General features: G+C 41.9%; 197 protein-coding genes, 1 tRNA gene, 4 pseudogenes and 1 riboswitch (1 of these 203 cut by a window edge). Of the genes and pseudogenes, 105 read left to right on the top strand and 97 right to left on the bottom strand.

Annotation, left to right across the window (positions count from 1 at the left end):
* From E0F88_RS25160 to eno, 5 genes are all read right to left on the bottom strand, one after another.
* Positions 1–76, bottom strand: partial view of a hypothetical protein gene (locus E0F88_RS25160; protein WP_131961042.1) — the 5' end (the start) only. The gene continues 539 nt to the left of window position 1, outside the view; the window shows 76 of its 615 coding nt (coding positions 1–76); its start codon is at positions 74–76; its stop codon lies off the left edge, out of view.
* 98 nt (positions 77–174) lie between these two features.
* On the bottom strand, positions 175–1,707 hold the full coding sequence (gpmI, locus tag E0F88_RS25155; protein WP_131961041.1) for a 2,3-bisphosphoglycerate-independent phosphoglycerate mutase: 1,533 nt from the start codon (positions 1,705–1,707) through the stop codon (positions 175–177).
* A gap of 54 nt (positions 1,708–1,761) precedes the next feature.
* Complete coding sequence (locus tag E0F88_RS25150; RefSeq protein ID WP_131961040.1) at positions 1,762–2,271, bottom strand: low molecular weight protein-tyrosine-phosphatase; 510 nt, start codon at positions 2,269–2,271, stop codon at positions 1,762–1,764.
* Positions 2,272–2,313: 42 nt separating this feature from the next.
* A complete protein-coding gene (locus E0F88_RS25145; protein WP_229213909.1) occupies positions 2,314–2,643 on the bottom strand; it encodes an FtsB family cell division protein in 330 nt (109 codons plus the stop codon).
* Between the two features lie 52 nt (positions 2,644–2,695).
* Positions 2,696–3,967, bottom strand: coding sequence for a phosphopyruvate hydratase (gene eno, locus E0F88_RS25140; protein WP_131961039.1), 1,272 nt, complete (start codon positions 3,965–3,967; stop codon positions 2,696–2,698).
* 126 nt (positions 3,968–4,093) lie between these two features.
* Here eno and E0F88_RS25135 point away from each other — a divergent pair, with 126 nt between their 5' ends.
* The gene (locus E0F88_RS25135; RefSeq protein ID WP_131961038.1) at positions 4,094–4,801 is read left to right on the top strand and encodes a thioredoxin domain-containing protein; all 708 of its coding nucleotides are present in this window, start codon (positions 4,094–4,096) and stop codon (positions 4,799–4,801) included.
* 41 nt (positions 4,802–4,842) lie between these two features.
* On the opposite strand, the gene carA is transcribed toward E0F88_RS25135, so the two are convergent.
* The 34 genes from carA to rpsL all read right to left on the bottom strand — a co-directional run bounded on the left by carA (position 4,843) and on the right by rpsL (position 25,469).
* On the bottom strand, positions 4,843–5,946 hold the full coding sequence (gene carA, locus E0F88_RS25130; protein WP_131961037.1) for a glutamine-hydrolyzing carbamoyl-phosphate synthase small subunit: 1,104 nt from the start codon (positions 5,944–5,946) through the stop codon (positions 4,843–4,845).
* Between the two features lie 185 nt (positions 5,947–6,131).
* The gene (rplQ, locus tag E0F88_RS25125) at positions 6,132–6,695 is read right to left on the bottom strand and encodes a 50S ribosomal protein L17 (protein ID WP_131961036.1); all 564 of its coding nucleotides are present in this window, start codon (positions 6,693–6,695) and stop codon (positions 6,132–6,134) included.
* A gap of 71 nt (positions 6,696–6,766) precedes the next feature.
* Entirely contained in the window at positions 6,767–7,756 is a 990-nt protein-coding gene (locus E0F88_RS25120; protein WP_131961035.1) for a DNA-directed RNA polymerase subunit alpha, read from the bottom strand.
* Positions 7,757–7,887: 131 nt separating this feature from the next.
* Positions 7,888–8,493, bottom strand: a complete 606-nt coding sequence (rpsD, locus tag E0F88_RS25115) for a 30S ribosomal protein S4 (protein WP_131961034.1) — start codon at positions 8,491–8,493, stop codon at positions 7,888–7,890.
* An 85-nt stretch (positions 8,494–8,578) separates the two neighbouring features.
* Positions 8,579–8,974, bottom strand: coding sequence for a 30S ribosomal protein S11 (rpsK, locus tag E0F88_RS25110; RefSeq protein ID WP_131961033.1), 396 nt, complete (start codon positions 8,972–8,974; stop codon positions 8,579–8,581).
* A gap of 43 nt (positions 8,975–9,017) precedes the next feature.
* Entirely contained in the window at positions 9,018–9,395 is a 378-nt protein-coding gene (gene rpsM, locus E0F88_RS25105) for a 30S ribosomal protein S13 (protein WP_115830844.1), read from the bottom strand.
* Between the two features lie 5 nt (positions 9,396–9,400).
* Complete coding sequence (gene ykgO / locus E0F88_RS25100; RefSeq protein ID WP_015813811.1) at positions 9,401–9,517, bottom strand: type B 50S ribosomal protein L36; 117 nt, start codon at positions 9,515–9,517, stop codon at positions 9,401–9,403.
* 44 nt (positions 9,518–9,561) lie between these two features.
* Entirely contained in the window at positions 9,562–9,780 is a 219-nt protein-coding gene (infA, locus tag E0F88_RS25095; RefSeq protein ID WP_015813810.1) for a translation initiation factor IF-1, read from the bottom strand.
* Positions 9,781–9,795: 15 nt separating this feature from the next.
* A complete protein-coding gene (gene map, locus E0F88_RS25090) occupies positions 9,796–10,590 on the bottom strand; it encodes a type I methionyl aminopeptidase (RefSeq protein WP_131961032.1) in 795 nt (264 codons plus the stop codon).
* Positions 10,591–10,599: 9 nt separating this feature from the next.
* The gene (gene secY / locus E0F88_RS25085) at positions 10,600–11,913 is read right to left on the bottom strand and encodes a preprotein translocase subunit SecY (RefSeq protein WP_131961031.1); all 1,314 of its coding nucleotides are present in this window, start codon (positions 11,911–11,913) and stop codon (positions 10,600–10,602) included.
* A 60-nt stretch (positions 11,914–11,973) separates the two neighbouring features.
* On the bottom strand, positions 11,974–12,420 hold the full coding sequence (gene rplO, locus E0F88_RS25080) for a 50S ribosomal protein L15 (protein ID WP_131961030.1): 447 nt from the start codon (positions 12,418–12,420) through the stop codon (positions 11,974–11,976).
* Between the two features lie 13 nt (positions 12,421–12,433).
* Positions 12,434–12,613 carry a 50S ribosomal protein L30 gene (rpmD, locus tag E0F88_RS25075; RefSeq protein ID WP_131961029.1) on the bottom strand — a complete coding sequence of 60 codons (180 nt, stop codon included), beginning with the start codon at positions 12,611–12,613 and terminating at the stop codon, positions 12,434–12,436.
* Between the two features lie 36 nt (positions 12,614–12,649).
* The gene (gene rpsE / locus E0F88_RS25070; RefSeq protein ID WP_131961028.1) at positions 12,650–13,165 is read right to left on the bottom strand and encodes a 30S ribosomal protein S5; all 516 of its coding nucleotides are present in this window, start codon (positions 13,163–13,165) and stop codon (positions 12,650–12,652) included.
* Between the two features lie 14 nt (positions 13,166–13,179).
* Positions 13,180–13,533: a 50S ribosomal protein L18 gene (rplR, locus tag E0F88_RS25065; protein WP_131961027.1), complete on the bottom strand. Its 354-nt coding sequence runs from the start codon at positions 13,531–13,533 to the stop codon at positions 13,180–13,182.
* Between the two features lie 47 nt (positions 13,534–13,580).
* Positions 13,581–14,138, bottom strand: a complete 558-nt coding sequence (gene rplF / locus E0F88_RS25060; protein ID WP_131961026.1) for a 50S ribosomal protein L6 — start codon at positions 14,136–14,138, stop codon at positions 13,581–13,583.
* A gap of 21 nt (positions 14,139–14,159) precedes the next feature.
* Positions 14,160–14,558 (bottom strand): 30S ribosomal protein S8, encoded by a 399-nt coding sequence (rpsH, locus tag E0F88_RS25055; protein ID WP_131961025.1) that lies wholly within the window; start codon positions 14,556–14,558, stop codon positions 14,160–14,162.
* Positions 14,559–14,635: 77 nt separating this feature from the next.
* Positions 14,636–14,905, bottom strand: coding sequence for a 30S ribosomal protein S14 (rpsN, locus tag E0F88_RS25050; RefSeq protein ID WP_131961024.1), 270 nt, complete (start codon positions 14,903–14,905; stop codon positions 14,636–14,638).
* Between the two features lie 27 nt (positions 14,906–14,932).
* The gene (gene rplE, locus E0F88_RS25045) at positions 14,933–15,493 is read right to left on the bottom strand and encodes a 50S ribosomal protein L5 (RefSeq protein ID WP_131961023.1); all 561 of its coding nucleotides are present in this window, start codon (positions 15,491–15,493) and stop codon (positions 14,933–14,935) included.
* 74 nt (positions 15,494–15,567) lie between these two features.
* Positions 15,568–15,909: a 50S ribosomal protein L24 gene (gene rplX / locus E0F88_RS25040; RefSeq protein ID WP_131961022.1), complete on the bottom strand. Its 342-nt coding sequence runs from the start codon at positions 15,907–15,909 to the stop codon at positions 15,568–15,570.
* A gap of 48 nt (positions 15,910–15,957) precedes the next feature.
* On the bottom strand, positions 15,958–16,326 hold the full coding sequence (gene rplN, locus E0F88_RS25035; protein ID WP_026631237.1) for a 50S ribosomal protein L14: 369 nt from the start codon (positions 16,324–16,326) through the stop codon (positions 15,958–15,960).
* 3 nt (positions 16,327–16,329) lie between these two features.
* Positions 16,330–16,593: a 30S ribosomal protein S17 gene (gene rpsQ, locus E0F88_RS25030; protein ID WP_131961021.1), complete on the bottom strand. Its 264-nt coding sequence runs from the start codon at positions 16,591–16,593 to the stop codon at positions 16,330–16,332.
* Between the two features lie 14 nt (positions 16,594–16,607).
* Positions 16,608–16,802: a 50S ribosomal protein L29 gene (rpmC, locus tag E0F88_RS25025; RefSeq protein WP_131961020.1), complete on the bottom strand. Its 195-nt coding sequence runs from the start codon at positions 16,800–16,802 to the stop codon at positions 16,608–16,610.
* 44 nt (positions 16,803–16,846) lie between these two features.
* On the bottom strand, positions 16,847–17,272 hold the full coding sequence (gene rplP, locus E0F88_RS25020; protein WP_131961019.1) for a 50S ribosomal protein L16: 426 nt from the start codon (positions 17,270–17,272) through the stop codon (positions 16,847–16,849).
* A gap of 46 nt (positions 17,273–17,318) precedes the next feature.
* Positions 17,319–18,155 (bottom strand): 30S ribosomal protein S3, encoded by an 837-nt coding sequence (gene rpsC / locus E0F88_RS25015; RefSeq protein ID WP_131961018.1) that lies wholly within the window; start codon positions 18,153–18,155, stop codon positions 17,319–17,321.
* Positions 18,156–18,174: 19 nt separating this feature from the next.
* Positions 18,175–18,564 (bottom strand): 50S ribosomal protein L22, encoded by a 390-nt coding sequence (gene rplV, locus E0F88_RS25010; protein ID WP_131961017.1) that lies wholly within the window; start codon positions 18,562–18,564, stop codon positions 18,175–18,177.
* Positions 18,565–18,615: 51 nt separating this feature from the next.
* A complete protein-coding gene (gene rpsS, locus E0F88_RS25005) occupies positions 18,616–18,894 on the bottom strand; it encodes a 30S ribosomal protein S19 (protein ID WP_115830811.1) in 279 nt (92 codons plus the stop codon).
* A gap of 9 nt (positions 18,895–18,903) precedes the next feature.
* Positions 18,904–19,728, bottom strand: coding sequence for a 50S ribosomal protein L2 (gene rplB / locus E0F88_RS25000; protein ID WP_131961016.1), 825 nt, complete (start codon positions 19,726–19,728; stop codon positions 18,904–18,906).
* A gap of 40 nt (positions 19,729–19,768) precedes the next feature.
* On the bottom strand, positions 19,769–20,056 hold the full coding sequence (rplW, locus tag E0F88_RS24995; protein ID WP_025764313.1) for a 50S ribosomal protein L23: 288 nt from the start codon (positions 20,054–20,056) through the stop codon (positions 19,769–19,771).
* Between the two features lie 2 nt (positions 20,057–20,058).
* Complete coding sequence (rplD, locus tag E0F88_RS24990) at positions 20,059–20,688, bottom strand: 50S ribosomal protein L4 (RefSeq protein ID WP_131961015.1); 630 nt, start codon at positions 20,686–20,688, stop codon at positions 20,059–20,061.
* A 5-nt stretch (positions 20,689–20,693) separates the two neighbouring features.
* On the bottom strand, positions 20,694–21,314 hold the full coding sequence (gene rplC / locus E0F88_RS24985) for a 50S ribosomal protein L3 (RefSeq protein ID WP_131961014.1): 621 nt from the start codon (positions 21,312–21,314) through the stop codon (positions 20,694–20,696).
* Positions 21,315–21,600: 286 nt separating this feature from the next.
* On the bottom strand, positions 21,601–21,906 hold the full coding sequence (gene rpsJ / locus E0F88_RS24980) for a 30S ribosomal protein S10 (protein WP_015813787.1): 306 nt from the start codon (positions 21,904–21,906) through the stop codon (positions 21,601–21,603).
* 143 nt (positions 21,907–22,049) lie between these two features.
* Positions 22,050–24,170 carry an elongation factor G gene (fusA, locus tag E0F88_RS24975; protein WP_131961013.1) on the bottom strand — a complete coding sequence of 707 codons (2,121 nt, stop codon included), beginning with the start codon at positions 24,168–24,170 and terminating at the stop codon, positions 22,050–22,052.
* 300 nt (positions 24,171–24,470) lie between these two features.
* The gene (rpsG, locus tag E0F88_RS24970; protein WP_131961012.1) at positions 24,471–24,938 is read right to left on the bottom strand and encodes a 30S ribosomal protein S7; all 468 of its coding nucleotides are present in this window, start codon (positions 24,936–24,938) and stop codon (positions 24,471–24,473) included.
* Positions 24,939–25,055: 117 nt separating this feature from the next.
* Positions 25,056–25,469, bottom strand: coding sequence for a 30S ribosomal protein S12 (gene rpsL / locus E0F88_RS24965; protein WP_026631225.1), 414 nt, complete (start codon positions 25,467–25,469; stop codon positions 25,056–25,058).
* Positions 25,470–25,741: 272 nt separating this feature from the next.
* Between rpsL and E0F88_RS24960 the strand changes: the two genes are divergently transcribed.
* The 8 genes from E0F88_RS24960 to E0F88_RS24925 all read left to right on the top strand — a co-directional run bounded on the left by E0F88_RS24960 (position 25,742) and on the right by E0F88_RS24925 (position 35,452).
* Complete coding sequence (locus tag E0F88_RS24960) at positions 25,742–27,022, top strand: glycosyltransferase family protein (RefSeq protein ID WP_131961011.1); 1,281 nt, start codon at positions 25,742–25,744, stop codon at positions 27,020–27,022.
* 261 nt (positions 27,023–27,283) lie between these two features.
* Positions 27,284–29,308, top strand: coding sequence for a CHU_0125 family OmpA-like outer membrane integrity protein (locus E0F88_RS24955; RefSeq protein ID WP_445447119.1), 2,025 nt, complete (start codon positions 27,284–27,286; stop codon positions 29,306–29,308).
* A 166-nt stretch (positions 29,309–29,474) separates the two neighbouring features.
* Positions 29,475–30,674 carry a deoxyribodipyrimidine photo-lyase gene (locus E0F88_RS24950; protein WP_131961010.1) on the top strand — a complete coding sequence of 400 codons (1,200 nt, stop codon included), beginning with the start codon at positions 29,475–29,477 and terminating at the stop codon, positions 30,672–30,674.
* A gap of 145 nt (positions 30,675–30,819) precedes the next feature.
* Positions 30,820–31,401, top strand: coding sequence for a LemA family protein (locus E0F88_RS24945; protein WP_131961009.1), 582 nt, complete (start codon positions 30,820–30,822; stop codon positions 31,399–31,401).
* Positions 31,402–31,503: 102 nt separating this feature from the next.
* Complete coding sequence (locus E0F88_RS24940) at positions 31,504–31,947, top strand: TPM domain-containing protein (protein WP_131961008.1); 444 nt, start codon at positions 31,504–31,506, stop codon at positions 31,945–31,947.
* Between the two features lie 5 nt (positions 31,948–31,952).
* Positions 31,953–32,723: a TPM domain-containing protein gene (locus tag E0F88_RS24935; protein ID WP_131961007.1), complete on the top strand. Its 771-nt coding sequence runs from the start codon at positions 31,953–31,955 to the stop codon at positions 32,721–32,723.
* A gap of 138 nt (positions 32,724–32,861) precedes the next feature.
* Positions 32,862–33,773 (top strand): DUF8428 domain-containing protein, encoded by a 912-nt coding sequence (locus E0F88_RS24930; protein ID WP_131961006.1) that lies wholly within the window; start codon positions 32,862–32,864, stop codon positions 33,771–33,773.
* Between the two features lie 188 nt (positions 33,774–33,961).
* Positions 33,962–35,452, top strand: a complete 1,491-nt coding sequence (locus tag E0F88_RS24925; protein ID WP_131961005.1) for a peptide MFS transporter — start codon at positions 33,962–33,964, stop codon at positions 35,450–35,452.
* 100 nt (positions 35,453–35,552) lie between these two features.
* Here E0F88_RS24925 and E0F88_RS24920 read toward each other — a convergent pair whose 3' ends face one another.
* Positions 35,553–37,193 carry a M28 family metallopeptidase gene (locus tag E0F88_RS24920; protein WP_131961004.1) on the bottom strand — a complete coding sequence of 547 codons (1,641 nt, stop codon included), beginning with the start codon at positions 37,191–37,193 and terminating at the stop codon, positions 35,553–35,555.
* 166 nt (positions 37,194–37,359) lie between these two features.
* Here E0F88_RS24920 and E0F88_RS24915 point away from each other — a divergent pair, with 166 nt between their 5' ends.
* Positions 37,360–39,402, top strand: coding sequence for a M13 family metallopeptidase (locus E0F88_RS24915; RefSeq protein ID WP_131961003.1), 2,043 nt, complete (start codon positions 37,360–37,362; stop codon positions 39,400–39,402).
* A 202-nt stretch (positions 39,403–39,604) separates the two neighbouring features.
* Here the strand turns inward: E0F88_RS24915 and E0F88_RS24910 are convergent, their stop codons facing one another.
* The 4 genes from E0F88_RS24910 to E0F88_RS24895 form a co-directional block, all read right to left on the bottom strand.
* Entirely contained in the window at positions 39,605–40,768 is a 1,164-nt protein-coding gene (locus tag E0F88_RS24910) for an AraC family transcriptional regulator (protein WP_131961002.1), read from the bottom strand.
* A 122-nt stretch (positions 40,769–40,890) separates the two neighbouring features.
* Positions 40,891–42,123 (bottom strand): MFS transporter, encoded by a 1,233-nt coding sequence (locus E0F88_RS24905; protein ID WP_131961001.1) that lies wholly within the window; start codon positions 42,121–42,123, stop codon positions 40,891–40,893.
* A 101-nt stretch (positions 42,124–42,224) separates the two neighbouring features.
* Positions 42,225–43,055, bottom strand: coding sequence for an ROK family protein (locus E0F88_RS24900; protein ID WP_131961000.1), 831 nt, complete (start codon positions 43,053–43,055; stop codon positions 42,225–42,227).
* A gap of 89 nt (positions 43,056–43,144) precedes the next feature.
* Complete coding sequence (locus E0F88_RS24895) at positions 43,145–45,742, bottom strand: family 20 glycosylhydrolase (RefSeq protein ID WP_131960999.1); 2,598 nt, start codon at positions 45,740–45,742, stop codon at positions 43,145–43,147.
* A 351-nt stretch (positions 45,743–46,093) separates the two neighbouring features.
* On the opposite strand from E0F88_RS24895, the gene E0F88_RS24890 reads away from it, so the two are divergent.
* Positions 46,094–47,200 (top strand): acyltransferase family protein, encoded by a 1,107-nt coding sequence (locus E0F88_RS24890; RefSeq protein WP_131960998.1) that lies wholly within the window; start codon positions 46,094–46,096, stop codon positions 47,198–47,200.
* Positions 47,201–47,205: 5 nt separating this feature from the next.
* Here E0F88_RS24890 and E0F88_RS24885 read toward each other — a convergent pair whose 3' ends face one another.
* Positions 47,206–48,189 (bottom strand): nucleoside hydrolase, encoded by a 984-nt coding sequence (locus E0F88_RS24885; RefSeq protein ID WP_220466377.1) that lies wholly within the window; start codon positions 48,187–48,189, stop codon positions 47,206–47,208.
* 434 nt (positions 48,190–48,623) lie between these two features.
* Here E0F88_RS24885 and E0F88_RS24880 point away from each other — a divergent pair, with 434 nt between their 5' ends.
* Entirely contained in the window at positions 48,624–49,397 is a 774-nt protein-coding gene (locus E0F88_RS24880) for a shikimate dehydrogenase family protein (protein ID WP_131960997.1), read from the top strand.
* Here E0F88_RS24880 and ribD read toward each other — a convergent pair.
* The gene (gene ribD, locus E0F88_RS24875) at positions 49,394–50,461 is read right to left on the bottom strand and encodes a bifunctional diaminohydroxyphosphoribosylaminopyrimidine deaminase/5-amino-6-(5-phosphoribosylamino)uracil reductase RibD (RefSeq protein WP_131960996.1); all 1,068 of its coding nucleotides are present in this window, start codon (positions 50,459–50,461) and stop codon (positions 49,394–49,396) included. The two genes, E0F88_RS24880 and ribD, sit on opposite strands and share 4 nt — an antisense overlap.
* A gap of 92 nt (positions 50,462–50,553) precedes the next feature.
* On the opposite strand from ribD, the gene prmC reads away from it, so the two are divergent.
* Both prmC and E0F88_RS24865 read left to right on the top strand, forming a co-directional pair.
* On the top strand, positions 50,554–51,417 hold the full coding sequence (gene prmC, locus E0F88_RS24870; protein WP_131960995.1) for a peptide chain release factor N(5)-glutamine methyltransferase: 864 nt from the start codon (positions 50,554–50,556) through the stop codon (positions 51,415–51,417).
* A gap of 52 nt (positions 51,418–51,469) precedes the next feature.
* A complete protein-coding gene (locus tag E0F88_RS24865; protein ID WP_131960994.1) occupies positions 51,470–52,423 on the top strand; it encodes an AAA family ATPase in 954 nt (317 codons plus the stop codon).
* Position 52,424: 1 nt separating this feature from the next.
* Here the strand turns inward: E0F88_RS24865 and yidD are convergent, their stop codons facing one another.
* Positions 52,425–52,634, bottom strand: a complete 210-nt coding sequence (yidD, locus tag E0F88_RS24860) for a membrane protein insertion efficiency factor YidD (RefSeq protein WP_220466376.1) — start codon at positions 52,632–52,634, stop codon at positions 52,425–52,427.
* A 159-nt stretch (positions 52,635–52,793) separates the two neighbouring features.
* Between yidD and lgt the strand changes: the two genes are divergently transcribed.
* The 3 genes from lgt (at position 52,794) to E0F88_RS24845 (ending at position 54,988) form a co-directional block, all read left to right on the top strand.
* Complete coding sequence (lgt, locus tag E0F88_RS24855) at positions 52,794–53,624, top strand: prolipoprotein diacylglyceryl transferase (RefSeq protein WP_131960992.1); 831 nt, start codon at positions 52,794–52,796, stop codon at positions 53,622–53,624.
* Between the two features lie 95 nt (positions 53,625–53,719).
* Complete coding sequence (locus E0F88_RS24850) at positions 53,720–54,319, top strand: hypothetical protein (protein ID WP_131960991.1); 600 nt, start codon at positions 53,720–53,722, stop codon at positions 54,317–54,319.
* 231 nt (positions 54,320–54,550) lie between these two features.
* Positions 54,551–54,988, top strand: a complete 438-nt coding sequence (locus E0F88_RS24845) for a hypothetical protein (protein WP_131960990.1) — start codon at positions 54,551–54,553, stop codon at positions 54,986–54,988.
* 95 nt (positions 54,989–55,083) lie between these two features.
* Here the strand turns inward: E0F88_RS24845 and E0F88_RS24840 are convergent, their stop codons facing one another.
* Positions 55,084–55,623, bottom strand: a complete 540-nt coding sequence (locus tag E0F88_RS24840; protein ID WP_131960989.1) for an RNA polymerase sigma factor — start codon at positions 55,621–55,623, stop codon at positions 55,084–55,086.
* Between the two features lie 580 nt (positions 55,624–56,203).
* Between E0F88_RS24840 and E0F88_RS24835 the strand changes: the two genes are divergently transcribed.
* From E0F88_RS24835 to E0F88_RS24820, 4 genes are all read left to right on the top strand, one after another.
* The gene (locus E0F88_RS24835; RefSeq protein ID WP_131960988.1) at positions 56,204–58,129 is read left to right on the top strand and encodes a PfkB family carbohydrate kinase; all 1,926 of its coding nucleotides are present in this window, start codon (positions 56,204–56,206) and stop codon (positions 58,127–58,129) included.
* Positions 58,130–58,216: 87 nt separating this feature from the next.
* Positions 58,217–59,383, top strand: coding sequence for a sialidase family protein (locus E0F88_RS24830; protein WP_131960987.1), 1,167 nt, complete (start codon positions 58,217–58,219; stop codon positions 59,381–59,383).
* A 49-nt stretch (positions 59,384–59,432) separates the two neighbouring features.
* Entirely contained in the window at positions 59,433–61,664 is a 2,232-nt protein-coding gene (locus E0F88_RS24825) for a hypothetical protein (RefSeq protein WP_131960986.1), read from the top strand.
* 49 nt (positions 61,665–61,713) lie between these two features.
* Positions 61,714–63,042 carry a DUF3748 domain-containing protein gene (locus tag E0F88_RS24820; protein ID WP_131960985.1) on the top strand — a complete coding sequence of 443 codons (1,329 nt, stop codon included), beginning with the start codon at positions 61,714–61,716 and terminating at the stop codon, positions 63,040–63,042.
* A gap of 2 nt (positions 63,043–63,044) precedes the next feature.
* Here the strand turns inward: E0F88_RS24820 and E0F88_RS24815 are convergent, their stop codons facing one another.
* Positions 63,045–63,611 (bottom strand): Uma2 family endonuclease, encoded by a 567-nt coding sequence (locus tag E0F88_RS24815; RefSeq protein WP_131960984.1) that lies wholly within the window; start codon positions 63,609–63,611, stop codon positions 63,045–63,047.
* A gap of 113 nt (positions 63,612–63,724) precedes the next feature.
* Positions 63,725–64,741 (bottom strand): LacI family DNA-binding transcriptional regulator, encoded by a 1,017-nt coding sequence (locus E0F88_RS24810; RefSeq protein WP_131960983.1) that lies wholly within the window; start codon positions 64,739–64,741, stop codon positions 63,725–63,727.
* Between the two features lie 203 nt (positions 64,742–64,944).
* Here E0F88_RS24810 and uxuA point away from each other — a divergent pair, with 203 nt between their 5' ends.
* From uxuA to E0F88_RS24785, 5 genes are all read left to right on the top strand, one after another.
* Positions 64,945–66,138 carry a mannonate dehydratase gene (uxuA, locus tag E0F88_RS24805; RefSeq protein ID WP_131960982.1) on the top strand — a complete coding sequence of 398 codons (1,194 nt, stop codon included), beginning with the start codon at positions 64,945–64,947 and terminating at the stop codon, positions 66,136–66,138.
* 50 nt (positions 66,139–66,188) lie between these two features.
* Positions 66,189–66,983, top strand: a complete 795-nt coding sequence (locus E0F88_RS24800) for an SDR family NAD(P)-dependent oxidoreductase (protein WP_131960981.1) — start codon at positions 66,189–66,191, stop codon at positions 66,981–66,983.
* A 50-nt stretch (positions 66,984–67,033) separates the two neighbouring features.
* Entirely contained in the window at positions 67,034–67,873 is an 840-nt protein-coding gene (locus E0F88_RS24795; protein WP_131960980.1) for a ThuA domain-containing protein, read from the top strand.
* A gap of 96 nt (positions 67,874–67,969) precedes the next feature.
* A complete protein-coding gene (locus tag E0F88_RS24790; protein ID WP_131960979.1) occupies positions 67,970–69,406 on the top strand; it encodes a Gfo/Idh/MocA family protein in 1,437 nt (478 codons plus the stop codon).
* A 201-nt stretch (positions 69,407–69,607) separates the two neighbouring features.
* Entirely contained in the window at positions 69,608–71,284 is a 1,677-nt protein-coding gene (locus E0F88_RS24785) for an N-acyl-D-amino-acid deacylase family protein (protein ID WP_131960978.1), read from the top strand.
* Positions 71,285–71,344: 60 nt separating this feature from the next.
* Here the strand turns inward: E0F88_RS24785 and E0F88_RS24780 are convergent, their stop codons facing one another.
* Positions 71,345–72,205 (bottom strand): AraC family transcriptional regulator, encoded by an 861-nt coding sequence (locus E0F88_RS24780; RefSeq protein WP_131960977.1) that lies wholly within the window; start codon positions 72,203–72,205, stop codon positions 71,345–71,347.
* A gap of 344 nt (positions 72,206–72,549) precedes the next feature.
* On the opposite strand from E0F88_RS24780, the gene E0F88_RS24775 reads away from it, so the two are divergent.
* A complete protein-coding gene (locus E0F88_RS24775; RefSeq protein WP_131960976.1) occupies positions 72,550–72,987 on the top strand; it encodes an META domain-containing protein in 438 nt (145 codons plus the stop codon).
* A gap of 284 nt (positions 72,988–73,271) precedes the next feature.
* Positions 73,272–74,090: a sugar phosphate isomerase/epimerase family protein gene (locus E0F88_RS24770; RefSeq protein WP_229213908.1), complete on the top strand. Its 819-nt coding sequence runs from the start codon at positions 73,272–73,274 to the stop codon at positions 74,088–74,090.
* A 97-nt stretch (positions 74,091–74,187) separates the two neighbouring features.
* On the opposite strand, the gene E0F88_RS24765 is transcribed toward E0F88_RS24770, so the two are convergent.
* The 4 genes from E0F88_RS24765 to E0F88_RS24750 form a co-directional block, all read right to left on the bottom strand.
* Positions 74,188–75,615, bottom strand: a complete 1,428-nt coding sequence (locus tag E0F88_RS24765; protein ID WP_131960974.1) for a glycoside hydrolase family 125 protein — start codon at positions 75,613–75,615, stop codon at positions 74,188–74,190.
* A 179-nt stretch (positions 75,616–75,794) separates the two neighbouring features.
* Entirely contained in the window at positions 75,795–80,120 is a 4,326-nt protein-coding gene (locus E0F88_RS24760; RefSeq protein ID WP_131960973.1) for a M4 family metallopeptidase, read from the bottom strand.
* Positions 80,121–80,420: 300 nt separating this feature from the next.
* Positions 80,421–84,644: a M4 family metallopeptidase gene (locus E0F88_RS24755; protein WP_131960972.1), complete on the bottom strand. Its 4,224-nt coding sequence runs from the start codon at positions 84,642–84,644 to the stop codon at positions 80,421–80,423.
* Positions 84,645–84,852: 208 nt separating this feature from the next.
* Positions 84,853–85,434 carry a GNAT family N-acetyltransferase gene (locus E0F88_RS24750; RefSeq protein ID WP_131960971.1) on the bottom strand — a complete coding sequence of 194 codons (582 nt, stop codon included), beginning with the start codon at positions 85,432–85,434 and terminating at the stop codon, positions 84,853–84,855.
* A gap of 83 nt (positions 85,435–85,517) precedes the next feature.
* On the opposite strand from E0F88_RS24750, the gene E0F88_RS24745 reads away from it, so the two are divergent.
* From E0F88_RS24745 to E0F88_RS24710, 8 genes and pseudogenes are all read left to right on the top strand, one after another.
* A complete protein-coding gene (locus E0F88_RS24745) occupies positions 85,518–86,738 on the top strand; it encodes a PA2928 family protein (protein WP_131960970.1) in 1,221 nt (406 codons plus the stop codon).
* Between the two features lie 256 nt (positions 86,739–86,994).
* Positions 86,995–88,119 carry a Gfo/Idh/MocA family protein gene (locus E0F88_RS24740; protein WP_131960969.1) on the top strand — a complete coding sequence of 375 codons (1,125 nt, stop codon included), beginning with the start codon at positions 86,995–86,997 and terminating at the stop codon, positions 88,117–88,119.
* Positions 88,120–88,401: 282 nt separating this feature from the next.
* Positions 88,402–88,879, top strand: a pseudogene (gene tnpA, locus E0F88_RS24735) (IS200/IS605 family transposase).
* 38 nt (positions 88,880–88,917) lie between these two features.
* Positions 88,918–92,661: a PVC-type heme-binding CxxCH protein gene (locus tag E0F88_RS24730; protein ID WP_131960968.1), complete on the top strand. Its 3,744-nt coding sequence runs from the start codon at positions 88,918–88,920 to the stop codon at positions 92,659–92,661.
* 278 nt (positions 92,662–92,939) lie between these two features.
* Complete coding sequence (locus E0F88_RS24725; protein ID WP_131960967.1) at positions 92,940–96,134, top strand: SusC/RagA family TonB-linked outer membrane protein; 3,195 nt, start codon at positions 92,940–92,942, stop codon at positions 96,132–96,134.
* Between the two features lie 10 nt (positions 96,135–96,144).
* Entirely contained in the window at positions 96,145–97,995 is a 1,851-nt protein-coding gene (locus tag E0F88_RS24720) for a RagB/SusD family nutrient uptake outer membrane protein (RefSeq protein WP_131960966.1), read from the top strand.
* Positions 97,996–98,004: 9 nt separating this feature from the next.
* A complete protein-coding gene (locus E0F88_RS24715; RefSeq protein WP_131960965.1) occupies positions 98,005–98,694 on the top strand; it encodes a DUF3823 domain-containing protein in 690 nt (229 codons plus the stop codon).
* A 3-nt stretch (positions 98,695–98,697) separates the two neighbouring features.
* A complete protein-coding gene (locus tag E0F88_RS24710) occupies positions 98,698–99,681 on the top strand; it encodes an arabinan endo-1,5-alpha-L-arabinosidase (protein ID WP_131960964.1) in 984 nt (327 codons plus the stop codon).
* An 8-nt stretch (positions 99,682–99,689) separates the two neighbouring features.
* On the opposite strand, the gene E0F88_RS24705 is transcribed toward E0F88_RS24710, so the two are convergent.
* Positions 99,690–99,935, bottom strand: coding sequence for a hypothetical protein (locus E0F88_RS24705; protein WP_131960963.1), 246 nt, complete (start codon positions 99,933–99,935; stop codon positions 99,690–99,692).
* Positions 99,936–100,129: 194 nt separating this feature from the next.
* On the opposite strand from E0F88_RS24705, the gene E0F88_RS24700 reads away from it, so the two are divergent.
* Entirely contained in the window at positions 100,130–101,008 is an 879-nt protein-coding gene (locus tag E0F88_RS24700) for an AraC family transcriptional regulator (protein ID WP_131960962.1), read from the top strand.
* Here E0F88_RS24700 and E0F88_RS24695 read toward each other — a convergent pair.
* Together E0F88_RS24695 and E0F88_RS24690 are read right to left on the bottom strand one after the other, a co-directional pair.
* Complete coding sequence (locus E0F88_RS24695) at positions 101,001–101,618, bottom strand: hypothetical protein (RefSeq protein ID WP_131960961.1); 618 nt, start codon at positions 101,616–101,618, stop codon at positions 101,001–101,003. The genes E0F88_RS24700 and E0F88_RS24695 overlap by 8 nt on opposite strands.
* 36 nt (positions 101,619–101,654) lie before the next feature.
* Positions 101,655–101,882, bottom strand: coding sequence for a hypothetical protein (locus tag E0F88_RS24690; protein ID WP_131960960.1), 228 nt, complete (start codon positions 101,880–101,882; stop codon positions 101,655–101,657).
* Positions 101,883–102,072: 190 nt separating this feature from the next.
* Between E0F88_RS24690 and E0F88_RS24685 the strand changes: the two genes are divergently transcribed.
* From E0F88_RS24685 to E0F88_RS24640, 11 genes and pseudogenes are all read left to right on the top strand, one after another.
* Entirely contained in the window at positions 102,073–105,855 is a 3,783-nt protein-coding gene (locus E0F88_RS24685; RefSeq protein ID WP_131960959.1) for a hydantoinase B/oxoprolinase family protein, read from the top strand.
* 77 nt (positions 105,856–105,932) lie between these two features.
* Positions 105,933–106,304: a GxxExxY protein gene (locus E0F88_RS24680; RefSeq protein WP_131960958.1), complete on the top strand. Its 372-nt coding sequence runs from the start codon at positions 105,933–105,935 to the stop codon at positions 106,302–106,304.
* A gap of 91 nt (positions 106,305–106,395) precedes the next feature.
* Positions 106,396–107,553 carry an NRAMP family divalent metal transporter gene (locus tag E0F88_RS24675; RefSeq protein WP_229213907.1) on the top strand — a complete coding sequence of 386 codons (1,158 nt, stop codon included), beginning with the start codon at positions 106,396–106,398 and terminating at the stop codon, positions 107,551–107,553.
* A 17-nt stretch (positions 107,554–107,570) separates the two neighbouring features.
* A complete protein-coding gene (locus E0F88_RS24670) occupies positions 107,571–109,139 on the top strand; it encodes a glycoside hydrolase (protein ID WP_131960957.1) in 1,569 nt (522 codons plus the stop codon).
* Between the two features lie 750 nt (positions 109,140–109,889).
* On the top strand, positions 109,890–113,393 hold the full coding sequence (locus E0F88_RS24665) for a PVC-type heme-binding CxxCH protein (protein WP_131960956.1): 3,504 nt from the start codon (positions 109,890–109,892) through the stop codon (positions 113,391–113,393).
* Between the two features lie 140 nt (positions 113,394–113,533).
* Entirely contained in the window at positions 113,534–116,518 is a 2,985-nt protein-coding gene (locus tag E0F88_RS24660) for a SusC/RagA family TonB-linked outer membrane protein (protein WP_131960955.1), read from the top strand.
* Between the two features lie 22 nt (positions 116,519–116,540).
* Positions 116,541–118,124 carry a RagB/SusD family nutrient uptake outer membrane protein gene (locus E0F88_RS24655; RefSeq protein ID WP_131960954.1) on the top strand — a complete coding sequence of 528 codons (1,584 nt, stop codon included), beginning with the start codon at positions 116,541–116,543 and terminating at the stop codon, positions 118,122–118,124.
* Between the two features lie 124 nt (positions 118,125–118,248).
* Positions 118,249–119,631, top strand: a complete 1,383-nt coding sequence (locus tag E0F88_RS24650; RefSeq protein WP_131960953.1) for an aminopeptidase P family protein — start codon at positions 118,249–118,251, stop codon at positions 119,629–119,631.
* A gap of 85 nt (positions 119,632–119,716) precedes the next feature.
* Positions 119,717–120,177: pseudogene (locus E0F88_RS34845) on the top strand (DUF6934 family protein).
* Positions 120,174–120,320, top strand: coding sequence for a hypothetical protein (locus E0F88_RS33790; protein ID WP_165940145.1), 147 nt, complete (start codon positions 120,174–120,176; stop codon positions 120,318–120,320). Before E0F88_RS34845 ends, E0F88_RS33790 begins: the two are co-directional and overlap by 4 nt.
* 123 nt (positions 120,321–120,443) lie before the next feature.
* On the top strand, positions 120,444–120,644 hold the full coding sequence (locus tag E0F88_RS24640; RefSeq protein WP_131960952.1) for a DUF4177 domain-containing protein: 201 nt from the start codon (positions 120,444–120,446) through the stop codon (positions 120,642–120,644).
* 119 nt (positions 120,645–120,763) lie between these two features.
* Here the strand turns inward: E0F88_RS24640 and E0F88_RS24635 are convergent, their stop codons facing one another.
* On the bottom strand, positions 120,764–122,317 hold the full coding sequence (locus tag E0F88_RS24635) for a M20/M25/M40 family metallo-hydrolase (RefSeq protein ID WP_131960951.1): 1,554 nt from the start codon (positions 122,315–122,317) through the stop codon (positions 120,764–120,766).
* A 146-nt stretch (positions 122,318–122,463) separates the two neighbouring features.
* A complete protein-coding gene (locus tag E0F88_RS24630; RefSeq protein WP_131960950.1) occupies positions 122,464–124,632 on the bottom strand; it encodes a glycosyltransferase family protein in 2,169 nt (722 codons plus the stop codon).
* A 191-nt stretch (positions 124,633–124,823) separates the two neighbouring features.
* On the opposite strand from E0F88_RS24630, the gene E0F88_RS24625 reads away from it, so the two are divergent.
* A complete protein-coding gene (locus tag E0F88_RS24625; RefSeq protein ID WP_131960949.1) occupies positions 124,824–125,126 on the top strand; it encodes a hypothetical protein in 303 nt (100 codons plus the stop codon).
* Positions 125,127–125,185: 59 nt separating this feature from the next.
* Complete coding sequence (locus E0F88_RS24620; protein WP_131960948.1) at positions 125,186–125,422, top strand: hypothetical protein; 237 nt, start codon at positions 125,186–125,188, stop codon at positions 125,420–125,422.
* A gap of 36 nt (positions 125,423–125,458) precedes the next feature.
* Here the strand turns inward: E0F88_RS24620 and E0F88_RS24615 are convergent, their stop codons facing one another.
* The 8 genes and pseudogenes from E0F88_RS24615 to E0F88_RS24580 all read right to left on the bottom strand — a co-directional run bounded on the left by E0F88_RS24615 (position 125,459) and on the right by E0F88_RS24580 (position 132,470).
* Positions 125,459–126,856: an SGNH/GDSL hydrolase family protein gene (locus E0F88_RS24615; RefSeq protein ID WP_131960947.1), complete on the bottom strand. Its 1,398-nt coding sequence runs from the start codon at positions 126,854–126,856 to the stop codon at positions 125,459–125,461.
* 408 nt (positions 126,857–127,264) lie between these two features.
* Complete coding sequence (locus tag E0F88_RS24610; protein ID WP_131960946.1) at positions 127,265–127,666, bottom strand: PIN-like domain-containing protein; 402 nt, start codon at positions 127,664–127,666, stop codon at positions 127,265–127,267.
* Between the two features lie 22 nt (positions 127,667–127,688).
* A complete protein-coding gene (locus E0F88_RS24605) occupies positions 127,689–128,363 on the bottom strand; it encodes a DUF433 domain-containing protein (RefSeq protein WP_131960945.1) in 675 nt (224 codons plus the stop codon).
* A gap of 441 nt (positions 128,364–128,804) precedes the next feature.
* Positions 128,805–130,044: pseudogene (gene hsdR, locus E0F88_RS34840) on the bottom strand (EcoAI/FtnUII family type I restriction enzme subunit R); the annotation flags it as partial.
* A gap of 132 nt (positions 130,045–130,176) precedes the next feature.
* Positions 130,177–130,250 (bottom strand) — tRNA-Asn (locus E0F88_RS24595).
* A 165-nt stretch (positions 130,251–130,415) separates the two neighbouring features.
* Complete coding sequence (locus tag E0F88_RS24590) at positions 130,416–130,697, bottom strand: hypothetical protein (RefSeq protein ID WP_131960944.1); 282 nt, start codon at positions 130,695–130,697, stop codon at positions 130,416–130,418.
* A 31-nt stretch (positions 130,698–130,728) separates the two neighbouring features.
* Positions 130,729–131,349, bottom strand: a complete 621-nt coding sequence (gene rsmG, locus E0F88_RS24585; RefSeq protein WP_220466374.1) for a 16S rRNA (guanine(527)-N(7))-methyltransferase RsmG — start codon at positions 131,347–131,349, stop codon at positions 130,729–130,731.
* Positions 131,340–132,470 carry a glycosyltransferase gene (locus E0F88_RS24580; protein ID WP_229213904.1) on the bottom strand — a complete coding sequence of 377 codons (1,131 nt, stop codon included), beginning with the start codon at positions 132,468–132,470 and terminating at the stop codon, positions 131,340–131,342. Before E0F88_RS24580 ends, rsmG begins: the two co-directional genes overlap by 10 nt.
* A 112-nt stretch (positions 132,471–132,582) precedes the next feature.
* Here E0F88_RS24580 and tgt point away from each other — a divergent pair, with 112 nt between their 5' ends.
* The 13 genes from tgt to E0F88_RS24515 all read left to right on the top strand — a co-directional run bounded on the left by tgt (position 132,583) and on the right by E0F88_RS24515 (position 149,980).
* A complete protein-coding gene (gene tgt / locus E0F88_RS24575) occupies positions 132,583–133,716 on the top strand; it encodes a tRNA guanosine(34) transglycosylase Tgt (protein WP_131960941.1) in 1,134 nt (377 codons plus the stop codon).
* 222 nt (positions 133,717–133,938) lie between these two features.
* A complete protein-coding gene (locus E0F88_RS24570; protein ID WP_131960940.1) occupies positions 133,939–135,393 on the top strand; it encodes an OmpA family protein in 1,455 nt (484 codons plus the stop codon).
* Positions 135,394–135,522: 129 nt separating this feature from the next.
* Positions 135,523–136,626: a UDP-galactopyranose mutase gene (gene glf / locus E0F88_RS24565; RefSeq protein ID WP_131960939.1), complete on the top strand. Its 1,104-nt coding sequence runs from the start codon at positions 135,523–135,525 to the stop codon at positions 136,624–136,626.
* A 140-nt stretch (positions 136,627–136,766) separates the two neighbouring features.
* Positions 136,767–139,064, top strand: coding sequence for a GumC family protein (locus E0F88_RS24560; protein WP_131960938.1), 2,298 nt, complete (start codon positions 136,767–136,769; stop codon positions 139,062–139,064).
* A gap of 37 nt (positions 139,065–139,101) precedes the next feature.
* Positions 139,102–140,103 carry an N-acetylneuraminate synthase family protein gene (locus E0F88_RS24555; protein WP_131960937.1) on the top strand — a complete coding sequence of 334 codons (1,002 nt, stop codon included), beginning with the start codon at positions 139,102–139,104 and terminating at the stop codon, positions 140,101–140,103.
* Entirely contained in the window at positions 140,100–141,272 is a 1,173-nt protein-coding gene (gene neuC / locus E0F88_RS24550) for a UDP-N-acetylglucosamine 2-epimerase (protein ID WP_131960936.1), read from the top strand. Before E0F88_RS24555 ends, neuC begins: the two co-directional genes overlap by 4 nt.
* Positions 141,248–141,949 carry an acylneuraminate cytidylyltransferase family protein gene (locus E0F88_RS24545; protein WP_131960935.1) on the top strand — a complete coding sequence of 234 codons (702 nt, stop codon included), beginning with the start codon at positions 141,248–141,250 and terminating at the stop codon, positions 141,947–141,949. The genes neuC and E0F88_RS24545 overlap by 25 nt, the downstream gene beginning before the upstream one ends.
* Positions 141,942–143,300, top strand: coding sequence for a CDP-glycerol glycerophosphotransferase family protein (locus E0F88_RS24540; RefSeq protein WP_131960934.1), 1,359 nt, complete (start codon positions 141,942–141,944; stop codon positions 143,298–143,300). The genes E0F88_RS24545 and E0F88_RS24540 overlap by 8 nt, the downstream gene beginning before the upstream one ends.
* Positions 143,288–144,694, top strand: coding sequence for an O-antigen ligase family protein (locus E0F88_RS24535; protein WP_131960933.1), 1,407 nt, complete (start codon positions 143,288–143,290; stop codon positions 144,692–144,694). Before E0F88_RS24540 ends, E0F88_RS24535 begins: the two co-directional genes overlap by 13 nt.
* Before the next feature lie 129 nt (positions 144,695–144,823).
* Entirely contained in the window at positions 144,824–145,804 is a 981-nt protein-coding gene (locus tag E0F88_RS24530; protein WP_131960932.1) for a glycosyltransferase, read from the top strand.
* 610 nt (positions 145,805–146,414) lie between these two features.
* Positions 146,415–148,415: a DNA primase gene (gene dnaG / locus E0F88_RS24525; protein WP_131960931.1), complete on the top strand. Its 2,001-nt coding sequence runs from the start codon at positions 146,415–146,417 to the stop codon at positions 148,413–148,415.
* On the top strand, positions 148,402–149,391 hold the full coding sequence (locus E0F88_RS24520; RefSeq protein ID WP_229213914.1) for a LysR substrate-binding domain-containing protein: 990 nt from the start codon (positions 148,402–148,404) through the stop codon (positions 149,389–149,391). Before dnaG ends, E0F88_RS24520 begins: the two co-directional genes overlap by 14 nt.
* Before the next feature lie 49 nt (positions 149,392–149,440).
* A complete protein-coding gene (locus E0F88_RS24515) occupies positions 149,441–149,980 on the top strand; it encodes a DUF4136 domain-containing protein (RefSeq protein WP_131960930.1) in 540 nt (179 codons plus the stop codon).
* A gap of 61 nt (positions 149,981–150,041) precedes the next feature.
* On the opposite strand, the gene E0F88_RS24510 is transcribed toward E0F88_RS24515, so the two are convergent.
* Positions 150,042–150,344, bottom strand: a complete 303-nt coding sequence (locus E0F88_RS24510) for a YtxH domain-containing protein (RefSeq protein WP_131960929.1) — start codon at positions 150,342–150,344, stop codon at positions 150,042–150,044.
* A gap of 61 nt (positions 150,345–150,405) precedes the next feature.
* Here E0F88_RS24510 and E0F88_RS24505 point away from each other — a divergent pair, with 61 nt between their 5' ends.
* A complete protein-coding gene (locus E0F88_RS24505) occupies positions 150,406–151,554 on the top strand; it encodes a WD40/YVTN/BNR-like repeat-containing protein (protein ID WP_229213903.1) in 1,149 nt (382 codons plus the stop codon).
* Between the two features lie 26 nt (positions 151,555–151,580).
* Here the strand turns inward: E0F88_RS24505 and E0F88_RS24500 are convergent, their stop codons facing one another.
* Positions 151,581–152,588, bottom strand: a complete 1,008-nt coding sequence (locus E0F88_RS24500; protein ID WP_131960928.1) for a YpdA family putative bacillithiol disulfide reductase — start codon at positions 152,586–152,588, stop codon at positions 151,581–151,583.
* A 231-nt stretch (positions 152,589–152,819) separates the two neighbouring features.
* Here E0F88_RS24500 and E0F88_RS24495 point away from each other — a divergent pair, with 231 nt between their 5' ends.
* From E0F88_RS24495 to E0F88_RS24440, 12 genes are all read left to right on the top strand, one after another.
* Positions 152,820–153,824, top strand: a complete 1,005-nt coding sequence (locus tag E0F88_RS24495) for an aminodeoxychorismate synthase component I (RefSeq protein ID WP_131960927.1) — start codon at positions 152,820–152,822, stop codon at positions 153,822–153,824.
* Positions 153,802–154,404: an aminotransferase class IV gene (locus E0F88_RS24490; RefSeq protein WP_131960926.1), complete on the top strand. Its 603-nt coding sequence runs from the start codon at positions 153,802–153,804 to the stop codon at positions 154,402–154,404. The genes E0F88_RS24495 and E0F88_RS24490 overlap by 23 nt, the downstream gene beginning before the upstream one ends.
* Positions 154,405–154,460: 56 nt before the next feature.
* The gene (locus E0F88_RS24485; protein WP_131960925.1) at positions 154,461–154,697 is read left to right on the top strand and encodes a hypothetical protein; all 237 of its coding nucleotides are present in this window, start codon (positions 154,461–154,463) and stop codon (positions 154,695–154,697) included.
* Entirely contained in the window at positions 154,694–154,987 is a 294-nt protein-coding gene (locus E0F88_RS34835; RefSeq protein WP_131960924.1) for a type II toxin-antitoxin system RelE/ParE family toxin, read from the top strand. Before E0F88_RS24485 ends, E0F88_RS34835 begins: the two co-directional genes overlap by 4 nt.
* 116 nt (positions 154,988–155,103) lie before the next feature.
* Positions 155,104–157,599, top strand: a complete 2,496-nt coding sequence (priA, locus tag E0F88_RS24475) for a replication restart helicase PriA (RefSeq protein ID WP_131960923.1) — start codon at positions 155,104–155,106, stop codon at positions 157,597–157,599.
* A 30-nt stretch (positions 157,600–157,629) separates the two neighbouring features.
* Positions 157,630–159,069, top strand: a complete 1,440-nt coding sequence (gene pyk, locus E0F88_RS24470) for a pyruvate kinase (RefSeq protein WP_131960922.1) — start codon at positions 157,630–157,632, stop codon at positions 159,067–159,069.
* 182 nt (positions 159,070–159,251) lie between these two features.
* On the top strand, positions 159,252–159,875 hold the full coding sequence (locus tag E0F88_RS24465; protein WP_131960921.1) for a Uma2 family endonuclease: 624 nt from the start codon (positions 159,252–159,254) through the stop codon (positions 159,873–159,875).
* 151 nt (positions 159,876–160,026) lie between these two features.
* On the top strand, positions 160,027–160,401 hold the full coding sequence (locus tag E0F88_RS24460) for a BlaI/MecI/CopY family transcriptional regulator (protein ID WP_131960920.1): 375 nt from the start codon (positions 160,027–160,029) through the stop codon (positions 160,399–160,401).
* Between the two features lie 14 nt (positions 160,402–160,415).
* Positions 160,416–162,323: a M56 family metallopeptidase gene (locus E0F88_RS24455; protein ID WP_131960919.1), complete on the top strand. Its 1,908-nt coding sequence runs from the start codon at positions 160,416–160,418 to the stop codon at positions 162,321–162,323.
* 117 nt (positions 162,324–162,440) lie between these two features.
* The gene (locus E0F88_RS24450) at positions 162,441–162,824 is read left to right on the top strand and encodes a carboxypeptidase-like regulatory domain-containing protein (protein WP_131960918.1); all 384 of its coding nucleotides are present in this window, start codon (positions 162,441–162,443) and stop codon (positions 162,822–162,824) included.
* A gap of 137 nt (positions 162,825–162,961) precedes the next feature.
* Positions 162,962–164,884: a M56 family metallopeptidase gene (locus E0F88_RS24445; protein WP_131960917.1), complete on the top strand. Its 1,923-nt coding sequence runs from the start codon at positions 162,962–162,964 to the stop codon at positions 164,882–164,884.
* A gap of 112 nt (positions 164,885–164,996) precedes the next feature.
* Complete coding sequence (locus tag E0F88_RS24440) at positions 164,997–166,037, top strand: Gfo/Idh/MocA family protein (RefSeq protein ID WP_131960916.1); 1,041 nt, start codon at positions 164,997–164,999, stop codon at positions 166,035–166,037.
* Positions 166,038–166,176: 139 nt separating this feature from the next.
* On the opposite strand, the gene E0F88_RS24435 is transcribed toward E0F88_RS24440, so the two are convergent.
* From E0F88_RS24435 to E0F88_RS24425, 3 genes are all read right to left on the bottom strand, one after another.
* Positions 166,177–166,569, bottom strand: a complete 393-nt coding sequence (locus E0F88_RS24435; RefSeq protein WP_131960915.1) for an ExbD/TolR family protein — start codon at positions 166,567–166,569, stop codon at positions 166,177–166,179.
* Positions 166,570–166,652: 83 nt separating this feature from the next.
* Positions 166,653–167,333 carry a MotA/TolQ/ExbB proton channel family protein gene (locus tag E0F88_RS24430; protein ID WP_131960914.1) on the bottom strand — a complete coding sequence of 227 codons (681 nt, stop codon included), beginning with the start codon at positions 167,331–167,333 and terminating at the stop codon, positions 166,653–166,655.
* A 118-nt stretch (positions 167,334–167,451) separates the two neighbouring features.
* The gene (locus E0F88_RS24425) at positions 167,452–168,060 is read right to left on the bottom strand and encodes a Uma2 family endonuclease (RefSeq protein ID WP_229213902.1); all 609 of its coding nucleotides are present in this window, start codon (positions 168,058–168,060) and stop codon (positions 167,452–167,454) included.
* A 65-nt stretch (positions 168,061–168,125) separates the two neighbouring features.
* Between E0F88_RS24425 and E0F88_RS24420 the strand changes: the two genes are divergently transcribed.
* The 11 genes from E0F88_RS24420 (at position 168,126) to E0F88_RS24370 (ending at position 176,634) form a co-directional block, all read left to right on the top strand.
* Positions 168,126–168,638: a hypothetical protein gene (locus tag E0F88_RS24420; RefSeq protein WP_229213901.1), complete on the top strand. Its 513-nt coding sequence runs from the start codon at positions 168,126–168,128 to the stop codon at positions 168,636–168,638.
* 126 nt (positions 168,639–168,764) lie between these two features.
* The gene (locus E0F88_RS24415; protein WP_131960913.1) at positions 168,765–169,571 is read left to right on the top strand and encodes an MbnP family protein; all 807 of its coding nucleotides are present in this window, start codon (positions 168,765–168,767) and stop codon (positions 169,569–169,571) included.
* 25 nt (positions 169,572–169,596) lie between these two features.
* A complete protein-coding gene (locus E0F88_RS24410; RefSeq protein ID WP_229213900.1) occupies positions 169,597–170,721 on the top strand; it encodes a cytochrome-c peroxidase in 1,125 nt (374 codons plus the stop codon).
* Between the two features lie 10 nt (positions 170,722–170,731).
* Positions 170,732–171,640 (top strand): transporter family protein, encoded by a 909-nt coding sequence (locus E0F88_RS24405; RefSeq protein ID WP_131960912.1) that lies wholly within the window; start codon positions 170,732–170,734, stop codon positions 171,638–171,640.
* Between the two features lie 142 nt (positions 171,641–171,782).
* The gene (locus E0F88_RS24400; protein ID WP_131960911.1) at positions 171,783–172,271 is read left to right on the top strand and encodes a viral A-type inclusion protein; all 489 of its coding nucleotides are present in this window, start codon (positions 171,783–171,785) and stop codon (positions 172,269–172,271) included.
* Between the two features lie 3 nt (positions 172,272–172,274).
* Positions 172,275–172,901, top strand: a complete 627-nt coding sequence (locus E0F88_RS24395) for an SCO family protein (RefSeq protein ID WP_131960910.1) — start codon at positions 172,275–172,277, stop codon at positions 172,899–172,901.
* A gap of 125 nt (positions 172,902–173,026) precedes the next feature.
* The gene (locus tag E0F88_RS24390) at positions 173,027–173,353 is read left to right on the top strand and encodes a DUF6787 family protein (protein WP_131960909.1); all 327 of its coding nucleotides are present in this window, start codon (positions 173,027–173,029) and stop codon (positions 173,351–173,353) included.
* Between the two features lie 171 nt (positions 173,354–173,524).
* The gene (locus tag E0F88_RS24385) at positions 173,525–174,352 is read left to right on the top strand and encodes a mechanosensitive ion channel family protein (RefSeq protein ID WP_131960908.1); all 828 of its coding nucleotides are present in this window, start codon (positions 173,525–173,527) and stop codon (positions 174,350–174,352) included.
* 126 nt (positions 174,353–174,478) lie between these two features.
* Positions 174,479–175,801, top strand: a complete 1,323-nt coding sequence (gene ffh, locus E0F88_RS24380) for a signal recognition particle protein (RefSeq protein WP_131960907.1) — start codon at positions 174,479–174,481, stop codon at positions 175,799–175,801.
* A 45-nt stretch (positions 175,802–175,846) separates the two neighbouring features.
* Complete coding sequence (locus E0F88_RS24375) at positions 175,847–176,329, top strand: hypothetical protein (protein WP_131960906.1); 483 nt, start codon at positions 175,847–175,849, stop codon at positions 176,327–176,329.
* A 44-nt stretch (positions 176,330–176,373) separates the two neighbouring features.
* Positions 176,374–176,634 (top strand): CBU_0592 family membrane protein, encoded by a 261-nt coding sequence (locus tag E0F88_RS24370; RefSeq protein WP_131960905.1) that lies wholly within the window; start codon positions 176,374–176,376, stop codon positions 176,632–176,634.
* On the opposite strand, the gene E0F88_RS24365 is transcribed toward E0F88_RS24370, so the two are convergent.
* Positions 176,617–177,285: a TetR family transcriptional regulator gene (locus E0F88_RS24365; RefSeq protein ID WP_229213899.1), complete on the bottom strand. Its 669-nt coding sequence runs from the start codon at positions 177,283–177,285 to the stop codon at positions 176,617–176,619. The two genes, E0F88_RS24370 and E0F88_RS24365, sit on opposite strands and share 18 nt — an antisense overlap.
* Before the next feature lie 160 nt (positions 177,286–177,445).
* Between E0F88_RS24365 and E0F88_RS24360 the strand changes: the two genes are divergently transcribed.
* From E0F88_RS24360 to E0F88_RS24345, 4 genes are read left to right on the top strand one after another with little or no spacing between them, the layout of a single operon-like run.
* The gene (locus tag E0F88_RS24360; protein WP_229213898.1) at positions 177,446–180,691 is read left to right on the top strand and encodes a SusC/RagA family TonB-linked outer membrane protein; all 3,246 of its coding nucleotides are present in this window, start codon (positions 177,446–177,448) and stop codon (positions 180,689–180,691) included.
* Positions 180,692–180,716: 25 nt separating this feature from the next.
* Positions 180,717–182,504: a RagB/SusD family nutrient uptake outer membrane protein gene (locus tag E0F88_RS24355; protein ID WP_131960904.1), complete on the top strand. Its 1,788-nt coding sequence runs from the start codon at positions 180,717–180,719 to the stop codon at positions 182,502–182,504.
* Between the two features lie 22 nt (positions 182,505–182,526).
* On the top strand, positions 182,527–183,423 hold the full coding sequence (locus E0F88_RS24350) for a metallophosphoesterase family protein (protein ID WP_131960903.1): 897 nt from the start codon (positions 182,527–182,529) through the stop codon (positions 183,421–183,423).
* Between the two features lie 54 nt (positions 183,424–183,477).
* Complete coding sequence (locus E0F88_RS24345) at positions 183,478–184,722, top strand: alkaline phosphatase family protein (RefSeq protein WP_131960902.1); 1,245 nt, start codon at positions 183,478–183,480, stop codon at positions 184,720–184,722.
* Positions 184,723–184,785: 63 nt separating this feature from the next.
* On the opposite strand, the gene E0F88_RS24340 is transcribed toward E0F88_RS24345, so the two are convergent.
* Positions 184,786–185,442 (bottom strand): hypothetical protein, encoded by a 657-nt coding sequence (locus tag E0F88_RS24340; protein ID WP_131960901.1) that lies wholly within the window; start codon positions 185,440–185,442, stop codon positions 184,786–184,788.
* Positions 185,443–185,709: 267 nt separating this feature from the next.
* Between E0F88_RS24340 and E0F88_RS24335 the strand changes: the two genes are divergently transcribed.
* Positions 185,710–187,062, top strand: coding sequence for an NADH-quinone oxidoreductase subunit N (locus E0F88_RS24335; RefSeq protein WP_229213897.1), 1,353 nt, complete (start codon positions 185,710–185,712; stop codon positions 187,060–187,062).
* 97 nt (positions 187,063–187,159) lie between these two features.
* Here E0F88_RS24335 and E0F88_RS24330 read toward each other — a convergent pair whose 3' ends face one another.
* A complete protein-coding gene (locus tag E0F88_RS24330) occupies positions 187,160–188,023 on the bottom strand; it encodes a TraB/GumN family protein (RefSeq protein ID WP_131960899.1) in 864 nt (287 codons plus the stop codon).
* 74 nt (positions 188,024–188,097) lie between these two features.
* Complete coding sequence (locus tag E0F88_RS24325; protein ID WP_131960898.1) at positions 188,098–189,690, bottom strand: M28 family peptidase; 1,593 nt, start codon at positions 189,688–189,690, stop codon at positions 188,098–188,100.
* Positions 189,691–189,846: 156 nt separating this feature from the next.
* On the opposite strand from E0F88_RS24325, the pseudogene E0F88_RS34830 reads away from it, so the two are divergent.
* The 3 genes and pseudogenes from E0F88_RS34830 (at position 189,847) to typA (ending at position 192,408) form a co-directional block, all read left to right on the top strand.
* Positions 189,847–190,109 (top strand): annotated as a pseudogene (locus E0F88_RS34830) (DUF4160 domain-containing protein).
* Positions 190,110–190,111: 2 nt separating this feature from the next.
* Positions 190,112–190,381 carry a DUF2442 domain-containing protein gene (locus E0F88_RS24315; protein WP_131960897.1) on the top strand — a complete coding sequence of 90 codons (270 nt, stop codon included), beginning with the start codon at positions 190,112–190,114 and terminating at the stop codon, positions 190,379–190,381.
* A 212-nt stretch (positions 190,382–190,593) separates the two neighbouring features.
* Positions 190,594–192,408: a translational GTPase TypA gene (gene typA / locus E0F88_RS24310; RefSeq protein ID WP_131960896.1), complete on the top strand. Its 1,815-nt coding sequence runs from the start codon at positions 190,594–190,596 to the stop codon at positions 192,406–192,408.
* A 277-nt stretch (positions 192,409–192,685) separates the two neighbouring features.
* Here the strand turns inward: typA and E0F88_RS24305 are convergent, their stop codons facing one another.
* The gene (locus E0F88_RS24305) at positions 192,686–195,130 is read right to left on the bottom strand and encodes an outer membrane beta-barrel family protein (protein ID WP_131960895.1); all 2,445 of its coding nucleotides are present in this window, start codon (positions 195,128–195,130) and stop codon (positions 192,686–192,688) included.
* A 242-nt stretch (positions 195,131–195,372) separates the two neighbouring features.
* On the opposite strand from E0F88_RS24305, the gene E0F88_RS24300 reads away from it, so the two are divergent.
* The 7 genes from E0F88_RS24300 (at position 195,373) to E0F88_RS24270 (ending at position 202,871) form a co-directional block, all read left to right on the top strand.
* Positions 195,373–196,410, top strand: coding sequence for a sensor histidine kinase (locus E0F88_RS24300; RefSeq protein ID WP_131960894.1), 1,038 nt, complete (start codon positions 195,373–195,375; stop codon positions 196,408–196,410).
* 131 nt (positions 196,411–196,541) lie between these two features.
* On the top strand, positions 196,542–197,252 hold the full coding sequence (locus E0F88_RS24295) for a LytR/AlgR family response regulator transcription factor (RefSeq protein WP_131960893.1): 711 nt from the start codon (positions 196,542–196,544) through the stop codon (positions 197,250–197,252).
* 267 nt (positions 197,253–197,519) lie between these two features.
* Positions 197,520–198,794, top strand: a complete 1,275-nt coding sequence (locus E0F88_RS24290; RefSeq protein ID WP_131960892.1) for a Glu/Leu/Phe/Val family dehydrogenase — start codon at positions 197,520–197,522, stop codon at positions 198,792–198,794.
* A 258-nt stretch (positions 198,795–199,052) separates the two neighbouring features.
* On the top strand, positions 199,053–200,144 hold the full coding sequence (locus tag E0F88_RS24285) for a sensor histidine kinase (RefSeq protein ID WP_131960891.1): 1,092 nt from the start codon (positions 199,053–199,055) through the stop codon (positions 200,142–200,144).
* 99 nt (positions 200,145–200,243) lie between these two features.
* Positions 200,244–200,543 carry a Dabb family protein gene (locus E0F88_RS24280; RefSeq protein WP_131960890.1) on the top strand — a complete coding sequence of 100 codons (300 nt, stop codon included), beginning with the start codon at positions 200,244–200,246 and terminating at the stop codon, positions 200,541–200,543.
* Between the two features lie 430 nt (positions 200,544–200,973).
* Positions 200,974–201,282 (top strand): hypothetical protein, encoded by a 309-nt coding sequence (locus E0F88_RS24275; RefSeq protein ID WP_131960889.1) that lies wholly within the window; start codon positions 200,974–200,976, stop codon positions 201,280–201,282.
* A 197-nt stretch (positions 201,283–201,479) separates the two neighbouring features.
* On the top strand, positions 201,480–202,871 hold the full coding sequence (locus tag E0F88_RS24270; RefSeq protein ID WP_131960888.1) for a high affinity choline transporter 1: 1,392 nt from the start codon (positions 201,480–201,482) through the stop codon (positions 202,869–202,871).
* Positions 202,872–202,920: 49 nt separating this feature from the next.
* Here E0F88_RS24270 and E0F88_RS24265 read toward each other — a convergent pair whose 3' ends face one another.
* From E0F88_RS24265 to E0F88_RS24245, 5 genes are all read right to left on the bottom strand, one after another.
* Complete coding sequence (locus E0F88_RS24265; protein ID WP_131960887.1) at positions 202,921–204,807, bottom strand: monovalent cation:proton antiporter-2 (CPA2) family protein; 1,887 nt, start codon at positions 204,805–204,807, stop codon at positions 202,921–202,923.
* A 77-nt stretch (positions 204,808–204,884) separates the two neighbouring features.
* The gene (locus E0F88_RS24260) at positions 204,885–205,490 is read right to left on the bottom strand and encodes an NAD(P)H-dependent oxidoreductase (RefSeq protein ID WP_131960886.1); all 606 of its coding nucleotides are present in this window, start codon (positions 205,488–205,490) and stop codon (positions 204,885–204,887) included.
* A 120-nt stretch (positions 205,491–205,610) separates the two neighbouring features.
* Positions 205,611–206,663 carry a Gfo/Idh/MocA family oxidoreductase gene (locus E0F88_RS24255; protein WP_220466372.1) on the bottom strand — a complete coding sequence of 351 codons (1,053 nt, stop codon included), beginning with the start codon at positions 206,661–206,663 and terminating at the stop codon, positions 205,611–205,613.
* A gap of 67 nt (positions 206,664–206,730) precedes the next feature.
* Positions 206,731–207,525, bottom strand: coding sequence for an SDR family NAD(P)-dependent oxidoreductase (locus E0F88_RS24250; RefSeq protein WP_131960885.1), 795 nt, complete (start codon positions 207,523–207,525; stop codon positions 206,731–206,733).
* A 191-nt stretch (positions 207,526–207,716) separates the two neighbouring features.
* Entirely contained in the window at positions 207,717–208,139 is a 423-nt protein-coding gene (locus E0F88_RS24245; RefSeq protein WP_131960884.1) for a response regulator, read from the bottom strand.
* A 118-nt stretch (positions 208,140–208,257) separates the two neighbouring features.
* On the opposite strand from E0F88_RS24245, the gene E0F88_RS24240 reads away from it, so the two are divergent.
* Entirely contained in the window at positions 208,258–211,599 is a 3,342-nt protein-coding gene (locus E0F88_RS24240) for a chemotaxis protein CheB (protein WP_165940144.1), read from the top strand.
* A 41-nt stretch (positions 211,600–211,640) separates the two neighbouring features.
* Here the strand turns inward: E0F88_RS24240 and E0F88_RS24235 are convergent, their stop codons facing one another.
* The 14 genes from E0F88_RS24235 to rocD all read right to left on the bottom strand — a co-directional run bounded on the left by E0F88_RS24235 (position 211,641) and on the right by rocD (position 227,328).
* Entirely contained in the window at positions 211,641–212,528 is an 888-nt protein-coding gene (locus E0F88_RS24235) for a response regulator (protein ID WP_131960882.1), read from the bottom strand.
* A 267-nt stretch (positions 212,529–212,795) separates the two neighbouring features.
* A complete protein-coding gene (locus tag E0F88_RS24230; protein WP_131960881.1) occupies positions 212,796–212,993 on the bottom strand; it encodes a hypothetical protein in 198 nt (65 codons plus the stop codon).
* A 100-nt stretch (positions 212,994–213,093) separates the two neighbouring features.
* Positions 213,094–213,654 (bottom strand): helix-turn-helix domain-containing protein, encoded by a 561-nt coding sequence (locus E0F88_RS24225; protein ID WP_131960880.1) that lies wholly within the window; start codon positions 213,652–213,654, stop codon positions 213,094–213,096.
* An 85-nt stretch (positions 213,655–213,739) separates the two neighbouring features.
* Positions 213,740–214,195 carry a response regulator gene (locus tag E0F88_RS24220; protein ID WP_131960879.1) on the bottom strand — a complete coding sequence of 152 codons (456 nt, stop codon included), beginning with the start codon at positions 214,193–214,195 and terminating at the stop codon, positions 213,740–213,742.
* 339 nt (positions 214,196–214,534) lie between these two features.
* Entirely contained in the window at positions 214,535–215,887 is a 1,353-nt protein-coding gene (locus tag E0F88_RS24215; protein ID WP_220466371.1) for a DUF418 domain-containing protein, read from the bottom strand.
* A 113-nt stretch (positions 215,888–216,000) separates the two neighbouring features.
* Positions 216,001–216,732, bottom strand: coding sequence for a class I SAM-dependent methyltransferase (locus E0F88_RS24210; protein ID WP_229213896.1), 732 nt, complete (start codon positions 216,730–216,732; stop codon positions 216,001–216,003).
* A 26-nt stretch (positions 216,733–216,758) separates the two neighbouring features.
* Positions 216,759–217,679 (bottom strand): glycosyltransferase family 2 protein, encoded by a 921-nt coding sequence (locus tag E0F88_RS24205; protein WP_131960877.1) that lies wholly within the window; start codon positions 217,677–217,679, stop codon positions 216,759–216,761.
* Positions 217,680–217,706: 27 nt separating this feature from the next.
* A complete protein-coding gene (locus E0F88_RS24200) occupies positions 217,707–218,798 on the bottom strand; it encodes a DegT/DnrJ/EryC1/StrS family aminotransferase (RefSeq protein ID WP_131960876.1) in 1,092 nt (363 codons plus the stop codon).
* Positions 218,795–219,181, bottom strand: a complete 387-nt coding sequence (locus tag E0F88_RS24195) for a sugar 3,4-ketoisomerase (protein WP_131960875.1) — start codon at positions 219,179–219,181, stop codon at positions 218,795–218,797. The genes E0F88_RS24200 and E0F88_RS24195 overlap by 4 nt, the downstream gene beginning before the upstream one ends.
* Before the next feature lie 275 nt (positions 219,182–219,456).
* Positions 219,457–222,555 carry an SbcC/MukB-like Walker B domain-containing protein gene (locus tag E0F88_RS24190; protein ID WP_131960874.1) on the bottom strand — a complete coding sequence of 1,033 codons (3,099 nt, stop codon included), beginning with the start codon at positions 222,553–222,555 and terminating at the stop codon, positions 219,457–219,459.
* Positions 222,556–222,647: 92 nt separating this feature from the next.
* Complete coding sequence (locus E0F88_RS24185; protein WP_131960873.1) at positions 222,648–224,207, bottom strand: GH3 auxin-responsive promoter family protein; 1,560 nt, start codon at positions 224,205–224,207, stop codon at positions 222,648–222,650.
* 115 nt (positions 224,208–224,322) lie between these two features.
* Entirely contained in the window at positions 224,323–224,577 is a 255-nt protein-coding gene (locus E0F88_RS24180) for a GlsB/YeaQ/YmgE family stress response membrane protein (protein WP_131960872.1), read from the bottom strand.
* 95 nt (positions 224,578–224,672) lie between these two features.
* Positions 224,673–226,070 (bottom strand): S41 family peptidase, encoded by a 1,398-nt coding sequence (locus tag E0F88_RS24175; protein ID WP_131960871.1) that lies wholly within the window; start codon positions 226,068–226,070, stop codon positions 224,673–224,675.
* A gap of 4 nt (positions 226,071–226,074) precedes the next feature.
* A complete protein-coding gene (rocD, locus tag E0F88_RS24170; protein ID WP_229213895.1) occupies positions 226,075–227,328 on the bottom strand; it encodes an ornithine--oxo-acid transaminase in 1,254 nt (417 codons plus the stop codon).
* A 158-nt stretch (positions 227,329–227,486) separates the two neighbouring features.
* Positions 227,487–227,582, top strand: a riboswitch (TPP riboswitch).
* Positions 227,583–227,698: 116 nt separating this feature from the next.
* On the opposite strand from rocD, the gene E0F88_RS24165 reads away from it, so the two are divergent.
* A complete protein-coding gene (locus tag E0F88_RS24165) occupies positions 227,699–230,152 on the top strand; it encodes a TonB-dependent receptor (protein ID WP_131960870.1) in 2,454 nt (817 codons plus the stop codon).
* 273 nt (positions 230,153–230,425) lie between these two features.
* Positions 230,426–230,686, top strand: a 261-nt coding sequence (locus E0F88_RS24160) for a hypothetical protein (protein WP_131960869.1), incomplete at its 3' end; no start/stop codon positions are given.

Below are 230,686 nucleotides of genomic sequence, written 5' to 3'. Positions count from 1 at the left end.
AAGGCAGACAAAGAATGATAAATGAAATGGATCTAAACCAGCTCTTTTGCAAATCTTTTTTATTTCTTTGATACATTGGAAGTAAACTCTGGTTAGCGGTACACTGCCGCAATAAAAAACAGAGAGCCTGTGAAGACTCTCTGACAAAATTAACACCATTATAGGATGTATGGTTTACAATATGCTATTTCCTGTCATTTCCTCAGGTTTTGGAATACCCATCAGAGCAAGGATAGTCGGCGCCATATCCGCTAATTTACCATCATGAATTGGATTGGTATATTCATTGTCTACCAGAATACACGGAACCAGATTCAGCGAGTGAGCCGTATTAGGCGAGCCGTCATCATTTGACATATAATCCGAATTACCATGATCGGCAATGATAATGGAGGAATAACCATGCTCAAGACCAGTTGTTACAACGGCCTGAACACATTGATCTACCGTTTCACATGCCTTTACTGCTGCTTCGAAAACACCGGTATGACCCACCATGTCGGCATTGGCAAAGTTGAGACAAACAAAATCTACCTCTTCTTTAATCAGTTCAGGAACAATCGCATCACGGATACCGAAAGCGGACATTTCAGGCTGAAGGTCATAAGTTGCAACTTTTGGTGACGGGCAAAGCAAACGGCTTTCTCCTTCAAACGGCGTTTCCCGTCCTCCCGAAAAGAAGAAAGTGACGTGTGGGTATTTTTCGGTTTCAGCAATACGAATCTGTTTTTTTCCTGCTGCTTCCAAAACTTCACCCAATGTATTGTTGAGGTTATCTTTATCAAAAATAACATCTACACCTTTGAATGAATCGTCATAATTGGTCATCGTGATATAGCGAAGATTGAGCTTATGCATGTTCTGCTCATGAAAATCCTGCTGCGTCAGCACCTCAGTTATTTCACGCCCGCGGTCTGTACGGAAATTGAAACATAAAACCACATCGCCATCCTGAATAACCGCTAAGGGCTCTCCGTTTTCATTCACCGCCACGATTGGCATAATGAATTCATCCGTTACACCTTCTTCATAAGAATCTTCAACTGCTTTAAGAACATCATTTGTCGGCACGTGTTTCCCTTCACCATGCACCATTGCGTCATAAGCCAGCTTTACCCGCTCCCAACGTTTGTCACGGTCCATTGCATAATAACGGCCTGTAACACTGGCAAGTTTGCCCGTTGTTTGTGCCATCGTCGCCGTTAGTTCTGTAAGAAAACCTAAACCACTTTTAGGGTCACAATCGCGTCCGTCTGTAAAAGCATGAACAAAAACGTTATCCAGACCTCTATCTGATGCTATTTTACATAAACCCTTCAAATGATCGATGTGTGAATGCACTCCGCCATCTGAAACCAGGCCTATGAAATGTACCTTTTTATTGTTTATTTTGGCATAATCAAGTGCGTCAGTTAACACTTTTTCCTGTCCCAAAGTACCTTCTGAAACTGCAAGATTTATTTTTACCAAATCCTGATAAACGACTCTTCCTGCTCCCAGGTTGGTATGTCCCACCTCAGAGTTACCCATCTGCCCATCGGGAAGACCTACGGCAAGTCCGCTTGCTTCAAGTTTGCTGTGCGGATATTTTTGTAAAATACTGTCGTAAAACGGAGTGTTTGCTGCTATCACAGCAGAACGGTTTTCTTCGCCGATTTTAGCGATTCCCCAGCCGTCCATGATGATAAGAATTACTTTCTTGTTCAATGTATCTAAAGTTTAGTATCTCAGTTCTGATATATTAACAAACAAATTTGCGACTTAATCTCTGATTTTAACAACCAGATCATGCTTTTCGATCAAAAAATTCAGGAAAGAAGTGCCACATCTTTTTACAATTGCGTATACACCATCAAAATCTGATATTTCTCCATAATAGGGATCCGGGACAATAACCTCATTCTCCCGATCAGGATCGAACATACGGTACAGCATAAGCTGCTGATCCGCTGCATACACTCCATTAGCCCGAAAACTTTCCTTCCTGATATTTTCGAAATTAGCAGTGTCCATTGCAAGAATGTAATCGTAGTTTATGAAATCTTCGTAAGCCAGCTGACGGGCGCAGTGTGTAAGCGTGATGCCATTTCCCAAGGCGACTTTTCTCATTCGTTTATCGGGAAGGCTGCCCACATGATAAGCCGCAGTTCCGGCCGAATCACATTGGATACTTTCTTCCAATCCTTTTTGGGCTACGAGTTCTTTAAAAACACCTTCGGCTATGGGTGAACGGCAGATATTGCCCAAGCAGACAAATAATACCTGAATCAAGGTTTGATTAATTAACTGAGGATTTATCAGCAAAGAGAATAGTTATTCTTTATCGCTTTCAACCGTTTTGTTTTCGTCTACAATTACATAGACATCTTCATTAGGGCGACGCATCAGATATTTCTCCCTTGCCCATTTCTCAAGCATTTGCGGATTTCCCTGCACTTCGTCGCGTTCTTTTTTAACCAGACGTATTTTTTCCTTCAAAACACTTTTTTCCTTTTCCAGTGCCGTCATCTTCATGCGGTTTGAAAGAACAACCCGAAGGTTATTGTTGTCGAGAACAAGCACCCAGAGAAACCATGCCAGTGTGGTTGCCGTAAAAAAGTTACGGAAAGGTTTAATTGCCCAATGATTTTTCAGGTCTGACATAATGAAAGCAAAAAAACCGGAACATTAAGCCCCGGTTTTAGTTATTTATTTCTTAGAATTTCAATCCCGGGAAGTAAGCGCTTTCTCCCAATTCTTCTTCAATACGAAGAAGCTGGTTGTATTTCGCCATACGGTCAGAGCGTGAAGCAGAACCCGTTTTGATTTGTCCTGTATTCAAAGCAACTGCAAGATCAGCAATAGTAGAATCCTCAGTTTCACCTGAACGGTGAGACATGATCGTTTTGTAGCTGTTTCTTTTAGCAAGATTAACTGTGTCGATCGTCTCTGTCAAAGTACCGATTTGGTTTACTTTAACCAAAACTGCATTTGCAATCTGCGATTCGATTCCCTGCTGCAAACGGGTTACGTTTGTTACGAACAAGTCATCACCTACAAGTTGGCATTTTTTACCAATGGACTCAGTAAGTGTTTTCCAACCAGCCCAGTCATCTTCGTCCATACCATCTTCAATAGAGATAATCGGGTATTTAGCAACCCACTGAGTCCAGTAATCAGCCATTTCAGGAGAAGTCAGTTTACGGCCATCTGATTTTTTGAAGTGGTAGAAACCATCCTCGTAGAACTCAGAAACAGCAGCATCCATAGCAATGAAGATATCCTCACCTGGTTTGTAACCTGCTTTTTCGATCGCCTGAATAACGATTTCGATCGCTTCTTCATTTGATTTAATATTTGGAGCAAAACCACCTTCGTCACCAACGTTGGTAGAATAACCCTTGCTTTTCAATACAGTTTTCAAAGTATGGAACACTTCCACACCCATTCTCAAAGATTCAGAAAAAGTATCTGCCTTTGCAGGAAGGATCATAAACTCCTGAAAATCGATTGAGTTGTCAGCATGACTTCCTCCGTTCAGGATATTCATCATCGGAACTGGTAGCGTATTTGCATTTGTACCACCCACATAACGGTACAATGGAAGGTTCGCTTCCTGAGCAGCAGCTTTGGCAGCAGCAAGAGAAACACCTAAAATAGCATTTGCACCCAGTTTACTTTTATTAGGAGTACCATCTAATTCCAGCATAATTTTGTCAATCAGATTTTGTTCAAATACTGAACAACCGATCAACTCAGGAAAAATGATATCATTTACATTTTCAACGGCTTTCAAAACCCCTTTTCCAACATATACACTTTTATCGTCATCACGGAGTTCAACGGCTTCATGCTTTCCGGTGGATGCTCCTGAAGGAACCGCAGCACGTCCTAAATAACCATTTTCGGTACGAATATCTACTTCTACTGTTGGGTTTCCCCTTGAATCCAAAATTTGTCTTGCATGTACTGACTGAATCGTACTCATTTGCAGCTTGGGTTTTGATTAGTAATGTATTGTATTAACACTACAAAATAACACAAAAAAATTGTCATCCATAAGCGACAATTCATTTTAACGTAAATTTACAATTACAACCAGTCAATTAAATTCATGAAAAAGAACATCCTGCTATTTGTATTCATACTTTTTAACGGTTTAGCCACAAAAGCGCAAACGAAGTTAAATCCGGATGACTTTGAAAAAAAACTTGCTGCGACAAAACAGGGCCAGCTTATCGACGTCCGTACTCCGGGAGAATACAAGGATGGCCATTTGAAAAATGCCCAAAATATCGATTACAAGAATCAGGCTTTCAAGGATAAGATAAAGACTTTGGATAAAAATAAACCTGTTTTCGTGTACTGTCTTGGCGGTGTGAGAAGTGCCGCCGCAGCCAACATCCTGCATGAGAACGGATTCAGCGAGATTTACGACATGACCGGAGGTTATCTAAAATGGACCTCAGCCGGGAAGATTACGGATGCACCCACGACTAAAACGGCTACGGGCATGGACATGGCTGGATTTAAGAAGTTAATCGGTGCAGATGAAATTGTTTTAATCGACTTTTATGCACCCTGGTGCGCTCCATGTGTGGAAATGCTCCCTACGGTCCATAAATTATCAGAAGAATATAAAGGAAAGGTGACGATCCGTACAATTGAATATGATCAGAATAAAGCGCTGGCGAAGGAACTTGGAATCGATGAAATACCCGCTTTTCTCCTTTACAAAAACGGGAAGCTGGTTAAACGAACAAACGGATTAATTAAAGAACCCGGATTCAGAAAGATGCTGGACAGCAGCCTTGGTAAATAAGCAAAGAAAAACCCTCCGGATTCGAAGGGTTTTTCTTTATGTTAGTTTTCGGAAAGTAATCCGGTGAACTGGTCAAATAAATAGCGCGAATCGTGCGGTCCCGGAGACGCTTCCGGGTGATACTGCACCGAGAAAGCAGGATAATCTTTCCGACGGATTCCTTCTATAGTTTTGTCATTCAAATTAATGTGAGTCACTTCAACATCCGGGTGGCTCTCGATTTCATCCTGTTTTACGGCAAATCCATGGTTTTGTGAAGTCACTTCGCAAAATCCTGAAATCAGGTTTTTTACAGGGTGATTAAGTCCTCTGTGACCGTGGTGCATTTTATAAGTACTGATACCACTTGAAAGTGCAAGAAGCTGGTGTCCCAGACAGATACCAAACAATGGTTTGCCGGTTAATACCATCTGGTTTACGTTATCCACTGCATAAGTCATTGCAGCAGGATCACCTGGCCCGTTTGAAATAAAGAATCCGTCCGGCTTCCACTCCATCACTTCATCGAAAGAGGTTTTAGCAGGAAAGACCTTGCAATAACATCCGCGCGATGTAAGGTTATTAAGAATACTTTTCTTGATACCATAATCCATTACCGCAACCTTCCATTGGCTTGTTGTTTCATCGCCTACGAAATAGGCTTCTGTTGTAGTTACCTCTGAAGACAATTCCAGCCCGTCCATGGAAGGTATCTTACGAAGCTCTGCCATAAGTTCTGTTTCGTCCAGGATCTGCGATGAAATAATGGCATTCATTACCCCTTTCTGGCGTACATGACGTACAAGATGGCGCGTATCAACATTACTTACACCTACGATGTTAGCTCTTTCAAAATACTCCTGCAAAGAAAAGTCAGCTGTATATCTTGAAAAGATATTTGAAAACGTATTACAAACCATTCCCTTGATCTTGACAGAAGCAGACTCTTCTTCATCTTTAAGCTGAACCCCGTAATTACCAATGTGGGAAGTGGTATTTACAATGATCTGTCCATAATACGAAGGATCCGTATAAATCTCCTGATAACCCGTCATTCCGGTGTTGAAACAAATCTCACCTCCGGTCGTACCGTCTATCCCCAAAGCCAATCCTCTGTATGCTGTTCCGTCTTCCAGCAGTAATAGAGCCTCTTTTTTTTGATTCATATATGGTTAAAATCAATTTTTAACTTGTATAACTGTCTCCTGAACCTTCCGAAATTCTAACACTCATTATTGTTCAGAAATTCATATCTGCGTAAAGCGGTGCAAAATTAGTAAATATTGTTCAAAAAAAGGGGTTAAACGAAAACGTTTAACCCCTTTAATATTATGTCCTTTAACAAACCATCTTATTCCTCAGTTTTTTCACCTTCTGGTGATTCTGCTGATTCTGTTTTTGGTGTTTCAGGCTGCTCGTCTTCGGCAACAAGTGTGAAGTCAGCCTTAGGCTTTTCTTCAGAAGCTGCAACAGGTGCTGCGCTGCCTTCTTTCTTACCACCGCGACGGCTACGACGAGTTTTCGCCGGTTTGTCAGCATTAGCAAGAAGCAATGCATCATTGAAATCAACAAGTTCGATCAATGCTACTTCAGCAGCATCACCAAGTCTTGTTCCTAATTTAATGATACGAGTGTATCCTCCCGGACGATCAGCGATCTTATCAGAAACAGTTCCGAAAAGTTCTTTTGTAGATTCCTTGTCGTTAAGATAAGAAAATACAATACGTCTGTTGTGGGTAGAATCGTCTTTCGCACGAGTTAAAAGAGGCTCAACATATTTTCTGAGTTCTTTTGCCTTGGCCAAAGTTGTTTCAATTCTCTTGTGAATAATCAAAGAAGAAGCCATGTTTGAAAGCATTGCCTTGCGGTGAGATGCTGTTCTTCCTAAGTGATTATCTTTTTTTCCGTGTCTCATTACTTTTTTGTTTAGTTGCTTCGAGCTGCGTCAAACGCGCTACAGAATACATACTTATTATGGAATTTATTTTATTCTTCGTCCAAACGATATTTGGCAACATCCATTCCAAATACGAGTTGTTTGTCAGCTACCAGCTGCTCCAACTCGGTCAGAGACTTCTTACCGAAGTTACGGAATTTCATCATGTCCGAAATTTCAAGTCTTACCAAATCACCCAGTGATTTTACGTCTGCCGATTTAAGACAGTTGTAAGCACGTACTGAAAGATCCAGTTCAGAAAGAGACGTTTTGAGTAATTTTCTCATGCGCAACATTTCTTCATCAACCTGATTATCTTCTTCAGCTTTCTGTTTTTCAAACGTCATCGTTTGATCCGAGAATAGCATGAAATGCTGAATCAAAATATTCGCTGCACCTTTCAATGCATCTTCCGGGTGAATTGACCCGTCAGTTTGAATATCGATCAACAGACGTTCGTAATCCGTACGCTGCTCTACCCTTGTATTTTCAACGCTGTATTTAACGTTTTTAATCGGTGTGTAGATCGAGTCCACCGCGATGTATCCAAAAGGCAATTCGTTTGCTCTTGGCTCATCAGCAGGAACGTATCCTCTGCCTTTATCCAAAAGGAGTTCCATTTCGAATTCTTTCTGGTCGTCTATATGACAAATAACCTGATCCGGATTAAGAACTTCGAAAGCGCTAGTAAACTTGCCAATGTCACCTGCAGTAATTACAGATACATTTTTAAGGTTTACCACGATTCTGCTTTCGCTCAAATCCGTAACTTTTTTAAAACGAACCATTTTCAGGTTCAGGATGATTTCCGTAACATCCTCAACGACACCTTCGATAGATGAGAATTCGTGAAGTACACCTGGTAGCTTCACACTCGTAATGGCGTAACCTTCCAAAGAGGAAAGAAGTATTCTACGTAACGCATTACCAATTGTTACGCCGTACCCTTTCTCTAAAGGCTTAAACTCAAACAACCCGTGGAAGTCGTCTGCTTTTTCCATGACGACCTTATCAGGCATTTGGAAAGCTAATATTGACATAGTCCTTTCTCCTTTTATAGTAGTAAATGATAGTTGATCACGCTACCGTTACCTTTGCGATCGCAAAAATGCCGTTTCCGGCTAAAAGCACGCCCAGTAAACCGGACGTGCCCTGTAATAGTGAAGTATTGTTATTTAGAATACAATTCAACGATAAGTTGCTCGTTGATGTTTTCCGGAATTGATTCGCGGTCTGGGAAAGTTACAAACTTACCTGTCAGCTGCTGACCATCCCATTCAAGCCAGCTAAAACCTTTTGAGCTGTGACCAGCAAGGCTATCTGTAATTGCTTCAAGAGATTTTGATTTCTCACGAACAGTCACAACCTGACCGGGACGTAGAGAATATGATGGAATGTTTACGATCTCACCATCTACCAAAATATGTTTGTGAGAAACCAACTGGCGTGCAGCACGCCTTGTTGGAGCTACGCCCAAACGGTAAACTGTGTTATCAAGACGAGCTTCGCAATATTTAAGAAGGTTCTCTCCGGTGATACCATCTTTAACAGACGCTTTTTCGAATAAATTACGAAATTGTCTTTCTAGAATACCGTAGATGAATTTCACTTTTTGCTTTTCCATCAATTGTAAAGCATACTCCGATTTTTTAGAGCGGCGACCCTTTCCGTGAACTCCCGGAGGGTAATTTTTCTTAGCAAGCGCTTTGCTCGGGCCCAGGATGGGTTCTCCGTAACGTCTTGCAATCTTTGATTTGGGACCTGTGTAACGTGCCATTAAAACTTATTTATTTTCGAAAAATTTGATAAACCATTCTGTAACCCCAGTGTCCAAATTACGAATGGGCAATAATTGCTTGGTACTAAACTCTCCGGCGCTTTGGAGGGCGGCATCCGTTGTGCGGAAGCGGAGTGATGTCACGGATTGTGGTTACCTCGATTCCCGCATTCTGAATCGTACGGATCGCAGACTCACGTCCTGATCCTGGTCCTTTAACAAAAACCTCTGCCTTACGCATTCCCAGGTCAAATGCAACTTGCGCTGCACCTTGAGCCGCAGTTTGTGCTGCGTAAGGAGTGTTCTTTTTAGAACCACGGAAACCCATTTTACCGGCGGATCCCCAGGAAATAACCTGGCCGTTGTTATTTGTAATAGAGATGATGATGTTGTTGAAAGAAGCCTTGATGTGTACCTGACCCACCGACTCTACTACAACTACTCTCTTTTTAGCTTTATCTTTTCTTTTATTTTGTGCCATTGCTTCTGGACTAAGTTATGGGCTTCAACCCACTTCCCATTAATTATTTAGTAGCCTTTTTCTTGTTCGCGATAGTTTTGCGTTTACCCTTACGAGTACGAGAGTTATTCTTCGTTCTTTGTCCACGCAATGGCAACCCTTTACGATGACGAAGACCACGATAACAAGCAATGTCCATAAGACGTTTGATGCTCAATTGAACTTCAGACTTAAGTGCGCCTTCTACTTTATATTCTCCTGCGATAACCGCACGAACTGCACCAGACTCCTCATCGTTCCAGTCAATCACCTTTTTATTGATGTCAACTCCTGCTTTGTCCAGAATTTTTTTCGCTGAACTGCGTCCAATTCCGAAGATGTAAGTTAGTGAGATTTCGCCTCTTTTACGGTCGGGGATATCAACTCCTGAAATACGTGCCATAATGATTAACCTTGTCTTTGTTTATACCGTGGGTTCTTCTTGTTAATTACGTATACCTTCCCCTTGCGGCGTATAACTTTGCAGTCTTCACTGCGTTTCTTAACTGATGCTTTGACTTTCATCTCGAATGTTACTTATTTGTTAATATTCAGGTGGTCTTCTCCTACTATTTGTACCGGTAAGTAATTCTTGCCTTTGATAAGTCGTAAGGAGACATTTCCAACTTAACACGGTCGCCCGGTAATATTTTAATATAGTGCATTCTCATTTTTCCCGAAATGTGGGCAATAACTTCATGTTTATTTTCCAATACCACACGAAACATTGCGTTTGAGAGTGCCTCTAAGATTACTCCGTCTTGTTCGATTGATGCTTGTTTTGCCATTCTTAGCGTTTATTACTATGCCTCTACCATAAGGCTGGTGTTGGCCGTCACTTTTTCAATATAATCAAACGTCGTCAGAATTTCGGCTTTGCCTTTCCGAACCACAATGGTATGCTCAAAATGAGCTGAAAATTTGCGGTCACTTGTTCTGATCGTCCAACCGTCACGCTCCTGCATTACACTTTTGGTTCCCAGGTTAATCATCGGTTCAATGGCCAAAACCATGCCTTCCTTCAACTTGATCCCCTTGCCCTTTTTACCATAATTAGGTACTTCCGGACTTTCGTGAAGACTTCTTCCGACACCATGTCCTACAAGTTCCCGTACGACTGTGTAACCTTTTCCTTCAACATAACTTTGGATCGCACTTCCAACATCTCCCATTCTCAGCCCGTCTACTGCCTGATTTATACCTAAGTACAAAGATCTTTTCGTAGCCGTTAGCAGATCCATCACTTCTTTCGATACTTCACCGATTGGATAAGTGTAGGCACTGTCGCTGTGAAAGCCGTTCAGTTTAACACCACAATCAATTGAAACAATATCGCCGTCTTTTAAGATGTAGTTACTTGGAAAACCATGAACTACCACTTCATTAACAGAGATACAAAGCGACGCCGGAAAATTATTGAAGCCCTTAAATGAAGGAATTCCTCCGTTATCTCTGATATACTCCTCAGCTATCACGTCCAGCTTTTTTGTAGCTACTCCTGGTTTAACCCATTGAGCAACCTCTGCATGTGCTTTTCCCAAAACCTGGGCACTTATCTTAATGAGGTCGATTTCCTCTTCGGTTTTCAGATAAATCATTCTCTATTATCAGATAGCAACACTCTCTGTCCTACCTTTTACACGACCAGATTTCATCAACCCTTCGTATCTGCGCATTAATAAGTAACTTTCCACCTGCTGCAATGTATCCAAAACAACACCGACCATAATCAGAAGCGAAGTACCTCCGAAGAAGTGAGCAAAGTCTGTTGACACACCAAACATACTTGCAAAGGCAGGAAGGATAGCAACAAGTGCTAACATAAGCGACCCTGGAAATGTAATTCTATCCAAAATAGAACTGATATATTCGGAAGTTTGCTGACCTGGCTTAACACCTGGGATAAAACCACCGCCTCTTTTCATATCATCAGAAATTTGCTGTGGATTCACAGATATCGCCGTATAGAAAAAGGTGAAAACTATAATTAAAAACGCAAACAGTAAGTTGTACTGCCAGGTTGTATAATTAGCAAATATCGTTGCAACATTGCTGGCAAAATCACTCTTTTCTGCGAAGTATGAAGCACCGAGTGATGGTATAAACATCAAAGCCTGTGCAAAGATAATTGGCATAACACCAGCAGCGTTTAGCTTTAAAGGAAGATACTGGCGCTGACCGCCCATAACCCTGTTCCCTACAACCTGCTTGGCATACTGAATTGGGATTCTGCGAACTGCCTGAGTAAGCATTACCGCACCCATGATGACGAAGTAAAGAGCAACAATCTCAATTGTGAACAACAAGATTCCGCCGCTACCTCTTGATACAAATTCCTTGTAAATAGCTCCCGGAAAACGTGATACAATACCGATCATGATCAGCATGGATATCCCGTTACCAATTCCTTTGTCTGTAATTCTTTCTCCAAGCCACATGCAAAACATGGTGCCAGCTGTAAGAACAAATACAGAAGAAATAGAGAACAAACTACGTGAAACAAGTAATGCTTCATCAGGCACTGTTGTGTTCAGATAAGCAGTACCCTGCACAAGTGTAACAACAATTGTCAATACCCTTGTGATCTGGTTCAATTTCTTACGCCCTGATTCTCCCTCCTTTTGCATCTTCTGGAAATATGGCAGCGCCATAGTCAACAGCTGAATTGCAATGGATGCCGAGATATACGGCATGATACCTAATGCAAAAATGGAGGCTTTGCTAAAAGCCCCACCCAGGAAAGTATCCAACAGGCCTAAAAGACCCTGAGTCGAAACATTCATTTGATCAGGCTCAACACCTGGCAAAGCTATATAAGACCCTAAACGGAATATCGTTATAAACAAAAGAGTGTTGAGAATACGTGTTCTCAACTCCTCTATTGAAAATATGTGTTTTATCGTCTCAAAAAATCGTTTCATGTTATGGGCTTACATTAGCTACCCGATAAAAACAATAAATGTTCTACCGAAAAACAAGTGTTATAACTTAACTGCTTTTCCTCCCGCCTTTTCGATCGACTCAATAGCCGATGAAGAGAACCCATTCGCCTGAACTTCAACAGCCGACGTAATTGCACCACGGTTAAGAATTTTAACAAGATCCTTTTTTGCACAAAGACCGTTTTCACGAATCATATCCAATGTAATAACAGTTGCATTGGTTTTTTCTGCAAGATTCTGGATCGCATCAAGATTCAACGCTTTATATTCAACCCGGTTAATGTTATTAAATCCGAATTTAGGTAAACGTCTCTGAAGGGGCATCTGTCCACCTTCAAAACCAACCTTGCGGCTGTATCCTGAACGTGATTGAGCACCTTTATGTCCACGTGCAGAAGTTCCTCCTTTACCGGATCCCTGACCACGTCCAACTCGCTTTCCAACTTTAACGGAGCCAGCAGCCGGTTTTAATGAACTAAGATTCATACTATCGTATATATTAAATTTCTTCAACTTTAACCAAATGGCTTACTTTACGGATCATTCCCGCAATAGCTTCGCTGTTTTCCTTTTCAACAGTCCTGTTCAATTTACCCAGACCTAACGCTTTAATCGTCAGCTTCTGCTTCTCCGGACGGTCGATTGTACTTTTAACTTGTGTAATACGTACTTTTGACATGATTACTATCAGATAGAGGATGCTCTCTTAAGGAGATTATCCGTTAAATACTTTGTCCAATTTAACCCCACGCTGGAAGGCAATCTGATGAGGAGCTCTCATTTTCAAAAGCGCATCAATTGTAGCCTTGATAACATTGTGTGGATTAGAAGAACCTTTTGATTTCGCTAATACATCCTTGATACCTGCACTTTCCAAAACGGCACGCATCGGACCACCTGCAAGTACACCTGTACCAGGCGCTGCCGGCTTGATCAGAACAAATCCACCGCTGAATTTACCTTCCATTTCGTGAGGAACAGTATGTTTCAGCATAGGAATCTGGATCAGGTTCTTTTTCGCGTCATCAATTCCCTTTGCGATTGCATCAGTAACTTCGTTCGCTTTACCAAGGCCGTGGCCTACGGTACCGTTTCCGTCACCTACTACAACAATAGCTGAAAAGCTGAAACGGCGACCGCCTTTTACTACTTTTGCTACCCGATTGATCGCTACTACGCGTTCTTTCAGATCCGATTCGTTAACCTTTGAAGGTCTTGTATTTGTAGACATAGTCTTTGTTATTCTTAGAATTTCAGGCCACCCTCACGAGCTCCTTCGGCCAATGCTTTAACTTTACCGTGATACAAATATCCGTTACGGTCAAATACAACCGCCTGTATACCTGCTTCCTGTGCCTTTTCGGCTATTTTTTTACCAACCTGAGTAGCTACTTCGATATTTGAATTCTCTTTTCTGCCTCCCAGATCTACGGATGATGCACTCGCAAGAGTCACACCACTTATATCATCTATTATTTGCGCGTAAATACTGGTGTTTGAACGAAAAACCGATAATCTCGGACGTTCAGAACTGCCTTTCACTTTCTTACGAATGTGGTATTTAAGGCGTTGTCTCCTATCTACTTTTCCGATAGCCATTTTTAATCTTATCTAACTTGTTTATAACATTATCCTGTGGCTACGCACTACTTCTTAGAGGCAGACTTACCAGCTTTACGACGTACTATTTCTCCAACAAAACGTATACCTTTACCTTTGTATGGCTCAACTTTACGCAACGACTTGATTTTCGCAGCAACAGAACCTATCAACTCTTTGTCAATACCTTCCAAAATTACTTTCGGATTCTGGCCTTTTTCAGAAGTAGTTGTAAGCTTAATTTCCTCAGGAATAGCCATAAAGATATTATGGGAGTATCCTAGCTGCAATTCAAGCACATTGTTAGTTGCAGTTGCTTTGTAACCAACACCTATGATTTCCAATTCCTTCTTATATCCGGCATCTACACCGATGATCATGTTATTGATCAATGAACGATACAAACCATGTAATGCTTTGTGACGTTTCTGTTCGGTAGGGCGCTTTACTTTTACCTCGTTTCCTTCAACCTCGACAATCATGTCAGTGTCTACAGACTGAGTAAGTGTTCCCTTCGGACCTTTCACCGATACAACATTGTCATCTGCAACTGATACAGAGACACCTGCCGGTAAAACAATAATTTTATTTCCTATACGTGACATTTCCTGAATAACTTTAAAATATTAATACACGAAACATAACACTTCTCCACCTACGTTCAGCGTCTTAGCTTCTTTGTCAGTCATCACTCCTTTAGAAGTTGAGATGATTACAGTTCCTAATCCACCCAAAACACGCGGAAGTGTTGATGAACCTGAATATTTACGTAGTCCAGGCTTACTAACTCTCTCCAATTTCACAATTGCAGATTGCTTAGTCACAGCATTGTATTTCAAGGCTATCTTGATTATACCCTGAGGCCCGATTTCGTCAAATTTATAACTCTGGATATACCCTTTATCAAAAAGTACCTTGGTTATTTCTTTTTTTATGTTGGACGCAGGTATCTCTACAACTCTGTGCTTCGCTTTAATGGCGTTTCTGAGTCTGGTTAGATAATCTGCTATTGGATCCGTTAACATTTTTATGCCTGGTTTTGTACACCCCTTTTAAACGGGAGTGCAAAGTTAAGTAATTGAAATCAGAATTGAAAGTATTCTTACCAACTTGATTTTGTAACACCCGGAATTTTGCCTTCTGAAGCCATATCCCGGAACAGAACTCTTGAAATTCCGAATTTACGCATATACCCGCGGGGTCTTCCTGTGATTTTGCAACGATTGTGCAGACGTACAGGTGAAGAGTTACGTGGTAATTTATCAAGACCAACCCAATCCTCAGCAGCTTTCAATGTTTTACGCTTTTCAGCATAACGAGCTACCAGTGCTTGTCTTTTTCTTTCCCGTGCTTTTACTGATTCTTTTGCCATTGTCGGTAAATATCTTACTCTTAAGAATTATCCTTGTTTGTTCGCATTAGTGAAAGGCATTCCGAGTGCTTTCAGCAATTCATAACTTTCTTCGTCAGAATTGGTTGAAGTAACAAACGTAATATCCATACCTGTGATCTTGCTTACCTTTTCGATAGAGATTTCAGGGAAGATAATCTGCTCCTTAACACCGAATGTGTAGTTACCACGTCCGTCGAAACCTTTGTCGCTGATACCTTTGAAATCACGTACACGAGGCATTGCGATTGCAGTCAGACGATCCAGGAACTCATACATACGATCGCCGCGTAAAGTAACTTTCGCTCCGATCGGCATGTTTTCGCGTAACTTAAAGTTCGAAACAGCTTTTTTGGAAATCGTAGCGATTGCCTTTTGTCCTGTTATCGTAGTAAGTTCTTCAACACCTACATCAACCAGTTTTTTGTCAGCAACTGCTGCACCAATACCTTTGTTGATTACAATTTTAGTCAGACGCGGAACCTGCATCACTGACTTATACTGAAACTTGTCTTTCAGCTGCGAAACTATTTCGCTTACGTACTTTTCTTTTAATCTTGGCTGTGCCATCGTTTTAGATAGTTATTGTGGATTGCCGACCCACTCGCTTATTTATTATCTGTCAGCTTTCCTGAAAGGGAGTCTTATAAAAACTCTCCTGTCTTTTTAGAGAAACGCTGTAATTTTCCTTTGTCGTCTGCTTTACGGCCTGTGCGGGTTGGCTCCCCGGTTTTAGGATCTACCACTTTCAAATTGCTGATGTGGATAGTTCCTTCAAGCTTCTCAATGCTTCCCTGTGGATTTTGTGCATTTGGTTTCACATGTTTGGTGATCAGATTGACACCTTCCACAGTAGCTCTTGATTTTTCAATAAGCACTTTTTTGATAACACCTGTTTCACCTTTCGCGTTTCCGGAAATAACCTTAACGGTATCGCCTTTACGGATGTGTAATTTTGCAGGTGCTTTTTTATTTTTACTTTCCATTTGAGATATTCTCTTATCGGTTTAAAGAAATACTTTAATTCTGATTTCTTACAACACTTCAGGTGCCAGTGATACGATCTTCATAAACTGCTTTTCGCGCAATTCCCTTGCTACAGGGCCGAAGATACGTGTACCGCGTGGTTCATCATTGTTGTTCAATAAAACCGCTGCATTATCTTCAAAACGGATGTATGTACCATCCTTGCGTCGTACTTCCTTTTTAGTCCGTACAACAACGGCTTTGGATACCGTTCCTTTTTTCATATTGCTCGAAGAAAGAGCAGATTTTACTGTTACGACGATCTTATCGCCTACTGAGGCATAGCGTTTGCCAGTTCCGCCAAGTACACGAATTACGAGTACTTCCTTCGCTCCACTGTTGTCTGCTACCGACAGTCTTGATTCTTGCTGTACCATTTGTTACTTAGCTTTTTCAAGGATTTCTACTAATCTCCAACGCTTATTCTTACTAAGCGGACGGGTTTCCATAACTTTGATCGTATCACCGATACCAACCTGGTTACTTTCGTCATGCACCATCAATTTGGTAGTTTTGGTCATAAACTTACCGTACATCGGGTGCTTAACTTTACGTTCAACAGTGATTACACAAGACTTGTCCATCTTGTTGCTCACTACTTTACCTACTCTTTCTTTCCGTAAGTTTCTTTCTGTTGCCTCCATAATTTCTAACTGATTTACTGTTGGTTTCCTTTAACCGACAGCTCGGTTAAGAGTCTAGCTACTTCTTTACGTGAGGCGCGAATACGCAAAGGGTTCTCGATAGGAGAAATTGCGTGAGCAAATTTCAACCGTAGTAAGCGCTCTCTCTCCTGGGCGATCTGCTCTTTGAGCTGATCCTGCGACAGATCTTTTATTTCTTTACTAGTCATTGCTTTTGATAATTAGCGGTTCTTAGATACGTTCGGGGTTGGTCCTATTCCTGATAATCCCGACGTACCACGAACTTTGTTTTGATTGGCAACTTTTGAGCAGCCAAACGCAATGCTTCATTAGCAGTTTCGAGTGCAACACCGGTTGCTTCGAAAATGATCGTTCCTGGCTTAACAGGAGCTACCCAGTACTCAGGAGCACCCTTACCTTTACCCATACGAACCTCTGCAGGTTTTTTGGTAATAGGTTTGTCAGGGAAAACACGAATCCAAACCTGGCCTTCACGTTTCATAGCCCGCGTCACTGAAATACGCGCTGCTTCAATTTGACGTGCTGTTAGCCAGCCTGGTTCAAGCGACTTAATTGCAAAGGATCCGAAAGCGATTTCATGACCACGAGTGGCCAGACCTTTTTCTGCTCCCTTGTTTTTTTGTTGCTTGCGAAATTTTGTTCTTTTCGGCTGTAACATGATTCTAATCTATTTGAACCGATTTAAAAAACCGGAAAATGTCGGATTACTTCTTCTTATTTTTATTTCTCTTACGACGATCAGCTTCGCTTCCGCCGCCTGCACCGTCAGCACGTGGAGCTCCACCGCCTTCATTTCCGCCACGAGGGCCTCTTCTGTCTCTTCCGCCACGATCATTACCGCCACGGTCGTTTCCGCCTGTGCTTCTTTCAGCTCTGTCGGAAGCAGCAGTTGCCGCACTTGGAGTCAGATCACGTTTACCGTACAATTCTCCTTTAAAAATCCACACTTTAATACCTATTTTACCGTAGATAGTTTGTGCTTCAGAGATTGCATAGTCAATATCAGCTCTCAAAGTATGCAAAGGGATACGTCCTTCTTTGTATTCTTCTGTACGTGCCATTTCAGCTCCGCCCAAACGACCTGCCAAACGAATTTTGATTCCCTGTGTTCCCACACGCATTGCCGAAGCGATAGACTGCTTCATTGCACGACGGTAAGAGATACGAGCCTGCAATTGCTGTGCGATTGCTTCGCCTACCAGTTTAGCATCGATTTCAGGACGTTTGATTTCGTAGATGTTAATCTGAACATCTTTACCTGTAATCTTTTTAAGCTCTTCTTTGATTTTATCAACCTCGCTACCACCTTTACCGATTACGATACCCGGACGAGCCGTGTGTATAGTAAGTGTGATGCGTTTCAGAGTGCGCTCAATAACTACTTTGGAAATCGATCCCTTAGGGATACGTGCCTTAATATAGTTACGAATTTTTTCGTCTTCAACAAGTTTGTCAGAAAAGTCCTTTCCCCCGTACCAACTTGACTCCCATCCTCTAACAATTCCCAGTCTCAGACCTATAGGATTAACCTTTTGTCCCATTCGATATAGATCGTTTTACTTATGATTCGGTGATTACTGCTTGTTTATCTGCGCTTGCGATAGAAACCGCTGCGTCGTCAATCACAATTGTGATGTGGTTCGAACGCTTGCGAATTCTGTGTGCTCTTCCTTGCGGTGCAGGGCGCAAACGCTTCAACATACGTCCACCGTCGATAAATACGGTTTTAACAATAAGATCAGCGTCTTCCAGCTTTGTATCTTCATTCAGTTGTTGCCAGTTGGCCACCGCAGAAAGTAAAACTTTATGCAAAACTGGTGAAGCAGCCTGTGGTTGAAACTTTAAAAGCGCCAACGCTTTGCTGACCTTTTGTCCGCGAATCATGTCGGCTACTAATCTCATCTTGCGAGGAGAAGTAGGCACATTCCTTAATATAGCTCTTGCTTCCATGTTCTTTCAGATATAGGCTCGTCTGTTACCAGACCAGCTATCGTCGACTAATTATTTTCTACCTTTATCTTTTTTTGCAGTGTGACCACGGAAGTTACGCGTTGGCGAAAATTCTCCCAGTTTGTGACCTACCATGTTCTCAGTTACATAAACCGGAATAAACTTGTTTCCGTTATGAACCGCAAATGTATGCCCGATAAAATCAGGCGAAATCATTGAGCGACGAGACCAGGTTTTGATAACAGACTTACGAGCTGCGCTGTTCATCACCGTAACTTTGTTCTCCAGACGAAAGTCTATGTATGGTCCTTTTTTTAATGAGCGTGCCATGTTATTCTATTATTTTTTACGACGGCTGATAATCAATTTCTCAGAATGCTTGTTGCGGTCACGAGTCTTAAGTCCTTTTGAGAACTGTCCGTTACGTGAACGAGGCTGTCCACCTGATGAGCGGCCTTCACCACCACCCATTGGGTGATCGACTGGGTTCATTGCCACACCACGAACGCGGGGACGACGACCTAACCAACGTTTACGGCCTGCTTTACCGTAGCTCACATTCATGTGACTTGAATTGGAAACTGTTCCAACCGTTGCGATACAAGTTGAAAGTATCATACGCATTTCGCCTGATGGCATTTTTAAAACTGCATACTTACCTTCACGTGCTACTAACTGGGCGTAAGCACCTGCACTTCGTGCGAACTGTCCGCCTTTACCAGGAGTAAGCTCAACATTATGAACGATTGTACCGATTGGCATAGAACCCAAAGGAAGAGCATTCCCTACTTCCGGTGCTACTGAATTACCTGAGACGATAACCTGTCCTACTTTCAGGCCGTTCGGTGCGATTACGTATCTTTTTTCGTCATCTGCATATTGTACCAGAGCGATACGTGCAGAGCGGTTTGGATCGTACTCAATTGTAAGAACTGTGGCTGGTGCGTCGAAACGATTTCTTTTGAAATCTATTACGCGGTATTTCCGCTTGTGACCACCACCTATATGTCGCATGGTACGGCGTCCAGAGCTATTACGACCGCCTGTTCTTTTGACGGTTTCTAAGAGACTCTTTTCCGGTTTCGCTGTTGTTATCTCCTCAAAAGTAGGAGCTGAGCGAAAACGTTGACCAGCACTTGTTGGTTTTAATTTTTTAACTGCCATTGCTATTAACTCGTCAAAGATTTAAGTCGATCAACTATTCTTATGCTTCACCGTAAATATCGATGATCTCGCCTTCTGCTACTGTTACAATAGCCTTCTTGATAGTTGACGTTTTTCCACTTACAAATTTACCTCCCGATGTGCGGGACTTGCTTTTTCCAATGCTGCGCATTGTGTGAACGCTTTCTACGGTAACCCCAAACAGTTTTTCAATAGCCTTTTTGATCTCAACTTTGTTTGAAGTAAGGGATACTTCAAAGGCATATTTTCCTTGACCACCCTGAGCCGTTACCTTTTCGGTTATAATCGGACGTTTCAGTACACTCATGATTATTTGTTCAATTGGGTTTCCAAAATAGACAGAGCAGATTCACTTATTAAAAGACGGTCTGCATACATCAGGTCATAGGTATTGACCGCATCCACCGTTGTAACTTTCGCTTTTGGAATGTTACGGCTTGACAGATATAAATTGCTGTCAATCGTTGGAAGAATTAATAATGTTTTTGTATTCACTAATGCAAGTGAGTTCAAAACATTCAGATACGATTTTGTTTTTGGTGCATCAAATGAAAATGCTTCAAGAACTGAAATTGAATCTGCTTTCGCTTTGGCAGATAAAGCCGACTTACGAGCCAATGCTTTAACTTTCTTGTTGATTTTAAAACCGTAGTCACGCGGTCTTGGACCAAAAATACGTCCACCACCTACGAATACAGGAGATTTGATACTACCTGCACGGGCACCACCTGTACCCTTTTGTTTTTTAATCTTACGTGTAGAATGATTAATTTCTGCACGTTCTTTTGACTTATGCGTTCCTTGGCGCTGATTGGCCAGGTAAAGCTTTACGTCGAGATAGATCGCATGCGTATTCGGTTCGATGCCAAAAATTTCTTCTGACATGCTTACCTTTTTGCCGGTATCTTCTCCTTTTATATTTAATACGGACAGTTCCATCGGTGCTATTTCTCTAGGATTAGAAATGAATTCTTTGAACCAGGTACCGAGCCACTTACTACTATAAGATTTTGCTCAGGGATCACTTTCAGAATACGCAAATTCTGAATCTTTACACGATTGTTACCCATGCGTCCACCCATACGAATGCCTTTAAATACGCGTGATGGGAATGAACAGGCACCAATCGAACCCGGGTGACGTGCACGGTTATGCTGACCGTGAGTTTGACCACCAACCCCTGCGAAACCATGGCGTTTTACAACACCCTGAAAACCGCGTCCTTTGGCGTTGCCAACTACATCAATGAATTCACCTTCTTCAAATACATCCTGTACTGATAGTGAAGTTCCAAGTTCGTGTTCCACTTCAAATTCCTTAAACTCAACCACTTTTTGTTTGGGAGTTGTGTTGGCTTTTTTGAAGTGACCAATCATTGGCTGCGAAGAGTTTTTTTCTTTCTTCTCGCCAAAACCTAATTGGATGGCTTTATAACCATCCTTTTCTTCGGACCTAACTTGTGTAACAACACAAGGACCAGCTTGGATAACCGTACACGCCAGAGCCTGCCCGTCAGCGTTGTACAAACTAGTCATTCCGATTTTTTTACCTATTAAACCAGACATGTAAATTAATTTAAATTAGCAGGTAAAACCCCTTATTCTTTAAAACGGACTGCAAAGGTAGAAAATCAAATTTTAGAATCCTAGCAGTTTTCACATATTTCTCGCTGATAATCAGCAAAAAAAGGTCAGATGTATGGAACATCTGACCTCATTTTTTAAAGATTGACATTTCAGTGTTTAAAACACCTCAGCTAGTCCGATCTTTTAGAGCTCAGATGTGGTTTCCGTGAACGGACCTTCATCCAACTTATGTCTTTTGGCCTGGCTTAAAACAGGCCCCTAATCACTATACTTTGATCTCTACGTCAACGCCGCTCGGTAATTCAAGCTTCATAAGTGCATCAACAGTTTTTGCACTTGTAGAGAAAATATCTACCAAACGTTTGTAAGTACAAAGCTGGAATTGTTCACGTGATTTTTTGTTAACGTGGGGAGAACGCAAAACAGTGAATTTCTCAGTTTTTGTTGGCAAAGGAATTGGACCGCTAACAACAGCACCAGTCGCTTTCACCGCTTTTACAATCTTTTCAGCTGACTTATCAACCAGATTGTGGTCGAAAGACCGAAGTTTGATACGAATTTTTTGATTCATGATTTTTTATTAGTTCCGGTTCTGAGAGTACTTGAACGAAACAGCGTTTCGACAATCCGCCTGCGAAAGAACCATTTACTTCGCCGGCTTAATATTATATAAACAAAAAGGTGTACGTCACATAAATGACGCACACCAGCTTTTTATGCTTTAACTAAACCTTTTGCTTTTTCAATCACCTGCTCAGCGATGTTGTTAGGAACAATCTCGTAGTAAGCAAATGTCAAAGAAGCAGTAGCACGTCCTGATGACATGGTACGAAGATCTGTAACGTATCCGAAAAGTTCAGAAAGAGGAACATCACATTTGATAACCTGTGCACCATTACGTGAATCCATACCTCTCATGATACCACGACGACGGTTAAGGTCACCAGTGATAGGTCCTGTGTACTCATCCGGAGTAAGAACTTCTACGTGCATAACCGGTTCCATCAACTTAGAACCTGCATGACGTGCAGCTTCTTTAAAACCGATTTTAGCAGCCAATTCAAAAGATAGCGCATCGGAATCGACATCGTGGAAGGATCCGTGGAACAAACGTACTCTCATGGAATCCAAAGGATATCCTGCAAGCGCACCATTTGACATAGAAGCTTCAAAACCTTTCTGGATCGGAGCGATAAATTCGCGGGGAATAGTACCACCTACAATCTGGTTAACAAACTGTAAACCTGTTTTTGGTTCTTTGCCTTCTTCGTTATCATCTCTCGGTCCGATTTCGAATACGATATCGGCAAATTTACCGCGACCACCTGTTTGTTTCTTGTAAACTTCACGGTGTTCGAAGTTCTTGGTAAGAATCTCTTTGTAAGCTACCTGAGGCGCTCCCTGGTTTACTTCCACTTTGAACTCACGACGCATACGGTCGATGATAATTTCAAGGTGAAGTTCACCCATTCCTTTGATGATCGTCTGACCTGTTTCTTCGTTACTTTCAACCTGTAACGTAGGATCTTCTTCGATCAGCTTGGTAATTGCTTTAGAAAAGTTATCGCTGTCAGCAGCTTTCTTAGGCTCGATTGCGTAGCCAATTACCGGCTCAGGGAATACCATTGACTCAAGAATAATTGGATTCTTTTCGTCAGATAGTGTATCTCCTGTTTTGATATCTTTAAAACCCACAACCGCTCCGATGTCACCTGCCTCAAGACGATCAATCTGATTTTGCTTGTTGGCGTGCATTTGGAAAATACGGGAGATACGTTCCTTGTTTCCTGAACGGTTGTTCAAAATGTAAGAACCGGAATCAAGGTATCCTGAGTAAGAGCGGATAAAGCAAAGACGTCCTACATACGGGTCAGTTGCAATTTTAAACGCTAATGCACAGAAAGGATCTGCATCCGTTGGCTGACGTGAAATTTCAAGACCAGTACGCGGATCAGTTCCGATAATGCTTTCACGATCCTGTGGTGACGGCAAAATAGCCATCACGTAATCAAGCATCGTTTGAACACCTTTATTTTTGAATGAAGAACCGCAAACCATAGGAACGATTTTCATGCTGATCGTTGCTGCACGCAACGCTGCAAGAATTTCATCCTCTGAAATTGAAGTTGGATCTTCAAAATATTTTTCCATCAAAGTGTCGTCGAACTCAGCAACAGCTTCAAGAAGTTTTTCTCTCCACTCAGTTGCTTCTTCAAGCATATCTTCAGGAATCGGAACTTCTTTGAAAGTCATCCCTTTATCTTCTTCATTCCATTCGATACCACGGAAATTGATAAGGTCAACTACACCTCTGAAAGTATCCTCAGAACCGATAGGCAACTGAAGAGGTACAGCGTAGCTTCCAAGCATTTCTTTAACCTGGGTACAAACTTTAAGAAAGTCAGCACCTGAACGGTCCATTTTATTTACGAAACCGATACGGGCAACGTTGTAATTGTTGGCCAGACGCCAGTTTGTTTCAGACTGAGGCTCAACACCATCAACTGCGCTAAAAAGGAATACAAGACCATCCAATACACGAAGAGAACGGTTTACTTCAACTGTGAAGTCAACGTGTCCCGGTGTATCAATGATGTTGATATGGTATTTTTCACCACGGTAGTTCCAATCAACGGTTGTTGCTGCTGAAGTAATAGTGATACCACGCTCCTGCTCCTGCTCCATCCAGTCCATTGTAGCAGCACCATCATGTACTTCTCCAATTTTATGGCTAACCCCTGCGTAATAAAGAATACGCTCAGTCGTAGTCGTTTTACCTGCATCAATGTGAGCAGCAATTCCAATGTTTCTTGTTAATCTTAGATCACGTGCCATGACAAATGGTGATGTGTTATATTATTCGATGTGCAATGCTAAACTGAAGTATTTCAGAACTTTAAATCAGCCGTATAGTACGCCTACTTCAAAAATTCAGAGTGCAAAAGTATAAATTGTTGATTATAAAAACAATGATACTTAAATAATTATTTTAGAATCCGTCCCATTGTATAAACGTATTTTAAAATAATTTATAAAAAGCTGTTTACCGCAAAGCAAAACACAGTTTTCAAATCAAAGAAGAGGCCAGACATACCGCCTGGCCTCTTCCTTAAATATATTTCCAAAAGATACTTACTAGAACCTGAAGTGTGAGAATGCTTTGTTCGCATCCGCCATACGGTGGGTATCATCTTTCTTTTTAACGGCAGCACCTTCACCTTTTGCAGCAGCGATTATTTCGCCAGCAAGACGGTCAACCATTGTTTTTTCTCCACGCTTACGTGAATAGTTAATCAACCATTTCATACCCAGCGACTGCTTGCGCTCAGGACGAACTTCTGTAGGAACCTGGAAAGTTGCACCACCAACACGACGGCTTTTTACTTCAACAGATGGCGTAACGTTGTTCAATGCTTTTTTCCATGTTTCAAGACCACTTTCGCTGGTTTTTTTCTCTACCAACTCAAGAGCGTCATAAAAAATAGTAAAAGCAATGCTTTTCTTGCCTTCGTACATCAGGTTATTAACAAATTTTGTAACCTGCACATCTCTGAACTTTGGATCAGGCAGGATGTATCTTTTCTTTGGTTTGGACTTTCTCATTTTAGTACTTAATGTTTAACGAGGTTTCGTTTTGCAACTTATTCACCCGGAATCATCTCCCGGATTACTTCCCTTTTATCAGAATATTTCTTTAATAAAAGCAGAGAGAGTTACTTTTTATTTTTTCTTACCTTTTGTTGGTGCTGCTGCAACCTGTCCTGGCTTAGGACGTTTAGCACCATATTTCGAACGACGTTGTTTACGGCCATTCACACCTGCTGTATCCAGTGCTCCACGGATGATGTGGTAACGAACACCTGGTAAATCTTTCACACGACCACCACGGATCAATACGATCGAGTGCTCTTGCAAGTTGTGTCCTTCCCCGGGAATGTAAGCATTTACCTCCTTGTTGTTGGAAAGGCGAACACGGGCTACTTTACGAAGCGCTGAGTTCGGTTTTTTCGGCGTTGTGGTGTACACACGTGTACACACACCCCTACGCTGAGGGCAGGAATCCAAAGCCGGCGACTTTGATTTCCATGTAATGGTCTCTCTACCCTTACGGACTAATTGTGAAATAGTTGGCATTTAACAAATTGATTTTGATCTGGTTAATGCACCAGTCTATTGTTTTGAAAACAGTTTTCCCGAAAAATCGGACTGCAAAAGTAAAACATTCATCTTGATTTACAAAAGGTTGATCATTTTTTTACTTGGTAATTATGGATAACCCCGGCAATGTGTACAAAATCAGATTATAGCCTTAAAATAAATTCTGTTATTTCAATTACAAAATCAGTCCTTTTTTGCCGTACTTTAACAAAAAGCACTTCTATTAAAGTATTGATATTTGAAACGTTATGAACAATTCTACCCCTTTACTCCAGTCCAATCAGCGAGTGGTTAAAATTCTTTTGATTATTGCCGGACTTTTATATCTGGTCTCCGATGTCTTTTATTTATTAAACCGGTATGAAATTCATCAGGGTGATCTGAGCCTGTATTACAACATAGCGACGCAGATGCTTAGCGGAAAAATTCCCTATAAGGATTTTAGAATTGAATATCCTGCACTTGCGATTCTCCCGATTATAATACCAGGAATCGTTAACCATTTATTTCACGGGGGATTCGAGAGCTATTGTGCGTTTTTTGTAGTACAAAATATCATTTTTGCCATTACTACCGGATTTATCATCTTTTTTACAAAAATCGGCAGTCAGAAAACCATATATACGCTTTCCACCTATGTAATTATTTGCCTGTTTTCACTACCGGTTTATTTGTACAGATATGACGCTTTTCCGGCAATGCTGACAAGTATTGTTGTTTACAGTATCTTTCAAAAACCACTTGTTTCCGGAATTGCTCTGTCGGCAGCTGTAGCTGCAAAGCTTTATCCCATTGTTATGGGACCGGCCATAGCAATTTACTTTATCCTGAACAGAAACCTGAAAAGAGGACTGATTTTCTTATCCGGTGCCTTGCTTTTCCTTGCTGTTGCGGGCTGCACCATCCTGCCCTTTACCGGAACGGAAGCTTTTGATTTTCTCAGGTATCATCAAATTCGGGGCATTCAGATCGAAAGTGTTCCCGGCGGTCTGCTTTTACTTGCTAATAAGGTGGGCTTGATACCGGTTCGTATCATACAAAACTTTGGCTCTCTGAATATAGATGCGCCAACGGCGAAAAAGGTTGCAGAAATGCTGAAGCTGGTTGTCCCTGTTGTTTTTACTTTTTTATTCGTTTTCCAATGTTGGGTGTTTTATAAAGAAAATCAAATCAAAGGTTACATTGAGCAGATCAGCGTAATCAGAGCGCTTTCGATGTGGATTTTCATTTTTTTGATCTTCAATAAAGTACTTTCTCCTCAATACTTAATTTGGCTTTTCCCATTCATACCATTTTTAAATCCGGGAATCAGGATCAAATTTACTGTAGCCCTCATTTTGACTATAACCATCTTTCCGGGCTGGTATTTTTATCTGGTTACTATTCACCCTACGTTCGTAGCTTTGCTCAATACCCGTAACCTTCTCCTGATTTGGATTCTTGCAGACCTCGCAAATTTGATGGTTCGCAGTGTTTTTGACAAAACAGCCAGGCAGGATGCCGATGGTAACGAATTGGCCATTGCTTAGTTAACAATTCATCCTGCTTTCCACCAAGACTCCTGCCTCAAATTCATATTCTTTAGGAGAAACAGCGTAATTAAAACTGAAAAAATCTATACATTCGACAGAATACCCGGTGTTATAACGGACACTGGCTTTCTGTGGCAACATTTTTATAAAAATCTTGCCACTTCATATAGGGAATTTTATTTCCAAACGTTGTTTATTAGTATTGTCTTTCAAAAACCCAAAGTGCGAGTCGAATCGTTTGATTTTATACTTTAAATTATGAAAATTTTGCGGTATTATTTTACCCTGTTTGTTAGTCTTCTTGTTATAAATTTGATGTTATCCGGCTGTAATTCAGCTATGCAGGCGTATAAAGACGGGTTGAAGAAGTTTGATAACGGAGAGTATGACCTCGCTATTAAAGGTTTCCAGAAAGCCGAAGCCGAAAACTACGAACCCACACAAACCAGCTTTCTGATTGCAGAGTCTTACAGGCTGTCCAATCGTTTTAAAGAATCAATTCCTTACTACAAAAAAGCCTTGGACGCCGGGATCACAAATCCTGAGGCGCGATTCCAGTATGCTTATGCACTGAAAACCACCGGGCAATACCAGGAAGCTTCAAACGAATTTGCGGCTTTTGCAAAAGCCGAAGGAAGTTCGAAAAATCTACAGGACCGCGCTTTAAGGGAAATTGAAATCCTGAAAATTGCTGACCGCCTCCGCACACAGAAAATGGAAGTTCAGATTAAACAAATCCCCCTTAATACGGTGGGATCTGAGTTCTCACCAACAATCTCCGGCAACGAGCTTGTTTTCTCTTCTTCCAGAAAAGAAATCGTCTATAAAAACAATGGCCAGCCTATGCTTGGGCTTTACAAAGTAGCCATAGCCCAGGACGCAGGCGAAACGCAGGGTAACCCGGTTTTATTTAGTCAGGATATTTTTGCACCTGATGCCAACGAAGGATCTCCGGCATTTTCACCAGATGGCAAAACACTGGTTTTTGCCCGTGGAAATACAGGAAAAAAGAAAGGAACTGCGGATGTGGATCTGTTTCTGAGCCGGAATGTTAATGGCAAGTGGACTCCGCCTGCAATGCTTCCCATCAACGATTCACTTGCGTGGGATGGTTCTCCGGCATTTTCCCGCGATGGCAAAACATTATACTTTGCTTCAAACCGTGCAGGCGGTTCGGGAGGAATAGATTTGTACCGCACCAATATGGATGCATCCGGCCGTTTCAGCAAACCGGTTAATATGGGTAAGGACATCAATACAGCCGGAGATGACATGTTTCCATATGTAGCCGAAGGTGGTAAACTATATTTTGCATCCGACGGACATCCCGGGCTCGGCAAACTTGATTTGTTTTCCGCAACCCGTTCACAAGGTGTGATTACGATTGAGAACATGGGACTTCCTTTTAACAGTCCGCAGGATGACTTTGGTTTTACCTTTTATAAAGACCTTAATAAAGGCTTTTTTTCCTCGAACAGAGAGGGGGGAAAAGGAGATGATGACATTTATTATTTCTATGGACCGGAAAAAGAGGATACAACTACAATTGCCAAAAACGACGATCCCAACGATCCTTTAAATCCAAAGAATCCAAACTATGTAAATGGCAAATTAAAAACAGTGCGTTATTTCCTTGCGGGCAATATTCTGGAAAATACGCCCGAAGCTGTGCCTGTTGATTCTGCGATTGTGCATATCCTGCCTGATACTTCCGATGTTCAGATCAGTCAGTTTCCTACTTTGAAAGATGGAAAATTTGGAAAACAGCCGGTTGAAGAGGGCAAATCCTATGTGTTACTCGTAGAGCGCAAAGGTTACATCAGCAAACGGGAATCTTTCTCAATGGATGGACGCAGCATTCCACCGATCTTTTTGAATAAAGCCATAACTGATACCACGTTCCAGGTTACAGTCAAACTGGACAAGCTCGAACTGAACAAAACCTTTGTACTGGACAACATTTATTATGACTTGGACAAATATAACATTCGTTCAGATGCAGCGATTGAACTGGACAAACTGGTTCAAATCCTGAAAGATAACCCGACGATGAATATTGAATTAAGTTCCCATACTGATGCGCGTGCGACAGATGCCTACAACATGACCCTTTCGCAAAACCGGGCCGAGTCTGCGGTAACGTATCTGGCTTCAAAAGGTATTGATCCCGACAGAATGACTGCGAGAGGATACGGTGAACGTGAACTTATCATTCCAAATGCAAAAACAGAAGCTGAACATCAAAGAAACCGGAGAACGGAATTCACGATTTTGAGCTATTAACAGCATCTTTCTTCTTGAAAAAGCCTGAATTTGAGTTTTTCAAATTCAGGCTTTTTGTTTACTAAGGGTACATCTTTCCTAAGAACTAAAAGCTGAAAATTACAGCAAGACACATTTTATCTGTAACATTGCACCCAATTAACACTTCTTACCTTAAATATTACTGATGGCTCAACGAATCGTTTATTGGTTTAGAAATGACCTTAGACTGAATGATAACGAAGCATTATATACTGCTGCAACCGCCGGCCAGGAGGTTATTCCTGTTTACGTTTTTGACCCGCGTCAATTCGAAAATACAAGACTCGGCTTTCGCAGAACAGGGGCGTTACGGGCCCAGTTTCAGATTGAATGCGTAATTGATCTCCGGAACCGGTTACGCGAGAAAGGTGGTGATTTACTTGTTCGCATAGGAGAACCTGAAAAAATTATTGCCGAACTGGCCGAGACATACCAGGCTGAATATGTATTTACCAGCAAAGAAATAGCGCCCGAAGAGACACGAATTGAATCATCTTTGAGCAAAAGGCTAAAAATCAGCAATATCGATATCAGGCTATTCTGGATGGATACGCTAAGCCAGGTTACAGACCTTCCTTTTTCTGTTTCAAAGCTACCACTGGGTTTTGCACAGTTTCAAAATCAGGTAAAAGGTCATTTAAAAATAAAAGAACCTTTGCCTGCGCCTGAGAGAGTAACTCTCCCGCAGGATTTTGAGGCAGGAATTATTCCTTCTCTGCCTAAGCTTGGAATCGATCCCCAGGAAATGAGTAATTCCAACATTAAAGACGGAGCACTTCCCCGTGGCGGCGAAACAATGGCTTTAGCCAAAATGGATGAATACATTAAGAATAGTCCGCAAACCGAGATAGATCCTGATTCAGTGGATCTGCTAACAGATTCCCAGTTGAGCAACTGGCTTTCTCTTGGCTGCATCTCAGCCCGTTATATCTATAAAACTGTTTCTGAACGAATAACTCCCAGCGCATTAACTGAAACGTTATTGAACAATCTGCTGGCGAGAGATTACTTTCACTGGACTTTACTTCGTTTTGGGCCTAGAATGTTCAAACCCAGCGGAATCAAACATAACTTCAACCAGCCATGGCTGAATGACAGCGTTTTGTTTGAGAAATGGAGCAAGGGTGAAACCGAAAATGAATCAGTAAATGCTATCATGCAGAAGCTGCTTTCAAGCGGAGATTTGTCTTCGGGAGAGCGGAAAGCTGCGGCAGCCCATCTTGTTCATGATCTGACCGTGAACTGGACCTGGGGAGCTATGTACTTCGAAAGCTTTCTGATTGATTACGATGTTTCTGTCAATTGGGGGAAATGGAATAACCTGGCAGGTGTCGGTGCTGACTGATTTAAATGTATAAGTTTCCTTTTCCTGCTATCCACGCAGGCTGCATGACGTAAGGTTACAAAACCGGCCATGTAGTTTTTCTTAAAGATTTTGCTAGCTTTGATCAACTTTGAAGCCAGTTCATTAACTCTAAACTATTAATACAATGTCAAAAGGACTAATTGCAGTAATCGCTATTTTTCTTATTCTTGGATTCGTTGGGTGTGGTAAATATAATGGCCTTGTAGATAAAGACGAAACAGTAAAGGTAAAATGGGCGAATGTTGAAAGTCAGTATCAGCGCCGTGCGGACCTTATTCCTAATCTTGTAAGTACTGTAAAAGGCGCAGCAGATTTTGAAAAAAGTACTTTGACAGCCGTAATCGAAGCTCGTGCAAAAGCGACACAAACTACGATCAGCGCCGACCAGTTAACACCTGAAAACATTGCTAAATTCCAGGGTGCTCAGGATCAGCTTAGCGGTTCACTTTCGCGTCTGCTTGTTTCGGTTGAACAATATCCGCAGCTGAAAGCAAACCAGAACTTCCTGGAATTACAGGCTCAGCTGGAAGGAACGGAAAACAGGATCACCGTAGCGCGTAATGACTTCAATACCGTTGTGAAAGACTACAACCAGGAAGTGCGTACTTTCCCAACCAACCTGTTTGCAGGCGTATTCGGATTTGCACAAAAAGGCTACTTCACCGCAGCCGCAGGTTCAGAAAAAGCACCATCGGTAAAATTCTAAATTGAATCCGCAGGATGATGGCGGGCACCCGATATCATCCTGCCGGCCAAAACTTATCAATATCCATCCTGGCGGTTGACCCGCTGATAACGTTTTAAATTCATGGCAGCCGATTCACTTTTTTTCGGGGCAGAGGAGCAGCAGCGTATTATAGCTGCTATTCAGGAAGCCGAAAAACAAACTTCCGGTGAAATTAAAGTGCATATCGAAAAGAAATGTACTTCTGAAAATGTGATGGACCGGGCTAAGGAGGTTTTCGGGCTCTTAGATATGCATCTTACCCAGGATCACAACGGAGTACTTTTTTATCTTGCTTACGAGGACCGGAAATTTGCTGTTTTGGGGGATCAGGGGATTTTTGAAAAAGTAACCGAAGACTTCTGGAATAGCACCAAGGATCTGCTTCGCAGTAATTTTGCCAACAACCGCTTTGCAGATGGATTATGCCTGGGTATTCAGGAAGCAGGCATACAGTTAAAGAAACATTTCCCATACAGTTCAGACGATGTCAACGAACTTCCGGACGACATCTCGTTCGGATCATAATGATTATGAAAAAATACCTTGTTTTTTCTTTTTTACTGTTGTTCACTTTTTGTCGCGTTTTGGCACAGGATGTTCCTGCAAAACCAAACCCGCCGCGACTGGTAAACGATTTTGCCAATCAGCTGAACCCAACCGAAACGGCGGAGCTGGAAAGAAAACTTGTTGCCTACAATGACTCAACTTCTTCGGATATAGTAATTGTGGTGGTACCCACGACAGGAGATTATGCGATTGCTGATTATGCACTCAAGATCGGAAGAGAATGGAAACTCGGGCAAGTGGGGAAAAACAACGGAATTGTGATCCTTTGGGCATCTACTGACCGAAAGATTTTTATCAGTGTTGGAGATGGAATGGAGGGTGTCATTCCGGATGCGATAGCTAAACGCATCATCTCTACCGTAATAACTCCGGAGTTTAAAAACGGCATGTATTATCGAGGACTTGACAGGGGAATTGATGCCATTTTCAAATATGCTACAGGTGAATACAAAGCAGAACCAAAAGAAGATAATGATGGCTCTGGCTCACCCGTACTTGTATTCGTAGTCATCTTCGTTATCATTCTGATCATTATTTACAGAAACAGAAACAATGGCGGACGCGGTGGAGGTGGTTTCCGGAACTTCGGTGGACCGGTATTCTTTCCCTACACTACATTTTCGGGCGGCGGTGGGTCGTCAGGAAACTGGGGTGGCGGAGGAGGAGGAGGTGGCTTCGGCGGATTTGGCGGCGGCGGCGGTTTCAGCGGCGGCGGTGCAGGAGGAGATTACTGATTTATTAAGTATTAAGAAAACCCGTTCAGAGACAATCTTCTGAGCGGGTTTTCTTTTGCTGTCAACGTAACGTATAGTATTGGCATGCTTTTTTATTATTTATGGAAATAATAACATTATAACCTAAATTAATGAAGTATGGAAAACAGGAATAATAATACCGGCATGCTGATTGGTCTGATACTGATGACCGTGCTGGCTGCCGTTTTTGGATATTTATATTACCAGGAACGTGGAATTACAAATAAGCAGGAGATGGATCTTGAAGCAAGGGTTACAGAACTTGCAGCTTCTGAAATTAAGCTGGATTCGATTTCAAAACAGTTGGATGCCCGGATTCTTGAAGTTCAGGGACTAGGCGGAGACATTGAAGAACTGCAAAAAATGAAGGCGTCTTTAGAACAAGACCGTATAGCGCTTCGTAAAGGCAATGCGTCGATGGGTAAAAAAGTGAAAGAATATGAAGCCTTCTTGACTAAAAAAGACGAAGAAATTGCTCTGCTGAGAGAAGAAAATCAGCAGCTCATAAGCCAGAATGAAACATTGGTACAAACAAACACAGAACTTGAAACCACTAAAAAAGCGGTTAGTGACTCACTAACCGGCGTTATTTCGAAAAATGCTGAGCTTGAATCCAAAGTGACGATGGCAGCTGCATTGCGTGCAAGAAACGTGAAGGTATATGCGATTTCTTCCAAAGGTAAAGTTCGTGAGGGAGAAGAAGTAAAAGCGAAAAGGGTTGATAAAGTGCGGGTTGACTTTATCCTGGAAAAAAATCCATTGACTTTGACGGACAACAAAACGGTTTACATGCGAATTATTGATCCGGCTGGTGCAACGATCGCTGATAATGCAACAGGATCAGGTGAGTTTGATTATAACGGTGGCAAACAAGGTTATACAATAAGTCAGGACGTTGTTTATGGAAACAATAACCAGGACGTTAGTATCCTTTATGACAGAGCCACTCCTTTTAGCAAAGGCAAATATACAGTTCAACTGTACGCCGAAGGTTTTGCGATAGGGGAAGGATCATTTTCGGTAAAATAAGAGTATACAAAGAATTATATTTTAGGGAGTTAAGCGCTTATCTGCGTTTAACTCCCTTTCTTTTATACGACTTTTTAAAATAATTGTTCAAACAAATAAGTATTTAATATTTAACCATAATTCCTATCTTGCGCCTTATAATAAGCTGACAAGGCCCACAATTACCAAATAAAACACTTCTCTTGTTTATGTCTAAACAGATATCAGAAAAACACCCGCGAGGGTTATACGTACTATTTTTTGCAGAAATGTGGGAGCGGTTTAGCTATTACGGGATGCGGGCGATCCTTCTGCTTTTCCTTTTAGATAATGTACGGGGCGGGATGGGCCTGGATGCTGCCGAGGCCACTGCCGTTTATGGACTTTACACTGCCTCTGTGTACTTGCTTACACTTCCTGGTGGCTGGCTTGCCGATAATATCTTTGGTCAGAAAAAGGCGATTTGGTATGGGGGTATTATCATTATGCTCGGTCACATCATTCTGGCTATACCGGGCGGAACAGGGATTTTCTTCCTGGGCCTTGTTGTAGTAGCCATGGGAACCGGTTTACTGAAACCCAATATCAGTTCAATCGTTGGGGAATTATACCCCGAAGGTGGGGCAAGACGCGACGCAGCGTTCTCTATCTTTTACATGGGGATAAACCTGGGTTCTGTATTGGGAATAACAATTGTCGGATATCTTGGTCAGAAAATCAACTGGCACATGGGCTTTGGAGCAGCTGCCGTGGGTATGTTTTTAGGACTTATCGTATTTCGCTATGGAAGTCAGAAATACCTGCAGGGCTTTGGTGACGTACCTCCTGTGAAAGTAGTAACAGCAGAGTCTGCTGCAAAATCGGGCTCTGAACGTAAGCTTGGATATGGATTGGTAGCACTGCTTGTTATATTTTTAGCGGTACTTCAGTTACAGGGAATTATTGACATGAGTACAGCGCAGGGACTTGCCCAGGGTGCCGGTGTGATCATTGTGAGCGTATCTTTATTCTATTTCCTTTTTATTCTGATTGCCGGCGGACTTACTGCCGTTGAAAAACGTCGGGTATTGGTACTGATTGTATTCTTCTTAGCCGCGGCCATATTCTGGTCAGGATTTGAACAAGCCGGCTCTTCACTGCAAATCTTTGCCGAACGATATACACAGAGAACATTTGGTGGTTGGGAAATGCCATCCAGCTGGTTCCAGAATTTCAACGGAACATTCATTCTGTTGTTCGCACCGATAATGGCAAGTCTTTGGATATTCTTATCCAAGAGAGGGCTTAACCCGTCAACTCCGGTAAAATTTGCTTTGGCTTTGCTTCTGGTAGGAGCAGGATTTTTCATTATGGAAATGGCCTCGAAGGTAGCCGTTACAGGCCAGCTGGCTTCACCATTCTTCCTGACGTTTACCTACATGGTTCATACCATTGGAGAGCTTTGTCTTAGCCCTGTTGGGTTGAGTTCATACACGAAACTTGCACCAAAAAGGTATGTCAGCCAGCTTATGGGGATTTGGTTTGTTGCAGCTTCCCTTGGAAACCTTATTGCCGGACTTTTTGCAGGCGGTTTCGACGAAGAAAACTTACAGCAGATGCCTGCTCTTTTCAATCAGGTAACTTTGTTCTCGATCGGGTTCGGATTGTTGTTACTGATTTTCTGGAAACCGGTTAAAAACTGGATGGGAGGAATTAGTTAATCAAATGGCATTTCTGCTTAAATCTGACAACCTATATAAACAGAAAGAGCTCCTTTAACCGGGAGCTCTTTCTGTTTATTTTATGATATTTAGTGAATGCTTACTTCCCCATCGATTTATCCCGGATTGCTTTAAATTCCGATCCTGCTTTCCATCCTGGGAAAGTGGTTTCATTACTTAGACGATAGCCAACATCAAACAGCAGCCGTATATCTTCCACAATACCCGAAAGATCCCAGTCGGATGAATATTCGTCAGTTGGTGCATGATACCTTTTGTCGTTATACTCCTTCTTTTGCGCTTCTCCCCACTCCTCTCCATGTTCAACCGACACGGAGCCATTTTCAATATACATGGAAGGAATACCCACTTTCGCAAAATTAAAATGGTCGGAGCGGAAGTACCAACCACCGGACGGATCCGGCTCGCCACGGGTTGTACGTCCCTGCTCAGCCGCCGCCTGTTCTGCATATTCATCGAGTTCCGATTGTCCTTTACCAACAATAATAATATCTTTCATCCGGCCAAACGGCTGAAGAACGTCCATATTAATATCAGCAACTGTTTTGTTCACAGGATATACAGGATGTGATGCATAATAATCTGAACCCAGCAATCCCTGCTCTTCCGCAGTAACGGACAGGAAAACAACTGAACGCGATGGTTTTGTTTTGGTTTGTGTAAAAGCATGTGCGAGTTCAAGTAAAGCGGCAGTTCCTGAAGCATTATCCGCTGCACCATTGTAAATAGAATCTCCGTCAATCGGCTCTCCTTTTCCAAAATGATCCCAATGCGCTGAATATATGATATACTCGTCTTTTTTTCCGGTTCCGGGAAGCAACGCCAGCACATTGTTTGATTCCGATTTTTTGATCGTGTTGTTAAGCGTGATAGAAGAGTTTACGTGAAGCGGAACAGGCCTGAACCCTTTTTTACCTGCTGCAGCTAACAACGTATCAGACACACCAGCCAGCGTAAAGAGCTTTTTAGCCGACTCCATTGTGATCCATCCCTCCATCACTGCGCGGGACATGTTATCATCTTCCGCTTGCAGGTATAATTTCGATTTAGACCAGCCACTTCTTACAACCGCCCAGCCATAACTGGCCGGTTTGGTATCATGGATAATAATTACACCGGTCGCTCCCTGTCTGGCGGCCTCTTCGAACTTGTAAGTCCAGCGGCCATAGTAGGTCATTGTTTTTCCTTTAAATAACGTGCTATCCGAAAAGCCGGGATCGTTTACCAGCACAACCACCGTTTTGCCTTTTACATCAAGTCCGTCATAGTCATTCCAGCCATATTCAGGAGCGACAATACCGTAACCTGCAAAGATCATCTCAGAATTTTGAACTGATACCTGCTCACGTACCCGACGGGTTGCCGCAACAAAATCATCCAGATAATTTAATGAAATACTGCCCTTTGCATTTTTAAATATAAGCTGCCCCGCCGGCTTAGACATAATGTCGACCATCGGTACTTTTTGAAAATAGCTGTCGCCATTACCTGGCAAAAGACCCATTTTCTCAAATTCTGTTTTCAGATAATTGATTGTTTTTTCTTCTCCCGTTGAAAAAGGCTTTCGCCCTTCCAGCGAATCGGAAGCGAGGACTGCAATATGTTTGGTAAACTCCTCACCTGTAATGAGGCTGTCATCCTGCTTTTTGGACTGATCCGAACATCCGGCAAACAACAGCGTGCCGCAAAGAACCAGCATCAATGGAAATTTGAATTTCATAATTAAATGGTGTTTTGTACTAAAATCGTTATCACGGTATCTGGTGAAATTAGCAATTTACATCCTATTACTTTGCATGTAAGTAAGTACTTTTGCCAAAAGCCTCTTTAAAATTTCGATTGCATATTTAACGGGCTCTTACCAAACTTCAAAAAACAAATAATCTATGAAATTAGCCAGTTTAAGTTATTCCCTTCTGGCCCTGTCATTGGTGACGGCGGGCTGTAAAAAGGAAAAGGAAGAATCAGTAGCGGAAAAAGTACCTGGTTACGATATCAGTTCGCTCGATTCTACTTTTAAAGCATGTGACGATTTTGACAGTTATGCAAATGGAGGCTGGAAAAAGAAGAACCCCATTCCAGGAACGGAAAGTCGCTGGGGCGCATTCGGAATTTTGGATAAAGAAAATAAGGAGGTCCGTCTGAAAGGAATTATCGAAGAAATTACCAATAAGAAAGACCGTAAAAAAGGAAGCGAGGAACAGCAGATTGCAGATTATTATCAGTCATACCTGGATTCGGCTACGATCGAAAAACGAGGTTTGGAACCTTTGAAGCCATATCTGGACAAAATTGAATCGGTTCAGTCATTAAAAGATCTTGCGTCTGTAACAGGTGAACTGCAAAAGCTGGGTGTTTCCGCCGTCCTTGGATTTGGAGTTGAGGGTGATTTGCGTAACAGCAAAATGAATGTGCTTTATCAGGGACAGGATGGCCTTAGTCTGGGAGAGAAAAGCTACTATGAAAGAACAGATTCAAGCACGTTAAACGTTCGGAAAGAATTTGTAAAACATGTTGATAAAATGTTCGGCTTTGCCAGCTTTAAAGATCCGAATCCGGGAAAAACGATTCTGGATTTTGAAACAAAACTGGCTAAAATTCAATTAACCAATGTAGAACTTCGCGATCCGGTGAAGACTTACAACAAAATGTCCACAAAGGAATTTCAGAACCTGATTCCCGATTTCGATCTAAAAACTTTTGCAGATAAGCAGGATATTAAGACGGATACACTCATTGTACAGAATATCCCCTACCTGAAAAACCTGAACACGCTGCTTAAAGCGACACCGCTGGCTACCCTGAAACTATATACCCGCTGGCAGTTGCTTTCTCAGTTTGCCGGGTTTCTGCCAAAAAACTTTGATCAGGAAAATTTCAATTTTTTCAGCAAAGTAATCAGAGGAACCAAACAGCAAAGAGCACGTACCGAGAGAGCAATCCGGTCGACGGATGGTTTACTTGGAATGCCATTGGGAAAGTTATTTTCTGCCAAATATTTTCCTGAGGAAGATAAAAAGAAAGTATCTGAAATGATCGAAAACGTGCGTACGGTATACGGCGAAAGAATCGACAAACTGACCTGGATGAGTGATTCAACCAAAGCTCGTGCTCACAAAAAGCTAAAAGCATTTACTTACAAAATCGGCTATCCTGATAAATGGAAAGATTATTCGTCCATTGATATAAAAAGCGATAAGCTTTTTGAAAATGTGGTGGCGGCATCTTTATACCAACACAAAGAAAGTGTAGAAAAAATAGGCAAGCCGGTTGACAAAGATGAATGGGGCATGACGCCGCAAACGGTAAATGCTTATTACAACCCATTGAATAACGAGGTGGCTTTTCCGGCAGGCATTTTACAGCCTCCTTTTTATAACCGTGATGCAGATGATGCCATCAACTATGGAGGAATTATTGCCGTAATAGGTCATGAATTCACGCATGGATTTGATGATCAGGGCTCGCAGTTTGATGAAGAAGGAAATCTGAAAAACTGGTGGACCGCTTCTGACCGTTCTAATTTTGATAAACTGACGAAGAAGTACATTGACTATTTCAGCGGAATTGAAGCTTTGCCTGGTTTTAAAATAAACGGTGCATTGACAATTGGGGAAAATGTAGCCGATTTGGGCGGACTTACCCTGGCCTATTATGCTTTGGAAAAATCATTAAAAGGCAAACCAGAACCAGCTTTAATCGACGGATTTAACTGGAAACAACGCTTTTTTCTTGGCTGGGCACAGGTTTGGCACATGAACACAACGGATGCTGCTTTGCAAAACCAAATTCAAACAGATCCTCATGCACCTGCAAAGGACCGTATCAACGGCCCGCTTCCGCATTTGAAAGAATTCCAAAATGCATGGAACTGTGGCGCCGGAAGTAAAATGGCATTGCCGGAAGTTGCGAGAGTGGTTATTTGGTAGGAATTGAGAAGTTTAGGAGTTATGTAGTTAGAGTAGTTAAGAAGTTAGCATTGTCCGGCTTCTTAACTACTTTAACTTCTCTAACTTCTCCTTAACAATGAGCTTCTCTATTTTTAGTAATTATTGTAGTTAAAGAAGTTAGCGATACCTGACCCCATAACTACTTTAACTTCTTAATTCCTTTAACTTCTCTGGCTCTTAACTACTTCCCCGCCCTGCTTCTGCTTCGGTACACACTTGGGCTGCATCCCTTCACCTGCCGGAATTGCCGGGCGATATTTTTACTGTCGATCAGCCCCATGTCCAGGGCTATTTCAAAAACAGACATGTCGGTATCAAGTAACTTCTGGGTGAATTTTTCGATACGTAGATTGAAGATGTATTTATAAACCGGATATCCGGTAATTTCCAGGAACCGCTTTTCCAGTGCCCTTCTAGACAGGGGAACCTGTTTCACCACCTCATCCACATGCAGGTTTTTATCAATATTCTGGTGGATAAACTTCAAAGATGATGCAATGTGGTCGTCGTTGGTCGCATAAATGTCCGTTGAATGACGCGTAATAACCTGAACCGGTTTCACCACAATGTCATGGTAATCTGTAATGCCATGTTTAATGAGATGATCCAGCAATTTTGCCGTATCATAACCTCCTTTTTCGACATCCAGTGCAATGCTGGAAAGCGGCGGATCGGATAAATCGCATATCATTTCATCATTATCCACACCTAAAACAGCCACTTCCTCAGGAATTCTGATCCCCAGATACCGGCAGGCTTCTGTGATGTGCTGTCCTTGGTTGTCATCACAAGCCATCAGTCCGATTGGTTTTGGCAGCGATTTCAGCCAGCGGCTAAGCGAGCTTGGTTTGTAATACCACAACTCGGTTGATCTTGCTTTTTTGTGTTCAAAATAATGGACCTTGTGTCCGGTACTATTTATCCTTTTCTCAAAACCTTCTGATCTTTCCCTGGACCAGACAATGTCACTAAACCCGTAAAAAGCAAAATTTGTAAAACCTTTTTTCAGGAAGTAATCAGCGCCGAGCTGGCCTGTTTCGTGGTAAGCACCGGTAATATTGGGAATTTCGGCAAATCGCTCTTTAAAATCCTGTGCGATGACCGGAATACCTGCCTGCACAAATTTTTCAATTTCCTTATCATTGTAAAGCTGGCCAATAATGCCATCCGCTCCCCATTCAAGCGCCCATTTTAAAATTCCGTCTATCCCTACCGTTTCCCGGTGAAAGATTGGCATCCTGCAAAATATCCAGGGTCCCTTCTCTTTTGAGTACGTATTGATGCCCTTCATAAGGCTTTTGCTATACTCTTCGGCAAAATCGAGAAGAAGGATAATCTTGTACATGAATTATTAAAATATTTAGAATCGGGATTAAAAGGAGCGATTAAACCGCATAAAATTATAACAATTCGTGAAAATTGCGGTCCGGCGCGCGGTGCATTCGTGGCAAAAATCCAGCTTCAATTCTACTTCCAAATTCTGTCATTGTTAACCAAAGGCCGTGCCCAGATACCGATACTGAATATATAACCCAGCGTAACGAGTAAAAATAACATTGCCAATTTTAACCCTATTAATTCTCCAATACCTCCGATAATAAGTGGAACCACCGCTCCTCCGCAAATGCCGGCGCAAAGTATTCCTGAAAATGTACCGTGGTGGTTGGGCACAGAGTTAAGGGCGAGGGAAAAGATAACGGAATACATCACCGAAGCAAAAAAACCGGTTGCCGGAAAAGCATACAGAGCTATTTCTTTGGAACCAAAAAGCGCTGCAAGTAAGGCGACGACCGCTCCAGCGGTAAAAAACATGAGTACATAACGGCTATCGAATATCTTCAAAAGTAATAAACCAAGTAGACATCCCACTGTCAGCAACCCCCAGAAATAGGAAATAACAGAGGCGCCGGTTGTACCCGGATCTACTCCATGATAGGTCTGTAAAAATTGTGAAATCCAGTTAGCAATTCCTTGTTCCGTTCCCACATAAGCGAAGATTCCCAAAAAGAACAGCCAAACAAATTTGTTGCCTGACAGTTCTGTAAATGAACTGCCGACATCAATACGTTCATCTTCTTTTAATTCTACTTTTGGAAATTTAACGAGGGCAATAACAATTACCATGACCAGGGCGATCACCGCAAACACCCAGTAAAGCGAAACCCATTTCAGGTTTTGTGGTACCAGTTTATTTAAAATATCTAATAAAAATCCTGACTTATCTGAGTGTACGTTTAAAACCAGATAGCTATAAAGCAGCGGACTTAAAAAAGAAGCAGCGCCAAAAAACAGCTGCGCCATTACCGAATTAAATGCAAATTTCTCTTCCCCGCCTGCTACTCTTAACAATGGATTGATCACCACCTGTAACATGGCCATCCCAACCCCGATCAGAAACAGTGAAAACAACGCAATGGAAAAACCCGGAATAATGGCAAACACAAATGCACCGACAAAAGCAACTAAAAAAGCCCATAGCAATACTTTTTTCTCGCCATATTTTTCAACCATCAGTCCAGAAGGAATGGACATAACTCCATAAGCTACAAAAAAAGCAAAGGGCATAAATCCGGCCAGCCCGATACTCAGATCAAAACTTTTAACAATATCGGGAATAATCGGCCCAAGGATATTGGTCAAAAATGAGATAACAAAAAAAATGAGAAAGATCAGAATTACGATAAAAGTATTGCGCTGCATAAAGGGCCGGGATGTAAGGGTTATTTTTGAAAGCCGGGAGGATGATCAATATACTTTGGATTATTAAGCAAGGCAAGACTGAATGTGGCTTTTATCTTTACTTACTTCCCAAGTAATGCAGCGGCACCTAATAATGCAATATTTTCATTCTCCGAGAGAAGCAGTGTCAGGTGTTTTATAGAATTAGGATAGGCAAAGTCTTTCAGACTGTCCAGCATGCTGGCTTTAAAAAAACGGCTGGCTTTTGTAATAGACCCTCCGAATACGATCGCTTCGGGATCATAAGTGTACATAACCGTTTTAACAACAGCGCCCAGATGTTTCCCAAATTCCTTCCAGACTTCAATTGCATGTGGGTCTCCTCTGAGAGCTGCTTCATGTGCTTCAAAAGCATCCGTTCCGAGAGATTCTTCAAAAAACCTGTTGCACACATAATTTTCAAGAATCGAATCCCGATATGGCAGCATCCCAATTTCACCTGCACCGCAATTGTTTCCGCTGTATAAGTTATTGTCAATAATGATCCCCGATCCCAAACCTGTTCCGATAGCCATCCCTACCACAGAATTATATTTTTTGGCAAGCCCGTAACGGTGTTCACCCAGGATGAAACAGTTTACATCGTTATTGATAGAAACCGGCAGATTGAATTCCTTTTGCACTATATCGCGCAAAGCCACTTCTTCCCACGAAGGTATATTCATCACGTTGTAAACTATTCCCTTATCCACATTAACTACCGAGGGCACGCCGATACCAATTCCCTTAACCGGATATTTGGTCAGCGGACGGATCAGGTCCATGAGCTGGGACAATGTTGAAGACAGCGAATCCTTGTTTTCAAGCAATACCTTATGCTGACGTGTAATCGCTCCACCCAGTTCTATCCCGGCACGTAAGTTGGTACCACCTATGTCAACACCTATGTTCATCAATTAAAAATGGTTGAGTAATTTGTTATTTCTCCCGCCTTCCCACAAAATTTTGCAGGAAGGCAGAGATCAAGAGAAGGTTTACTAATTTATTTTGCAGTTACAATACTTGTCCGGCTTCCGCTGCCGGCGCTGTCAAATGCTTTCAGTTTTACTATTCCGGAAACTTTTACAGGATTTTCAAATAACGCCGATTTTGTTGTCGGTTCCGAACCATCAGTGGTGTAACGGATGGCAAGACCCGGGAGGTCGGTGTTTGCTTTCAGCAACCCATTTTCCACAACAGCACCCGGCATGGGTAATCTGTAATTATAGCCACCGTTCATATATTTCAACCTTGGCAAATTTCTCTGGGCAATGGTATTCGCAAATATGTTCCAGCCTTCTGCAATCATCTTATTTCTTGAAACCTGATCGGCCACGTTTTCCCAGGGACGTTCCGGTGACCAGGCGCTTTCTGCAAAACCCATCAGTTTTGGCAAAATTGAATATTCCATCATGTCACGTCCTTTGATGGTTTCGCACCACAACTGCGCTTCAATACCCAAAATATTCTTTCGTGCTTCCGGTTTTAAAATCTGTTTCCCGACAAATTCTTCTTTCATTGGCTTGCCCATTGCCGTTTCTTCCGTTGTACGGAACATATTAAATGGCGCAAAAGCCCAGTTGTCGCGTGTGTCTACAAAACCTGCCCAATACAATCCCGGCTCTTTAGGATCATTGTTGTAGGACATATCAAAGTAAAAGTTTGTCACATTACAGAGCACAACCTCATAACCGGCATTGGCCAGGCGGTTTCCAAGATCAACATCGAAAACATTGTTCCAGATGTAAGGAACTACCGGATGTCCTACAAACTCAGGATTGACATTATATGCACCTGCCGGTGTTTTGGTCAATGCTACTTCTTCCCAGCCATGTACTTTCAGGTTACGCTTTTCAAGTCTTGGTAATAGTTTCCGGAAAAAATAAGCCTGAAGGTTTTTAGCACCCCCTATTGACGGGTCTTCTTTTAATAACTTTGTTGCCATCGGCGATTTGGTCCAGGCACCTTCGGCAACCTCATCACCACCGGTGTGAAACGTATCCATGGTCAGGCCAGCCTGTTTGTACATTTTCGCCATTTCATCCACGACCTTTTCAAAAAAATGATAGGTTGATTCCCTGGCAACACTCACAACGTTGTTTTTATAAGCCTGTGCCGACAGATATTCCGACTTATCCTCCGGATCGATCAACCGATATTCATTCGCTTCTTTTTCTTTTCCTTCCTTCATCAGTCGCTCATAACGCGCTTCCATGGATTTGATCGCCGCCAGTGCATGACCCGGGAAGTTGAGTTCAGGAATTACTTTAATATGTCTTTCATCCGCATATTTCAGGATTTCGATAAAATCTGCTTTGGTATAAAATCCGCTTCCATATTTATCCTTAGCATTTGCAAAAGGACCGGAACCATAAGCCGGATGCAAAGTGGAAGTATTCATGCCCGAAGTATGATGCCGCTGTGCACCAACCTGCGTAAGCTCGGGCAAGCCATCAATTTCTACCCGCCATCCTTCATCTTCCGTAGTATAAAAAAGAAAATGATTGACCTTATAAGACGCAAGCAAATCCAAAACGCGTTTAAGCGATTCCTTTGTCTGGAAGTTTCGGCTTACGTCCAGATGCAAACTTCTGAAATGAAAACGAGGAGCATCCTGGACCTGTACATAACCCAACGTGACAGAGTTGTCAGGTCGTTGGTAATTTTCTGTTGGAATGAGTTGTAAAAGACTTTGGATACCATAAAAAACACCGGCCGCATCTCCGCCTGTGATGGTAACTCCCTTTGCATCAACACCCAAAGTATAGGCTTCCTTACTTTTACCGCTCACGTTAACCGCACCTTTTTTCAGGATAAAAATCGGCTCAGCAGAACCCGGAGCAGGAATTCCTTTCTGCATTGGGAACTCCTGACCTGTCAGTGTTTTAAGTTTGGATATCAAATAACCTGTTTCCTTTTCAAGCCCTTCTTCGTAAAAGATCTGGTTCCTGTTTGATAAGGTAATTGCTCCTTCGTAGGAAGTCATTTTAACCGGCGTTGGAATAATTTTCAACAGCTGCTCCGCGCCAAGTTTTGTAAAAGCGAGATTGGTTTGGTACCGCGTTTCGGCAGTAGGAACCTGGTAAAGATCATTTTTACCTCTCAGTATCTGTTCTTTTGTGGTGAAAGGCTCGATAGTATAATCCGCAACCTCAACAATATCTTTTTCCTTTCCATCTTCATCATAAAAAACAAAATATAGGCCAAGCGGCGCATCTGTTTCTTTAATAATTCCTTCTGTTCCTGTATAATTTATAACAATAGAATCTCCCGGATTTAATTTAAAATCCTTTGAAGCCACCATCTTGTACCAGTCGCCGTTAATATGTTCGACAACCGCTGGCTGAGGTGTTTTATTGGAATGAATCGGGCGGGGCGACATGTTGAAAAACATGGCCCAGTTACTTCCGTTCAAAGTAAAGTCACTTCCGTTTTTTAGGGTAAATTTTGCTTCAAAACTATTTGCAGGTTGAATAAAATTGCTGACCAGTTTCCAGGAAACACCAATTTTTTGAGCTCCCTCCTTCGAAATTTTCCCTGATTTGCCGCAGCCGGCCAGCATGAGCAAGGAGGTAATAATAAACAGAACCGATTTCTTCATAATGAATTTTTGATGGATTTTAAATACCAGGCAATTTATCGATTTTGCCCGTTGCCAGTCCCTAAAACTTTACATCAGACTAAAACGATTGCCAAAATCCTGCTGTGGTTTGTATTCTTGATTTAAAATACATTCCTGCGAGCTTTGTCTTTAATACTGGTAACCGGGAAAAACATACTATTTTTCGACGCAAATTGATTCGAAAAATAGGTAAAATCCGGATTTTTAATTAGCTAAATGTGTAGTGAAAAGTATAGATGTAGCTGATTATAAAACTAAAATCAGCTACATCTGACCATTCAAAATAGCCTGTAAATTAAAAATTAAGGTATTTAATCAAAACAGAGAAAAATGAATACCTCCTCAGAAGCACCTTCCCGCCTGATTTCGCTGGACACCATGCGTGGCTTTACCATTGCAGCGATGATTATGGTAAATTTTCCGGGCAGCGAGGAATACGTATTTCCAACACTCCGGCACACGAAATGGAACGGGCTGACTTTTACGGATCTCATTGCACCTACTTTTTTGTTTATCGTCGGCGTGTCCATCGCTTTTGCGTACACCAAAAGATTACAGGAAAACAGCCCGAAAACAGACCTTTATAAAAAGATCGTTATCCGTTCTCTGAAAATCCTTTCAGTCGGAATGTTCCTGAACATGATACCATATTTCGATTTTTCAGATTTGCGCTACACCGGCACACTGCACAGGATCGCAATTGTCTTTTTGTGCTGCGCCGTGCTATTTTTAAACACAACCTGGAAACAACAAGCTGTTGCAGGAGCAGTCATACTTGTTTTATATTGGCTTGCGATGACGCTGATACCAACACCCGGAGTTGGTGCAGTTGTTCTTGAACCAGGCATTAATCTGGCAGCCTGGATTGATCAGCAGTATCTTCCCGGAAAGATGTGGCAGGGCAACTGGGACCCGGAAGGAATATTAAGCACATTTCCTTCCATTGTTTCAGGAATAACCGGAATGCTTGCGGGACGGCTATTATTAAGCAAAATCACCCCAAATGAAAAGGTAAATTATCTAATGGCGACCGGACTGTCCGTGACTGCCCTGGGCTATTTCTGGGGATTGATTTTTCCGGTGAACGAAAATTTATGGACCAGTTCTTTTGTACTGGTAACCTCCGGCTTTGCCTCCATGTTTCTCGGCGCGCTTTACTTTATCGTGGATATTCTTAGTAAAAAAGGCTGGACAAAAATGGGAATTGTTTTTGGAGCAAATGCGATCACAGCCTATGTACTGGCAGATGTTCTGGCGCTGGTTTTTTATATCAGTTCGTTCGGTGACAAAACATTAAATCAGCATTTTGTAGACGGACTGATCAATACTGGATTTGAACCCAGGCTGGCGAGCTGGCTTTACGCTTTACTTTTCGTTGCGATAAACTTTATACCTGCCTGGGTTCTTTACAAAAAAAGAATATTTATAAAGCTTTGAAGCACCTATCTTTTTCCCTCCCACATCATCAAACCTTCGATTAAAGCAGTTACCTGGCTAAAGGGCATGGCTTCTGTTAGATAAGCATGTGGTCCCATCGGATCGTCTGCCCATTTATTGTTGCCGCCTTCGATAATGATCCTACCTCTTTTAAGACTAAAATAAGGCATAACACCGCGAACTGCTACCAGTACTGCGGTTTGATCCCAGCTCATTCTTCCCTGTGCATCATCTTTACTTTTTGGCATAGCCCAGGCATAAACATCCTTAACCGGACTGTCCAGTTTTTCATTAACAATTACTTTCAGCCCTGTTTTTATTTCTTTCCCAATTTCGAAACCACTAAAAATGATTGGTGTGGGCCATTTTGAAAAAACTTTTTCAGAAGCCACAGAATCGACCAGTACATTGTATTCCCGCCCCTGAGGAAATGCGCCGGCCATTGAAACCAGTTGTTTAACTTTACGTTTTACCAGATCCGTTCCGGAAAGTAAAGAAATCTTATCTGGTTTCGAATCCAGAAGGTTGCTCAGATTAGTCAAAAATCCTACCGTTACAATGGTTACACTCTGATCCGGCTGGGTTGATAAAACACGCCGGTAGGTTTCTATGGCATCAGGTGCATCTGATGTTTTTGCAATTTTATGAGGATATTTTTCAACCAGCATTTCCGGCCATTTCTGGCTGGCACCATTGCTGGCACCCACTCCTTTTGGAGCTCCGGTAGGCAGTTCCGGTCTTCCAAACCAAGTGTTTATAATTTCAATTGTCGGGACAACCAGTTCATTTTTATTTGATGAAATTACAGCAAGCGGCCTGACTTCCCCGCGATCGGCCAGCGCATGCATAACCGCCATCGCACCCACGTCATCATAGTCGGGACCAATATCTGTGTCTAAAATAATCGCCGCCGGCTGACGATTGCTGGTTTGGGCATGTAAAAGGGAGAGGGTAAAAAGATAAAAAAGGATTGTTAATCTATGAATCATAATCTTTTAAAATACTATTGGTAACTGAACAGCAAATTAATGTTTTTCATCTCAACTTTTTGGCACAGGTTATACTTCCTGATACGGTTTAACGATCCAATCTGCTGCATATCACCAAAAAAACGGAGTAAATTATTCCTTTAATACGTTAAATACCTGTTTTTGCAGGCCTGTATTCACTTCAACAAATACAACCGGCCTAATCTGTGAATGATAAATTCCATGCGGGATCACACACTTCCATATCCAAGTGTCGTTGCATTCATACCTGTGACATTAAAACAGGTCCGATCTCCTGCTAAAACTTGTAATTCCATAACACCTGCAGTAACTTCGCCGCTCTGATTATGAGAAAAAATTACAGATTTTTTCTGCATTAAGGAAATTAATTACATAAATACAAAGATCTTCCTACGACTAAGGTCGTCACTGCTATGGACTTATACGGCTTAATTGGTTTCCCGCTCACACATTCATTTTCAAAACGTTACTTCACAGATAAATTTAACCGTGAAGGAATTAAGGAAAGCAGTTATGATCTTTATGAGATGCAAACACTGGAAGGATTACCGGATTTATTAAAAAATACAGGAGGTCTGCGCGGCTTAAACGTAACCATACCCTTCAAAAAAGAGGTGATCGCTTTACTGGATGATCTGGACGATTCTTCGGCAGAAAGGATCGGCGCAGTGAATACAATTAAGATTTTTGCCGATGGCAGTACCAAAGGATTCAATACTGATTACTACGGTTTTCGCCAGTCACTAACCGAATGGCTCGACCGCAGAGGAGAATCATGCAGCAATTTTAAAGCGCTCGTTTTGGGTAACGGTGGTGCAGCAAAGGCGGTGCAGGTAGCTTTGCAGGATCTTCATGTAGAATACAAGCTAGTTTCCCGGAAAGAAGGTGATGATACTTTGCTTTATGAAGATCTTACGGAAGAAGTGATGAATGCGTATCGCTTAATAATTAATACTACCCCGTTAGGCACTTTCCCGAATGTTGAAGGCTGTCCGTCGATTCCTTTTCAATTTGTGACCAAACAGCATTACCTGTACGATCTGGTTTATAATCCTGCCGAAACCACGTTTTTGAAAAACGGTGCTGAAAAGGGTGCTGTTTTGCAAAACGGGCTGAAAATGCTTGAATTACAGGCAGAAAAAGCATGGGATATCTGGACAAGCGAGGAAGATATGTGGAGCATTTAAATGTTTTTATAATAAGTCCAAAGATCGTCCTGAATCTTTTCAGAACCGGTTAATATTCCTCCGGGAGCAGGTGCCTTGATACCTTCTCCCAATATTTTTGTACTCTGGCATCTGCGGATTTCATCCCATAATCCGGTTTTGATAAATGAAGTAAGAACCGCCGGTCCGCCTTCCACAAACACCGATTGTATTTTCCGCTGATTTAACTTATAAAGTAACTGCTGGATTTCGTCAGCAGCCGGATTTACCTGAGTGTAAGCAACTGAAGAAGTATCGGCGTAACGTTCGGGCTCAGCAGGTAAGTCGGATTGCTGTTTATAATTCACAATGACTGTTGGCTGCCGGTTATCAAATACATGAAGCGTTTCAGGTAAAATCAGATTTCTATCCAGGATAACCCGGACGGGATCTTTTCCCACCCACTTACGTACATTCAGTTTTGGATTATCCACAAGCGCCGTGTTAAAACCGACCAGAATAGCATCTTCCTCACTTCGCCATTTATGAACACGCATATTGGAAAATTCACTGCTGATAGCCACCGGCGAACCATTCTCATGCCCTAAAAATCCATCCGATGTCTCTGCCCATTTTAAAATAATATAAGGTCTGTTTTGTTTAAAACCTGTAAAAAACCTTTTGTTCAACTCATATCCCTGGCTGCTGAGCACATCAAGATCCACCTTAATCCCCGCATCCTGCATTTTCCTGATTCCGTTGCCGGACACAAGCGGATTGGGGTCACCGTTACAAACCACAACGCGTTTCACATTTTTCCGGATCAGCAAATCGGCGCAGGGAGGGGTTTTACCCGTATGCGAACAGGGCTCCAAGGTAACATAAACCGTAGATTCCGGGAGTAATGCACCATTTCCACGTTTTTCGGCATCTTCAACAGCGCGTACTTCCGCATGCGGACCGCCGTAATACCGGTGCCAGCCTTCGCCTATAATTTTATCCTGATGTACGATCACACAACCCACCATCGGGTTAGGACTGACGCTCCCGCGGCCATATTCTGCAAGCTTCAAAGCCCGCTGCATCCACTGAATATCTGAGTTCATACGGTAAAAATACAAACCTCCTTTAAAACTCAAGTTTCGGGTCTTCTTATAATTTGCTAACTTTCCGACATTAGAATAAAAACTCAGACAAAATGACTTCGGCACGTCAGCTATATCAGAATATTGTAAGTGGCATAAAAGTATATCCGGATAAAGAAGCGCAGGCAATTACGTTCATGTTATTGGAGCATTACATGCGGTTGAGAAATATCGATGTTTTGGTCGACAGGCCCATTCCGGAAACATCAGCGCAACCCGACTGGCTTTCCATTATCTCCCGATTGAACAACAACGAACCCGTTCAGCATATTATCGGATCGACAGAATTCTGCGGCCTGGAATTCCGGGTTTCGTCTTCCGTACTCATACCACGTCCGGAAACAGAAGAATTGGTACAAATGGTTACCCGCGACTATGCGGAACCTGATAAAAATATTTCTATTCTTGACATCGGAACAGGCAGCGGCTGTATTGCCATCGTACTGGCACGTTTTCTTCCGCATGTTACCGTGCATGCCTGGGACGTGTCCGACGAAGCGCTGGAAGTTGCCCGTGAAAATGCCCGTCAGCTTATTGCAGATGTTCAATTTGCAAAACAAGATATGCTTAACGTAACATTCCCGCTTCCGGGAGACATCATTCAGTTTGACTGCCTGGTAAGCAATCCCCCTTATGTTACCTATTCCGAAGCAGAACACATGCGTCCCAACGTACTTCGCTTTGAACCGCACGAAGCTTTGTTTGTAGAAGACAGTGATCCGTTACTGTTTTATAAAGCAATTGCTGATTTTGGGAAACACCATTTAAAACCCGCAGGAAAGTGTTACGTCGAAATTAACGAGCATTTTGGCGCGGAAACAAAAAAAGTATTTGAAGAAAGAGAATATAAAAACGTAGAAATTCTGCGTGATATTCATGGAAAAGACCGTTTTGTAAGAGCCATTTGGGTTAAATAAATTCCCGGCCTTTCGAAACTCGTCTTTTTAAATTCTGCCTAAACAGAACAAAATGTATTTAGAAAAAATAAAAGATGTTCTTAATGAACTGGGTAAAGTCGTTGTCGGTCAGGACAAACTGCTTAACCGGCTGCTGATCGGGCTTTTTACAGGCGGCCATATTCTGCTGGAAGGCGTTCCCGGCCTGGCAAAAACACTGACAATCAATTCGATGGCCAAGGTTTTGCATCTTGACTTCAAACGTATCCAGTTCACACCCGATCTGCTTCCGGCAGATTTGATTGGCACGATGATCTACAAACCGAAGATCGGTGACTATGAAGTCAAGAAAGGGCCTATTTTTTCCAATATCATTCTTGCCGATGAAGTAAACCGCTCTCCTGCAAAAGTACAGTCGGCCTTGTTGGAGGCTATGCAGGAAAGACAGGTTACCATTGGAGACGAAACCTACCTGCTCGATCGGCCTTTCATTGTACTCGCAACACAAAATCCGGTTGAACAGGAAGGAACATATCCGCTTCCTGAGGCTCAGATCGACCGTTTTATGATGAAAGTTTACGTCGATTACCTCGACAGACAGCAAGAGCTGGAAGTAATGAGAAGGATGTCTGACATCAACTACGATTATAAAATTAAACCGATCCTGAACAAGGAAGATATTTTTGCAATCCGTGATAATGTCAATAAGGTAAATATTTCCGATACGCTGGAACGCTACATTATTGAATTGGTTTTTGCAACAAGACGCCCGCTGGAATATGGTTTACGGGACGAAGCGCGTTACATTCAGTTTGGCGTTTCACCACGTGCGACCATTTATCTGAACCGTGCTGCAAAGGCGCTGGCTTATCTGGAAGGAAGAGATTACGTGTTGCCCGAAGACATCAAAGAACTGGCTCCGGACATCATGAATCACCGTATTCTGCTCAATTATGAAGCGGAAGCGGACAATGTTCGTACGATTTCAATTATTGATTCGATTTTGAGAAAGGTTGCAATTGGCTAAATCAGGGAACGGGATCGTGGCCATGGCCTCCCCATGGATGGCATCTGGAAAATCGTTTCAGTCCCATCCAGCCACCTTTGAATGCTCCGTGTTTCTGCACCGCCTCGATCATATATTGCGAACAGGTAGGTGTATACCGGCAGGAATTTGGCAGGTAAGGCGAAAGCACTCCCTGATAAATGCGAACCAGTCCTATGAGTAAAAATTTCATGTTTTCCCTTGTATCAGCAATAACCATTGCCTTAGTGACTTAAAAGTTCTCCTAAATTCAGTAATAAAACTGACCAGCTGAACCTAAGAGCAAATTTTACTTCATCTTTGTAAAATAATAAACTACCAGAGCCCTTTTGCCAATTAACATCATAAACACATGATTTCCTATATTTTGTGGGATGCTAATCCCGAAATTTTTACCATACCTGAAATCGCCGGCTACGGGCCGTTCCCGGTTCGCTGGTACGGCTTGCTTTTTGCAGCTGGTTTTTTGATCGGTCAGCAGGTGATGATCCATGTTTTCAAAAAAGAGAAGAAACCGCTTGAAGATATCGATGCGCTTACTTTGTACATGGTTATTTCAACCGTACTGGGTGCAAGAATTGGGCATTTTCTCTTTTATCAACCTGAAATTCTCTTCAAAAATCCGTTGGAAGTAATTTTGCCTCCTTACGCCGGCCTGGCAAGTCACGGTGCGATCATCGGAATTATAACCGGTTTGTTACTCTATGCTCGTTCCCGTAAAACTACCGGACAAACGTTCCTTTGGGTTTCCGACCGGATTGTGATCGTTGTAGCATTGGCTGGTTCTTTTATTCGTTTTGGAAATTTAATGAACTCCGAAATTGTAGGCCGGCCAACCGATGTACCATGGGGTTTCATTTTTATGCAAAACACGGAATTTAAACAAATTCCACGTCACCCTGCACAGCTCTACGAATCCATCTCCTGTCTTGTCCTTTTCTTTGTGTTGCTTGCTCTATGGAACCGATATAAAGAAAGAACTCCCCGCGGACTGCTGGTAGGTGTGTTTTTCGTCTGGGTGTTTACACTGAGATTCCTTTACGAATTCCTGAAAGAAAACCAGGAGGCATTCGAAGCAAATTATGCATTGAACATGGGACAAATTCTGAGTATTCCTGCGGTTCTTTTAGGCCTGTACTTTATCTGGCAGTCACGACAAAACGTGCTGAAGAAAACGGCTTAACGGCTGCCTGTACTCTTAAATAAGTGGTTAAATATATAGGTTTACTTTTAAGTAAATTGCGTTGCCGGTGAAATCCACATAAACGTACAATTCATATGAAAAACCATTTTTTGTTAATCCTGGCATTTAGCGCTTTGCTGCTGAGCTGTGGAAAAAAAGAGGAAGAACAACAGGATAAGACTAAATCAGCAGCCGATGCATTGCAACAGTTTGCCGACAAAGCGAAAGATATGCAAACCCGCGAGAAAGTTGATCCGATTGACTTTCGGAAGTTAAGAGAACTTCTTCCCGAGGAAATAGCGGGATTTAAAAGAACAGAAGCTTCCGGCGAAAAAAATGGGGCAATGGGTTTTACGATATCAACAGCAGATGCCCGTTACAAAGGTGACAACGACGCCTCTATCCATCTTGAAATCCTGGACACAGGCGGTGTGGCGGGCGTAGCAACGATGGCAATGGCTGCCTGGACTATGGCTGATATCGACAAAGAAACAGACACAGGATACGAAAAGACAACCAGTCTTGAAGGTTACAAAGCCTTTGAAAAATACGATAGCCAAAACAAATCAGGAGAACTAAACCTGCTCGTTGCAGACCGGTATGTTGTTAATGTAAACGGCAACAATGTAACAATGGAACAGATGAAAAGTATTTTGGGAGATCTGGATCTTGATAAGCTGGCGGATTTGAAATAATTCCAAAAACATTGAATAAAAAAAGGAGCCATGTGCTCCTTTTTTTATGGATAACAATCAGATAATTAAACGATTAAGCCTAATTGTAAATACTGATCAATATCATGCTTTATTGTTATCATTTAAAAGCAAAAGTATTTCTACAAAAGTCCTTAGTGGCAGGATAGTTACATTGTGTTTTTTTCATACATTTCGGCTGTAACTCATCTATCATTTTACCTCCATTAATTTATGAAAGCGTTATTTCTTGTCTGCACTTTGTTCCTGATTTCTTTGTCCGGAAAAGCGCAGGATTTTGCCCCTGATTCTACAATTGTTATTCAAAATCAAAAGCTTTACACGACAGCTCCAACGGAAAGTCTGGCAGTGAAAGGACAGATTGATGCAGAAAGACATTATACGAAATACCGCGGAGCGGCAACAGGCACACTGATAGCCAGTCTGTTTTCACCCCTTATCGGACTTATTCCGGCGATAGCATGTTCGTCCACAACACCAAAATTGAAGAATTTGGATTACCCTGACGAAGCGCTTTTCAGACAGGCTGAGTACCATGCAAGTTATACCCAAAAGGCAAAAAAAATCAAGAAACGAAAAGTATGGACAAACTGGGGGATTGGTTTCGGTGTAAACATCGCACTTGCCCTGGTAATTGCAGCAGGTTCTTGACCAGCATCAGCCAAAAGCAAAAATAGGAGCCAAAAGCTCCTTTTTTGTTTTTTATGTTAACATAACGTTGAGTGAATTCTGACGATTTACCACTATTAAGCGGTGGCCACATCTACTTTTTCTCTAAGTATCTGTTTCGCTTTTACAAGTTGATTCTTGACTGTATTTTTTGATATTCTTAAAAATTCCGCAATTTCCTGATACGATTTTCCCTCTTCAATATTTAATTTCAAAATCAGTTTACGCTTGATGGACAGCGAATCAACTGCATTTTGAATCATACAGATACGCCTTTCCTTTTCCTCTCTTTCATCATCGCCTGATGACATCATTACTTCCATGAACTGTTTCCGAAGCTGCTCGCTTTTTTCAAGTTTTTTGAAATGATCAAAAGCCATGTTTCGTAAACAGGTGAATAGATAAGAACTGAAATTATGGTCGGGCTTAATAAGCGTCCGCTTAATCCAGATCTTGACGAACACATCCTGAATCATATTTTCTGCTTCTTCTTCATCTTTTAGAAGAGAAATTGAAAACCGAAGAGCGGGTGCCTTGTAATAATTATACAGTTCTGCGAAGGCCGCTTCATCGCCTTGCGTCACTCTTGTAAGGGTATTTTCGTCAGGATGCGCCACAGTAGTAAGGGTTTTATCTATAAAACAGGGTTAACTTTTTAACAAATTAATACTTCCATGAAAATGGAATAATTTATTTTAATCTTTCATTATTACAAATAATTTTCCTCCAAGTAATTGATCCACTGATGATCATATATATTGCAAATCGGAATGCTTATATTATAAAATACTGTTAAACATTATTTATGTAATTAGAAATTCTGAGGAACAATTTCTATATAATGTTTTCTTCTGTGCGATGCTGTGATTTTCTGATGATAAATTTACAGGATCGTTTCCAATTAAGAATCGCAACTTGCGTAAATATATCTTCATTTTGCGCAAACGTCATTTATTTAACAATTCTGTAACAAAAAGTTAGCAAAAGGGTCATATTCGCTCAGTTTCAAAGGGTTTTAAATATTTTTCCAGAGTTTCATTTCATCAAAAGCTCTCCTGTGCACAATTTAAAGGTTCGTCAATTTCATTATACAGCAGAAAACAGTAAAAGCAGGATAGCCCGCCTTTTTGTTTGCGGAGTATATATATTGAAAAAAAGCAGGAAAAAATTACAAAAGGTCAAAAGCGTTCGCCCATTATGGAACCAAGCCATATTGAAAATATTCTTCAAAAGATATCCTCTGTCAGGATTGCCGTATACGGAGATTTTTGCCTCGATTGCTACTGGATCATGGATAAAAGTCTGTCAGAGGTATCCATTGAAACAGGATTGAACACCGAGGTCGTATCCCGGCAATATTACAGTCCGGGCGGTGCGGGAAATGTTGTGGCTAACCTGGCAGCTCTGAAACCAGCGGAGATAAAGGTGATCGGAGTGGCCGGTGACGACATGTTTGGTCGCGAGCTAACCTCCCAGCTTCAAAAACTTGGCGCAGATACAACAGCTCTATTTTACCAACAAACCAATTTTGATACCTATACTTACCTGAAACGCCATGTAGACGGACAGGAGGAGCCAAGAATTGACTTTGGACCAAGCAACCGAAGAAGTGAAGAAACGGATGATCTTATTTTAGAAGCGGTGGAAACTGCACTTTCTGAATATGACGCGTTGATTTTCAACCAGCAGGTAACAGGCAGCATCAGTAATGAATCTTTTATTGTAAAAGCTAATCTGCTTTTTGAAAAATATCCTGATAAAATCATAATGCTTGATTCACGTCATTTTAACGAACGGTTCAAAAATACGTTTCTCAAAGCAAATGACCGCGAGATTGCCTCACTGATCGGGCGTACCATTAGTCAGAACGAAATCGTGCCGCTTTGGGATGTTAAAAAATATGGAGAATCGATTTTTTCGAAATCCGGTAAACCCGTTTTTGTAACCTGCGGAGAAAGAGGAATTATCGCTTTTGACAAAACAGGTTCTCATGAAATCCACGGCCTGCAATTAAAAGAAAAGCTCGACACCGTTGGGGCGGGCGACACCACCATTAGCGCTATAACATTATGTTTAGCGGCAGGTGTTAGTCCACCGGAAGCAGCAGCGTTCGCTAATTTCGCGGCAGCAGTCACTGTCCAAAAACTGTACACAACCGGCACAGCAACAGGCGAAGAGATTTTGAAAATCAGCCGAGAACCAGACTTTATTTACAACGCCGATCTGGCAGCCAATGAACGCGCCGCTTTTTATTTAACTGATACCGAATTTGAGTTATGTGAAACCAATGTCCTGCAAAAACTGGGACATATACGCTATGCCGTTTTTGATCATGACGGTACGATCAGTTCACTGCGACAAGGCTGGGAAGAGGTAATGGAGCCTGTGATGATGAAGGCCATTCTGGGCGAACAATATGATTCTGCCGATTCGGCCACATTTCAAAAAGTGACCGTACAGGTAAAAGAATTTATTCACAAGACAACCGGAATACAAACCATTTACCAGATGGAAGGGCTTGTAAACCTGATAAATGAATTCGGTTTTGTACCAAAAGAAAAAATCCTGAACAAGTTTCAATATAAAGAAATTTACAATACAGGTCTGATGGAAATGGTGGACGGCCGGATGAAAAAGCTCGCTGATGGCGAACTTTCTCAAAACGACTTTACAATGAAAGGTGCCGTCGCTTTTCTTTATGCATTGAAAGAAAGAGGGGTAAAAATGTACCTGGCAAGCGGAACAGATGTTGATGACGTAAAAAACGAGGCAGCAGCACTGGGTTACGCCGACTTGTTCGATGGCGGGATTTACGGCGCGCTTAAGGAGTATACGAAGTTTTCAAAAAAAATGATCATTGAAAACATTATTAAAGAAAATCAACTGAACGGAAATGAACTGGCTGTGTTTGGTGATGGCCCGGATGAAATCAGGGAGGGCAGACGCGCAGGCGGTATTTCGGTGGGTATAACCAGTAATGAACTGCAGCGGTTTGGACACAATGCCGCCAAACGTCCACGGCTCATTAAAGCTGGTGCCCAATTACTGATTCCGGATTTTTCCCAATACAAAAAACTGGTTTCGCTACTTTTCCAGGAGGAAAAACAGTTTGTAAATATTTAATATTAACGCAGAGTCAATGGAGTTTGCTCGCTGTTTCGCAGAACTAAATCAGGTTCGTTAGTCATCGCCGGAATCTTCAAAAGTAAAATGAAAAAGCTTTTATACTTATTATTAATCAGCGTTGCCGCACATGCGCAGTCTCCCGGCATTATACAACAAACACTTATTTTCCCCCAACAGGAAAAACATGTTCATGGGAGCAGTTTGGTTAGCCTGAACAATGGTGATTTTCTGGCAGCCTGGTTTCAGGGAAGCGGCGAACGTACGGCAGATGATGTGAAAATCATGGGCGCAAGATTAAAAAAAGGAGAGAAAAACTGGTCAGCGCCATTTTTGATGGCCGACACACCAAACATTCCTGACTGTAATCCTGTACTTTTCCTGAATGCAGAAGGAAAACTTTTCCTGGTTTGGATAGCAGTACAAGCCAATTTATGGGAACAATCCATTTTACGTTTCAGAACCTCCGTCGACTTTGGAAGAACAGGTGCTCCGGTATGGAACTGGCAGGATAATATTTTGCTCAAACCAGATCAGAAATTTGCCGAAGAAATTGAACTGAAATTTAAGGACCTACCGGAATTTAATGGTGGATGGGCAGGTTACGCGCCGAAATATGACGAGTTGATTGTTGAGGCTTCTAAAGATGCAACAAAAAGGAGTATCGGCTGGATGACCCGCATTAAACCATTACTGTTACCAAACGGAAAAATTGTATTGCCGCTTTATTCCGACGGTTTCAATATGTCGATCATGGCTATTTCCGACGATAACGGCACCAGCTGGCTTCCGGGCCTTCCACTTGTAGGTCGCGGACCGATTCAGCCGGCAGTCGTCAAACGCAAAAATGGGAATCTCGTCGCTTATGCACGGGATAGCGGCGACGAACCAAACCGTGTACATTTCAGCGAATCCGCGGACAATGGCAAAAGTTGGACAGCAAGTAAAAAAACCGATATTCCAAATACAGCCAGTGTGGAATTGCTTGTTTTACAGGATGGAAAATGGGCTTTTCTCGGTAATGATATTGATAACGGCCGGCATCAGCTTAGTCTGCGCATTTCGGATGATGAAGGCAAAACCTGGAAATGGAAAACGTTTGTCGAAAATGATGAATCGAAAAAAGGCGGTTACTCCTACCCTTCTTTGATCCAGACCAAAGACGGATTGTTGCACATGACTTATTCATACCATCCTGAAAAAACTAAAAAATCCATCAGATATGTGGTGGTAGACCCCAAAAAACTTTACTAATAAATATTACCTCTATCTATTAATACTGACGTTACTAAACCTTTAACCAATGCATAAATTACTCTCAATCCTTTTTTTATTGAGTCTTTCCGGACTATTTTCCTGCAGCAAAAATTCGGTTAAACAGCCTGTTCACGAAGACAAGCCATTCACGCAGGATTACAGTATCAAATACTATTCGGATACTACAAAACTCAATCTCATCCAGGCATATTCTGACCGGAATGGTGTTGTCCAGGTTTTGGCAACAGAAGGTTTACAACATCCTTACAACGGTCATTTCCTTTATCACGGAAGTATAGAACCGGATAATTATTACCGGTTTATGAAGGATAAAATAGTTGCCGCCATCGGAACGTATCAAAATCAGCTTGTTTACCTGAGCGATTCGGTGGTTTTCAGCAATGCATGGGCGGGAAAATTACTTTCCGGACATACACTTCCTGCAGCTAAAATATTCGAAGGCGGCGAAAATTTTGCTTTTTTAATTTCCGACGGGAAGTCACTGCAGCTTACAAAAGATTCCAAAGTTTTATGGAACGGCAGTTTAACAGCGGACGAAGTGGTTGCGATTCGTTTCCAGGAAGAAGGCGGTCAATTTTGGGTTTTAGGTAAAAAATCACTTTCTGTTTTTAATACAAAAGAAAACAAACTCACCAAAGTATTAGGCGGTAGCAACTTCACCGCTTTTGACCTGACTAACAGAAATCAAACTATTACTATCGGAACAACCGAAGGGTTTATCGAATATAGTTTAAGCGAGAAAAAACAGATTGGTGAAATTCATAAAAGACTGCCTGTCAACAACATTACAGCCGTTGAAGAAGTGAACGAAAAAATATGGTTTGGGTCAAATGAAGGCGCTTTCAGTTTGAGAGCAGACGGAAAATTTGATTACTACAATGGTGAACGCTGGCTGCCGGGAAACAAAGTTCTTCACATTTCGAAAGGGCCGGAAAATTCTGTCTTAATACTGACAACTGCCGGTCTGGGCCAAATTGCTTTTAAAGAAATGACTTTAGAAGAAAAGGCTTTATACTTTGAAGAACAGGTTCGGCTGAGACATAACCGTGACGGTTTTAATGCCACCCTTCGCGGAATGAGCAACGGAAATCTCTCGACAGGGTTTATGGAAGATTCGGATAATGACGGACTTTGGACTTCGATGTACCTGGGAGGTGAAATTTTCAGATATGCTGTTACAAAGGATTCCGCCGCGCTTCAAAACTGCCGCGAATCACTGGAGGCGATGGAAAGACTCTATTCAATTAATCCTGTTCCCGGTTTCCCGGCAAGGTCATTTGAACGTGCAGGCCATATCAGCGAGCTGGGCGACCCCGAACGCTGGCAACATGCGCCGGAAAAAGAGTGGGACTGGAAATCTACTACCAGCAGTGATGAAGTAATCGGTCATATTTTTGCGTTCGGTGCCATGGCAGAACTTGTGGATGATACAAATTTGAAAAGCAGGGCAATTAATTTGATCGATACGCTGATGTCACACATTGTCAGCAACAACATGTATCTCATCGATTTTGATGGAAAACCAACCATGTGGGGAAAATGGAATCCGGAATATGTAAATGCGTTTCCGGTTAATGTAGGAGACAGGAAACTGAACTCTTCCAACATCATTGCCATGCTGCAAACGGCTTATCATTTTACCAAAAAAGAAAAATATAAGGAAAAGGCTTTTGAACTCATGACAAAACATGGCTATCTCGAAAACATGATGCGTCCGATGAGTATCATTGGCCAGGCTCCTGAGGACGCCGATGAACACAGCAAACACATGTCCGATGGCTGGAATCATTCCGATGACGAAATGTACTTTGTAGGTTACTGGGGACTTTACAGATATGCATTTAACGACACTTTGAAAGCAAAATACAAAGAAAGTATCATCGACCACTGGAAAGCCGAAAGACCTGAAAAAGAAGGTGCCTGGAATATTTTCACTGCTTTAACTGAAACAGAAGAATTTGATTTGAAAGAAGCGGTTTGGTATCTGCAGGAGCATCCTCTGGATCTGATCGACTGGAAAATTCAGAACAGCCATAGAAAAGACATTGAATTGATACCAATAAATTTCCGTAAACAAACCATTAAAGAGGTATTGCCGCCGGATGAAAGACCAATCCAGCGACATAACGGAAATATGTTTAATTTGGACCGTAATGGTGGTAATGGACAGTCGGAACATAGTGCAGGAGATATCTGGCTTTTGCCTTATTGGATGGGAAGATACCTGGGCGTGATCAGCGCACCGGTCAGAAAGTAATATCTAACCCATGAGAGCGATTATTTCAATTTTAACAGTTTTAGTATTGATGAATTCATGTCAGAAAGAATCCGGTTTGGAAGAAAAACAAATTACCCACGATTTGAGCTATCACCATGACCTGGATAATAACGACAACTTTTCACCCGACGGGCAATGGCTCGTTTACGATACACGAACAGATGACGGTATTGCGGCATCTTCAAAAATTGAAAAAGTCAATATTAATACGGGAGAGAAGAAAATTCTGTTTGAAATCAATAACAATCAGATATGGGGACCCGGTGCAGGTGCTGTCAATTACAGTCCGGTAGATAAGAAGGCAGTTGTTTTTATTCATGGTTTACCGAGTACAGAGACAAATCCTTATCAGCAGTGGAGACGCACCGGGGTTATCATAGAGGATGAACACCCGAACGTTCCCATCTATATGGATGCCCGTGACATAACTTTTCCTTACACACCCGGCGCGTTACGCGGCGGAACGCACCGGCACGAGTGGAGCGGTGACGGGCAATGGATCGGCTATACCTATAACGACGCCATACTAAAAGCACTTGAAGACAGTACCGGTACAAAGCAGAATCTCCGCACAATAGGGGTTTCAAAAAAAATAAAACCTGTTCAGGTAGATCAGAACAGTGAAAATATTTCCGGAGAATGGTTCAGTGCACTGGTGGTCCGCGTAGTGCCTGAACCTAAACCGGGAAGCGACGAAATCAGCCACGCTGCCGGCGACAGCTGGGTTGGGAGAAAAGGATATGTGACTAAAAATGGCCAACAGCAGGTTGCCAGGGCATTTTTGGGAACTGTAACTGATAAAAACGGCAAACAGGTTCCTGAGGTTTTCATTGTGGATATTCCGGATGATATCACAAAAGTAGGAGAATTCGGGCCTCTGGAAGGTACCGCAACAACTTTTCCAATGCCTCCGAAAGGGACAACGCAAAGAAGATTAACTTATACTTCGTATTCAGATAAACCAGGCTGCACAGGAATTGTGAGATCATCGCCCGATGGTTCATGGCTGGCGTTTTTGGCTTATGACCAAAAAGGAATTCAACAGGTTTTTATTATTTCACCAAATGGCGGAAAAGCATTACAGCTGACAGAACACGAGTCGGACGTTTCCGGAAATATCCGCTGGCACCCTGACGGGCAGCATGTCAGTTATATCTGGGATGGAAGTTTGGTTTTATGCAAAACGGGTAATAAACCTTTCAGTGAACGTTTTGAAAAGTTAACGATTTCAACAAATCCTGCCCCTACTAATGTTGTATGGTCGCCGGATGGAAAAACAGTTGCTTTTAATCGTTTGGTGAAATCAGAAAACAGTGCGGACTCTACTCAGCAAATTTTTATCAGGAAAATAAGATAAAGCTAAACCTCTGGCTGAAATTTTATTTTTTTGTAAACAGTGCTGACGGGAAGATCAACACCGAAATGTGAAAGCGGAATTATTTCACCCGGCTTGTCATAAAATTCTACATACCAAAGTTGATTTTGGCGGATATAAATCTGGATAAAACAGCTTTCCTGGTCAATAATCAAATAATATTGCAGGGACGGCAGTGACCGGTATTCATTAAGTTTGGTAGTTCTATCCGTATGAGCAGTGCTTTCAGAAAGTATCTCCACGATCAAAACGGGTTCTGTGGCATATTTGATTTTATTCCCGTGCTCATGAAAGATCAAAAAGTCCGGAATCCGGAAAATCTTTTGTTCCTTAACCAGAAGTTTCACCGCATTCTGTACAAATATATAAGGTTCGTCTTCTAGCAGATTCCCTAGAAAACGATGAATGTTTCCTGCAATCTGGTTGGCAGTTACTGATTCTCCCGGCATCTCTATAATTTCTCCGTTTACAAATTCAAACCGTCCTTCATGCGTTTCGCAGAAGGCAAAGTATTCTTCCAGAGTATAAAGTTTTTCGGTAACAGCGATCATAATTTTCTGCTTTTTATCAAAAATAAGGATTTTTATTTAAAACTCTTATTCAACCTAATCGCTTAATCGCCTGCCTCTTAAAGTTTTTAATTTGTTTATTCAGTGTCAAAAAGTTACTTCACCGTGGACTCTCTAACGATCAATTCCGATTTCAAAATTACCGTATTGGTTGTGTCAATCTTCTGCACACCTTTCAAATGATTAATCATTGTTCTTACCGCTACCTCACCCATTTCCCGGCCGGGGTAAAAAATGGTAGTCAGGTTAGGTTCTATCACCTTTGAAACCGGGTCGTTGTTAAAACCTGCAACAGCAATATCTACGGGAATTTTGAAACCCCGTTTTTTCAGGGCCTGCACGCATGAAACAGCACAGATATCGTTGGCAATAAAAATGCCATCCGGTTTGTTATCCATTTCTGCCAGTTTTTCAATTGCCGCTTCACCGGCCTCCTGTGAAAGATCAGTAACCATAATCAGCGATTCATCCAGTGGAATTCCATATTTTGCCAGCGCATTCTGATAGCCCTGATATCTTCCTGAGTACACATTGCGTTTTAGATTACCGGTCACATGCATAATCCGCCTGCAACCCTGTTCAATAAGGTGCGACGTAATTTCAAAACCAGCCTGAACATTGTCAATCACGATACTTGCACAAGCGGGATGGTCGAAGATCCGGTCAAAAAACAGGACGGGAATATTCTTTTTTACAAAATTTTCAAAATGTTCAAATCCTTCGGTATCATAGGCTACGGAAACCAACAGGCCGTCAACCCGGCTATTGTACATGGTTTTTACATTGGTTTTTTCTTTTCCTTGCGATTCCAGAGATTGACTGATCAGCAGATTATAACCCGCCTGGTTTGCCACAGCTTCCATCCCTGCCAGCACAGCAGACATAAAGCTGCTATCGAGCCTGGGGACAATTACACCTAATGTACTCGTACTTTTTCTTCTTAAATTACTCGCAAAAGTGTTGGAGCGATAGCCCAGTTCCGCAGCTTTGGTCACAATGGAAAGCTTGGTTTTACTATTTATTGCAGGATGGTCATTTAAAGCCCTGCTGACCGTTGCCGGAGAAAGCTGTAAGATTTTGGCAATGTCGTAAATTGTAACTTCTTTTTCCATTGATTTCGTGGCGGGCTAAATTATTAATCTCTTATTTTCAGATCAAATGTAAGGGAATTTGTACCTGTTTGCGTCAGATAATATGTTCCTGCAACTTTATCGATCCACTTCAAAAATATTAGAATGCGAATTTATTAAAAATTTATGCAATCGGTTGCAATGCAAAATAATGTTGAGATATTTATAGCAAAATTTAAAATACGATGATACATACAATGCGCTGGTTTGGCCCGAACGACCCCGTTTCCCTGATGGATATCCGTCAGGCCGGATGCAGCGGAGTGGTGAGCGCATTACACCAGATTCCGGTTGGCGATGTCTGGAGCGTCGAGGCCATAAAGGAAAGAAAAGAAATCATAGAAGCCGGTAATAAAGACTATACTTCCTTACAATGGCTGGTGGTCGAAAGTTTACCTGTTCATGAGCATATCAAAAAAGGCCTCCCATCAAGAGAGGTTTTTATAGAAAATTATAAAACATCTCTACGAAACCTGGCTGCCTGCGGTATCACCACGGTATGTTACAATTTTATGCCGGTTCTCGACTGGTCACGTACATCGTTGGATTATACCATGCCCGAAGGCCACAAAACACTGCGGTTTGTTTGGGAAGATTTTTCACTTTTTGACTTATACATTCTGAAAAGACCGGATGCCGCCCTCGATTACGAGCCGGAAGTTCAGGCTTCGGCACATGCCAGACTGCAGAAAATGTCAGACGATGAAATTGCAGTCCTGACAAATACCGTTTTACTCGGTCTGCCGGGATCAGAAGAAGCATTTGATCTGGCCATTTTTCAGGATTTGCTTGATGCTTACGCAGATATCGGCGACCGGCAGCTTCGGGATAATTTGTATTATTTTATTCGCCAGATTGCTCCTGTTGCCCAGGAGTTGGGTATTAATCTTTGTATCCATCCCGACGATCCGCCGAGATCGCTGCTGGGTTTACCACGTGTTGTCAGCACAGAAGCTGATCTGGAGGAACTAATGCAGGCAATTGATGTACGTGCGAATGGTATCACATTTTGTACAGGTTCACTCGGTGTGAGGGCAGACAACAATCTTGTCAGAATTATCGAACGCTTTGGCGACCGCATCCACTTTGTTCATTTGCGCACTACCAGGAGAGAACCGGGAACCAGAAACTTTCATGAAGCACCTCACTTGAATGGAGACGTGGACATGTATGAGGTTGTGAAAGCATTTATTCAGGAAGAACAAAAAAGAAAAGATGCCGGCTACACGGATCAGCAACTGCCCATGCGTCCGGATCATGGTTTTCAAATGCTGGACGATTTAAACAAAAAAACTTACCCCGGTTATTCAGGAATAGGAAGGTTAAAAGCACTGGCAGAACTTCGTGGATTGGAAATGGGGATCAGGCGTTCTCTTTAAACCATTTATCCGTTGATAGCCTACATAAATATTACAGTTTTTAAAATATCATGAACCCCGAAACAAACATTACGAATCAAGCCACAATACCGTCTGTTTTTTCATTGGAAGGAAAACTTGCAGTCATAACCGGAGGCGGAAGCGGAATTGGCTTTTACATTGCGCAAAGCATGGTGCAGGCCGGAGCAAAGGTGGTAATAACCGGCCGGCGTGAAGAAGTTTTAAAGCAAGCGGTAGAAACATTGGGAAAAAAGGTCAGCTATTTTGTGAACGACATCACAAAACTGGAAACCATCCCCAAGCTTGTTGACGACATAGAAGATGCCTGCGGTCCTATTGACATTTTGGTCAACAATGCGGGTATTAATATGAAAAAACATGCTGTTGAGGTCACAGATGAGGACTTTGACAGGATCATTCAAACCAACCTGCATGCTGTTTTTTCCATGACCCGTGAATGTGGCAAAAGAATGATCGAAAGAAAACAAGGTTCCATCATCATGATCACATCCATGGCAGCCTTGTACGGAATTGATCGTGTAGTTGCATACACAGCATCGAAGTCTGCAATTGGAGGAATAGTGAAAGCGCTGACAACCGAATTTTCACCCTATAACGTGAGAGTAAATGCCATTGCACCCGGTTTTATTGAAACACCAATGATGTTGACAGCCATGGGCGGAGATCCTGCACGCCGGGACAAAGCCATGGATCGTACGCCAATGGGTATTTGGGGAAAACCGGATGATATCGGATGGGCGGCCGTTTTTCTTGCATCGCCTGCGGCAAAATTTATTACTGGTGTTTCATTGCCTGTCGACGGAGGTAATTCCATCGGGTTTTAGGCTTTTCTATATTAACGGCCATTTTTATTCCTAATCTTTTTAACAAATCAATGAAGAAATCGGCATTCCTAAGTAAACTGTTACTATTTACAGCAATCCTTTCTATCGTGTCTTTTGGAAAAACCAATGCACAAAAGATAAAATGGAACAAGGTGAAAATTCTGGTTTATACCAAAAACGGAAAAGGTTACATACATGATAACATTGCCAATTCCGTTGTAGCCATCCAGGAATTAGGTAAACAAAACGGTTTTACCGTTGATGTAAGCGAAGATCCCGGCAAGTTTACAGATGATAATCTGAAACAATATGATGCGCTCGTTTTTTCGAACACGAACAATGACGTTTTTGATACCGACGCTCAGCGTGTTGCACTGATGCGATACATTCAGGCAGGCGGCAGTTTCGTTGGATTACATTCGGCTTGCGGCACAGAACGAAGCTGGCGATGGTTCAAGGATTTACTGGGAGGTACATTCTTTTGGCACGAACCGGGTCAGAGTTTTTCAGTAAACGTACTGGATACTAAAAATCCTTCGCTTGCACATCTGCCTCAAAAATGGGACCGTGCAAAAGATGAATTTTACTTCCTGAAAGAAATGAGTGTAAACCTGAATGTACTGGCTGTTAACGATCATACAACCATTCAAAAGCCTGCAGGAAAAGCTTTGGATACCTTTGGAACCGTGTTTCCGTCAGTATGGTGGCACGAATATGACGGAGGCCGCGCCTTTTACACATCCATCGGTCATGAAAAAGAAGATTATCTAAAGGATGACCTGAGAAAACATATCCTTGGTGGTATAGAATGGGTCATAGGACCGCAGAAACCAAGAAATTACAGCAAAGCCTATGCTACGTCACCAACCGACATGGTAAGAAAGAAGTAAGATAATAGCCCGAAAGGCTTTCACCCCTTAACGTCGGGCAGCGCCCGATGATTGAGAGCACAGACAGACGATCACATCACCCATAATCCTAACCTCATGAATACAAACGAAGAAAATAACCAGGACAGGCGGTCCTTCCTTAAAAAAGCAGCCACCGGTACGGCTGGTATCATCGCTGCGTCCATGTTCCCAACGATTGTTCCTGCAAGTGTTTTTGGCAAATTCGCTCCAAGTAATAAAATCAATATAGGACAAATCGGGATCGGACGTATTGCCACTACGCATGACCTTCCTGAGGTATTAAAAAATGAAGTTGCTCACGTAATGGCCGTTGCCGATGTAGATAAAAACCGACTGGCACAAGGAAAAAAGTGGATCGAAAAGAAATATGCTGACAAAACAGGAAAGGCTAATTACGTTGATGTAAAGACCTACGACGATTATAAGGAGCTTCTGGCAAATAAAGATATTGATGCAGTCATCATCAGTACACCAGATCACTGGCATGCACAGCCTGCCATGGAAGCAGCTGTAGCAGGTAAACATATTTACATGCAAAAACCAACCTCTCTTACGATCAAAGAAGGCAGGATGATGGCTGACATGATCAAGAAAAAGAAGGTGATTTTTCAGCTTGGCAGCCAACAGCGTTCTATGAACCCATGGCCGCAATTTAAAAGAACCTGTGAGCTGGTACGTAACGGAAGAATCGGGAAACTGAAGAAAGTATATGTTGGATTACCGGGCGATCCGGCGGGAGGAAATCCTGCCCAAATGCCTGTTCCATCCAACCTGAATTACGACATGTGGCTGGGATCGACACCTGAGATTTATTACACTTTGGACCGTGTTCACTCACAAACCGATATCAATGACCGTCCCGGCTGGTTGCGTTTAGAGCAGTTTGGTGCCGGGATGATCACCGGCTGGGGTTCTCACCATATCGATATTGCGCATTGGGGAATGGGTACCGAATTGACCGGCCCGATTGAAATCGACGGCAAAGCAACTTTTCCACCGGCCGGTTCCGGCTTGTGGAATGTTCATGGCGACTTTCTTGTCAACTCCAAATATGCCAATGGTGTAGAAATGGAAATCGGCGGAACAAATCCAAATGGTGTTAAATTCGAAGGTACGGAAGGCTGGATTTTTGTTTCGCGGGGAAATGTTGGTGTAACTGCATCAGATCCGGGAGCTGCCCAGGCTAGTAGTAAGAAAAATGAGGCCTTTTATGCCAGTGACCCAAAAATCCTCGGTTCAGTAATCGGACAAAATGAAATTCATTTGTACGAAAGTCCGGAGCAGCATCAAAACTGGCTGGAAAGTATACAGAGCGGAAAACAAACAATCAGTCACGCAGAAATCGCACAGCGTTCCTGCACAGCTTGTCTGCTTGCACACACAGCAATGAAGCTTGGAAGAAAACTGAAATGGGATCCGAAGAAAGAAGATTTCATCGGAGACAAAGAAGCAAGTGCAACCTTGTCCCGACCGCAGCGCGGGCCCTACGGTACCACAAAAGTAAAAGGCTGATATGTGAAAAATTTGTAATAATTAATAAAACAACCTTTGTGAGAGATCATGAAGGTTGTTTTGTTTTTATGATAGAAGAGTTGCCAATAGTACGCAATTCAAAAAATATATGCCATATCTTCCCATAGAAGAAGAATTAATTGCAGAAATTGAAAGAGAAAGATACCTGATAGAAACCCGTTTAAAAGAAAACTCAACACAATGAAAAATATTCTCCTCTCATTACTCATTTATGTCACCCTATTTTCCTGCGATACCAAAACGAAATACGACACCATCATCCGGAACGGAACAATTTATGATGGGAACGGCGTAAAGCCTCTTACAGCAGATTTGGCTATTAATGCAGACACAATCGCCTTCATTGGTGATTTGAAAAATGCTTCTGCAACAAATGAAATTGACGCAAAAGGCAAAGCAGTTGCACCCGGATTTATCAACATGCTTAGCTGGGCAGACGAATCACTGATAGCGGATGGCCGCAGCCAGAGCGATATCCGGCAAGGCGTTACACTGGAAGTAATGGGTGAAGGATCGAGCATGGGACCATTGAATGCTAAAATGAGAAAGGAGCTGCAAAACGGACAGTCTCATATTAAATACAAAGTTGAATGGAACACCCTCGGTGAATACCTGACTTATATGGAGAAAAAAGGTATCAGCTGTAATCTGGCATCATTTGTAGGTGCAGGAACAGTCCGTACCTACGTTGTCGGTGAAGACAACCGGGCCGCAACTCAAGCTGAACTCGACAGCATGAAACTTTTGGTTAAACAGGCTATGGAAGAAGGTGCAATGGGTGTCGGGTCTTCGTTGATCTATCCGCCTGATTTTTTTGCAAACACACAGGAATTGATCGTACTATGTAAAGAAGCATCGAAGCATGGCGGGATGTATATCTCACACATGCGCAGCGAAGGAAATAAATTGGATGAAGCCGTCGAGGAATTGATAACGATCGCAAGAGAAGCGAAAATACCTGCTGAAATCTATCACCTCAAAGCGGCGGGTAAAGACAATTGGCATAAAATGGACGGCGTAATTCGCCGGATAGAAAAAGCACGGGCAGAAGGGTTACATATAACCGCCAATATCTACACTTACCTCGCAGGAGCAACCGGACTTACAGCGGCGTTTCCGCCTTCGCTACAGGACGGAGGTTTTGTAAAACTTTGGCAGCGTTTGCAGAATCCTGCTATTCGCTGGCAAATGAAAAAGGCGATGAACAGCAATCCTGCGGAATGGGAAAATCTGTATTATGCGGCAGGTTCGCCGGAGAAGGTCTTGCTTCTTGGTTTTGCAAAAGATTCATTGAAAAAATACATTGGTAAAACACTGGCAGAAGTTGCAAAAATCAAAGGTACATCTCCCGAAGAGACAGCGATGGACCTGATCATCCAGGACAGTACAAGAATAGGCGTAGCTTTTTTCATGATGAATGAAGAAAACGTTAAAAAGCAAATAGCACTTCCCTGGGTTAGCTTTGGATCTGATGCAGCCAGTTACTCTCCGGAAGGAGTTTTTCTAAAATCGCAGCCGCATCCCCGGGCTTATGGAAATTTTGTAAGAGTGCTGGGGCAGTACTCAAGAGATGAAAAAATATTCCCTTTGGAACTGGCTATTTACAAATTAGCCAAACTACCGGCCACAAATCTAAAATTAAAAAAGCGGGGCGAACTTAAAGCCGGTTATTATGCTGATGTTGTGGTATTCGATCCTGCAAAAGTGAAAGACAACGCCACCTATGACAAACCTCAGCAATTCGCAACGGGCATTTCTGATGTGTTTGTAAACGGAACAGCGGTATTAAGAGACGGCAATCACACCGGCGCAAAACCCGGCAGATTCATCAAAGGCCCCGGTTACTTAAAGCCCTGAAAGGGCTATATTACGCAACGCCGGACACCGCCCAGCGCCCTGCTACTATAACCAGATCTATCAATAATTCCCCTTATACTCCCGCGGTGTATGTCCGATATAACGCTTAAAATTCCTGTTAAAATTCGACAGAGAGTCAAACCCGCTGTCGTAGGCAATCTGGGCGATGGTCCACTGATCTTCCAACAGCAGCTTGCAGGCATGACCGATCCGGATCTCGTTCACAAAATCTATAAAAGTTTTGTTCGAACGGGCTTTGAAATAACGACAAAAAGCGGCCTCACTCATCCCGGCCAATGAGGCCACATCACCCAAACGGATATCCTGAGAAAAATGCTGAAGTACATAACTATGCACTTTCTGCATACGTTCTGTCTCAGAAACTTTATAAGTGTTTACGTAACCGTAGCTGGAAATGGGTGTCCCCCCTTCTTGGTGAGCGAGACGATCAAGCAGCGTCATCAAACGAAGAATACTCTGAAAACCTTCTTCATGCAGCATTCCCTGCAACTCGGCGCGGATGTGATCGCGAAGCGGGCCTTTGTAAGCGATGCCTCTTTTCGACTCTATAAATAACTGCCTCAGCGGAAGCATTTCCTGCCTGTCCAGAAAATCCTTACCAAGGAAATCTTCCTGAAAATAAAGGACTATACCGTGTGTAAATAATTCTGATTCGGAATTAAAATAATCGGAATCACTTCTCCATAAATGAGGAATATCCGGACCTAAGAATACGGTATCTCCCGGCTCGAAAGTATGAATTGAATCTCCGATCAGCCGCTTACCTGTGCCTTCAAGAACCGTAAAAAGTTGATAATGAGGATGAAAGTGCCAATTGGGATCAAAATGAGATTCCCTGAGCTCCTGTACGGTTACGGTACGAACCTGGCTTTCAATATTTTTATGAATTGGCGCTTTCATCTTACATTACCTATATTTTGACCAAATATATTAACAATCCCCAAATTTCTGATCAAAATTCAGCTTGTATTAATCGGATTCTTTAAACACAGGTACTATGGTTTTGGCAAGAATGTGTCAGTAACTGCAAAAAATAAATAAGTTTTGTTTATGTACACCTACCAACAGTTATCAAAAGGTAAACGAAATCAGCAAACAAACTCGTTATACTTCTACCTTTTGAGATTACACTCAACTTTCTGGCATAATTTTTATCACTAAGAAGCACGACCATAAAACTTTGAGTCGCCTCTCAACGTACCCTGAATCCTTTACAATTGTTAGTCTGAAATATATTTGCAATTATGAGAAACTTCAACTTATGGGCAGTTTTGCTGCTATTACCATTACTCGCCGGCTGTGGAAAAACAGCAACAACAATTACTACTGATGTAGACAAAGAACTTACAGGAAAATGGCAATTGGAAAAAGTGATCGAAGAAAACGATACAATTAACAAGCCATCCGGTAAAAACGGATTATACGATGTAAGCCTTACTTTTAAAGAAAAAGGCGAACTGGAAGCCACTTCATCAACCAACTATTTAACTGGATTTTACGAAACGGCCCAGCTGAACGCCATTCACCTGGGAGGAGACGGTACCGAAAGAGAGGAAACTGCCTGGGGAAACGCTTTTGTAAATGCACTTCCAAACGTTAATATTTACGATCTTAAATCAAATAACAGACTTGTTCTTTTTTATAATAATAACAGTCAGCTGATATTTAACAGGGTTCAATAGTAAAGCAGGTTCAAAAATAAGCAAAGCCAAATGCAGACAACTGCGTTTGGCTTTTTGCTGTTTAGACTGAATTTTACCGTTAAAAAAGTCAATTTTGGGGTAATCAAATCAATATTTAGCCAATTCTAATCAAATGCCGTAAATTATTTGGTATTTTATTATTGTAAAATTGTATAAATGATATTCTGTTTCACAGATATTACCCGAACCATAATTCCATTATTTAACTTTGGCCAAATAAGTAGTCACAGGCCTCCCAAAATTTATCCTTAATGAAATATAGTATGAACCTCCTTTTATGGGGGAATCAGATTGATGACAGCCTTTTTCCAACCCTTGAACTGATCAAAGAAATTGGCTTTGACGGTGTAGAAGTTCCCATCTTTAATACCAATCCAGAGCACTGGTTTAAATTTAGAAAAAAACTGGATGACCTGGGTTTACAATGCGAAACAGACACAATCTGCGGACCGGACGAACACCTGATCAGCCCGGATCCTGCCATGAGGCGACACACGATCGATCACCTGAAAAGTGCACTGGATTGCTCCCTGGTTTTAGGTGCCACTAAACTGATGGGGCCTTATCAGTCAGCATTGGGTGTGTTTACCGGAAAACCTGCAACTGCCGAAGAATGGCAATGGGGTATTGAAGGAATCCGGGAAGTTGCCGATTATGCAGAGTCGCTTGATATCACTTTGGGATTGGAGTATCTGAACCGTTTTGAACTCTATCTGACCAGCTGCGGCGATGAGCTGATCCGGTTTGTGGATGAAGTAAATCATCCAAATTGCAAGATCATGTTCGATACTTTTCATGCCAACATCGAAGAAAAAAATATTGGCGACACAATTCGTAAAGCAGGAGACCGTATCTCTTTTATTCAGCTTTCAGAAAATGACCGCTCTACACCCGGAAAAGGAAATGTAGATTGGGATGGCATTTTCACAGCCATAAAAGATATCAAATACGATGGCTGGATCAGCATTGAAGCATTCAGTCCGAAATTACCTGTTGCAAACATCTGGCGCAAAATGTTCGATTCCGAAGAACAGCTGATGCGCGACGGATTGGCTTTTATTAAAGCAAATATTCAGAGTTAGATTTTCTATTATTTCAAAGAGGACCAGGAGATAATGAGCGGACGCCGCGCGGCGTCCGCTCATTATCAACACAGTAACCACCGTGTAACCTTTATCCTTAATAAACCTTCGCCAACAGATGCGGACGTTCTTTTTCAAGTTTTAAAATTAACTCTCCGAAAAGGGTATTAACCCAGGCAAACCATTTACGCGTGAATTTTGCCTGATCATCTTTATCAAAAGATTCGTGCATAAAACCGGTATGATTGTGCGTGTTTTTTAACTGCCTAAGCTGATCTTCAATTTCTTTGTCGCTTACAGACGTAATTGCCCGCGCAATGATTCCCATCGGCCAGATCTGGTCAATCAGTGTATGCGGACTGCCCAGTCCTTCTCCTGCTTTTCCCTTAAAGAAATATGGATTGGAATCACTTAGCACAAATTTTCTCGTATTGATATAAACAGGATCCTTAACAGACATAGCACCCAGATAAGGCATGCTTATCAGCCCCGGAATACCGGCATCGTCCATCAGCAAATGATTTCCAAAACCATCCACTTCAAAAGCATAAATTTTGCCGAATTCAGGATGATTGTAAACCGCAAATTTTTTCAGTGCTGTTTCAACTTCCAAGGCCAGAGCTTTAAAATCCGCTGTCAGTTTGGCATCCTGTTTTGTCTTTTCCAAAAGCTCTGCTACTTCCCGGAAAGAGACAACAGCAAAGAAATTGGAAGGAACAAAAAACGGATAAACCGTTGCATCATCAGACGGCCTGAAAGTACTTGCAATGAGTCCGTTCGGTTTGATCGGATTGCCGAAACCATTCCCGGGTACTGTATCGGTTGACCAGGCTGTAGTACGGCCAAATTTGTAAGGACCGTGGTTTTCTTTCCTCTGCTGTTCCGTGCAGGTCTGCAATATTAAACGCATGGCTTTGAGCCAGTCTGCATCAAAAGGCGAAACATCCCCGGTTGTTTTCCAATAGTTGTAAGCAAGCCTGATGGTATAACACAGCGAATCAAGTTCCCACTTTCTTTCGTGAAGCATCGGTTTCATTTCGGTATGATCCGTTGTCCATTCACTTTTCTTAGGCCGATCGTAAAATGCATTGGCGTAAGGATCAATAATGATACATTTCGTCTGACGGTTGATAAGACCCGCCACCATTTCTTTGAGGTGACTGTCTTCTTTTAGTAAAGGTAAATAGGGCCAGACCTGCGCGGTACTGTCCCGAAGCCACATGGCATCGATGTCTCCAGTGATGACAAAAGTATCAGGCTTACCATCAATTGGCTTAAAATGAACCGTTGTATCGATTGTGTTGGGAAAACAATTTTCAAAGAGCCAGGCCAGTTCCGGATCCTTAATTACCTTTTTCATACGCGTAATGGTCGCTTCCACGGCCGTACTGGCAAAACTGCGTTTGTCGGCGGGTATGCGTACAACCGGAAAATTGGTTGCGCTTTTTGCAAAAGACCAGTTTTTTGTGGCTAACCCGGCAACTGCCAGTGCGCCTGCCTTTATAAAATCTCTGCGGTGAGTCATGAAAATTCACTTATTAAAATATTTTAAAGAGGCAATTTATAGAAATTTAAGCATACCGGCGATTATTTTTTCAGACCTATAACTTACTATTTACTACACCTATTTTTCCACAAAAAAAGAGACGTTTTTAAAGCCGAAACTCTAAAAACATCTCTTCGTAATCTAGGAAAGGCTTTAAATTATAATTTCAATATTGAGAAATTATAACTGGTTTTTTCATTAGATATAACAACCTGATAAATACCTGTACCCAGTTTGGACATATCCTGAGTTACAATACCTCTTGTGGTTTTGACTTTACCTTTTTCAACTACAACCTGACCGGAAGCATTGATGATTTTCACTGAAACCTGGTTCATTTCTGCATCAGGCAGCTCAATGTTAACCATCGCCTGCACCGGATTTGGATAGAACTTCACTTCTCTCAAATTCGCTGCATCTATGCCAACAATCTTGCTGTATGCGTGAGAATCATCTGTATCCACCAGCTTCAACCGGTAGTAGTTCATACCTTTCACATATTTTGTGTCCGTAAAGTTGTAATTGTTGGTGATGGCCGAAGTCCCGTTGCTGGCTACTCTTCCGATTTCTACAAAATTCTTTACGTCAGTTGCCCGCTCTACCGCGAAGTAATCGCTGTTAAGTTCGGCAGTGGTAGCCCAGTTTAAAATGTTTCCTTCCAAGCTATTTTTTCCGTCAAACTTAACCAACGTTACAGGTAAGCTACCCACAGGCGGCGCATTGGATAAGCCGAAGCCGGAAAATCCTGAAGTGAATTTGGATTTAAACGCCCAGTCGGAATTAAACGCTGACATAACCTGTACCTGGGCATACGAGCCCGAATTGGAATTGTCGATGGTAATTCCAGCTTCGCTTTTGCCCATCGACTGAATTGAGCTCTTGTAGCCGCCTAATTCCGAGTCTTTGTAATAGAGCGTAATATTATACTCCCCTATTGGATTGGGGTTCGCTGGAGTTACCTTGTAGGTTTTTTTGGTAATGGTATAGGCTCCCACCCAATCTTCTGCTCCCGTTCCTGCGCGATCAATCTGGACCGTGGTGCAGCCATAATCATGAGCGGTCAGATTCTCTATTTTTGCAAGCAGATTTTTCGTTACAGGATCATAAAAATAAGCCGTTGCATTTGGACCAAGGTATTGCTCATCGGGTGTTGCAGTAACCAAGGTCTCAATTTGGGTTGGGATCTCGGCAGTAACTTTAATATTGTCGAGTCCCCAATAATAATCATTGTTAGCCGTGTACCTGAATCTCAGTTTCATAGCCACACTGGCATATTGATCCGGGATGACAATGTTTCTTGTCACAGCCGCTCCGTAACTACCCGAATTTCCGGTTGTTTCGGTTTCAGTAAGCAGATTATGCCAGGCAGCTCCATCCCAGACATCAACCGTACCGATTTCGTCAAAATCGCTCCCACCCGCAAAAATCCTGAAAACTTCCAGAAATGAAAGATTTATTGATTTCATGCCAGCGGTGTTAAAGGTAGCTGTTTCGATGTTCCATGTTCTTTCACCGGGACCATACCGTGTACTACTGGCAATCAGAAAAGGTTGTCCGGGAATATTAGGATCTAAAAATATAGTGGTTGGATTGCTCCCTGCTACCACTGCCCATTCAAGAGGATAAAAATTGGTACCACTCCAGCCGGCCGGTATTCTGAAATCATTAAAATCCGCATATAAAACCTGAGTAGATTTAGTACCCGGAAGTAACTCATCATCATTGATATAAATCGTATGTACCTGATTTTTATCATCGGTCACAGCATTTCCCGAAGTTGTTATTGAATAAGTCAGGATCGCAGTTTCGGTTTCTTCTTTGTAGGCATCGTTATATATTCTTACAACAACATCCTGAGATAAAGTGCCAGCCTGAAGAACGAAGGAATTGGGACTAAAGCTATAATCAGCCGTTGTTCCTGATTTTGCGGTTCCTGTTGGCGCATTGAAAGTCACAGTAACAGGCTCAGAAGGGGCCTTGGTAACTTTTACTGTTACTGTCTTTTCCAGGTATGGCAAACAGCCAGCGGGTGAAAGGCCATCTGTAAGTGCTTCTGCCTCATTTACGGTAGTCGAGCTTTTGGCAAAAAGGACCGTTGGGACAAGCGGTGTTTCACAGGAATAAACACGAACATTATCAATGTACCAGCCATCGACCCCGCCACAAAGATCTGTACCAAGATCCCAGCGAAATTGTATTTGCTCGCCGGCATCCAGACCCAAAGCGGTCAGATTGATTCTGCTTTGCCCCCAAACTCCCAGGACAGTTCCGGTATCAAAACCAGTAAAAGCGACTTGTCCGGCCAACGGATTCCCGCTGCTGATTGTACCATTATATCCGTTTGTCAAAAATGCACTTGACGGCACCAGCGTCCAGGCACCATCATTTATTTTATACTTAATATTTCCTCCATCATAACCTTGTTCTAATGAGATATAATGATCAAAAGCAAGGTTAAACTGCCCTGAATTAACTGATCCAATCGTCATTACAGGGCTGGTCAAACTCATAAGCCCCTGTTCCTTACCATTATTGCAATCGGTACCATTGTAATTGACAGCATAAACCACCTTTCCAGGATGTCCTACCGATGAACCGTCGACCAGTACCCAGTCACGTGGCGACCAGCCGGCAACTCCGGTATTTGCAACTGTCCAGTTTTCAAGTCCATTTTCAAAATCATAGAAATACAGGGCATTTTCAGCCGTTCCTCCGTCACAGATTGTTGCAACCGGATTGAGTATCGGAGCATATCCGCAATTTGTTGCTGCTCTGAGCTCAACTGCCAGAATTACTTTTTGTAATTCAGCCAAATCCGCAGCCGTAACATATTGGCCCGATAGTGTTGGCGCAGCGTCAGCTGTGGATAAATTTGGTAGATTTGTATTTGCAGCAATCAGTGCTTCAGCTGCGGCTACTAGTATATCTGCCTGTGCTGCAAAGTCAGTTGTTTGCGTCATGAAATTGGCCTGTGCATACCAGTAGATGTGTGCAGCTTTGGTAAGGCCTATTCCACTGATCGTCTGTCCATTGTAAGTTCCCCCATCTACCAGTAATGCATAAGAATGGTTCAAAACACCTGAATTGATATGCACTCCGCCCGCATCATTATTGTTGGTTGGCACACCTGAGGCGCAGTAGTATTTGATGTCCGTCACACGTCCGGGATCACCCAGGCAATTAGGATTATACATATCACGGATTGCCCCGTCTCCTACGCCGCCCGGAGCAAAAGCAGATGCCTTTTCACTTAGTCTCCAGCGGGTTGAAGTGGTTGTAGCAGGGCAGTCGTTACCAGCCGTGGCTCTGAGCGCAATACCTTCATCCTCATCCATGTAACCGTTCAGCAAATCCACAGTTTCTCCCCAGATATCGGAGTAAGCCTCATTCATCGCACCTGCCTGCCATGCATAAATCAATCCGCTTGTAAATTCGGTGTAAGCATGTGCCCACTCATGTGCTACTACGTCATCGGAGGCTGTCCTATCGCAATAATTAGCAGAGACGCCATTCCAATTGGCATTAGGGCATTGAATACCCGGGTTATTATGTGTAGTAAGCATGGGAGCATCCGCATTATTGTATGAAATATACCCAAACGCATTTTTCATGAAATTATAAAGATGCCCCGCTGTTTCCAGTTCCGATTTCTGCCAGACATTTAAAGCTCCCGGAAAAACATTTCCTTCCTCCCAGGTCAGGGCGGGAATAGTATTCGTTGTTGATCCTGTGGGATAGGAATACAATTTCCGGTTCAGAGCTTCGTGCATTCCGGAAAATTGTTCTACCAGTTCTTTTGTGTGGGCATCGATATACAGGAACTCACGAACATCAACATCGTTTCGTACTTCAACTTCATATACAAGGTGCTTTTGTCCTTCATAACCCTGTGCCAATCCCTTTTGAAATACATACAAGGTATTTTTATTTACTTTCAAAGGGGCTTGCAGAGGAGGATTCAACTTTGATCCGCCTCCGTCAGATTTTTGCAGTTCGACCATTTTTATTGCCAAATCTGCAGCTACCTCTTTCGAAATAGTAGGCGTTGTATTTAACTTTCCAGCCTTAACCCGATTGCCATTCATCGACGAAAGGTCATCAATTTTGTTAAAATGAAATTTTAGCACCCCGTCAAAAACAGGAACTCCGTTTACATACTGCTGTAAAACGACATGCTCCATGCCATAAATGTCTTTTCTGCTTTCTTTTACCTGATAGGCTTCACTTTTAGACTGAATCGCTAACAGACCGGTATTTTGGTTAATGAAATTCAGTGCTTTTTCCTGAGGCGTTCCACCTGTGAGTTTCAATGCACGTCCGGCCGGAAATCTTAAAAAACTTATTGAGGACGTAGCCTGGTCTATCGTTGGAATCGCTCCGGTTTGACCAACAAACGTATCCAGGTATCCCTGGGCTGCGTCCTGCGCATTACTCACAGCTGAGAGTAACACGAACGCAATAACCAATCGTAAAGCTAACTTCATAAATTGTAAGGTTTTATGGTAAGATCAGCCCCTAAGATAGACAAACATCTACAAATTCTTTTGATGACTTATTTAAAGGCGAAAAAATAAATCCGAATCTAACTTTTTGTCTTTCATATGGTTTTGTTAAGTATTTTTTATACTTAAAGAAGCGGCAAAAGATCTACCTGATTGTACATACCGGGTATGTATATACGAAGTTTTTTTAAGTCACTTAAAGTGACTCTCTGTAAATAATACAAAAAGCCATTTTCTATACATCAGCACAGAAAGTGGCTTTCAGTAACTTAATAAGGTATGCTAAAACTTAAACACGGAAAAGCTGTAACCGGAATTTGGAGTTGAAATGATAACATGGTAGATCCCCGACGGTAGTTTGTGAATGTCTTGTATGAAACTTCCACTGCCGGTTTTGACATTTTCCTTTCGTAAAATTTCCTGCCCAGCCGAATTGACGATTTTTAGATCAACTTCTTTCAACGTTTTATCGGGTAATTCGATGCTTAACAGCGACTGTACCGGGTTTGGATAAAATATTACTTTTTCTAAAATTCCCCCATCGACTGAGATAATTTTACTGTACGCAAAAGTACCGTCCGTATCAATCTGTTTTAGGCGGTAATAGGTTATTCCACCGGCCGGTTTGGAATCCAGGTATTGATACGAATGAAGTTCATTTGAATTTCCATAACCTGAAATTCTGCCGACTTCTGTGAAATGTTTTGAATCAGCAGACCTTTCAATTTCAAAACGGTCATGCCGCACTTCTTCACTTGTTGACCAGGCAAGCATATTGCCTTCCGCCGTGTTCCTGCCTTCAAAAGCGATAAGTCTCACTGGCAGCGCTTCTGGTGGCGTAACATTTGAAAGGCCAAAACCCGAAAAGCCCGTATTAAAAGTAGAGGTAAAAGCCAGGCCTGCAGTTAAAGCTTCGCTAACCTGTATCTTTGAGTAATTGAGATTTGCCGCAGTCGCTGACATAATACCACTGCTGCTTTTACCCATGGATTTTATTTTGGAAACATTGAAGTTGGGTAGTTCCGAAGAACGGTAATAAAGTGTGATTTCATAACTTCCAGCCGGATCGTTGTAAGCTGGTGTTACCTTAAATGTTTTATTGGTGATCAGCGAATTTCCCTGCCAGTTGGTTGCATCAACTCCCTCGCGATCCACAGCAACCGTAGTACACCCATAATCATGATTGCTGAAATTGTTGATCCTGGCCATCAGATTCCCCGAGGCAGGATCATAAAAATGTACAGTAGAGTTAGGTCCAAGATACTGGTCATCCGGAATTAAAGAAACTGTAGTTTGAATTTGTTTCGGCGATTCTGCTGTTATTTTCACGTTGTCAATCCCCCACCAGTAATCATAATTCGCAATGTAACGGAAACGGATTTTCATTAATGGATTGGCGTAAGCGGCAGGGATGGAAATGCTCCTCTGCGCAGGCGAAGTCCAGGAGCCTGATGTTCCGGTTGCCTGGTTTTGGGTTAATACATTTCGCCACGCCGTTCCGTCCCATACATCTACCAAACCCTGTTCTGCAAAGGAACTTGGCCACACATAAAAGTATTCTAAAAAGGACAAATTAATATTGCTCATCCCAACTGTATTAAACGGAGCCGATTCAACGACTCTATCCAATGTTACCATGCCAGCCGCGTCACTGTTTATAAACAAAAGTTTAGGCTTTGCAGGATCCAGAGAAACCGAAGGAAGCAGAGCCACTGACCATGCCGAAGGGTAAGTCCCACCTCCAACAACATTCCAGCCTGCCGGCATACCTTGTTCAAAATCTTCCGAAACAAGTGTCATTCCCACGATTGTCGGCACCTTATCGTTGTCCGTAATGGTAAATGTGTGGCTTTGATTAAACAACTCTGCGTAGGCATCGCCTCCCGACGAACTGTTTAGGGAGTAAGTTAAAGTAAAAGTCTCACTCTCCTCAACATACGCATCATCATAAATCCTGACTTTTATTTCCTGAGACAAATTGCCTGCATGGAGAACAAAACTGGATGGAGACAAATTATAATCCGCAGTGGCGCCCTGTTTTGCGGTTCCTTCTGACAAATTAAAAGTAATTGTCACCGGTTGAGAAGGTGCTTTGTTTATTTTAACAACAACCGTTTTTTCAACATATTTTAAACAACTATTTGGGGCCGGACTTTCAATTGTAGCTTCGCCTTCATTTACTGTGGTTGATGTAGTTACAAATTGCACAGAAGGAGTAGCGCAGGAATAAACCCGGATATCATCCAGATACCAGCCTTCGAGTCCGCCACAGCCATCTGTACCAAAATCCCATTGAAACTGAATTGTTTGTCCAGCCACCAATCCTAATTTACTCAGATCAATGCGGCTTTGCCCCCAGCTGCCACCAACCGAACCGTCATCCGCACCGGAAAAACCAGGCTGGCCTTGTAATGGATTGCCGCTATTTGCCACCAGTATTTTATTATAACCATTTGCCGTAAAGGCTGAGGCAGGAAGCAAGATCCAGGCTCCGCCATTAATCCTGTATTTGATATTTCCCCCGTCGTAACCAGATTCGGTTGCTACAAAATGATCAAACGCCATATTGAAGGGACCCGAAGATCCTGCCGGTATCGAAATTACCGGACTGGCAATACTAATAAGGCCGTTCTGAAAATTATTTATACAATCGCCGGCATCCAGATCAATTCCAAAAACCACATTGCCGGAGCGTCCGCCTGGTGCCGGTGATTTAAGTACCCAGTTTCTTGCTGTCCAGTTCTGGCCACTTCCCGTCGAACTTACAGTCCAGTTTGAAAGACCATTTTCAAAACTTTCATAAAAGATGGCGCTCTCTGGTAAAGCACCTGAACAAATTGTCGGAACATCTGCCAACAACTTAGGAAAGCCACAAGCGTTTGGCAGCCTTAATTCTACTGCTGCAATTACCTTAGCCAACTGCTCGGCATCGGCCGTGGTTATAGTTTCTCCCGAAAGACCTGCTGCACTCTCTGATGTTGACAATGCCGGTAAATTAACCCCAACGAGATCGAGTAAGGATGCCTCAAGAATATCTGCTTGGCTGGCAAAATCTGTGGTACTTGTCATATAATGCGACTGTGCCCTCCAGAAAATATGCGCTGCCTTGGTTAACCCTAATCCTGTGATTTTTTGTCCATTATAAGTGCCGCCATCAACCAGTAAGGCATAGGCATGATTTAAGATTCCTGAGTTAATATGAACCCCGCCATTGTCAACAGCGGAACACCAATATTGCGGATCGGAAACTTTTCCCGGGTCGCCTTCACAATTCGGATCCCACATATCACGTAAGGCACCTCCAAAAGCAGTAGTTTTTTCTCCCAACTTCCAGCGAGCTGAACTTCCGCATCCGGTTCTGGCATCTGCACTTTCACTTTCATCCATATAGTTGTTCAACTGATCGACCGTCTCACCCCAGATGTCAGAATAAGCTTCGTTCAGCGCACCAGCCTGCCAGGCGTAAATCAGTCCGCTTGTATATTCTGTATAGGCATGAGCCCATTCGTGTGCGACAACATCATCAGAGGCAGTTCCGGTACAATAATTGGCAGTCCGGCCATTCCATGTAGCATTGGGACAATTGATATCCGGATTATTATTGATCGTAATCATCGTGGCACCTGCATTGTCATAGGAATTGTGACCAAATGTATTTTTCATCAGATTATAAATGTGCCCGGCGCTAACTACTTCCGATTTCTGCCAGACATCCAAAGCATTAAATGCGGCTCCGCTTGTTCCGTTTGACTCCTGCCATTTGAGATTTACGCCCGATATTGAAGTTTCGTAAACCTTCCTGTCAATACTGTGCATGCCCGTGAACTGTTCCACGAGCTCTTTCGAATGCGCATCGACATACAAATATTCTCTGACGTCCAAATCATTAGCAACTTCGACCTCATACACCAAATGAACACGTCCCTGGTAACCCTGCGCCAGACCTTTTTGAAATATATAAAGAGTGTTCTTATTGACTTTTAAAGGTGCCGCGAATTGACCAAACTTTTGACCGGTAACATATTTGATCGCAGCAGATGCAGCTTCTTCCGGGGATATGGAAGCAACAGTTTTCAGCTTGGGGACAGAAATGAAATTTCCGTTCATTGAGCTGAGGTCTGCGCTGCGGTTAAAGTGAAACTTAAGTACACCGTCAAAAACAGGCACACCCTCCACGTACTGCTGCAAGGCAACATGCTCCAGGCCATAATTATCTTTCCTGCTTTCTTTAACCTGATAAGCTTCTTTATCCCATTTTGCTTTAAAAAGACCTGTGTTTTGTTTAACAAACAAAAGCGCTTTGTCTTCTCCGGCAGAGCCCGATAGTTTTATAGCATTCGCGGCAGGAAACCGTATAAAATTTACTGAATTCGTAGCCTTGCCAATAGTAGCAACGGCTCCTGTTTTTGCAGTAAATGAATTTACCTCATTTTTTACCGCATCCTGGGCAACAGCCGTAAAGGCGCATAATATGAAACCTAAAATAAATTGTAAAGTACACTTCATAGAGTCGAGGTAAGCTTAAAGAAAATCATTATCAAATTATATCAAAATAACGCTCAATAATTTGTGAGCGTTATACTACATACAATTATCAAATTAATTACATCAAACTTAAATTAATTTGTCAAGAATTCAATCTCCTTATAATAAAGAGACAGATTATTGTTTCCCATACAGGATGGACAGGGCTTTCCGAATCATTAAGATCAGATCAATTTCTCAGGTTTTTAACCATATGAAAATATTGATGCCCCATAAAACGCTTTTTACCTGCTATCTCAAATCCCACTTTTTCATAGATAATTTTCGCATCCGGATTTTCCAGGTCAACGATTAGCCCTACACGCGTGTAACCCAGGTTGAGCGCCTTTTCACAAAATGCGTGGATCAGTTTTTTCCCAATTCCTTTACCCTGATGTGCATTGCCCACATTTATACAATCCAGATAGTATTCTCCCGCCTCAGTTTCATCGTCCGGCGTAAAACCAGGTTTTGTTTTTCGCAGCTGTTCCAGAATCGGCTGTCTTAACCTGTGGAGGTCGGCGCCATCATAACCGGTTACGGAGCCCAGAATGCCTGTTTCATCCTCATAAACCTGCGTGTGTACATAACTGTATTGATTATCTGCCCTTTTAAAAAATTCCTCAAAAAAGGGTATAGCATCTTCATACCGGTCGGAGTTGGCGAAAATACCTGCTATGTGCCCCATTGCCAGGATAAACAAAGGGGCTACTTCCTTGGCGTCTTGAGGTGTTCCTTGTCTGATCATGCCGGCGAAGTTATGTAGTTTCATATTGTTTTACCACTGAATAAGTCAAGTACTATTTGCCGTACAAATCGCTGCCAATCCTATAATTTTAAGAAAAACAAAATACTATGAAGAGGAACGGCTTTCTCAGGGCATTGATCATTTTTACGGCGATCATCGGTTTGATTATAACCTTTATTGTTTTTTTGCCTGAGCAGGTCCGGCAGGTTTATCCGCCCCGACTCTATGGACCTCTGGCCAGGGTTGATGCAGGCGGGAGAAAGATGTTCTTTTACCTGACAGTTGAAGAAAAAGTCCGAAGTAAATTTACTTCCAGACGAAGTAATACTTTCACTGAATATTTTTCGGTTTACAGGCTTTGTGTTCGTGATGCAGAAAGTGGGAGGCTGATTAAGTCCGAAATCATTTCAGAAATAAAAAGTGCTATACAGGAAAGTGAGCCAAAGATTCTCGGACCGGTCAAAAACGGGTTATGGATATGGAATTCGGGACCAAAACTGTATGATCCGGTTTCTCTTACAGTTACCACGGATCTTGAAACCATAAAAAAACAGAATCCTGAAATTGCAGGTGTTTTACCAAAGGAAATTGCTTTTTTCAAAGTTTCCGAGCCCAATGCAGCGTTGGTAATCAAAAGCCTTGATGCCCGGTATTTTCAGGTCGATGAACTTACCGCTAAAATAACCGATGCCGAAAAAATTCTCGAAGGCATAACATGGAGAAAAACTGCCGAAGATGGTTTCACCTATACCAAACAACCCGGTGTTTACGCCTACTACAATTATATATACGGAAATCTGATCAATTCATTTCTTGCCGGCAAGGGAATTTGGCATGGTCTACTTTCCAAACGACAAAGGGAGCAACTTTTCAAATGGCCGGGAGCTCCCGGTCAGCCGGATAAGGACGGTCAGAACCGGTATTACCAGGTTCGGTATAAGTTAGACGACCGACAGGAAATTGAGCTGGATATTTCTACTGCCAAACAAACCGGCGACAAAAGTTTTTTACAGGGAGGTTTTATTAAAAGAAAAGAACAGATGGTTTGGGATGTTCCCAACCCGAGCTCAACGCTGGTGATGTCCAAAGATATTTTGGGCCGGGACGGGAAATTTGTAATTCACCGGCTGGGCAGAGATGGAAAAATAATCTGGTCGCAATCATCAGATTTGTCTGAGCTGGATCAGGTAGCAGACGGAGATAATTATATTGTGCTGGCCGGCTTTAAAGATCAGCTGGAGCCTACACGGAATAGGGTTGGAATCCTGGTCTGGATTGACCAAAACACTGGTAAAAAGGACGAATTCAGCGTTTCAGAAGATCTGTAATGTCTTTTTACCAATTTTCTTACTTCGTTAAATTCTAGCAATATTTTGCTCCAAAATCCCATTCAATTAAAAAATTGATCAAAATACGCTAAGTACTAATCAAAAGACGTAAAGTTTTTAGCATTATTTTGTTTTAAAATTGTATTGTCAATTCTATGCCCGGGCAAGCGAGTCACTTATCCGGCAATTCAGGACACAACATCACACATACATCCCTTAATTTGTATATTAAAAATTCAATATTTCTAATTAATCTATGTCTAAAAAAATTAATGTTGCAATCGTTGGTCTTGGTTTCGGAGCCGAATTTATTCCTATTTATCAGCAACATCCGGATGCGAATATGTACGCGATTTGCCAGCGTACAGAATCGAAATTAAATGAAGTAGGTGATCAGTATGGCATCGATGTTCGTTATACAAGTTATGATGATTTGCTGAATGACCCATTGGTTGACGCGGTTCACATTAATTCTCCGATTCCAAACCACGCGGAACAAACACTAAAAGCATTACGTGCCGGCAAACATGTGGCTTGTACAGTCCCAATGGCAACCAGCGTTGAAGATTGCATTGAGATTGTAAAGGTTACGAAGGAAACCGGCAAAAAATATATGATGATGGAAACCGTGGTTTATGCACGTGAATTCCTTTTTGCCAAAGAATTATATGAAAAAGGTGAGCTTGGAAAAGTACAGTTTTTGAAAGCAAGCCATCAGCAGGATATGGAAGGATGGCCTGATTACTGGCCGGGATTGCCTCCGATGCACTACGCAACACATTGCGTTGGCCCGGTAGCAGGTTTGCTGAAACTCGAAGCAGAATATGTTTCCTGTTTCGGATCGGGTACGATCAGTGAGGATCTTGTTAAAATACATAATTCACCTTTTGCAGTTGAGTCGGCGCATATTAAATTTAAAGACAGCGATTTGTCTGCTTATGTATACCGTTCACTTTTTGATGTTGCACGCCAGTACCGTGAAAGCTTCGAAGTTTACGGAAGCAAAAAATCGTTTGAATGGCCGTTGATCGAAGGGGAAGATCCTGTGATCCATACAGCTAAAAAACCGGAGCATGAAATTGCAGAACGCGTGAAAACGCCGGATTATGCGCATTTACTGCCGAAGGAAATTCAGCATTTCACAGGAAAAGGCGTTTATGATCTGGATGATCATTCACATTTATCATTTGTACAGGGCGGCGGCCATGGCGGTTCGCATCCGCATTTGGCCAATGAGTTTATCAGTGCATTGATCGAAGACCGTGATCCTTTCCCGAATGCGTGGCAGTCGGCCAACTGGACGAGCGTAGGTATCCTGGCGCACGAGTCGGCATTACAAGGCGGCGCGTTAATACAATTGCCGGATTTTAAAAATGTTTAGTTAGATTAAACTACCTTGAATTGGTTTTATTACGGTGCTCTGCACCTTGATTGACGTTTTTATTTGGTTTTCTACAAATATTAGGGTGCTCTGCACCTTATTAATCGGTACAAAAGAGGTGCAGAGCACCCTTAATATTTATAGAAATCATAAATCAGAGACTGTTTTCCAAGGTGCAGAGCACCGAAATACTTGTTGGAATTTGTTTTATTATCATTGACCTATTAATCATTTGTATTACTCAACAAACTTTAAATACGACAATGAAATACAACTTCACAAATGGCAAATACCTACACACAACTATATATTCAACTGGTTTTTTCTGTTCAGGGACGAGAAAGCTTAATTAAAAAAGCCTGGAAAAGTGAGCTATATGCGTACATCGGTGGTATCATTCAGAATAATAAATCGAAACCACTGGCAATAAATGGAATGCCGGATCATATTCACATCTTTATAGGATATAGTCCCGCCAGTCCACTACCGGATTTAGTTGAAGAAATTAAAACCTCTTCGAATAAATTTTTGAAAGAAAAATTCAAAGCTCCGGTATTTAATTGGCAGCGTGGTTACGCAGCATTTTCTTATAGTCGATCACATATAGATGCAGTCATTAAGTACATTGAAAACCAGGAGATTCACCATCAAAAAACATACTTTTAAAGAAGAATATTTAAGGATGTTGAATGATTTCCAAATCGAATACAAAGAGAATTATTTATTTGACTTCCAGAATATTAGCTCTTGGATCAATTGATAAGAAGTTTTTACAGACGAAACATTTTTTATAATTAAATGAAAACCAAAGTATTATCCTTTCTGTTTGGTATTGTCCTTTTGGGCTGTGCCGTTCAGCCGTCCTCTCAGAATGCATCTGTCAAAAGCGGATCTTCTAAAGACGCAACAAAGCCGCGCCGGCTCGAAATCCTTTTTATGGGAGATAAAGTGGGCCATCACAAACCAGCAGAGCGCGTTCCTCAGATTATGGCTGCTTTGGGACCAAAAGGTTTCAACTTTACTTACACCGACGATCTGGAAGATCTTAATCCGGAAACTCTGGCTAAGTACGATGCCCTGATGCTTTTTGCCAACTGGGATTCTATTGCGCCTCAGCAGGCAACAGCACTGCTTGATTTCGTAGCCAGCGGAAAGGGATTTATTCCAGTACACTGCGCCTCATACTGCTTCCGCAACAACCCGGAAGTTGTGAAATTGATCGGTGGCCAGTTCTGGAGACATACCTGGGATACAATCCAGCCGGTTTGGTCAAAACCTGATCATCCTGCAATCGCCGGTGTCAAACCATTCAAAACGGTTGATGAAACTTACCTGCACAAATTATTGCAGCCAGATAACATCATTTTAACTGAACGTCTTGTTCAGGCAGATCAGGAAAAAGACAAGCCTGGCCGTGCAAATGAGCCTTATACATGGGTTCGTACGCATGGAAAAGGACGCGTATTTTATACTGCTTATGGTCATGACGAACGTACCTGGGGTACACGTGGGTTTCAGGATCTTTTGGAAAAAGGAATCCTTTGGGCGGTTAATGACGATGCAAAAAAAGCTTTGGCCGGTCTAAATCCCAAACCTTTTGAATACCGTGAAGCGAAACTTCCTAACTACGAACAGCGCCCTGGTGCTCAATTGCAGCAATTACCGCTTTCGCCGGAAGAGTCAGTAAAACACATTCAGATCCCGGTTGATTTTACCCTGGACGTTTTTGCGCATGAACCGGATGTAATGCACCCGATTGCCATGACATGGGATGAGCGCGGAAGGTTATTTGTTCTGATCACCAAAGATTATCCGAACGAGCGTAAAGACACCGGCGGAAGTGACTATATTTTGATTTGCGAAGACACTGATAAAGACGGAAAAGCAGACAAATTCACCAAATTCTCGGATGATTTGAGTATTCCAACCGGACTTGTTTTTGCAAACGGAGGACTTATTGTTTCGCAGGCACCACACATGTTGTTTTTGCAGGATACCAACGGTGATGACAAAGCTGATGTTAAAAAGATTCTTTTCAGCGGATTTGGAACAGGAGATACCCATGCAGGACCATCTAACCTGCATTATGGATTTGATAACTGGGTCTACGGATCAGTAGGTTATTCAGGTTTCAAAGGTAAATTACCTCAGAGCGATTCTCTGAATTTCGGCCAGGCGCTATTCCGTTTCAAACCGGATGGAACTGATATGGAAATCGTCACCAGAACTTCAAACAATACCTGGGGACTTGGTTTCAACGAAGCAGGAGATCTTTTCGGATCAACTGCAAACAATTCGCATGGCTGGTACAGTGCCATTCCTAACCGTTACTTTGGCGAAAGCAGAGTTGACAACGGAGGCCGCAGCACAGATACGCATAAGGACATGCAGCCGATTACTGAAAAAGTGCGCCAGGTTGACGTATTCGGTGGTTTCACCGCAGCAGCAGGTCACAATTTCTATACGGCCCGCGCCTATCCGAAGAAATACTGGAATAAGATTGCCTTTGTTTCAGAGCCAACCGGACATATTCTTCACCAGAATATTATGGATAAAAAAGGCACTGACTTTGAAGATAAACTTGGTTTTAACCTTCTGGCTGGTGCTGACGAATGGGTTGCTCCTGTTTTTGCAGAGGTAGGCCCGGATGGAGCTGTTTGGGTTGCAGACTGGTATAGCTATATCATTCAGCACAACCCTACTCCAAAAGGAGCTGACAATGGAAAGGGAAATGCTTATGAGACTCCATTGAGAGATTTCACTCACGGACGTTTGTACCGCATTGCATACAAAGGTGCACCTGCATACAAGCCAGTTTCACTGAGCAAATCCCGTCCTGATGAATTGGTTGCTACTTTGAAAAACACAAACATGTTATGGAGAAGTCACGCACAGAGATTACTTGTGGAGCGTGGCAATAAAGATGTTGTTTCAAAACTGGTTGAAATTGCAAAAGATAAATCTGTGGATGAGGTTGGTTTAAATACCGCCGTTATTCATGCACTTTGGACTTTACAGGGACTAGGCGCAATTGAAGATCCGCAGGTTCTGGCAGTTGTGACAGAGGCTTTGAAACATCCATCCAACGATGTCCGCAAAACTGCTGTTCAGGTTTTACCTAGAACTGCTTCTACCGCCAAGTCTTTACTGACTGCCGATGCGCTGCATGACAAAGAACCGCTTGTTGTGCTGAACACTTTGCTTGCTTTATCAGAAATTACTTACACTCCCGAAACAGAAACAGCAATCCTGTCATTGCTTGATACTTACGCACAGGCTGACGACCGCTGGATGCCGGATGCATTTGCCGCTGTTCTTAACGCTCAGAATGGCAAGTTGCTTCAAAAGTACCTTGCACAGCGCGCAAGTAAAGCCGGATCTGCTCCTGCGGGTGCAAAACAGGATGCTAAATCAATGGCTGGTATGGATCATTCCAAAATGAACCACGGAGATGCAGCAGGTAAAGTAACCGTACAGGGAACTGCTGAACTTGCCATCACAAATATCACGATTGATCCTGTTACACCTTATGTTCGCGAAAATGCACGGGTAACGATTGAAATTACTAACCAGGGAAGTGTGGCAGTGCCTAAGGACCTTGTACCTGTTGTGAGTGTTGGTATCAGAAGCCGTTCTTTGAACAGCAACTACATCAGCAAGCAGCTTAACAATGGTATTGCTCCGGGTGAAACCATTAAACTGACTGAAGGTAACAATGGTCCGTGGAGAAGTACGTTCAACTTTACTTCCGACGAGGCAGGTAAAGTAAATGTTACTGCTACAATTGACCAGGATAATGTGGTTCCTGAAAAGGACGATAACCGTAACAATACATTAACCAAAAGCTTTGAAGTTCGTCGTCTGGATCGTCTGTCTGATTTTGCATTGGAACGCGCAACACGCGGTTACACTTCGTTTGCAAAAGGTGACGAGGTGATTGGTCTTATCAAAACGGCCCAATCACTGGATCCTCAGGGACGTAACGCCGTGATGAAAGGTGTTCTTGGCGCATGGAATCCACGCAGGAAAGAAGCGCCGACGGAAGCAAACAAAACATTGCTAACTTCGATCAAAAATGAAATTCCGGAAGATCTTAGTGCAAGGTTCACTTCACTTCTTGAATCTTATGGAGTAAAAGATGAAGCTCCTGTTGATCCGAATATTCAGATTGTTAAGATTAAAGCCATTCGTGAGGAAATGAAATTCGACGTTACTGAATTTACCGCAGTAGCTGGTAAAACAGTTGAAATCGTATTCGAAAATCCAGACGCTATGCAGCACAACATTGTTGTTGGTAAACCAAAAACTACTCCGATCATCGGTGCAGCAGCCGACAAAATGATTACTGCAAAAGACGGTGCCGAGAAAAACTATGTTCCAAATATTCCGCAGATCATCGCTGCGACGCCATTGGTAAATCCTGGACAGACTTTCAAACTAAGATTTGTAGTACCTGACCAAACCGGAGATTACCCGTTCGTTTGTACGTTCCCAGGCCATTGGAGATTAATGACCGGGGTTATGAAAGTTGTAAAACAGTAAGTGAAGTGTTGGTTTAAAAACATGCTTATGCCAATGAAAACAGTCAAAAAAAAGTAATCAGATACGTTTAGTGTAATGCGTTCAGATCAGTGAGTTAAAAAATCATTACTTACTGATCTGAACATAAGTTTTCTTCCAAGTCCTTGAAAGCCGGTACCAACCCGCTTGACACGTCTTTTTTTGCCTAAATTTAAATATAATTAAAACTATATTTTTTATAATTAAACAATTAAACTAAAACTAATTTAACGATCACCATCTAACCAAATTTTAAACATATGAACCCAATTAGACGAAATCCCTTCCAGGGACTTTGCAGACCTCTTTGTGCCTTCGTGGTATCAGGATGGCTCATGCCCCAGGAACTAAGCGCGGCCGTAACAAACTCAAAATCATCCAATATTGAGTTTATCAGAACTGTTGACAAAACTTTAACAGGTAAAATTGTAGATGAAAAGAAAACGCCTCTTCCGGGGGTAAGTGTGGTTGTAAAAGGCAGTACAACGGGAACCACAACAAATTCCGATGGGTCCTTCTCCCTTATCGTAAATGATGCTGCCGAAATCGTGACCTTTTCCTTTATTGGTTATACTTCTCAGGATTTGCCAATCGGAAACAGAACCACTTTTGACGTAACGATGGTACCGAGCAGCGAAGATCTGACAGAGGTGGTAGTAGTAGGTTATGGTACACAATCCTCCGCTACTGTCACCGGTGCAGTTAGTAATGTTCAGGCAAAAGATCTGATACGAACACCGGCTATCGGAACTTCAGATGCGCTTGTAGGACGGGTTCAGGGTATCACTGCCCGTAAAGCAGATGCACGCCCGGGAGCTTCCACTACCATCCAGATCCGGAATTTGGGAACACCGCTGTATGTCATCGATGGTGTACCCTCGGATGCAGGTAACTTTAACAACCTTGGACAAAACGATATTGAAAGCATATCGATCCTGAAAGATGCATCTGCCGCTATTTACGGTTTGCGTGCTGCCAATGGTGTTGTGCTCGTTACAACGAAAAGAGGAAAAGCGGGCGATGGTCCTGCCAAAATTAATATTTCAGGATATTACGGTCTGCAAAACTTTACACGTTACCCAAAACCTGCAAATGCCTATCAGCACATGCGCGGCCTTGTTGAATCGGACGTGAACCAGGGACGTACTCCTTCCATTGCACCGGCTGAACTCGAAAAATGGAAAGCAGGAACAGAAAAAGGATATCAGAGTTTTGACTACTACAAAATGGTGATGCGGCCGAATGTGCCGCAGTATTCTGTCAATGCCAATGTGTCCGGAGGAACTGAAAAGATCAATTACTTCCTGTCGGTGGGTCATTTGAACCAGGACGCGTTGATAGAGGATTTTAAATTCAGAAGAACCAATGTTCAGGCGAATATTGAATCCAGTGTTACAAAAAGGTTAAAAGTCGGCGCACAGATCAGCGCCCGTATTGAAGACCGTCAACAAACAGGTGTTCCCGGACTGGATGACTATTTCAATCCGTTCCTGAGTATTTTCACGATGTGGCCTACGGAACGCCCGTATGCAAACGACAATCCGAAATACATCAACCAGACACATAACGTGAACGTAAATCCGGCTACTTACAAAAAAGAAATCACAGGTTATATTGACGAAATTGACCGTGTTGTAAAGGGCAACTTTTATGCTGAATACGACTTCGCATTTGGTTTAAAGGCAAAGGGAACTTACTCTTATCAGTACCGCAATTTCGACTTCGACGGTTTTGAATATACTTACGACGCTTATACCTACGATGCAGCAAAAGATACTTACAATGTAGTTGCCGGAGGAGGAAACCAGAATCCCTGGAGAGAGCGTCGCAAACGTAACGTAATTGATCGTTTTGCCCAATTCCAGCTGAGCTACAACAAAACATTTGGTGACCACGAAATATCTGCGGTTGCTGCTTATGAGCAATCGGATAATGTGAATACCTACATGGTTGTACACACCGTGCCGCCAAATAACTATATTCCGCTGATGTCATTTGCAAACCAGGATATTTTGATTGACGAATGGAGTACAGAAGCCCGTGCGGGTTATATCGGAAGGGTTAATTACAACTACAAACAAAAATATCTGATTGAAGGTGTTGGACGGTATGACGGATCTTTTCTTTATGCTCCGGGTAAACGATTCGGATTCTTCCCGGGTGTTTCAGCCGGATGGCGGATTTCGGAGGAAACATTTTTCGGAGGAAAAATGGAAAATATTTTCAGCAACCTGAAAATCCGTGCCTCTTACGGACGTACCGGTAGCGACCGTCTGGCTAATGATGCTTTTCTTGTAGCGCCATTTAGTTATTTGCCAGGTTACAACTTTCTTCAGGGAAGCGCCATTTTTGACGGGACTTATAACATTGGTGTTCGCCCGAGAGGTTTACCTATTACAACACTATCCTGGATCACCAACATTTCAACCAACCTTGGGATCGACTTCGGTTTTTTAGGAGGAAAATTGAATGGTCAGTTTGATATTTTTGAGAGAAAAAGAGAAGGTCTTCCTGCGGCGCGTTATGACGTTTTGCTTCCGTCAGAAGTAGGTTATTCTTTACCAAACGAAAACCTGAACAGCGATACACATCGTGGTATGGAAGGGGTGCTTACCTACAAAAGCTCAGTCGGCCAGGTTGATTACACAGTTAGTGCAAACGCAACTTTGTCACGTCGTAAGGATCTTGATTTTTACAAACCGCGTTTTGGAAACTCCTACAACGAATACCGCGATTCGTACGTAGACCGCTGGGGAAATATCAACTGGGGTTATCAGGTAGTTGGCCAGTTCCAGTCTATGCAGGAAATTGAAAGCCACCCGATCAACAATGACGAACAGGGAAACAGAACACAGCTTCCGGGTGATTTTATTTACAAAGATGTAAATCAGGACGGCATCATCAATTACCTGGACGAGCGTCCGATCGGTTATGCAGAAGGCGCCAACCCATACCTGAGTTTTGCATTCAACGGCAGCGTGGCGTACAAAGGTTTTTCTTTATTCTTTGATTTTGCCGGGGCATCACTTCAAAGTTTTCAACGGAACTGGGAGTTGAAAATTCCGTATCAGAATAATGGAACTTCACCTGACTTCATGCTGGAAGACCGCTGGCACCGTGCTGATCCATACGACCCGAACAGCGCCTGGATTGCGGGAACTTACCCAGCTATACGTAAGGACAATTCCAGTCATGTCAATTTCCGTAAAAGTGACTTCTGGATTACCAACGTAAGGTACATCCGTCTTCGTAACATTGAGCTGGGTTACAACTTTGACCAAAAGATCTTTAAAAAACTGGGCAGCAGCGGACTTCGTATTTATGTAAATGCAAGTAATTTATTCTCGATTGATAATGTAAAAAAATACGGAATCGATCCTGAAATTTCTTCCGGCAACGCATTGGTTTACCCGCAGCAACGTCTGTTCAACGCAGGTTTCAACATCACTTTCTAATTTCTCAGACATGACAAGATTATCAAAACATATCATTTTAATCTTCACTATCCTGGTTCTTTCGGGATGTGCAGAAGAATGGCTTGACAGAAAGCCGCAGAACATTATTCTGGAAGAACAGATCTGGAACGACTCCAAACTGATCACAGGCTTGCTTGCCAACTATTACGATCGCCTTCCTGCTCATACGTCACTCACCACAGGCTGGGCTGAATTTGCAGCTTATGATGAAGCGATGTGGTCGAACAACGACGATGGCCGGAACAACATCGTGTCTTATCCTTTCGACCGATGGAGGCTTTGGGATTATACTTTGATCAGGGATATAAACCTGGCTATTGAGAACATCGAAACATTTGGAACATCACTGTCAGCTACGCAAAAAAGCCAGTTCTCGGCTGAATTGAGATTCCTCAGAGCCTTTGTTTACTTTGAACTGGTAAAAAGAATGGGTGGTGTGCCGCTGGTAACCAAACAGTTGATCTATGATTTCAATGGCAACCCATCCTACCTTCAGCAGCCACGCAATAAAGAATCCGAAGTGTATGATTTCATCGCCACCGAACTGGATGCAATTAAAGATCAGCTTGGGAATGGAACCAGCAACACGCGCGCAAACAAGTATACAGCAATGGCTTTGAAAAGCCGTGCAATGCTTTACGCAGGATCCATTGCAAAATACAACGGTAGGATGGCTTCTCCTATCTCGACACCAGGCGGAGAAGTAGGTATTCCGGCTTCAAGGGCAACGGATTATTACACCAAGGCACTTGCGGCTTCGGAGGAAATCATCAACAGCGGTGTTTATCAGCTTTACAAAACCAATCCAAACCTGGGTGAGAATTTTTATGATGCGATCACCAAAAAATCAGCAAACCGGGAAGTTATCCTGGCTCAGGATTTTCTGGTAAGTAAGGATAAAAGACATGGTTTTACTTATGACAACATCGCCCGGAATGTAAGAGAAGATAACCTGTCATCATCGTCGATCACGCCATCGCTCAACCTGGTTGAAGATTACGAGTATCTGGACGGAACTTCGGGAGAATTGAAAAACAGAAATGCGGCTAACACAGATTATGTTTACTATACCAACCCGCAGGATATTTTTGCCAATAAAGACGCCCGTTTATACGGAACTGTAATCTTTCCCGGCACTTCGTTCCGAGGAATTCCTGTGCAGATACAGGCGGGTGTGAAGCTTTGGAACGCAACTACCAGTGCTTTTCAAAACGTGGAATCCAATGTTTTAGGATCTAATTACGAAGATGGCGGATTATTAACCGGCTCTTCAGGCCCCCAGCGTTCACAAACAGAAGTCACCAATTCAGGCTTTTATCTAAGAAAATATGTGGATCAAACAGCCATGTCAAGCACACGCGGTATTCGCAGCGATATGTGGTGGATCCGTTTCCGTCTTGGTGAAATTTATCTGAATGCCAGTGAGGCTGCTCTGGAACTGGGTAAAACTGCTGATGCGTTAAAATACGTAAATGTGGTGCGCGAAAGAGCAGGTTTTGGTGCCGGCAGCCTTAAAGCGCTTACAATCGATCGCCTTCAAAACGAACGCAGAGTTGAACTTGCCTTTGAAGATCACCGGGTTTGGGATTTGAAAAGATGGAGAATTGCACACGAAGTATGGAACGGCAATGCGTCCAATCCTGATGCCGTAATTTATGCTTTGTATCCATATCGCGTAGTTCGTCCGGGCCATGAAACACATGGAAAGTATGTTTTTGATAAGTTGGTTGCTCCACGTTTCCGTGCTCCAAGGTTTTTCCAAATGGGCAATTACTATTCCTCAATCGAACAGATCGTGATCGATAACAATCCTAAAATCGTTCGTAATCCATTCCATTAATTCAGAATCATGAAAGCGACATATAAATTCAATATCTCATTAATTTTCCTGGCATTTTCAGCGATTATGTCATCCTGTGAAAAAGATAACCGGCCTGAACCTAAATCATTTTTAAAAGGCCGTATTGTGTACGAAGGACAAACGCTCGGTGTTCGGTCCAATGGTGTGCAGCTCGAAATCTGGCAGCGCGGCTATCAGTTGTTTACCAAAATTCCTGTTTTTATCAATCAGGACGGCACTTTTTCAGCTTCACTTTTTGATGGAAACTATAAACTGGTACGTCTTCGCGGAAATGGTCCGTGGGTAAACAACACCGATACAATAGATGTTGAACTTCGTGGAACAAAAGAACTGGATGTTCCGGTGAGGCCTTATTTTGTGTTTAAAAACGACACTTACTCAAAAGGAGAAGGTAAAGTTTCTGCCACTTTTACATTACAGAAGGTTGAGGCTACCGGTGTACTGGAAAGGGTAAACTTATATGTGGGAACAACCAATATCCTGGACCCAAACAACAACGGAGGAAATGTTCAGCAGCTGGGAACAACCATCACTGATCTTACCAAACCAATCACATTGACAGCAACCTTATCCGCAGCTCTTGCAGGCCGGGATTATGTGTATGCGCGAATTGGTGTAAAGACTTCCGGCGTTGGCGAAATGCTTTTCGGAGCTCCCCAGAAAATTCAATTGAAATAAAAAATGGCAAAGCAAATTGCTTTTCTTTTCATTTTTATCCTGAGCGCCGGATTTGCCGGTGCTCAGGATTCATTGCAAACAAACATTTCCGTTCACGACCCGGTTATGACCAGGCAGGACGGAACATACTACCTTTTTGCTACAGGACGCGGTATCAGCTTCTGGTCTTCAAAAGACATGAAAAACTGGAAGCGCGAAAATCCGGTTTTCAGCAGTCCTCCCGAATGGGCAGTAAAAGCGGTTCCTGGTTTTAAAGGACATATCTGGGCTCCGGATATTTCTTTTCATAACGGGCTGTACTATTTATATTATTCCATTTCCACGTTTGGAAAAAATGGCTCCTGTATCGGACTGGCAACCAATAAAACACTTCAAACAGGCAGTCCGGATTATTTGTGGACAGATCACGGAAAAGTGATCGAGTCGGTGCCGGGAAGAGATGAATGGAATGCAATAGATCCTAATTTCATTTTGGACGAAAAGCAAAAACCATGGCTCGCCTTTGGATCATTCTGGAATGGTTTAAAACTGGTCAGGTTAACCGATGAAGGGAAAACAATTGCCACTGACCCTCAGCAGTGGTTTACCATTGCAAGCGTACCGAGAAGTAACGCCGACCAAACAGCCGGAAACGGAGCAATTGAGGCACCGTTTATCTTTAAAAAGAAAGATTTTTATTATCTTTTTGCCTCTTACGACTATTGCTGCAAAGGAATAAACAGTACTTACAAAATGCGCGTAGGCCGTTCTGAAAAACTTTCAGGACCGTATGAAGATAAAGAGGGAACAATGATGACTAAAGGCGGGGGAACATTATTGCTGCAAGGTAATGCCAACTGGCACGGAGTCGGGCACAACGCAGTCTGCACGTTTGACGGCAAAGATTATCTTATTTTCCATGGATACGATGCCAAAGACAAAGGACGATCAAAATTGCGTGTTGAGGAATTAAGCTGGGACGAGAGTGAGTGGCCGTTTTTGAAATGACGGGTATGTTACTTTTCCCCGTGTTGCTTTTCGTTTACCAATTCTTTCATTTCGAACATTAGCTGATCATGGGGAGAAACACGTCCGGTCCTAATATCTTCATCTGCCTCATCCAGTGAATAATACATTTGTGAGGTCAGATTATATACGTCATTACCCCCATCTTGTAAATTAGCTCTTATTATCTCTAAATCTGCGAGAAACGATTCATCGTCAATCAATCCAAATATTCCGAATAACCCGATCTTGCACATCCATAACCGTCAAATTTTATTTTAGGTAAAGACATCTTTAAATGTTCATTATCAAATATCAGGAAAATGAACATTTTTTGCAAAACTATAAATAAAGGGGTATTCTGGTTCAAACAGAATATTAACTTCTACATTTTTACTAAATTGACAATTAAAACATCTGCATACCAATCGAATTCCGTTTTCCAGCCTGCATGAAAGTTGTACAATTCACCATTCCCGTTTCCAAAGAAAAGACCATTGTCGTCCAGGAAGATATTCTTCCGTACTACTACAATCACTTGCACAGACATCGGGAAGTGCAGATTGAATGGGTTATCGAAGGCACGGGAATCCTGATTGCCGGAAATTACATGCAGCGTTTTGAGTCGGGTGACGTCTACATTATCGGCGCTAACCAGTCTCATATTTTCAAAAATGACGAGGCTTACTTTGATCCGGAAGAGAAAAAACAGATTCACTCCGTGTCGATCTTCTTTAATCCCACCCATTTGATGGGCAACATCCTGAACATGCCGGAAATGAACGGTGTGAGAAAATTTGTGGATGGCCTGCACAACGGATTTCAGATTCCGTACGCCTCTGCAGAAGTCATTAAAAAGACAATATCCGAAGTAATGCAAAATAAGGACAGTTTGCGGGTTGCGTCCTTTATCACCTTGCTTCATCAATTTGCCACTGTTCGAAATATGAAACCGCTCGCTACAAACAACAGCGAACAAATGATTTCAGAAGTTGAAGGTATCAGGATGGACCAGATTTTTCAGCATCTGGTGGCGAATTATAAAAATCACATTTCACTCAATGAAATCTCAGAAATCGCGAACCTGACTCCGCAGGCATTTTGCAGATACTTCAAAAAACATACAGATAAAACCTTCGTCAGTTTTCTAAACGAATTGCGGGTTAATGAAGCCTGTAAAATGATTGTTTCAGGAAAATTTGATAGTTTTTCAGATGTATCTTACCAAACCGGTTTTGATAACGTAACCAACTTCAACCGGGTATTCAAAAAAACCATGGGAAAGTCGCCAAGAGAATACCACCGGGATTTCCGAAACAGGCTTATTTAAGAGATTTTTTCAAAGCTTTTTTAACCTCCGCAACAAATACCTCAGAGACACCGGCAAAATTGGATATTTCTGCAATCGTAAATCTGTTTGAAGTAAGAAGATTTTTGACTACCTCCGTCTTCCCTTCTGCCAGGCCTTCCATTTTAGCCATTTCCAACACCTGTTCCCTAATGCCCATTGTTCTTTGTTTGCTGGTAAGTACTTCTATTTCATTATCAAATTTAACATTATATCCTGAATCTGCAAATCTTACATAACGCTGTAAAAAGATGAGTAAATCGTCGATTTTTCTTCTTGAAATTTTTCGGGAGAGCAGATTTTTAGCCAACGAATACTTCAATTCATATAAACCTTCGTCGTTCAATTCCTTCTTTTTTAAGGCGAGCAGCACTGTCAATACGACCACGGCAAACGGATTAGGATTTACTTTGAGTAACTTTTCGTCCTGATCTGCAATTTGATAAGTATTAAAACGAAAAATGTTATGAGTACCCAGATACTCGTACTCATATATATTTGGGTGAAAATTCTTATTAACATCTGTAAAAATGGCAATGGTGGTTACAGGCTTATTGTACCTGTCCAGAATGCGGTAAAAATAGGTAAACATACGTTTACCAAAATTCTTGTCCCTATAACCCTGAACTTAAATCCATTGTTCGCCGCCTGCTTTTGTAAAAACTTTCACAAGCTTAACAACGAATTTTGGGGCAGTTCCTTCATTTCCCGGAAACAGCTGTTCCAGCTCTTTGTCCAGAAACTCAAAACCTTTTTCAATGTCAAATAATTCATCCGACTTTTCGAAGAAAAAGCGCAGAAAGTCTTCAAACAGATTTTCCAAAATACCCTTCCATAGTGTGTCGTCCTTTTTCATAAATGAATTTGTGTTTGGATGAAGTGGGATGAATGCTTTCAATACTTAGACTGTAATTGCAGTTTTCGGTCATAAAAAATCATTAAACCAAAATTTGAAATATTGACTGTAATCTAATCGCTATGATTTCTGGTTTTGTTACGAATAGCGTGTAATTTGGGGAGAAATACTTTTTGCTAATCCTATTCACTTGAAGACTTCAACTGCGCCGGTCTGGAAAATAAGCATCGACACCGGCGGAACATTTACCGACTGCCTCGCTACTGATCCTTCCGGTTTTACAACCCGGATCAAAGTACTAAGCTCTTCCAGATTACGGGGAAGAATTATTCGTAAAATTGCTTCCTGCATTTATGAATTTGATTCTCCCTGGAATTATGAAAGCGACATTCTGGAAGGTTATTCGATTAAAATAAATGACCAAACAGGCAAGCTTGTTTCTCTTGACTATGCCCAAAAAACGATAACAACAGACCAGGACTTAGCTTTCTCCGAACAAACTGACTTTGAGTTATTCAGCGATGAAGAAGCACCTGTTTTAGCGGCAAGACTTTTAACCAAAACATCTCTTAAAAACCCGCTTCCACCGATTGAAATGCGTTTGGGGACAACCAAAGGCACAAATGCACTTTTGGAACGTAAGGGAGCTAAAACCCTATTAGTCGTTACAAAAGGGTTTAAAGATCTGCTTTATATTGGCAATCAGCAGCGGCCTTCACTTTTTCAGCTGGCTGTTCCGGAACCGCGTCTTCTGTATTCCGATGTGCTGGAAATTGATGAACGGCTTTCTTCTGATGGCGGGATTACAGGCGAACTAAATTTGCCTGAAAATTTAACAAACACAGACTTTGAATCGGTTGCCATTTCACTGCTGCATTCCTACCAAAATGAGAAGCATGAAACGGCCGTGGGATCTGCTTTCCGGCAACAGGGAGCAAAATACGTTTCAGCGTCGGCAAACCTGTTCCCGTTTTCCCACTATCTGAGACGAACGCAAACAGCTGTGGTGAACGCCTATTTGGATCCGGTTTTGGATCAGTATCTGAACAACATAAAAAATGCACTGAACGAAGGAAACCTGAAAATCATGACCAGTACCGGCAGCCTTGCCGAACGTAACGGTTTCAGGGCAAAGGACAGTTTGCTTAGCGGGCCTGCCGGAGGAATGGTTGCCGCCGCCAATACAGCTTTACAATTTGGATATCCAAAAGTTCTTACATTCGATATGGGCGGAACAAGCACCGATGTCGCGCGGATTGACGGTCAGCCGGAATTAAAATACATTACTGAAATAGACGGAATCGAATTTCATAATCCAACGCTGGCCATTGAAACCGTGGCGGCAGGTGGCGGTTCAGTTTGTTGGTTTGATGGTTTTACTTTGCAGGTAGGCCCGGAAAGTGCAGGCGCATCTCCCGGACCAGCCTGTTACGGAGCAGGCGGACCGTTGACCATTACCGATGTTAATCTTCTGCTGGGCAAAATGGATCCTGCAAAATTCGGAATTCCGATCCGGACCGAAGCAGCGATTGAAGCATTGGAAAAACTTCGCAAAAGCATTTTTGAACTCAATGGAAATTCACTTTCGGGTTATGAGATTTTAACTGGTCTTGAAAGGATTGCGAATGAAAAAATGGCTGATGCAATTCGTAAGATTTCCGTCGAAAAAGGAATTAACCCGGGCGAATATGCACTCATTACTTTCGGAGGAGCGGGCGGTCTGCACAGCTGTCAGCTTGCCGATCTGCTGGAAATCAAAAATGTAATTATTCCTTACGACGCAGGTTTATTCAGCGCAGTTGGTATTGGTCAGGCATTAATCAGTGCCATTGTTTCCAGGCAGGTTTTACGTACCTGGTCTTCTGCTGAAAAACAAATTGATTCCTGGAAAAGTGAGTTAATGGATTTAGCGAAACAGGAGTTGAGGGAACAGGGAGTTCATGAATTTGAAGTAGCGTTTTGCTCCGTTTTCCTGCGTTTTGCGGGACAGGAAAATACCATTGAAGTAGCCTATCAGGAAACCGGAACAATTGATGAATTTAAAAATTTATACACTTCACAATTCGGATATTTTCCGCAAAACGCAGTTGTCGAGCTGGAAAGTTTAAAATTAAAAGTTCAGGAAAAAGTCAGACTATTTCAACCGGAACCGGTTCTGAAAACAGGCCGACCAGCTGCCTCTTTACGTGAAGTAAGCCCTTTATTACAAACAGAAAACAGAGAAAACGCAACCTCGCAGTTATTCGAATGGGATTTGCTTTCGGTAGGTGATGAACTTTCAGGACCATCCATTTTACTAAATAGTACCTCAACAGCCTACATTCCGGAAGGATGGAAGCTGGTCATACAGGAAAACAAAGATGCAGTTGTTTTTAAAACCGCTGATAAAAATTCAGGATCAGAACAGCATAGCGAAGAAGTTGCTTTACAGCTCTTTACCAACCGTTTCAAAGCAATTGCGGATGAAATGGGAGTTCAGCTGCAAAGGACTGCATTTTCTGTTAACGTAAAGGAAAGGCTAGATTTTTCCTGTGCCATGCTTGATGCAGACGGGGACCTTTTGGTTAATGCGCAGCACATTCCGGTTCATTTGGGAAGCATGGGTATCTGCGGGAGATTGGTACGCGAAGCAATTACCATCGGACCGGGAGATGTGATCATCACGAACCATCCTAAATACGGCGGCTCGCATTTACCCGATATAACATTGCTGTCAGGTGTTTTCACCAGCGACGGCGAATGCCTGGGATATATGATTAACCGCGCACATCATGCTGAAATTGGGGGAAAAACACCCGGTTCAATGCCTCCCGATGCTGTTTGTCTGGCGGAAGAAGGTGTTGTAATCCTTCCGCAGTATCTGGTTAAAGAAGGCGTATTTCAATGGGATACAATTCATAAACTTTTCACAGAAGGATCTTATCCAACACGGAATTTCCTTTCGAATGAAGCAGATATTGTTGCTGCTTTGTCTGCTTTGAGAAAAGGAAGTCAGCAGCTGCTTAAACTGGCTGAATTGTACGGCATCGATACAGTGAAAAAGTATATGAACCTGTTAAAAGCAAGTGCAGTTATCCAACTTGAAAACACTTTAACTCCCCTTCACGGAAAGTCTTTTGAAGCCGCCGAATTCCTGGATGATGACCACCGTATTCAGGTTTCTATTACTATCAGTCCGCAAAAACAGGTCTTTGATTTCGCAGGAACCTCGGCCGTTCATCCCAATAATCTCAATGCCAATATTTCGATACTTCACAGTGCGATATTATATGTTCTGAGGTTATTGGTAAATAAAGAAATACCCCTAAACGACGGACTGATGAAAAACGTAGAGATCATTTTGCCTGAAAACAGCTTCCTGCACCCCAATTTTTCAGACGATCCCCTACTATGTCCGGCTGTTGTTGGCGGCAACACGGAAGTGAGTCAGCGACTGGTCGATACCTTATTAAAAGCTTTCGGTTTGGCAGCATGTAGCCAGGGAACGATGAATAATTTTCTTTTTGGGAATAAAAATTTCGGATATTATGAAACGATTGGCGGTGGTGTCGGAGCCGCTTCAGGATTCAACGGAAGATCAGCCGTACATCAGCACATGACCAATACCCGCATCACCGACCCCGAACAGCTCGAACGAAAGTACCCGGTTCGTTTACTCGAATTTGGTATTCGCAAAAATTCAGGAGGAAAGGGAAAATTCCGGGGCGGTGACGGCATTACCAGAAAGATCCAATTCCTCGAACCATTACAAGTTACCTTACTCGGTCAGCATCGCAAATATGCACCTTACGGACTGAACGGCGGCGAAGACGGTAAATGCGGGGAACATACACTGATTTCAAACAACCAAACTTCGAAGCTGCAGGGAATATGCAGTTTTGAAGCCGAAGCTGGTGATATCTTGGTTATCGAGACGCCAGGCGGCGGGGGATTTGGAGAAAGTTTATGCCACGAATGCACTAATTTACACTAATTATTATGGAGGATTTTCAGTTAGACTTCCGGTCTTAATCCAGTAAACTAAACAACACACTAATTAAATTTGTAAATATGGATCTAATTTATAAAGAAGAATCATATGAGATTATTGGAAAATGTATGGAAGTTCATAACGAATTAGGCCATGGTTTTTTAGAAATTGTTTATAAAGATGCCTTGGAAATTCTGTTCAATAGGGATGATATTTTATATGAAAGAGAGAAAGTCTATCCAATTTATTTTCAGGAGATTCTTCTTCCTCACCAATTCTATGCTGATTTTGTCATTTTCAATAAAATCATACTTGAAGTAAAATGCTGTAACATTTTAACAGACGAACATCTGGCCCAAACAATCAATTACTTGAAAGCATCGCGCAACCGTCTTGGTTTATTAGTGAATTTTGGAAGAGGCAAACTTGAATACAAGAGACTAGTTCTTTAGTTATTCGTTTATAGCTGCAAAGTTTAAATTATCTAATTCGTGAACATTGCGGCCGCCGCGCGGTGCATCCGTGGCACAAAACCCAAACTCCGTGGCAAAGACCTCCAAAGCACTACTTGGTGCTGCATTTTTAATGGCTACTTCCGCTGTCGGGCCGGGTTTTTTGACCCAAACGACCGTTTTTACACAGCAGCTCACAACCAGTTTCGGATTTATTATCCTGATTTCCGTTGTGATCGATCTTTGTGTGCAGTACAACATCTGGCAGATCATCACCGTATCCGGAAAACGGGCTCAGGATCTTGCCAATGATCTTTTTCCTGGACTTGGTTACCTCCTGGCTTTTCTGATTGTCGTTGGCGGACTTGCCTTTAACATCGGTAATGTAGCTGGTGCAGGTTTGGGAATTGAAGCGATGACCGGGATTCCGATACACATCGGAGCCATCGGCAGTGCAGGAATGGCCATTGCTGTTTTTCTTTCAAAAGAGGCCGGAAAAGCCATGGATAGCTTTGCTAAAATATTAGGCATGCTGATGATCGGGCTGATATTATATGTCACTTTTACTTCACATCCTCCCTTGGCGGCCGCCCTTCACCACACGTTTTTACCTGCAAAATTTGATCCGATTGCAACATTGACCCTTGTTGGTGGTACGGTTGGCGGTTACATTTCTTTTGCCGGCGCACACCGGCTACTCGACTCCGGAATTAAAGGTGAAGCTGCATTGCCACAGGTGAACAGAGGTGCATCTACCGGAATTTTGCTGACGGCCACTATCCGTTATTTACTATTCCTGGCTACGTTGGGAATCATCACGGCCGGCGCGAGCATCAATCCTGAAAATCCTACGGCTTCCATTTTTGAAAATGCAGCCGGTTCGCTGGGCAGACAAATGTTCGGACTGATGATCTGGTGTGCAGCCATTACTTCTGTTGTGGGCGCAGCTTACACATCCATTTCTTTTATGCGGTCGTTTCATCCGCTTCTTGAAAAATACCACACGTATCTCACCATCGTTTTTATCCTGATCTCAACTGTTGTTTTTCTTTTGGTTGGCAAACCAGTGAAAGTACTGATTTTTGTAGGTACGCTGAATGGTTTCGTATTACCCGCTGCACTTTCAATTTTGCTTGTCGTGAGCCGTAAATCCCGTTTAATGGGCACTTATAAACATCCGCTTATTCTTCAGATTGCAGGCTGGGCAGTTGTTTTGATCCTGATTGCGATGGGAATTAATTTGTTTTAAAATCAATCCTTTTTAATATGTTTAAAATTATCTCTTCCTGTTTTCTCATTCTTTTGCCCTGTTTGACCATTGCGCAGAAAAAAGACCCTCTGATTATCAAAGTTGACGTAAAGAACCGGGCACAAAAAATCGATAACTTCGGAGCAGCCGGAGCCTGGTTTTCGGAGGGAATCGGAAAATACTGGCCAGCTAAAAATCGGGAACAAATGGCTGAATGGCTGTTTAGTAAAGAACTGGATGCTTCCGGGAATCCAAAAGGAATCGGACTTTCGTCATGGCGTTTCAACATCGGCGGTGGTACTGACGAGCAGGGTGATAGCAGTGGGATCGTCGATTTTCGCAAACGTGTAGAAAGCTTTCTCAAACCTGATGGTACTTACGACTGGACAAAACAGACAGGCTACATTTGGTTTACAAAAAAAGCCAAAGAATATGGTGTTGAAAACCTGATCGCATTTTCCAACACACCACCGGTCCAGTTTAATAAAAACGGACTGGGTTACAAAACGGATAAGGATTACATCTCCAACCTGAAACCCGAAAAATACGGTGAGTATGCGGCATTTCTTGCCAACGTTTTAAAACATTTTGACGAAGAAGGACTGCATTTTAATTACGTCAGCCCCGTGAATGAGCCACAGTGGGACTGGTATCATCCGTATGGCAAAGGCAATCAGGAAGGAAGTCCGTGGCGGAATGACGAGATCGCAAAGGTTGTGCGGGCATTGGACAGCACATTAACAGCGACAAAATCGACCTCGAAAATCCTGATTACAGAAGCAGGGCAGCTTGATTATTTATATGGAAAAACCAGCAGTGCCTCAAAACAGACACAGGCTTTTTTTCAAAAAGGAAGTCCTTTACAACTAAATAAACTTAATCACGTTCCGGCACTCATTGGCGGACACAGCTATTTCACCGACAAAGGCGACAGCAGCCGGATTGCCATCAGAAAACACGTTGCAGACACAACCCGGAAATATGGTGTGGAGTTTTGGCAGACTGAATATTCCATGCTTGCTGATGGTTATAAAGAAGGCAAATCAGGAAAGATTCCGGCCATGGACTGCGCTTTATTTTTATCGAAAGTAATTCATGACGACCTTGCTTACGGAAATGCGGCAGCCTGGCAGCTCTGGAACAGCTGGGAACCGGGAAGTCCCGATTTCGATACGAGATATTATGTTATCGCACTCAATCCTGCCGACAAAGAATATACGAACGGAACCATCACAGCCACCAAAAACCTTTGGGCATTGGGTCATTACAGCCGGTTTGTGAGGCCGGGGATGCATAGGATCCAGTTGTCAAGAAATGATAAATTAAGCGATGTTCAGATTGCCCAGGACGTAATGGTGACGGCCTATGTCAGCGAAAAACAGATTGTACTTGTTGCTATCAATTACACGTCGGAGGCGCGAACAATAAAGCCGGAAATCAGCAACTTAAAAGTGAAAGATGCTTTTGAGGAATACCTTACGACGGCAGACAAAGATGTCAATATGAAGTACACAAAGTCAAAAAATCTTAAAAGTGGCGTGGAGCTTCCTCCAAGATCGATCAAAACGCTGGTAATTACCCGCTAATTTCCGGATTAAGATTTTGTTATATTCCAAACAGCCTCAGTCAGAGGCTGTTTTTTTATTTTACCATACCCAAAAATCACCGAATAAAATCCTTCAAATTGCCCGTTTCACAAAACCTGTAACCGATTTAAGTTAATATCGGTAAAAAAGTAGCTAATACATAGCAAGTTTATGTTATCTCTTACGGGTAATTTTACAAATAGATAATAATAAGTTAATCTTATCTTATTCTAATGTGCAGCTTTATTATCATACTCATCCCACTTTAAATCCTGCCAAATATGACAAAGAAGAATATTAAAAAACACCGGGCTAAGATTTCAATGGTTACGCATACAACGGCGTAAGATTCACGGGTTAAAAGTTTATTTAAAAAGGTATTAAACCGACAAATGAGATATTCTGCTAAACAGGCAGACAGGAATTTTATTGCCTGTAAATTTTAATAAATACAGCAATCAAACTTTTGGCTTTCGATACGTCCCGTAGACCTGAAACATCGTAACGGCGGGAATTTTTGTAATAATGATCTGTTTTGTAATACTTAAACTTATAGGAGATAATCCTCCAAAACGGAAGAAAATAATTTAATCAAAAACATTTAATCAAAAAGTTTAATGGCTTGCCCGCGGCAATTCCAAACGGTTTCTTACATCCTGAAAATTCGGTAAAACCTTCTGATCTATTTTATATAAACCAAACTTTTGAACAAAAGCAATTAGTAAAGACTAATGCTTTAAGCTAATGAATATGAAAAAACTCCTACTTATCTTAATTTGTTTTCTGCTGACCGAGAGTTGTTCCCAAAAGTCAAGACCCGTTCAGCAGGCCGCGACTCCGGAAGCTAAACGTCTTGAAATACTTTTTCTCGGACATGAAAGCCGACATCATTTTTCGGAAAAATTTTTCCCGATGCTGGCGCTCCCGTTGTTTCAAAAAGGAATTAACCTTACCTACACCTCTGATCCTAATTCCCTGAATGCAGAAAATCTAAGCCGGTACGATGGTATCATGATTTATGCAAACCACAATACCATCACCGCTCCGCAGGAATCTGCATTGAAAGAATTTGTGGAAGGAGGCAAAGCGCTGATTCCTCTACATGCCGCATCTTTCTGCTTCCAGAATTCCGACTGGTATATTAAAGCGGTCGGCGGCCAGTTTTCAACACATAAATACGGAACGTTCACCGCACCCATTATCAAACCGGAACATCCTGTTATGGCCGGTTTGAAAGAGTTTGAAACCTGGGACGAAACTTATGTCCACTCTAAACTGAGTCCCGACAATGTCGTACTGCAGGAGCGCGTTGAAGGCAATCATCATGAGCCATGGACCTGGGTTCGTCAGCAGGGAAAAGGCCGCGTATTTTACACGGCATACGGTCACGACGAGCGTACCTGGAAACAGAAAGGCTTTCACGATCTTGTAGCAAACGGCGTTTTGTGGGCGGTTAATGATCAGGCCAAAGAACAATATGCCCGGATGAAACTTCCCGTGCAGGTATTTCAGGATGCCGATGTACCCAACTATGAAAAACGCGACCCGGCACCGAAATTCCAGCTACCTCTTTCTCCCGAAGAATCACAAAAACTGATACAGGTTCCGGTTGACTTTGATCTGCAACTATTTGCTTCTGAACCAAATGTGGTTAATCCTATCGCTATGGCCTGGGATGAAAAAGGACGATTGTTTGTCATTGAAACAGAAGACTATCCAAACGAAATCCGTACCGAAGATGGCGGCGGAAAGGACCGTATCAAGATTTGCGAAGACACGGATGGCGACGGTAAAGCAGACAAGTTTACTGTTTTTGCAGATAACCTGAACATTCCTACCAGTCTGACTTTTGCTAACGGAGGTGTTATCGTTGCGCAGGCTCCGCATTTTATATTTTTGAAAGATACCAATGGCGATGACAAAGCCGATGTCCGCGAAAACATCATTTCCGGCTGGGGTAAAAGTGATACGCATGCAGGACCTTCCAACCTGAAATACGGGCTGGATAACAAAGTCTGGGGCGTGCTTGGCTATGCCGGTTTCCGCGGAACGGTAAATGAAAAACCGGTTAATTTCAGCCAGGGTATTTATCGTTTTGAACCCAATGGAAAAAATCTGGAATACATTGGCCGCACTTCCAATAATACCTGGGGACTCGGTTTCTCCGAAGAATTTGAAGTGTTCATCTCTACCGCAAACGGAAATTACAGCGGGCACTTTGCCATGCCTTTGGAATATGTTAAACGGTCTGTCGCAGAAGGCTCAGGAAATACGGTTTACAAACTCGATTCCCACTACGACATGAACTACCTGACACCGGCATTACGCCAGGTTGATTTTCATGGCGGGTTCACAGCTGCTGCCGGTCACAATCTTTACACTGCCAGAAATTTCCCTAAATCTTACTGGAATGCAACCGCCTTTGTTTGCGAGCCTACGGGCCGGTTAATCTACCAGGCTTTGCTTAAACCAAAGGGCGCAGGTTACAAAGAGAAAAACGGCTTCAATCTGCTGGCCGGTTCAGATGAATGGTTCGCCCCGGTGCAGGCAGAAGTTGGGCCGGATGGGGCTGTCTGGGTTGCCGACTGGTACAATTTCATCATTCAGCATAATCCTACACCACGTGGTTTTGAAAACGGAAAAGGCAATGCATACATCAATCCGCTACGGGACAACAAACACGGACGTATATACAGGGTCGTTTACAGAAAGGCAAAACCATATACACCTGTTAAGTTGGACAAAAACGATACAGCAGGGCTTTTGGCAGGATTAAAAAACGACAATATGTTTTGGCGTACAACCGCCCAAAGACTGATTGTAGAGTCGCAGAATAAAACGCTAATTCCCGAACTTCTGAAAATGGTAAATGATCAGTCGGTGGATGAAATTGGATTAAACAGTCCTGCCGTACACGCGCTCTGGACACTACAGGGATTAGGTGCCCTTGATGGTTCAAATGAAGAAGCTTATCATACCGTCGTTCGCGCCATGAGGCATCCTGCGGCAGGTGTGCGTAAAAACGCGGTAAAACTGCTCCCAAGAACCGAAAAGGCACTTTCCGCTTTAAAATGGACAAATTCAATTAACGATCCCGATCTCAAAGTCAGACTGGCAACCATACAGGCCCTGGCAGATCTGCCTGCCTCTGAAGAAATCGGAAAGATACTTTATCTGGCCGGACAGGAATCTGAAAATGCGGCGGATGAATATCTGGCACAGGCTATCTTTTCAGGTGTTATCAAACATGAAGCAGGTTTCAAAAATGCTTCGGCAAGGTTAAAAGATTCTACACTTACTGCCCGTATCGAGCGCGGTCTGGTACAGGAAACATATGTACTGAATTTGTGGGCACCTCCGGTTTTCCCGCCCGTAGTAACAAACAAAGAAATTACGATCAAAGCCATTATTACAAAAGCACAGGAAGAACTTTCGGGTGTAATTACTTCTCAGGGAAACAAAGAAAACGGTTACAGCCTGTACATGGAAAACGGAAAGCTTTACTGGCTGGTGAAGCAGGACGGAAAATCTTACAAAATCAACTCTGACCAGAAACTACCGGGAGAAAGATTTAATACCGTTGCTACTCTCTCTGAGGGAGGCATAATGACACTGGCCATTGAAGATGAAAAACCTGTTACCGGCAAAGCTGCTTCTCTGTTTACAAAACCATTTACACCGGATGAAATACGCCTGGGCCGCGACCAGAGAGACGAAAACCGGGTCGGCGATTATCCTGAAAACTTCCGGCTGCAAGGCTGGCTGGACGTCAAAAGTACAATGCATCTCAACCAGGTTGTTAAAGACAAAAATGATAAAAAACTATCAGTTGCAACACCGGAAGAAAAGCCGGCTATGATGAAAAAGGGTGTGGGAACACCAATTACGATCAATCTGAAAGTGATTGAACATGAAATGAAGTTTGATAAGAAGACTTTCACGGTTAAAGCCGGCCAGAAAGTAACGATCCGTTTCACCAATCCTGACTTTATGCAGCACAATCTGCTGGTTGCAACGCCCGGAAGTCTGGAGAAAGTGGGAGCCGCAGCTGATCTGCTTGCCCGTGAAGCCAATGCCATTGCACTGAACTACGTCCCAAAAATGCCTGAAATCCTGCATTCAACCGAATTGGTGAGTCCGGAAGGGAATGCAACACTGGTATTTATTGCTCCTGAAAAACCTGGTGATTACCCATTTTTATGCACGGTCCCCGGCCACTGGCGCATCATGAACGGAATCATGAAAGTTCAATAAACTACTGTCTTAAACTTAAACCAAATGCTTATGAAAAAAGAAAATACAAACGATGAGCAAACCAGATCCGTTGCCCGCGAAAGTACTCATTAAACGAAAAATGGCTATTTGAAACTTCTACCACCATCTAACATTAAAACATGAAAAGAAAATTAACCAGACTTATCCAGGATACATCCGGCTACCTGTTTTGCAGCCTTGCACTGATGTTTTTCCTTTCAATAAATGCAAAAGCTTTGGCTGCAGACCGTCAGATTACGGGAACGATTGTATCATCGGAGGATAAAAATCCTTTGCCCGGCGTAACAATTATTGTAAAAGGAAATAATGCGATCGGTACGGCTTCTGATACCGAAGGAAAATTCAAACTGACTGTACCCGAAGATGCTACTTTGATATTGAGCTACATCGGATATGTAAGCCAGGAAATTGCTGTTGGTAATCAAAGCAGTATTACCATTGAGCTAGCTCCGGACCAGAAACAGCTTGCAGAAGTTGTCGTGATCGGTTACGGAACCCAGAAAAAAGGAGATGTTACCAGTTCGGTTGCCAGTATAAAAAGAGAAGATTTTATCAAAGGAACCGTTCGTGATGCAGCTCAGCTTGTACAGGGAAAAGTGGCTGGTTTACGTATTACAACACCAAGCGGATCGCCTACGGCAAATACACAGATCAACCTTCGCGGCATCAATTCCATCAACGGAACATCTGATCCTTTGATCCTGATTGACGGTGTTCCCGGCGGATTAAATACCGTAGCTCCCGAAGATATTGAATCTGTGGATGTTCTTAAAGACGGCTCAGCTGCTGCGATTTACGGAACCCGTGCAACAGGCGGTGTAATCCTGATCACCACCCGTAAAAACCGTGCAGGTTCACGTTCGACGATTGAGTATTCCAACTACGTAAATATTCAAACCATTGCACGCAGACCGCAGTTACTCACCGGTGACGATTACCGCCAGAAAATTGCGGAAGGTATTCCTTACACAGATTACGGCGGCAATACCGACTGGCTGGATGAAATCATGCAAAAACCGGTTAGTCAAAACCATAACCTTACTTTTTTTGGAGGAAACAGCACGACAAACTTTACAGGTTCGGTCAATTATCGTAACTGGGAGGGTATATTTTTAAGATCGGCACAAAGCAGGTTTACAGGCCGCGCGGATTTGAATCATGCGATGTTTAAAAATAAACTTAAAACCAACATCCAAATGATCAGCCGGACCATCAAGGCAGATGGAACGGGAGACGGCGAGTACGGTTACATTTATCGTCAGGCAATGATCCGTAACCCTACCGACCGGGTTCGTACAGAGACAGGTGCATGGCAGGAACGTGACGGATATTTTTACGAAAACCCGGTTTCACGTATCAATGAAGCCAACTATGAAGGAGTTTCCCGGGAAATGCGTCTTAGCGGAAGTTTAGATTACGCTCCTATCGACGACCTGAATTTCAAACTTTTGGTTTCAAACGTTCAGAGTACCAGCCTCGACGGGTATTCTACCACGTTTAATCACACAAATACAAGACTAAGCAATCAGAATGCGACTGCGGGAAGATCCACAACGGCAAACGATGAAAAACTTCTGGAGTTAACCGGAAATTATGCCAAGTCGTTTGGGAAACACCGCTTTACATTACTGGGCGGATACAGCTATCAGCAGGCAGTTTACGAAGCATTTTCAGCAAGCAACTGGGATTTTCCAACTGATGCATACGACTGGAATAACCTTGGAGCCGGAGGTGCTTTGCAAAAAGGACAGGCGGCAATGAGCAGTACCAAAAACAAATGGCAGCTTGCCGGTTTTTTTGGACGACTGACTTACAGCTGGAACGAAAAATATCTTTTGATGGCAAGTGTCCGTCGTGAAGGTTCGTCCCGTTTTGGTGTCAACAACCAGTGGGGAACATTCCCTGCGGCTTCTGTTGGATGGAGAATCAGCAAGGAGAGATTTATGGAAGGTTTAACAGGAGTTTCTGAAATTAAACTCCGTGCCGGTATTGGTGTAACAGGTACCATCGCAAGCAGCCCGTATCTGTCGCAGATCAGTTATAATTTCAGTACAGGCCAGGGTGCTTACGTAGGCGGGAAATGGGTCCCTGGCTTTATCCCGGCTCGTAACTTCAACCCAAACCTGCGCTGGGAGAAAAAAGAGGAAGTCAACGCAGGTATTGACTTTGGATTTATGAAAAACCGCATCAACGGTTCGGTTGATTTTTACAGCCGTAAGGTGAAAGATCTGCTTTATAACTTCCCGGTGCCGGTTCCTCCGTATCTGACAGGATCGATGCTGATCAATGCAGGAACAATGAAAAATGACGGGTTGGAAGTTTTACTAAACATTGTACCTGTCCAAACGGAAAAATTCCAGTGGAATACAGGCTTTACCTACTCCACCAACCGCAACAAACTGGTGAGTCTTTCCAACGATCAGTTTAAGGCAAGCAATGACTTTTTCGATGCTGGTGCTACCGGTGAACCGATTCAGGTTTCTACCCACCGTGTTAAAGTCGGAGAGCCAATCGGAAGGTTTTTTGTCTTAAAAAGTGTTGGTGTCGATGACAAAGGCGGATGGTTGGTTGAAAACAAAAACGGGGAAGTTATCCCGATTGCGTCTGCCAAACCGGAAGACCGCCAGTACTATGGAAATGGTATTCCAAAACATATTGTGGGCTGGAATAACTCGGTTCGTTACAAAAACTTTGACTTGGCTGTAAACATGCGCGGCGCATTTGGCTACGACATTCTGAATTTCCAGAGCATGTTTTATAACAACCCGAAAAACAAAGCTTACAACATGCTGAAAACTGCTTACGATCCGATTGACGGCAAAGTTCTGAACAATGATCTGGTGTATGTATCAGAATACATTGAAAACGGTAATTACTGGAAAATTGACAACGTAACATTCGGATATTCTCTGCCAAATAACCTGGTCAAAGGAATGAGAAACGCACGGATATTTGTATCAGGCCTTAACCTGGCGACGATCACGAAGTATACAGGTATCGATCCTGAAGGTGTGTCGATGACCGGTTTCTTCCCCGGAAGTGATCAGCGCGACAAGTACCCAACCACCCGTACTTTCACTGCCGGACTAAGCGTAACATTCTGATCAACAACAACCATTTGACACAATGAAAAAGAAAAACACCATATCTCTCTTTCTGGCATCCATGATGGGAGCTGCATCTTTGTACTCCTGTACAGACCTGAAAGAAGAAGTTTACTCTGAGGTACTTTCAAGCAGTTACCAGCCAACTGAAAAAGATTTGCCTGCTGTTATCGCCCCGGTTTATTCTTCACTGCGTGCGCTTATGCTCGGATGGCAGGGATACTTTGATTTGCAGGAAGAGTCTGCGGATGCAATTATTACGCCTGCCCGCCCCAATGGCTGGGATGACGCCGGCACCTACCGCCGCATGCACCAGCATACCTGGACGTCCCTTCAATGGCAGCCTGAAAACGCATGGCAGAGTTCTTTCAGAAGTATCACCACCGCCAACAGGGTTTTATCTCAGATTGCAGACGGAGAGATTCCTGTAACGGCCGGCAAAGAGGCGGTTGAAGCAGAACTAAAAGCAGTACGCGCCCTGGCCTATTATCTGCTTTTAGATAACCATGGCAACGTGCCGATCGTTACCAACTTTAAAGATGTAACACTTCCAAAGCAAAGCACCCGTAAGGAAGTATATGAATTTATCGTAAAAGAGCTGACTGATGTAATGCCTTTCCTAAGCGAAAATGCTTCGACAACGTACGGGCAGCTTAACAAATGGGGAGCAAAAGCACTTCTTGCCAAAATTTATCTGAATGCAGAAGTATATACAGGAACACCACAGTGGGCAAAGGCTATTGAACAGGCAGATGAAGTAATCAAAAGCGGGAAATATGCATTGGATGCCAACTATTCTGATGTTTTCACCTGGACCAATTTCAATTCAAAGGAAATCATCTTTGCCATTCCTTACGATGAAATCTATGGTACCGGAAACCAGATCCACATGAAAACGCTGGATCCGCTCAGCAGAACGGTATATCCGATGAATGCCGGTCCATGGGGCGGGAACTGCGCTGTTCCTCAGTTTATCGACACCTATGATACAGAAGACAGCCGTTTGACAGATACATGGATTATGGGACCTCAAAAAAATGCGACCACAGGCGCAGTTGTAATTACCTATGTAAAATCGGTACCGGCTATGGAGAAAACTGCTTCAACCGATGGATACAGAATTGGCAAGTATAAAATCAAGCCCAATGCTACGGCCAGTCTTGATAATGACTTTCCACTTCTTCGCTACGCCGATGTACTGATGATCAAAGCCGAAGCATTGTTACGCACCGGTAAGGCAGATGAAGCAGCGGTAATCGTAACGGATGTGCGTAAAAGAGCTTTTAAGAATAATCCGACAAAAGCAACTGTTACCGGAGCCGATCTGGCAAAAGGAAGCAAGTATGTATATGGCTATCAGGCGGCTGATGGCAGTATTACCGAACGCCAGGGTGGAGATGATGTTAAATTTGGCCGGTTCTTTGACGAACTGGGCTGGGAATTTGCAGCAGAAGCCCACCGCCGCCAGGATATGATCCGCTTTGGAATATATGAAACAAAAAAATGGTTTAATCATCGTCCTCAGACCGGTCAGCGTGCATTGTTCCCAATTCCACAGACCGAGCTGGATAAAAATACAAACCTGAAACAAAATCCGGGTTACTAGAAGTACAAGTTAAGTTTGGTTAGGTAGTGCTCAATCTTGCTCATTGACATTTAATGTTGATGAGCAAGATTTTTTAATGTAAAATTGCCCGATAATTGTCAAAACACATAAAACAGAAACAATCATGTTTTCTCAGGATACCTATATAAAAAGAAGACAAATATTAAAGCAGAAAGTAGGCAGCGGCCTGATCCTTTTTCTTGGCAACGAAGAATCAGGAATGAACTATCGGGACAATGTCTACACTTTCCGCCAGGACAGCAGCTTCCTGTATTATTTTGGGTTGGATGCAGCTTCTTTACATGCCGTTATTGATATTGAAAACGATCAGGAAATTATTTTTGGGGATGAACTTACGATTGATGACATCGTTTGGACAGGCCCAAAAGAACCACTTACAGAGAAGGCTGCAAAGGTTGGCATTCAAAAAGTAAGACCGTCCAAAACACTTTCTGAATACCTGAAATCGGCTCAAAATAGTAAACAAACGGTTCACTTTCTGCCACCTTACCGAGCAGAACATTACCTGAAATTACAGGAATGGCTGGAAGTAAATCCCGCACAAGCCTCCCAGCTGGCATCCGTAACGCTGATCAAGGCCGTTGTTTCGATGCGTTCGTACAAGTCTGAAGAAGAAATCACAGAAATTGAAAAGGCTGTGAATACTTCCGTAGATATGCACCTTGAGTTCATGCGGATTACGCAGCCCGGGTTGACAGAAAAACAGGTAGCCGGAAAATTACAAAGCCTCGCGATCGGGCAAGGCGGAGATATCTCCTACCCAATTATCCTGACTGTAAACGGAGAAATTCTCCATACGCACACAAGGGACCTGGTTATGCGGGATGGGCAGCTGTCATTATGTGATGCGGGTGCTGAAACCGCGATGCACTACTGCGGTGACCTTACACGCACGATCCCGACCGGCAAGAAATTCACAACCATTCAAAAGGAGATGTACGAAATTGTCCTGAATGCGGAAGAATCAGCAATCAGAGCTTGTAAGCCTGGCGTTTTGTTTAAAGATGTTCACACGCTTGCCTCCACCAAACTGCTGGAAGGTTTGAAAGAGGTTGGTATCATCAAAGGCGATCCGGCTGAGGCTGTGGCAAACGATGTACACACGCTTTTCTTTCAATGCGGCCTGGGACACATGATGGGCCTTGACGTCCATGACATGGAAAACCTGGGTGAACAGTACGTAGGTTACACCGAAGATCTTAAAAAAGGAACAGCATTCGGATGGAAGTCACTCCGTATGGGAAGAGCGCTGGAACCGGGCTTTGTGGTAACCGTAGAACCGGGGCTATACTTTATCCCTACCCTGATTGACCGCTGGAAATCAGAAAACAAACTTTCTCAATTTATCGATTACAACAAACTGGAAAGCTTCCGTGATTTCACAGGTATTAGGATTGAAGATGATATTGTAATTACGGAAACCGGAAACAGGATTCTTGGAAAGGAATTGGTGAAAAGTGTTGAGGGAATTGAGGGATTGCGGTGATAATATTTCGATTTGTAACAGTTGATAGTGACTTGCTTTAATTTTTACTGTCTCCTATGAGGCACTAAAAAATCCAAAGCATGAAATGAAGCATCCAAGATATCCATACAAATCTGAAGAACAATTTCTCTTTTTTGAGTTTGTAAGCGAAGGGCCAAAGGGTTTAATTAAGAAGGTAGTACAGTACACGAAAACAACCACTGAAAACGTATTCAATATTGGTTTTGAAGATTATAACGAAAAACAGAAAGCATTAATGATCTTTCAATCACCAACAATGGTGATGCCGTAAAGGTCTTGGCTACCGTTGCTTCAACTATTTATACGTTCACAGAAAAATATCCCCAAGCCTGGATATTCGCGACAGGAAGTACAACCGCCAGAACAAGGTTATATCGAATGGGTATAACTAACAACCTGTCAGAAATCTCTGAAGATTTTATTATATTTGGATATAACAGCGAAGGAATTTGGGAGAAATTCGTAATTGGCAAGCTTTACGAAGCCTTTTTACTTACCGAAAAAGAAAATGAGATTGAACTATGAAAGCAAAAGAATTAAATCAGTCAAAGGTTCATGTAATAGTTCTGGACAAAAAACTGGAACAGTACAGAGAGAAAATTCTGTTTCCGGAAAAAGTTAAAAAAGCCAGCGATATTCTTTCAAAAACAGGCCTTCCTAAACGTTGAAAGTAATAAAATATATAGAGTAATATCTTTTATTGACTTACTATTGTAATGAAAGTATTATACTTCCTTTACCTTCAAACAAGTCAGTTAAAAGAGCCCTTGTCTTATCCAAAACCACTAAATATGAAAGACTACAAAGTAGAAGCATTAATTTATTACACTAAATTAACTTTTGATTCAGAACATATTGTAAAAGAATCTAAGGAAGAAATACAGGAGCATCTGGATGCGTATGCATCAAAAGGATACAGACTTGCATCAACGAGTTCAACCAGTTTTGGTGCGGCGGTTTATATATACCTGTATTTTGAAAAAGATATCTGACAGATTGATATCAGTTTATCTGTTTAAAATTTAAGTGATACCAAATCATATAGTATCAAAAATGGCAACCCACACAGTTTCTGCTGCATGGGTTGCCATTTTACTTAAACAAAAAACGATTACCGCCCCATTCCCGTAGCCGGACGTGGTTTTGGCAATTCCTTCCTTGGAATTTTCTGATCCAGCTGAGCTGTATTGTAAACGAATGCAGCCACAACAACCGCCATTTGCTTCAAATCATCCATCACAAGACGTTCGTAAGTATCCACGTTGGTATGGTGCGTGCGGGTATTGTACTCAATTCCATCCTGAATAAACTGAAAACCCGGTAATCCCAGTGCGTCGAAACTCTGATGATCCGTGCCGCCTGTATTACGTGATGTGATCGTTGGATGATCGATGATGTCAGAAAAAGGTGCGAGCCATTTTTCGAAGATCGCACGCGGCCCTTCATTTCCCTGAAGATAAATTCCGCGGATACGGCCGGTTCCGTTGTCAATGTTATAATATGCTGACAATTTTTCGTGTGCCGGCAAAAGTTTCATTGTCTGCGGATCACCGAATGTATTTTTCACATAATTCCGTGAACCATGCAAACCCTGTTCTTCACCCGACCAAAGTGCGATACGGATCGTTCTTTTTGGTTTCAAACCGGCAGCCTGCAATATTCTTACCGCTTCCATCATTACCGTGCAACCCGCAGCATTATCGGTAGCGCCGGTTGCGCTGTGCCACGAATCTAAGTGACCGCCCAGCATGACAATTTCATCTTTTAGTTTTGGATCTGATCCCGAAATTTCAGCGATGACATTACCGGTTGTCAATTTTTTATCATAAAAAGTAGTTGCCGACTCTGCTTCAAGGGTTACAGGAATTCCGCTTTCTACCAAACGGGTGATAAGCCCTGCATGCTCCGGAGCCATATCAAAAGCCGGTCCGGCGATCGGAGAATCACCTCTGTAAGACGAACCGCCGCTGGTAAAAAATGTGCCATGTTTACCCGCCCGTCCCGACAGCTCAAGACTGATCTTTTGGGATTTCATGGTACTGTCTACTTTATTACGGAAAGTACGCGCACCACGCAGGCGTTCCATTTGTTCCGGTGTAAAATTCCCCTGACCAAACGGCTGCGAATTGGTCATTTTTTCAAGATCCTCCTCTGTATACCGGATCGCGTCAGCTTTAAAAGTAGGATCTGTATCCATAGCACTCTTCGTCAAAACAATTTTGCCTGCCAGTTTGCCATTTGCATACTTTTTCAAATCCTCTTCATTCTGGATATCGATCACAACGACTTCTCCTTTCACAACGCCTCCGGTTCCGGCGGTCCATGCTTTCGGAATACCGATAAAAGGCATGTAATACGGTTTTGTCATGGCCAGATAACTCTTTTCAACCTGCCATCCCTTACCAAATTCACCCCATTCTTCAAGTTTGGCATTTTTCAAACCCCAGTCTTTTAATTGTTTTACAGACCAGTCCGCGGCTCTTTGAAAACCGGGAGAATTGGTCAGCCTTGGCCCTGATACGTCGGTCAGCTGCATGGCAATTTCCTTTACTTTTGAGTTTTCCATACCTTCCTTGCGTATTTTAGCAAGAGCGGCCTGATCCACATCCTGCGCAAACAAAAAGCCCGGACACAAAAGCATTAAGGGATAATAAATTCGTTTCATAAAAATTGAAAAAGCTGTTGAAATTAAAATGATATGTAAATGTAATTATTTTCGTCAACTAGTTTATTAACATTAAAAACGAACTATTTTTTGTTGTATTTGCAATATTTTATTTTGCTTTTGAGAACTGTAGCAACATTTATAAATTAAAACAGATACCGTTCACAGCTGCTTTTTTTCAGTTTGACCAGGTAGAGCAACGGAGAATTATAGACGGTATCAATATTTGCGATTGGAATCAAATTCTTAATCAATCCGGCGTCATCCGCCAGGATATAATCATAACAGTAATCCTTCTGTGCATTTTTAAGCGCCATAAATTCTTTGTGATAGCGGATATATTCCATCCGTCCCGGTCGGTCCAATCTTTCCGTTATTGCTGCCTGATAATGATAAAAACCCACTCCATTCAAAAACAAAACCCCGATATTCTTTCCATTTTGATTGATGTGATCCAGCAGCGGTCCAAAACTGTTATAGTGTTCCAGGTGGCTTAAAAAATATCCTTTAGTGCGGTTAGTGGCAAAAACCGTTGCGGAGCGGTCGTCCTCAAAGTATCCGCATTGATCCAGCAAAGCAAAAACCTTTCTCCGTTCCTGAAAGTCCGGCCATTTTTTTAGGACATGCCATTCATTCGTTGTTTTAAAATCGTAATAACGACTTACATTTTTTTCTAATATTCTCCCCTGGGCGCTATCCGCCTGGTAAATGGCAACCGGAATATGTGCAATGGTTTTTTGTGCTATATAAACCAGAGGCAGCAACGCCTTGTTAGGATTACCATAAACGAAAACCGAAGAAAGCAACATAAGCGGAACAGCCATATAAGTAATATTCCATTTTAACACCTGACTGTATAAATAACTTACCATCACCGCTCCCATGGCAAAAAACGGCATGTGTGTTCTGCTGCTCCATAATTGAAATTTTAGCAGGGAACAAAACAGTATAAATCCCGCCAAACCGCAAATCCAAAACCATTTGATATCGCGTTTTCCACGAAGAAAAAACAGCGGCAAACTGGCCAGTATGATGAGAATGAAATGAAATGTATTCGATGCCATATCTTCATGTACGGAATATCTGACACGAAACCAGTCCAGCCGCAGAGCCGGATCGTCAACATCCATTCCTAGTTTTTTATGAAAATCCTTCATGCCATTTTCAACAAATAAATTATAGGCTGTGCTGGGAAGACCTAAATGCAAGCTTGAGTTTTTAATGATTCCCGACACGGTAAACATTACCGAATGTTTATCCACAGGAATTTTTTCGGCAAAAAGCGCTGTACCTTCCGGCGGACTCATCACACTTCCGAATAGTTGATAATTCCGGCTAAAAAATGGCGTAAAAACAAGTGACATCATCACTATTGCCAACAACAGTGTTTTAACAGAAAACAAAAATCCGTATTGAATCAGAATTCTTATTCCGAAATAAATAGTGAAGGGAATTGCAAAAATAAAAATGGTATACTTCGTAAAGCCGCCCAGCGTCAATGACAACAGCATCATCAGAAGTGCTGACAAAGTCTTTTTTTTGAGCAGATCAAATCCAAAATAAACAAAGGAAATAAAGAAAAAACAGGCTACGTAATCAACCTGTGTACTTGTGCTTTCAAAAATACCGATTGGCAAAGTCAAAAGAAAAATGCCCGCAAGCAACTGTCCATTGGCTTTCATTCCCATTTTTTTTGCCAGCAAACTAACAGCAGCTAATGAACCGATAAAAGAACCAAACTGAACCAGGCCGGCAAAATGGTCGGCACCGGAAAGCAAAACAGTGTGCAGAACGAGGTACTCAGCAAATACATTGAGATAAAGCTGAAAAATATGCTGAGTCGGGAAATGATCCAGGTTTTGATTAGTGACCCAAAACATAATCCGGTTAAGGTGGTAACTGTGTGAATCAAAATTATTTGCCGGAGCATAGATGGCCAGAAAGAGCAAAGGAAGAACAAAAAAGAGCAAACATGTAATCGTTAGAATTTTATTTGTTTTACCAATTCCTTTCAGCAAAACGGCATCACCGAGTAGAGCCAGTTTGTGCAAACGGATGCGGCCGGAGCGATGCAAATATGCAATCAAACCAAACAGAACAACGCACTGCAAAATCCAGAAAACCAGGGCAGATTTATAGGTGATGGCATCAAATGCAGATAGCACCTCGTTGTAAAAGAAGATTGTCGCACTGGTACCAATCAGCGAAAGAACTAGTGACAGCCGGATTTTAGAGTATACACCTTCTTCATCAAAAACAAGAAAAAACAGAAGGAAGAGCAAAAAAACAGCAAGTGGAAGTAAACAAAAACTCATTAAATATATTATCGGGAAGGTAAAAATTTGTAGTTTTCAAACGTTTCTCAAAGATAAAAGAATAGCCTTACCTTTTTAGAATAAGTACTAAACTTAGAGTAAGTACTATTACACAATTTTAGTATTAGGGCACAAATTTTTAGGTCGTTTTATAACCGCAGTCAATATTTCCGGAACATTCCATTTTTATCATGAACTCATCAGAACAAAAAGATTACGAACACGCTACGCCAACGGAGGACCAGGTTGAGGAAACGATTTCCATGATTTCCCGTAAACTGCAGCATCCTTCTCTGGACAGCGAACAGAATCTTGGGATAAAAAACGGCTACAAAGAAGCGTTGAAAATCCTGGTCGGTAATGTGCGGTCTTATGAGGAAATAAGTATGCTGCTGGAAGCCGGGCAGCCACTTTCGATTGCCGTAATGGCTGTTGACTACCTGAATGGGGAATGCAGCCAGAAGGCGCTGCTCGCAGTAGAAGGCGCGAAGTAGTTTGCTTTTAGGTAAAAGACTGAAATTTAATACTATATCGAAGTCAATATAATATCACCATGGGAAAAGGAAAAGACTTATTTGGACACTACAATGATCTTGGAAAAGAAAAAGGACCAGGCAGCGAAGAATGTACCTACGCAGGTGTGCTGTTCCAGGCACTTTTAATTTTAGGTGAAAGAAAAACTTTTGAATTACTGGAAGAAGCAGATTTGACAGGCAAAAAACTGGCACTCGAATATGCTGATGACCAAAAGGGTGATACGCCAACACCCAAGAGCGTCGTTTTGGTCTGAGAACAACGCCGGATTCTGCTTAACCGGCGTTGATACTTAATCTACCAGCTCACCTCTTATCAAAATTTTACCCATGTAAACAACAGAGCGGTCATATTTTGCCGGGTTTTGGGTAATGTCTTCCAATTGGTTTTTACCTAAAACTTCTTTTTTATCGGGTGAACTACCGCTTATTTTCAGGGATACAAGGTGCGCTCCTTCCGGCAATTCTATGCAGACAAACTGCCCGCGGTATCGGTTATTACAGTAACTGTTGAAACGGTTTAGATTATCTCCTTCGCCGGAAATGATCTTGTAACGGCTTGAACCCTCCCTGCTGAGCTTAACCGGATGCCCGTCCACCAACAAATCGAGCTGACCAGCTTCGGGGCCGCCAACGTCAAAAAAACCGAACATATTACCTTTGAACTTAATTGTCATTTCGCTTCCCGGTTTTTCGGCTTTCATGATATAAGGAAACCAGGTTTTGAAACCGCCCAAACCCGATTGCGCCGGATCAATACTTTGCCAGTCACCCGAAAACCTCGCACCCTTTAGCGGCTCGAACATGTGCGCGTTTTCCCAATTGTCGGGAAACAAGGGAGACGGAAAGTCAGGACTTTTCACCGATTTGTGACCCTGTAATTTCGCCATCGCTCTGGCAATCGCAGCAGCATACAAGTTTCCGCCTTCCTGCAAAGGATGCACGCCATCCTGTGAAAACACGAGAAGACTATCCGTCGATTTCAGATTTGATTTACCAATTAATTTCCCCTGTTTTTCAAGAAATGCCGGTTCTTCGGCAAGATGAATGGAAGGAATGTTATAGTGATCGGCGACGCGTTCAAGGCCCTGGATAACCTCCGGCACCTTTCCCTGTCCATAAATTTTCAGCTGATCTGCCCGGGCGGTGTAAATAAGACAAACAGAAGTTAACGGACTCAATTTTTTAGTTTGCCTGATAATGCCTTCGACACCCGGGGCAAAACCGCCGTTTACAGCAAATTCCACGAAAAGTAAGTCGGGCTTGTATTGCAGCACATGTTCATACAAACGGCAGACACCCAGGTCCGCGTCCGTTCCCGAAACCCCGGCATTAATTCCTTCAACCTTTACCCCCGGAAACATCGACTGAATAAATTTCGCCGACTGCGTCCTGTAAATGACATTGCTGAACGTGATACTACCACCGAGATAGGCAATGCGTAAAGTTTTATTGTTTTTGGCATTCCCGAAAAACTGCGGTAAACCACCTCGCACCACACATTCCGTGTCATCATAAAAGCTGCCGGGAACAACAACAGGCACCTCAGTAGAAGAAAACTGAAAAAACACAGAAGAAGCACTCGCCTGACTTGCAGCAATCAATTCCTCGTCCGTCTTTTTTTGCGCAAAACAATCGGATCCGAAAAGGCAGAGGGTTAGACAGAAAAGCAGGGTTGTTTTTAAAAACATGGTAACGTTGGTTTAGGACGTTAAAAGGGTTTGTTGGGGTGGGTTTTACTTGGGTGGGGACGCCCCCACTTTTAAGATTCTGCACTCTTGCCACCCTTCGGTCTTTATTTACTTCCAATAAATCACAAGATAACCACCTATTAAACCATTTTTGTATCAAATAAGCATTGTTAATAGATCTTATTTAATACAAAAATGTCTGAATAAGATTTTAAATGAATAAATACATCACTGTTTCTACCCGAGAAATTCCGAAGAGATTTTGTCCCCTTATGTCAGACTCCATTCAGTCAAACGAGTTTTTGTAAAGAATTTCATACACCATACATAACCCAAAGTATCTCTATTAAACACTTGCAGAGATTTGAATAATTTGGACGAACAGAGCGAAAAAAATCTGAACACGATTTACATACCCTCAAATTCCGAACTCTTTGAAGTACACCGAAAAGCAAATGTTCTTTTATTCCGGCATTTCTTTTTGATATCTCGCCAGCGTTTGATGACCTGTTCTACCTGTTCCCAGTAAGTATATCCATTTTTAGATGGTGGAGTTAGGAAAAAGATGCCTACTCCATGTTTTTCAAACAACTCGCGCTGCCTTCTGGACCTATGAATGTTAATATCTTGTGTTATTACCACTCCTCGCTCTTCACCAATTTTAGGAATCCAATCTTCGTCCTGGGCTCCCCTGCCAAATAATTTTCCGATAGACAAAACTTCAAAATCGTCATTGTTAGGGGATTCCAATATACCTAGTCCGTCAGCGATGTAAGGGGATAGATTTTCGTCGATGTAGATTTTCGTCATACTGTAACTTATTGAAGAGAAATCAAGCTACATGACGGTGAAAATCAATTGCATCTTGAACTTGTGTTGTCGGGAGGTCGTATATTCTTGCGATTAGGTCAGTTGATTCTCCACCGCGATATAGATTATAAACAGTTTCTGTAAGGATATTTGTGTTACTGATAACTGGTTGCCCAAACTGCCTATGAGGATCTATTACGATTTCAGAATCTCTCCCAAATGGATAAAAGCGCTTTGCCAGACTATCGTCGTCAAATTCAATTTTCTTACAAAAAGGTTCTAGAACCTCCTTAATCGTAATTTGGAGTGTTTCATCTGCTCGAATAATATCTCCGACTTCGCCTTTAAACAAAACCTCTTTCCCGTCGGTCAAAATTTTCGAGGTTGCAAATGGGTATGCTGTTTTATATACATCTTCCAGAACCTGATGAGCCCTTACGATTTTTTGCGCTGTAACACCAAGGGCACGAAGTTGATAAAAAGTAAAAAATTCGATCAAGGTATAGAAATTGGTTACCAATTCGGTTCCTGTTCCATCCGAAAAAGCAATCTGATCAGCCTTTCCAAAATGGACTTTCCAGTACTCATGCATCCATCTCCTCACCTTCGCATGGGGAAGGTTAAGGATGGCCGCAATATCTGGCAGGGTGTAAATACCAGTGCCTAAGCCGAATACAGATGATTTTTCGAATGCCATTTTGCAATTAGTCTTTTACAAAAAGACTAGGTAAGATTAAGAAAATACAACCACATATCAAACAGCGACTAGTTATGCAAAAATTTGATTTACAAGTGAGACAGGTAAAGGTTGAAGCAACTTGATTGTACAAAAGTTGGCGGTAATAACAGCATAAGAACGGCATTTTCATCTTTTAAGCATAGATTGATAAGATTATTCGATGCGATTAACATCTATCAAACCAATACTCAACTATGAAAAGAGAGGAAGAAATTAATAGGGTACATGGAGCGGGCACTCATGTAGTTCTATTAGGCGCGGGTGCATCATATGAATCAACGCTTCGAAATCCTGAGAAAAATGGAAAGGCAATTCCTTTGATGAGAAATATTGTGGAAATAGTTGGCCTTGAGAAGATAGTTGCGGAACTCCCAAATGAGCAAAGCGATCGTAACCTTACTGAAATTCTGATACCTTATACGCCACGATATCTGTTCGCTCAATAATGATAATGTTTCGATCAAAATCCTTACGGGTGTAAATACGGTCTTCTATTTCGTTTCCATCAATATCCGTTTTGCCCTTCTCAGGACGATAACCCTCTAAATCGATATTTAAACCAACTCTTATGACCCGGTAAGGTGCCAAAAATCCGTCGTCAATCCCTTGCTTTAAACTATATGTATAAATGGGACCACCAAAGTATTCGCTGTTACTGGCAGTTTCGCTTTCTTTTGGTGTCGCTGTAAGGCCAATTTGCGTTGCTTTTGAGAAATAAGATAAAACGTCTCTCCAGGAACTGTCTTCGCGAGCGCTACCACGATGGCACTCATCAATAATAATAAGGTCAAAGAAATCCTGGCTGAACTGTTTGAATATATTTTTTTCATCTTCCGAACCAGTTAATCCCTGATAAATGGCCAGGTAAATTTCATAGCTTTTATCAACTTGCCGGTTTTTGATGACAGTCATTTTATCTTTAAAATGCTTAAAATCGCCACGCCGTGTTTGATCGACCAGAGAATTCCGGTCAGCAAGAAAGAGAATTCGCTTTTTAGTTTTAGATTTCCAAAGTCGGTATGCAATCTGAAATGCGGTGTAAGTTTTTCCGGTACCGGTAGCCATAACCAATAATATCCGGTCCTGTCCCTTGGCAATTGCTTCCAAAGTTCGGTTTACAGCATTTTGCTGATAGTAGCGCGGGCGTCTCCCTGAACCATCAAAATAAATAATCCTGCTCTACTACCTGTTTGGCTCGTTCTCCCTCAAAGCCCTTAAACGCTTTATATTTTTCCCAGAGAAATTCCGGAGATGGAAAGTCATTTAACGAAAGCTCTTGTTCAATATGGCTTAAATTGGTTTTATCATGAAATAAAAACCCATCGCCATTAGAGCTAAATACGAAAGGTATATCCAAGATTCTCGCATAATCCAGTGCCTGCTGCATACCGGCACTTACTGTATGCTTGTTATCCTTGGCTTCAATAATAGCAATCGGTATATTCGGCTTATAATACAAAATGTAATCGGCTCTCTTGCGAACACCTCTCGCAGTAAGCCGTCCCTTTACATAAATTTTACCATCAGTAAAAAAGACTTCTTCCAGATATTGTGTTTGGCGGTTCCAGCCAGCACTTTCAATGGCAGGCGAAATGAATTTTGTGCAGATATCACGTTCGGAGAGTAATTTTTTAGACATAGGGTAAATTTTGTCTAATATAATGAATTTTATGGACGCGATTCATTTAATCTTGTGCAGATTTGTATGCAATTTGCATGATAGCGCATAAAAAAAAGAGTTACATTTTCATGTAACTCTTTGACTTTCAGGCTCCCGAAGTTGGGCTCGAACCAACGACCCTCTGATTAACAGTCAGATGCTCTAACCGGCTGAGCTATTCAGGAGTGTTTTTGCCTTTTTCTCCTCTGACGATGATCTGTCAGATGCTCTAACCGGCCGGCAAACGGTTTGTGAGCTATTCAGGAGTGTAAATCCGGTTGTTATTCCTAATTGTGGTGCAAATGTAAAACTTAGGAGTATACAGCGCAAGTCAATTAGAAAAAAAATTATTAACTCTGCACCTTTTCAAGTATTAACTCCTTGACTTTCTTGGCATCACCCTTTGTAAAATTATTGATAATTATTTCAGGACGCATTCTCGGAATCACGCGAATTGTAGAAAATAACACTCCGCTTTCGATTTCAACACCTGATATATCGGTATAAAACACAAAATTGTCGTTGCTTTTAAAAAGTTTTCTCACCTTAAAAGTCACTCCCTTTTCTCCAAAAGTTACTTCATCCGGGAAGAATGGATTCATCATCCCGCTGGCGCTGTATTTCTCGTTCATTTTAATTCAGGTTATATTTTGCTTTTATTGCTCACAAAGGTACATATACTACCTTCTTGGTTTCAAAAAAATCTTCGGTGAAATAGTCCGATAGCTCGTATATCTTCGTCTTTTGTTTCACTTCCGACAATTCTTCTGTGAGATCCCCACCTTTTAAGTATAAAATCCCGTTCCTGAGCGAATGAAATGAATTGCGGTTGATGTTTTTCTGTACCCAGCCAACGAACGGTTCAAGCCTGGTTACGGCACGACTTACCACAAACTCGTAGGTATCATCCAGCCTTTCGGCCCTCACCTGCTCTGCTTTTACGTTGGTAAGATTTAAGGCGGTCGCAATTTCCTGTACCACCCTTATCTTTTTACCAATACTGTCCACGAGATGAAACTGCGCTTCCGGAAAAAGTATCGCCAAAGGAATACCAGGAAAACCACCGCCTGTGCCTACATCCAAAATAGAAGTACCGGATTTAAACTGTAATACTTTCGCTATTCCCAGTGAATGCAGCACATGTCTTTCGTAAAGTGTATCGATATCCTGACGCGAAATAACGTTCACACGTGCATTCCAGAACTGGTACAATTCCTCAAGCCGCGTCATCTTTTCCTTTTGCGACTCAGTAAGATCAGGAAAGTACTTATTTATTAATTCCATGAAGTCCTTGGTTTTCGTTTTGTAAGTGTAATCAGGCCAAATATCAGGTAGTAGACATATAAAGCAAAATCCATAAAAAGGAAAGTTGCCCATTCCACGGTTTTGCCTAGCTTTATGTTGATCAGAATTAAAAGAAGAAGCTGTATCACCCAGCGCACCCCAAATATGATCCCGACACCTGCCATCACTATGATATTATTTTCCCAAATTCCAACAGCGAGTGTTGCGATTCCTGCTGTCCACACAGCTACATGTGAACCTGAAAGTAATCCCAACAAAATTTTATTTCTTGTCCTGTAAAAACGGCTGACAGACAAATGCCGCTGCTTTTGCCGGTACCAGTCCGACCAGGTTGTCTTAGGCTGCGAATAAGCAAAAGATTCAGGTTCAATTGAAATCGCCGCATTGGTGCTCGTTGCGGCTTCATTCATAAAAATGTCATCGTCACCGCCAAAGATCCGGCGATGTGTGTAGAAACCTTTATTAGCAAAAAACAGTGATCGCTTGTAAAGGATATTTCTCCCCACGCCCATGTAAGTTAATCCTGCAAGCGAGAAGGACAAATACTGAACAGCTGTATAAAAAGTTTCGCAGCGGATAAACCAGTTTAAAAGACCCGACCGCTTCTCATAAGGAGAGAAACCCAGGACGATATCCTTTTCATCATTAACATGCGAAGCCATTGCGGCAATCCAGTGTACCGAAGCCGGCCTGCAGTCGGCATCCGTCATGAGCGCAACCGGGTAATTGGCCTGCTTCATGCCGACGGTCAAAGCATATTTTTTGGGAGTGATATGGTCGAACTGGTCATTGATCCGGATATACCGGATATTTTTCCACTGATTGATATTTTCACGGATAAACTCTTCACTTCCGTCATCCGAACGATCGTCGAGCAAAATCACTTCAAACTCAGGATATTCCTGCGCATCAAGTAAAGGGAGAAGTTCTTCCAGATTTTCTCTTTCGTTCCAGGCACAGACCAACACGGTGATTCCCGGTAAGGCTCCGCCGTAATTTGTATTCTTGCCGTAAAATGCCAGACGTGTGAAAAAATAGAAGTAATAAAACAACTGGATAAGCACAAATGCCCCTAACACATAGAGTAAATAATCCGCCACAATTGAAGAGAGTTGTAAATTTTTCCCATATTCTAACACAAATATACGGTCATTGTCAGGAATGTTAGAATCCTTAATCCTATTTTTGCAGTCCAACATTTTAAAACACTGAATGAATTTCACACTCCAGGTTGAAGACACCCAGTCGAAGGCAAGGGCCGGATTAATCGAAACAAGCCATGGGACGATTCAGACACCTATTTTTATGCCTGTGGGAACTGCGGGCACCGTGAAGGCCGTGCATCAGCGCGAATTGAAAGAAGATATAAAAGCGCAAATAATATTAGGTAACACCTATCATTTATACCTTAGGCCAGGGCTGGATATTTTAAGCAAAACGGGAGGTCTTCATGGCTTCAACGGCTGGGATAAACCAATCCTGACAGACAGCGGCGGCTACCAGGTGTATTCACTTGCAGGCACGGGGCGTAAAATCAACGAGGAAGGTGTGGTATTTAAGTCACACATTGACGGTGGCGTACACACATTCACCCCGGAAGGGGTAATGGACATACAGCGTGTCATCGGCGCAGACATTATTATGGCGTTTGACGAATGCACGCCCTACCCCTGTGAATATTCCTATGCAAGAAACTCTATGGAAATGACGCACAGATGGTTGGGCAGATGCTGCTCCCGGTTTGACGCCACAGCGCCTTTGTATGGGTACCATCAGACACTCTTTCCTATAGTACAGGGAAGTGTTTATAAAGATCTTCGGAAACAATCGGCCGAGACCATAGCATCCTACGAACGTGAAGGAAATGCAATCGGCGGATTATCAGTGGGTGAGCCTGCTGAGATGATGTATGAGCTTACCGAAGTTGTTTGTGATATTTTACCAAAAAACAAACCCCGCTACCTGATGGGCGTGGGCACACCTGCCAACATTCTTGAGTGTATAGCACTGGGCGTAGATATGTTCGATTGTGTAATGCCTACCCGTAACGCACGCAATGGCATGATTTTTACCACAGAAGGCATAATCAATATCCGAAACGAAAAGTGGAAGGACGACTTGTCGCCGATTGATGAAAACCTCGGCGGTTATGTAAGCACTTTCCACTCTAAGGCATACCTTAGGCATTTGGTTAAATCAGCAGAAATGCTGGGCGCGCAAATAGCAAGCGTTCACAATCTGACTTTCTACTTATGGCTTGTAAACACGGCCAGAGAGAAAATTATCAGCGGTGAATTCTTATCCTGGAAAAAGGAAATGGAAAAAAAATTAATGCAACGGCTTTGAAAGTTCAAAAAAGGACGTTTGTTTAGGGAAGTTTTTCAATGAAATCACAGGAAAGTTTCCTAATTACGTAAATAGAGGTTGATTTAATGATATTGTTAACCTAATTTTGTGCCCGCTAGGCTTATTGATTAGAAATAAAAGGCCATGGAACATTTACTCTTTTACTCATAATTGACTATTAGATCAATCCTAGTTAATCTTAATAACGCTAACTTGAATAGTATGAAAAAAGTATCCCAGTTGATTTATTCGTTTGCCTTGGGCGCGATGGTGGCTTTGCCTTCGTTCGCACAACCTTTAGAGCAGCCGAATTCTCCGGACTACAATCCTAAAGCTACCTACGACGGTCCTTACAAGATGAACACCTGGTCAATTTCTGCCCACTTCGGACCATCTATGTTTTTTGGAGACCTTAGGGAATATGACTTTTGGCCGGTAACAAAAACTACAATAGACAGACATAAAGAGTCTGGTACTTTTCAAGGAGGACTAACGATTAATAAACAACTGTCTTATCTTTTTGGAGCACGTCTTGACGGTTCCATTGGAAACCTTAGAGGGATGAAGAGCCGTATGTACGGACGTTACTTCGAAGGAGACTATTTCGATGTATCTCTTGCAGGAACTGTCAATTTGAAAGGCCTTTTAATGGGACCTAACAAAATGAAGAGATGGAAAGTTGATGTTTATGCAGGTATCGGACAGGTATTCTACGACGCAACTGCTTATAGCCTTGTAGGTGGAGCGACTATTCGCGAAACAGGCAAAATGAATGACTGGATGATCCCAACAGGATTAAATGTAAGTTATGAACTTAGTCCACGTCTTGATCTTGGTCTTGACTTCCGTTTAAATCATACCAATTCTGATTATCTGGATGCGACCTATGGCGGAGATTATTCTCTTGATCCAAGCGATGGCTTTAATATTCAAAATCAGAAAACGTCACGTAAAGGAAACTCTGAACTTGACTCATACGGTTACGGTTCAATTCAGTTGACTTACAAATTGGGTAAAAAACCACTTAAAGTTAAAAAAGTGGATGGCAAATGGGATTACAGACCGGAAGATGGTTATTACAACCTGCGCTATACAGATCCAAAAGTATTGTTAAAAGCACCGAAAATTCTTACACTTGAAGAAATGGACTCCGTTGCGAAAGCAAACCGTCCGAAAGATATCGACCCACGTTTGTTACTTGATACAGATGGTGACGGTGTTTCTGATTTCTTCGATAAAGAACCTAACTCACCAGCCGGAAGTATCGTAGATGGTAGCGGTCGTGTTCTTGACTTTGATACTTACGTGAAAAACGCTTTGGCAACTGGTGCGGCTTGCAGCGAAATATTTGCAAACGTTCAGTTTGAAACTGACAAAAACGTTATCAAACCTGAGTTCCAGGATATGTTGAAAAATGTTGCTCAGCTGATGAACAAAAACGGATGCCGTCTGCAGCTTGCAGGACACGCTGACCGTCGTGCAACAGATCGTTACAACATGGCTCTATCCCGCCGTCGTGTGGATGCAGTTAAAAACTTCCTGATCAACGAAGCAGGTTTAACAGATCCTAGCAAAGTGATCATCGATTACTTCGGTTCATTCAAACCAATCGCTGACAGCGCAACACGTGATGGTCTACAGAAAAACCGTCGTGTTGAATTGAAACTTCTTCCATAATCATTGGAAGTAACCAATCAATAAGAAAGGCTCCATAATCGGAGCCTTTCTTATTTTAAAGAAGCATCTTTACGCTCCTGACTTATACTGATATCATCAATTTACATTAACAACCGGAAATTTTATTCAATGAAACAGTACGATTACCTGATAGTGGGAGCTGGCCTTTGGGGCTCAGTGTTTGCTCACGAAGCCAACAAAAGAGGAAAAAAGTGTCTTGTAATTGACCGCCGCACACACACAGGTGGTAATACTTACTGCGAAAATGTAGAGGGAATAAACGTTCACAAATATGGAGCGCATATCTTCCACACAAACGATAAAGAAATCTGGGATTATGTAAATTCATTTGTTGAGTTCAACAGGTACACCAACTCACCGGTCGCAAATTATTACGGAGAACTTTACAATCTCCCGTTTAACATGAATACTTTTTACCAGCTCTGGAAGGTGAAAACACCGGAAGAAGCTCAGGCAAAAATTAAGGAACAGGTAGAAGCCGCCGGAATTAAGGAGCCTAAAAATCTGGAAGAACAGGCTATTTCACTTGTCGGAACCGACATTTACGAAAAGCTGATCAAGGCATACACAGAAAAACAGTGGGGCAGAAAAGCGACTGAACTTCCGGCTTTTATTATCAAACGCCTGCCCGTTCGGTTTACATTCGATAATAATTATTTTAATGACCGTTACCAGGGAATTCCGATTGGCGGTTATAACAAACTTACCGAAGGTTTGCTTGAAGGCATCGAAGTGAGGTTAGGTGTTGACTTTTTTAAAGACCGTGAGGAATTAAGTAATCTTGCAGAAACAATTGTTTATACCGGACAGATTGACGAGTACTTCAATTTCGAACACGGCTTGCTCGAATACCGCAGTCTGCGTTTTGACAACCAATTGCTGGATACGGAGAATTATCAGGGAAATGCGGTGGTTAACTATACAGATGGCGACACCGAATATACCCGTATCATCGAACACAAACATTTTGAGTTTGGTACACAACCAAAAACGGTGATCACCCACGAATATCCGCAGGAATGGACACAGGGATCAGAACCCTACTATCCTGTTAATGATGATAAAAATTCTGAGGTATTCAGCAGATACAAAAAACTTGCTGCTGCCGAAGAAAAGGTTATTTTCGGAGGCCGCTTAGCCGAATATCGTTATTATGATATGCACCAGGTGATCGGATCTGCTTTACATAAAGTGAAAGTTCACTTCGCTTAAATAAAAATCTTCTAAAAACTGCTTTCACGCCAACAGGATGTGAAAGCAGTTTTTTTATGTCCAAAATTTTATTCCTAATTCGACTATTCTGATACCTGACCAGTAATTCGCCGTCTTACGATTTGTCAGACAGTTAAATTATGGCCAGTTATCTGGAAAACATCACTTCAATTGAATCTGGGTCCACCGTAAATCATACGTTGACCCAAACCATCCGGCGGCTTATTTCTCTTTGGCCATGGCTGATTTTATCGCAGATTTTTAGCCTTCTGGCGAGTTTCATCTATCTGCGTTACAGCACACCCCGCTACGAAATAACATCAACGATTCTTGTTAAAGATGACACCAAAGGAACGGACCTTGGAGAGGCTGCCATACTGGAAAACCTGGGACTGGCACCCGGAAAAAGTAATGTGGACAATGAAGTTGAGATTCTAAAAAGCAGAACGCTGATTGAAAGTGTGGTCAGCGATCTTCAGCTTTATATAAGCTACTTTGTCTCGGGAAATATTAAAACCGCTGAAATTTATGACAAATCCCCGGTTATTCTTCACCTGATTGACCCAAAATCAGATCAGATAAAACGGACGGAAGTGACTTACAAGATTACCGTTAAAGCTAATGACCAATTCACTTTAACAGATAAAGTACATACATGGAATCAATCTTTTGGTGATACTTTTTTGCTCCCGACAGGTGAAGCTACTTTGAGGAAAACAATTTATAAACCCGATCCCGAAAATACGTACTCAATCAAAATTTCAGGTTTTGAATCTACGGTATCGGAGTATTCCAGGCGTCTGTCCATATCAGCTACGAACAAACAAGTGAGTATTATCAGCTTGCGCCTCACAGATATACTTCCCCGGAAAGGAGAAGCATTACTCAAAAAACTGACAGAAAATTATCTGAGCACAAGTATTACCGATAAAAACAGGATTGCTGACAGCACCATTGCCTTTATCGATCAGAACCTGCATCTTGTGTCACTGGAACTAAAGGATATTGAAGAAAAAATCGAAAGTTTCCGGAGAAAAAATCATATCACAGACATGGCTGAACAGTCCAGGTTACTACTTGCAAATAGCAGCCTGTACGACAAGGAAAAACTTCAGGTGAACTTAGAACTGGACATGATTTCTTCACTTCAAGCATTTATCAAAAAAAATCCTAATGGCATCATTCCATCTTCTATTGTACTGCAATCATCCGATTTCACCTTACTGACAGATAAATACAATACGGTACAGTTATCACGTGACAAAGCAGGTTATAATTTCACCGGCCAGCATCCTGCCATGCAGAATCTTGATCTTCAGCTAAAAAGAATTCGCGAAGAAATAATTCAGCACATTGAATCAAAACGCAATGAATTGCAAATAAATAAACTTTCACTAGAGAAAAAAGCGGTGACGTTTCAAACCGAAATGGATCATATTCCTTCCAGGCAAAGGACCTTTATTGATCAAACCCGCCAGCAGCAAATAAAACAGGAACTTTATATTTTTCTCCTAAAAAAAAGGATTGAAACTTCCATTTCAAAATCATCAACAATTGCCAGTGGACGAATTATCGACGTTGCCAAGGCCGAAGAAATTCCAGTCTCGCCAAACCGGCAGCTAACTTTTCTTTTAGCCTTACTTTCAGGCCTGGGCATTCCGTTGGCAATTTCAGGTTTACTGGAAATTTTTACTACACGCGTTACAGATAAACAGGAACTTATCAAATTCACCGATGTGCCGCTGATAGCTGAAATTGCACATAAACGTTTACCTGGAGTTCAGGTATTTGAGCAGAAAGGCCGGGATCCGATCAGTGAACAGTTCAGGACGTTTCGTACAAATATTCAATTTTTATCTGCGGCCGAGGATCAAAAGGTTATTCTGATTACATCCGGAATGAGCGGAGAAGGAAAAACTTTTGTAGCCATCAATCTGTGTTCAGCACTTGGGTTGGCAGAAAAGAAAGTGATTTTGCTCGATTTTGATCTTCGCCAGCCAAAAATTGCTTCTTATCTCAACATCACCGGAAAGGGTATTACAGACTTTCTAATATCCACTACAAAAGAAGATAACCTGATCAGGCCTTCGGGTTTGTCCATAGCATTTGATGTGATAACAGCTGGCACCATTCCACCTAATCCGGCAGAGTTGATTCTTTCAGATAAAGTTAAGTCACTCATTTTAAAACTGAAAGAAACTTACGATTACATTATTTTAGATTCTCCGCCAATAGGATTGGTGACCGATGCAAGGCTTTTAAGTCAATATGCCGATATCAGCCTCTACGTGATTCGGCAGAATTTTACTTTCAAACATCAGTTGGAAGATTTAAAAGGTATTTCAAAATCCGGATTATTACCAAAACTTCATCTGGTTCTTAACGACGTTAAACCGGCTCCCGGGAATGGATACAATTATGGTTATGGAAAAGATTAGTACTGAATAAACTATAATACCAAACACAACACTAAAAATGGCAGGAATTTATTTGATAGCCGAAATAGGCCAGGCGCATGAAGGAAGCCTCGGACTGGCACATTCCTACATCGATGCGCTGGCGGGGACCGGCATTAATGCAGTGAAATTTCAGGTTCATATTGCCGAAGCAGAAAGCAGCATTTACGAGCAATTCAGGACTCCATTTTCTTACTTAAATGAAAGCAGAATGGAATACTGGAAGAGAATGGAATTCACCCCTGAACAATGGCAGGAGCTCAAAAAACACTGCGAAGAGAAAAGACTAGAGTTCCTGGCAACGCCGTCTTCTCTTTCAGCAGCCGAACTTCTGAATAATCTAAATGTAAACAAGTTTAAAATCGGCTCAGGTGATGTCAGTAATTTTTTACTTTTAAATTATCTGGCTGGTACCGGCAAAGAGATCATTCTATCATCAGGAATGAGTTCAATCGATGAGCTGGACGAATCCATTGCATTTTTACAGACAAAAACAAAAAAGCTTTCCATTTTACAATGCACCTGCTCCTATCCTGCTGCTCCGGAGCAATGGGGACTAAATTTTATCAAGGAATTTAAAAAACGATATGAAGTCCGCGTCGGATTTTCAGATCATTCGGGCGACATATTTGCTTGTTTGGCAGCTACGTCCCAAGGTGCAGAAATACTCGAATTTCATACTGTTTTTGATCAGAGGATGTTTGGCCCGGATGCTACCTCTTCCATTAATATTGACCAGGTGCCCAATCTGGTAAAAGGTGTCCGACAAATCAAAATTGCCCTGTCTAACCCTGTGACAAAAACCGGTCTTTCCCAAATAGCTCTTAAAGCCCAGTTTGAAAAATCTTTGGCGGTCAACAAAAACCTGAATAAAGGACAAGTAATTTCTATCAATGACCTGGAATCAAAAAAACCGAAAGGGAAAGGAATTTCGCCTCTGTATTTTGAAAAGGTTGTAGGGAAAAGATTAAGTCATGACTTAAAAAAATGGGATTTTGTTAACGAACGTGATCTGTTATGAAAAGAAAAATCTGTGTCGTTATAACAGCCCGCGCAAGTTATAGCAGAATCAAAACCGCATTAAAGGCTATCCAGCAACACCCTGACCTGGAATTACAGCTGGTATTAAGCGGCAGTGCATTACTCGAAAAATATGGATCCGTGGTTAATCATATGCTCAATGACGGTTTCAAAATCACGGCGCGGCTTTCAAATGTTCTGGAGAATGGCGGCCCGGCAGATTCAGTTAAAACGGTTGGCCTGGCGTCCATTGAGTTATCTACGTTGTTTGAGACCATTAAACCCGATATTATAGTTACCATCGCCGACCGCTACGAGACTATGGCAACCGCTGTCGCAGCAGCGTACATGAATATTCCTCTTGCCCATATTCAGGGAGGTGAAATTACCGGAAACATCGATGATAAAGTAAGAAATGCAATAACACAGCTGGCCGATATCCATTTGGTGGCAACGGACACTGCAAAGCAGCGTGTTTTAAAAATGGGCGCTGATGCTGATCATGTGTATAAAGTTGGCTGTCCATCCATTGATATCGCAATGGACATTCTTCATGATTCAACATTGGATTTTGACCCGTTTGAGCAGTACGGCGGCGTGGGTAAAATTTTTGACCCTCAAAAAAAATACATCGTGGTGATGCAACATTCGGTTACAACGGAATATGTGTCAGCCGCTTTTCAGACAGCGGAAACACTTCGTGCCATTGAAAATCTCGGTATAAATACTTTTTGGTTTTGGCCAAATCCCGATGCTGGTACGGAAACAATTGCTAAAACATTAAGGACATACAGGGAGATGAATCCTGATACTAATATTCATTTTTTCAAAAATATGAATCCCCGTCATTTTCTGAAACTACTTAAAAATGCAAACTGTCTGGTTGGGAATTCAAGCGTTGGTTTAAGGGAATGTTCTTTACTAGGTGTGCCGGTAGTCAACATCGGAAGCAGACAGAACGGAAGGGAAAGAGGAAATAATGTTCTGGATGCTGGCTACGATTTCACGTCCATTACAAATGCCGTTCAGATACAAATAAGGCATGGCCATTACGAGCCGAATCCGATTTATGGTACCGGAAATTCCGGCAAAAAAATAGCTTTCGCTCTCGCAAATACTTCTCTGGCTACATCCGATAAACCCGAATGGACAACAAGCCTCGCATCTTAGCCATTATTCCTGCGAGAGCGGGCTCCAAAGGCATTCCGGGTAAAAACTTGCGTCTGCTTGCAGGAAAGCCATTACTGTGCTATACCATTGAATCTGCGCTGGCATCTCGCGAAGTTGATACTATACTGCTATCCACTGATAGCATACACGCAATCGATATTGCTAAAAGTTATCCTGGAATTGAAGTTCCTTTTGTCCGTCCGGATGAATTAGCGCTGGACAATACGCCAACCATTGAAGTAGTTAAACACGCTATCAACTATTATTTGCTAAACAAATGCACTTTTGATTACGTATGCATTCTGCAACCTACCACTCCGTTTCGGCAGGAAGGACTGATTGATAAAACAATAAGAACAATCATCAAAACGAAAGCGGACAGCCTGACTACCGTGCGGCGTGTACCGCCCAAATACAATCCACACTGGACTTTTAAAATGGATAGCGGGCGCATATACGTTTCGACAGGTGATAAACACATCATTACGAGGAGGCAGGATTTACCGGAAGTTTGGTACCGGGACGGGCAGGTTTACATTGCCACCATTGAGCAGATTAAAAAAGATGCACTGCTAGGGGGAAAAATGGTTGGCTTCGAAAACGAAAACGGGCCGGACATAAACATTGATACAATAGAAGATTGGGAACTGGCAGAACAAATCCTGGCAAATGGATAAGATTTCTAAAAAACGTATTTTGCTGCTGATTACCAACGCCTATGCAGCGACAAATTTCATCCATAGCGGTTTGATAAAGCCACTAGCACAGGAATATGAAGTTTATATTCTGTCAGATCTTATAAACAGCAGCGAGCTTGAAAAAATCAATAGCCATTTTGGAATTATAACCTTTAAACTTACTACCCCGGTACCCCTGGAGAGTTGGTATATCAGGCAGTTGCGACGACTGGAAAAAGTTATATTCTTCGCTTTTTTTCAAGTTGATACTCAAAAGATTAAGAATCAGCAAAATTCCTGCCTGTATATTTTTTTTATCAACTCTATACTCAAACTCATTCATTCGCTGGGTCTGAGTAAGACTCTGCTTCAATTTCTTCGTCGGCAAATTATTTCAGTAACTCAAAAAAATAGCACACTGGATGACCTGACGCATTACCAGTTTTCCGGGGTCATTTCTTCTTCTCCACTTGACGTCAGAGAAAATACGATCGTTAACTTTTTAAAACAAAAGAGCATTTCTTCACTGGCAGTAATCATAAGCTGGGACAACCTTACCTCCAAGGGCATTATCAACGCAGATCATGATCATGTGTTTGTCTGGAATGAGTTCATGGCAGCGGAGTACCTACGCTTTTATGCGGTATTCAAGACCGTTCAATCTAAAATTCATATCACCGGTATTCCAAGATTTGACATTTACTTTCAGCCAAATTCGATTGATTCTCTGTGTTTCAGAGAAAAATATCAGATTTTGTCTTCCAACAAAATTATCCTGTTTGCAACCAGTGCCTTCATTCATTCCCCGAACCAGGCTGATATTGTTCAGCACTTAACGGAATATGTCAGTGAAAAGGAAAACCTAACACTTATTATACGCTGCCATGCAGGAGATGATTGTGAAAAATATAAAAAGTTTGAGTCACTTACTTTCATAAGAATATGGCATCCTGAACGCAGCAACATTCCTGATTTGAACGTCTTGCAGGATCTGGCAGAAATGTTAAAAAACTGTGATTTATGCATCCAGGTGGCCTCAACCATCCGGCTCGAAGCAGCGGCCTGTAACAAACCGGTTATCAGCATTGCCTATGATGGAAATGTCGATTTGCCCTTTAAACGTTCAGTAAAACGCCTTTATGCCTATTCCCACCAACTTCCTCTTAATGAGCTCGCAATAGATCATATGGTTTTTAACAAAAAGGAATTGTTTGATTCACTGGATGATAGCCTTAGCCACAGCTCGCTCAAATTTGCTTTGAATAAAGGAAAATTAAGAAGGTTTATTCACCATACATCGCCGGACGCTACGTCTTCTACCATAAAAAGTATACGCAAATGGCTGGGTTAATCATCGACATTACCTGGCGGATTTTGATCTCATTATTGGCCGTGACAATTGTTGGTTTTCTCTTCAGTGACTTGCTTCTTATCGGGGAAAGCAGGTTTCAGACTTTTGTCGTGATTTTCTTTTATTGTTATTGCGCTATTTCCCTTTTCTTTCATTCCGGATACAAACTTTTTCATGTTTTGGCAGTTCCGATACTGACGCAGTTTATTCAGATCCTTCAGAAATATTCATTCCCCGCAGGTGCCAATTCTTTATGGAGATTACTGCCATTTATTATTCTGGACATCTATCTTTTCTATTTCTTATTAAAAAAGGAGAAACAATTATCAATTGACCATAAAACAATTACCCTCTTGTGGATCGTTTTCAATTCCTTTTTTCTCTTTATATCGCCAAACCTGGCTAATATTATCTGGGGAGGCATCCTTCTGTATCTGATTACAATCCCCTTGTTTTTTGTTTATCTGACCATTACGGTTCAGGCTGCTAATTTCAGGCAGGAACTCGAAAAATATCTGTCTTTACTGTATATAATTTTGGGCTTTGGCACCGTCGGATTGGTTTTTGCCGGCGCAGATTACAAAGGGAGCGATAACCTGCTGGCGACAAGAAACATCGCGGACACGAACGTGACGATGGCCTACTTCATTCTGCTTTGGCCGTTTGTGCTTCTACACTCTTCCCGAAATCGATGGAGTTTCCCAGGCAAAGCTGCTGTACTTATTTTGTTTATTATGGTGGTAGCACTTTCGTTTTCACGCGGAGCTGTCCTTCTCGTTATTCCATACATCCTGATCACATCAGTACTTTTTAAGTCGTTCCTGAATTGCAAATGGACATTAGGTATTTTTGTTTTAGGATTTCCGTACCGTTCAAAAGTGGCTTCATTTCTTGAACAGCAAGATCTGCTATATTTCTGGAGGCTGCGTTTTGCGGATATCGGCACAATCGATACAATACTCTCCAAGCTCGAATCGATTAGTGGCAGAGAAGAAATTCACCATATTGCCTACCAGCTATTCCTTCGCAGACCTCTTTTTGGTCATGGAACCGGCAGCTTTGAAATCATGGGACCTGGATATCGGGAAGCGCACTCATTATGGTTCACCATCCTTGCCGAGCAAGGCATTGTCGGTGTGTTGCTCCTGTATGGCTTATTGCTAAATCAGTTTTTTTTACTCGGAGATCTGGCCATCCGGACTGAAAGAAAATTTTCGGTTTTATTGCGTGGTCTCATTTTGTTTTTTCTTTTTAACCACACCGTTGGCAGTACCTTTGTCATTCTTCCCGGTAAAAGTATTACCGTAAACTGCATTGCTCCCATTCTTTTAATATGCCTGTACTTTTACGGTGTTAGTCTGAGAAACGAAATACTGGCTTCTAAGCTCAGTTAATCTCTTGACTTGCAACCAGAAACCGATTGAAAATTTAAGCCCCTGGTTGAATCACTGGCGTTGAATTCACCGAAAATGTTACTATAACTTCTTTTTTGCGTATTTAAATTCCGGAGATAGGCTGTTGTAGTGAAAGCAAAAAATATACTGATAATTGGCAAAATTCCGCCGCCGATTGGTGGTGTAACAGTCCATGTTGCCCGGCTTTTAAATGATCTGAAAAGAAAAAATTTTACGGACTTCTCTTTTTATGATCTTGCAAAAGAACCTTTATGGAAAGTCTTTCCTGAAATGATCCGTTTTCCTCTCATCCATCTTCACACTTCAAATACCTATTTTCAGCTGATCGCTGCCATCTTTTGTTTACTGACAAACAGAAACTTAATCACTACTTACCATGGAAATTGGAGGCGTTTCGGTTTTCTGAGAAATCTGGCTGGAAGTATCTCTGCCACACTTTCATTTGTACCGATAGCTCTGAATCCCGGGAGTCTTCATGAAATGAAAAAATGGAATTCCCGCGCGGTGTTCATTTCTGCTTTCATTCGGCCAGGTACACTCATTCCTTTACCAGAATCAATTTTGGAGAAACTACATGATTATAAAAGAAAATATAAATTACTATTCTGCACAAATGCTACAAATCTGGCATTTGATAGAAACGGCAGGGAGATTTACGGCATTTCAGATTTGGTAACCCGCTTCTCTACTATTCCGGGCGCTGCCCTGGTAGTCTGCGATTCATCAGAAAAGTACATTGACGTTCATCTAAACCACATTCCTGAAAACATACTTTTTTTGAAAGGAGAACACGACTTCTGCAATATTCTATGGATGTCAGATGGTTTTATACGAAATACAACAACGGATGGGGACTCTATTTCTATTCGTGAAGCACTGCATTATGGAGTAACCGTTTTCGCAACAGATTGTGTCACCAGGCCAGCAGGCTGCGTGCTTTTTAAAAATATTGGGGAAACAGATTTTGTTGAGAAACTTCAGATGTGCAGCAGTGAGGAGTTTCCGCCGGCTTATGATTACGAATTATATGATGCTACCGACAAGCTTATCAAATTATACAGACAGTGTCTCAATAACTGTAAAATATAGGTTGGACTAAAAAAAACAAAGGCATAGAAAAACTTCCATGCCCTGTTTCACACTATACACACACTATATTTTTAATTTCTATATATCTTCTTTTAAGAATTCTCAGTTGGTTTTCGATACCGCAAAATAACAAACTAAAGTTATCAGAAAAAAACTTTAAGGCAGGATTTTATGAATTCTAAGCCTTTTGTAATCAATTTTCTTAAAACCTTAACCTACAAAAGAATAAAAGCAGGGAAATTCAATTTAATTCCGCGTCAAAGATAGCAAAACTGAACCTGAATCTTACTTGAGCACAATTAATTCTACTGCACTAAATCTGAATTAGCATTAACAACGGATGCTCTCACCAGTTTTTTAAAATTTAGTTTGGGAAGCAGTCTCAGATATGCATAACGTCATTTTTATCAAAATTGTTGCAGGAAAGTCGGCTCTGCTCCTCTTCCTTATGATTGCTTTCAAAGGTTAAATAGGTAATTTTGTAAATAATCATTCAGCAATCAAAATTTTAACACCCTGTTTTTTGTTGCTGATAAGAGCCTTTCTGGTAGTATTAGGATTCCAACCGAGATACCCAGAGGCGAATAATTTACTTTTTAAGATTTAATAAATGCGCATCAATCCCGAAACGGTCGACCGGATCAAACAAACTGCGGACATAGTCGAGGTGGTTGGGGATTTTGTGTCTTTGAAAAAAAAGGGAGCAAACTATTCAGCTTGCTGTCCTTTTCATAATGAGAAAACGCCTTCTTTCAATGTTAACCCGGTCAGGCAGATATATAAATGTTTTGGCTGCGGTGCTGCCGGAGATTCCATCAAGTTTGTGATGGATGTAGATGGGATTGGCTATGGGGAAGCCTTACGTTACCTGGCCGATAAATATGGCATTGAAATAGAGGAAGAAGAGGTTACCAATGAAGAGGCCGCCAGGCAAAATGCTCGTGAAAGCCTTTACATCGTGCTAAATTATGCTAAAAACTTTTATCAGCAGCAACTACACCAGAGTGAAGAAGGGCATGCTGTTGGACTTAGTTATTTTAAGGAAAGAGGTTTTAGTAATGAAATTTTAAAAAAATTCGAGCTCGGTTACAGTCTGGATAACTGGGATGCTTTTTCAAAAGAAGCGTTGAAAAAAGGCTATTCTGCCGAAGTTCTGGAAAAGGCTGGTTTGCTCATTCACAAAGAGGGTGGCAAAACAGCCGGATATGACCGGTTCCGGGGAAGGGTTATTTTCCCAATCCATAATGTTGCAGGAAAGGTAATTGCCTTTGGTGCCCGGATTCTGAAAACGGACAAAAACCAGCCCAAATATCTTAATTCGCCCGAAACGGAAGTGTATCACAAAAGTGATATTCTGTACGGTATTTATCAGGCAAAAAATGCAATCCGCCAGCAGGAACATTGTTATCTGGTTGAAGGCTATACCGATGTAGTTTCGCTGCATCAGGCCGGAATAGAAAACGTGGTTGCTTCTTCGGGAACTTCGCTCACCACCGAACAAATCAGGCTGATCGGAAGGTTTACGCCCAACATTACAATCCTTTATGATGGTGACGTAGCGGGAATAAAAGCAGCTTTGCGTGGACTGGACCTTGTACTGGAAGAAGGCCTTAATGTAAGTGTCGTGCTCTTTCCCGACGGTGATGATCCGGACAGTTATGTTCGTAAAGTAGGCGCCGAGGCTTTTAAGGAACATTTACGCAAAGCAGCAAAGGACTTTATCACGTTCAAAACCGAAATCCTTTTACAGGATGCAGGAAACGATCCGTTCAGGCTTGCTGCCGTGATTGGTGAAGTGGTAAACAGCATCATCAAAATTCCGGATGCAATAAAGCGGCAGGTTTTCTTTCATCGAACTTCTGAGATGATGAAGGTAGATGAGCAAATGCTCATTACTGAGGGGAACAAATTACTCCGCAAACAGCAAACACAGAAACCGCAGGAAAGAAGCAACAGACAACCCGGGTCTATTCCGAATGGCCCCTCAGATATAGGTTCGTCAGGAAATACACAAATAGCTAACGACGATTTTGCTGACGGCCCGCCACCGGGACTGTTTGAGCCGGCTGAAGAACCTGAAACGGCACTTCAGCATACCAAACTTTATTATCAGGAAGAGGCTTTTATAAAGTTGCTGGTTTTGTATGGATCGCGCGAACTTGAACCCGGGATAACGGTATGCCAATACGTTTTAGGAGAAATTCATGGCATTGATTTTAAAGACGCTATATTCGGCCATTTGCTAACTCTGTTTCGTGAACACTTTGGCCGTAACAGTGTGCTGGTTACGGACTATTTTCTTAATCATCACGAATCGGAAATACGCAACCTGACGATTAGCTGGCTTACACCCAAATACGAACTTAGTGAGCTATGGTCGGAGAAATTTGAGATTTATGTTCCTTTTGAAACAGATGTGTTGGACAAAACCGCTTTTATTAATATCCTGCGCCTCAAAAAAGCTTTTATTGAGGAAAAAATGAAGATCTGCCAGCAGCAGCAAATTCTTGCCAAAACGGAACAGGAAGAAATTGATGTGATGAAGGAATATATATTCTACAAAAGCATCAGCATGGCGGCAGCCAAAGAACTTGGAAGTGTCATTGGGTAAGGACGATTTTCCTGATATGCCTAAGTCAAACACGCCGTCTATCCTCTTTTTAACAAAAAAACTCAAAACTTCTTACACAATTCCAATGCTCGATTTCCGGCTTAAAGTTTTTCATACCGTTGCGCAAACGCTGAACTTTAACAGAGCTGCGGAGCAACTGAATATAAGCCAGCCGGCCGTTACCAAACATATCAAAGAGCTTGAACAGCTTTATCATACAACATTTTTTGATCGCAGCAGAAAACAAATCGTTCTAACCAAACCCGGTGAAATTCTTCTTCAGCACGCACATTTGATCTTTGAACAATATCAGAAACTGGAATTTGACCTCAATCTGCTTCAAAATAAAACCGATGGTATATTACACATCGGAGCAAGCACTACCATAGCGCAATATGTTATTCCGGCTTATCTGGCTTATTTCCATGAACGCTTTCCTGAAATTAAAATAGAGCTTACAAATGGAAATTCTCTTGTAATTGAAAATCTTTTAGAAGAAAAAAGAATTGACCTCGGTTTGGTTGAAGGTGCTGTACATCATATGGACCTAAAATATGTTCCGTTTTTAAAAGATGAAATTGTTCTGGTAACCCGTTCTAAAAATAATACGTTTAAAAAGAGAACGATTGAGAGTAGCGAACTTTCCCGGCTTCCGCTGCTTACCAGGGAGGCGGGCTCGGGAACGACGGAAATCATTGAAGATCATCTGCCTGCTATTGGACTAACGAATCGTGATCTGAACATTCATATGCAGCTTGGCAGTACTGAAAGCATAAAAAATTATCTTGCATGCTCCGACACGTTTGCGTTTTTATCCATTTACAGCGTAAAACAGGAGTTGGCCGATGATCGCCTAACTATTGTAGAAGTTGATGGTTTAAATATCGGACGGACATTTTCGTTTGTATACAGGCAGGGTCAACCCTCCCCTCTTTCAAAGCTGTTCATGAAGTTTACTTCGATAAAAAGATTGTAAAGAATAGTTATTGACTGAACTTGCTGTTGTCACTTAACGATCAGGACGTATGAAAACTAAAATTTTGATATTATTTGCCTTAGGATGCCTGTTTCTAAGTTGCAGTTCTTCCTACAAAACTTTAAAATCTGAACAAGAAGAGAATTTTCGACTGTCGGACTATTCGACTTTTGGCTTTTACGATATTGAAGCTCAGGGGGATACCAATTCGAAAAACTTTGAAAAGAATATTGGTTTAATCAAACAGGCTATTGCTTTGAATCTTCGGCAAAAGGGTTTGAACGAAGCACAGGATCCCGAAATTCGGATAAATATTGCTATACTGGTTAAAGAAGAAGAACAAACCCGCCAAACGGATTTCCGGACAGATGGTCTGCCACGTTACATGGGCCAGCGCAGGTACTCCTGGAAAAGTGAAGAGGTTGTTGTTGGAACTTACCGCGAAGGAACCATGCTGATCGATTTTGTTGATGCAGCAAGTAATAAAATGGTTTGGAAGGGCGGAAGTAAAGGTGTGCTTTCCCAATCGGGAAAAGATTTTTCTGAAAAAATCAATCAGGCTGTCAGCGAAATATTTGCCAAAATTTAGGCAATGAAAAAGGCTGAAACCTTACGGATTCAGCCTTTTTACCATATATTTTGAGAAAATATTAAGCATTGTTGTTAACAACACTGCGAACTCTTTCATTCACTGTATCAGCAACAGAACCTGCCTTATCTTTCGCACTATTTACATTTTTCAAAAACCCTTCCTTTAATTTATCTGCGATAACTGATAATTCTTCAAGGCTTTTCTCATATTTATCTTTAGCGGTTCCACCCAGATCATTTGCCTTATGCTTGATCAGCTTACGAGATTCCTTACCACTTTTAGGAGCAACCAGCAGCCCAATAGCTATACCTGTTATCAATGCTCCTATCGATCCTATCAGAAATTTTTGGTTCTTGTTCATATCAATTAACTTAATTTTGCGTGATGATTAATAACTTGCTGCCAAAACTAACACAATTACCGTGCCAAATCAATCCAGATTAGTTGCTTATAACCAGATCAGACTACTTTTTTTTGTCTTTTGTCTACTTACAACCGGACTTTCCGCCCCTGTTTTGGCACAGTGGAAGGTTCTTGACATAAAAACCGGCGTACACATGCGGGCAGTACATGCTGTTTCATCTAATATTTGCTGGATTGGCGGCACTTCCGGTACCGTTTTTAAAACATCAAATGCTGGTAAATCGTGGACAAAAGTTAAAATTCCGCAGGGCGATTCGCTGGACATTCGTGACATCCATGCTTTTGATAAAAATACCGCAGTTGCCATGAGTTCAGGCGAGGGAGAGAAGGGTAAAGCAAGGATTTACAGGACAGACGACGGTGGAGAAAATTGGAATCTTGTGTACCAAACTACTCAGAATGGGGCTTTTCTGGATGGAATCGACTTTTGGGATAAAAACAAAGGAATTTGTCTGGGTGACCCTATTGACGGAAAACAGTTTGTTGTAACAACCGAAGACAATGGCAAATCCTGGCAGGAGTTGCCGTTTGACAACAGACCGGCTGCGCTGCCTGGAGAAGCTTGTTTTGCAGCCAGCGGAACCTCAATTTTAGCAATGGGAAAAGGGAATGTGTTTATTGGAACAGGCGGTGCAAAAAAAGCACGGGTGTTTCGTTCCGAAGACTATGGCAGATCGTGGCAGGTTTCCGAAACACCAATGCCGGCAGGCATTACAAGCGGTATTTTCGGACTTCGTTTCTGGTCTGCAAAAAATGGAATTGCTGTAGGTGGTGATTACAAACGTACAACCGACTCAACGATCAATGTGTTGACTACAACAGACGGCGGAGTTAGCTGGAAACTGGAAAGCATGACAAAACCGACCGGTCTGAAAGAATGCGTAGCGATCTATCACAAGGCAAATGCAACCTGGAACGGCGATACGCAAATCCGTGCAGACAATTATGCATTGGTAGCAACCGGCCCGTCAGGAAGTAGTTATTCAGTTGACAAGGGTAAATCCTGGAGTGTGCTCGGGACAGAACCATTTCATTCCGTGGGTTTTGCAGGAAATGTTGGTTATGCCGTTGGCGGAAAAGGATTGATTGGTAAAATTGACAAGGTATCGACGAAGAAAAAAAGAAAGAAACTGAGGTTTGTAGATTAGGATTTCGATCAATCCTACCCATGTCCTTAAATCCTGTCAATCAGCTCCTTTACTTTCCTAACATCACGGCCATTGATGTGATCTGCGATGGCAGCAGCATGATCGCGGCCATTTTCAATAAAGATTTTTTCGGTAAAAACGCCAGCCATTACGGTTCCGCATAAATAGAGTCCGGGAATGTTGGTTTCGAAGGTTTCCGGATCAAAAGTCGGGACTTTTGTAAGCGGATCGAGCACAATTCCGCAGCGGAAAAGCAGATGTTCATCAGGCAGGTAACCAACCAGCAGAAATACAAAATCTGCCGGTATCCACTCCGTTTCCCCGGTTTCGATGTTTTCAATCAACATCCGGCCAGGTTCTATTTCCTTGGTAATGCTGTTAAACCGTGTATGGATTTTACCTTCTTTCACACGGTTTTTTACATCCGGCACCAGCCAGTATTTTACTTTGGTACGAAAATCTGCCTCTTTGTGAACAATCGTTACATGAGCATCATGGCGGTACAATTCCAGCGCGGCTTCAACAGAAGAGTTCGAGCCGCCAACCAGCACCACATTTGTATAAGAATATTTGAAAGGTTCGTCGTAATAATGTGAAACATGAGGCAGGTTTTCACCCGGTACATTCAACATCCGGGGTACATCAAAATAGCCGGTTGCAAGCACTACTTTTTTTGACTGAAAAACTTGTCCGTCGTTACTGTAAACCAGAAAAGTACCATCCGGCTGCTTTTCGGTACGGTCCACATCCACGAAGAGTTTGAATTTTAAATCAAAATATCCTGCAACCTTGCGGTAATACTGTAACGCTTCGTTACGATTCGCTTTTACCTCGGAAATCGCAAAAGGGAGTCCGCCAATTTCTATATTCTCAGCAGTGGAGAAAAAACGCATTCTTCTCGGATAACGGCGAATGGACTCCGTCAGGTTTCCCTTTTCCAGGATCAGATAATCCAGCCCGCTTTTCGCAAGCTCAATCCCCATTGCCAGGCCACAGGGACCTCCCCCGATAACGATTACGTCGTGAATATGCATTGATTTGACAGCTTTAAATTAATATCTTAACGGAAAGTGTTTCGCTAGCCACCTCTTACACGGCTGCCCCCGTCAATCCCAATTCTTAATTCTTAATTCTTAATTCTTAATTCTTAATTCTTAACTGTTAACTACACCTTCCCTAACTCCATATTTTAGATATTGGTTTCTGAACTTTGTAAATTAGCGGGCTGTTAGAACTGTTTCCATGAATATTACAAATTCAATCCATTGACTGACCCAATCGGAACATTTACAAGGAATCTGAACGAATGGGGTAAGAATAAAATCCCGTTTGTATTTCTTGTTGACTATCAGGGTAACAAACCGGTAGCGTGGCAGTTGGAGGAAATCGATCCCGAAAAAGTAAGATTTAACCTGAATGGCTTTCATAACGATCCTCTTGCAGAAAAAACCGATCTGACAGTTCCGTTTTCTTTTAAAAAGAAGCCTGTTCCGTTTGAAAAATATGAGGCTGCGTTTAATCAGGTGGTTGAAAATCTGAGAGCCGGGAATTCATTTCTGGTGAATCTTTCAGTACCGACTCCGGTTAAAACCAATCTGAGTTTATTGGATATTTACAAAAAAAGCGAAGCACCTTACCGTTTCTGGATGAAGAATCAGTTCGTTTGTTTTTCGCCGGAAATATTTGTCAGAATAAATGGAAATAAGATTTCATCCTTTCCGATGAAGGGAACCATCGACGCATCTGTTTATGATGCTGAAAATGTAATTTTATCAGATCCGAAAGAAGCCGCTGAACATGCCACAATCGTCGATTTGATCCGAAATGACATAAGCATGGTAGCCAGACAGGTTTGGGTTGAAAAATATCGTTACATCGACCGCATCGTTACCAATGATAAAACACTTTTGCAGGTAAGTTCAGAAATCGCGGGAATTTTACCGGAAGATTTTAACGGGAAATTTGGCGATTTACTTTTGAAATTGTTGCCAGCCGGTTCGATCACAGGTGCGCCTAAACCAAGTACTTTAAAAATAATCCGTGAAGCCGAGGGATATGAACGAGGATATTACACCGGCGTGATGGGTTACTTTGATGGTGAAAACTTTGAAAGTGCTGTGATGATCCGTTACATTGAAAACCAGAATGGTAATCTCGTGTTTAAGAGCGGAGGAGGAATTACGGCGCTCAGCAATGCGCGTGATGAATATCAGGAAATAATAGACAAAGTGTATCTTCCCTTCAGCCATGTCCCACACATTATGCATTGAAACAATTGCGGTTGAAAACCGGCAATTAAAAAATATCGAATACCACCAGGCTCGTTTGATCAAAACCCGCAGGGAATTATGGGGCTACGAAGATGACTGGAATCTAAGCGAACTAATCCAGATTCCAGATTCAGTTGATGATAAGCTTTTTAAGTGCAGACTTTCTTACGGCAAAGTGGTAGACAATATCAAATGGGAAATTTATACACCCAGAAAAATCAGTAAAATACAAAAGGTTTATCACGATGAGGTTGATTATGCCTATAAGTACGACCAACGGCCGGAGCTGGACACACTTTATGCCCAGCGTAAAGATGCCGGCGAAATTCTGATAATCAGGAAAGGAATGGTAACAGATGCTTATTATTGTAACGTAGCTTTTTTTGACGGGAGTAATTGGTTCACGCCAGATACTTATTTGCTACCCGGAACGCAGCGGGCTTTTTTATTGGATTCCGGAACGATTAAAGAGACAAAAATTGCAGAGCAGGATATTTCTTCGTACAGCCATATCAGATTATTTAACGCGATGGTAGGCTGGGTGAAGGCGCCTATGCTTCCTGTTGGAATGGTGAATTGAAGTTAGTAACTTTGATCTGACTAGTATTTATAGAAACACGGACCAACTTTAGGCAAATGAGCATTCTAGTTAATACCATAAGCGAACAGGAAGAAAAAGTTCTTATTGCATTTTTGGATAGTCTGGCTATTCAGTATAAAAAAGATGTTGAAGAAAGCCAGTTGGTCAAAGATTTTGTTAAAAGCTATAATGACGACCTGGATAAAGCAAACACCGAAATAGAAGCAGGAAATTTTGTAAATCAGGAAGATGTAGAACTTTTATTTCAGAATAGACGAAAACCGATTAAGTGAGTATTAAATGGAATAAAATTGCAATAAAGCAACTGCTCAACATTATTCAGTTTATTGAGGAAAATGATTTTGACAACTATTCTGAATTATTAGAAAATGACATACTAAAAAAGATCAAAGACTTGCCAGCTACTCACTCACATCAATCTCCGGACCGTTTCAAAACCAATAATGATGGATCTTACCGCGCATTTGAAATTGATCGTTACCGCATTTCTTTCAGGGTCTTACTAAACGAAATCAGAATCTTGCAGATTCGTCATACCAGTAGACTTCCACGGCAATTTTAGAATTGACCTGGCCAATACATTAAGTAATAAATATTCATTTTCTTTAATTCCGAATGACATAAAACTGACTTTTCATCAGTTATTTATTCATTCTATATTAACTAAGTACTCCATCAATGACCTCCCTTTTTGAGGAAGAAACTACATTATTCGCAGATCTGATCCTGCCGGTACCTATTCCGTCACTTTTTACGTACAGAGTACCCAGGGAAATGAGTGACCTGATTAAAGTCGGGGCTCGTGTGATTGTACAATTTGGACAAAAACGCGTGCTGACTGCCGCTGTGGCCCGTTTGCATACAACGCCTCCGGTAAAATACCAGGCAAAATATATACTTGAACTACTTGATGAACAGCCCATCATCACTACCAGGCAGCTCGAACTTTTCAACTGGATTGCAGAATACTATCTTTGCAATATCGGTGAAGTACTGAATGTGGCGCTACCCGCAGGACTGAAAATCACAAGCCAGTCCCGTATCCAGTTTAACCCTGAATTTGACTATTACGATTTGCTTACCGATCTGGAACAGGTTGTGGTAGATGAGATCAAAAAACATCAGACGCTTTCCTATGAAGAAATCGAGAGGCTTGTTCAAAAGTCAAATATTACGGCACTCATCAAATCCCTGGTGGGTAAAAGGGCTGTTATTTTATTTGAAGAAGTAAAAGAAAAATACAAACCAAAAGTTGCTAAAAAAGTAAGACTAACCACTGCTTATCTGACCAATGATTCACTGGTAAAACTTACCTCTTCACTGGATAAAGTTCCTAAACAACAGGAGATCATTCTGCGATACCTGAGCCATATTCCCGTTTATAACAATCCTGACTTAAACCTGAAAGGACTTGATAAATCTGTCTTTTCACAGGACGACGGACTTTCTGATTCAGCGTTGCAGACCTTGATCAAAAAAGGGGTCTTTGAACAATTTGAAATTTTCATCTCCCGCTTTGACGATATTCCGGTTAGCAAACAAGCAGAAATAGTTCTTACCGAGTCGCAAACCAAAGCTTCCAGGCAAATACACGATCTTTTTGCTGAAAAAGAAGTGGTATTGCTCCATGGAATCACCGGCAGCGGAAAAACGGAAGTATATATTGAGCTGATCAAACAGGTTTTAGAAAACGGTTCGCAGGTACTTTTCCTGCTTCCGGAAATAGCCCTGACAACCCAAATCGTTGTTCGTTTACGAAAAGTATTCGGCGACGTAATGGGTATTTATCATTCCAAATTCTCAGATAACGAACGAGTGGAGGTCTGGAAAGGAATTCTGGACGGCAAATTTCAGTTCGTTGTCGGTGTCCGTTCGTCTGTATTTCTGCCTTTTAACAATCTTGGCTTGATCATCGTCGATGAAGAACATGAGACTTCATATAAACAACATGACCCCGCTCCTCGATACAATGCCCGCGATGCGGCTGTGATGATGGCATATATGCATAAAGGAAAGGTTCTTTTGGGATCTGCTACACCATCTTTGGAAAGTTACTTTCATGCACAAAACGGAAGGTATGGTCTGGTTGAAATGAGAGAACGTTTCGGAAATGCAGCCCTTCCCACTTTTGAACTTATTGATACGAAAAAGGAGAAAAAGTCTAAAAAGATGAAAAATGAATTTTCGTCGGTTTTGCTTGAACACCTTGAATATAATTTAAAAAACAAAGAACAAACCATCCTTTTCCAAAACCGGCGCGGTTATTCGCCTTACCTGCAATGCGAGGAATGTAACTGGATTTCGGAATGCACCAACTGCGATGTGAGCCTTACCTACCACATGAAGGTTGGAGAACTTCGCTGCCATTATTGCGGGCACAAAGAGGAAGTGCCAAGAACCTGCCCCAACTGTGGCTCACCCAAAGTAAAAACAATGGGTTACGGCACAGAAAAAATTGAAGATGAGCTGCACATCATGTTCCCGGAAGCCCGTGTACAGCGTATGGACCTCGATACAACACGCGCAAAAAACGCCTATCAGCAAATCATCCAGGAATTTGAAGATGGCGGAATCGACATTCTGGTTGGAACACAGATGGTAAGCAAAGGATTAGACTTTGACAATGTGAGTGTTGTGGGCATATTTGATGCGGATCGGATTATTCACTTCCCTGAATTCAGGGCGTCGGAACGTGCTTTTCAAATGCTTACGCAGGTGAGCGGAAGAGCAGGAAGGAGAGCAAACCGTCCCGGAAAAGTATTGATCCAGACGGCCAATCCTGGCCAGAAACTTTTGGAACGCGTTGTAACTGGAGATTATATTGGTATGTATCAGGCTGAGCTGCCGGAGCGTGAAAAATTTAACTATCCGCCCTATACGCGTCTGATAAAAATTACGGTTAAACACCTGGATGCAACAGTCTCAAAACGGGCAGCAGTGATATTAGCTGAAAAATTAACCCAAAATTTAGGGTCAAGCCGGGTACTTGGCCCGCAGCCTCCGCTGGTCGAAAGAGTGCGAAATCAGTTTTTGTTCGACATTCTCATTAAACTTGAGCGAGAAAAGATTAATTTTAAGGCGGCAAAGTCGTTTATACAAGAAAAAGTGATCGACGTGCTTACCGATAAAACATTGAAAAGTATCCATATCGTCATTGACGTGGATTGTGTATAAGTAAATTCATTCCATACTGCAAATTAATCTATGTCTTCCAAGAAAACTAAAATCGTTGCTACCGTAGGCCCGACTTCTGAAACGAAAGAAATGCTTCACGCATTGGCCAAAGCCGGAGTTAACGTATTTCGCCTCAATTTCTCTCATGGCACGCATGCCGATCATTTGGCCAGACTTACTACAATTCGTGAAATAAATGAAGAGTTCGGGTACAATCTTGCGATCCTTCAGGATTTGCAGGGCCCAAAAATCCGTATTGGTTTGGTTGCTGAAAAAGATGGAGTATTGATCGAAGCAGGCAAAAAATTAATATTATCAAATACCGAAGTTTTAGGTACCGCTGAAAAAGTGAGTACGCCTTACGACGGAATGTATAACGATGTTAAAATAGGTGACCGTATCCTGATGGATGACGGAAAACTTGAAGTACTGGTTACCGGAATGGACGGAACCGATGTAATAACAGAAGTAATTTACGGGGGTTACCTGAAATCGAAAAAAGGTGTTAACCTGCCAAATACGCGTGTTTCAATGCCTTCTGTTACTGCAAAAGATTATGAAGATCTGGATTTCGGTCTTGAACACAACGTGGAATGGGTTGCACTTTCATTTGTACGTACTGCTTCGGAAGTACTGAAAGTAAAGGAATACATTCAGAATAAAGGTAAAACGGCTCGTTTGATCGCTAAAATCGAAAAGCCTGAAGCAATCGTCAATATCGACGAAATCATTGAAGCGTCTGACGCAATCATGGTTGCGCGTGGTGACCTGGGTGTTGAGCTTCCTGCCGAAGAAGTACCGATGATTCAGAAAATGATCGTTGAAAAATGTAACAAGGCAGGTAAACCGGTAATTGTTGCTACCCAAATGTTGGAAAGCATGATCGAAAGCCCGCGTGCTACTCGTGCGGAATTGAGTGACGTTGCCAACTCAGTTTTGGACGGAGCGGATGCGGTAATGTTAAGTGCAGAAACAGCTTCGGGTAAATATCCGGTTTTGGCGGTTGAAAGCATGACGCGTACAATCGAAAAGATCGAATCATCAACAGACAGCGTTTATTTCAAATACCACGCATTTGTAAACGAAAGCCCTGGTGCTGACAAGTTAAATGATAACGTAGTGATGAGTGCCTGCCGTTTGGCCCGTGATACACATGCTGCGGCTATTATCGGAATCACACGGTCAGGATATACTTCTTTCCGTTTGTCTCATCACCGCCCGAAAGCTGGTTTGCTGATCTTTACTTCCAACAAGGTTTTGATGAACCAGCTGGCGCTTTACTGGGGAACCAAAGTATTTTTCTACGACCGCGACCAGGGTGTGACAACCGACGATCTGATCGAAGACATTAAATTGTTTTTGGTAGAAAAAGGAGAATTGCAAAAAGGAGATGTATTTATCAATACGCTTAGCATGCCGGTTTCGAAACAGCGCAAGACGAATACAGTTAAGCTGAGTATTGTAGAATAAAAAGTCTTAAAGGATATAGTTCGAGCCAGCGGAAAATTATTCCGCTGGCTTTATTCGTAAAAAAGACTTTCACGCAAAGTATTTAAGAAAGCAGATGGCGCAAGGTATTTTTACTTTTTACCATCCTTAAATTTGTGTGAATTATCATTATATTTGAATATCAGCAAAACAAAATGAGTCCCATGATAGCTTCACCAGGTCCGCGCAAGGTTTTGCCAAAAATCACTGCAAAGAGCATACCCAGCGTTTTGATCCATGAAATAATTGACGGAAAACCTTTGTATCGCAAAGGCTACCGGGAAGTATTGGCCAAAACAAAAAAGATCGAAGATATTATGGGTTCCAGTTCTTTGCAGGCGTTTCTTATCACTTATCTGACAATTTGGATTGGAAGACAAATTGACGATGATAAATATTTTATTCTGACAAACGAGGCAGGACTTCATATTGACAACGGAAATAATTTGGCAGGTGACTTGCTGATATTTGATAACCGTACACTCACAATTGACAAGATTAATAAACATTATGCCGATGTACCTCCAAAAATTTCGATCGAAGTTGATATAGATATTGCTTTAGACGAATGGACAGAACACAGTTACATGTCACTTAAAACAAAAAAACTTCTTGACTTTGGTGTACAAAAAGTAATCTGGTTTTTGACAGCATCAAAAAAGGTAATGATTGCTGTGCCTCAGGGAGATTGGCAATTACGAGACTGGGATAAGGATGTCGAAATCCTGGACGGAATTATTTGCAATGTTGGCAATTATCTGAAAGAAAAGGGGTCTGAATTTGCCTGATTAGGTAAACAGCATTGACACTAAACGATGAAGTCATCTCTTTATCGTTTTTTATTTTTTTGTATTAACTAATAAAATAGTTGTAAAACTAATAAAATAGTCTTAACTTTGAATATCCTATTTAAACTCCTGTAAATACAACATATAAAGTATGGAAATCCGAACATTAACACGCGCAGAAGAAGAGATCATGCGCATATTGTGGCAGCTGAAAAAAGCCTTTGTAAAAGATATACTGGCCGAAATGCCAGAGCCAAAACCTGCCTACAACACCGTATCAACCATTATCCGCATTTTGGAGAAAAAGGAAGTGGTGGGATATAATGCTTATGGAAAAACGCACGAATACTATCCGCTGATCACTGAGGAAGAATACAAACGTTTTGAAATGCAGCAGCTGATGGTTAACTATTTTGACAATTCTCTTCCGAATCTGGTTTCGTTTTTTGTAAAGGAAAACGACCTGAAAACGAAGGATCTGGATGAAATCATGAAGCTGATCAACCAACATAAAAACGAACAATAAGACTTCTGTTAGCCATGGAAACACTCATTTATATAGGAAAAGTCAGTCTGTACTGGATGCTGTTTTATGTATGTTACCGGTTGCTCCTTCGCCAGCAAACCTTTTTCGTATGGAACCGTTTCTATCTGATCAGTTCACTTATCATTTCATTTGCCCTCCCCTTTGTTATTTATCCGGAGGCTGCACCGGAGATTCCGGTTATGTACGAAGTAAGTGCTGCGGCCTTCTCAGCCAACTACGTAAGACCGGAACAGGAATCTGTTTTTACCTGGACCAACGCACTTATTCTCTTCTATCTGCTGGCTATTTTACGCAGGTTTTATCAAATGTATGGCAATATCCGTCAGCTTAACGGTTTCATTCGTGAGGGGGAACTGGTTGAACTGGAAGATTGTAAAGTAGTACTGATTAACTCAAATGATGTCGGTTCATTCTCATTTCTGAAATGGATTGTAGTAAACCGCAGCGATTACGAAAATCATTTCGACGCCATATTACGACATGAGATGGTCCATACTTCCCAGGGACACAGTTTTGATATTCTGTTGGTTGAAATTTTAAGAATTATTTTCTGGTTCAATCCTGTTTTGCTTTGGTACAAAAATTCGTTGCAGGAAGTACACGAATACCTGGCTGATGAATCTGCGCCCAATCGTGAACATTATGCTAATTTTTTGGTTTCCTATGCACTAAATGCACCTATCGCGGCACTTACTAATCATTTTTTCAAACCTTCTCAGATCAAAAATCGTATTCAGATGATTTATAAAAGCCGTTCTTCAAAATGGCTGCGATCATCTTATATCCTCACTTTTGGTTTCATAGGCATGGTAGCATTGCTTATTGCCGGGTGCGAAAAGATTAAAAAGAATTTCTCTGACGACACCGCCGCCCAGGAAATGGATTCTACCAAAACGATTGAGGTAGAGGGATGGGTTGTGAACTCAGCCGACAAACGGGCAATACCCGGAGTAAATATAGTGGTTGAAGGCATGCAGCTTGGTACCACAACTGACAACGACGGCAAATTCGCAATTAACGCCCCTTCTTACAGCACATTGATTGTTTCATTTCCGGGATTCACAACACAGCTGAGGCCGATAAATGGCATATCCGGCCATGGGATTGCCTTGTCTGCAGGCGAAAGTTCTGACCATGAGACTATACATGCAACACCGGAAGGATTACAACCGGTAGATCAAGGAAAAGTAGAGATACAAACTTTGGAAGCTCCTGTCGAAACCAAAGTTTTTACCGTAGTTGAAAAACAACCAACTTTTCCGGGTGGTGCAAAAGCTATGTATCATTTTTTGGAAGAAAACATACGATACCCTTCGGCAGCTGCCAGAGCCGAAGTGAGTGGAAGAGTGTTCCTTTCATTCATTATTACGGCACAGGGAAATATCCAGAATGTCCAGGTTTTAAAAGGAATTGGATTTGGATGTGATGAGGAGGCGATACGTGTGGTATCATCCTTTCCCAAATGGCGTCCGGGCTCACAGGATGGCAAACCGGTTGCCGTCAAATATAATCTTCCTATTAATTTTCAGATTCAAAATAGCAAACATGCAGGTGAGCCAAATGGCCAATCCAAAAAACTGGTTACGATAAAAGCCTCAGACAACCAAAACGCTGCAAAAGAATATGTACCGAAGGCGAACGATACGCTGTTATTCAGTCAAACATCTCCGCCTCTCAGAATTATAGGAAGAAAAAGTGATGGTGCGCCCTGGGATCAGCCGCTTGTTGTAGTAGATGGCGAGATCAGTAAAGACCAGAATGCTCTAAATCGTATTAGCCCAAATTCCATTGAGTCAATTTCGGTGCTTAAAGATCAGTCAGCGATCACAATGTATGGCTCACGGGGTAAAAACGGGGTGATATCAATCACGACAAAGAAAAACAATCCGGTTTCCAAATAAAATATTGATAAAAGAAGTCAACACTTTGTGTTACAGGCTGTAAAAGACGGGTATTATTTCAATTGATAACCCTTTCCTACATATTACTCCATTTTTTCGGCCTTAAACTTTATTCAAATGCTTTATAAAAACAGATACACGCGCCAGACACTAATAAAATTTGTCCTGATTATTCCGGCAATCTGTTTGTTTGTGACTTTATCTTCAGGAAACCCTACAAAGACAGAAGTTAATTATGAAACCTTCCTGATTGAAAATATTTCAATCGAAGGCATAGTACGCGACGAAGAAGGAAAACTGATTAAGGACGCGACGGTCAGTATTAAGGGAACCAGAAACAGTACAACGACCGGTGAAAAAGGGACTTTTAAATTAACCGATGTAGCAATCGGCAGCACTTTAACAGTCGCCCATTCAAGTTATGAGTCCTATACCATTGAGGTGACCGGCGTAACTACGCTTGATGTCATTGTTTTACAAAAAAGAAGCAGCACAAATTGAACGGTACGTAAAACGCTCTTACAGCAAAACAGCTGTCAAAAGTGGCAGCACCGAAACAGGAATATTACAAAACTGATCTCACAAACTAGCTTCCAAACGGAGTTATCAAACTGGAAATCAAGAAAAAATAAAGCATCATGGAAACCCTGCTCTACCTCGGAAAAGTTAACTTTTGCTGGATTTTATTTTATGGCTGTTACTGGCTGTTATTCCGTAAACATACTTTCTTTCGCTGGAACAGGGCGTTTTTACTGGGATCGCTGATCGTATCATTTGCCTTTCCCCTTGTTACATTTTCCGAACCGGCTCAGGTCCTCCCGCAGGTAATTTACAGTGTATCAGAAACTCAGATTTTGGTTACCGCGCCTCAACTGCCCGAAAAAACAATTCCCTGGCTGGAGATAACCGGACTTATTTACCTTGCCGGTGCACTGGTAATGGGTTTTAGGCTTTTACAGGGTTTTTATGATTTGGGATCAATTATACTCAGGAGTGAACGTATTAAGATGGAAGATTATACCATCGTATTGTTGTCACCCAACCAAAATAGTTCGGGGTCGTTTTCTTTTTTCAAATGGCTGGCAGTGAGTGATGGAGATTACAAATTCCATTTGGATACGATACTCAATCACGAAACGATTCACATCCGGCAGTGGCACAGTGTGGACATTCTGTTTATAGAATTGCTAAAAGCCGCATTCTGGTTTAATCCGGCCTTGTGGTTTTACAAAAATTCTCTTCAGGAAGTTCATGAATATCTTGCCGACGAGCACGCTCCAAACCGTGATAAATACGCCACTTTTCTGGTTTCTTACGCACTCAACTCGCCGGTTAAATCTCTTACCAATCATTTTTTCAATAGTTCACTACTTAAATCCCGAATCAAGATGATATATAAAAACCGCACGTCGCGCTGGCTTCTGGGGAAATACGCGATGATTATACCTGTTGCCCTGGTACTCATTAGTCTTACTGCTGCACGTGAGAAGCTGCTTCCGGAAGCGCAGTCTGCTGTTTCAAAACAGAATGAAAACGCTGTATTTCAAAAAATCACTGAATCAGAGAAAAATGTAGCTGCAAATCCTGATGTGGAAATATCTATTGATACGTTTTCGCAAACGGATGAAACAATCAGCATCAAAGGAAGTATCAATAACTGGCAGGGCCTTCCGGTGCGAAATGCAACAATTATTGTTAAAAACACAAAAACCGGGACAAGTTCTGACAAAAACGGAAAGTTCTTTCTGGATAAAGTTCCTGTCAATAGCCAGATTGTTATCAGTCATGTTTCCTATAAATCATTAGAATTACATATTGACAAAGCGAAAACAGATTACAAGGTGGAACTAGCGTCTGCTTCAAATTTAACTGAGGAAGTGGTGGTAGTAGGGTATGGAACTGTAAAAACAAACAATCCTCCACAGGACGAAAAAAGCAAATCAAATGCAGTGAAACCCGAATTTGTAATTATTGAAAAACAAGCTGAATTCCCTGGTGGTGTAGACGAAATGATGAAATATCTTGCGCGTAATATCAAATATCCCACCCAGGCAAGCCGTGCGAATGTAACAGGAACTATTTTTATTTCATTTACAGTCAATGAATATGGAAATGTTCGCAAGCCCGAAATCATTAAAGGACTCGGCTTCGGCTTGGATGACGAAGCTACACGTGTTGTCTGGAACATGCCGAAGTGGAGCCCGGCCATCCAAAACGGAGAAGCCGTGTCTGTCCAGTATACAATTCCAATTAAATTTGACCTTGAGGCGCCAAAAGAAGACAAAGAAAAAAGACAGGGATTCACCAATTATAGAACCAAAGACAATTTACAGCTAGCTGAAAATAAACATGTTCCGATATCCGATCTTGGAAAATTTTTCGATTATAGCCCGGCTTCTGCAAATGAGCTGTCAAATAAAGATTCTACCTCAAAAGCAACTTTTACAAATTATCGGTACAACACTGATCAACATTACAAGGTGGGGGATAAGGGCTATTTTTCTACTATGCCAGATGGATTCCAGATCCCAAAATTTCAAGTAAAATCTCAAAGGCAATAAGATACTTTTGTCTTTATCAGATAACAAAAATGCCCGTGTTCTTTGGAGCCGGGCATTTTTGTTTCAGGTTAAATTGGATTTCGATACTTTTGCTTCAAACAAATAATATATCATGTCACGTTTTAAAGCAGCTATTATTGGTACCGGTCACATTGCGGAACAAAATCATGTACCGGCGTTAAAAGCTTTGCGTGAAGAGGTAGAAATCATCGCTGTTTGCAGCCGGGATCTTACCAAAGCCAGAGCTTTTGCGGATAAACATGGCATTGCGCTTGCCTTCGACAATACTGCTGACATGTACAACAGTGACCTAAAACCGAACCTGATCATCAACTGTACAGCAAACAACCTGCATCACCAATTTACCATGCAGGCGTTAGAAAACGATTGTCATGTAATCTGCGAGAAACCACCGGGAATGAACGCCAGAGAAGCCCGGGAAATGGCGGATCTTGCAAAACAGAAAGGTAAAATCTTAGCCTATAACTTTCAAAGAAGACAAACTCCGGAATACGCTTTAATGGCCAAATATCTGGAAGAAGGGAAATTCGGAGAGATTTACCACATAAAAGCAACTTACCTGCGCAGAAGAGGAATTCCAGGCTGGGGAAATTTCACAAACAAATCAATACAGGGCGGCGGCGCATTGATCGACCTGGGCGTTCATGTTCTGGACCTGGCATTAGGTATGTTGAATTATCAAAAGCCTGACAGGATCATTGGAAATACTTACGACTTTATTGGAAAAGCAGGCGGCAAAGGACTAAAAGGAAGCTGGGACCCGGCAAAATTCGAAGTTGAAGACGCTTGTTTTGCCCATATTTCTTTTCCATACAATGCAAGTATCTCACTTTCCAGTTCCTTTGCGCTGAATATGCAGGAAGCAGAAACCGTAAATCTGGAAGTCTTCGGAAGTAAAGCGGGTGCCGTGCTACATCCGTTATCGATTTTCACTGAGGTGGAAGGTGAACTCGCCGATATCCACTTTCCGCACATGGATAAAACGGATAATCAGCTACTGAACACGAAGGCTTTTCTGGATGCCTGTTCAGGAAAACAAAGTAACATCTGTAATGCCGAACAGGGAGCCATTTTGCAGGAAATTGTGGAGAAAATTTATCAAAGCGCAATCCCGTCTGACGGCGCTCCATAAAGCTATTTGAGAAAAGTATCATCAGACGGCTGAACGGAAATTCAAGCCTGATCTCGAAAAAACAAAACGCTCTGCGAAATAAATCACAAAGCGTCTTTAATTGTTGTATCAAGCCCCTGCCCTAATCCCCAAACCCCACTTACTTCGCAGTAGCCATTACCATTTTAATATCCTGCTTGGCACCCAATTCGAGCACATCGACAAGATCCTGAACTGCCAGGTTTTTATCTACCCTCAAAATAATGGTGCGTTCTTCAACACCTGCAAAAAGATTCTGCAATTCGAGTTCCAGATTTTCAAACGGTATTGCCTGTTTATCAATGTAATAAACCTTTTTATCATCAACAGACAGTGTAATCTGCTTTTTGTACATCTGCTGCGTTGCAGAAGCTTTCGGCAGCATCAGTTTGATCACGTTCGGATTTGACATTGTAGAAATGATCAAAAAGAACAGCATCAGGAAAAACATAATATCGCTGAGTGAGCTTGTAAACACCTCAGGGGCAAACCGGCTCTTTCGACGTATCTTCATATAACAATTTTCAATGAGTGAATGATAGAATGAGTTGTTGTTTTGGCAAACAAATAATGCCGTCAACGCTCATTCCGGATACCTTATTTAGAAGAAACCGGCTTTTGAAGTACGTCAAGGAAGTCCGAAGCGGCCATTTGTATTCTTAAGGCAAAACGGTCGATTTTCATATTCAGCAAGTGATATCCTGCGTAAGCAAGCAAACCGATGATCAGACCCGACCCGGACGTAATCATTTTTTCATACATCCCGCTTGCAATGGTACTGATATTGAAGTCATTACTTACCGAAATATCATAAAAAATACGAATAATCCCAGAAATGGTACCCACGAAACCAAGCATAGGCGCTATACCTGCAATTACCCCAAGGTAACCCAGATTTCCCTCCATACGCTGGATTTCAATCTGGCTTGCTGTTTCGATGGAAGTTTCAATGTCTTTAATCGGATAACCTATTCTGCCAATTGCACGTTCGAAAATACGGCCCGCAGCATTGCGCTGGTTACGGCATGAAGACTCAGCAGATTTAAGATTGCCCTGCTGTATGAAATCTTTGACATTGTCTACAAACTGGGAATCAATTTTTCCGTTGGAACCAATACCCATGTACCGCTCAATGATAATAAATAATGTAGCAACAAAAAGCAGCCCGAGCGGGATCATCACTATCCCTCCTTTTCCAAGAAGGTCAATAACAGAAAGTCCGGTGTCAGCGACAGGTGCTGCCAAAGTAGAGTCAGTAAGTGCTTGTAGAAGCATCATATTAATTGTGAAAGTGAATGGTTAAGCTAATAAAAAGAGGCAAATCAGGCTAGAAAATAGCTTTGAACATAAACGGAGTAAATTCCCGCTTATTGTTTAAAGGGCAAATATAGGAAAATTACTCTTCCGGCGTAATCCAGCCTTCTTTAACATCGTCGGTGCCGGAATATAAATCGGATAATAAAAGAGTGGTATCTATTGTGGAAATGGTAACCGAATCCGAAAGCTTGTAAGCATCCTGGGCTAGCAGCCAGTGATTGTCCTCTGTCCGCCGGTAAATTTCAACGCCAACATTAAGTGAATTCACCAGAACGTATTCCCGTAAACTCAAAATGTCCCTGTAAAGCCGGAATTTGTCCCCTCTGTCATAAGCTCCCGACCCCTGAGAAATAACTTCAATGATCACCGACGGATTGGTGATCGTATTAATGTCCCTTTGAGAGTATTGATTAGGTCCGCATACCAAAACGACGTCAGGATAGGTATAAAGGCTATTCTCAGGAATATGAACACGCTGGTCACTGGAATAACTACGGCAGGATTTTCCCTTTTTTAAGGCAATACCAACTTCAATGGATACGTTTTCTTTAATCCGGTTATGATTGGGTGTACCTCCGGCCATCATGAAAATTTCCCCACGAAAATATTCGCTTTTATAACCTGCTTTGGTTTCCATTTGAAGGTAATCTTCCTCCGAATATAAAGTTTGCGCGACTGCTGACATCATGTTAACTTCTGGTTTCAACAAAAATAAGAAAATCCGTACGCAATCATAGTCCTGAAAGTCAATTCATGCGTTGCATTTTAATTATAAAAGACCGGATAAATTTTAAAAATACCATCATCCGTATTCAATCGCTTTATACCTTTGCCTGCAAAATAGATCTTTCGTTTTCACGTTACATATTTGTGAGAATAAAACAATTGATATCACTGGGTCTGCTTGGCCTCATGCTTGTTAAAGCATGTGTGATACCATTGTTGTATCTCGACTTTGAAATACGCCGTGACTATATTATCGCTAATCTTTGCGAAAACCGTAACCGTCCTCAGCTTAACTGTAACGGTAAATGTTATCTGGCAAAAAAAATAGCAGAAGCAAAAAAGCAGGAAGAAAAACAGGCAGAAAGTGATTTCCTGGCAAAACTGCTGGCCGTTTCTACCGACATGCCTCCGTTGACTTCGACTTATAACAATACAAACGAATTTAATTTTACATTTTTGAAACCTGTTAAATTCAGTTTTCAAAATCAGTTTGTTTCCTTCAATCACATTCAGGATATCTTCCATCCGCCGCTGGCCTGATCTTCAACAGGCTATCTATCTTATTTTATTATTTTTCCAATACATTAGTCCATACCGGCGTTTTGTCGTTAAGACTTAAATGTCATTTTATCTCCTGGCTTCAACTGCCAGCTTAACATTATGATCATGAAAAGAATATTTTCTTTTTGTCTATACCTTTTTTCAGGAATTACTTTTTTATCCTTCAATTCATGCGAAAGCGATCCTACACCAACCGGAGCAGGTTTCAGCATAGAATTTGACAACGTGGTGGGCACGAAAAATCTGGTACTCAATGGCCCATCGAACGTAAATTCAACCGGTGAAGATTTTGTTATTACCAAATTCAATTACTTCATATCCAACATCAAACTTACCCGCGCAAACGGAACCAGTTATGTTGTACCTCAGGATTCGAGTTATTTTCTTATAATGGAGGAAAACAAGGAATCACAGTTTGTAAAATTAAAGAACGTTCCTGTTGGTGATTATACCGGTGTGGAATTTATGGTAGGTGTGGATAGCGCCAGAAGCGTATCCCCTGTTGAAAAACGCAAAGGAGTATTAGATCCGGGTGGCAGTATGGAAGATGGTATGTACTGGGCCTGGAATTCCGGATATATTTTTATGAAACTGGAAGGCACCTCACCCGCAGCCACTTCCGCAAACAGTAAATTTTATTATCATATCGGCCTGTTTGGCGGATACCAAACACGGACTGTTAACAATACCCGGGTTGTCAAAATTGACTTTGCAGGTCAGAAAGCAACCGTTTCCGCGGAGGAAATTCCGGAAGTACATCTTTTGGTGGATGTCCTGAAAATATTTGACGGGCCGGCCACCAGACTTTCGATTGCAAAGTACAGCAGCGTCATGAGTCAGTTGCCCGAAAAGTCACAGGAAATCGCGAATAATTATTCCAAAATGTTCTCGCTTGATCACATTCACAATTAAGGTGAGGCTTTAAACAGTTTTTATTTTGGAAAAAATCATAAAATCCCTTTTTAGTTTAAACCTGCCTGTTCTGGCGGCTTTTCTGATTATGGGAATTTCATGCAGCAAAAGTCCTGAAACGCCCGAACCGGAAGAAGAGGACAAAGCGCCAACGCCCGTTGTATGGAAAAAACCAGTCAATTTTCCTGATCCCGTTTACGACATGAGCAGAAACCCGTTGACGGAAGAGGGCATCGAACTGGGCAGATTTTTGTTTTATGACGGAATTCTGTCACGTACAAACCAGATTGGCTGCGGAACATGTCACCAGCAGGTTGCGGCTTTTACACACCATGGACATGAATTAAGCCACGGTGTGGACGACCAGCTCGGAACGCGTAATTCTCCGTCCATTCAGAACCTGGCCTGGTATCCGTCTTTTTTCTGGGACGGCGGTGTGCACGACCTGGATCTGGTGCCGTTTAACCCGATTGAAAATCCGGTAGAAATGGGCGAAACGGTAAAAAACGTGATTACTAAACTGAAAAACACGCCGCTGTCATCCGCTAAAAAGCCTGTTGATTATCCGAAAATGTTCAAAAAAGCATTTGGAACCGAAGAAATCAACAGCGAAAGGATGCTTAAAGCGCTGTCTCAGTTTATGCTATCCATGGTGTCTGCCAATTCAAAATACGACTTTTATGTAAAGGGCGATGTATCTGCTTTCAACGCACAGGAAAAGGAAGGTTTAGGACTTTTCAAATGCAAGTGCAGCACCTGCCACAGCGGCGAATTGTTTACAGATTTCAGTTTTAGAAATAATGGGTTAATTCCTCTGAAAATCAATGATCAGGGGCGAGGTGCGGTTACCGGGCTGGATCCGGACATGTATAAATTCAAAGTACCAAGTCTCCGGAACGTCGGGCTTACAGCACCATATATGCATGATGGCCGCTATCATTCTCTGGAAGAAGTCCTGGATCATTATTCGGATAGTGTTCATAAAACGACAACCCTGGATCCGGTCTTTTTAAAGCCGGACGGTAAAACCGGAATTGTCTTAACAGCATCTGAAAAACAATCGATTATCGCTTTTCTTAAAACCCTGAATGACGAGCAATTTATTCAGGATGCCAGGTTTTCAGATCCTGGGGTAGGTACATCATTTTAAGTTAAAAATTATGAATTTAAGATATATCTATTTGTTGCTGCTTTCACTTTCAGCAATTTCTTCTCAGGCCTGCGACATCTGCGGGTGTGCCAATAGCGGATCCTACTTTGGCCTTTTGCCTCAGTCGCACAAGTCCCTGGTTGGTATCAGATATCAAAGGCTCAACTTTGTGACACACCCCGATAGTCCGGTGCTTCGAACAGAAGAACACTTTAAAGTTTCCGAAGTTTACGGAAGGTTCTTTCCCATAAAACGTGTTCAGGTGATGGCATTCGTTCCGTTTCGGGTAGACTGGCAAATCACGTCGGCTGATGTAAAAAAGCAAAGCGGTTTGGGTGATGTTACGGTTCTTGCCAACTACAATATTCTCAATACGTTGATGGATAAAGAAAATGCTGCTGCATTCAATCATACACTGTTGATCGGAGGGGGGTTAAAGATACCAACCGGAAAATTTAAATTTGATGAAAACAATACCGTCCAGGTTGCAAACGCCAATTTCCAGCTGGGAACAGGCAGTGTTGATTTTATTCTGAATGCCTTTTATACAATCAATAGAGATCAGTGGGGACTGGCGACTAATGTATCCGGAAAATTTAACACAACAAATTCACAGGATTATCGCTTTGGAAATCAAGCCTTTGGAACCGTCGATCTTTACAGATCTTTTAAGGTTGGAAATTTTTCTTTGACACCCAGTCTCGGTGTTTATGGTGAAAAATCCTTACACGGAATTCAAAAGGGAGAAGTTTTAACAGAAACCGGCGGAACTTTGTTAAATGGCGCAGCCGGAATCACGCTTTTCACAGAACGGTGGATGCTTGGTATCAACGGGCAAAAGCCAATCGCCCAGAAAAGTTCCTCAGGACATGTAATCACAAAGGAACGGGTGCTTATCCAACTAGGCTTTTTGTTTTAAATTCAAATCTAACCAGGTTTTGAGATCACAGCCTCTGCTACCCTACATGGAAGTAATTTGCATGTGATCGTATAGTGACCTTCGTTCCGATTTCTTTAAGCCTTCTGACTAACGAGGCTTATAAATCAAAAATTAAATTTCTATGAATAAGCACTTAATAATTGTATTCCTGGCCATTTTTCTGACCGGATGCAGTACAGATAAAAAAGACTCAGAAAAATCGGAAACTGGTGGCCACAGCGATCATTCTCCTGAGACTGCTCCTGACGACCGAACAAAAGAACTCATGGCAATTCATGACAGTATTATGCCGGCGACGGAAACTTTGATGCGTTTAAAAAAACAACTTTCTGCGGAGATAAAGGCTGCTGATAGTCTGCGCGCTATAAAATCAGATCCGACACTAAAAGCTAAAATTATACAGGCGGCCGAGTTAAGTATACAACTCGAAAAGGCAGACAAGGAAATGATGAACTGGATGCATCAGTACCGGGCGGACAGTCTTGCCAAACTGGATAAAAAACAAGCAGAAATTTACATTAAGGAGCAAACGGGAAAAATAATTACCGTACGCGATTTAATGCAAAAAAGTATCAGCGATGCCCGGCTTTTCCTTCAAAAAAACAAATGATTCATGAAAAACATAACATCATGTCTGTTTTTACTACTTCTGTTTTTAAGCAGCTGTCAGTCTAAAAAATTACCGATACTTGGGGATTCCGATGTCGTCAAAAAGATCGTTGACGGAAAAGAAGTCGAAGAAACCGTGTACCCGGTCATTCCTGATTTTTCTTTTCAGAACCAATACGGAGAAACGGTGACGGCCAAAGATTTTGATGGAAAAATATATGTGGCAGATTTTTTCTTTACAACCTGCCCTACCATTTGCCCGCCAATGAAAAGAAACCTGCTGAAAGTTTACAAAGCTTTTCAGGATAATCCGGAAGTAAAAATCCTATCCCATACCATTGATCCGGATCATGATACGGTACCAATTTTGAGTACGTATGCAAAAGATCTGGGTGTCACCGGAACGATGTGGCAGTTTGTAACCGGCGATCGTGAAAAGATTTATGAGATCGGGCAGAAACATTATATGGTCAGTGCGCGTGAAGATTCCTCCGAGGCAGGTGGGTATATTCACAGCGGCCACTTTGTGTTGGTTGATAAAAATAAACAAATTCGGGGAATGTATGACGGCACAACGGACGAAGGCACAAAAGAGTTGATGAAAGATATCGAAATACTATTAAAAGAATAATAATCAGGATAACCCGGGCACATTCGTCCAATGATAAAGGTCATGATTAAACATTCATTAAAATCAAGGAAAATTGCGATATGCGTTGTTTCTTTGTGAAAAATTTTAAAGCTGCTAATTAGAATATGCAAAGCGGAGAAAAAAGTGCACAGCCCTGGTTGGGTAAAATGCAGGAAAAATGGGGATTGGAAACAACCAGACAAGTTTTACTTGTTTTAGCTGTTTTCAGTTTATCAGGTTCATCTGTGGTTTGGCTGAGAAAAGGCCTTTTTCATCTTTTAGGTTATGACGACGCCACACCAATGTGGCTAAAGACCATCACATACATTTTGTTTATTTTCCCTACCTATCAGAGCTTGCTCCTGATCTACGGGTTTTTGCTTGGACAGTTTTCGTTTTTCTGGGAAAAGGAAAAGAAAATGTTCCGCTGGATCGCCGCAAAGTTCCGGTAATCATATAATGTTTTTTAAGAAAGGATGAATCGCTTAGTATAAGTGCGATTCATCCTTTTTGTTTTGTAGAACCTTATCCTTCGGAGCAAAAATAACTGGACAGTTTTGAGGATTTGCTGTATACTGTGACCGTTTACAACACTATCAGTCTAAATCGATAAAATCCTCATTATGATCCAGGGAACTTTCAACTTCGACGTCATTAAAGCGCAGATTATCACCGCAGTTACTCAATATGGTGGTAAAATTATTCTAGCCATCGTTGCACTTATTATCGGCCGTTTTCTGATCGGTAAAGTAACTGCGTTAGTCCAAACAGCAATGGACAAAAGAAAGGTAGATCGCGACGTTCAGCCTTTTCTGAATTCTCTGATTACCGTTTTATTAAATGTGATGCTTTTGCTGAGTATCGCAGGAATTGTGGGTATTGAAACCTCTTCCTTTGTTGCCGTGCTTGGAGCAGCGGGTCTGGCTGTCGGTCTGGCACTGCAGGGAAGCCTTGCCAATTTTGCAGGAGGTGTTCTTATTTTAATTTTCAGACCTTACCGCGTAGGAGATCTGATTAATGCACAGGGATTTACCGGGATTGTTGAAGGTGTTCAGATTTTCAATACCGTGCTGGTAACACCTGATAACAAAACCATTATTCTACCAAACGGCCCTCTTTCTACATCACCGGTTACAAACATTTCCGGCAAAGGAAAAATTCGTGTAGATATGGTTTTTGCGGCAGGATCTCATAATGGTGTCGACAAAATCAGAGCTTCTGTACAGCGTGTGGTCGATGCATGCCCAACGGCGCTGAAAGATATTCAGCACGATATTTTGGTTACAAAACTTACAGAAAATGCAATTTTTTTTGATGTCCGGGTCTGGACACCGAGCGAATATTACTGGGATACCTTTTATTATGTCAATGAAGGTATCAGCAGACAATTCGCTCAGGATGGCATCCAGGCTCCAAAACCTGCAGAAGTGAGTGTTGCACTTAAACAATAGGTATTAAAACCTCCACATATAGTTAATAATTGCAGGAGTATAGGGGCCATGTTTCCTGTACTCCTTATTTTATTTATACCTTTGTGAATTATTTCAATTAGGGTTCAGAATCATACATATCATTCCATGTTTGAAAACTTACAGGATAAGCTTAATAATGCCTTTCGTACATTAAAAGGAAAGGATAGAATTTCAGATATAAATGTTGCCGCTACAACGAAGGAAGTGCGTAAAGCATTGGTCGACGCGGATGTTAACTTTAAGGTTGCCAAAGAAATTACCGACCGGATCAGGGAAAAAGCACTTGACCGTAAAATATTGATATCGGTTGAGCCCGGACAAATGTTTGTCAAAATCGTTCAGGAAGAACTGACTGAACTGATGGGTGGCCAGGCAGAAGGCATCAACATCAAAGGTGATCCCGCTGTAATTCTGATCGCTGGTCTTCAGGGATCAGGTAAAACCACCTTTACGGGAAAACTGGCTTATCTACTTAAAAAACAGGGCAGACAAGTACTTTTGACAGCTTGTGACGTTTACCGCCCGGCTGCGATTGAACAGCTTAAAGTACTTGCTGAACAGGTTGGAGTAGAAGTTTACTCAGAGCTTGAAAACAAGAATCCGGTTGAGATTGCTAAAAATGCAATTGCTCATGCCCGTAAAATCGGCAAGAAAATTGTGATCATCGATACCGCGGGTCGTTTAGCGGTAGACGAAGTGATGATGCAGGAAGTGCAGGACATCAAGTCAGCGGTTAATCCTTCGGAAATTCTTTTCGTAGTGGATTCGATGACGGGTCAGGATGCGGTGAATACCGCAAAAACCTTTAACGAACGCCTGAACTTTGACGGTGTTGTACTCACCAAACTGGACGGTGATGCACGGGGCGGAGCAGCGCTTTCAATCCGTCAGATCGTAGACAAACCGATCAAGTATATCAGTACAGGAGAGAAAATGGAAGCCCTTGATTCCTTCTACCCGGATCGTATGGCAAGCCGTATCCTGGGTATGGGAGACGTCATTTCTCTTGTTGAGCGTGCGCAGCAGGCCTTCGACGAAGATGAAGCCAAGCGTATCAATGCCAAAATGCGTCAGAATAAATTTGATTTTGACGACTTCCTGGGCCAGCTTCAGCAAATCAAAAAGATGGGTAATGTAAAAGATCTGATTGGCATGATCCCGGGAATGGGTAACGCCATGAAAGATATGGATATCGACAACGAGTCGTTCAAACCCATCGAAGCGATCATTCAGTCGATGACTAAGAAAGAGAGGGAAAATCCGGATATTATTGATGGCAGCCGTAAGAAAAGAATTGCCACCGGTAGCGGAACATCCATTTTGCAGGTTAACAATCTGATTAAACAGTTTGATGAAATGCGCAAAATGATGAAGAAAATGAACACCATGCAGGCTGCCGGTAAGCTTGGAAAAGCATTACGCCGTTAATCAGTCATTGACGCAATGGGCTCAATGGTCTTTATCAACAAATTAATGAAAAAAGTATTTTTGCTGCTTGTTCTGTTTACAATTATTAGCCGGGAGAAAGTCCTGGCTCAGGCTTCCGTCGGATATTATCCATGGAGTAATTTGTTAACAGTAAGCACCAATGCCACAAATGCAATCTGGCTGGATACCCGGATGCAGACAAATTCCCTTTTCAGCAGTCTGAGCATTGATATTTTACCAATGATCAATCTGAAAAGAGGAGAAGTAGTACAGTGGTATATTGGCGGCGGTCTTCGGCTTAATCCTTTATACCGCATTGCAGATGCAAAGGCCGACCTGATTACTGTGGACGGATATTCAGTAAATGTAGGTGTACGTATTTCACCGCTTCCTCAAAACAGACGTATCCAGCTCGCGCTTGAATTGAATCCTTATGTCAAAGACGATTTTGAAAGCGGAGTTTTAAAAAGTCATTTTGGGATTGTTTATGCCTTTGGTAAAAAGAAGAAATCTGAAATCGCTCAATGATCACAGGATTTCTTCCTTTCATCAAATCTTAATCAAAACGAGCCATGGATGAAAAAATAGTTGAAGTAGCGGGCTGGCTCGGGGTTATATTTTATGTTTTTGCATATTTTTTGCTGAGTATAGGCAAGCTAAAAGCAAACAGCTACCGTTTTCACTTCCTCAATATTTTAGGAGCTGCCGGACTCATCACAGATTCAGCTTATTATGGTGATAAACCCAATCTGGCAGTCAATGTAATCTGGCTGATTATTGGTCTTTTTGCAATTACCAAACGCTTCTTTTTTTCTTCACCCGACCAGGCCTAATATCTCTTCCTGCATTTTTAGCATGCCGATTGCCTGTTCCTTATATTTTACAAGTTTTGCTTCATGTTCTTTTTTATCAGCCACAAGGCTGAGGTAAAAATAGGCTCCGTCTACAAGCACAAAAATATTATCCGCAACAGAATCTGAATCGTCAACATCCAGTAACCCTTCTATTCTGCACTGCTCAATATGGCTGCTTAAAATACTTCGCAGAGAATCCAGCAGTTTTTTATACATATCCCTGATCTTCGGTTCTCTGAAAGTCAGTGAATAACAGCTGTAAAACAAACCGTCATCAAAAAGCGTATTCCACTTTTTTGAAAATAAATTGTCGATTATTTCCAGCAGTGCCGATTTGGAATCCTTCGGTTTCTTATCACTTACCTTATAAATCAGCTGGTATTTGTCGAGGATATAATCGATGAGTCCGTAAGTAAGATCTTCTCTTGTTTGAAAATAATGTATGATCAGGCTTGGATTAATATCCATCTCCTTGGCAATCTTGGCAATAGAAGTATTTTCCAAACCTTCTTTTTTGGCAAGTTTGTAAAACACCTTTATAATTTCCTTCTGCCTGGCTTCTTTAATACTCTTCCTTCCCATTGAGTTAACAACTGTAAATATTTTCAGCAAGTTAGGAGATTTTCTCATAACACGAAGAAATATTTATTAAGTATATTTTGAATGAACGTTCAATTAATATATGTTTACAATTCCTTAACAATTCCTTAACGTACAGCATTTTAAAATGAAAGAAATTTGAATCTTCATTTTAAGGATGTGATTTACCACCTTAACCCAAAAAAATTTTATGTTAAAAAAATTACTGCCAGATTTCCCGCAAATCAGGTTACGTCAGCTGATGCTGATATGCAGTTTGCTATTTACCGGATTAGGTCACGCTTCCGGACAGGGCATTAATATCAAAGGATCGGTGAGCGATCAAAAGAACAAAGAAAATTTGCCAGGGGTAAACATCCTGATAAAAGGAACCCAGCGCGGAGCAAATACGGAGGCCGATGGAAGCTTTACACTTAACAACGTTCCTTCAAATGCCGTACTTATATTTTCGTATATCGGCTACAAGAAGGCGGAAGTTGAAGTGAATGGCCGAACAGATTTGAGTATAAGCCTGGAAGAAGATGCAAACAACCTGGAAGAAACAATTATCGTCGGTTTTGGTACACAAAAAAAAATCAACATTGCCGGAGCCGTTGACCAGATTTCAGGAAAACAACTTGAGGCGCGACCGATTGCGAACGTCATGCAGGGCTTGCAGGGAATAAGCCCCGGACTTAACATTACCTATGGTGGAGGTCAGCCCGGAGCAGTTCCGGCTATCAACATTCGTGGTTTTACTTCAATTAACGGCGGTTCTCCGTTGATTGTCATTGACGGAATTCCTGCATCCGACGGATTTGATTTGCTAAGGCTTAATCCTTCCGATATTGCCTCCTTCACGGTTTTGCGTGACGCTGCTTCGGCGGCAATTTATGGGGCAAGGGCGGCTTTTGGCGTGATATTAATTACAACCAAACAAGGTGGAACAGGGCGTCAGTCAATCAGTTACAATACTTATTTTTCTTGGGGAAAACCAACTATTCTGCCAAAACCGGTTACAGACCCTTACATATTTTCCCGTGTTCTGGAAACCTCAACCGACAATACGCCCTGGGATTATGTTAATTATTCTGATGAATATTATAAATGGGCAAAGGAACGCTCGGATAATCCATCTCTTCCCGATACCCGGCTTGACCCCTCCGATCCTACCAAATGGGCTTACATGGGAAACAGCGATTGGTATGATTACTTTTTTAATAAATCCGGTTTTTCTCAGAAACACAGCCTTACTTTCAGCGGTGGTGCGAAGGTGAACGAGATGCCAATCGGTTACTATTTATCGGCAGATTACACCAAGGAAAATGGACTAAATAAACTAGCTGCAGACTATTGGAACCGGTATGGTTTAAAAGCCCGCGTTAACTTTTCACCATTGAAATGGCTAAAAATTGATAACAATTTGTCCATTTATCAAACAAAAAAAGAAACACCGCTTGCCAGTATTACCGACCTGTATTACTTAAAACCTACCGATGTAGCACAAAATCCGGATGGAACCTGGGCAAACTCAGCTGCCGGAAAACTGGCTGCACAGCTCGTCGACGGTGGTAATAACCAGGAAAATATGTTTGGTCTGCAAAATATCATGAGCGGAGTTGCTACTTTTTTCAAAGGAGATCTTCAGATCAATGGCGATGCCAGCTTCAAAAAAGAAATGTGGAATTACAGTGCCAATTCACGTAAATACAAAATAGGTTACGGGCCTGCCGATATCCGTGAAGAAGGAGGAAACGGATATGTAACGGAGACTAAGGGTGATATAAAAAATAATGTGATCAACCTTTATGCCAATTACAGAAAAGATTTCGGAATTCATTCGATCAGCTTGTTAGGAGGATATAATCAGGAAAGCTATTCATACAGTACTGTTACATCGCGGCGTGATCAACTAATTTCCTCTTCGTTGCCCTATATCGGTTTAACTACCGGTGATATGAGGATAACTTCAGGATATAAAGCATATGCCACAAGAAGTTTTTTTGGCAGGATTAATTATACGCTGAATGACCGGTATATACTGGAATTTAATGGCCGTGAAGATGGCTCTTCACGTTTTCCTACTTTACGCCGCTGGGGGTTTTTCCCATCTATCTCAGGAGCCTGGATTGCCAGCTCAGAAAAATTCTTAGCCGTTCTCAACCCTACTGTGTCTACTCTTAAGTTCAGAACTTCCTATGGCGACCTTGGGAATCAAAATGTAGAAGACTTTGGATATTTACAAACTTTGCCAACCGGGCTGTCAAGTTATTTAATTGACGGAACACAGCGAAGTATTATCAGCAATGCACCCATTTTACGAATCGACCCTAATACATATACCTGGGAACGGGTTTCTACCATGAATTTTGGCGGAGATTTGGGTTTGTTGAAAAATAAGATTCTCCTTACCTACGATTATTTTGTAAGAAATACAACCGGCATGCTGGTCCCGGGAGAGGAATTACCAGGTGTATTAGGAGTAACACCTCCCGCGCAAAACTCTGCGGATTTGAGAACAAAAGGCTGGGAAATGTCGCTGGCATATCATGATTCGTATTCCGTTGGTGCAAAACCATTGTCATTTGAGGCAAAACTTGTTTTATCCGACTCGAAATCAAAGATCACCAAATTTAAAAATGAACAAGGATTGTTTTCCAGCTACCGCGTCGGGCAGGATTTAGGTGAAATATGGGGACTGGAAAGTGACGGATTTTTCAAAGATGAAAAGGAAATCGCAGAGCTGGATGAATCTGCAATTATTCCATGGGGAGCACTTGAAATCAAACCGGGATGGCCTAAATACAAGGACTTAAACGGTGACGGTAAAATTGAAAAGGGGTTAACCACAAAGGATCCGAAGGACATGAAAGTGATTGGTAACAGTACGCAACGTTATCGGATTGGCTTTAATTTAAGTGCAGACTGGAACGGTTTCGACGCCTCTGTTTTCCTGCAAGGTGTTTTAAAAAGTGATTACTATCCACATCATTACTTATTCTGGGGACCTTATCAGCAGCCTTATGCAAATGTTTATCCATGGCATCTTGATTACTACCGCGCAACGGCGGACTCTGATCAGGACAGAGCCAAACACTCTGCTTCCTATATCGCAGCAGGGCTGGCGGACGCAAATCTAAATCCTCAGTATCCGATCATGCAGTCGTGGCTGGCAGATGCCAATGAAGGTAACGGATTAGACATTCCCCAAACCAAATACCTTTTGAGCGGTGCCTATCTTCGTGTTAAAAATGTGACACTGGGCTACACCTTACCATCATCACTTTTGAGAAAAGCGAACATTCAGCGGTTCAGGATTTTTGTCACGGGCGAAAACATTTTTGAATTTTCAAAGATCAAAAAATTCATCGACCCGGAAGCGGTCAACGCGGGACCATCTGCCTGGACGTACCCTTTCCAAAGAAAAATGGCCGTTGGACTTAACATCGAATTTTGATCTCAAAATATTAATATTCATAATCATGAAAAAATATTCATTTTTTATTATCCTGGGGCTTCTTTGCGGTTTGTCGGCCTGTGAAGACCTCAACCGTTTCCCGCAGACATCGATTTCACCGGAATTATTTTTTAATACCGAAGAGGATCTTTCTTTATACATAAACGGACTGCTTTCGCTGCCCGACCGCAATTCTTATCTCAACGATCAGAGTACAGACAATGCAGCGACTACAGGAGCCGTTGAGATGAAAACGATTATGGTGGGAACGCCTACTGCTCAAAACATAAACTCGGGCTGGGATTGGGGCCGGTTACGGAACATTAATTACTTTTTAAATAATTATCAAAAAGCAGCCGTATCTGCCGATGTAAAAAATCACTACGCGGGTCTTGCCAAATATTACCGTGCTGAGTTTTACATGGGAAAAGTGAAAAGGTATTCAGATGTACCCTGGTTTTCCAAAACACTCAATCCGGGAGACGAGGAATTGTATAAAACGCAGGACTCACGCGCCATGGTCATGGACAGTGTCATGGCTGACCTGGAATTCGCTTCCAATAATGTCCGTGAAAAAGTACGAACCGGAACACCGGGAAAATGGGCAGCTAAAATGCTTTATGCGCGGATTGCTTTGTATGAAGGCACCTACCGCAAATATCATTCGGAACTGAATCTACAAAGTACGGCGAACAAATTTCTGGAAAAAGCGGCTGCAGTTGCCGGAGAAATCAGGTCGTCAGGTAAGTTTTCAATTTATAATACCGGAAAACCGGCACAGGATTACGCAACGCTTTTCAACAGCCAGGATATACTAAATAATACCGAGGTGATTCTTACTAATGTTTTTGATCAAACAAAAAACAGAACTCAAAATGTAAATACGGGAGTATTCGGCGAATATGAACAATCTCCGGCAAGGGATCTCATTCAGACGTATCTGATGAAAGACGGAAGTCGTTTTACGGATGTAGCCGGCTATCAACAATTCAGTTTTGTAAAAGAATTCGAAAACCGGGATCCGCGTATGTCGCAGACAATTGTATATCCGGGTTGGGTAAGACAACCTGATCTGTTACCTTATGTTCAAAGATTGAATAAAAACTTCACTGGTTACCATCAGTTAAAAGGTTATCTGAATAATACAGATGGCACAATCATTAATGGCGTTGACTTCCCGGTGTATCGCTATGCAGAAGCCTTACTCATTTATGCTGAAGCGCTGGCCGAATTGGGAACACTTACTCAGGCGCATCTTGACCAATCTGTTAACTTGTTAAGAAAACGGGCTAATATGCCGGACCTTAGTTTAACGGTTTCAAATGCCAACCCAGATGCCGTACAAGCTCAAAAGTACCCAAATTTATCCGGAGCCAATAAAGGTGTTATACTGGAGATAAGACGTGAACGCAGAGTTGAATTTGCTTTTGAAAATTCCAGATATGACGACCTGATGAGATGGCAGGCAGGGAAACTTCTGACCAATATACCAGAAGGAATGTATTTCGCAGGACTTGGAAAATATGACTTGACCGGTGATGGCATTGAGGATATTATTCTGATTGACAAAAGTTCTTCAATTCCTGTGGAAGCTCAAAAAGCAAAAAACTCGCTCGGCGTAACGCTCATTTATTACAAAGCAGGAGCCATCGGCGAAGATGTGACTGTATATTTAAAGAACGGTTTGGCAGGAGGCGCTTTGGTAACCGAAACGGCACCACGAAAATTTGAGGAACCTAAATATTATTACCGCCCTGTTCCTCAGCAACAGATTCTTCTTAACCCGTCGTTAAAACAAATATTTGGCTGGTAATCTGATTACCTAATTGAGTAAAATGAACAGGCGAAACTGGATTAAAAAAACAGGACTCTGGACGGGAGCAGCTGCGGTTGCTCCCCTTTCGCAGTCTGAACAAATAACTGAACGAAAACCTGCACTTACCGTTGCGCACATTACGGACGTACACATTCGTGAAGGCGACAATGCTCCTGCGCGTTTTAAAAAATGTCTTGAAGAAGTAAAAAAGCATAAGGTAGACTTCTTCCTGAACGGCGGAGATTCCATACATGCAGCAGATTACGACAACGTAACCCGTGAACAAATGCTGGCGCAGTGGGCGATCTGGGATGATTGTGTAAAAAACACAAAAGCGCATTACGAAATGCATAGCTGCATCGGGAATCACGATCCCTGGTGGGCAGGCGGTAACAAGTCAGACGAAATGTATGGAAAGGAATATGTGGTTAAACGACTGAACGTACCAAACCGGTTTTATAGTTTTTCAAAAGAGGACTGGCATTTTATCATCCTGGATGGAAATAATAAAAATGTATCACTTGATGAAGATCAGTTTAACTGGCTTTCCGATGATCTCGAAAAACTACCGGAGAAAACCCCTGTACTAATCATGTCCCACTACCCTATTCTCGGAGCAACGCCCATTCTGGTTGGAGGCGGCCATTCTGATTTTAAAAAACTAAAATCTTTATTTTACAAACATAAAGACAAAGTGAGGATTTGTCTGAGCGGACATCAGCATTTACAGGATCAGACGGAGTACAATGGAGTAAAGTACTGCTGCAACGGAGCTGTGAGCGGTTTTTGGTGGGGCAAAGGCGATGCCGAATCTGCTGGCCCAAACTATTATCAGGAAACACCACCAGGATATGCTATCTTAAAATTATATGCCGACGGCACTGTTAGCAACACGTATTTTCCACACGCCTTTTAATGCCTATTTTGGCCAAAAATTAAGACTATTCCTTTTTAGAAATAATATTTAAATATGAAAAAAATCCTGATTGCTTTTGCGCTTTTTGTTACCTGTGTTAATTCTGGACAAGCCCAATCCAAACAAAAAAAGGCATTATTTGTAATTGTAGATGGTATTTCGGGAGATGTGATTGAGAAAATCTCTAAACCAAATCTCGACATTATCGCAAAAGCAGGTGGCTTCACACGCGCACATGTTGGAGGAGGAAAAGGAACCTATTCACAAACGCCTACCATTTCCGCAGTTGGATACAACAGTCTTTTAACAGGAACCTGGGTAAATAAACACAACGTATGGGACAACGATATTAAAGATCCCAATTACCAGTACTGGACGATTTTTCGCTTTTTTGAAGAACAATATCCTGAAAAAAGAAGCGCCGTGTTTTCAACCTGGCTCGACAACCGCACAAAACTGATCGGTGATGGTTTACCTCAGACAGACAGATTACGTATCGATTATCCTTTTGACGGTTTTGAGCTTGATACCATTCACTTTCCGCATGATAAACAGGCTGAATACATACATAAAATTGACGAAAAGGTTGTAGATGAGGCTGCAAGCTACATTCGAAGCGATGCGCCGGATCTGTCGTGGGTGTATCTGGAATACACCGATGACATGGGTCACCGACATGGCGACAGCGACCAGTTTCACAAAGCGATCCAAATGATGGACGATCAAATGGGGCGACTGTACAAAGCGATTCAATATCGGGAGAAAAACTTTAATGAAGACTGGCTGATCGTAATCACCACCGACCATGGACGTGATCCGAAAGCAGGCAAAGGGCACGGCGGGCAGTCGGACCGGGAAAGAGACACGTGGATTGTAACAAACGCAAAAAACCTGAATGCTAATTTTAAAGGTACAGCAGGTGCTTTCACACCGGGAGTTGTGGACATTATGCCAACACTTGCCAGGCACATGAGCATTAATATTCCTAAAGAGCAGGCATTTGAGATTGATGGCGTTTCGCTTACCGGCAAAGTTTCGATCAATCAGCCGGTTGTTAAAAAAGAGGGAAGCAAAATAGGCGTTTCCTGGAATGTACTTGATAAGGAAGGGAACGTAAAAATATGGATGTCTACCACCAACTATTTTAAGAAAGGCGAAAGAGATCTTTACCTGCTGATGGATGAGCTACCGGTAACCAATGGTAAAGCTGACCTCGACATTTCGAAACTGCCCAAAGGCTTTCATAAAATTGTAGTTGAAGCTAAATATAACAACCTGAATCAGTGGATTGTTGAGTAACAGTTCTTCAGTAGACTTTTAGACTTTCCAGGTTTCAAAGACCTGGAAAGTCTTTATTAGAGGTTAATTTCCCCCACGCCCCGCCTTATACGAATCGTACTCAGAAAGTAAACTTACCAGATCATCTTCTGCACCAAAATCCAGCTGCTGTTCTTTAATAATATACAACATCTTGTTTTTTTCATCGGGAAGCAGTTTTAAAAAGCTGTTTTTATCACTGAGTTTTACTGCTGATAATTTGTTGTCCTTCACAACATAAAGTTTTGCATCCGGGTCCATTTCCTTTGTTGCACTGGCTTTCTCCACCCTGATCGGGCTTATATATTTTTTCAAAAGCTTGGTATTTCCATCATACATAACACGATAAAAACTCTTAGCAGTCTGTCCCTGTCCGGCGGGGAAACCGCTTCTGAAAATGTATAAATCAGTACCGGAAGGAATTGTAAACTCCTGTACACCATTCGAAATCCGGTATAATGCAGAATCTTTTTTAAACTCTATTTCGTCCTTTTTGATATCATAACGCAGCTGCACGCCGTCGTAAACCTTATCATCCTGCATACGAACAGAACCAGAATACCATTCTTTAAACAGATAGGAATTGCCGCCATCGGCCGTTTCCTGGTAAGGTATCCCTGTCAGACCGGTTGAATCCTGAGCAATAATTTCAGATCCCGAAAAAAGTATCGAAAGACATAAAATGCCGCGTAAATAATTCATAATAAGATTGTTTAGTTTTAAAAGTTCGATTTCATAAAGGAAGAACATGGATAAACGCGATCAAAAAAGTAAAATATCATCCTTTTTATTCCCTTTAACCACCTAGAATCCCTACCTTCTTTATGTACTTTTGCTTAAAAAATTGTACCTGCTCAATTGGATATTAACGAACAGCTTATACATATACGACAAAGCCTTGCAGGAATAGGTCCTGAAATCTTCCTTGGCTTGTTCTTTTGTTTTTTTCTTCTCTCCGAAATACTGTTGATGAAATGGTTAAGTAAAGAAGAAATATCCCGCTGGTTACACAGGCTTGCTCTTACCGGTAGCCTGATCACACTCGTTCTGGTGCTTGGGCAATGGAACGAAAAACCATCGTTTCGCTTTTTCCCCTTGTTATTTCTGGATCATCAGGCCGTTTTTTTCAAGGTGATGATTGTCGTTGCCTGGATTTTTACACTGATTCATGTACGGATTTTAAAATACGATTTCCCACCGGAGTTTAACGCCTTGTTAATTGCAACGGTAGCCGGGCTGAATCTGCTGACGATGTCAACACATTTGCTGACGATCTATCTTTCCCTTGAACTTATTTCGATCAGCTCTTATATCCTGGTTTCGCTTTCTCCGTACAAAAAAGCGGCGGAAGGCGGACTTAAGTACCTCCTTTTTGGTGCAGCAAGCTCCGCAGTGATGCTTTACGGCATTTCCTTTATTTACGGACTTACCGGCACTATGGACATCACCAGCCGGGTAATGACCATAGGACTTTCAAACAACACTGACCTGGTTATAACCACAGTTATTGTCCTGACTATTGGCGGATTACTTTTCAAACTTTCCCTTGTACCGTTTCATGTCTGGACGCCGGATGTGTATGAGGCCGCGCCTACACCACTTGTTTCCTTTTTATCAGTTGCTCCAAAGGCTGCGGTGATATTGGTATTGATGCGCTTGGCCGGGATATTTCCTTCCCATTATTTCCCGATTCTGGGCGGGGTTGCGCTTATCAGTATAACTGTTGGGAATGTTGCTGCATTGTGGCAATCAAATGCGAGGCGGTTGTTGGCATATTCATCCATTGCACAAGCGGGATATCTTCTGGTAGGCATCGCTGCATACAGCCGGTTTGGATTTGAAACAGCTGTTTTTTACACAGCAGCATATCTGATTATCAACATGGCTGCTTTTTTTCTGATCGATCTGCTCGCACCGCAATCGGATACGGCACTTGCTGATTTTGAAGGGTTGGGAAGGAAATTTACGTGGATTTCAGGTTCACTGACGGTTGTAATGGTCGCACTGGCCGGGCTTCCTCCAACGGTAGGTTTTACTTCCAAACTTCTAATTTTCTCTTCGCTTTGGGATAGTTATCACCAGCATCAATTTCCCTGGATGTTATGGTTGCTGATTGGCGGGATTCTTAATGCAGCGATTTCCCTGGCATATTATCTTCGGCTACCTTACCTGCTTTTCTTCAAAGAGGTCGGAGCAGGAATATTACCAAAAATCCGGATAAATGCGGTTGCCGGAAACATCATGGCAGGCTTGCTGGTTACAATTATCATTGCATTCTTCCTGAAACCCGAATGGCTGATGCACTGGATTTCGGCTTTTTAAAGGGTTATCTCACGCAAAGCAGAAGAGATTGACGCAAAGCATACAAAGCAAAACTCCGCGTACTTTGCGTTTTACTTCTTTACCTTTGCGTGAAAACTTATCGAATCGCTCTCACTTTATATCCTTCCTTCCTCAATAAGGCAATCACCCCTTTTTCTCCTCCCAAATGTGCTGCGCCTACTGCAAAGAATGTAGGTTTTTCAGCCATACTTTTTTGGATTCTTGGAATCCATTTTTTATTCCTGTCAAACAACATCAATTCTTCGTTGCCTTCCATCCCGAATTCACTTTTCATCGTCATTTGGTATAATCCGTTGACATCCTGTTTTTTATATAGCTCGACAAGAGCCTTAAATTCTTTGCGGGCCTGAGGCAGACTATCAATCATCATGACAATCATTTTAACCTGATCTTTATATGGAATCGTATCAAAGATGGCCATTTGTTCTTCCAGTGTTTCCAAGCCGATCACTTCCGATTTTTGCTTTCCTGCAAGTTCTACCAGTGACATTTCGTAGGATTGTGGTTGACAGGCAAGTACTGAATTAAACAATGGCCCCATCAAAACAAATGGCTTGGCTTTTTCAAACATGGCCAAACCAATACCGACTGAATCTTTATAGAACTGAGCAAGACGGCTGTATTCTGTTTCTGAAAACAGTTTCTTTAATTCGTTCCCATCTTTCATGTTCATGGTTTTCATCATCGTCGCCATCATGCCAGGATCGTCCATGTCAACTTCAAGAGCAATCTGTTCTGTTTTTGCTACCGCAATTTTCAGAGAATCACTCAACGAAAAGTCGGCGGGGCAAATCAGATGTATTGTACCAAAAAGATAAGACGGTTTGGCTTGTCCGGGAGCGGTAATTTCCCAAAGCAAACTATTCTCTTTTGGTGCCTGGGCTTTGCCAAAAAATGCCAGGAGGGTTAATCCCATAAACAACAATATGCTCTTTTTCATATTTAAATTAAAATGCCCCGATCCGGAAGATCGGGGCTCGTTGTTGGTTTTTTCGATTACCGTTCAGACCGGAATTACTGTTTGTTACTATCCACTACAATCCGTTCGTTGCGGTTAACAAGTTCCCAGGCTGTGTGGAAAACAAGTTTCACGATAGGCGCCTGTTTGTCGAACATGATTTTTTCAACATCATCTCCCGGGCGGTGATAATCTTCATGAACACCGGTAAAGTAAAAAATAACCGGAACGCCCATTTTGGCAAAGTTGTAATGATCTGAACGATAGTAAAAACGGTTCGGATCTTTCGCGTCATTAAAAGTATAATCCAGTTTATAGTTCACATACTTCTTGTTCGCTTCTTCACTGATCGTATGCAGCTGCGATGACAGTTTATCAGCTCCAATCACATATACATATTTCGGATCATTTTTATGCGCTTCGTCCACACGTCCGATCATGTCAATGTTTAAATCCGCAATTGTGTTTTTCAACGGAAGCAAAGGATGCTCGGAGTAATATTCCGAACCAAAAAGTCCTTTTTCCTCACCTGTCACATTCAGGAATAAAATACTTCTTCTTGGTCCTTTTCCGTCTGCCTTTGCCTTACTGAAAGCCTGGGCAATTTCAAGAAGTGAAACCGTTCCGGAACCATCGTCGTCGGCACCATTATTGATTTCCCCATTCGGAGAAATTCCGATATGATCCAAATGTGCACTGATTACCAGTACTTCATCTTTTTTATCTGTTCCTTCAAGAAAGGCAGCAACATTTTCAGTTTCAATGGTTTCATTAACACGTTCAACTTTAAAAGCAACATTTCCTGAAAGACCTTTTGACAATGGTTTCCCTGTTTTCTCTATTTCGGATTTCTCTTTCATCAGCTTTTGAACTGATGTATTCAAAATCTGTGACGCTATTTCAGGAGACAAAACAAAACTGGTTACGCGGTTTGCTGATTCCTGAACCGGTTTTAAGGTCGGTGAACTAAACCGCCTTGCCATCACAGCACGCTGCCGGATTTCCTTATTTAAATCATCTCCCGTTTTGTCCGTAATAATAAAAACAAACTTTGCCCCTTTTTCCAAAGCAAGTTTTGCTTTGTTTTGCCATGAAACAGGTGCGCTCCATTTTGACTTTTCGTCATTTCCACTCAAAATGTATTTCCCATCCGTATTTTTAGGCTCGCCATCAAAAAGAATAACCGCTTTGCCTTTTACATCCAGATTGGCGTAGTCATTATAGGAAGCTTCTTCGATTCCATAACCGGCCAGCACAACGGCGCTGCTCGTTTCCGCAGGGATATCCAGAATCCCGTTCAGATAAAAGTCTTTATTAAATTCATACTTTTTACCATCTGCTTTTACATACACATCACCCCAGCTCCGTTTATAAAGATTATACTTCTGGAGGAAAGATTTCGACCCGTCGGCAGCCGTTGCAATGGGCTGTAAACCATATTCTTTAAAATGCTTTGACACATAATCCGCCGCCTTTTTCTGTCCCGGTGAACCGGTATCACGTCCTTCCAGACTATCGGAAGCGATGATCACCAAATGTTTCTTTAAATCTTCGGGTGTAATGCTCGCCGCATATTTGGCTGCATCGTCCTGTGCATAAGTTAATGTCGTGACAGACAAGAACATTCCTGCCAGTAAGTTTTTGTTCATTTTTGAAGCTTAAATAATAGTTGTAATTTGTACAAAGAAACTAAACGATCTCTCTAATCCAAAATTGAACTACCTACACTGTGTAACTGAGAGTCAGACCACAATCTGTCCGGGCATTTTATATTTGGATAACTAAAAAGACAAAACAAACTGATTATGCCGGAGATAAGCCGTTTCCTTGGAATAATTATTAAGATGTTTTTTGACGATCACAATCCTCCTCATTTCCATGCAGAATTCAGGAATACAGAGCGATTATTGATATTAAAAATGCGGAGCTGCTTGAAGGCTATTTGCCACCAAAACAATTAAAATTAGTACAGGCTTGGACAATTCTTCATGAAAATGAATTATTAGAAAATTTCGTAACCCTCGGCAAGGACATTAAGACCTGGAACAAAATAGAACCTCTGAAATAGTTATGCTACACTACATAAAGAAGATAGTCAATATTCAGGATTACAGCGTAACCTGCCTTTTTAATACCGGCGAGGTACGCGTTATCGATTTAAAAAATGTTATTGAAAAATATAGTAAAATTAATGACGGTCTTATCAGCAGGCTGGCAGAAAAAAGTTACTTTGACACTGTTCAGCTGGACTCTTATGGAACGTTGTATTGGGAAAACGGCGTAGATTTTGATCCTGACAATCTCTACAAAATTTCACATCCAGAAATTGTACCCATTTGATATTTTTCTTCACTATTTGTACTTCTCTCAGCATAAACGGCTTTTTTCCGCAGTTAACAATAAATTAATTGTAAAATACTGTTATTCAGCGAAAAAACTCCGTACATTTGCACCCTGTTTGACGAAATTTCACCAGGAATACAGCAGAGCGATTAGTCAGCAGAAAACAAACACTGCGGTGTGAAAGCCGTAAACAATTGATCTATAAAACAATGCAAGCCATTCGTAACATCGCAATCATTGCGCACGTTGACCACGGTAAAACAACATTGGTTGACAAAATCATTCACGCTTCAAAGTTATTTCGCGATAACCAGGAGTTTGATGACCTCATTCTTGATAATAATGACCTTGAACGGGAACGTGGAATTACTATTACTTCCAAAAACGTATCTGTTCGTTACAAAGATTTTAAAATCAATGTAATCGATACTCCGGGTCACGCCGACTTTGGTGGTGAAGTAGAACGCGTGCTTAAAATGGCGGATGGTGTTTTGCTTCTTGTGGATGCTTTCGAAGGACCGATGCCTCAGACACGTTTCGTGTTAGGGAAAGCAATCGACCTTGGTTTGAAGCCAATCGTTGTTGTTAATAAAGTTGATAAAGAAAACTGCCGCCCTGAAGAAGTTCAGGAAAGCGTGTTTGATTTGATGTTTAACTTAGGCGCCACTGAAGATCAGCTTGACTTCACAACCGTTTATGGTTCATCAAAACAAGGCTGGATGGGGCCGGATTGGCAGCACCCAACTGACAATATTACTTTCCTGCTTGATACAATCATCGCTTCGATACCTGAGCCTGTTATCGAAGAAGGTACTTTGCAAATGCAGATTACTTCTCTTGATTACAACGCTTTCGTTGGACGGATCGCTATCGGCCGTGTAAAACGCGGAACGATCAAGGAAGGACAAACATTGTCACTTTGCAAAGCTGACGGTGTGATCAAAAAAGTAAAAGTTAAAGAACTTCAGACTTTTGAAGGACTTGGCCGTGTGAAAGTAGCGGAAGTTACTGCCGGTGATATTTGCGCTGTGACCGGTATTGAAGATTTCGAAATTGGTGATACAATTGCTGATCTTGAAAATCCGGAAGCAATCAAACGTATTGCTGTTGATGAGCCTACAATGAATATGTTGTTCACCATCAACAACTCTCCTTTCTTTGGTAAAGAAGGTAAGTTTGTGACATCGCGCCACTTACGTGACCGTCTCTTGAAAGAAACTGAGAAAAACCTTGCCTTGCGTGTTGAACCAACAGATACTGAAGATAAATTCCTTGTTTTCGGTCGTGGTATTCTTCACTTGTCAGTTTTGATCGAAACGATGCGTCGTGAAGGTTACGAATTGCAATTGGGACAGCCTCAGGTATTGTTCAAACAAGATGAAAAAGGAGAGCGCCTTGAACCAATCGAAACTTTGGTTGTAGACGTTCCTGAATCAACTGCCGGAAAAGTAATTGAATTGGCTACACAAAGAAAAGGTGAGCTTTTAATTATGGAGCCAAAAGGAGATTTGCAACATCTTGAATTCCTTATTCCTTCAAGAGGTTTGATCGGTCTTCGTTCTAACGTATTGACTTCTACTCAGGGAGAAGCCGTTATGACACACCGCTTCAAAGAATTCGGTAGTTTCCGCGGACCAATCCCGGGACGTATCAGCGGTTCTATCATTTCAAAAGGAACTGGTATGGCAACTGGTTACACCATCGATAAATTGCAGGATCGCGGCCGCTTCTTCGTTGAACCGGGTGATGAAATTTACGGCGGACAGGTAATCGGAGAACATAACCGTCCTAACGATATCGTAGTAAACTTGCAGGAAGCTAAAAAACTGACTAACATGCGTGCATCAGGTACTGATGACGGTCTTAGAATTGCTCCAAAAATCAATTTCTCTTTGGAAGAATCTATGGAATACATCCAAAAAGATGAATACCTGGAAGTTACTCCAACGAGCATGCGTATGCGTAAAATCTATTTGGAAGAAAACGATCGTAAGAGATTCGGTTCTAAAATGGAAATGGCATAATAAATATTTCAAGTTAGAGAAGTTAAAAAAGGAGGCGCATCTTGCGTTTCCTTTTTTTGTGTTTACAGGTCTTTTTCAGCCACGAATTGCACGAATTAACACGAATAAGGAGTTTTTCTTGATTTGTGACTCCACAAAAAATGCCCAATGCTGCAACAAATCCTATTTCTCTGTTGTCCTTGTTTGTGAGAATACAAGCAACGGCAACAATAACTCCTAAACTTCTTATTTTTAACTTCCCTAGCTCCCTCTTCCCTTATTCTTTAACTCCTTCCAATCATAGCCTCCCCTTCTCATCATCCGAAGCATTATCATTATGCCTGCGTTTTCTTGCAAACGTCTCCTTTCCAAAGCGGTAGGTGAAAGCGATACCAATTCGTTGTGTATCGGTCTCGTTGGTTTGAAAATATTCGGATTGGAACAGACTGATTGAACGGTTGTGGTAGACCCAGGAATGGAAAATATCATTGACAGAAATACGGATACTTCCTTTTCCATCCCAGATTCTTTTTTGAATTGATGCATTCAGAATATACATGCCTTTTGTTACAGCCTGCGCCGCAAAATCCCGGCTGGCATAATATCCGCCAAACTCCGCACTTATCGTTTTGGTCAATGTGAAATAATTGTTGAGTTCCAGCCTGGCTATGTTGGTATCAAAATCCAGACTTGCGCCTTGCGATATTCCCCGGATGCCAACTCTTGAAAGCCGCAGCGTTGTATTGGTATACCACCATTTGGTCACCTGGCTGTTCACACTCGTGTTCAGCAGCAGCATGTAACCTCCTTTGATGTTGTCAGGGCGGTTCAGAAAAATGCTGTCGACTATCAGCGTTGCAGGTAATATGGTATTCGTGAATTTGTTGTAACTCAACCCCATATTAAGAATTTGCTTGTGCTGATATTTCAGCTCCAATCTGTTTTGATATTGCGGATTGATATCCGGATTCCCTGAACTATACGTATACTGATCTCTTTGAAAAACAAACGGATTAAGCAGCTGATAATTAGGACGGCTGATCCTTCTGACCGCCATCAGCACAAAGGTATTTTTTCCGTTGTCATCCAGTTTGTAACTCACAAAAGCACTTGAAAAAAAACCTGTGTAGTTTTTGGTAAACTTCGATCCTGCCACTTCCTCGTTTCCCAGTTGATTACCTTCAATCTGCGTATTTTCAACACGTAGCCCTAATTGCGCTCCTAATCGTTTCCACGATTTTTGTCCGTTCAGATAAACCGCATTGATGTTTTCCTGATATTTAAAATGGTTGGAATTTCCGTTGTCCATTACCTGTGTTCCATTTTTCACATTGTAAAAATCAAACACATTGTCGTCATGAATCAAACTGGATTTAAAACCTGCCTCGATCCGCCCCTTGTTTTTTAACGGATGAACATAATCAGCTTTGGCTGTGTAAATATTGATATCCGAAGGAGTTACATAGACAAAATCTGTTCGGTTGATTAGCGCTTCATCCTGGTTAAAAGTCAGGTTTTGTAAGGTTTGATTTCCTTTGGTTATGTAATGAAGATAATTTACATCCGCAGAAAGTTCACGCCCCGAAGCATTGAACTTGTGAAGCATATTCAGATTAAGACCGGCGTTTGTTCTTGTATCACCACCCTCTGTACTTCCCGAACCTCTCAATTCCAACAAACGATCTGCATTAGAATTTTTGCTATTATATTCAAAAATTCCATCTCTATTCGTTCTGTTTAAGTTAAAAATTAACCCAAAAGTCGTTTTAGGTGTTGCCGCAAAGTCCAGTCCAAAATTTCCGTTCAAACCTTTGTTTTTATAAACCTGGTCATTCACCAGATCCACCGTTGAAATTAATTGTGACGAAGCATTGTAAAATCTCCTGTCGTAAATATCCAGTGAATAGTTCTTTTCATAATTATAACCCAAATTGGCAAACAGATTTACTTTTTTTTGACTGTAATTCAGGTTCAATGCATCGTTACTCCGGGCATATTTTCCCTGGGTCAAACCCTTGGATACACTTCCTGTAAATCCACCAGCTCTGTTCTTTTTCAAACGAATGTTAATCACTGCATTACCCGCAGCGTCATATTTGGCAGATGGATTGTCGATTAATTCTATTTTATCCAAAAGTCCGCCGGGAAGCGATTTGAGATATGCCGCCAAATCCTGGCCCGACATGTACGTGCTCCGTCCATCAATCAAAACCATTACACCGCTCCGTCCATTCAGACTTATGTCACCATTACTATTCACGGAAATTCCAGGTGTTTTTTCCAATACTTCCATGGTATTGCTGGTTGCGCTACTGATCATCGCTTCCACATTTACAATCGTTTTATCAATATCCTGCTCAATCAAAGGCTTTTTTGCTTTGACCGTGATTTCTTTAAGTTCCACACTCTTAGCCGGCAACAAAATAATCGCTGGTAAAACAATCGTATGCTGCACATCACTGATCGTGAGCAGAGCACTCACAAAGTCGTTATTGCCCAGCGAAGTAATAGCAAGCAAATAGGTATTGTTTTCCAGATTGATGAATTGGAATTTTCCATTTCCATCCGTGACTTCTCCTGTTACCATCGTAGAATCCATCGCTTTTAACAAACGAACGGTGGACCCGGGCAACACTTCATTGCTTGCATCCCTGACCACACCAGAGATCATTTTGCCGGATGATTGCGCATAAACGGTGTTTGACAAAAATAATATGATTAATAAACCGGCTAACGTTTTCATGGCTGTTTCCTAATTGGTTATGAGTATGAAGCAAATATTGGCCGTAGAAACTGCTGCATAAAAAAATAGTGTTGTAACTTCCCAATTCACTGACGGAATGTGATTTCCGGATGTCCAAATATTCCATCATCAGTTATATCGTTTCTGTCATGAATTTTTATCTGTCCGCCATTTTGTTTTATAATAGTTAATTGAATACTGCATTTTGCAGATGTTTTCAATCCAGGCAACTGAAATAATATATGATTAAAGTAAAAGGAATCGAAGAGAGTGATTTTAAACTGGGGATGTATGCAATTGTCACCGGAATTGCAGCTGTTTCGATGTGGTTTGCGATTAGTTTTTATGCCAGGGCAATTGGCGTAGGCGAAGATGAAATCGTTTCAACGATAGGAACAGTCTTTTTTCTGGCGAGTGTTTTTTTGGGGAGACGTTTAGCACAACTTTGGCTTGAAAACGGTGTCAATGTGTCCTTCGGGATGCTAACAGGCATAGGTTTCAGTGTACTTACCTGTATCGGCTGGATTTTTAATCACGGAGATCGCCCCTTTGTAAACCGTCCTGCACTTAATTTGCTTATGTATTGGCTGCCATTTCTGGCTGCAAGTATAGCTTTGGGATTATTTATTAAACTTACCCGCTCAATCGGGCAAAAGAAATTAAAAGAAGCGCAAACAGATGCAGCGCACAGCCAAAGTGAGTTGCAGCTGTTACAATCTCAGCTGAGCCCACATTTTTTGTTTAATACCCTTAATAACCTGTATGGCTTGTCGATTACCCGGCATGAAAAAATACCCCCGCTATTATTAAAACTTTCTGAGCTGCTTCGTTATTCGGTGTATAGTTCCGGCGAAACCTTTGTGCCGCTGAAAGATGAGCTGGCTTATATCGAAAATTATATTGAGTTTGAAAAAATAAGAATCGGCGAAAGACTTGTATTGGCAAATGACATTGAAAAAATAAACAACCCTGCTGTTAAAATTGCCCCTATGCTTTTGATTGTCTTCATCGAAAATGCCTTCAAACATTCCAAAAACACGGCGGATGAAAAAATTTACATCGAATTTTCGTTAAAAATCTGGGGAAATTCCATTCTGTTTTATATCAAAAACTCACACAATAAAACGAAAAAAGAAAACAATAATTTTGATAAAAATAGTGGTTTCGGAATGGTAAATGTCACAAAAAGACTGGCACTTCTTTATCCCGGGCAACATGACCTGACGATAGAAAATGAAGAAACAACGTATGTTGTTAACCTTCGATTGAAAGTTAAATAATGGAAAAAGGGAGGATGGAGGAAGGCATGATGTAAAATTTGAGGAAAAGGGAAAAGAATACTTTGACAAAAGATAAACTTAGTTTCTATTAATTGAGCTAACAGCTATTATCTAAAAGCCACCAGCTATACATGAACATCAACTGCCTGATCGTAGACGACGAACCCATTGCCAGGGACATCATAAAAACCTATTGCGGGCATCTGCCTTATCTGCATATCGTCGCAGCCAGTGGAAATGCCCTGGAAGCCAAAATCATTTTACATCAGCAAAAAGTGGATATTCTTTTTCTGGATATCAACATGCCGGTTATGGACGGTGTCACCTTTTTGAAAACGCTGCGCAATCCACCGCAGGTTATTTTCACAACCGCCTACAAAGAATACGCTCTTGATGCGTTTGATCTGGCAGCCTGCGATTATTTATTAAAACCCTTTTCGCTGGAACGTTTTATCGTTGCGGTTGACAAAGCCATTGAGCGGCTTCAAATTACACCCGGTGCTCCGGTAGAAAATCCGGAACAGAAGATTGAGGATTTTATCTTTATTAAAACAGATGGTAAAATCTTTAAAATAAGGCACGAAGACTTACTGTATGCAGAAGCAAGTGGAAACTATACAAAGATCGTCACGACACAGAATACGCTTTTGCCAGCCATGACTTTCTCCAGTTTTGAAGAGTTGCTCCCCAAAACATTTTTCCTGCGCGTACATCGTTCATTTATTATCAGCAAATCAAAAATTGACCACATTGAAGGTAACCGGTTATTTATCAGTAAAACGGAAATTCCTATCGGAAATAACTACCGGGAAAGCTTTCTGAAAGAACTGGGGCTGATGTGATTATCAATTTTTATCCAAAAGTTTCTAATTTTTATCATTTTAAAATAACCCGAAAATCTTATAATAAATTTGGGCAACAGGTTTAATAGTATCGAATCATTTCAGGGATTTGCGGTAGTATGAAACAATCTATGCAACCTCGGTTTTTATACTATTTCAAGATATTCTGGTTTTTTATTTTTATCAAATGAAATACTGTAAGTTTACGTTTACAAAACAGTTATATTCATTAACATACTTAATATCAGTATTTTAAATTAAACCAAAATGTCATATATAGAACCTGCTCCAATCAAGGATAAAGAGAATCCACTGGAGTCGATGATGCAGCGATTTGACAAAGCCGTGGAACTTCTCGGCATTTCGGAAGAAATGTATCATATTTTGAAAGTGCCCCGCAAACAGGTGATCGTGGGTTTACCCGTGACGATGGATTCGGGTGAAATCAAAACTTTTGAAGGTTACCGGGTTATTCACTCTACCATTCTTGGGCCAAGTAAAGGCGGTATCCGTTTTGATCCGGCCGTTAACCTGGACGAAGTACGTGCACTCGCTGCCTGGATGACCTGGAAATGCGCCGTTGTTGATATTCCTTACGGTGGTGCAAAGGGAGGCGTTGCCTGCAATCCGAGAGAAATGTCTGCAGGTGAAATAGAAAGGCTGATGCGTGCCTACACAACCGCCATGCTGGATGTTTTTGGTCCTGACCAGGATATTCCCGCACCTGACATGGGTACCGGCCCGCGCGAAATGGCCTGGCTGATGGATGAATATTCGAAATCAAAAGGCATGACCGTTCCTGCCGTTGTTACCGGAAAACCTCTGGTACTAGGCGGCTCACTTGGACGTACCGAAGCTACAGGTCGCGGCGTAATGGTTTCTGCACTTGCAGGGATGGAAAAACTGCGCATCAACCCTTACCGCGCAACTGCTGTGGTGCAGGGTTTTGGTAACGTGGGTTCTCATGCAGCACTTTTGTTGAGAGAACGTGGTGTTGCTATTCATGCGATCAGCGATATTTCCGGTGCTTACTACAACGATAAAGGAATAGACGTTGCTGCCGCGGTAGCTTATCGTGACAATAATAAGGGTTCTCTGGAAGGCTTTACCGGCGCTGAGCTGATTTCCGGTGATGACATATTTACCATTCCGGTAGATGTGCTTGTTCCTGCTGCCAAAGAAGATGTGATCACGAGAAGAAATGTGGAAAGCATACAGGCTAAAATGATCGTGGAAGGCGCAAACGGACCAACTTCATTTAAGGCCGACGATATTATCAATGATAAGGGTATTATGGTTGTTCCTGATATTCTGGCCAACGCCGGCGGTGTTACCGTTTCGTATTTTGAATGGGTACAAAACCGAATTGGTTACAAATGGACACTTGAAAGAGTAAACCGCCGTACAGACCGGATAATGAAAGATTCATTTGATAAGGTATATGAAACTTCGCTAAAATATAAGGTTTCATTACGTATTGCGGCTTACATCGTTGCGATCGACAAGGTGTCAAGCACTTATAAATATCGCGGAGGATTTTAAAATTAGTAGATAGGATAAGATTACGAAGGAGGAAGTCATGATGGCTTTCTCCTTTTTTAATTTAGCATTATATATTACCATAATATTAAGAAACTTAAATCCTGCGAAATAAACCGCACTTTCTTGCCAGCAGATTCTTAACTTTATGGGTTAATTTATTTTAGCCGATAGCCGATAGCCGATAGCCGATAGCCGATAGCCGATAGCCGATAGCCGATAGCCGATAGCCGATAGCCGATAGCCGATAGCCGATACACCATGTCCCTAAGTCCCCGTTTCATTGCCATTATTCTGGCTTTTCTTATTTCTCTGCTTACAACCACCTTTTTAGCTTTTGTGGAAGGGACTACAAGAAGCATGCTTTTCGTTACCTCAATTTCTGCCTTTATCACTTCATTTTTTCTTGTTTTGTATACGGTAGACATTCTTGTTTTTCGTGAAGTAAACAAGATGTACAGAACGATACATAAGCTCAAAATGAAGGATTTTAACATGACTCCCAGGAAAAAACTGATCCACGAGTCGAATCCGATGAAGACGATCAATGATGAGATTTTTGTATATGTTACCAAAAAACAAAAGGAAATCGACGAGCTTAAAAAGCTGGAATTATTCAGAAGGGAATTCCTGGCCGATGTTTCTCACGAATTCAAAACACCTATTTTTGCTGCACAGGGCTTTATCCACACGCTGCTCGACGGCGCAATGGATGACGAAAACGTACGTGAAAGGTTTTTAATAAAAGCGGCAAATAATCTGGACAGTCTGGATGTACTCGTAAAGGATCTGCTTGTACTTTCTCAAATGGAAACGGGCGACATTAAGATGAACCTGATGCCGGTTGATATCAGGCTGTTGACAATGAATATTTTTGAAAGGCTGGAAAACATCGCTTCCGACAGAAATGTAACACTAAAAGTAAAACCGGATGATCTTTCAGAAGTTTGGGTAAATGCAGATCTGGATCGTATTGAGCAGGTAATGCTGAACCTGATCGAAAACGCGATTAAATACGGGAATGAAGGCGGAAAAGTGATCGTGCATTTTAATGAAAGCAAAAAACAGGTGGAAGTTTCTGTTCGTGATAACGGTCCGGGAATACCACAGGAGCATTTAAACCGCATTTTTGAAAGGTTTTATCGCGTGGATAAAAGCCGTTCAAAGGAACGCGGAGGCACGGGACTTGGCCTGGCAATTGTAAAACACATTATTAACGCCCACGATACAAAAATTGCCGTTATGTCGAAACCGGATAAAGGAACGACTTTTTCTTTCAAACTTGATAAAGTAGTAACAAATAATGCACCGGCTGAGCTACCGGAACAAACCGTACAGGAAGGTATAGATTGAAATGAAGTAAAAATCAATCCGGACAAACTTCTTAACTCCTGTAAATACATTAACTCCGTAAATAACAACTATTAATTCTCACATAATAATTTATAAAACATGTTCGTACATAACGTATTTTTTTGGCTTAAAGAAAAAGATAACGAAGCAGCGCAGCAGGCACTTTTGGCTGGTATAAAATCTTTGGAAGCAATTGAATCTATCGAGTCCGTTTATATCGGAACGCCGGCATCAACCCGCCGCCCGGTGATTGATGCTACATACAGCTTTGCCGAAATTCTCGTTTTTGCTGACGAAGCCGGTCATGATGTTTATCAGGTTCACCCGCTTCACAAGAAATTCGTTGAAGAATGCGCCCATCTTTGGGAAAAGGTGGTTATCTACGACGTGGAGGCATAATTGACATTATCAGGAAGTGACAAGTATTGTCATTTGTTGTCAGGGGTTGTCACTGGTAGTCAGGGGTTGTCCTGCTATCAGCGACAACCCCTGACCATTTAATGACTATTCCTGACTATAAATAACAACCTCTGACTAATCCTGTCTATGCATGACAGTAACTGACCACAAATGACAACCCCTGACCATGCCCGACTATAAAATCCAGTTCCCATTAACCACTTTTCCACTTACCAACAAAGTTATCCACAACTACCCTGTGGATAACTTGTTAATAAATTCACATTTAGTCCATTTACAGCACCTTACCACACTTTTAACCCTTCAAAAAGCTGTTGATAACTATTTTACCATTAACATTTGTTAGTAAACTACCGGGCACTAATCTTCTCTGGCAGACGTTTTAGTTATATCAAAAACGAATTAAGTCATGAGAAACAACAGAATAGGAATAGCGATTATTGGGGTGCTCATTGCAGCAATAAGCATTTCATCTTGTACATATAGGTCACACGGTCCGGTTTACGACAACGGATATGGTTATGGATACGGATACCGTCATTATCCGCCACCGCCTCCGCCAAGAAGGGTTATAGTTGTGAGGCCAACCCCACCGCCAAAAAGAGTTTATCATAGCAACGGACATGCAAACCGATATGACAGAAGAAGTGCTCGTAGTTACAGGAAAAACAGCAGCAGACAATACGGGCACAATGAAAGATCACGTGGACCAAGATAAGTTGTAAATGTTTTTTAGTTTCCCCGGAATAGTGACCGTGAGTTCATTGTTCCGGGTTTTTTATGTTTAAAAAGTGAATTTTATGCCGGAACTATGCAAGTATCTAATTATCTGCTCTTTTTTGAATAAAACGCTTGTTTTATCAATCCGGGAAACGTTTGTTTGTACCACAAACCTTCAACCTCATTCCTTCCTGAATGCTCGCGTTTTCCATCATCGTTTATTTGCTGCTGAACCTGGGAATTGGCCTTTGGGCTTCTAAAAGAATTTCTACCACAACAGACTTTGTATTAGCAGGAAGACGCCTGCCTTTGATCCTGGCCGCATCAGTTACATTCGCAACCTGGTTTGGCTCAGAAACGATCATGGGCGCTCCCACCGAATTCGTGGAACACGGTCTGCTGGGTGTGATTGAAGACCCGTTTGGCGCTTCACTTTGCCTTTTTTTGGTAGGATTGTTCTTTGCAAGAAGGTTTTATAAAATGAATATCATCACTTTCTGTGATTTTTTCAGAATACGTTTTGGCAGGAAAGCAGAACTGTTATCTGCAGTTTTACTGATTCCATCCTATTTCAGCTGGATTGCCGCACAATTGCTTGCAATGGGAATTGTGTTAAAAGTTGTACTTGGCTGGCCGCTGACGGAGTGTATCCTGCTCAGTTCTGCTGTTGTTGTTTTATATACCATCTGGGGAGGAATGTGGTCCGTTTCGATCACCGACTTTTTTCAAACCATCATGATCATAATAGGTTTGCTCGTGGTTGCCGTGGTTTTATATTTTAAAGTAGGCGGATTTTCTCCGTTGATTGAAGCGGCGCCCAAAGATTTTTTTAGATTTTATCCAAAACCCGATTTTAAGGAATACGCCGCCTATTTCGCAGCATGGATAACAATTGGGCTGGGCTCCATTCCGCAGCAGGATGTTTTTCAGAGGGTTATGTCTGCAAAGTCTGCCGATGTATCTGTTAACGCAACGCTGCTTTCTGCATTCATGTACCTGACCATTGCGCTTTTACCCTTGTTTATCGGACTTTGCGGTCATCATCTTTATCCGAATGAAACCGGAACAGATGGCCAGATGATCATCCCGAATATGGTTCTTGAGCACATGGGCATTCCGCTTCAGATTATGTTTTTTGGTGCGTTGGTTTCAGCTATTCTGAGTACGACAAGCAGTGCGATTATGGCACCTGCCACGGTACTTGCGGAAAATGTAGTGAAGTTTTTCAGACCTGAATTATCGGATAAAGAACTCCTAAAAATCATCCGGATCAGCATTTTTGCGATCACGGCCATTTGTATTTCTATGGCTGCAACAAGGGAAAGCATTTTTGAACTCGTTGCCGAATCGTCTGCTTTCAGTCTTGTATCGTTATTTATTCCCCTGGCAGCAGGAATTTACTGGAAAAAATCAAATCAAACAGGATGTATTCTTTCGATGATCGCCGGGCTGGCTGTCTGGTTATTCTGCCTTAAAATAGAAACTTCATATCCACCCATATTATATGGACTACTGGCTAGTTTTACAGGCATGTTAACAGGAATCTTGTTACCGGTATCAGTCTTTGGCTTAAAGGAAAAAATTTAATTATTCCCTCATCCTCCTTTCATTCCTTCTCCTTTTCCTTCTTCCTCCGTTAGCCCTTCTCAACCCCTTCCTCCACTTCCGCCTTCCTGTCCCATCCTCCCAGCGAACGAATATCCGTTGCATCCCTGTCTGCCTGCATGATGAGTTCCAGTTCCTCGATATGTTCCCTGACAGCATTTACATATTCCTGCTCATTACGGATACTGGAAAGGTGTTTTAACGTTCTTTCATCATGAATAAAAAATGTTTTCGCTGACCGCGTCGCTTCATGTGCACGATGCCCAAGAAGTTTCAAAGCATCAATCCCAACTCTTAAACTCGTATCAAATGTTTCGCGGTAAATGTGCATCATACCGGCATTCATCAGGTCGTAAGCATCATTCCGGTTGGTTGAGCGCACGAGTATGTAAAGATTCGGAAAATGTTTTTTAATCGTTTCAATCATTTCCAATCTTTTCTCCTCATCACTGATCGCGATGATGATAATCTGCGCTTTATTGGCTCCGGCGATTTCGAGAAGTTCATAACGGGTTGCATCACCATAATAGACTTTCAAACCCATCCGCCTTAAAAAATCAACATTATCGCTGTCGTTATCCAATACCGTTGCAGTAACATTATTAGCCCGCAAAAACCTTCCGATGGTATTTCCAAAATGCCCGTATCCCGCAATGATTACCGGATTATCCTCTTCTTCCACATCACTTACCTTCTGAACTTCCGTTCCATCCGCCATGGAACACAGTCCTGGCAGGATCAGCTTTTCATTCAGCATCATTACGAGCGGAGTTAGCGCCATGCTAATCGCCACAACGGCCATCATTGTATCGGTGGTTTCTTTGGTTAAAACACCTTGCTGTGCCGAAAAACTCAGCAGCACAAAAGCAAACTCGCCGATCTGGCAAAGCCCGAAACTGAAAATAAAATTCTGTGCATTTCTTACTTCAAAGGTTTTCCCCAACCCAAACAGAACCGCCATTTTGATCACCATAAATCCGGTAACCAAACCTAAAACTGTGAGTGGCTTAGACATGATCAGCGGAAAATCTATCGAAGTTCCGACTGAGATGAAAAACAATCCGAGCAACAACCCTTTAAACGGATCAATCGAACTTTCCAGCTCGTGCCTGTATTCACTATTGGCCAAAACCACACCAGCCACAAATGCACCCAAAGCCGGGCTTAATCCGACAGAAGTCATTAAAACGGCAATACCAACCACAAGCAAAAGTGCCGTAGCCGTGAACATCTCCCGCATACCGGTTTTAGCCATTAGCCGGAATACCGGGCGCAGCAGATATTTACCTGTAACAATAACAACCGCCACGGAAGATAAAACAACAATTGCCTGAATCCAGGCAGGAAGTCCGCTTACCAGTGTTTCATGACTTGCTCCGTGGGCTTCGCCGGCAGGCAGATGATCGGCCAGTAACGGAAACAGGGCCAACATAGGAATAATGGCCAGATCCTGAAACAAAAGCACTGCAAATGAACTTTGTCCGGCAACTGTTTTGAGCCAGCCTTTTTCATCTAAAGTCTGCATTACGATAGCGGTCGACGACATCGCCACGATCATTCCCAAAGCAATTGCTTCTTTCCAGCCAACCTGAAATAATATGGCCAAACCGGCTACAACAATACTGGTAAGTCCAACCTGCAAGCCACCCAAACCAGCAATATTTTTGCGCATTCTCCACAGACGGGAAGGTTCGAGTTCAAGTCCGATCACAAAAAGCATCATCACAACACCAAACTCTGCAAAGTGCATGATGTCCTGGCCTTCCGTTCCGATAAATTTAAGGCAGGCAGGACCGATGATAATTCCGGCCACCAGATAACCCAATACCGATCCAAGTCCGAGACGCTTGGCAATGGGCACCATAATGACAGCTGCCGCCAGATAAATCATGGCCTGAAAGAAAAATGTTTGCTGCATGTATAACTCAATATTTTAATAACTAATTGAAGATTTCGGCAAATTCACCGGATAGATTTTTCTAATTTCCAAGCAACTCAGTGACTGAACGAAGGCACCGGAGTAAGTTCATTTATATATTCAACATCCTGATAATGTATCGGTTGAAATTCTTCATTAACGAGTGATTGCAGCACTCTGGCATAATTCTCGCCGTAACTGTTAATCATATCTTCACTCATGTTATAAGTTTCATGCACAACAAATGGCGGGAGGTATTCCATTTTACATAAGTGAGCAGTCTGGTTAAATGGCAGCAGAAACTGAGTTACCGGAAAGCGGTTGTAACCTGTTTCCTTATACGCTTCGCGCCCACCCCCGCAGGAGATCGCGTTCAGCATTTGTTTGCCGGCCAGCGCATTACCTTCCGGACCGTATGCCCAATTGTATTCCAAAACCAGATCCTGCCATTGTTTCAGAATAGGCGGGCTGCTGTACCAGTAAAACGGATGCTGGAAAATAATGATGTCGTGTTGTGAAAGCAATTTCTGTTCTCTCTTCACGTCGATATACAAATCGGGATAATATTCATACAGGTCGTTGAAAGTCACTCCTTTTACTTTCCGGCAATAGGTTTCCAACGTTTTTTGAATACTTGATTTACTTAATGTAGGATGTGCAAACTGAATAAGAACTTTTGCCATAATCTATTTTTAACAACTTCTTGATTTGTCGATTGATGTAAATATAACAAAAAACGCCGACAGGGTTTTGAACAAATCGTTCTTTCCTGTCGGCGTTCCCAATATAAATCGGGCGGCTATTTAAAGCTGAACTACTCTTTTTTCATCATTGCTGAGAATAGCTGCTTCCAATACTTTCATCGTATTTACTCCGTCAGCAGCCGTGACCGGTTCTGTTTTGTTATGCGCGATCGACTGGTAAACCCCTTCGAAATAATCGAGGTAATTACCCTTCTCGGTTGGCACTTTTTCTCTGACAATCCTACCATCCACTTCTGTATGCAGGACCCCCTGTTTTTCTTCGGGTTCCGTACACCAATCATCTGAATTTGGTTTTTCACCGGCAACCAGTTTATCTTCCTGTAAATCCCCTCTGCTTTTCAGGAACGAACCTTTTAATCCCTGAAGGACATAAGCCGGCACAGCTTCCCTGGCTACAAACCCACCTTTTAAACGCACACGCAGTTTGTCGTAGAACAGTAAAAGCTCAAAATAATCATTCACCTGCGAGCCCGGACGTACTATCCGAAGGTCTGCGTAAACTGCATCCGGTATTCCAAAAAGATACAGGGCCTGATCTGTTATGTGCGATCCCCGGTCTCTCAAAAGTCCGGAGCCCGGTGAAGGTGTTTCCAGATGCGCTTTAGCATTCAGTTCAGGGCTGTGCTGCTCGTAAGAAAAAGTCACTTCAACAAGTTCTCCCAAAAGCCCTTCCTTCACAACTTTTTTTACTGTTTTAAAATCGCTGTCCCATCTGCGGTTCTGGAAAACAGACAGTTTTAATCCTTTTGCATCTGCCAAAGCTTTTAATTCCTTGGCTTCTGCGGCAGTAACCGTAAATGCTTTTTCAACAACGGCATGTTTACCGGCAAGCAATACTTTTTTGGTATATTCAAAATGAGAGTCGATTGGTGTGTTCACGATCACCAGTTCAACTTCTTCGTCTTCGAGAATGGATTCCAGGGAAGGATAACTTTTTACATTCGGGTAATCCTGCTGAATCAGTTTTTTACTTCTTTCCCAGGATCCTGTAATTTCAAATCCAGGATGCAAATCAAGAAAAGGTGCGTGAAAAATCTTGCCCGACATTCCGTAAGAAAGCAGGGCGGTTTTTACAATTCTTTGCTCTGACATATTTAATTTACTGTTTTTTGTTTGATGCCGGATGCTTTAAAACAGGCGAACCACAAACATTTACTTTTTACATAATCGATTTTGCAACGCCACCGTCAACTTTCAGGGCCGAACCGTTGGTACCGGATGATAACGGGCTTGCAATATAAGTGACGAGATTTGCAATTTCTTCAACCGAAGCAAAACGCTGAAGTAAAGACGTTGGCCGTGCCGTTTTGAAAAAGTCCTTCTCAGCTTCCTCAGGCGTAATATTTGCGCCGGCAGCCATTTGTTTTACAAATTCACCAACACCCTCAGATTTGGTCGGACCCGGTAAAACGGAGTTGACTGTTACATTGGTACCTTTGGTAAGTTCCGCCAGGCCGCGGCTTATGGATAGCTGGGCTGTTTTGGTTGTACCGTAATGAATCATTTCCTCCGGGATATTCACGGCCGACTCACTTGAAATAAATATGATTCTTCCCCAGTCTTTCGCGATCATTTTGGGAAAGAAATATCTGGATAAACGCACTCCGCTTAATACATTCACTTCGAAGAATTTAAACCAATCTTCATCTGTAATTTCAACAAAAGGCTTAGGTTCAAAAATGCCGGCATTATTGATCAGGATGTCAACGTCAGGAAGATTTTCAAGCAATGTATTCACTTCTTCAACTTTGGAAAAATCCGCTGCTGCGCCGGAAATATTTCCTTCGGGTACAAGAAGCCGCAATTTTTCAATAGCTTCGACCATCCTGTTTTCCGATCTTCCGTTAATGATAACCGTTGCACCTTCCTGCAATAATTGTTTGGCAATGGCAAAACCAATTCCTTGTGTTGAACCGCTTATAAAAGCTGTTTTCCCCGCTAATTGTAAATCCATTTCACACGTTTTAAGTAGAACATTCAAACATGTCTAACACGGAGACGAATGAAATCAATCCCCAGAAACAGGTTTGTTTGATATTTAAGACGTATTTGTTGATTAAAAAAAAGAAGAATGCCGTCAGATCTTTTACCCCTGGTTTGTAAACGTAAGACTGCAAGTGTATTATTAATTCAAAAAGATTTCCTTTATACAGTTGGCCGGTAAGGTTGCGGGGAACGGTCTTTTTGCGTAACTGCAATAATTTCACTGCGCAATTTTTGATATTCCGAAGGTTTTGTTAAAAAATCCGACGCGCCGAGATTGCGGGTTTCATCTATATCCTTTTGTGCAGACGATGTAGTAAGAATGATTACCGGAATATTCTTAAGGTTTATATCCTTTTTCAGTTCTACAAGACACTTTCTTCCATCCATGAGGTGCATATTCAGGTCTAAGAATATGTAATCAGGCAAGTGTTTTATTCCGCTGCGAAGTTTCCGAAGCGCTTCTGCTCCGTTGTCGGCCATGAGACAGACAGAAGAAGAGTTGATCTCTGCCACGGCTTCGCGAAAGAATTCACGATCGTCCGCATCATCATCGACGATCAGATAGATAAGGGCGCCATTCATTTTATTGGAGTTTGAGGCAAGTTACACAATTTATCGGGCAGGTTAACGACAAATCTTGACCAAAAACAAAACAGGCTTTCATTGGCCGTATTTGCCTATCTTTATGTTTCCCACCGATATGGCATCTTCCAAAAACAATAAAATACAGCCTCCGGCCACACCACAGAATTTCCCGATTGTAGGCATTGGTGCATCTGCCGGTGGACTTGATGCATTCAAACAGTTACTAAAAGCAATTCCAACAGACTCTGGAATGGCATATGTTCTGGTACAACATCTGGATCCTCATCATGAAAGTATTTTACCTGAAATTCTTGCCAAAATTGCCGGCATTCCGGTAAACGAGATCACAGATGATATCCATCTTGCACCCAATCATATCTACGTTATTCCTTCCAATAAGATACTTACGACCTTTGATGGTGTGCTGAAACTTACTCCGCGGGAAAAACTAAAAACCAATCTGGCGATAGATGTATTTTTTACTTCGCTTGCAGATGTACATAAGGGATTGGCAGTCGGCGTGGTGCTTTCCGGTAACGGCTCCGATGGGACGCTTGGTTTACAGGCTATTAAAGAACATGGTGGTGTTACTTTTGCTCAGGACAAACATTCCGCCACGTATGGCGACATGCCGTTAAATGCAGTGAATGCAGGAGTAGTTGATTTCGTTTTGACTCCCTCCAAAATTCCGGAAAAACTTTTGCAAATTTTGAAAATCAATAACGATGTAGCCTCTAAGGATGAAATTGTTTTTAAACAAATACTTTCCCTGCTGCTTCAGAGAAGCGGTGTCGATTTTACATACTACAAACAAACAACAATTAGAAGGCGGATTGCCAGAAGAATGGCAATTGGTAAAATTAAAAATGCAGCTGATTACCTGAAAAACCTGCGTGAAAATAAAACGGAACAACAATCTTTATTTCAGGATCTGTTAATCCCGGTTACCTCATTTTTCAGAGATCCCAATACTTTTGATGCTTTAAGAGAAACGGTCTTTCCTGTTCTTTTTAAAAATAAGGCTGCCAACGAACCTGTCCGGATCTGGATTGCCGGATGCTCCACGGGCCAGGAAGCTTTCACGATGGCTATTTGTCTTAGTGAGTTTTTAAATAGTAAGTTACCCGACCACCGCATTCAGATTTTCGCTTCTGATATTTCTGAAATAGCCATCCACAAAGCAAGAGCGGCAAAGTACTCCAAGGCAGAAGTCCAGATGGTCTCTGAAGCAAGGCTTACCGAATATTTTACAGAACTCAACGGCAGTTATGTGGTGAACAAAAATATACGCGATATGTGTGTATTTGCCGTTCAGAATTTCCTTAAAGATCCGCCATTTGCCAAAATTGACCTGATAAGCTGCAGGAATGTACTGATCTATATGGACAGTTTTTTGCAGAAAAAAGCACTTACGACTTTTCACTACGCATTACAAAAAAATGGATTTCTGATGCTAGGTAAATCCGAAACGCCGAGTGTTGTTTCGGAATCGTTTCTGGCTTTTACCAAAAACTTCAAAATTTACAGCCGTAAGTCAGTACCCGGCCGTTTTATGCATGTTGCCACTGAGCGAAAGGAAGAAGCTGTAGTTAAAAAAGATACCAAAGTTGTGAAACCCGAGATACCGCTTGCTGGTTTTCGTAAAACAGCGGAGGCCATTCTGCTTTCCAATTATACGCCGCCCAGCGTGATCGTGAATGAACAAATGGATATCGTGCACATTCACGGCATCATCACGCCTTTTCTTGAACCTTCGCCCGGCAAGCCCACTTTTAATCTTTTTAAAATGGCCAGAGAAGGTTTGGGATTTGAGCTGAGAAATGCCCTGCATAAAGCCAGAGCCAGTAATATACCGGTGATTAAAGAAGGAATTCCTTCCGTTCTGAATGGCAAACAACAATTGGTAACCATTGAAATCATTCCCCTGATCAATACGGTAGAGCCGCATTTTCTGATTGTTTTTAATAAAACACAAACTTTTTCGGCTTCACCTGCACGCAAGACACCCGGCGTAGAAGCGCGTGAAGCACAGCTGCGTATTTTGCAGGTGGAAAATGAGCTCGCGCAGACCAGAGAAGACATGCGCAGTATTACAGAGGAACAGGAAGCTGCAAACGAAGAATTGCAAAGTGCAAGTGAAGAACTGCAAAGCAGCAGTGAGGAAATGCAAAGCCTGAACGAAGAACTGGAAACGTCGCGGGAAGAGCTGCAATCAAGCAATGAAGAGCTGGTGATCCTGAATCAGGAGCTGCTTGAAAAACAGGAATTGCTCAACACCGAACGCCTGTACGCGGAGGCAATTGTTACCACCATCCGGGAGCCGCTGATCATTCTGGATAAAAATCTTCGTGTAAAAACGGCTAATACTTCGTTTTACAAAAAATTCAATTTTACAGAGCAGGAAACCGAGGATAAGCTGTTCTACGAGTTGCAGGATAATCAGTGGGATGATCATTTGCTGCGTTCGCTTCTTGAAAAGATTCTGCCTCAGAAAACAAGACTGGAAGATTTTGAAATCATTCTTAACTTCCCTTCCATCGGAGAACGAACGATGCTGTTGAACGCGAGACAGATTTTAAATGAAAATACCGCCGAAAGACTGATACTGCTTGCTATTGAAGATATTACAGAAAGAAAAACAACTGAACAGAAATTGCAGTCTTTTTCCGACGAACTGGAAACCAAAGTAAAAGAGCGCACCGCCGATCTTCAGCAAACCAACATGCAGCTCGAACAGTTTGCCCACGCAGCTAGCCACGATTTGCAGGAGCCGCTCCGGAAAATTGTTACATTTTCCAATCGTTTACAGGCAAAACACAAAGGTGAATTTTCGGATGATGTAAGCGATTATCTCAAAAAAATCGAGACTGCCTCTTCCCGGATGAGTAAGCTGATCCAGGATTTACTGAATTATTCTTACCTGATTAATCATGAAAAGCTTTTTGCTCCGACAGACCTGGATGAAACGCTGAAAGATATCATGAACGATTTTGAGTTGCTTATTGACCAAAAACAGGCTATAATCAACAGTGACACCCTGCCCATTATTGAAGCTATACCTCTTCAGATGAATCAGCTTTTTTACAATCTGATCAGCAACGCACTTAAATTCTCCATTGAAGGCACACCCCCTGTTATTGATATCTCTCTAAAAAAACTGACTGAAAAAGAAATAAAAAAGCATCCCGCCCTAAACCGAAAAATTACCTATTGCGAAATCATCATTAAGGATAACGGGATTGGTTTTGAACAAAAATACGGTGAACAGATCTTCACAATTTTTCAGCGACTGAACCAACCCGGTTTGTATCAGGGAACGGGTATCGGACTGGCCCTCAGCAAGAAAATAGTTGAAAATCACCATGGTGAAATTTATGTGGAGGCAAAGGAAAAAGCGGGCGCGACTTTCCATATCATCTTACCCATCCAGCAGTTCAGATCGGTTATGCCGGAATAAATCGCATCCGGATTGGAAAATTTGGGTAATAAGAGTGTAAATCAGCTTTGAAATTTACTTTTGGGAAGTACAATAGTCCGCCACCAAAAATGGCATAAGTCCTGAAAATACGGAAACCATTTATCGAGTTCCGTGGATTTGATCATGTAGGCGTTTGCCTTGTGCTGATAACTGGCTTTGATATCATCCTGGTGATCGGAATTACTTAGAACGATAATAGGAACGGTGCTGAGATTATTTGAACTGAAAAACCCCTTTATATCATCCAGTAAATTCAATCCTTCCTCCCTTGTAGGTAAATAAAGATCCAATAAAATCAACTGCGGAAATGGCTCGCGCGCTTTCCAACCGGAAGCCAGAAATTCCAGAGTACTTTGTCTGTTTGTTGTGCCGCTAATTTTGACATTAGGCATGCTCTCCTTCAAAGCCACATCCATCAAACCCCAATGGTCGGCATTATCTTCAACAAAAAGAATACTCGTTGCTTTATATGTTTTCGAGATAGCTAAACCTTTAAAAGCCGGATACTGATTCAGAAAGCAAACATTAATTGCTTCTGCCATTTGAATATAGTCCTCAATCAGGACTGGTTTGGTCATGTAGGCGTTAATTCCTGCCTCATAGGCCTGTCTTACAAGTTCGGGATTCGAGGTTGTTGAAATCATTACAACCGGAATATCCTGACAGTACGGATCTGCTTTAAGAACTGCAATCGCTTCAAGACCGCTTACACGGGGCATGTTCATGTCCATCAGGATAAGCATTGGGAACCGGCTTAATTCCTTCTTTTTGATCATGTCAAGCAACTCTTTTCCGTCAGTTACTTCTATGATTCTGATATCATCAATAACACTTTCAATTGCTTCTCTAAAAAGCATCCGGTCGTCGTCGTCGTCGTCAACGAGGTAAATAGTCTTGGTAGTAGGCATGGTAACAAGGATAAGCAGGTGCCGGGCTTGGCAATCCTTTCGTCTGTTACAGGAACCGAAGTCCGCATGAGAGGTGAAAGCTTATTAAAGGTAGCGCTTTATTGCGAGGCTATTGTTTTTAATTAGAACAATCGAGCCGGTTATTATTTTATTATATGATTATTTTCACAAAATGCAGCATAAGTGCCTGATCGCTGAACAAACAGCTTCAGAATAAAAACAGGGCAACCCAAAATTTGAGCTGCCCTGTTTTTGCGTTTTAACTTCTTAGAAGTTGCGGTTATTTCTTACTTCCTGTAGCTTCATTTCACTATCCTTTGTTGGCGTGTAGCGTACCGGTGTAAATATTTTGTAGATGCGGTTTTCTTTCAACAGATGGTCAGGATGGTTTGCAGAAACTTCCTGATTATTTGATTGCCCGATCAGTTCTCTCAGATTTTTGACCAGGCCGGATATCATTGACATGTTTGTGATATTTAGATTTGTAATCAAAATAATTACAGACCAAAGATAACTATAACGTTGGTCGCATTGGCTACCAAACTGCCACTAAGTGTTACATGATTCACACATTATCCGCTGTAAGCCATCCTTTATTCCCTGATTGTTTAAAATAACTGGGCGTAAAACCAGTTACTTTTTTAAACTGACTGGATAAATGGGCAACGCTGCTGTAATGCAGCTTGTAGGAAATCTCGGTAAGTGTAAGCTGCCCTAGTGAAAGGAGTTCCTTCACACGTTCAATCTTATGGAACATGATATAGTGTTCAATCGTAATTCCCTGTACTTTCGAGAACAGATTAGCCATGTAGGTGTAATCATACATGAGTCTGCTACTGAGATAATTTGAGAAATTGGTACGCAGTGGCTTTTCAGCATCGTTGACCATTTCAATGATACTGGTCTTGATTTTTTCAATCAGCTGGCTTTTTTTGTCTTCCAGCAATTCCAGCCCATGAACAGCGAGAGCCGTTTTTATTCTGAGAATATCTTCGTCCAGGATAGCGCCTGTCAATTCAATCTCTCCCTGCTCTGCGGGTAAGAAGACCAGACTTAGTTTGTCGAGTTCTTCTTCAACGATTTTCCGTTCGCGAAGGCTTACCATGTGTTTAATGTGCAGCCTCATTGGGTAAATCGTGTAACCAAACCTGAATCGTTTCCGGTAAGTTCTTTAAAGCTAGTGATTTTCAGATATAAAACATAATCCGCTTTCAGGGTGTGCTATCCTCCGGACTTGCATTTCTTTTCACCAGACTTTTATCAGAAACAGAATCCAGTACCTGCGGGCATATATAACGTTTCCCTTTGAGGACGGCCTGAATACATTCATCCAGTTCTGAGATGGGATTTTGTTTTGAAACATATCCGTTTACTTCTGCTTTCAGATAGTCCGCAATCATGGTAGGATCCGCCTTTTCGTCGTAGACAATCACTTTACCGTTTACATTCCATTTTTTCACCGTCCCGATATTTTCGGTTTCTCCGGAACTTGGATGCTGGTTGATTCCCAAAATGACAAGATCCGGATTTTGGCCAGGATATTGTGTTGAAAAAATCTCTGCGCTTTCGCAAGACAGGACGGTTACACCTTCATAATGCTCTTCAAGATACAGGCTTAATCCTTTGCGTAAGATCGGAAATTTGTCAATTAGCGCTATCGTGAGCATAGTAACCTTGTCAAAACCTGATAATTTATTTGTTGCTGGTTACTCTGGCAAAGTTTCCCATTTTTAATTATTCCACTTTCAAATTTTCGATTTTTGAAAGTATCCTGTTGCTTGCATGCAACAGACTGAGATCTAACACTTTTCAGGCATCTCAATATTTGTATGATTCGAGGCAAACAAAGACTCCAAAGTAAATAATTTTGGTGTTATTTTTTGTTTTTTTATTACTAAAATTCTATTCAGGGAGTCGAAATAATTTCTAATTCCAAAAAATAATCCGGAGATGTCAACTCCGGATCTCATTTCTACGTTTCGCCGATGTTCACCAATCGGTCCGGATCAGGGGTTCGTTTTTCGAATGGGTTGAAATTTCCAGTAAGTCAGACTTCTCCATAACCATTCCAGCGGACCAAAATAAAAGTAACGGAGCCAGATCGGGCTGATGATAATTTGTAAAATCCAGATGCAGAAAACCAGGTAGAAAATCTGATAGTATTCCAGGGTTGCATAATAATTAAGCCCGTATCCGAAAAAGAAAAGTGTACATATTATCGTGTGCATGACGTAATTGGTCAGCGCCATTTGTCCCACAGCTGCTAACCGGTTAAAAAATTTCTGAGCCACTCCAGACTGAACAATAAGAATAACAACAGATGCATGCGCCATAACCAGTAAAATACGCTGGAAAGGATAAATGATATTAACCCAGACAACCGGATTATTTTCCATGTGAACAAAGGAAGCTGCCAGATTTGGGAAATGGATAAAACTGTAATAAAAATCATATAAGACCAGCGGCAAACCAACTCCGTAGCCAATCAGCATCGTTAGCTTATACTGCTTCTTTTTCCATTGACCAGTAAAAAATCCCCATTTAAACAGCGCTATGCCCAACAGCATCAAAGCTAATGGATCGGCAATTCCGTACATAAAATACTTAAATTGCCAGTCAAACGATGTTTTACGGATCTTTTTAGCCACTGTGGCATAATCCGACTTCATCTTTTTTGTATTGTCCTTAATGTCCTGTTCATTAGGAATGAAATCTTTTTCAACTTCCCGCCAATCTGCCAGAACCTTTTTCTGCGTTGCATCCGGGGTTTTATTGGAGAGCAATTCTGTTTTAACCCTGACATAATCCAGCCGCTTCTGACGCATATCTTTATAAAACATGTATCCCATACCAAAATCCAATATTGCCACAAGCGGTACGCCCAGGGCGAGATATTGCGGCTTCACTTTCCTGAACAGAAAAGCAATCATGCCGATTACACCGTATGAATACAAAATGTCTCCCTCCCAAAGCAGTAAATGGGCATCAGCAAGGCCGAAAACTACCAGCCACGCCATCCGGCGATAGTATAAAAATGTAGTCGATTTACCTGCTGCTTCTTTTTTTGTTGTAAACAATAAAATTCCCGCTCCGAAAATCATTGAAAACAGCGCTCGCATTTTACCCTCAAAAACGACAGTTATAAATCCTCGTACCCAGAAATTAAGACTTTCCAAGTCGGTCCGGAATGGCTCGGAAAAGCGTTGCGGCATCGAAAATGCCGGAATGTTCATGAGCAGAATACCCAGCAGCGCAATCCCGCGCAGGATATCTATTGAATCAATACGGTTTAATTGTGAAACAGGAGAAAAGAAGACTTTTTCCGTTTTAGGAGTAGTAAGGTTTACGCTTTCCATCATTGAAATTTATTGTTGAATTAGAACTCTGGCAGAGCTGACAATAAATTTAATGATATAGATTTTCAAAAACTCATTGATAATCATTTACTTATTATTCGGCAAGTACAAATTATTTATCTGAGTACCATAAATAGAGAACTGCCGAAAGGTGCTGTACTGAGAATGTTTTCTTCCATACGCATGACCGACCTTAATAGGCCGTTGACAAGGTCTCCTGGATAACTTACGTCCGAATCGGGACCGGCATGATTCATATGTTTTTTTTTGATCTGATATCTTTGCCAGCTTCTGACAAGCCAGATAGGAAGGGAAAGTGCAAAGGGCCAGTAGGTTTTGTATTCGACAATTAACCCGGACGAATGAGCATAAGCGGCAAAGTCCTTAAATTCAAACCGCCGGGAGCTGCCAACTGCAATATCATGCGTACCAGAAAATGCTTCAAATGCGTGGATATTTATCAGGATAATTCCTCCCGGTTTCAGTTTCTTTCGGAAGTTCTGTAATGCGCGGATAATCTCCTGATCGTTTAGAAAATACAGAGCGTCGTTACAGATAATCACATCAAAAGTTTCTTCCGGTTTAAAAGCTTCTACATTTTTAAGATCGCCAAAGCTTACACTCAGATTTCGTTCCAGCGAAAAATCGATCGCATGCTGTGAATAGTCAAAACCGGTTGTATCACGATATCCTTTTTCCTTTAAAAATGAAAGCAGGCCACCAGTTCCGCAGGCTGCATCGAGGATTTTCAGATCCGGATTAAAGGTTTTAAAACGTTTATTGATTTGTTTCAAAACCTTTCCATGGAGTGTTTGATACCACCAGAGCTTTTGCTCTACCTCGTACATTCGCTGGTATTCTAGCCGGTTGCCGATCATGCTGTTACCGTGCTATTGTACTTGATCACATATTGGGGCTGCCCGCTTTGTGCCATGAAACTTTTGCCGATATATTCACCCAAAACACTTAAAAGCGTACATTGAATACCTCCGATAAAAATAAAAGCAGCCGTAACCACCTGCCAACCCTTTGGGTCCGGACCTAAAATCCACTGACCGAAAAGGAATGTCAGTAAAATAAAACCAAGCCCAAACAACCCCAGCCCGATTGGCATAAAAACCCTGATCGGAAGGGAAGAATAACAAAAAAGAATGTTCAGGAAAAGCGAAATAAGTTTTCGCCAGGTATAGTTGGAAGCTCCTTCTTCTCGCTTCAAGTGAGATACCTGCACAGTTCCGATGTTGTTTGTAATCCGGAAAATCAACCCGTCGATGTATGGATACGGCCCCTGATATTTGATTATTTCCTGCACAACCTCGTGTTTGATGAGCTTGAAGCTTGACAAATAAAGATCTTTTGGTTTATTTAACAAATACCCGGTAATCCAGTTTACAAGCTTGCTGCCCATATTCCGGCGTTTTGAATGCTGTTTTTTCTCATAGTAGGTGTAAACAACATCATGATCCCCTTTTTCTGCGGTAGCTAAAAGTTTAAATATTTCCTCAGGAGGATTTTGAAAATCATCGTCGATCATCACGCAATAATCACCATAAGCCCAGTTTAGTCCGCACATCACAGCATTAAACTCTCCATAGTTCCTGCGCAGTGATATAAAACGAACGTTGGAATATTGGTCAGCCAGTTGTTGACCAATTCTTTCCGAAGCATCCCTGCTGCCATCATTCACCATCACAATTTCGAAGGAGATGGCAGAAAGCTCAGACTGTAACCTTTCCACAAGTAACCTTATGGTGGATTGGCTATTGTAAACCGGGATGACGACAGATAACTTCATAAAGTAATTTGATTGATAACAACTTATTTACGAATCAAACTGATTCACCGATTGAATTACATACGAGATTTCATCATCTGTGAGCCGCGGATGCAATGGCAGACTAATTACTTCGCGATGAATTTTTTCTGTCAAAGGCAGTTGTTCGTCATTGAGATGTGCATAAGCCTGCTGTTTATGAATCGGAAGCGGATAGTGTATATTGGTTTGTATACCTTTGTTTTCCAAATATTTAACAAGATCCTGACGCCTGTTATGCCGGACTACAAACAAATGCCAGACATCTTCATTGATGCGGTCTCCGGGTGGGAGAATCAGGTCCGGTAATTTTATTTCGTTTAGATAACGAGCTGCAATTTCTTTCCGTCGTTTATTTTCTTCATCCAGAAAAGGAAGTTTAACACTAAGAATAGCTGCCTGCATTTCGTCTAGTCTGCTATTCACCCCCTGATAGTCGTTTTTATAACGTTCCTGAGAACCATAGTTCCGCAGGTAAGCTATTTTTTCAGCAAGCGATTTGTCCAGGGTGGTTACAGCTCCTGCATCGCCAAACGCCCCCAGATTTTTGGTAGGATAAAAACTAAAAGCCGTAGCATCTGCAATGCCTCCGGTTTTTTTCCCCTGAAAAAGCGCTCCATGAGCCTGCGCCGCATCTGTAACAACCTTCAATTGATGGCGCTGCGCAATTTGCATGATGGTGTCCATCTCACAACACCGTCCGTAAAGATCTGTGGTAATTATCGCTCTGGTCAGCGGACTTATTTTCTCTTCAATTTTTAGAGGGTCAATAAGCATCGTTACCGGATCGGGCTCCACAAATACGGGAACCAGATTTAAAGCACTTACCGGCAAAACAGAAGCGATATAGGTATTCGCAGGAACAATAATCTCACTGCCTGCAGGAAAGTCAAACGCTTTTAATATTAAGGTAATCGCATCCAGGCCATTGGCTACGCCTACACAATAGCCGGCTTCACAATAGTCAGCGAAAGATTTTTCAAATGCTTTTAATTCATTTCCCAAAATATACCAACCCGACCGAAGCACACGCAGCGTGGCCTCTTCAATCGCCGGTAAATGGGGCTCATTGATCTGATTTAAATCCAGAAAGGGAATCATTGGGAAATTAGATGGTTCAATAAATAAGGCTCGTCAATATAATCCGCCTGGTCGTAATGCTCATTGGAAAGAACTAGCAGGATTGCGTCTTTTGAAAATGAATCCATGATGTGCCAGTCTTTGGGTTCGAGAATAAGGCAAACTTCGGGATTATCAAGTAAAAAATATTCTTCCTCTTCGCCATCGTTGGAATAAACGCGGCAACTGCCATGAATACAGATTAACGCATTCCAGGCTTTATGATGCCGGTGTCCGCCTCTTTTTGTATCTCCTGCTCCGTAAATATAGAAAACACGTTTGATCGCTCCGGGGATAATATTTTCAAAAACCGTAAGATTGCCCGTGCCAGAGCTAAACGTTTTCAGCTCAATTAAGTTTGGCATATTTGTCAGTTAGGGGATGTATAAAATTTTCAAATAGTATAATTTAAGTTACATTTTATAAATACAGAGGGAGATAAACATTTTATGCTTTACTACAAAAATATCTGCTTTGCGTTATAAAACAAATGCTACCAATGGAAAGTTAGGGAATTTAATCGTCTCTTCAACAGCTAAGTTTTAGAGAATATAACTTATTCAGATACAAAACGTTTGGTTGTGATAATAGTGCTACGCACAGTATCAAATAGTACTATTCTGCAAATAAAGTAATTCTACTATTTCCAACTTGGCAAAATTTTACTTCCATCTTCGGTTTGTTCAATTTTGAGGTAGGTTTGAATTTCCTGCTGAAGATCTTCAACGTGGCTGATAATACCAACGATGCGGTTTTCCTTACGAAGCGATTTGAGGGTTTCGAAAACCGTTTGTAATGCATTTTTATCCAAGGATCCAAAACCTTCATCCAGGAAGAAGAAGTTATGCTTTGATTCGTTTCTTACGTGAATGTGGTCTGCGAGGGCAAGGGCAAGAGACAATGCTGCCTGAAACTTCTGCCCGCCTGATAAAGTTTTTAATAACCGGATATGGCCCCCGTTTAACAAATCACGAACCCAGAAGCTGTTTCCTTCACCCAGTTCAAGGTGCAGCTGCTGGTGGGTCATTTGATGAAAACGGTGATTAGCGGCCTGAATAAGATTTTGCAGATAAATACTTGACGCATAATCAACAAAACCACTGGACCGGAACAGTCTTGCAAGGTCGTCCAGGTGTTCCTTACGAAGCTGAAGGCGCTCTTTCTCTTTTAAGAGCAAAGCTTTTCTGGCCAGATTTTCTGCCATTTTTTTGAGCAAACCTTCCAGTAAGCCTTCTTCTTTTCGAAGAGAATTTAGATTTTGGTTAAGAGAATCCTTTTCCTTTGCCAGCTTTTCATGTTTTTCCGGATCGTAAACCTGGTCCTGATTTTCAGTTTTCAGCGTTTCAAGGTCTCTTTTGGTTAAACTCAACCCAGTTTTAAAAGCATCGATCAGTTTCCTTTCAGAAACGGTCTGGATTGTGTCGGAAAGAATTTCCTGCACCTTGCTTTCATTTTCGAAGCCGTGAACCGCGAGTTGTTCCCAAATAGACTTTTGAACCTGGTCTAATTCCTTTTGATTGGTTTCCAAAGCTGCGAATAAGGTAGTCTGGCTTCCCGAAATCGTATTTTTTTCTTTGTAGAGCAGATCAATCTGAGTTTCAGTCTGTTCGTAGAGCTGTTTTATCTTTTCGTGACTGCCTTTCAGTTCATTAACTTTTAAGGAAATAGCCATTTTATCCTGACCGGCGAAATCCGTTATTTTAACAAGTATCAATTGTTCCGAAAGTGTTGAAACGGTACTTTCAATTTTCAGAATTTCATTTTTAAGGTTTTGCAGCGACTTTTCTATTTTCTCAGCCTTTTCCTGAGTCGCTGTTTCTATGGCTGCGGCTTTGCTTTTGATCAGTAATTCATTTTCCCTGATTAACTTTTGATTACGTTCTACATCTGCAAAATGCTGGTCAAAGGCGCTGCGGTTATTCCTGTCAAATTTTTCCCACACAAAAAGCAGATCATGCTCTGAAACGCGCTCTTTGATTTCCTTATACTTTGAATTTATCGTTATTTTCTGCTTTTCCAGATGCTCAATCTGACTAAAATCCCTTTCAATTGCAGACTGGAACCTGCGAATGAGCTGATCATCTTTTAGTAGTTGATTTCGTTCTTCATCCTTTTTAATAATCTGCTGCTCCAGACTGTTGTCTGCATGTAAAACAGCCGGGTGATGTACAGCGCCGCAAAGCGGACAGGCATCTCCTTCTGAAAGACCTGCGGCATATTGATTTAAAGCCAGTTGCGTCTGAATAACAATGGTTTGTTTCGAAATATTTTCTCTTAATTTCTCATTATTTTCCAGATAACTACGGGTAAAGTCAGACAAATTTCCCAAGGTAGAAGTAGCCGTAAAATCGGTCGCGAAACGCAGGTTGGCAGCATTTATTTTTTCGGTCAGCTGCACTTGTACCTGCGTAATTTCTCTTTTCAGATCATCTGCTTCTTTCAGCACGTTTTTCCTGTTCTCCTGAATTTCATCAGATGTTGCAAACCAGGACTTAATCTGACTTAACGCCTGAATATCTGTTTGAAGGCTTTTCTTTACTTCGTTATCTTCTTCTTTGGCGGCTTTTTCTTTTTTGAGTTTCGCTATGACTTCTTCCTTTTCTTTCAGCTTTTCTTCATCTCTCACCAAAGCACTTTTGCTCTTTTCTGCCTGAGAAAAAAGATCCTGAATTTGAACTACTTTTTCCAGCTCTTCGGCCATATCAAGCAATTCATGCCGTTTTTCATACTGCTGATGAAGGCTATCAAGAATTTCCTTCTCACTTGCTAAAAGCGCAGTTAGTTCGATGTCCCGTACCTTGTTTTTATCAAATGACAACTGATCACGAAGGATGGCATTGGATAAAGACTTTTGTTGTTCAAAAAAGGTCTTAAAGTGAAGCAAACAAATTTCGAAAATACGGAGTTTTTCCTCCCTGATTTCTATACCTGAACGCTGCGATTCCAGTTCAGCCAGTTGAATCTGAAGTGTTTTTACTTTTTCAAAAACCTCTTTCAGTTTCTGAAACTGATCCAGCTGAGCAGTTAAATTCACCAACTGTTCGTTGGCAACTTTGATTTTCGACCGGACCTCCTCCCTCTTTTTCTCTTCCTCTTCAATCATCTCCGGAGTTACTTCCCCAAGCCCCTGCAGCTGCCCGTCAACATTCGACAGCTCCATGTCATTCTTTTTATTCAGCGTTCCAACATTTCTGCTTAAGTCATATTTTTCGAGCTGAAAAAGCTCTTTCATCATGCGGGTTCGTTCCGCATCTTTCAGTTCAATAAATTCCTGAAAACGTCCTTGCGGTATGATAATCGTCCGGCGGAAATTATCATAACTCAGACCAATGATATGCTCAGTGGTTTCATTTTCTGAAAGAGGTACCCAGAAGTTGTCTTTTCTGATATAAGCCTTCCGCTCAAATGTCTTTACCTCTTTAAAATTTTTACTGTTTCGTTTTCCTCTTACCGTGAAACGATAGAGATCACCACTTTTTCCTGCTATGCATTCAAAATCGATCAGCAATTCGTCCGACCGCAGGTTCATCATGTTGTACGTCCGGTCGTCTCCCGATTTGTTCAGGCGTTCCGTGTCTCCGTACAAAGCAAAAGTGATTGCTTCCAGAATGGATGATTTGCCGCTTCCCACAGATCCGAAAATGCCGAACAGCGATGCGTCCGTAAGTGCATCAAAATGAATTTCCTGCTCGGTTTGATAAGAGTATAAACCCTTTATTTTAAGATATTTGGGGATCATTTTTAAGGCTGTTAGCCGTCAGCTTTCGGCTACATGTTGTTCAATATTTTGAGTTGCTTATTTACCCATGACGGAATAGTTCAATCGGGTTATCAGCTTTCTGCCGATTGCTGATAGCCGACTGCTGACAGCCCATCTTTGAGCATGGCCAGCAGATCGTCCAGATAAAGACGGTCATTACTTAGTCGCGGAACCTTATTCTGGCCTCCAAGTTTCTGGCGTTTCCCCATCCATGCATAAAACGTCCCGGCAGGTACAAAATGAATAACCGGCTCTAAAAGTGCCATATCTTTGTAACGTTTGGCATCATAATCCGAATTTACCTCCCTGAGCGATTCGTCCAGAATTTTTGCAAATTCCTTCTGACTGCCTGGCTCTTCTGTAAATTCTATCACCCATTCATGTCTTCCACGTGATCCGTCGCCCATGTAAACCGGCCCGGCGGTATAGTTGGCTACCAGTGAATTGGTTTTCTGCGTAGCCATTTTTATCGCATGATCCGCATTTTCGACAATGACCTCCTCTCCAAAAGCATTGATAAAATGTTTGGTTCGGCCACTCACTTTTACCCGAAATGGATTTTTAGAAGTAAATTTAATCGTGTCACCAATCAGGTAACGCCATAAACCTGCGTTGGTTGAAATTACCAGAGCATAGTTTACGCCCACTTCGACTTCATCCAGCAACAGTGCTTTCGGATGGGTTTTACCCACTTCATCCATCGGGATAAATTCGTAGAAAATGCCATAATCGAGCATCAACAGCATTTCGCCCACTTTGCTCAGATCATCCTGAATAGCAAAAAAGCCTTCGGATGCGCTGTACGTTTCCAGATAGGTTACCTGGTCGGAAGGAAAATATTTTTTTGTGAACAGATCGCGATAAGGCTCAAAAGAAACTGCTCCGTGCACGAAAACCTCAAAGTCGGGCCAGACTTCGAGCATGTTTTCTTTTTTTGTCAGTTCAAGAATCTGGTCAAGAAGGACAATGGTCCAGGTTGGCACGCCCAGAATACTCGTAACGTTTTCCTGCGAACAGATCGCAGCCATTTTTTCCAGCTTGCTTTCCCAATGATCCATCAGTGCTACCTCAAGCGGCGGCGTACGCATAAACTCTCCCCATGCAGGTAAATTTTGCATAATAACAGCAGATACATCTCCAACCTGGGTATGATCATCGAAGGGATTTGCATGAAGTGTTCCGCCTATCGAGAGGCCTTTTCCGTCAAAAACCCTTGTTTCCGGACGGTTATGGATGAGCAGCGTCATCATGTCCTTGCCGCCTTCATAATGGCATTCTTCCAGCGCCTCCGGCGATACCGGCAGGTATTTGCTTCTCGCGTTGGTTGTTCCGGAAGATTTGGAAAACCACTCAATCGGTGAGGGCCAAAGTACGTTTGGCTCCCCTTTTAAAACTCTCTCTATATATGGATACAGCTCCTCATAAGAAGAAACCGGAACCTGATCCTGAAATTCCTTTATGGTTTTGATCTGGCCATAATTGTGCTTTGATCCCCACTCTGTGTAACGTGCAGTTTCTATCAGTTCAGAAAATATGCGTTGCTGGGTTTCAACGGGGGTTTTCATAAACTGTTCAATCCTTTCAAAGCGCCGCTTTAAAAACCAGACGGTCATATCGTTCACCAGCTTCATAACGTGATCGGTTGGTTAAGATTTCAATTGGGAAATTTAGTAAAATTAGTAAATAAAAATGGTGAGAGAACAGACTAAAACTGTTTCCCTCACCACTGGCTTGTGAATTATTTCTTTAAGCTTTGGTACTGAACTTCCTGTAAAGAAAAAGAAGTAACACAGCCCCAAGAATTGCAATAAAAAGGCTTCCGATATCGAACCCGTCAACAGTGCCATAACCAAGCATGGATGAAATCCAGCCGCCGACAACTGCACCGGCGATACCGATCAGAATAGTAACGATAAAGCCGCCCGGATCCTTACCAGGGTGAAGTGCTTTTGCAATTGCTCCGGCAAGGAGGCCGACGATGATCCAGGTTAAAATTCCCATTATGTTTTTAGTTTATTGTGAAATGTATATTTCAATAATATAAAAACTGTGCCTTACAAAAAGGCAGATGCGATATTTAATTCGGACAGCTTTTTTTATTTATCAAAAAACATATTACTCCCGCCAGCCTTTTTACTAACCGTCGATTCAATTTCCTGAACATCAGCATTTGTTCTTGCTGCCTGCAAAGTGCTTTGCCTCACAACACGTGAACCCACAATTCTAAACAAGGCTTCTCCTAGCAAAGGATCTCTTGGATTTCCGTATGGGTAAAGTTTGGTACCTTCCGCAACGGCGTAGTCCGGCGTGAAACCTACCGAATAATCCGATTTGCGAAGACTATTGAAAGATTTGGTAACAATTGGCTGCAATCCCCACTTGATACCTTCATCCTCTCCGGTTATGGTAATTGAACCTACGTTTTTTCCATACGTTTTAGCACCTACCAAAGTTACATTCATAAAAGGTTTCAGCCCGTTAATTACCAGTTCACTCGCGGAAGCAGAATTTCCGGAGACAAGGATGATGAAGTTGTTAAGACTTGAACCAATGTTCTGAGGCTTGGACTGGAATTTCTCAAAGAAGAAATTCGCTCCGTATTGTTTTTCGAGCACTGGCGTAACAGTCTTGTTGTATTCTTTATAATAAAACACATCATTGGTTGTAACCTTGCCAATAAGACTGGCCAGGTTGGTTGCCGAACTCACATAGCCACCGCCATTGTAACGGAGATCCAGAATAAGGGAATTAACGTTATTTGCCTTGAATCTGGCAAAAACCGTTTCAAGTTTCTGATCGTAAGCAACCGAATTTTTAACGCTGTCCGGGCCGCGCACAAAGTGGTGATATACCAGATAGGCTACCTTGTTTGCACCAAACTGAAAAGTGGTATCATAATAAACAGGGTCCTCCTGAATAGAAAGTTTTTCGAGTGATTTTTTCGTAGTCCCTTCGGTAATTGTACCATCATCGGTTATTGAGCCAAAGGTAAACGAGAGCGTACCGGATGCGTTAAGAAGCTGGCTGTAGTTTGTGCTGGTAAGCTTTTGGTCGTTTACGCTTGTAAATACATCTCCACGTCTAATGCCTGCTTTTGAGGCAGGTGAATTTGGTAGTGTGTACAATACAATCCCGACAACGTTTGTCGTGTTTCTTGGATAATAAACCAGCTTGTAGTCCATGCCGGTCGTCTTGGAATTACCGTTCAGGGACGAAGTCAGTTCATCCGCACTTTCCTGTATCCACGAAAAACGATCTCCGTCAGGATTGGTTGCTGCGTCATACTTGTTCAGCAACGAAGTAAAAAAAGCAGACGGCTCCAAAGTCATATCCGGACTAGCAGGAATTTTATCATTCCAGTAATACCAGTAGTTCATCTGCTCCAGAATCCACTTGTTGGTTTGTGTTTCGGTGGCTGGCTCCACAACTTTGTCTTTACAGGCATACAACACACCTGCCAGCAGCATAACCAGAAAGATTCTTTTTAAAAGCATAACGTCATTGTTTGTAATTGAGAAAAACCTCACTGATTATATCACAAGCTTCATTCATTTGTACTTCATTAATCACAAGCGGAGGGGCAAAACGTATTTTATTTCCATGAGTAGGTTTGCAAAGCAACCCTCTGTCCATCATTTTATAACAAAGGTCCATGGCTGTGGGGCTGTCTTCTGTATCGTTAATTACGACTGCGTTCAAAAGACCCTTTCCTCTAACGTTTTCAATCAGTGAACATTGCGTTTGCAGAACAAACATTCTGCTACGGAAAAGCTGACCCATAAATTCTGCATTTTCTGCCAGGTCTTCCTCTTCAACAACCTGCAAGGCAGCGATCGTTACTGCACATGCCAAAGGATTTCCGCCATAAGTAGACCCATGTTCTCCGGGTGCGATCGTCAGCATAATTTCGTCGTTTGCAAACGCAGCTGAAACAGGGATTGTTCCACCTGATAACGCTTTTCCAAGGACCAAAATATCCGGTTTTACATTTTCCCAATCGCAGGCGAGTCTTTTTCCTGTCCGGCCGATGCCCGTTTGTACCTCATCCGCAATAAAGAGAACATTGTATTTGGTACACAGTTCACGAACGCCTTTAAGATATCCATCTTTTGGAACAACCACACCAGCTTCACCCTGAATCGGTTCAACCATAAATCCGGCAATGTCCGCATCATTCTTTAATGTATTTTCCAATGAATCCAGATCATCATAAGGAATGATCACAACACCCGGCAAAAATGGCCCGTAATCATCCGTACTCGAAGGATCCGTTGAAGAAGAAATTGCAGCCAGCGTCCTTCCCCAGAAATTACCGGATGCATACAATGTTTTGGCTTTATCAGGAGCAATTCCTTTTACTTTGTAAGCCCATTTACGGGTTAGCTTCAAAGCAGTTTCACCACCCTCTACGCCTGAATTCATCATCAGGACTTTATCATATCCAAAATATTCGCAAAGGAACTTTTCACATTCACCCAAACGATCGTTGTAAAAAGCCCGTGAGGTTAAAGTTAGTTTTTGCGCCTGCTCGATTAACGCATTCACAATCTTCGGATGACAATGCCCCTGGCTTACCGCGCTGTATGCAGAAAGAAAATCCAGATATTTTTTCCCCTCCACATCCCACAGGTGCACACCCAATCCTTTGGTCAGCACCACCGGCATCGGTTTATAATTATGAGCTCCGTACTTATATTCCAGTTCCATTGCATGCTGCGCGGTGTCGAAAGCAGCGTCGGTATAGTGTGCCATATTTTTATATACGTCTTAAATAAGAAGTTCGATTTCGTTAGTAAAAATACGTAAAATGAGTTTATTTTAAGTCATTTACCGAAGATGATCCGGTATTTAAAATACAATAATCTTTGGTGTCCATTGAATCATTCAGATATCTGACCTAACTTTGCACGAGAATCTCATAGGGGTGCCCAACCGAACGGGCTGAGATCATACCCATACTACCTGATCCGGATAATGCCGGCGTAGGGAGAGAAAGCTTAACGTAAGGAAAGAATGTTCGTTTTACTGACTTTCAAGCCATTACCAATTTTAGCTGTTTTCAATTTTTTATAATTTAACCAAGGATAGGTGGCCCCTGCCTGTTCGTAACCACTTTATCGCCGTGCGAAAAGTTACGACCTATCTGTTGATGCTGATGTTCAGCGCTCTATCCATTTTGCCTGTTTGGGCTCAAAAATCCATTTCCGGAAGAATAACCGATGTTGCCGACGGCAAACCATTGCCTGGTGCTACCATCCGCGCCGGGGAGATCCGGGGTGCAGCTTCTGATAAAGACGGAAATTTTACGTTAAAAAACATTTCTGAGAATGTTCAGTCGCTGGACGTTTCCTACATTGGGTATCAGTCCGTAAAATTTGGCATTTCAGAATCCGGCAACGCTCTGGAAATTAAGTTAAACAAAAGTACTTACCAGGCCGATGAGGTAATTATCAGTGCCACGCGGGTTACCGACAAAAACGGCATGGCTTACACCAATGTAAGTGCTGAGGCAATTGAAAAACAAAATCTTGGCCAGGATTTGCCGGTTTTGTTAAACTTTACTCCTTCGCTGGTCAGCACAAGTGATGCGGGCGGAGGTGTTGGTTACACAGGAATCCGTATCCGTGGTTCCGATGCGACACGTATCAATGTCACGGTAAATGGAATTCCTTACAATGATGCTGAAAGTCAGGGCGTTTTTTGGGTGAATATGCCTGATTTTGCCTCATCTGTCAGCAGTGTTCAAATTCAGCGAGGCGTAGGGACTTCCACAAATGGCGCAGGTGCTTTTGGTGCTTCAGTGAATATTAATACCAATGCTTTTCGCCAGGAAGCTTATGCGGAGTTAAACAACTCATATGGTTCTTTCAATACTTTTAAGAATACAATCAAACTTGGTACCGGACTTCTTAAAGACAAATTTACAGTTGACGCTCGTCTCTCACGGGTTTCGTCCGACGGTTTTGTAGATCGCGCTTCTTCGGAATTACACTCTTATTATTTATCAGGAGCTTATTTTGGCAAGAAAAGTTTTGTACGTGCCAATGTCTTTTCAGGAAAAGAAAGAACTTATCAATCCTGGAATGGCGTGCCTGAGGCAAAATTAAAAGGAAACCGCGAAGGTATTCTGGAATACATCGACAGAAATGGAATAGGTGAAAAAGATGCTGAGAATTTACTGAATTCTGATGAACGGACCTTCAATTCATATACTTATAAAAACGAAGTAGATAACTACCGCCAGGATCATTATCAGCTGGTTTCTTCCCACACACTGAGTGACAAACTTACATTTAATGTCAACGGATTCCTGGTCCGCGGATTGGGTTACTACGAGCAATACCGGACAAATGACAAATACAGCAATTACAATCTTTCCAACACCATTATTGGCAGTGATACACTTGCCCGCACCGATCTGATCCGCCGTCGCTGGCTGGATAATTACTTCTATGGAACCACCTTCTCATTTGATTATAACAGTTTCAAAAAACTTACAGCAAGCATTGGCGGCGGATGGAACCGGTACGATGGCAAGCATTACGGACAGATTATCTGGGCACGGAATGCTGGAAACATTGAGAACGAACATCAGTATTATTACAATAAGGCCGTAAAAAAGGATTTTAATATTTATGGTAAACTTTATTATCAGCTTACCGAAAAACTGAATGCCTTCGCCGACATTCAGTTCCGCCAGGTCAGCCATACGATCGACGGAACGGATAATGACTTGATCCTGCACGCCGTTGACCAGTCTTACTCTTTTGTAAATCCAAAGGCAGGTTTAACTTACCGGATTGCTGATCAGAGTTCTGTTTACGCCTCGTATAGCCTGGGTAACCGTGAACCGAACCGTGATGATTTTACCAATTCGACCGCACAATTATTTCCAAAAAATGAAACAATGCATAATGTGGAGGCGGGTTTTCGTACGCAAAGGGGAATCTGGGCAGTTGCAGCGAATTATTACCTGATGAGCTACAAAAATCAATTGGTATTAACCGGACAAATTAACGATGTCGGAAATTCAATACGCGTAAATGTGCCGAAAAGTTATCGCACCGGTATTGAACTTGAAGGCGCAATAGCATTTAGCAAATTCCTGAAATGGAACGCAAACGCAACCTTCAGCCAAAACAAAATTGATAATTTCACTGAGTACGTAATCGATTACGATACCTATGAATACAGAACTATAAATCACGGAAAATCGGATATTTCATTCTCACCGAACGTAATCGTCGGCAGTCAGTTTGTGTATAGCCCCAAAAAGAATTTCGAATTGGCTTTGCTGACTAAATATGTAGGAAAGCAATATCTCGATAACACCTCAAGCGAAACCCGGAAACTGGATGCATACTTTACCAATGATATCCGGTTAACCTGGACGATCAAACCAACCTGGATAAAAGAAATCGGATTCAATTTATTGGTGAATAATATTTTGAATGAGAAATATGAGTCGAATGGCTACACCTATGGTTATTTTGCTGGTGATGTTCTTACTCAGGAGAATTTCTACTTCCCACAGGCAGGGACCAATTTTCTGGTTGGGGTGAATTTTAAGTTTTGAGTTTTCAACGCAGAGTTAATTGAGTTTTGCGCAGAGTTTCGCAGAGATAATTTTATAAACTCTGCGTAACTCCGCGAAACTCACTTTTAGCTCCGCGTTTCAATCATTTAAATAGGCACTTCGTTAAAATAAAAATAGGATGAGTTATATTAGTATTCTGATAGTCTGTTTGAGATTTGTAAATAAGATTAGATATGCAAACTACATACCATTTGCGCGCCGGAGAGATCAATAGTAATACTAATTTCAAAATAAAAAGTCGTATATTTATATATGAAATATGCTGACATTATTAAGGAAAGTATAGCTGATTTGCTTTTCATGGAAAAGCGTGAAAAGAATGCAATGCGTCGTGATCGAATTCGATTTATAAGATCGCTAAAAATGGGAGAGTATCGTAGCCAAGCTCGTGCAGGTGCTGCGATTGGATTGGGCGAACGACAATCACAACGGCTTTGGAATAGTTATGTTAAGGGCGGAATTAAGGAATTACTATCAACATATTCAGACCGTTGGTGGGGCAAACTCAGCAGT

The sequence above is a fragment of the Dyadobacter psychrotolerans genome (assembly GCF_004349265.1).
Classification (GTDB): domain Bacteria; phylum Bacteroidota; class Bacteroidia; order Cytophagales; family Spirosomataceae; genus Dyadobacter; species Dyadobacter psychrotolerans.
This window is presented reverse-complemented; position numbering and strand designations above follow the sequence as displayed.

Bases quoted from the DNA above. Each gene is read 5' to 3' on its own strand.
- E0F88_RS25145 (WP_229213909.1), bottom strand. From the start codon at position 2,643: ATGTCAGACCTGAAAAATCATTGGGCAATTAAACCTTTCCGTAACTTT.
- eno (WP_131961039.1), bottom strand. From the start codon at position 3,967: ATGAGTACGATTCAGTCAGTACATGCAAGACAAATTTTGGATTCAAGG.
- E0F88_RS25135 (WP_131961038.1), top strand. From the start codon at position 4,094: ATGAAAAAGAACATCCTGCTATTTGTATTCATACTTTTTAACGGTTTA.
- carA (WP_131961037.1), bottom strand. From the start codon at position 5,946: ATGAATCAAAAAAAAGAGGCTCTATTACTGCTGGAAGACGGAACAGCA.
- rplQ (WP_131961036.1), bottom strand. From the start codon at position 6,695: ATGAGACACGGAAAAAAAGATAATCACTTAGGAAGAACAGCATCTCAC.
- E0F88_RS25120 (WP_131961035.1), bottom strand. From the start codon at position 7,756: ATGTCAATATTAGCTTTCCAAATGCCTGATAAGGTCGTCATGGAAAAA.
- rpsD (WP_131961034.1), bottom strand. From the start codon at position 8,493: ATGGCACGTTACACAGGTCCCAAATCAAAGATTGCAAGACGTTACGGA.
- rpsK (WP_131961033.1), bottom strand. From the start codon at position 8,974: ATGGCACAAAATAAAAGAAAAGATAAAGCTAAAAAGAGAGTAGTTGTA.
- rpsM (WP_115830844.1), bottom strand. From the start codon at position 9,395: ATGGCACGTATTTCAGGAGTTGATATCCCCGACCGTAAAAGAGGCGAA.
- ykgO (WP_015813811.1), bottom strand. From the start codon at position 9,517: ATGAAAGTCAAAGCATCAGTTAAGAAACGCAGTGAAGACTGCAAAGTT.
- infA (WP_015813810.1), bottom strand. From the start codon at position 9,780: ATGGCAAAACAAGCATCAATCGAACAAGACGGAGTAATCTTAGAGGCA.
- map (WP_131961032.1), bottom strand. From the start codon at position 10,590: ATGATTTATCTGAAAACCGAAGAGGAAATCGACCTCATTAAGATAAGT.
- secY (WP_131961031.1), bottom strand. From the start codon at position 11,913: ATGAAACGATTTTTTGAGACGATAAAACACATATTTTCAATAGAGGAG.
- rplO (WP_131961030.1), bottom strand. From the start codon at position 12,420: ATGAATCTTAGTTCATTAAAACCGGCTGCTGGCTCCGTTAAAGTTGGA.
- rpmD (WP_131961029.1), bottom strand. From the start codon at position 12,613: ATGTCAAAAGTACGTATTACACAAGTTAAAAGTACAATCGACCGTCCG.
- rpsE (WP_131961028.1), bottom strand. From the start codon at position 13,165: ATGTCTACAAATACAAGACCTTCAAAGGTTAACGAATCGGATCTGAAA.
- rplR (WP_131961027.1), bottom strand. From the start codon at position 13,533: ATGGCTATCGGAAAAGTAGATAGGAGACAACGCCTTAAATACCACATT.
- rplF (WP_131961026.1), bottom strand. From the start codon at position 14,138: ATGTCACGTATAGGAAATAAAATTATTGTTTTACCGGCAGGTGTCTCT.
- rpsH (WP_131961025.1), bottom strand. From the start codon at position 14,558: ATGTTAACGGATCCAATAGCAGATTATCTAACCAGACTCAGAAACGCC.
- rpsN (WP_131961024.1), bottom strand. From the start codon at position 14,905: ATGGCAAAAGAATCAGTAAAAGCACGGGAAAGAAAAAGACAAGCACTG.
- rplE (WP_131961023.1), bottom strand. From the start codon at position 15,493: ATGGCACAGCCAAGATTAAAAGAAAAGTACGTAAGCGAAATAGTTTCG.
- rplX (WP_131961022.1), bottom strand. From the start codon at position 15,909: ATGGAAAGTAAAAATAAAAAAGCACCTGCAAAATTACACATCCGTAAA.
- rplN (WP_026631237.1), bottom strand. From the start codon at position 16,326: ATGGTACAGCAAGAATCAAGACTGTCGGTAGCAGACAACAGTGGAGCG.
- rpsQ (WP_131961021.1), bottom strand. From the start codon at position 16,593: ATGGAGGCAACAGAAAGAAACTTACGGAAAGAAAGAGTAGGTAAAGTA.
- rpmC (WP_131961020.1), bottom strand. From the start codon at position 16,802: ATGACTAGTAAAGAAATAAAAGATCTGTCGCAGGATCAGCTCAAAGAG.
- rplP (WP_131961019.1), bottom strand. From the start codon at position 17,272: ATGTTACAGCCGAAAAGAACAAAATTTCGCAAGCAACAAAAAAACAAG.
- rpsC (WP_131961018.1), bottom strand. From the start codon at position 18,155: ATGGGACAAAAGGTTAATCCTATAGGTCTGAGACTGGGAATTGTTAGA.
- rplV (WP_131961017.1), bottom strand. From the start codon at position 18,564: ATGGAAGCAAGAGCTATATTAAGGAATGTGCCTACTTCTCCTCGCAAG.
- rpsS (WP_115830811.1), bottom strand. From the start codon at position 18,894: ATGGCACGCTCATTAAAAAAAGGACCATACATAGACTTTCGTCTGGAG.
- rplB (WP_131961016.1), bottom strand. From the start codon at position 19,728: ATGGCAGTTAAAAAATTAAAACCAACAAGTGCTGGTCAACGTTTTCGC.
- rplW (WP_025764313.1), bottom strand. From the start codon at position 20,056: ATGAGTGTACTGAAACGTCCGATTATAACCGAAAAGGTAACGGCTCAG.
- rplD (WP_131961015.1), bottom strand. From the start codon at position 20,688: ATGGAACTGTCCGTATTAAATATAAAAGGAGAAGATACCGGCAAAAAG.
- rplC (WP_131961014.1), bottom strand. From the start codon at position 21,314: ATGTCTGGTTTAATAGGTAAAAAAATCGGAATGACTAGTTTGTACAAC.
- rpsJ (WP_015813787.1), bottom strand. From the start codon at position 21,906: ATGAATCAAAAAATTCGTATCAAACTTCGGTCTTTCGACCACAATCTG.
- fusA (WP_131961013.1), bottom strand. From the start codon at position 24,170: ATGGCACGTGATCTAAGATTAACAAGAAACATTGGAATTGCTGCTCAC.
- rpsG (WP_131961012.1), bottom strand. From the start codon at position 24,938: ATGAGAAAGTCCAAACCAAAGAAAAGATACATCCTGCCTGATCCAAAG.
- rpsL (WP_026631225.1), bottom strand. From the start codon at position 25,469: ATGCCAACTATTTCACAATTAGTCCGTAAGGGTAGAGAGACCATTACA.
- E0F88_RS24960 (WP_131961011.1), top strand. From the start codon at position 25,742: ATGAACAATTCTACCCCTTTACTCCAGTCCAATCAGCGAGTGGTTAAA.
- E0F88_RS24955 (WP_445447119.1), top strand. From the start codon at position 27,284: ATGAAAATTTTGCGGTATTATTTTACCCTGTTTGTTAGTCTTCTTGTT.
- E0F88_RS24950 (WP_131961010.1), top strand. From the start codon at position 29,475: ATGGCTCAACGAATCGTTTATTGGTTTAGAAATGACCTTAGACTGAAT.
- E0F88_RS24945 (WP_131961009.1), top strand. From the start codon at position 30,820: ATGTCAAAAGGACTAATTGCAGTAATCGCTATTTTTCTTATTCTTGGA.
- E0F88_RS24940 (WP_131961008.1), top strand. From the start codon at position 31,504: ATGGCAGCCGATTCACTTTTTTTCGGGGCAGAGGAGCAGCAGCGTATT.
- E0F88_RS24935 (WP_131961007.1), top strand. From the start codon at position 31,953: ATGAAAAAATACCTTGTTTTTTCTTTTTTACTGTTGTTCACTTTTTGT.
- E0F88_RS24930 (WP_131961006.1), top strand. From the start codon at position 32,862: ATGGAAAACAGGAATAATAATACCGGCATGCTGATTGGTCTGATACTG.
- E0F88_RS24925 (WP_131961005.1), top strand. From the start codon at position 33,962: ATGTCTAAACAGATATCAGAAAAACACCCGCGAGGGTTATACGTACTA.
- E0F88_RS24920 (WP_131961004.1), bottom strand. From the start codon at position 37,193: ATGAAATTCAAATTTCCATTGATGCTGGTTCTTTGCGGCACGCTGTTG.
- E0F88_RS24915 (WP_131961003.1), top strand. From the start codon at position 37,360: ATGAAATTAGCCAGTTTAAGTTATTCCCTTCTGGCCCTGTCATTGGTG.
- E0F88_RS24910 (WP_131961002.1), bottom strand. From the start codon at position 40,768: ATGTACAAGATTATCCTTCTTCTCGATTTTGCCGAAGAGTATAGCAAA.
- E0F88_RS24905 (WP_131961001.1), bottom strand. From the start codon at position 42,123: ATGCAGCGCAATACTTTTATCGTAATTCTGATCTTTCTCATTTTTTTT.
- E0F88_RS24900 (WP_131961000.1), bottom strand. From the start codon at position 43,055: ATGAACATAGGTGTTGACATAGGTGGTACCAACTTACGTGCCGGGATA.
- E0F88_RS24895 (WP_131960999.1), bottom strand. From the start codon at position 45,742: ATGAAGAAATCGGTTCTGTTTATTATTACCTCCTTGCTCATGCTGGCC.
- E0F88_RS24890 (WP_131960998.1), top strand. From the start codon at position 46,094: ATGAATACCTCCTCAGAAGCACCTTCCCGCCTGATTTCGCTGGACACC.
- E0F88_RS24885 (WP_220466377.1), bottom strand. From the start codon at position 48,189: ATGATTCATAGATTAACAATCCTTTTTTATCTTTTTACCCTCTCCCTT.
- E0F88_RS24880 (WP_131960997.1), top strand. From the start codon at position 48,624: ATGGACTTATACGGCTTAATTGGTTTCCCGCTCACACATTCATTTTCA.
- ribD (WP_131960996.1), bottom strand. From the start codon at position 50,461: ATGAACTCAGATATTCAGTGGATGCAGCGGGCTTTGAAGCTTGCAGAA.
- prmC (WP_131960995.1), top strand. From the start codon at position 50,554: ATGACTTCGGCACGTCAGCTATATCAGAATATTGTAAGTGGCATAAAA.
- E0F88_RS24865 (WP_131960994.1), top strand. From the start codon at position 51,470: ATGTATTTAGAAAAAATAAAAGATGTTCTTAATGAACTGGGTAAAGTC.
- yidD (WP_220466376.1), bottom strand. From the start codon at position 52,634: ATGAAATTTTTACTCATAGGACTGGTTCGCATTTATCAGGGAGTGCTT.
- lgt (WP_131960992.1), top strand. From the start codon at position 52,794: ATGATTTCCTATATTTTGTGGGATGCTAATCCCGAAATTTTTACCATA.
- E0F88_RS24850 (WP_131960991.1), top strand. From the start codon at position 53,720: ATGAAAAACCATTTTTTGTTAATCCTGGCATTTAGCGCTTTGCTGCTG.
- E0F88_RS24845 (WP_131960990.1), top strand. From the start codon at position 54,551: ATGAAAGCGTTATTTCTTGTCTGCACTTTGTTCCTGATTTCTTTGTCC.
- E0F88_RS24835 (WP_131960988.1), top strand. From the start codon at position 56,204: ATGGAACCAAGCCATATTGAAAATATTCTTCAAAAGATATCCTCTGTC.
- E0F88_RS24830 (WP_131960987.1), top strand. From the start codon at position 58,217: ATGAAAAAGCTTTTATACTTATTATTAATCAGCGTTGCCGCACATGCG.
- E0F88_RS24825 (WP_131960986.1), top strand. From the start codon at position 59,433: ATGCATAAATTACTCTCAATCCTTTTTTTATTGAGTCTTTCCGGACTA.
- E0F88_RS24820 (WP_131960985.1), top strand. From the start codon at position 61,714: ATGAATTCATGTCAGAAAGAATCCGGTTTGGAAGAAAAACAAATTACC.
- E0F88_RS24815 (WP_131960984.1), bottom strand. From the start codon at position 63,611: ATGATCGCTGTTACCGAAAAACTTTATACTCTGGAAGAATACTTTGCC.
- E0F88_RS24810 (WP_131960983.1), bottom strand. From the start codon at position 64,741: ATGGAAAAAGAAGTTACAATTTACGACATTGCCAAAATCTTACAGCTT.
- uxuA (WP_131960982.1), top strand. From the start codon at position 64,945: ATGATACATACAATGCGCTGGTTTGGCCCGAACGACCCCGTTTCCCTG.
- E0F88_RS24800 (WP_131960981.1), top strand. From the start codon at position 66,189: ATGAACCCCGAAACAAACATTACGAATCAAGCCACAATACCGTCTGTT.
- E0F88_RS24795 (WP_131960980.1), top strand. From the start codon at position 67,034: ATGAAGAAATCGGCATTCCTAAGTAAACTGTTACTATTTACAGCAATC.
- E0F88_RS24790 (WP_131960979.1), top strand. From the start codon at position 67,970: ATGAATACAAACGAAGAAAATAACCAGGACAGGCGGTCCTTCCTTAAA.
- E0F88_RS24785 (WP_131960978.1), top strand. From the start codon at position 69,608: ATGAAAAATATTCTCCTCTCATTACTCATTTATGTCACCCTATTTTCC.
- E0F88_RS24780 (WP_131960977.1), bottom strand. From the start codon at position 72,205: ATGAAAGCGCCAATTCATAAAAATATTGAAAGCCAGGTTCGTACCGTA.
- E0F88_RS24775 (WP_131960976.1), top strand. From the start codon at position 72,550: ATGAGAAACTTCAACTTATGGGCAGTTTTGCTGCTATTACCATTACTC.
- E0F88_RS24770 (WP_229213908.1), top strand. From the start codon at position 73,272: ATGAACCTCCTTTTATGGGGGAATCAGATTGATGACAGCCTTTTTCCA.
- E0F88_RS24765 (WP_131960974.1), bottom strand. From the start codon at position 75,615: ATGACTCACCGCAGAGATTTTATAAAGGCAGGCGCACTGGCAGTTGCC.
- E0F88_RS24760 (WP_131960973.1), bottom strand. From the start codon at position 80,120: ATGAAGTTAGCTTTACGATTGGTTATTGCGTTCGTGTTACTCTCAGCT.
- E0F88_RS24755 (WP_131960972.1), bottom strand. From the start codon at position 84,644: ATGAAGTGTACTTTACAATTTATTTTAGGTTTCATATTATGCGCCTTT.
- E0F88_RS24750 (WP_131960971.1), bottom strand. From the start codon at position 85,434: ATGAAACTACATAACTTCGCCGGCATGATCAGACAAGGAACACCTCAA.
- E0F88_RS24745 (WP_131960970.1), top strand. From the start codon at position 85,518: ATGAAGAGGAACGGCTTTCTCAGGGCATTGATCATTTTTACGGCGATC.
- E0F88_RS24740 (WP_131960969.1), top strand. From the start codon at position 86,995: ATGTCTAAAAAAATTAATGTTGCAATCGTTGGTCTTGGTTTCGGAGCC.
- E0F88_RS24730 (WP_131960968.1), top strand. From the start codon at position 88,918: ATGAAAACCAAAGTATTATCCTTTCTGTTTGGTATTGTCCTTTTGGGC.
- E0F88_RS24725 (WP_131960967.1), top strand. From the start codon at position 92,940: ATGAACCCAATTAGACGAAATCCCTTCCAGGGACTTTGCAGACCTCTT.
- E0F88_RS24720 (WP_131960966.1), top strand. From the start codon at position 96,145: ATGACAAGATTATCAAAACATATCATTTTAATCTTCACTATCCTGGTT.
- E0F88_RS24715 (WP_131960965.1), top strand. From the start codon at position 98,005: ATGAAAGCGACATATAAATTCAATATCTCATTAATTTTCCTGGCATTT.
- E0F88_RS24710 (WP_131960964.1), top strand. From the start codon at position 98,698: ATGGCAAAGCAAATTGCTTTTCTTTTCATTTTTATCCTGAGCGCCGGA.
- E0F88_RS24705 (WP_131960963.1), bottom strand. From the start codon at position 99,935: ATGTGCAAGATCGGGTTATTCGGAATATTTGGATTGATTGACGATGAA.
- E0F88_RS24700 (WP_131960962.1), top strand. From the start codon at position 100,130: ATGAAAGTTGTACAATTCACCATTCCCGTTTCCAAAGAAAAGACCATT.
- E0F88_RS24695 (WP_131960961.1), bottom strand. From the start codon at position 101,618: ATGTTTACCTATTTTTACCGCATTCTGGACAGGTACAATAAGCCTGTA.
- E0F88_RS24690 (WP_131960960.1), bottom strand. From the start codon at position 101,882: ATGAAAAAGGACGACACACTATGGAAGGGTATTTTGGAAAATCTGTTT.
- E0F88_RS24680 (WP_131960958.1), top strand. From the start codon at position 105,933: ATGGATCTAATTTATAAAGAAGAATCATATGAGATTATTGGAAAATGT.
- E0F88_RS24670 (WP_131960957.1), top strand. From the start codon at position 107,571: ATGTTTAAAATTATCTCTTCCTGTTTTCTCATTCTTTTGCCCTGTTTG.
- E0F88_RS24665 (WP_131960956.1), top strand. From the start codon at position 109,890: ATGAAAAAACTCCTACTTATCTTAATTTGTTTTCTGCTGACCGAGAGT.
- E0F88_RS24660 (WP_131960955.1), top strand. From the start codon at position 113,534: ATGAAAAGAAAATTAACCAGACTTATCCAGGATACATCCGGCTACCTG.
- E0F88_RS24655 (WP_131960954.1), top strand. From the start codon at position 116,541: ATGAAAAAGAAAAACACCATATCTCTCTTTCTGGCATCCATGATGGGA.
- E0F88_RS24650 (WP_131960953.1), top strand. From the start codon at position 118,249: ATGTTTTCTCAGGATACCTATATAAAAAGAAGACAAATATTAAAGCAG.
- E0F88_RS33790 (WP_165940145.1), top strand. From the start codon at position 120,174: ATGAAAGCAAAAGAATTAAATCAGTCAAAGGTTCATGTAATAGTTCTG.
- E0F88_RS24640 (WP_131960952.1), top strand. From the start codon at position 120,444: ATGAAAGACTACAAAGTAGAAGCATTAATTTATTACACTAAATTAACT.
- E0F88_RS24635 (WP_131960951.1), bottom strand. From the start codon at position 122,317: ATGAAACGAATTTATTATCCCTTAATGCTTTTGTGTCCGGGCTTTTTG.
- E0F88_RS24630 (WP_131960950.1), bottom strand. From the start codon at position 124,632: ATGAGTTTTTGTTTACTTCCACTTGCTGTTTTTTTGCTCTTCCTTCTG.
- E0F88_RS24625 (WP_131960949.1), top strand. From the start codon at position 124,824: ATGAACTCATCAGAACAAAAAGATTACGAACACGCTACGCCAACGGAG.
- E0F88_RS24620 (WP_131960948.1), top strand. From the start codon at position 125,186: ATGGGAAAAGGAAAAGACTTATTTGGACACTACAATGATCTTGGAAAA.
- E0F88_RS24615 (WP_131960947.1), bottom strand. From the start codon at position 126,856: ATGTTTTTAAAAACAACCCTGCTTTTCTGTCTAACCCTCTGCCTTTTC.
- E0F88_RS24610 (WP_131960946.1), bottom strand. From the start codon at position 127,666: ATGACGAAAATCTACATCGACGAAAATCTATCCCCTTACATCGCTGAC.
- E0F88_RS24605 (WP_131960945.1), bottom strand. From the start codon at position 128,363: ATGGCATTCGAAAAATCATCTGTATTCGGCTTAGGCACTGGTATTTAC.
- E0F88_RS24590 (WP_131960944.1), bottom strand. From the start codon at position 130,697: ATGAACGAGAAATACAGCGCCAGCGGGATGATGAATCCATTCTTCCCG.
- rsmG (WP_220466374.1), bottom strand. From the start codon at position 131,349: ATGGAATTAATAAATAAGTACTTTCCTGATCTTACTGAGTCGCAAAAG.
- tgt (WP_131960941.1), top strand. From the start codon at position 132,583: ATGAATTTCACACTCCAGGTTGAAGACACCCAGTCGAAGGCAAGGGCC.
- E0F88_RS24570 (WP_131960940.1), top strand. From the start codon at position 133,939: ATGAAAAAAGTATCCCAGTTGATTTATTCGTTTGCCTTGGGCGCGATG.
- glf (WP_131960939.1), top strand. From the start codon at position 135,523: ATGAAACAGTACGATTACCTGATAGTGGGAGCTGGCCTTTGGGGCTCA.
- E0F88_RS24560 (WP_131960938.1), top strand. From the start codon at position 136,767: ATGGCCAGTTATCTGGAAAACATCACTTCAATTGAATCTGGGTCCACC.
- E0F88_RS24555 (WP_131960937.1), top strand. From the start codon at position 139,102: ATGGCAGGAATTTATTTGATAGCCGAAATAGGCCAGGCGCATGAAGGA.
- neuC (WP_131960936.1), top strand. From the start codon at position 140,100: ATGAAAAGAAAAATCTGTGTCGTTATAACAGCCCGCGCAAGTTATAGC.
- E0F88_RS24545 (WP_131960935.1), top strand. From the start codon at position 141,248: ATGGACAACAAGCCTCGCATCTTAGCCATTATTCCTGCGAGAGCGGGC.
- E0F88_RS24540 (WP_131960934.1), top strand. From the start codon at position 141,942: ATGGATAAGATTTCTAAAAAACGTATTTTGCTGCTGATTACCAACGCC.
- E0F88_RS24535 (WP_131960933.1), top strand. From the start codon at position 143,288: ATGGCTGGGTTAATCATCGACATTACCTGGCGGATTTTGATCTCATTA.
- dnaG (WP_131960931.1), top strand. From the start codon at position 146,415: ATGCGCATCAATCCCGAAACGGTCGACCGGATCAAACAAACTGCGGAC.
- E0F88_RS24515 (WP_131960930.1), top strand. From the start codon at position 149,441: ATGAAAACTAAAATTTTGATATTATTTGCCTTAGGATGCCTGTTTCTA.
- E0F88_RS24510 (WP_131960929.1), bottom strand. From the start codon at position 150,344: ATGAACAAGAACCAAAAATTTCTGATAGGATCGATAGGAGCATTGATA.
- E0F88_RS24500 (WP_131960928.1), bottom strand. From the start codon at position 152,588: ATGCATATTCACGACGTAATCGTTATCGGGGGAGGTCCCTGTGGCCTG.
- E0F88_RS24490 (WP_131960926.1), top strand. From the start codon at position 153,802: ATGTCCCACACATTATGCATTGAAACAATTGCGGTTGAAAACCGGCAA.
- E0F88_RS24485 (WP_131960925.1), top strand. From the start codon at position 154,461: ATGAGCATTCTAGTTAATACCATAAGCGAACAGGAAGAAAAAGTTCTT.
- priA (WP_131960923.1), top strand. From the start codon at position 155,104: ATGACCTCCCTTTTTGAGGAAGAAACTACATTATTCGCAGATCTGATC.
- pyk (WP_131960922.1), top strand. From the start codon at position 157,630: ATGTCTTCCAAGAAAACTAAAATCGTTGCTACCGTAGGCCCGACTTCT.
- E0F88_RS24465 (WP_131960921.1), top strand. From the start codon at position 159,252: ATGATAGCTTCACCAGGTCCGCGCAAGGTTTTGCCAAAAATCACTGCA.
- E0F88_RS24460 (WP_131960920.1), top strand. From the start codon at position 160,027: ATGGAAATCCGAACATTAACACGCGCAGAAGAAGAGATCATGCGCATA.
- E0F88_RS24455 (WP_131960919.1), top strand. From the start codon at position 160,416: ATGGAAACACTCATTTATATAGGAAAAGTCAGTCTGTACTGGATGCTG.
- E0F88_RS24450 (WP_131960918.1), top strand. From the start codon at position 162,441: ATGCTTTATAAAAACAGATACACGCGCCAGACACTAATAAAATTTGTC.
- E0F88_RS24445 (WP_131960917.1), top strand. From the start codon at position 162,962: ATGGAAACCCTGCTCTACCTCGGAAAAGTTAACTTTTGCTGGATTTTA.
- E0F88_RS24440 (WP_131960916.1), top strand. From the start codon at position 164,997: ATGTCACGTTTTAAAGCAGCTATTATTGGTACCGGTCACATTGCGGAA.
- E0F88_RS24435 (WP_131960915.1), bottom strand. From the start codon at position 166,569: ATGAAGATACGTCGAAAGAGCCGGTTTGCCCCTGAGGTGTTTACAAGC.
- E0F88_RS24430 (WP_131960914.1), bottom strand. From the start codon at position 167,333: ATGATGCTTCTACAAGCACTTACTGACTCTACTTTGGCAGCACCTGTC.
- E0F88_RS24425 (WP_229213902.1), bottom strand. From the start codon at position 168,060: ATGATGTCAGCAGTCGCGCAAACTTTATATTCGGAGGAAGATTACCTT.
- E0F88_RS24420 (WP_229213901.1), top strand. From the start codon at position 168,126: ATGCGTTGCATTTTAATTATAAAAGACCGGATAAATTTTAAAAATACC.
- E0F88_RS24415 (WP_131960913.1), top strand. From the start codon at position 168,765: ATGAAAAGAATATTTTCTTTTTGTCTATACCTTTTTTCAGGAATTACT.
- E0F88_RS24405 (WP_131960912.1), top strand. From the start codon at position 170,732: ATGAATTTAAGATATATCTATTTGTTGCTGCTTTCACTTTCAGCAATT.
- E0F88_RS24400 (WP_131960911.1), top strand. From the start codon at position 171,783: ATGAATAAGCACTTAATAATTGTATTCCTGGCCATTTTTCTGACCGGA.
- E0F88_RS24395 (WP_131960910.1), top strand. From the start codon at position 172,275: ATGAAAAACATAACATCATGTCTGTTTTTACTACTTCTGTTTTTAAGC.
- E0F88_RS24390 (WP_131960909.1), top strand. From the start codon at position 173,027: ATGCAAAGCGGAGAAAAAAGTGCACAGCCCTGGTTGGGTAAAATGCAG.
- E0F88_RS24385 (WP_131960908.1), top strand. From the start codon at position 173,525: ATGATCCAGGGAACTTTCAACTTCGACGTCATTAAAGCGCAGATTATC.
- ffh (WP_131960907.1), top strand. From the start codon at position 174,479: ATGTTTGAAAACTTACAGGATAAGCTTAATAATGCCTTTCGTACATTA.
- E0F88_RS24375 (WP_131960906.1), top strand. From the start codon at position 175,847: ATGAAAAAAGTATTTTTGCTGCTTGTTCTGTTTACAATTATTAGCCGG.
- E0F88_RS24370 (WP_131960905.1), top strand. From the start codon at position 176,374: ATGGATGAAAAAATAGTTGAAGTAGCGGGCTGGCTCGGGGTTATATTT.
- E0F88_RS24365 (WP_229213899.1), bottom strand. From the start codon at position 177,285: ATGAGAAAATCTCCTAACTTGCTGAAAATATTTACAGTTGTTAACTCA.
- E0F88_RS24360 (WP_229213898.1), top strand. From the start codon at position 177,446: ATGTTAAAAAAATTACTGCCAGATTTCCCGCAAATCAGGTTACGTCAG.
- E0F88_RS24355 (WP_131960904.1), top strand. From the start codon at position 180,717: ATGAAAAAATATTCATTTTTTATTATCCTGGGGCTTCTTTGCGGTTTG.
- E0F88_RS24350 (WP_131960903.1), top strand. From the start codon at position 182,527: ATGAACAGGCGAAACTGGATTAAAAAAACAGGACTCTGGACGGGAGCA.
- E0F88_RS24345 (WP_131960902.1), top strand. From the start codon at position 183,478: ATGAAAAAAATCCTGATTGCTTTTGCGCTTTTTGTTACCTGTGTTAAT.
- E0F88_RS24340 (WP_131960901.1), bottom strand. From the start codon at position 185,442: ATGAATTATTTACGCGGCATTTTATGTCTTTCGATACTTTTTTCGGGA.
- E0F88_RS24335 (WP_229213897.1), top strand. From the start codon at position 185,710: ATGAAATGGTTAAGTAAAGAAGAAATATCCCGCTGGTTACACAGGCTT.
- E0F88_RS24330 (WP_131960899.1), bottom strand. From the start codon at position 188,023: ATGAAAAAGAGCATATTGTTGTTTATGGGATTAACCCTCCTGGCATTT.
- E0F88_RS24325 (WP_131960898.1), bottom strand. From the start codon at position 189,690: ATGAACAAAAACTTACTGGCAGGAATGTTCTTGTCTGTCACGACATTA.
- E0F88_RS24315 (WP_131960897.1), top strand. From the start codon at position 190,112: ATGCTACACTACATAAAGAAGATAGTCAATATTCAGGATTACAGCGTA.
- typA (WP_131960896.1), top strand. From the start codon at position 190,594: ATGCAAGCCATTCGTAACATCGCAATCATTGCGCACGTTGACCACGGT.
- E0F88_RS24305 (WP_131960895.1), bottom strand. From the start codon at position 195,130: ATGAAAACGTTAGCCGGTTTATTAATCATATTATTTTTGTCAAACACC.
- E0F88_RS24300 (WP_131960894.1), top strand. From the start codon at position 195,373: ATGATTAAAGTAAAAGGAATCGAAGAGAGTGATTTTAAACTGGGGATG.
- E0F88_RS24295 (WP_131960893.1), top strand. From the start codon at position 196,542: ATGAACATCAACTGCCTGATCGTAGACGACGAACCCATTGCCAGGGAC.
- E0F88_RS24290 (WP_131960892.1), top strand. From the start codon at position 197,520: ATGTCATATATAGAACCTGCTCCAATCAAGGATAAAGAGAATCCACTG.
- E0F88_RS24285 (WP_131960891.1), top strand. From the start codon at position 199,053: ATGTCCCTAAGTCCCCGTTTCATTGCCATTATTCTGGCTTTTCTTATT.
- E0F88_RS24280 (WP_131960890.1), top strand. From the start codon at position 200,244: ATGTTCGTACATAACGTATTTTTTTGGCTTAAAGAAAAAGATAACGAA.
- E0F88_RS24275 (WP_131960889.1), top strand. From the start codon at position 200,974: ATGAGAAACAACAGAATAGGAATAGCGATTATTGGGGTGCTCATTGCA.
- E0F88_RS24270 (WP_131960888.1), top strand. From the start codon at position 201,480: ATGCTCGCGTTTTCCATCATCGTTTATTTGCTGCTGAACCTGGGAATT.
- E0F88_RS24265 (WP_131960887.1), bottom strand. From the start codon at position 204,807: ATGCAGCAAACATTTTTCTTTCAGGCCATGATTTATCTGGCGGCAGCT.
- E0F88_RS24260 (WP_131960886.1), bottom strand. From the start codon at position 205,490: ATGGCAAAAGTTCTTATTCAGTTTGCACATCCTACATTAAGTAAATCA.
- E0F88_RS24255 (WP_220466372.1), bottom strand. From the start codon at position 206,663: ATGTCAGAGCAAAGAATTGTAAAAACCGCCCTGCTTTCTTACGGAATG.
- E0F88_RS24250 (WP_131960885.1), bottom strand. From the start codon at position 207,525: ATGGATTTACAATTAGCGGGGAAAACAGCTTTTATAAGCGGTTCAACA.
- E0F88_RS24245 (WP_131960884.1), bottom strand. From the start codon at position 208,139: ATGAATGGCGCCCTTATCTATCTGATCGTCGATGATGATGCGGACGAT.
- E0F88_RS24240 (WP_165940144.1), top strand. From the start codon at position 208,258: ATGGCATCTTCCAAAAACAATAAAATACAGCCTCCGGCCACACCACAG.
- E0F88_RS24235 (WP_131960882.1), bottom strand. From the start codon at position 212,528: ATGCCTACTACCAAGACTATTTACCTCGTTGACGACGACGACGACGAC.
- E0F88_RS24230 (WP_131960881.1), bottom strand. From the start codon at position 212,993: ATGTCAATGATATCCGGCCTGGTCAAAAATCTGAGAGAACTGATCGGG.
- E0F88_RS24225 (WP_131960880.1), bottom strand. From the start codon at position 213,654: ATGAGGCTGCACATTAAACACATGGTAAGCCTTCGCGAACGGAAAATC.
- E0F88_RS24220 (WP_131960879.1), bottom strand. From the start codon at position 214,195: ATGCTCACGATAGCGCTAATTGACAAATTTCCGATCTTACGCAAAGGA.
- E0F88_RS24215 (WP_220466371.1), bottom strand. From the start codon at position 215,887: ATGATGGAAAGCGTAAACCTTACTACTCCTAAAACGGAAAAAGTCTTC.
- E0F88_RS24210 (WP_229213896.1), bottom strand. From the start codon at position 216,732: ATGTACGAGGTAGAGCAAAAGCTCTGGTGGTATCAAACACTCCATGGA.
- E0F88_RS24205 (WP_131960877.1), bottom strand. From the start codon at position 217,679: ATGAAGTTATCTGTCGTCATCCCGGTTTACAATAGCCAATCCACCATA.
- E0F88_RS24200 (WP_131960876.1), bottom strand. From the start codon at position 218,798: ATGATTCCCTTTCTGGATTTAAATCAGATCAATGAGCCCCATTTACCG.
- E0F88_RS24195 (WP_131960875.1), bottom strand. From the start codon at position 219,181: ATGCCAAACTTAATTGAGCTGAAAACGTTTAGCTCTGGCACGGGCAAT.
- E0F88_RS24190 (WP_131960874.1), bottom strand. From the start codon at position 222,555: ATGATCCCCAAATATCTTAAAATAAAGGGTTTATACTCTTATCAAACC.
- E0F88_RS24185 (WP_131960873.1), bottom strand. From the start codon at position 224,207: ATGAAGCTGGTGAACGATATGACCGTCTGGTTTTTAAAGCGGCGCTTT.
- E0F88_RS24180 (WP_131960872.1), bottom strand. From the start codon at position 224,577: ATGGGAATTTTAACCTGGATCATCGTCGGCCTCCTTGCCGGAGCAATT.
- E0F88_RS24175 (WP_131960871.1), bottom strand. From the start codon at position 226,070: ATGCTTTTAAAAAGAATCTTTCTGGTTATGCTGCTGGCAGGTGTGTTG.
- rocD (WP_229213895.1), bottom strand. From the start codon at position 227,328: ATGGCACACTATACCGACGCTGCTTTCGACACCGCGCAGCATGCAATG.